Below are 230686 nucleotides of genomic sequence, written 5' to 3'. Positions count from 1 at the left end.
AGGAATAGATATGAAAGAAGCTCCTTCTACCTTTATTCTAAGTTCCACCCAACCATCCAGACCCGCACAACACCTACATAATTCAATAACCGATTTCCACACTCTAGCTCAATACCACATGAAACTAGCCCAAATCCTGCAAAAGCACAACCAGCTCCAATGCTGCATTATCCTGTGTGACTGGGCATTAACCTCCATGCTGAAAGCTCTATATATGAAAGAGAACAACAGCTTTTTCCCTCCGGAATTCCTGTCCATGACTGATCTGCTGCACTTATTACATACCGAAACCAATCCGGGATTGGATGTTGTCGTATTTATAGGCACCACTCAATTTCTTTCATCCCAGCTAGAAACCCCGCTCCTTCAAAAGATGAGAAACAAGGATGTGAGCAGGTTACTGCGAAGAACGGACGACATTCTCTCCCAGTTATCATCACGAGTCATTAGCGATCCATCCAAGCCGTATCAGTCTATTTTCTGAGAAGGCTATCCGGCCAAATAAACTTGCCAATGCGCCCTGTCGTAATCGGCTTTTCTTCATACGATAAGAGTATGCTTTAGCGCAAGGAGGGATTCAGACATGGGTGAAGTAGGTTACGGTGGAGCATGGACATCCACAGGAGCGATTTTGGTATTGTTCATTTTGCTGGTAATTATTACTAAGTCTTTTCTGATTTAACAGCAGGTTAGCATCGCTTAAATCCACAAATCGGCCTTCTTTCACGACATCGTGAGAGAGGTTTTTTTATGCAGAATGGGTGTTGGCCCAACATGTTGTCTGGCCCTGCAAGCATTGTTATACTTTACATACAGGGAGATTTTCCCTCAAGCATATGGCAATACGGATAGCGAAAGACGCGGGAAAACGGAAATTCGCTGACCAAAATCAGGAGGATCGCATGATGAATACGGCAAGCAGTCCATTTCAATTTACAACAGATACGGCGACTCTTTGTCTATTTGATACGCAAGCACTTAAGCATCGTTTGGACGATGATCCGGATTGGTGGTCTATCGAAGAGGACGAGCTGGGCGAGTTGAACAAAGGAAATGTAGCTTTTTTGAATCTGGGAGCGGACGGGACCTATGAGGTTTTGATGACAGATCATATTGACAAGCCTGCTGTGCGGCTGTTTTTGAAGGTTCCCACAGGCAACCTATTTATTGGAGCAGGGGAGGAAGCCACAAGTGGTGGACTGGAGCCTGAATGTGTATGGGGAGGGACATTCCTTTCTGTGCAACCCGGACTTTATGAATGCTTGGCGAGCAGAGAAAACAACCGTATTTACCTTTCTTTAATGAAAAGAAGCGAAGGCAGCAATAGCTTTACAAGTCTGATTCGATTGTAGGTTGCAGGATCAACCCGTAACGGCCTGGACAAGCTGCCTGAACAGGTGGAGGACGGAACAACCGGAACCAGAGAAAATGGAAAAAGGCTATCTTCACGGATTACACATCCATGAAGACAGCCCTTCATCCGACTATTGATACTTTACAATAATGGCATTGCTGATTTGGCGGCCGGGTGTGGTGAGGTAGGAGCCGTTGTAATACAGCCCGCTGGAAGCACCGCCGTCCAGATTCATGGCCTGATAAGCGCCAGCCTGCTTCATCATTTGGGCGAGCTGCGGAATAGTCGCTCCGCTTGTGGTCAGGAGGATCAGCTTATGATCCCGACTAATTCCGAGTGCGCTGCGGGCGCCGCCGCCTGTTAATATTTTAGGGTCCTTGAAGCCTTCGGCTTTGACATTCAGGGAGATCTGTCCGTTCGTGACCAGACGAGGTCCGGCTTGAAGGGCACCTTCGACGCTGCCTTGGCTTAACCGTTGTTCAAAGGCGGAACCCGAAACCAGCTCGGCTAAATGGTTAGCATCATAGGTGAAGACCGTTCGCTGGTCGCCGGAGCTTTTTTTCAACATCTTTTTGTGGCTGACCAGGTAGCCGTAAGGTGTTTTGTAGGAGCTTTTGGTATAGGCGTCAAAGAATGTACCATTTATGGCTACAACCGCTTGATTGCGTTTGGCGAGACTGCTTAAATCCTCCACTTTGCCGATAGTATCGCCTGCAAGCGCCACGTCCAGGTTCACCTTGGGATGGAGCATAGAGATGGTGACCACCTTAGCGGAAAAGGTACGAGATCCGACCTTGAAGCTTTTATGAGCCGTCGTAATGGGTGTAGTATTTCCGGGTAGCTTACCGGTAAGTACCGGAAGCGTGACGGACGTTGTACCCTGCTTAATGCGTACAGCTGAGGTTTCCTTTTGCCATGAGACCTGCAGGTTTAGATATTGACTGATGAACTGCAAGGGTACATAGGTAGAACCGTTATCGGTAAAAGGAGCATTTTGCAAACGGATCGTCTGATCATTCACTTTGGCAGTAGATTGTCCCATAAATAATGTGAGCCGGGTATTGCCTTGCGCAATTTCTATTTTTTTGTCCGCTGCCGTCATGTTGAGTGTGATCCCTTCATAGCTGTTCAGGAGGCGAAGCGGGATGAAGGAATGGTTACTCTGGTCCACATAGACCAGCATAGGTGCTTGGGCAGCAGCGTAGATCGGGGATACAAGTAATAGCATGGACAGGATAACAAGTGCGGTGATTCTTTTCATGAATAGATCAATCTCCTTATGTAGTCTTGACACTTTACGAGGTGCTTGTACTTATATCGGGTTTTATGAGTTGTAAATGTATGTTATGCGAATTTTGAGTGTTCAGTTGATATAAAGAAACGGGGTGGGCTGGAGATGAGCAGGTATGAGACGAGACTTGAGGATTATCGTCGCAGAGAGCGCCCGTCTTATCGTGTATTTGAAGGATTGCAGGAATTGGTGCGTAGCGTGGGGCAACTGCATAATAACTGGTTATATGTGAACGTGGATCAATGGGATCAGGCTCCTGTTCACACACCGATTTATTATTTGGATGAGCATTGGCTGGAGGAATGTGCAGAGGATGGTACAGCCGTAACCAACGAACAGGACGAGTATATTCCCGTGTGGATATCAGATCGTCAGGTTCAAACCTGGTTCGAGCTGGCGACCTTTGAGAGTATTGTAGAAGTCCTTAAGGCTGCCGGACAGCCTGTGACGCTTCAGATGGTGATTGTGGCGGTAAAATATTATGACAAGCGCGATGCTTATCTGGACTATGAAGAGGTGAAGGTAGTGACAGACTTGTGGTCTGTGCTGACGAAGGTGGGAAACCACCTACGGAATGAACGAAGCCTGTAGAACAAACGGAACATACATACGGTTGAATGGGGGAAGCAGAATGAGTTGGTTGAATCATGAAATGGCAGCTAAGTGGCGACAGGAAGGGAAAAGGTATGCTGCAGATGTAAATGAATTTGTCAGAGTCGGCATGGAAAGTGAATGGCAGCAGGAGCAGTCAGAACCGAAGCAGGACGAGCGCTCCAAGCTGGCCAGAGATATTTTTCGTATGATTCAGGAAGCTAATCAGGTTGGGGAAACGGAGCAGTTACGTCGGGAGATTCCGGCGGCATCTTGGCCGCTTACACCAGCGTTCGAGGAGGCTTTGCAAGCCGTTAGGCCGATGGCTGGATGTACTAGATGAAGTGATTCCGTTTGGGGATGGACAGCGACTTCTGTTGGTCTGCGGTTATGGCGTTTATTTGCTGGGTGGTGATCGGGTGGACTTGATCCATCCCAAGGCGTCTGAACGGAGAGAACAAGAACTGAAAGATACGATTGTGGATATGGCGCATGGAGCTGTGTCGAAGGATGGACGCTGGATTGCTTACGGCAGCCAGATGAGTGAGCATATGCTTATGGATCTGTCCAATAAGACGGTGCATATATTTGAGCCAAGTTCCAGTTATCCGCATTATGCTCTATTTTCCAAAGATGATCTGGACGTCTGGTATAATGCCTGTCATTTCTACAACGGTGCCACCATTCAAGTGTCGATTGCTGAGGTGAACAGGGTCTTGCTCAGAATAAGGAAGAATGGCCGATGATGAATGAAGAAATGCGAGTATACGCCGCAACAGCGCTGACACAAGGATCTATTTTGGGTATGCCTACGGTTATCTCCGTCTGATTGACAGGGAGGGTCGTGAACTTTGGCGCTATTTTGTCGGCAGTACGATATCCGGGCGGGCAGTTACACCCGATGAAGGCAAGTTGGCGGTTGGAACGTATGGCGGTATGCTTCATTTGATTGATTTGCAGAGCGGCACAAAGGATGAATATAGCATTGGTACCGCTCCAATTCACGAGACAGAGCGTTGGATGATCTGGCGTAACTATGAGCCATTGCGCTGGTAATACTAATATTCCGCAAATGGTGATAATAGCAAGTTCTGATAAGCTGAACTTAAAATGTAGTAGCACATGATTACAATGCTATTTTCATATAGAGGGGCATTTGGCATAAACCCCTGATTTAAAATACTAATAGAGAGGAACGAGGTGTGAGAACATGGACAAGAAAGCGGATATTCGCACATCCATGAAGGAATTATTTGCACAGATGGATGAAGCCTTTTTTATGGATGTGGAAGAAAATGTACCCTTCGAAATGCGTGATGGGGACGTCGACGAGGAGGGATGGATCAAGTGGAAACCTCTTCCTTCACAGATTACAGAACAGGAAGTTCGGGAGATGGAGGAAACCTACCATTTTGAGCTGCCGCCCCTGCTGAGAAGTTTTATCATGTCTTACCATTATGTGTCTTTACAATTCGATAATGAATCCATTCCGGGGGTATACTGGAGCGATTGTACGTTTGTTGAGTTTCCACGTCTACCTGTAGGTCAAGGCTTAAAGGCATTTTATGAGTTGATCGATCAATGGTCACCTCTGCTGTCAGCAGGCTACATTCCTTTTGCGATAGCAGAGGACGACCAGGGTCCCGTTTGTTTAAATGCAGGCAGCAGACATAAGGACGGCGATTATCCTATTGTTTGGTTTTTTCATGAGGATCTACAGCATTTGGACGAGGATGAGCTGCGGATCAGGAGTAATCTGCTTCCCCATGTGCAGGGGCTGTTTCCATCTTCTGTCGAATTGTTTAACGTTATGTTTAAGTAGATCGGACACTAGCGATTTCCTGAAATGGAATTTTACTGCTCAGCCAACCGAGATATTGACATAAAAAATGAGGAATGATATAAAAAAGGTAGGCTAGCACTCGAATGATGGGAGTGCTAACAAAGTTGAATCGTTTGCATAGCTCATATCCGCTGGCCTTACATAGGTTCATATCTGAAAGGAGATATCCGAATGGAGAAAAAACAGTTTCAGGCTGAGTCCAAGCGTCTGCTCGAAATGATGATTAACTCGATTTACACGCAAAAGGAAATTTTCCTAAGAGAGCTGATCTCCAATGCAAGTGATGCGATTGACAAAATTTATTACAAAGCACTAACAGATGATCAATTGGTCTTTGATAAAGAAAATTACTATATCAAAGTAACTGCCGATAAGGATAACAGAACGCTAACCCTGCGTGATACCGGAATTGGTATGACCAAGGAAGAACTAGAAAATAACCTGGGTGTTATTGCTAAAAGCGGCTCACTGGCATTCAAAAATGAAAATGAATCCAAGGATGGTCATGACATCATCGGTCAATTCGGCGTCGGTTTCTATTCAGCTTTTATGGTAGCCGATGTGGTTACAGTGACTACCAAGGCTTTGGGAAGCGATACTGCATATAAATGGGAATCCACAGGTGCAGACGGGTATACCATTGAGGCGGCTGAGAAGGACGAGGTCGGAACCGAGATCGTTCTGAAAATCAAGGCAAACACCGAAGATGAGTCCTACGACGAATATTTGGACGAGTATCGTTTAAAAGCACTGATTAAAAAATACTCCGACTTTATCCGCTATCCGATTAAAATGGATATTACAGGCAAGCGTCTGAAAGAGGGAAGCGACAACGAGTTCGAGGATTACGAAGAAGAACAGCGTATCAACAGCATGGTTCCTATCTGGAGAAAAAACAAAAGCGAGCTGACCGACGAGGATTATCAAAATTTCTATGCGGAAAAACGCTATGGCTACGACAAGCCGCTCCAGCATATCCACGTCAGCGCGGATGGCGCGGTAGTGTACCAAGCTATTCTGTTTATTCCTGAAAATATCCCGTTTGATTTCTACTCGAAGGAGTATGAAAAAGGGTTGGAGTTGTATGCCAACGGTGTGCTGATTATGGAAAAATCTCCTGACCTGCTGCCGGATTATTTTAGCTTTGTCAAAGGTATGGTCGACTCCGAAAGTCTGTCGCTCAACATTTCCAGAGAAATGCTGCAGCATGACCGCCAGCTGAAGCTGATTGCCAAAAATATCGAAAGCAAAATCAAAGGCCAATTGCTGACCTTGCTCAAAAATGACCGGGAGAAATATGATCAATTCTACAAATCATTTGGCAGACAATTAAAATTTGGTGTCTACAACGATTACGGCAGACATAAAGAAACTCTGCAGGATCTGCTCATGTTCTACTCTTCTACAGAGAAAAAGCAGGTTACTTTGGACGAATACGTATCGCGTATGCCAGAGGATCAGAAGTATATTTATTATGCTTCCGGGGAGTCCAATGAGCGTATTGAAAAACTGCCGCAAACCGAAATGGTGGCTGACAAAGGCTACGAAATTCTGTACTTCACCGATGATATTGATGAGTTCGCTATTAAAATGCTCTTAAGCTACAAAGAGAAAGAATTCAAATCTGTATCGAGCGGCGATCTGGGCATTGAGTCTGACGAAAATGAGAAAGAAACAGAAGCGGAACAAAACGACAACAAAGAGTTGTTCGAGTACATGAAGGGCTTGCTGGAAGGCAAGGTATCCAGTGTTAAAGCCTCCAAGCGCTTGAAGACACATCCGGTATGTCTGTCCGCAGACGGCGAAGTGACGATTGAGATGGAGAAAATCTTGAACGCTATGCCTAATAACGCCGATGTCAAAGCAAATAAAGTGCTGGAAATCAACGTAAACCATGCGGTGTTCAACTCTTTGAAAGAAGCTTTTGCCGAAGATAAGGAGAAGGTAAACCTCTATACGGCATTATTGTATAATCAGGCTTTACTGATCGAAGGCTTGCCGCTGCAAGATCCGGTTGAATTCACGAACGATATTTGCAAAATCATGGTTTAACAAGCTTTATTACTGTATAGAGCCGTTCCCGTACCGGGGGCGGCTTTATTTATCATAAACACTTCTTAAATCTCCATAATAGGTCATATAGCGAATACAGAAGAAGGGGACAGGCCCCACACTATGCTGGCTATACTCAATACAAAGGAGGGCGATTACATGAGTCTGGATCGAGACAACTGGGAACTCCAAAATTTAAACCGAAATGAGCTTATACAGTTGGTGGATAAAATCATCCGGGGTGAGGGAACGGAAGAGGAAATTGACAGCATGCTGACCATAGTGATGCAAAACACACCCCATCCGGGGATCAGTGATTTGATCTACTGGGATGACCGTGACTTGAGTGCGGCAGAGATCGTAGATGAGGCACTACGCTATCAGCCCATTATTTTACCACCCCATGAATCTTCTTCTTCATAGAATGCGGAGGGGTGGTCTTTTGTTTAGAAATAAGATAATATTAGCTCTTTGGGGCTATGAGCATTATATTCAAAAAAACTTCCGTTAAATATGTGCTGACTTCCCTGGAGTGTATGGGATAATGTTTGTTTCTGCTCACTTTACGGAGTTTTTCTTCCTAATTTTGGGAATTGTAAAGTTTTTGTGACATGTTCCTGTGAATTTTGACACAGCAAATTGTCGTTTTTCTTGATTATTTGGTGGGATGTCTTTATAATCATTTTGTTTGCAAGAATGATTAGCGATTAGCGTATGGAATAAGGAGGTTATTTATTTTGGGAAAAGCATTGATTATTGGCGCCGGTGGCGTGGCCAGCGTTGTGGTGCATAAATGTTGCCAAAACCCAGATGTATTTGAAGAAATTTGTATCGCAAGCAGAACTGTTGAGAAATGCGATGCGCTTAAAGAGAAGCTGGGTGGAGGTCGTACGAAGATACAAACGGCTCAGCTGGATGCTGACAACACCGACATGGTCATTGACTTGATTCGAAGCTTTCAACCGGATGTGGTTATCAATGTGGCTCTCCCTTATCAGGATTTGACGATAATGGATGCTTGCCTTGAGACAGGTGTTCATTACGTTGATACGGCGAACTATGAACCGCCGGATACGCCGAAGTTTGAATACAGCTGGCAATGGGCCTACAAAGAAAGATTCGAAAAAGCAGGAATTACAGCTCTGCTGGGCAGCGGTTTTGATCCAGGCGTGACTGGAGTATTTACGGCTTATGCTCAAAAGCACTATTTTGATGAAATTCATACGATTGATATTGTGGATGCGAATGCAGGGGACCACGGATATCCTTTTGCAACTAATTTTAATCCGGAAATCAATATTCGCGAAATTACGGCGAAGGGCCGTTACTTTGAAAACGGAGAGTGGATTGAAACTGAGCCGCTTTCTGAGAAAAAGGTATACGACCTTCCTGAAATTGGACCGAAAAATATATATCTTTTGTACCATGAAGAACTGGAATCTCTTGCTGTGAACATTAAAGGCGTGAAAAAAATCCGCTTCTGGATGACGTTCTCGGACAATTATCTGAATCATTTGAACGTACTTCAAAACGTAGGCATGACTTCGATCGAGCCTATTGATTACGAAGGACAACAAATCATTCCACTGCAATTCCTGAAAGCTATTTTGCCGGACCCTGCTTCTCTGGGACCAAGAACAAAAGGCAAAACGAACATTGGTTGCATCATCCAAGGTGTGAAAGATGGAAAGCCAAAAACATATTATGTTTACAATGTTTGTGATCATGAGGAATGTTATGCAGAGGTTGGCTCTCAAGCCATTTCCTATACAACAGGTGTTCCTGCCATGATCGGCGCTATGCTTATTATTAAAGGCATCTGGAAAAAACCGGGCGTTTACAACGTTGAGGAATTTGATCCAGATCCATTCATGGAAGCACTAAATAAACACGGATTGCCATGGCAAGAGAACTTTACGCCAACGTTGCTTGATTGAGGCCTGCGATGAATATTGATATTACCGGACTTCCATCACCTTGTTATCTTGTTGACGAAAGACTTCTTGTCAAAAACCTTGAGGTTTTAAATTCCGTCCAAGAGCGGACAGGCTGCAGTATTTTGCTCGCTCTTAAGGGGTTTTCGATGTTTTCGACCTTTCCTCTGGTTGGCAAATACTTAAAAGGGGTAACCTCCAGTTCGTTGTTCGAGGCAAGACTTGGTCGCGAAAAAATGGACAAAGAGGTTCACGTATACGCACCTGCTTATGTTGACAGTGAATTTGATGAGCTATTGGAGTATGTTGACCATATTGTTTTCAACTCCTTTGATCAATTGAAACGCTACAAAAGCAGAGTGCAAGGCGTAACTTCCAAAAAAATCGACATCGGCATTCGGGTTAATCCGGAATATTCGGAAATCGAAACGCCGTTGTATGATCCTTGCTACAACAACTCCAGAATGGGTGTGACTCTGGCTAACTTTAGACCTGAGGATCTAGATGGCGTGGACGGTATTCATTTTCATACGATGTGTGAACAGAATTCAGATACGCTAGAGCGCACCATTAAAGTGGTGGATGAGAAATTCGGGCCATACATTAAGAACATGAAATGGCTCAATTTCGGCGGCGGTCACCATATTACCAGAGAAGACTATGATCTGGACACGCTGGTACGCTGTATTCAATATTTTCAGGATAAATATGGTGTGCAGGTTTATCTGGAGCCAGGCGAAGCTATTGCTTTGAATACTGGATATCTGGTTGCGACCGTATTGGATACGATGAAAAACGGAATGGATATTGCCATTCTGGATACTTCGGCTGAATGTCATATGCCTGATGTACTGGCAATGCCATATCGCCCGAATATCATTGATGCAGGCCAGCCTGGTGAGTATGCTTACACCTACAGACTTGGTGGACTTACGTGCTTGGCTGGAGATGTGATTGGAGACTATTCCTTTAAAGAGCCATTGAAGCCGGGAGACAAGCTTGTGTTCTGCGACATGGCCCATTACACGATGGTCAAAAACCACATGTTTAACGGAGTTAACCTGCCAGCCATCGCCAGCTACAACGACGAAGAAGGCATCAAGGTAATCCGTCAGTTCTCCTACGAGGACTTTAGCTCGCGTTTGTCGTAAGACCTACACAGGAGCAACAGAACTGAGTGCCTCGAATAGAATGACTGAACTACAAAAGCCTCGCCCTTTTAAAAAAGGGTGAGGCTTTTTGGTGTAGTTAGGATTTTTTAGTCTTTATATGTGCCTGTTGCATGTATCCAATACGACAACGGGCATTAAATAATGATTCACTACTTGAAAAGTTATATAAATTTAGTTAGTCTACCTTACAGCTTCAGAAGAGAGTTTATAGTCAAACATTTTTCCTCCGTATTGAAGCCCGAACGCATTGACGGCTAGGTAGTAATCTTTACCTTGCTCAAGAGTTGCATTTAAAAAATATTGACCATTTTTTGAACTTTTAATGCTTTGACCATTACTATCGAAGAGGGTTAGCTCCAACCAAGAATCGGGATATCTGTGTCCCTCAATTGTGAAGTGAACTTCTCTTGAGTTATTTTCTGCCATTATTTTATATACATCGTAGTTTTCCCACATCCCATGCTTCTCTTCACCGAGGGTTCCAATGACCCCATCACCTATAAAATAATAGTTAGCTTGTTCAAAAGTATCATTTGGCTCCTGTTCATCATATTCAAGTAAAGGGGCAATAGTTGTTTCCTTTGCAACTGGTACGGAATTTGCTTCTTCGGCTAAAGCAACACTGGCAGAAGTACTTAGCAGAAGTGTAAGGCCTAATGAAGCTAACAACGTTTTTTTCATGAATAATCTACCTCTCTTTTTTGGGATTTATATTCATTTATATGAATATATTAGTAACTGTTTCTGAGTTAATTGTATATCAATCGCCAGGAAATTGGAATAATAAAAAGGAATATTTATCAATAAAATAAATATAATAGAACATTTTGTTACAGAATTGAATTTTTCATGTTCACAAGTTTGTCCTAGGAGTTCCGTTTAGAGGATACGTTTCTTGGAGGAAAATATATGGTATACTCTTTAAAACTTGGACATGACTTGGGAAATAAATTGTAACGATAGGCAGAGGTGAATTGCACATGTTCGACCCGACCGTTTTTGATAATTTAAAAGTGGCTATAGAAAATACGGTTTACGATCTGGATAATCTGGATTCACGTATTGATATTACGCAACGAATCGATAGATTGGAAATGTCCGTGATGTCGCGTGAATTTGCTGTCCAATTCAGATTGAGGGAACAGCCAGGTGTGACGGCAGAAATTCAACTAAAGGCGGATTTAAACAACTTGGCTGCGGAAATTTTGGAAATCAAAGATCAAATTCCGGGATGTGTCTTGTTGCTGAGTTTTTACATGGAGATTCGTGAGATTGAGTCACAATGCAGACAGATTGAAAATATACTGACCGAAATTTGGAAACCTGATCTTCGGCCTGTCCAAACGCTGAGTTTTAATTATGAAGAGAAGGTTTCTACATACCAAAACAAGATCGAACTTCGGTTTTCCAGGCAAATTAACGAAGATCAGATGGAGGATATTCCAGAGCTGTTGGAGCATATTTTGCTGACGCTTATAGAATTAAACAAGGTCTAAACGGTTAGGGTCCTAATGGAAATAACATTAGTAGACCAACAAGTTAAGGTTAGAGGGGTTGAAAATATAAATGAATGAACTTGAATTCTCTAGAGTATATGCGATTATGGAGGCTGCTTTTCCTGAAACGGAATGTAGAACATTCGAGTCGCAGAGGGCTCTGCTTCATCATCCGTGTTATCGCTTACTTACCAAAAAGGACGAACAAGGGCAAACAATTGCTTTTTTGGCAGGGTGGGAGTTTACAGATTTTCGGTTTGTAGAGCACATTGCCGTAGATTCGGCTATACGAGGCAGCGGGTTAGGCAAAGAGCTTATGAGCAAGTTTATTTCACAGTCCGGTAAACCAGTAGTACTGGAGGTGGAGCCGCCAGTGGATGAATGGACTCGGAGAAGAATCGGTTTTTATGAGCGTTTGGGGTTTCATATGAACCATTTTGAGTATGTACAGCCCCCATTAAGAGAAGGGCAGGATAATCTGAAGCTTCAAATTATGAGCTATCCAGGTGCGCTGGCTGAACAGGATTTTGCTCCGTTTAAAAAGATTTTATATACCGAGGTTTATGGGCTTAAATAAGAGACTATATAAAGTCAGTTGTATTATATAAAATAAAAGGCTCTGCTTATGCCGTATTTTTACGGGAGCAGAGCCTTTTATTTTTAGGGCTGAAGGTGCTTCATTATGTTAGTGTCTTGTCCATATCATGACAAACTCTTTCTCGCCAGTCTCGGAATCTATAGATTCCTCTTGAATGGTAAATCCATTTTTAGTATAAAAGTTAAATGCTTTCGTGTTCGACTGGTATACCTTCAATTGGATCTGATCATATTGCTTCTTGACCCAATCTAGTAGTAACTTGCCATAGCCTTTTCTTTGAAGGTCTATGCGTATAAACAGAGCTGCCAAATACCCATCCACCATGGAAACGAAGCCACCAATGGTATGGTCGGGCTGAATGATAGCATAGTTTTGAGCTAGAGGGAGGTAATTGCTCTCCATCTCGGTCACTTGTGATCTCCAATATTGCGGATCAATAAAATGATGGGCTTCTATGGAAGCATCCAGCCAAATGGCTGCCAAATTCTTAAATTCTTCAACATTTACTGGTCTAATAGACATCGTATCGCCTCTTTTCATAGTATGTAATCTATTCCGATAGTTAATGATGAGAAGTATGATGTTGAAATAAAAAAGACCGTCCGTAGACGGTCTTTCTACCCGTGGCGCCTAACTAAAGCTTTGATCCGTATCCCGCGCCTCCGTCAACTCTGTAAATTAGAGAATAACGGACCGGGTAAGGGATACGCTCAACATGTGATTATTGATGTTGACGCACCTCCTTTCCTGATGCTTCCATATTACCATATCTGGTGTGTGATATCCAGTTATTTTCGTATGTTTTCAGGAAAAATTTATAGAGAATATTATATAAAAATAACTTGATTTTATGGTTCATGGGAGATATAATCTTAATTACGATGATTGAAAAACATCGGTATGAATACATAATATGCGGTCGTGGCGGAATTGGCAGACGCGCACGGTTCAGGTCCGTGTGGGCTAACCCCCGTGGAGGTTCGAGTCCTCTCGACCGCATCTTACCCTAACAATTACAGGTTCTTGGATTGGCTGGATGCCACCAAGGGCCTGTTTTCATATGGTCAAAAAGCTCCGTGTGTTGCTCATCTCCTGGTGAACGGCATTTATGACCATGTTATCAGAAATAAATAATCATTCTATTTATACTGGAATATATATTTAATATAGTCTTTTGCACTCTGACCAATTTCTTCATCGCTCGCTTGAAATGAGGCTCCGAAGACAGCGAAATAGGGTAATGATATTGCACCAACATGTACTGCGCTGGCTTTAAAAGGTGTTATAACTTCATCTACAGTAAAAGAAACGGAACCAGTAGGTAAGTAATTTTCTTTTTTATCGCCAATGGACATGGCTATCCCTAGCTTCTTATCTTTTAACTTATCGCCTTGTGAACCATAAGCCCATCCATGAGTAAAAACATCATCCAACCATTTTTTTAATAAAGGCGGGTAACTATACCAATATAAAGGAAATTGAAATATTATATTGCTATGTGCTTCAAGTAACTTCTGTTCTTTCAAAACATCAATGCTCCAGTTAGGATACTCTTTATAAATCTCATGAATTGTAATTTCATGGGTATATTGAAGTAATTCTTGTTTCCATCTTTGATTTACTCTAGAATCTTCAATATTCGGATGAGCTAAAATCACAAGAGTTTTCATAATAAATCACCTTTCTTGCGTAACATATTTTGCTTTTTCTAGATACTCTTATTATTATTCTGTACGCTTCAAAAAAAGTAAATACACACAATAAAGTAAGATAGTTACTTGAAAGTGTGCATTGGACTTAGAGTGAAGATATGCGATTATAGATATAATTAGATAAACTTTGTTATTTTTAGCGTTGAAGAGGTGGTACTATGAAACAATATAATTTAGGCATAGAAGCAACACTTGAGATCATCGGAGGTAAATGGAAATCATTAATCATATGTTTATTAATGTCTGGTAGAAAAAGGACAAGTGAATTACAGCGTAGTATTCCAGGCATTTCTCAAAAGGTTCTGATACAGCAACTTCGCGAACTTGAAAAGGATGGTATCATAGGCAGGCATGTGTATAATCAAATGCCTCCAAAAGTGGAGTATTATATAACGGAATATGGAATTACAGCAAATGAAATTATTGACTTAATGTGTTCTTGGGGTAGAGCTAATATCAAAATAAGACAACAGCAAGGAGAAGATGTGATGTTGTTAGAAAATGATTCAAAATGAATAGTTGAGTAAAAGAGCGTTGTAGACTGTGATGTTTACGGCGGTTTTCTTTTTTTCGTAGAGTTGTCAGTTTGGAGATATCTGTTGTAGCAGCATACTCCTTAGTTACCTTCAAGTACTATGTTTTGTGTTGAGCCGCAAGCTAGTTTACTATATAGTTATGACTGGACCATTCCATCTATATTAAATCAATGTCTAAGTAGGGGGACCCTTGCAATGATTATTAAACCGAAAATCCGTGGTTTCATATGTACGACTGCGCATCCCGGAGGATGTGCGGCTCATGTCAATCGTCAGATCAACTACATCAAAGACAGCACGTCAATACAAGGAGCTAAAAAGGTACTTGTAATCGGAGCATCTACTGGATATGGGCTTGCTTCCCGTATTGCTGCGAGCTTCGGTATGGGGGCTGATACGATAGGCGTATCCTATGAACGTCCCGCATCAGAGGGGCGCACGGCTTCAGCAGGCTGGTATAACACGGTAGCCTTTGAAAGAGCGGCCAGAGCGGCTGGCTACATAGCAGAAAGCATTAATGGAGATGCTTTTTCTCATGAAATTAAGCAGGAGACGTTGAAGCTGGTAAAGGAAAAGCTGGGCAAGGTAGACCTTATTGTGTATAGTGTCGCTTCACCGCGACGGACTCATCCCGATACGGGTGAAACCTTTAATTCCGTTCTCAAGCCCATTGGACAGTCTTTTTCTAATAAAACGGTGAATACGAATACAGGTGTCGTATCAGAAATTACGCTGGAACCGGCTACACAGGAGGAAATTGAGAACACCATCACGGTAATGGGTGGCGAAGATTGGTCCTTATGGATAAAAGCGTTGGAAGAAGCTGACCTGCTGGCTGATGGGGTAACCACACTGGCTTACTCGTATATTGGTCCCGAGATTACGGAGGCTATCTATCGTAAAGGAACCATTGGCCAAGCCAAAAATGATTTGGAAGCTACAGCGCATACTTTAACAAAGCAGTTGGAACGTTATCATGGAAAAGCCTACGTTTCTGTGAATAAAGCTTTGGTTACACAATCCAGTTCGGCTATTCCAGTTGTACCTCTATATATTTCTTTGCTGTTTAAGGTCATGAAAGAAAAGGGACTGCACGAGGGATGTATTGAGCAGGCACAACGTCTGTTCGAGACGCTATACAGTGGGTCCACTGTGGAAACGGATGAAGAAGGGCGCATTCGACTGGATAACTGGGAAATGAGAGACGATGTGCAGCAGGCTGTCAAAGCAGCTTGGTCCGAGATCACTACAGAAAACGTGTCTGAACGGGGCGATCTTGAACAATACCGTCTGGATTTCCTTCAATTATTTGGATTCGGGTTTGATGAAATTGATTATGAATTGGACGTTAATCCAGAGGTTGATACAATTTCGTAAGTAAATATTTGTAAAACAAAAACGGGTACTCTCAAGCGATGCAATTGCTTAAGAGACCCGTTTTTTATGTATATTGGCAAAAAAACAAGTTGCACTCGTTTTCACTAACAGCATTTATCGAGAATTAGACGTGGAAAGCGACTTACGGTGCAGCAAGCGAAAAACGGCAATGGTAATGATAATCCCCACAACGCCAAAGACTGCAACAGAAGTCAGGGCTCGATAGGCTTGCCAGCCGAACAAAAATGCAATACCACTGCCAAACGTTGTACCTGCCAGTAACCCAAGTGCACAGGCAATATCCGTTCCAAATTTCATAAACATGTTCCTTTCGAATGTATAAATTAAAAAGCAACTTGTACTTTTTCGCTGGACTTGAACACACGCTTGTGCGTACAATTAAATAGTAATCGTTTTCAAACTGAATCTATTTATCATTATGGATCATTCTTGTGTAAATTATTCCTTTTTCAGGAGGCTGATGAAATGAATATGAATGAGCAGATCAAGCTGTGGAACGAAGAGGCGCAGGCTAGTAACGCTGATCATCCTCACCGAAAGGTTGAATTGTTTATCGAGGTACGGGATGGAGCACTGGAATCCGTTGTTCCTTATCTGAACCAACAGGATTATCGTCATGTAACTCTGGTAGAAGATGAGCATACTTCGGCGGCAGCAGGAAAAAAAGTGGCTGAGCTGATCCGTGAGGCAGGTTTGACAGTTGATGTAGTTAAGTTGCCTCCGAATGCTGTAGGGGATGTCATTGCTGATGAAACTTACATTATGAAGGTGCTGCTGGGTGTGGCGGATAAGAGTCAGGCTGTACTTGCTGTAGGCTCCGGCACAATTCATGATCTGGTTCGCTTCGTGTGCTATAAAATGAATCGTCCGTTCTTGTCAGTACCGACGGCTGCTTCCGTGGATGGTTTTACCTCCGCAGGCGCGCCGCTGATTGTGGACGGCAGCAAGCAGACGTTCCAAGCGGTTCCGCCAGAGGCGATCTTTGCTGATTTGTCCGTGCTGGCGAATGCGCCACAAGCGATGACTGCCGCAGGTTTTGGCGATATGCTCGGTAAGTTTACCTCATTAGCCGACTGGCATGTATCCAGAGATTTGGGAAACGAGCCGTATTCACCTGTGGCTAACCGCATTACCGAGGAGGCTTTACGTGCCTGTGTAGAGCATGTCGATGAGATTGCGGCAGGCAGCAAGGCAGGTGTTGAGGTGTTGATGAATGCGCTGATTGCATCCGGTATTTCGATGCTGATGATAGATCATTCCCGTCCAGCGTCAGGGGGAGAGCACCATATTTCCCACCGAATTGAAATGGATTTTATTGCAGAGGGACGCAAGCAAGTTTTGCATGGTGCCAAAGTAGGCGTAGCATCCGCTTTGCTGTCTGACATGTACAGGGATTTAGCTGCCAGCCAGGATGTAGAGGCCTTTAAGGTGTATCGGGCTTTGCCTACGTCGGAGCAGATGCGTGCATGGCTGGCTCAGGTCGGAGGCCCGTCTACCATTGCCGAGCTGGGTGTTACAGAGGAACAGCTTGCTCGTGCTTTGCGCACGGCTCATACCTTACGTGATCGCTATACAGGACTCAAGTATATGAATGAACATCAATTGCTTCGTTCGTAGTATGTACATCTACACAAGCAGTCTTTAAATATTCAGTCAATTATGTGTAGCAAGGAAGGGATTAGCGAATGGGTTTACGCCTCCGGCAGCTATACGTCGATATCTTGCTCCTGTAACATTTGTATGTACAAATGAACGATATGCTATAATCGTAGAATATGAACAGGTACACGATATTGCAGGTACGGAGGAAATTATGGCGCCCAAATATATACAAGTTAAACAGGAAATTTTGTCATGGATTCATTCATCCAAACTGGAGCCGCAAAGCCAGCTTCCATCTGAGCATGAAATGTCTGAACAATTTGCGGTTAGTCGGCAAACGGTGCGTCAGGCGCTGGGCGAGCTGGTGCAGGAAGGTTGGCTGTTTCGTATGCAGGGCAAGGGAACCTTTGTCGCGACACGGGACAGTAAGCAGCCCGAAGATCCAAGGACGATTGGAGTCGTTACAACCTATATATCGGATTATATTTTCCCATCTATTGTACAGGGAATTGAATCCAAATTAAGCCGCCAGGGCTACAAGTTGCTGCTGTCAAGCACAGGCAATGACCCCGAGCAAGAACGTCAGTGTCTGGAAATGCTGCTGAGTCAACCGCTGAGCGGAATTATTATTGAACCGACCAAAAGTGGGGAGCGCAATCCCAATCTGAACTATTATTTAACCGTGGAAAATCGTCAAATTCCTTACTTGATGATCAATGCGCGTTATGAGGAAATGGATGCACCTTGTCTGCGTGTGGATGATGAAAAGGGTGGCTTTTTGGCGGCAGAGCATTTGATCAAGCTGGGACACCGACGCTTGGCTGGATTTTTCAAAACTGATGATATGCAGGGAATTCTGCGTATGAAGGGATTTGTAGCCGCTCACCGCAAATATGGAGTGACATTACACCCGAACGCAGTAACTACCTACCGGACAGAAGAAAAAAATGAGATTCCATTACAACGTGCGTCGGAGCTGCTGGCGATGGAGGCGGGAGAGCGCCCGACCGGATGGGTGACCTATAATGATGAGCTGGCTGTGCGGTTACTGGATATTGTACGTTCGGCGGGACTGAGCATTCCCAATGATCTATCGCTGGTTGGGTTTGATGATTCATTTTTGGCGACAGCAACGGAAATCAAGCTAACGACAATTCGGCATCCAAAGGAAGAATTAGGGCTACGTGCGGCCGATACTATGCTGTCGATGATTGAAGAGAAGGGCTATCGTGAAGAGGATCGCCAGTGGATTATACCGCCTGAGCTCATTGTTCGTGAATCCACGGGACCAGCCCAGGAAAATGCCTAGAGAACGCTGAGATGAGATATCAGTCGATTTTATTTCTTAACATGTAAGGACAAGTTAGTAAGTATACAGCTTCAACGCTGAATATTTGATTGGCATGCTTCTCGCCACACCGAACAGCCTGTTTTCTGGATTGCAGAAAATAGGCTGTTTTTGCTATGTTTTTTCTGAAAATGGGTACATAAATCTATCGAAAAAAGAGATAAAAAAAGACTGGTTAAGTTGTACGTACAAGTATATAATGAAAGCGGAACCAAGGATGAAAGGTCATAACGACCTTCTTGTGGTTTTCCATTTGAAACTGGGTTCAGTCACTTCCATTGCAGATTTGAGAAATGATAGAAAAAGCAGTGTCTTATACAGATTAGAACAATTGAAAAGGGAAGTATAGGAGGCCAATTTGGCTCTTCCAAAGCATGGTCTGCGATGGGAGCTTATGCTGCTGGGTGAGGAAGAAAAAGAAGTAGAAGGTATGTGTGGCGTTGTCGAGAACGGAATTATTCCGGGTTACTACGGATATGAGGATGGACAATCGGCAGTTGGAGATATTTTCGCATGGTTCGTGGAGCATGCTGTTCCCGCTGAGGTGAAGGAGCAGGCAGCTGCGGAAGGCGTGAACGTCCATGTATGGCTGGAGCGTAAAGCGGCTGAATAGAACCGGGTGAAACCGGATTGCTGGCACTGGACTGGTGGAATGGCAACCGTTCTGTGCTGGTGGACACTAACTTGACGGGGCTGATTGTCGGGTATACATTGCTGACGAAACCAGAGGAAGTATATCGTACATTGCTGGAAGCAACGGCGTTCGGAACACGTAAGATTGTCGATGCGTTCCATCAAAACGGCGTGCCGGTAGACGTGTTGTACGCGTGCGGCGGATTGCCGCAGAAAAACCGTCTGTTGATGCAAATTTATGCAGATGTAACCGGACGTGAGATTAAGGTTGCAGCTTCTACTCAAACTCCTGCATTGGGTGCGGCAATGTTCGCGGCAGTGGCTGCGGGAGCTGAAGCTGGAGGGTACGACGATATCGTCGAAGCAGCGCGTCATATGGCACGTGTACGGGACGAGAGCTTCAAGCCGATCCCTGAGAACGCAGTCGTCTATGATAAGCTGTACGAGGAATACAGCCGTCTTCACGACTACTTTGGACGTGGAGGCAACCCGGTGATGAAAAAGCTAAAGACCATCAAGGAAGAAGCTGGACGTTCAACTGAAGCGGGCAAGCACTCATTCTTAAGAAGCTGACAAAATATAATCAAGAAGCTTTTAGGATTCTGGTATCTAAAAAAGCACAGTACGCCGAGGAATCGGCAGACTGTGCTTTTTTGCTTTTATATTCTGTAAATCGCATGTTGTGAAAGTCTCAAAATTGAAAGATGGAAATGCGTTCCTTTCATAGACTTTCAGGTGAAGTACAATCGTTTTAAATTGACGGGCATTCTTACTTTTTCAGCATGGCATCAGCAAACAAAATGGATTTTGGAATACGGAAAAACTGTTCCGCCTGATCCTGGAAGGTTTGCGAAGGAACGGTACCCTGATGCAACCATTTCCGAAATGTACCGGGGTGCACACCAATCCAATGACTGACATCGGTCACCGAAATATCATGTACCATGCACAGACCCGCCAAGATCCGATTTTTGACCGGAGAACGAGTCACAGTCCGTTTCATAAAACGGGACGGCGATGGTTGACAGATGAGCGGTGAACGCCGGACAACCTCTTCATTAAACAGAATATGGTGCGGATAACCAAGTGTATTACACGTCTTTTCCAGATTAGTGTTGCCGGGAATGCGACCTTCATATACCCATGCACTAACGCTACGGGAGGAAATGGAAAGCTCCTCGGCAAGTTGGGACAGTTTAATGTCATTAGCCATCAAAACGGCAAGCAAAACGCGATTGCGCACTTGACAGCGTGTTGGTTTGCGAAAACGTTTGACACGCACACCTTTTCCCAAATATTTGCGATTGATCAGAGACCACGCCTGAATGGAATGTTTATCTTGTTGTTTAGGCATATATCCTCCGATTTTTTTAAACACATACTACTATACCCGAAGGGGGCTTTGCAAGTGACTCCTCTCCTGATTTTCTTTTAATCCCACGGGCTTAACCGGTTTATGGAAAATAAGGTCCATTTGACCTATGAAAATGGGGATTTAAGGGACCGATATATTAAATTGTGACATTATTTATGGAAATGGAGGTAATATGTTCTTCTCTTACAATAGTAAGGATTACACAGAGAAAAGTGGGTCTTTGCAGCCCAACATGCAATTTTTCTAACGAGAAAAAGGAGGTTATACAGCTAGATGGTTTGTAAAAAGGTAATGGTATGGTTTCTGACGGCAATTTTAGCGATTAACACCTTGCTGTGTTTGCCTGCTGTAGCAGGAGCGGAAAAACAAGATGCAAGGAACGGAATACAACAAGCTCAAGCAGATACGGCACAGGAGGAACAGGCGCTCTCTAATGGAACAGTTTCTTTCAATCCGTCCACATCTGCAACAAACAGCGTTTATAACGCGCTGATGACGAGCTTGGCAGTAGTGGAGTATACGTCGATCATTATTGATCCCGGGGAAAGTTATGAATTTCAGAATACAGATACGATTAGTAAATCCATATACAGCAACGCTTCTCAATCGAAAGGCATTCTGTATGATAGTGTAAGTTACAAAGAGGACGGAGATATCAGCACTGTCCATATGGACTACGGCATAAGTCCTATTGGTGTTCCCGGGGGAGGTACAGCGTTTATTACGAATGTAGGAACAACAGCATTAACCGTGAAGGTAACGGATGCCTTTACCTACAGTACATCGGAGACCCCGGCATTAGAGCGAGTTACGGTCTCTAAGGATGAAAGTTATCGAATTGTAAATGAAGGATGGACTGCTCGTTCGATTCAGCATGATGGATCAAATGCAGACAATCGTCGTTTTGATTACGCCAAATACAGAGCAGACGGAACTTTATCCGCATCTGATCTTAATAGCATTGCTCATCCCTCTTTGGGTGATGGAGAGGAACTGATTGTTACAGGCTCCACTGCAAATCCGGTGACCTTCGGATTTCCTTACGGCAAATATAGTATAGAAAGCACCGGCGAGCCGGCTTATGCACGGATTACCTTAAATCAGGGGGAGAGCTACCAGTTTATCAATGTTGGAACCAGGCTGGACACGATTGAAAGTGACGGTACATCCAAGGACAAACTGGATTATGTGGTATATCTGGCAAACGGAACAGAGGCTTCACGCGGCAGTGGCACTACGGCGAAGCCGCAGATTGCTGTGGACAGATACGCGGTAATTACCCAGGTCACTGCAAATCCGGTTACATACGGGGCTCCATATCGCAATTTTATTGCTCGTCCTGTGGGTGGTGATGCAATCAGCCGTGTGGAGCTTGAGGTGGGCAAGAGCTATATTTTCCACAATAATGGTACGCTGATGAATCCAATCTACAATAACTCCAAAAAGGCAGGAAGCTTGTTCGATTATGTTATATACAAGCCAGATGGAACGGTGAACTCGTCTGGTTTTAATAGCCAGGCAGGTCCTATGATTCCAGCTTCGGGTTATGCTATCGTGACTGTGATGGGTCCAGGTCCTATTATCTTTGATTATACAGATGATTTTTCTTGGGAAACGAGTAGCCATCCTGCTTTCTTGCGGGTAACACTTTCGAAAGGTGAAAGTTATGCTTTTACCAATATTAGTGATCATTTGAGGAATCTGCACAGCACAGCCAAAACTGTTAAAGGAAAATTTGATGTGGTCCTGTATAAAGATGATACAGAGCTATCCAGGCGCAATACCGGGAACTCAACCTTTTTGGTTGGTGCAGGTAAAAAGGCCAGCGTGACGGTAACCAGTGACACGCCAATCACGTTTGGTGGTATCTATCGGAGCTTTAAGGCCAGCGTAGATGATGATGGTATCGGGCAAACGACGCTGGAGCCGGGGGATTCGTATGAGTTCCGAAATCATGATAGTCAATCGAATTCATTGCGGCATGACAAAAGCAGTGGCAATGCACACTTCGATGCTGCAAGTTATAAAGTACTTCGATTACTGACATCAGATCATTTCAACAATACAGTGGACCCAGAGATTGTCGCTGGCGGTAAAGCAATTGTCACCAATGTATCAGATCGCCCAATTACCTTTACCTATAGCAATAAGGTGGAGGCTTTGCTTAGCGGGCAGGCGGCCTTCCATCGAATTACATTGAAACGCGGTGAAAGCCGGAAATTTATAAATGTAAGCTCTTTGGATAAGGCCCTGGACGTCATTTCAGTCAGCGGTATGAAGTGGAATTACATGAATTACAAGGCAGACGGGACGTTGTACAGTCAGGCCAGTGATACGACTCAATTGCCATTGGTACAGGCTGGAGGTTATGCCATTGTAACGACGGTTTCGGATGTGCCGGTTACTTATGGAGCTGTATTAGGAATATTCGATGTTGAGGATGCTCAGGTGCCGACAGGCAATCAAGTCACTGTCATGCAGGGAGAAAGCTACGTATTTGTGAATACCGACTCACAGGCTTCCTCGTTGACCACGGATGTTTCAGACGCAAGCCGTCTCTATGACTATGCGATATATGGAGAAGGCAGCGGTATAAATTCCAAGGTTAATGGAGCAGGGATGAATGCTTCTTTACCTGAAATTTCACTTGGAGCTGGGGGGACACTTGTTGTGACCGTTACTTCACCGCAAGCCGTGACCTTTCATTACAATAATGAAATTAAGGCGGAGCCAAGCACAGAGCCGGCGTTGTTAAAAACGTCTTTGTCTGGCGGAAAGCAGGAGATATGGATCAATCGCGGAAGTCAGGAAGCACCTGTCTTGACGAATGCGAAGGCAATTGGTGGAACGTATCAATTTACCGTTGCGGATCAGGCTGGAAAAGTGATTCGTGAACATAAAGAGGCGACAGATAATCAACAGCAAGTGCCAGCTAATGCCAATATTCATCTTGTCGTAGCAGCAGCTACTCCTGCTGTTAACTTTGGAGCGCCTTATCGTGTATTTGCTGTAAAAAATAACGATGACAGCAAGCTTGACGAGCTAATTGAACTTATAGAAAAGGAAGCTGACTTTGCGGTAGGTCAGCAAGGGAAATATCGGTTTACGCCCAAAGAAGACGGAATTTACCGTTTTGCGGTGTGGGAAAAATCCAACTATGCTGCGCAGCAGCCGATTGTATCCTTGTTTACGGACCCTGATTTTAGTAATCAGCTTGTCTCTTCAACAGAGCAAGCACAAATATATGGTTGGGATTACACGGTCTTAGAGTATGAGATGAAGGCAGGCCAAACGGTTTATGTGAAGCTGTCAGAAAATAATAGTGGCGCATTACAAACCGTAATTAAGGCAGCACATATGGCGCTTGGTAAGGATACTTCATATGAATACGGCAAAGGAAACCGACTGAATAAAGTTATTTTTTCCACCGGAGATCAAATCGAACTGCATTATGATTTAAACGGAAACGTCAGTCTGCGACTGAAAAAGGTATTTCCATTTACAGAATAAAAGGAAATCCATCCTTCGCCAGCATAACAGATAGCCAGATTTACAGGTAATTATTCAATAGGGGTGAGCGAGTGTTTAAACGTTATATTTGTAGTCTATTATGTGTACTGATGTTGCTGGGTCCATGGAGCACATGGGCATATGGAGAAGAAGGGAAAGGAGAGGTGGCAGCTTCTCAGTCTTCTACTCCACAGATTATTACCAGAGCATGGCTTGCACAGCAAACAGGTAAGGATCAGGCTTGGGTCAATGCACAGTTATCCAAAGGCTATACTTTATATGATATTTATAAAGCATGGCAAAAAGATGGTGGAGAAAATTCCTTACCGGAACAAAGTCCAAGCTTGTGGGTACAGCAAAATGGGCTTGAATTGAGCACGAAAGCGAAGACGGAACCGTCCGATGAGTCGGCTGAGCTAAAGGAAGGTGAAAAGCCCACTCAGGCCGCCCAGGATGAAGAAGCAACTCATCATCCGCTAGATAAGGAAGAGGATAAAGCGCCGGCTCCAGACACGACTGAGATGGATATACCATCCATACCCCGTGTAAATGATTCCGTATATGCGCCGATTTCAGGAGAAAACAGTCTGATCGGGCAGGATTTACTTCAACAAAGTTTGTTGCAGGTATCTGCTACAACAGATGTGTATGCTCCTTTTGATCAGGCGGCGCTCGTACAAAGCAGGTTAAGTGATGATGCTTCACGTTATGGGCTGAATTACGGGGACAACAGTGTATCCACTGCTTATGGACAGCTTGTTGTGCAAAATACGGACTTGGTGCTTCCGGGTTCATTACCCTTTGCACTGACTCGTGTGTATAACAGTTCATTGGCAAATAACCAGATTGGTGTGCAGCAAAATGAAGGGTTGTACACAAATACAAGTGCCATCCGCGAGGAGGAAACAGCTTCAAGTTTGGGACGAGGCTGGAAATGGGATCTTCCTCATATACAGAAACAGGATGGTAAGCGGTATTTGTATATGCCGGGAACAGGCTCCTATGAAATGAAAAATGATTTGAAGCTTGAAGGATATGCATACAAAGATCTGAAGATCAGTACAGATCAAAGCGCAAGCGTGCAGGGAGTAAGCAGTGCATACAAAATAGCAGTGCTGAATGGAAACGACTATTTTCTGGATCAGGACGGTTATTTGATTTTAATCCAGGATGCGTATAAGAATCGGGTGGAATTTGATTATACAAGTTCTGGTGGAGCAAAGCTCATTCGTTCGATTCGAAATAATGATGGCAGAGAGCTTGACTTCACTTACAATGCCGGACAGCTTGTTGTTAAAGAGCAGGGCACAGACCATCAGTATACGTATCGTCAAAGCGGCGAGGGAAGCAGCAAGGTGCTAACGGAAGTGCTGGATTCCCTGTCCCGAAGCACAAGCTATGCGTATACATTCATGGATGCTCCTTTTAATGTGGTCGTAGATGGTGAAGGAAAGACTGGAGCCTTACAGCAAAATGCATCGGCGCTGCTTACACGAATTGTACGACCTACTTCATCCATCACAGACATTCGTTATGAAGCATTTAACAAGCAAATAGGCGTGTACGGTACACAAGGCGTGTTCAAGGTGGTTTCACGCGCTGATATGTACAGTACAACCGCAGGCAATCGTTTTTTAAATAAAATTGATTTCATCTATTCCGGAGAAGATCTAGCCAACTATGGGAAAAACGCTGAATGGACGGTGGTTGCCAAAGGGACACGTACAGCGGAAACCTTCCATTTCGGTAAAGTCTTTAGAGGAGATAACGCACCGGACAAGCTTGTTCTAAACAGCTATGATCAAGAGGGAGATTCTACCGGCTATCATATAGATTACACGTATAATGATGCCATGGACTGGAATTTGCCTGTGCAAATGCGAGAGTCCTATACGGAGGGAGGTTCTTCATCAGAACCTGTAACGACCTCCTATGACTACAATGAATATGGTCTTCCATTGAAAATATCCCAAAGTACGGGATCGGAGACTGTTCATACGTATAAAACCTCTAATGAGCCTTTTTTCTGGGTTCAACCCGCTCAGACGGTTAGTAAGATAAGTGAAGGAAAAACTGGAACGACAGTTCGAACTTATAAAGCAGAGGGCACATTGTATGAACTAAAAAACTATGAAGGTACAGAGCAAGGGAAGCTTTTATCACACACCTATACTTTTTACAATGCAAAAGGGAATATAAGCGGTCAGAAAGTTCTCATTGATGACAGAAACTATACGGATGTTTCTATTGATTATAAATCTTCCTATGGTTCTCAGCTCCCAACAAGGCAGCTTTTGCCTAAAGGTGTTGAGTATACGTATGATTACTATCCGACTGGAGAAATCAAGTCCCAAACAGATGCCAAGCGCAAAACGGAGTCCTACGTATATGACGCTTTGGGACGTGTGACGAAGGTTACATACCCAGATGGGACCCAGACAGTTGTGGAATACAAGGATGATACGAATGATGTCACTGTTACCGGACCCGATGGTGTAAGCGTTGAAAGATTGTATAATCCGTTCGGGCAGATGCTCCAGCAGCAGGTGGATGATGCAATCTATGGTTATGGTTATGATGATCATGGAGATATGGTAGAAAGCACGGATGCCGAACAAGCAACCACTCGCTACGCCTACGATGCTTTTGGACGACCTGTAAAGACGACCTATGCGGATGGAACAACAGATACCGTGGCGTATAATGCGGTGGATCGTACCGTTACTCAGACGGATGCCTCTGGCTACCGTGTACGTGAAGTATCGGATGCTTTAGGTCGTGTGACTTCCACACAAGAAGCTAAAAATGGATCATTTCAACCGCTGGAGTCGTTAGCTTATAATCATGCGGGTATGGTCACTAGCCGGACAGACGGTAACGGTCAACGCACGCTCTATGATTACGATGCTTTGGGACAAATGACTTCGGTCACAGATCCATCCGGACAGCAGGTTAGCTATATGTATGATCTGGCCGGAAATTTGAAGACCGTTCAGTATCCTGATGGGCAAAAGAATGTGTATTCGTACGATGAGCTGGGCAGACGTACGTTACTTGAGAAGTCAAGCGGAGGAACAACGCTAAATATTTACGATACCGATGGAAACATCACCCGTATGTTGACAGGAAAATCGCAAGCGATCACCTTTCAATATAATGCAGACGGGTTGGTTACCGAAGCAGCGGGACCAGATTTTAAAACCAATTACACCTACGACAACGCAGGACGAAGAAAAAGCATGACAGATGGGCAGGGAACGACCTCCTATGCCTACGATCCATCCGATGGATCGTTGACCGGGCTGAAGTACCCGGACGGCACCCAAATGAGCTATGAATACAACAAGCAGTCTCGTACAGGATATGTGCTGACAGATGCAGCAGGCACGTCTATGCACGTTCAATCCACGCTGGACAGTGTGGGCCGAGTTACTCAAATGGACATTAGCGCCGGGGCTGGTATAGCAAATGTGCAAAGCTTGGGAGAAGCGAGTGCTGCTGCGGGCGGATCATTGGATCGTATGACGTTTGAGTATGCTCCGAATGGGTTGCTGAAAAGTCAGTCTTCAAGCAGAGGGCTGAGTACGCGATTCAGCTATAACGGACTGGATTTGTCCGGGGTTACGGTGGAGCAAGGCGGTACGGCGCTACACCAATTTGGTTATGAACGGGATGGGAATAAAAACATCATCGGACGTACACAAAACGGAACAACGGACCAATTTGGATATGATCCGTCAAACCGAATTGCCGGCGAAGCTGCAGGTGAGAAGAACAAGACCTACGGCTACGATCCGAATGGAAACCGAAGCGCCGAAGGCAGTGGCAAAGTGTTCGGTATGGAAAACGCCAGTTATGGCTATGATTCCGTCAGTCGTCTGACCAATGTGAGCGGTGAAGGGAAAGAGGTTGGATACAGCTATAACGGAGACGGGCTGCTGTACGAGCGTACAGAGGGCGATAAAACGACCCGGTATTACTATGACGAAGAAGCGAAGCTAATTGCGGAAGCCGAGGTCCAAGGTGGAACAGCGAAAATCACCTACGCTTATGTGTATGACTTGTCCGGTCAACTGTGGGCGAGACAAGATAAAGCCAGTGGGCAGCTGCAATATTATCAGCTGAATGGTCACGGTGATGTGGTAGGCCTTAGTGATAGTTCGGGCAAGGAACTGAATAGCTACAGCTACGATATCTGGGGCGGCCCGGAGACGGTCAAAGAGACCGTTCCGAATGTGCTGCGTTATGCTGGCGAGTATTGGGACGACACGACTGGGCTCCAGTACCTGCGGGCTCGCTGGTATGATCCGGGCACAGCACGTTTTATGGGCGAGGATACGTATCAGGGGGAGATCAGCGATCCGCAAAGCTTGAACTGGTATGCGTATGTAGCCAATAATCCACTCGGATATGTAGACCCTAGTGGGCATCTGTATTCAGTGCCGGATGTGGCAGGACTGCTGGATTATTCCAAACAGTACGGTCCAAATGATGAGAGGTTTTGGTTGGCCCGTGCCAAACTGGGGTCGATATTTGAACCGATATATGGAGATGTGAATAATAATCGCTACAAGTATCTATTTGGGATGATGACCCGGACGGGGTCCTATGCAAATACATCAGGTAATGCAAGTTGGGCTCAAGGCCAACTCCTGCAAGATTATTCAAAGTGGAGAAAAAATGTAGGGATATTAAATGGGCTGGCGATGCTAACTCCGGGTTCCAAAGGGAAATTTAGTAGAAATCTTGGTGTTGCTAAAGGAACGGGTAATACTGCAAAGTTCTTTACTAACGAAAATGGATATTTTGGTGAAATTGGCCAGAGTGGAAGTAGTAAAGTGAGAAATATGACAGGAGGAAATAAAACTGCACAAGAATTATTTGGGGAAATAACTAAAGGGTTTAAGACTGAGAAAGATCTTGGTAATGGTAAAAAACTTAGGATTATGGAGGACGGTACAACTATGACGTATAGGCCTGTTTCACATTCAGATGGGACCCCAGCGATCGATATTAATGGTGGAAGCACTTATAAGCAGCAAAAAATCCATTTTATAGAATAGAAAGGTGATAAGCGTGGAGTATGTAATAAAAAACACTATTTGTCCTGAGAAAATTAGTATGTTAAAGGCTCTAAAAAATTATACTCCAATCAATTTTTTTGTTGATGATGCTGGCGAATTTGTTTTAAGTGTGTTTATTGAAAGCCCTGTTGGTAGGTTGCTTATAAAAAATAATGCTAGGGAGAAATCTGATGGGGATGAATACCCTAATTTGGAGATTGAAAAAGTAAACGTTTTAGAAGGCGATGTTAGGAAGATGTTTAGTGGAGAAACAATAAAAGATATACTCATTATCAGAGAAAAAGCAATTTGGAAAAGAAATTGTGATAGATGGATAGTTGAAAGTGATGTTGGAATTAGGATGATATTTAAGGATAAAGAGTTGTTGCTTGTCGCACATGATTCATTAGCGGGTTTGCTAAAGTTATTTCAAATGGAGTTAGAAAATTCTCGTATTTTAAATGAATCCCTAAAAGAGTATTGGTCAATGAAAACAGACAATCTTACTTCTTTAAAAAGAGAAGAAATATTTGTTTGGTAAAAAATTTCATTTTTAAATTATCGACCTTGTTTGGCTCAAAGCCATCAAGGTTTCTTTTTTTGCTACCTGAATAGACTACTGTCATTAGTATAGACAGAATCTTGGCTAAGTTGTTAGTACATCTGCATCGAAGGCAGCGGCAAATCGCTAGCTATGGCAATGATTCTGCCAGCCGTCTGACGAAGGTGAGCGGTGAAGGCAAAGAGGTCGGATACAGCTACAACGGAGACGGGCTGCTGTATGAGCGTACGGAGGATGGCAAAACGACTCGGTACTACTACGACGAAGAAGCGAAGCTGATTGCTGGAGCCGAAGTCGAAGGTGGAACGAAGATCACGTATGGTTACGTGTATGACTTGTCCGGTCAACTGTGGGCGAGACAAGACAAGGCAAGCGGGCAGCTGCAATATTATCAGTTCAATGGTCACGATGATGTTGTAGGCCTTAGTGATAGTGCGGGCAAGGGGCTGAACAGCTACAGCTACGATATCTGGGGCGGCCCAGAGACGGTCAAAGAGACCGTTCCGAACGTGCTGCGTTATGCTGGCGAGTATTTGGACGACACGACCGGGCTCCAGTACCTGCGGGCTCGCTGTATGATCCGGGTACAGCTCGTTTTATGGGTGAGGATACGTATCAGGGAGAGATTAGTGATCCGCAGAGCTTGAACTGGTATGCGTATGTGAATAGTAATCCTTTGAGGTTTATTGACCCTAGTAGACATATTCCTACTGCGATGGAATACGCACTGGTTAACAAAGGTACTAGCACATAGGGAGATGCGGGGAATGATATCCAACAACCAGTAGGTTACTCAGATGACATGAAAGATTCGATTTCAAAATCTTCGTGTTTTGTGGCTAATCATAAGGATAGTGAAATCACTATGATGGGTCATTCAAAGGGTGGTGCTGAAGCAATTGCAAATGCAGTTGCAAATAATAAAAATGCCATTACATTTAATCCTGCAGTACCTTCACTAGGTAAATATGGTTTAAGTAATAAGGACTATACCGCAAGCGTAACGAATTATGTAGTTAAGGACGAAATTTTGAATAAGACTTTGGGTTCAGTAGACACTGGAACAACGGTTTACTTACCTACGCAGTATAAAATTAATTGGTGGCACTCTGATGCATATAAGACTTGGCAAATGATCAGAAATCATAAAATGGGTTCAGTAAAAAATGCTTTGAAGGAGGCGGGATATAAATGAAAGTGAGAAAAACATTGTTATTACTAAGCATTCCGTTGTTGTTGACATTTGCAATCATAGTGTTCATTGCTTTACCTTGGCTTCTAATATTCATAGGGATTCAATTAGAACCCAATCCTTCACACCCTGAAATCACATATGGGAAATTTCCATTTCGTTTGGAATATGAAATTAACGGGCAACGAAAGGTTATTCAAGATACGTTAATATGTGAATATGATGGCATTGGTTCAAATGAAGGTCGCGGCAAATATCGTAAGTGGAAGGAAAGATTAGCCGGCGGAGATAGATTACTATCGTTGCTAGAAGTCAATGGCAGAATGGAAATATCCTATTATCCAGGGATTGCAGAGTACTATATGGGTGATTTGGATCGCACCGACGAGTATCAGCAAACCGTTTCTGACTCTATATTTATTGAACAAGAAGGCATTATCATTAAAAAAGATGGAAGGATTTTTGAAAATGATGGAAGGACTATTAACACTCAATTTTCCAATTCAAATGAATTACTTGATAAGTACCATATTAAACTGATAAGCTGGGACTCTACCCCACCAATCAAGGATAATTTTCCTGAAACCAAATAATAAGGAAGATGAAAAATTCCTTTTTTCGAGAAGGGGCTTTATTAAACCACAAACGAGACTAATTCTCGCTTGTTCTATAAATAACCAGTTGTCAACGAGTGTACTTTATGCACAATCAAAGCCACAAAGGACAACTGTCTGAGTAACTTAAAACAAATTTATAAAGCACTTGAAACCCTTTGGTGATTTCAGGTGCTTTTTTACGTCCCCGTATAATTCTATAAGTCTAGTAACATAACTATGACATTTGGGGGGATATAGCTTCTTCACAGGAGAATGCATACAATCCATTCCGTTACTCGGGTGAGCTATGGGACAGTACCACAGAACTTCAATATTTGCGAGCCAGATGGTTATGATTCCGCAAACGGCAGGTTTATTAATGAGGACACGCATAGAGGCGATCCCAATGATCCGCTGTGTTGATGTAAGTGGAACTATATGGGTTAAATAATACTCCTTTTTGACACTCCATTTTCTATTAGAAACCCAGAATCTTCAGTCAGATACCACTGTATCTATCTCCAAGTACCTTACCTTCATTTTCTTCAGGTAGTCTCTAGTTCTATCAAAATTTATTCACAACTTTGTAACTTTCTCTAGCAGGGGGGTTGCGAGATTGTTTTCAAATTGTTTTACTATATTTACCTACTATACTCTGGTAATCTATTAATATATATAGGGGGAAAGAAAAGACGTTCCGATTCAGACGGTTGAGATACGTTTATGTTCTACATGTTGAGTGGATGTCTATATTGCCATGTCTATATCGTCATGTCTGTATAACTTCATAGACAAGCTAGAGATAGCTCCCGCAGATAATAAAATACAGCACAGGATGGTGTAGTGGATGAAGCTTTTAAAAGTAAAATGGATGGCAGTGTGCTTGATGGCAATCTGTTGTTTGGGTCTGCTGGGCATACATACGAATACGGCGAGTGCGCAAGCGAAGGCTCCTTTGCTGGGGGTCAATGATGTGTTGCTAGATTCGAATACGGTTCAGCCGGTGATGAAAAATGACAAGTTGTATGTACCTGTCGTTACATTGGGGCAAAAGATGGGCATTACTACTTCAGCCAGCGGAAACACATTGGTGCTGACTGGACATAATCGCAGCTTTACGCTGGAGTTGAACAAGGGTGATGTGTTTGAGCGCGGAGGACGTACGATGGTGCCTATCCGCACTTTGGCGGATGCTTTTGGATTTATTATTACGTTCCCGTCGAGCAATGTATATCGAATTCAGAACGCAAATGCTAGCTTGTCTGATGCTCAGTTTTTGAATACATTCGCAACAGAAATTAAACAGTATGCAGCTGTCAAACCGGACAAAGCCAGCAATACAGGCAACAAGGGAACTGCCTCATCATCCAGCCGTACGATTTATTTGAGCTTCGATGATGGCCCAACGGCGCACACTTCGCAACTGTTGGATATTTTGGATAAATATAATGCGAAGGCTACTTTCTTCATGCTGGGACCTGAAATTCGTCAACATAGTGCAGTTATGAAAAGAATGGTAGAGGCGGGTCACGGTTTGGGTCTGCATGGGATGTCGCATCAGGTGAAGAAAATTTATGCATCCCCGGCAGCAGCACTGGCAGAAATGAATCAGGATAATGAGATTTTATTTCAGGCAACAGGGAAACGCACTTCTTTAATTCGTACACCTTATGGCAGCAAACCATATTTAAAGAAAGCATACCGTGATCAACTGACGGGTGCAGGCTATCATATTTGGGACTGGAACATAGATTCCAATGATTGGCGTTATACCAAAAATCCAGAGCATTTTGTACAGACTGTTCTACGTGATATTAGAAGATTGAAAAAGCAAGGCAGAACACCAGTCGTTCTTATGCATGATAAGCCATCTACGATCAAGGTGCTTCCACAAATCATGGCGGCTTTGCAGAAAGAAGGCTATTCGTTCGAGCCGTTGAATGATGACCTTACTCCGCTTAACTTTTGGAATGATCATCGTTAATTGAATAGCATGAAAGAAAAGCGGGCTACCCTACTTCATTTTGTTGAGAGAGGGCAGCCTGTTTTTTTTATATAAACGGTAAGCGGAAACTGGATAAAATGGATAAACAAGCGTTACGTTGCCCAACAAGGAAGTAAGGCACCTTTACAACCATTTTTATAATGGTTTTGAAGGTGTTTTTTGTTGTATTGCTCGGGATCGTGAAGTTTGCCGCTTGCTTTATATGAATCTATGAATTCATATCTATGCACAGGTCATATGACTTTACGGGTTACCACGTCGCTGCATATATTACAATAACCGCCCCGAGAGGAGGAGCAGGTATGAATATTAATCCGAGTATGTTTAGTATGATTTGCGCTACCGCAGGAGCCCTTATTACGTTTGCCTTTGGTGGCTGGAATCAGCTAATGGTGCTATTCACGGTTGCAATGGCTGTTGACTATGTGACTGGAGTCGCCGCAGCAATTAGGACTGGGCAAGGTTTAAGCAGTAAAGCCGGTTTTTGGGGGTTGGCGAGAAAGGCTTTAATGCTATTGGTGATTTCTTTGGCGCATCATGTGGATCTCCTGATGGGTACCGAAATCATGAAAGGGGCGGCGACGTATTTTTATTTATCCAACGAATTGATCTCTATTACGGAAAACTGTTCACGAATGGGTCTGCCGCTCCCACCGAAGCTCAAGAATTTTTTTGCCCTATTAAAGGACAAGGAGTCTGATGGTAAAAATGGCGGAAAAGATCGCTAGAATTACAAAGTTTCTTTCCGTATGTGGGGCGTTATGATAAAATTTTCAAGAGAACATTTTAAGATAAGGAGCCTATACGCATGATTAAACATATTGTTTTGTTCAAATTGAAAGACCGCTCCCCCGAAAGCATTGAGCATACAGCATCCATTTTGCGCAGCATGAATGGCAAAATCAAAGAATTGCTGTCACTCGAAGTAGGTACGGATGTGATTCGTTCGGAACGTTCTTATGATATTTCCCTTACCGCTGTTGTCGAAACATTGGAGGACTTGCAAACGTATCAAGTACATCCTGTGCATCAGGAAATTATTGTACACATGAATGAAGTGAAGGACGTATCTATCGCAGTTGATTATGAAATCTAAAGCGATTACTGGAGGTGCAGGACCTTGTATTATGTCAACCGGGAACAAATTGAGCTTCGACTAGGGGCCGTTCCCGACATTGTCGCCGGACTCCGCCAGACATCTGCCACCTGGAACGGCGATTTGTTGCAGGGGCTAGTGCAGGAGCGCTGCCTCCATCTGGCAATTGAGACGGTAACGGACGTAGGAAGCTATATCATCGACGGATTTATTATGCGCGACGCCAGTAGCTATGAGGATATTATCGGTATCATTCATGAAGAAGGTGTACTGGATGATACCGTATATCATTCGCTATTAGAGCTGGTAGCCTTGCGTAAACCCTTAGTACAGGAGTATTTCCATTGGGACCGGACAAGCCTTCACCCGCTTACACCTAAGCTGCCTGGGTTGCTGGAGCTTTTTGCATCTAACGTGCATGATTATTTAAATAAGGAATTGGGTCCCCAGCCCGAGGGAGTGTAAAGGCAAAAGTGACGGATAAGCATATCGTACCCGAAATGCCCACTAGGCGCATGATCATGACACTATTGAAAACCCAGGGACCTGTGGGCGTCGGAAGCTTGGCAGCTCAATTGGGCATTACCGAAATGGGGGTGCGCAGGCATCTCAAATTGATGGAGCAGGATGGTCTGATTGTGGCTACGATCGTGCGACAGGCGATGGGACGCCCGACGTTTTTGTATAGCCTGAGCGAGCAGGGAAGCGAGCAGTTTCCTCGCAATTATGATCATCTGTTACTGGAACTGTTAGAAGAACTGGATGAAGAGCAGGGAATGGAAGCTGTTCATTCTCTGTTTGATGGTAGAAAACGTAAAATGATGAAACGCTACGCCCCTCACATGGAGAGTGAGACTACACTGGCTTCACGTGTGGAAAAGCTTTCGGGCATCCAGAACGCTTCCGGTTATATGGCAGAGTGGCGTGAGGAAGAAGATGGTAGTTACTCTATTATGGAGTACAATTGTCCCATCTCTCAAATTGCAGGCCGTTACCGCAAGGCTTGTGAATGCGAGCAGCAAATGTTTGAGGAACTGCTTGATGCCGAGGTTGTCCGTGAGGATTGTTTGGCGGATGGAGGTCGTTGCTGCCTGTACCGTATCCGCTCCAAAAAAAAGTAAAAACTTTTCTGGCTTGTTCTCTGTATCATGACAAGCTCTCCGTGCTTATAATGCACTAACAGATGGGCATTCGCCCGGGCACAAGGGAGAGATGATGATGAAGGAGAACTACAAAAGCTTTATCCGTGGCGCGTTGGCAGGCAGCATTGCTGGTTCGGTTGCTGCGTTGTTATTTGCCCCTAAATCAGGTCGTGAGCTGCGTCAGGATATTACAGATCAGGCGCGCCACGTGAGTGATAAGGGACAGGAGCTTGCGGGGAAAATTTCAGACACCTCAATTGAGTATACTGACAAAATTAAGGAGACAGCCTCAGCCGTCATTCATGAAATCGGGCAATGGCGTAAAAAGGGTGAAATTATTCCTGAGGTTAGCATTTCATCAGCGCCTGTTCAAGAAGATACGGAAGAAGATGCTCTGTAACTGTCTGTAAAACGTAGGTGAAACAACGGAATACAGTTTGAATTCTTGGCTTCTCCCGTTGGGGCGAAGCCTTTTTTGTTGATCACTTCCTCGTTTTAGGGTAATCTTTTGGGGTACCTTTTACACCAATACGACATAAGGTATGTAGCAACGGATAGATTTCCGAGATGAAACAACTCATATTTGAACAAAAAGGAAGCGGTGTGTACGTGCAGCAAGCGATTGCAATATTGGATTCCGGAGTAGGAGGTTTGACAGTTGTTAAAGAAGTCATGCGTCAGCTTCCGCGGGAAAAAATCATTTATTTTGGAGACACTGCGCGCACCCCGTATGGCCCCCGACCATCGGAAGAGGTTAAAAAATTCACAGAGCAAATGGTTGATTTTCTGATTCAATTTGATCCGAAAGTCATTATTATTGCTTGCAACACGGCAACAGCCGCGGCATTGGACTATATAAGCCAAAAGGTATCCATTCCGGTGATCGGAGTTATCCATCCCGGGGCTCGTGCTGCGATCAGCGCGACCGCTACCGGGCATGTCGGGGTGATTGGGACTGTCGGTACGATTCGAAGCGGAGCATATACAGCTGCGCTCAAGCAGTTGTCTCCCTATGTAGAAGTTGTGAGCCATGCTTGCCCTGCGCTTGTGCCCTTGGTGGAACAAGGGTTGTTCCGCTCCGAGACGACATCGCAGGTTGTGGAGGAGTCATTGAGACCTATTCAAATGTATCCGATTGATTGTCTGATTCTTGGTTGTACGCATTATCCTTTTTTGAAGGAAACGATTCAGGAAGTCATGGGTCCTACGGTGAAGCTAATTAGCTCGGCAGATGAAACGGCTCGTGAGACGAGTACCATTTTGTATAACAAGGGCAAGTTAGAGGCTGGGGACGAAACGCCGGTGCATCAGCTTTTTTGTTCCGGCGATCCGGAATTGTTCCAGCGCATTGCCGCGCAGTGGCTCGGAGAGCAAATTCGACAAACACCTGTCGTCTGGCAAGTCACCAATCTGGATTAACGAGACAGCCGACTTTTTTTGTCATTGGACAAAAGAAGTCGGTTGTTTTGCTTTTCGCTACATCAAGACACGCCGCGTCTGCATAACATGCAGTAAGGCAGATGGAAGGGGCGTAGAAGATGAGGGAATATATCGTTCAAAAAGGAGATACATTACACCGGGTCGCCTCGGCTTTTAAACTATCGGCGGATACTTTGATCGCAGATAATCCGTGGGCCGCCACGCAACCCTACCTGATTTGTGGTCAAGTGCTATATATTCGTCCGTCTACGGATCGTAAATACGTTATTCAGCCTGGTGAGTATGCAAGACAAATTGCCAAGCAGTTTGGTGTGGAACTTGATGAGCTACGGCTGGTCAATCCTGGACTTGCAGAGCATGATTTTGTGGTAGGAAAAACAATTGTCATTCCTGAAGACCATCAGGATCAGATTGTACGGTTACGTGGAGAGTATGGATATGAAGATTTAAAGGAAGACCTAGCGGCCTTGGCCCACAGATATCCGTTTATTGAAGTTGGCAGCATTGGTACCAGTGTCATGGGGAAGGATATCCCTTATGTACGTATTGGGCAGGGAACGAGGAAAATTCATGCCAATGCTTCTGTACATGCTAACGAATGGCTGACGACGCCTAGTTTGCTGCGTTTTATAGAGCAATATGCACAGGGGATTGGTCGGACTAGAGAACAGGAAGATGGGCAGCTTCGCGGTGAGCGGAGGGAACAAGCTGGGACTTCTCAATGGGTGTATGGGGGGTCTCCACAGGATTTGCTGGAGCATACATCCTTATGGGTGGTACCGATGGTCAACCCGGATGGAGTAGAGCTGGTGCAACAGGGTGTACTTCCAACTCATCCGCTATATCATGACCTCAGAAAATGGAATGAAGGGCGTGCCGATTATCGTGGCTGGAAGGCCAACATTCGCGGTGTCGATCTCAACGATCAATTTCCGGCGTATTGGGAAGAGGAGGTGCGCAGACGCGGTAAAACAGGTCCGTCTCGACGAGACTATGCAGGACCTGCACCTTTGTCTGAACCAGAGTCCAAGGCGCTTGCTGATCTGACGGAGCGCGAACAGTTCGATATGGTGCTATCCATACACAGTCAGGGACAGGAGATCTATTGGAATTATCGGGATCTAGAGCCTAAGGAGAGCCGAGATTGGGCCTTACGGCTAGCTGCCGCAACAGGGTACCGGGCGGTAAAGCTGGGTGGTAGCGACGCAGGATATAAGGATTGGTTTATACAGCGGTTTGGTAAACCGGGTTTTACCGTTGAAGTCGGTCTAGGCGTAAATCCACTGCCCATGCGTGATTATGATGATATTGCAGCAGAAGTTGGCATGTTAATGGCAACAGTGCTGTCATGGTAAAAGATTGAGCCTGCTGAAACGTATTGAATCATTTGCGCGTATTAGGAGGAACACGTTTTTTACAAGTGTTCCTCTTTACATGTCCCTTCAATGGGGTATATATACTTAGGAGCATTGGAAATGGAGTGAACAACCTATGAAGTGGAAAAGATTACTATCTCTCCGTCAATGGTCACATGTATTTCGTCGAATGCCCCGATTTATTACTTCTTCGAGGATTCCTCTGGGTGAAAAATTACTTTTTGCGGTGCCTGTGTTGCTCTATTGGGTACTCCCTGATGTCATGCCATTTATGCCCATTGACGACATTGGTGTGACACTATTGCTTATGAATTGGTTTGTAACCCGGGCTGAACGAAAATATCCCGATGTGCTTGAAAAGCAGCACGTACGTGTTCGGTAGATTTAAGCTATGAATTTCGTGATTGCGATTTTTTGCGATTTTCTTTACAATAGGAATATTGCCTTTTGCTATGCTGAACATAATTGTGATCTATCGGATCATGATGATGATTCAGGCGCAGCTATGCTGTTGTACTACCTCTTTCCCTCCAGGATAGAGGCTAATTATTTGAGTTGTTGATTTTACCCGCTAGGTTGTGTGGTGTGGATATGTTATCCAATGAACCACATTTCATTTAATGAATATGAAGGAGATGAAGTTTGATGAACTGCAAAATTACTCGTAACGCAGCTAAAGTATTGAAACTTGAACTGGATAAGGAAGAGAACCAAGGGAAGAGCTTGCGCGTTGTTATTACGCATGCTCATGGAGATCATGCTCATTACGGGCTGGATTTGGACACGCCTAAAGAAACAGATACTGTCGTATCTACAGATAAAGGCATTGATGTAATTTTGGAAAACGGCCAGCCGCTGCTGGATGGTGTAAAAATCGATTACTTGTACTTTCCCGAAGAAGGATTTGTCATTACTAACCCTTCCCAAGGTAATCACGGCGACCACTAAGCCGGAGCGCGGAGGGATGACAGATGGCCAATGATATTCGCGTATGTGATGAATGCAATCATATTCGCTTGAAAACGATCTTGCCCAAGTTGCAAAAAATGGCACCAGATGCCGAGATCAAAATCGGCTGCAAATCGTATTGCGGTCCTTGCGGAAAACGGGCGTTTGTGTATGTGAACGGACGTTATGTGAGTGCACCCACAGAGGATGAAGTATTGGAGAAGGCTGCGCGTTTTATAAAATAGTTCCAGTACGCAGCATTCGCAACTTTTGAATAGTTCCCCTCCTTCTGATCCATGCTAATGGATGTAGAACACTGCCCAGAAGGAGGAGTGACTCATGGCCCAATATGATTCCAATCTCGACAATCACAGTGTTGAGGCTCAAACACAAAACTCGGTGGACAAGCTCCACCATGCCGTGTCTCAGGCATTGTCACATCCGGCTGAGCAACTGATTGAGCAAGCGGAGCAATCTCGCACTCATGCGGAGCATGCCATACAGCAGGCGAAGGGTAGCCTCGGTGACGATGCAGTAGAAGTTGCGGAGGACATGCTTGGTGAAGAGGTACAACGGCTTGAACAGGCTAAAAAAACGTTGCGTTCCTAAGCATTTGTGAATGGTAACGAGCGCAGTCGAGTGACAATCCATATAAAAAAGCACGATCCACAGCACTTACAAGCTGATGGATCGTGCTTTTTTGTTATATACAGGGCGGTTATGCGATCGGCATCCTTAAAAGAGTTCGGGGAGGATGCTATGTCAGCAACCTCCCACAGAAAGTCTATTGGTTACATGAGGACATCGTTACTTCTTGGTTTGGGGTTCCCATTCGCGAATAAGATCGTATGTGATGACCTGATCGGATATGTTCAACCGATTGAGAGCTTCGGTATAGCCCGGCCCGCAGGCATTCACATCTGTAGGCTGGCCTGTATTCAGGTTGTAACAGGTCCCTTTGGAGAATGTGCCGTCCTCAGATGGAATGTAGTATACTCGGCCATCTGTGAAAGCACCACTACGCAGCACGACCATACGAGGCTTCCCGCTAAACAGATCGTTTCCCATAAAATGATATGGTTTTGTAGAAATCCCAAGCAGGTGCATTACGGAAGGCGTCAAATCCAACTGGCCTGCCGGTTCCGTATACGTTCCCGCATGACTTCCGTCAGGAAGATGCACAAGTAATGGCACCTGATTCATGATTTTCTGCATGTCTAGATCTGTGAGTGGCTTGCCTAAAAACTTTTCATACAGTGCTTTGTCTTTAATTGAATTGTCATGATCCCCATAAAACATCAGGATCGTATTATCCCACAATCCGTCTTTCTTCATCTGATCTACCAATTCGCCCAGTGCTTCATCTACATAATGGACGGACTTTAGATAGTCTCCAAACATCGTGCCTTCAAACTCGCCAACGTCCAAATCTACTGCATCAGGGGACAGGTTGTACGGATGATGGCTGGAAATGCCAACCATATAGGCATAGAAAGGTTGCTTGACTTCGGTGGTGAGATCATTGAGCGTTTGGCGGAAGAAGGATTTGTCTCCCAGTGACCAGCCCAGGGGCTCATCTATTTTAAAATCTTTTTTACTATAGAACTTGTCATAGTTCATCGCCTTATACATTGTGTAACGGTTCCAGAAGCTGCTGTCGTACACGTGAAACGCATTGGGACTATACCCAGTATCCTTCAAAATAGAAGGCAACGTATCGAATTTATGGTCCGCATAACGGATAAATACCGAACCTGTAGGGAGCGGATGCAGCGAAGCATGTGTAGAGAAGTCCGCGTCCGAAGTACGGCCCTGCGCAGTCTGGTGAAAATAATTGTTAAAATACATGCTTTCCTTCGTCAGTTTGTCGAAGTTAGGCGTAATCGCTTGACCGTTGATCTGTTTGCCGATAAAAAAGTTCATGAACGCTTCAGCTTGAATGACCATCACATTTTTGCCCTTATACTTGCCGGAGAGGTCATTTTTTACCTGAAGTAACTTCTGGTGCTGATTAAACCATTCCTTATCCTTATCGGATTCCGCTTGAGCCAATGTAGGCTGGGGTCCAAGATGATCTTGACCATAGCGGTAGATGTCATATCCATGAAATCCGATTAATCCGGTTACGTTGTACAAGGCCATCGACCACCAGTTGCCGACAAATATGCCGGTTGCCCATGTGGAGGTATAATATTTGATCGGCCCAAATGTCAATACATAGCCAATCAGGAAGGCCAATGCCCCTTTGGAGAAGCGAAGCAGAAACCTCTTAGTGAACGAGCTTCGGGATGCTTCTAAGTAAGTATCATTCGTTGTAAACCGACGCCGTAAGGAAGCCACAAATATTACATACGGAATGAATAGAATCCAGTCTGCAAAAAAGAAAATGTCCCTCCAGTACATAAGGGATGCGATACTTCCGCCCAGAGAATCAACTTGTCCAGCTTGAAGTAAGACAGGAATCGTAATGAAATCCTGAAAATACCGATAATAAACCATGTCGGAATAAATGAGCGCGGTGAGCAAAATATCGAGCACCACAAGAGCAATCAAACGTCCGCGACGTGACAGCCACAAGGTCCAGAAGCTCACAAGTAAGAGCGAACCAATAGCGATGACGTAATCCAGCGGATTCATGTCAATATTTTGGGCATGCAGGTTATAGTGAATCAGTACGAGCTTGCCAATCATAAATACAAAAAACAGACCTAATCCGAAATATCGAGACAGCAGCATTCTGCTGAACATGTTACCAGTGCGACTTGCACTGGCCGTGCGAATAACCAACACTTTACCCCCTCCGGCAGAAATGTTCGGCTAGTATAAACTACATATTAACGTAATGTTAAACCGAAATGCCTTTAATTATTATAGCGCTCATCCCGCACATTTCAATGATTAAGTAAAGAAAGTACAGCACAAATCAGGCCAGAAGAACGAACAGAAGGTTCGTTTCCTGGCCTGAGCTCCATCTATTTAGGACTGCAACGGCGAAGTATCTTTGCGGCGCGGAGGCAGAGGGCCCAGATACTGATAGTATTGGCATTCGATCCGGCCGTTAAACAGCTTACGGCGCTTATCTGCTTTACGGCCCCAATAATGCTCAAATTGCTTGGTGGAACTGATGGCAAAGAAGGACCAAGTCTTCATCTCGGCTGCTGTGCGTGCAAGTGAACGGATCAGCTTTTCCACCTCGGATTGCTCGCTCAGTCTCTCGCCATAAGGTGGGTTTGTAATCATCACACCATATTGTCCTTCAAGTCTGACTTTAGTTACAGGCATCACCTTAAGTGAGATGTCTTTAGCAAAGCCTGCTGCTTTTACAGCTGCCTCAGCAACTTGTATGGCATTCGGGTCGATATCGCTACCTGCAATCTCAAAAGGAATGTCATCGCGGGTCAAATCCATCGCCTCGTCGCGAGCCTGATTCCATAATTCCCTGCCAATGACAGGCCAGTCTTCCGAGTTAAAGGTACGTCTCAGGCCTGGCGCAATGTTCCAGGCTTGCAGGGCAGCTTCGACCAATAAAGTACCGGAACCGCAGCACGGATCATAGAACGGTCGATCGGGGCTCCAGCGACTAAGCTGAATAAGAGCAGAAGCCATTGTCTCTTTGAGAGGCGCCTCTGTAACGAGCTTGCGGTAGCCGCGTTTGTGCAATCCTGGACCGGTCGTATCAAGCGTTAGCAATGCACGATCATTCAATAGAATGACCTCAATGACGTAACGAGGGCCATCCTCAGCAAACCAATCTGTGTGGTAGGTTTCCTTGAGCTTTTCTACAATCGCCTTCTTGACGATTCCCTGACTGGCTGGTACGCTACTAAGCTGTGATTTGTGCGAACGTCCTTCTACGGGAAATTCACCATCTACAGGAATCCAATCCTGCCAAGGCAATGCTTTGGTACCCTCGAACAGCTCGTCGAAGGTAGTTGCAGCAAATTCACCCATTTTAATAAGAACGCGGTCTGATGTACGAAGCCACAGGTTACACCGGCATATATCCATATAATCTCCGGAAAAAACGACGCGGCCATTTTCGACGGTCAGATCCTCGTACCCGAGTTCTCTAAGTTCCCGGGCCACGACGGCTTCGAGTCCCATCGGCGCAGTTGCAATTAGTTGCAGTTGAGTCATTAAACGTATTCACTCCGTCCCATAATCATGTAAGCTTGGTTCAATCCCTATAGTATAGGTCATTGTACTCAAAGAGACAAATCATTAAGGTAAATAATTTACGAAGGACACCGCGTCCAACCTGCGTTATGATAAAGCAAGAAGGAGAGATGAAACGTGGAAATCACACCAAATATGACGCCTGAACAATATGTAGACCAGCTGGTACAGGAGGATGAAGCGCTGCGCAGCATCAGGGAGGCTATCGTTAAAGAAGGTATGCCGGAGGTATCCGTTGCTCACCCTTATGGAAAACTGTTGACCTTTCTGATTGAAGTTTCTGGCGCACAGCAGGTACTGGAAATCGGCGCATTAGGCGGATATAGCGGATTATGTCTGGCACGTGGGCTGGGAGAAAAGGGCCGAATTGTGTCACTGGAGCTGAAAGAAGCGTACGCAGCGCTGGCACATCGACATATGGAAAACAACGGCTACGGTGACCGTGTCGAATATCGTATCGGACCCGCAGCGGACAGCCTGAAGGAGCTTCAGGATGAGGGAAGAACTTTCGATTTTTTCTTCATTGATGCAGATAAGGAAAATTACCCGGTGTATCTGGAGTATGCGATTTCTCTGGCGAATCCAGGCGCCATTATTGCGGGAGATAACTGTTTCCTTCGCGGACGGACGCTGAATACGGACAAGAACGGCCCTGCGGTACAGGCTGTGAGACGTTTTAACGAAACGATAGCAACGGACCCGCGGCTGGTCAGTACGCTTTTGCCAGCTTACGATGGATTGGCGTTGGCTCGAGTTAAATAGCGTACATTCCCTATGTATAGTTGTACAAAAAGAACCTCCTTGTCCACAGCAACGTGGAGCGGAGGTTCTTGTCTGTTAAGGCAGGCTTGTCTTACCCAAAGGTTATCTTACCTGAAATCAGGCGTAGCCTTACGATCATAAAGCTTCATGCGTACCCAGATTATGTTGACGATCAGCAGGGCACCTGACATGATGAACAGTCCTTCGATGCCAATAAACCCGGATAGCACCCCGCCAATGACAGCACCCAGCATATTCCCGAGCGCCAGCGAACTGGTATTGAAGCCGAAAGAGCGGCTTTCCATTCCTTCCGGTGTGTACGTGCGAATCAGCGCATTTACGCTTGGTAGCAGACCGCCCATAAACACACCCATGAAAAAACGGATAATGACAAGTTGCCACACTTCATTGACAAAAGCCTGCGGAATGAGCATAACCGCCGTTCCGAGCAGTGCGATGGTCAAGATCTTGTGCGCTCCTATCTTGTCACTCAATCTTCCAAGGAGCGGTGCAGCAACCATATTGGATACGCCTGTAATGGCCGTAACGAAACCGGCAATCAGCGCAATTCCTTCTGCCGACCCATACAGCTTTTGCACATATAACGGCAGCAAAGATACCGTACTGATCATGGCAAACTGGAGCAGGAACGTTACGGTGAACAAAGCTGGAAGCTGGGGCGTATGGCTTAGCTCCTTTAATCCGGCAAGAACCGAAATTTGCGGAGTGCGTGCGGCTTCGGCTTTGCTGAAATCTTCTTTAACCAGAAACATTGCGATGAGCGAGGCTATAAAAATTAAAGCGCCTGTAATATAAAAGATCGGTCTGAATCCGACCCAGTCAGCCAAAAATCCGCCTAGCAGAGGGCCGAGAATCGTGCCAGCCATCTGACCGGATTGCATAATCCCCATAGCAAATCCGGTTCGCTCTTTGGGGGTGGTACCCGACACTAGGGAAATAGAAGCCGGATTGAAACCAGAAATCGTACCGTTTAGCAGGCGAAGCGCCAGCAGTTGCCATGGGTGGGTGACCAAACCCATACATCCGATGACCAGGGCCATACCGAAGCCCGAGCGAAGCAGCATGACTTTACGTCCATATCGGTCAGCCAGCTTGCCCCACAAAGGCTGGAACATAAATGAGGTCAAAAAGTTAGCGGCAAAAATAACTCCGGCCCATAAACCAATATCGTGCTCTCCCTTTACATGAAGGTCTTGAGCCAGATACAGGGCGAGGAACGGAGTAATCATTGTAATACCCGCATTGACCAGAAACTGACCGAACCAAAGCACAATGAGATTGATTTTCCACGTCTCCCACGTTTTCAATGTGCTTTCACTTCCTTTCTGCCATTCTCATCCTGTTGTAATCATATTTATCAATGTATAACTTCCCCGGAGCTTTAAAAAAGCCATTTCTCTAGTATAGCACACTTCATTGAAACTTTATCCAAATGTCATGGGTTTGTCATGGTTTGTTCGAGAGCGGCGGTTGTTACGACTCTTGAAAAAGGGCATAATTAAAATATAGTATTTATGATTCGAACTGGAGGCTGAAGTCATGACCTACAATGATACTTTTATCCGAGCTTGCCGCAAGCAGGCTGTGGATCATATTCCCGTATGGTACATGCGGCAGGCCGGAAGGTATGACCCTGAGTATCGCAAAATTAAAGAAAAATACACGTTGCTTGAAATTTGTCGCCAGCCCGAGTTGGCCGCAGAAGTGACGTTGATGCCCGTGCGCAAGCTTGGGGTGGACGCTGCAATTTTATATTCTGATATTATGAATCCGGTAGCCTCGCTAGGGGTTGATTTTGATATTGTCAAAAATATTGGCCCGGTTATTGATAATCCGATCCGGTCAGCTGCAGACGTAGACAATCTGCGTCCGATTGATGTGGAACGCGATTTGGGTCATATTTTGGAAACGATCCGTATTTTGGACCGTGAGCTGAACGTGCCATTGATCACGTTCGCTGGAGCGCCTTTTACAATTGCAAGCTATTTAATAGAGGGAAGACCCTCCAAAGGATATATTCGCACCAAAGCGATGATGTATGGAGAGCCTGAACTGTGGCATCGTCTGATGGATAAGCTAGGGGATATGGTTATTACATACGTGCGGGCCCATATCGCTAACGGCGGTAAGGCTTTTCAATTGTTTGATAGCTGGGTAGGTGCGCTCTCGCCTTATGATTTTCAAACTTTTGTGCTGCCGACCATTACACGTATTTTCCATGAGTTATCTGATATGGATGTACCTAAAATTTATTTTCCGGGCGTAAGCTCTGGTGAATTGCTCCCGCACTTGAGTGGGATAAAAGCGGATGTGATTGGACTGGACTGGCGGGTAAGTATACCTGAAGGACGTCGTCGCTTGGGGAACGGTTTTGGTGTACAGGGAAATCTGGATCCTTATGTGCTTACTGCGCCGATTGATGTTATCAAGCAGTATGCGAAAACCATTGTAGATGAAGGCATCTTGGAACCGGGCTACATTTTTAATCTCGGTCACGGCTTATTTCCTGAAGCCTCGCTAGATAAGCTAAGAGAGCTTACCGAGTATGTACACGAGTATTCCCACTCCGTTTTGTCAAAGAATTAATACATTAGAAATGTAAGAGGTGATCTGCTAATGAAAACCAAAGTGGGTGTACTGGTCATGTCCTACGGGACGCCGGAGAGTCTGGATCAGGTGGAAGCCTATTACACACATATTCGTCGCGGTAATGCTCCCTCGCCGGAACAGTTAAAGGAATTAAAGGATCGCTATGAAGCCATTGTGGGCGGTGTGTTTCCGCTGCGTCAGAATACGGATCGGCAGGTTCAAAACCTGCAGGAAACCTTAAATCGGGAAAATCGCAACCCGGGCATTGAATTTGTTTGTTATCAGGGACTCAAACATGCCAAACCGTTTATTGAGGACGGTGTGGAAGCGATGGTGCAAGATGGCATTCGTACAGCGGTGGGTGTCGTGTTGGCTCCGCATTATTCCGTTATGAGTGTAGGTACTTATATCAAGCGCGCAGAGGCCAAGGCACAGGAACTGGATCTGGTCATATCATTTGTGGAGAGCTATTATCTTCACCCAAAGCTGATTAAGACGCTGACTGAGCGTGTGAACGCAAAACTGGCGCTTTTTGAAGAAGCAGGAGCCAAGCGGGACGAGGTTCGTGTTCTATTCAGTGCGCACAGCTTGCCTGAGCGGATTTTGGCTATGGGTGATCCCTATGTGGAGCAATTAATGGCTACTTCGCAGGCTGTTGCGGACAAGGCGGGAATTACAAACTGGCAGTTTACGTGGCAAAGTGCCGGTCGTACAGCAGAGCCATGGCTGGGGCCAGACATTTTGGATACCATGCACAGTCTTAAGGAAGAGCAAGTAGAGTATGTGCTGGCTGCGCCAGTTGGCTTTGTTTCTGATCACTTAGAGGTGTTATACGATCTGGATATTGAAGCGCAGGCTTTGGCGAAGGAATTGGATATGCGTTTTCAGCGCATTGATTCACTCAACAGTGATCCACTGTATATGGAGACGCTTAGTGATGTCATCATAGACCAATGGAAAAAGGGATGAGGACATAATGGAGCAAAAATTACGTAATATTGTGATTGTAGGCGGAGGCTTGACCGGGCTTAGCGCTGCTTTTTATACACGGAAAATGTACAAAGAAGCTGGTTATACACCTCAAATTACGCTGGTGGAGAAAGCTCCTGTGCTGGGCGGAAAAATTGAAACGTTGCATAAAGATGGTTTTGTAATTGAAAAGGGGCCAGATTCCTTTCTGGCCCGTAAAACGGCCATGATAGACCTGGCGAAAGAGCTGGAGCTGGATCATGAGCTGGTAAGTACGAACCCTGAGGCTAAAAAGACATACATTTTGCATGAAGGACAGCTTCATCCGATGCCTCCTGGGCTAGTGCTGGGCATTCCAACGGAACTGAAACCATTTTTGCGCAGCGGCTTGATCTCTTTGGGCGGGAAAATGCGGGCTATGATGGATTTTGTCATTCCGCCTCGTCGTGTACCGGGAGATGAGGCGTTAGGTGATTTTATTGAACGCCGACTGGGCAAAGAAGTGCTGGAAAATGTAACCGAGCCACTGCTGGCGGGGATCTATGCTGCCAACATGAAGACGCTAAGTTTGCAGGCAACTTTCCCACAATTTGCTGAGGTGGAGCAGCAATACGGCAGCCTCATTCACGGGATGATGACAGGAAGAAAACCAGCTGAAACGCATACAGGTACGAAAAAAAGCGCCTTTTTGACCTTCCGTCAAGGCTTGCAAAGTTTGGTGCATGCGCTGCTGAATGATTTGTATGACTGTGATTTACGCACCGGAATTGCTGTTACAGAATTCACAAAGACAACGGAAAGTGAAGGTAGCCCATATCGCGTTATGCTGGACAATGGAGAGACGCTGGAGGCGGACGATATTTTTGTAACGACTCCTAACTTTGCCGCTGCGCCTCTATTGCGAGATCATGTAAATGTGGCTGCATTGGAAGCCGTTAATTATGTATCCGTAGCGAACGTGGTCATAGCCTTCGATAAAACAGATATTGAGAACGTCTTTGACGGTTCCGGTTTTCTGGTTCCTCGCAAAGAAGGACGCAGCGTGACAGCTTGTACATGGACGTCTGCCAAGTGGCTACATACCAGCCCGGACGATAAGGTGCTGTTGCGCTGTTATGTAGGGCGAGCAGGAGCTGAAGAAACTGTAGAGTTACCGGATGATGAGCTGATTGCGCTGGTACGTAAAGATTTGAAAGAGATGATGGGAGTTACAGCGACTCCGCTGTTCACGGAAATTACACGTCTTCGCAATTCCATGCCGCAATATCCGGTAGAGCACCCGCAGGCTATAGCTGATCTGCGAGAAGAGTTACGCACTGCCATGCCGGGAGTATATGTTTTGGGCGCTGGCTATGATGCGATCGGTTTACCGGATTGCATCCGTCAGGCCAAGGAATGGGCCTCCCATGCCGTCCAAACGGCACAGCAGGAAGCGGTCAAGGTACAGGTGTAAATGTTCGATCATGAACCCTTCGCGATCCAGGCGAGGGGTTCTATTTATATTGAAATTTGATATATAATGGAGAAGGTGTAAAATTCGCCAGCTAATAAGGAAGTCATCCATATGCAATAGCATAGAAGGAGTGAAGAATGTACCCTCCCAGATCACAGAGAAATGAAAGTCGGAAGAAAGCAAGAAAACCAAAAATAGGCAAGGCATGGATCATTACGAATCTGGTCCTGCTGTTTATGATTGTAGGTCTTTTCGGTTATTATTACATATTTGAACGCGACAACAGTGGCTCTCTTGCGGAAAACGCCGGGTATTCGCAAACTAAGAAGAAAATCCAAACGGGATCTGCTAGTGAAGAGCACTCTACTACTCCCTCGGTGAGCGAAAATGTTACAGCCTTGTCAAATAAACAACAGGACGAAGGCCCCAATGTAGATAAGCAATTTGCTGACGATGAAACGAAGCAAGCTGCTGCTACAGACACAAGCAGTCGTCCCGCGACAACGTCTGACACAAATGCTTCCGAAGGTAGTTCCTCAGGAGCAAAATTATCCTCGGGGAAAGACGGGGAAGCAGGGAACGATACGCCGAATAAGGAGGTATCCGATGGTGATCCACCCGCTGATAAGGAAGGGACGAAAGATGTAAGAAGGTCCAAAACGGACGGAGCCGCTTCCCCGGCAGTCACGCTTCACTTTGTAGGGGATGTGCAGTTCTCCGGTAAAGTTGAGCAGCGATTGGAGCAGAACGGATTTGATTTTCCATATCAATATCTCGGAAACCTGTTTCATAAAGACGATCTGACGATTGCCAATTTGGAAACGCCGGTGACAACGAATGGTGTTGGTGCGTTAAATAAAACGTATGTGTATAAATCTTCGCCCAAGGCGTTAACTGCGTTGGCTGGGGCAGGGATAGACGCTGTAAATTTGGCCAACAATCATATTTTGGATCAAGGCACAGGCGGATTACTGGATACACTGAAATATCTAAATGAAAAGGCTATAGCGCACGTTGGAGCCGGACGTAACGCAAAAGAAGCGTATGCGCCGCACTATTTTGAACGTAAAGGGATCAAAATTGCGTTGTTGGGGGCTACACGGGTCATGCCTGAAGCCAACTGGAATGCGGGCGCCAAACAGCCCGGTGTAGCAGGGGCCTATGATTCGACCGCTATTGTGAAGTCCATCCGTGAGGCACGAATGCAGGCCGATCTGGTCATTGTCATTGCCCATTGGGGGAAGGAGCGTGCCACTGCGCTGGAGCCCCATCAAACCGAGTTATCGCACGCTTTTATTGATGCTGGGGCCGATCTGGTCATTGGCGGTCACCCTCATGTGCTTCAAGGGATGGAGCAATATAAAGGTAAATGGATTGCATATAGCACAGGCAATTTTATTTTTTCTAAATCAACGGTGCCAGCCACTTGGGATACAGCGATATTTCAGGCAACCTGTACCCGAAATGGGGCTTGCGACATGAAGCTGACCCCTTACCGGGCGGAGCTGGGTCAACCGATCCCATTGAAGGATGCGGAGGCCAGCAAAATTTTGCAGAGAGTAGCGGCACTGTCACCGGGAAATGTCTCGATAGGGACGGATGGTAAGGTAAGCGCTCAATAGAAGTTCGAAAGAAATTTTTAATATGGGAATTGACGGAACGATCGTATGAGGAAGTCCTTTGTGGATGGAGGTCATAACGGGGATGAATCATTTGTGCGTGGCTCACCGCGGTTTTTCGGGGATTGCTCCTGAGAACACGATGGCAGCCTTTAAGCTTGCGATGGAGCAGCCGTTTGTACACTGGATTGAGCTGGATGTACAGCTGTCGAAGGACGGTGTTCCGGTGATTATTCATGATTTTACACTGGAGCGAACAACGAATGGAAAGGGCCGGGTAAAGGATTCGGACTGGAAAGAACTGCAACAACTTGATGCGGGTAGCTGGAAAAATGCAGAATACCGTGGAGAAATGATTCCTTCCCTCGCACAGGTACTGGATTTATGTCGTGGCCGCGTATCGCTCAATATTGAGCTTAAAACAGCGGGCGATATGTATCCGGGACTGGAGAAAGCCGTACTCCGTGAAATTGTGATGAGGGGGATGGAGGGAGAGGTGGTATTGACCTCTTTTGAGCGTGCCGCTTTACGCCGGGCTAAGGAGCTGGCTCCTGAGATCCGTACCGGATTGATTATCGACGCGCGTCCAGATGATTTGGCGAAGCAACTGGAGGAGCTGCAATGCTCTTTTTTATCCATGGGCTATCCGCATTTGGATCGAAACCTGATGAAAGATCTCACCGGACGTGGTATTACTGTCATGGCGTGGACGGTGGATGACCGCCGTATTATGCGGAGATTGTCCTCATTGCATCCTGAATTGTTAATTTGTACTAATTGGCCGGATCGCTGGGAGCAGGTTTTTTTGCTTTCCAAGCACCGGATGTGGCACTATATATGTAAACTTATTCGTTAAACAATTGGGCTACATACGCGGGAAGGGTGACGGATCGTAATGAACGTAGAAATTCGTAATGTTTACTGTGTCGGACGCAATTATAAGCTGCATGCGGAGGAGCTGGGTAATGAGGTTCCCACAGAACCGATGATTTTTTTGAAGCCATCTCATGCGGTTGTGCCGCTGGATGGTGCCACGCTGGAGCTTCCCCAGGGGCAAGGGGAAGTTCATTTTGAGACTGAGCTGGTTGTGGCTGTAGGGCGTAATTACGAACCAGGCATGTCCGCAGATACGTGTCTGAACGCTTTTGCATTCGGCATTGATTTTACCCTGCGTGATGTACAAAGTGTTCTCAAGAAAAAAGGCCATCCATGGACTGCTGCCAAAGGGTTTAAATCGTCTGCTCCCGTGACACCATTCCTGCCTTTAGAGAAATTGGACATGCTGGAGCAGCAGGATTTTTTCTTGCTCAAAAATGGACAGGAAGTGCAGCGCGGACATATTAAGGATATGATTTTTTCCATCCAGCATATCGTTGAATATATAGCGACTCATTATGGGCTGGGTGAGGGCGATATCATTTTTACAGGCACTCCGGCAGGTGTAGGACCTACAACGAGCGGGGAGCGCTTTGAGCTTTTCTGGGGGAGTGATCGTCAGGGAAGCTTCACCATCGCATAAACGGATCAATGGACGGCATCAATGAAGATGATTAAAAAAAGGAATGTTTTTGGTGGTTGGGAAGTAAAGAGCGATTCCCGTAGATAAGCATTGTGAGGGCCGTGTCCTGTGCCAAAGCATGGGACACGGCTTTTATATAAGCGTTGAGCGTTGTACAATAATATACAGAACAAAAAAACAAAAAACGGAGATTCATTTCAAAAGCGGGGGGATATCATGGACTGGATCATCGGATTGCTTTGTGCTGCTGTGGTGGCGGGGGCTGCATTTTATAAAAAATCCTTAACTTTATCTGGCTTTGCCGCGGCTGTACTGATGGGAACCGTGTATTATGGGGCGGGTAATCTGTTCTGGTTTGGCACATTGCTCCTGTTCTTTATCACGTCGACCCTCCTGTCGAGGTTCAAAAAGGAGCGCAAGGCAGAGCTCGAAAAATCATATGCCAAAACCGGCAACCGGGATGCAGGCCAAGTATGGGCCAATGGGGGATTAGGTATGCTGCTATGCCTGGGTTATGCGATATGGCCCCATGTTGCCTGGCAACTGGCTTTTGTCGGTGTCATGGCTACGGTCACATCCGATACGTGGGCAACGGAATTTGGCAGTCTGAGTCGTAAGCCGCCCCGTTCGGTGCTTAACGGGAAGGTGTTGGCACCCGGAACCTCAGGAGGAGTATCTGTATTGGGAACGGCTGCGGCCTTGGCTGGGGGCGTACTGATCGGAATAGGTGCATGGGGCTTTGGACACGCCATAGGAACGCCGGGCTTACCGTTATGGCTGTGGGCACTGATTGGAGGTATATCCGGCAGCGCCGGGGCCTTTGCTGATTCCTATCTTGGTGCTACGGTGCAAATGATGCGTTCCTGCACGGTTTGCGGACGGGAAGTAGAAGTAGACTCGCATTGTGGACAAACGACGATCTATGTGCGGGGCTGGCGTTGGATGAGTAATGATCGGGTGAATAGTATTAGTTCTATTTTCGGAGGATTGGTCGCTCTTGTAGGTATTTTCTTTATACTCTGAACACGGGGCTGGAGATCGTTACAAGGAAATAACTGTTTTAGAATTGACCGTGCTTAATCATTGTATAGGGAGGTGCGAAGATGGGTGATATACGCGGAGATAAATATGAAGCCATTTTGGACGCCGCTTATACAGTCTTCGGCACCAAGGGCTTTTATGAAAGCAAAATTTCCGAGATTGCAGAACAAGCTGGAGTTGCCAAAGGCACAGTATACTTGTACTTTAAAAGCAAAGAGCAGCTATTTACAGCAGTCACACGTAGAGATTGCGAGCAATACCTAGCCGAAATGCAAGGTGCATTAGTTAATCGTACTTTGGGAGAGGGACTGCTGCGGATGGCAAATTTGCATCTGCACTACTATTACAAGCGCAAGCAGCATACTAAATTATTTTTTATGACTCCGAACAGTGATCCCGATCTAATGGAGTTTATGCGGGGATTTATTCAGGACTATACCGATTTGGTCAAAAATAAACTGGCGTCAGAGGGTGTACAGCAGCCCGAGTTTCATGCGAAGGCATTCATTGGTATGATGGAACGTCTGAAAATGGATATTTTTTTGAATAAAGATTTCCACGAATGTGACGTGGATCAGACGGCTGAATTAGCGGCTAACTTATTTATGCATGGCTGTGAAGCCGGGGTGCAAAAATCCTGACATCTTGTTGCTAAAAACCGTACTGACTTTGTTCAGGTAACGGTTTTTTTAATCATTAGTTGTGTCTGTGTTAAAATAAATAAGATGCATCACAAAATTGGGGAAGAGTAGGGAATCCGTATGAATATTATGACCGTTGAACATATAACGAAAAGCTATGGCGAGAAAATGTTGTTTGAGGATGCTTCCTTTGGTATGGATGAACGTGACAAAATAGGGGTCGTCGGTGTAAATGGCACCGGTAAATCAACGTTTTTACGAGTAATTTCCGGGTTGGAGCCGCCGGATGATGGCAATATTGCTGTGAATAACGATGTGCGAATTCAGTATTTAGCACAAAATCCGGAGTTTGATCCCGAGATGAAGGTGCTCCAGCATATTTTTCACGGTAACCAGCCTGAAATGAAAGCGGTACGCGAATATACGGAAACCATGGAGTTGCTGGAGATGAATCCGGGTAGCGAGGAGCTCCAAAACCGCCTGTTGCGAGCAAGTCAGCAAATGGATACGTTCCAGGCATGGCAGCTGGAGAGCGAGGCCAAAAATATACTTACCCGGCTGGGGATTACCCAGTTTGAGTCTCGTATGGGCGTTCTCTCTGGGGGGCAGCGTAAGCGGGTTGCTTTGGCGGCGGCTTTGATCCAACCCTGCGAGCTGCTCATTCTGGACGAGCCTACCAACCATATTGATAATGAGTCCGTTGAATGGTTGGAGCAGTATTTGCAAAAAAGACGTGGTGCGTTGTTAATGATCACGCATGATCGCTATTTTCTGGATAGAGTTGCAAATGTTATGCTGGAGCTGGATCATGGTCGACTTTTCCGTTATGAGGCTAACTATACCCGTTTTCTGGAGCTGAAGGCAGAACGCGAGGAGCGGGAAGCGTCTTCGGAACAAAAAAGGAAGAACCTGCTGCGTAATGAGCTGGCCTGGATTCGCCGTGGAGCAAAGGCGCGTTCGACCAAGCAGAAAGCGCGTATTGATAGATACGAGCAGCTTAGGGATCAGCAACCGGAAGCTCGTTCTGGTTCTGTAGATATGTCCGTCGCCTCCACACGTCTGGGCAAAAAGATATTGGAGATCGAGCATCTGTCCAAATCGGTAGATTCCCGTAAGCTGATACAGGATTTGAGCTACATTGCGGTTCCAGGTGACCGTGTTGGCATCCTGGGTCCTAACGGTAGTGGGAAATCCACACTGCTCCAAATGATTGCGCAGCGTATAGAACCGGATTCCGGCAGTATTGTGTTGGGACCGACCGTGAAGCTAGGCTATTTTACTCAGGAACATCAGGAAATGAACGAATCACTGCGTGTCATTGAGTATATTAAGGAAGAAGCCGAAGTGATTCGTACGGCAGACGGATCGACTATTACAGCTGCACAAATGCTGGAGCGTTTCCTGTTTGCGCCAAGTGCGCAATGGACAGTTATTTCCCGGCTGTCCGGGGGCGAAAAACGGCGCTTATATCTGCTTCGTGTCCTTATGTCCGCACCGAATGTGCTATTGCTGGATGAACCAACAAATGATCTCGATATTCAGACCCTTTCCGTTTTGGAAGACTATCTGGATGAATTTCCGGGCGTGGTTTTCATCGTTTCTCATGATCGGTATTTCCTGGATCGAACAGTGGACAAGATACTGGCGTTTGAAGGCGACGGACAGGTACGTGTACATGTGGGCGACTATAGCGAATATGCAGAATGGATCAGTAAAAATGCTCAATCTTCTGCGAATACGTCCGTTTCGCCGGGTACGAATACCTCGATTCGGTCTTCCGCGCCTAAGTCTGCGGGTCCTTCCGATTCAGTCAAGGAGACAAGTAAAGCCAAGCTTAAATTCACCTTTAAGGAACAGCGGGAATATGAGCAAATTGATGAGCTGATAGAACAAGCCGAAGAGAAATTGGCTAGCATCCAGCGACAGATGGAGGAGTCTTTCAGTGATTCAGCACGACTACAGGAGCTCATGGCTGAGCAAGCGAAGGCCGAACAGCATCTGGAGCACCAAATGGAGCGCTGGACCTACCTGAACGAGCTTGCCGAGCAAATTGAACAAAGTAAATCTTAAAAAATACAATGCAAGTCTCCATACAGGATGGGGGACTTGCTTTTTTATCAAGATATTAATACATTTTTCGTATTAAAAGCGAGTAAATTATATATTTCTAATATTAAATTACAGTGGGTATAATGGATTGCATATGGAGGGGAGGAATTGAAAATGGAATATCGTAAACTTGGAAAAAGTGGTTTGATGGTAAGTGAGATCGCATTGGGAAACTGGATCACCCACGGTGCTCAAGTGGATGATACCACAGCGCAAGCCTGTGTAAATGCTGCACTAGACTCAGGGATTACCACGTTTGATACCGCTGATGTGTATTCGGATACCATGGCGGAAACAGTTTTAGGTCATTCTTTAAAGGGAATACGCCGTGAAAGTATTGAATTATGTACTAAGGTTTTCCATCCCACGGGTACCGGACAGAATGATAAAGGGCTGTCTCGCAAACATATCATGGAGGCCTGCCATGCTTCTCTTCGACGCCTACAAACGGATTATATTGATGTATATTATGCACACCGTTTTGATCCAACCGTATCGCTTGAAGAAACATTTTTGGCCTTATCCGATTTGGTTCGGCAAGGGAAGGTTTTGTATGTAGGGGTAAGCGAGTGGACAGCAGAGCAGATAAAGCAAGGAGCCGCTCTGGCTAGGGAATTAAAGGTCCCTTTCGTGGCAAGTCAGCCCCAATATTCCATGCTGTGGCGTGTCATTGAAGCTGAAGTGATTCCCGCTTGTGAGCAGGAAGGGATTGGGCAGGTGGTTTGGTCACCTCTGGCACAAGGTATTCTTTCCGGTAAATATGCAGTAGACAAGCCGTTTCCCGAGGGTTCACGAGCTTCTACGACAGCAGGGTCACCATTTTTCGAACGTTTGGCTGGACAATGGTTACGTAAAGAAGTCCTTCTGGCAGTAAAGAAAATTCAACCGATTGCAGAAGAATGCGGTCTGACGCTACCACAGCTTGCAGTCGCATGGGTTTTACAAAACCCGCAAGTGTCCTCAGCTATTATCGGTGCTTCCAAGCCTGAGCAGGTTAAAGAGAACGTAAAAGCGGCGGGTGTCCGGCTAGATGGGCAGGTTATGAGACAATTGGATAGTATTTTAAATGGTATTGTTGAACGTGATCCGAGTAAAACGGGTTAAAATATGCAATCAAGGTCGTTTACATGTCTAATTCCTCGCTACAAGCTGTTTCTTCAACCAGTTCCAGAAAATGAGTCAGAGCAGCTTCATGCGCACCTGTTTTCCATGCAGTATAAAGTGGGATGGACGGAGACTCTTCTTGAAAAGAAATACGACATCACAACGCTGGAAGACAGAAACGGAAGAGGGGACAATGGAGATGCCTATACCAGCAGCTACCAAGTTAACGATCGTATACATTTGAACGGCTTCCTGTACGATTTGAGGCTGAAATCCGTGCTGTCCGCAAAAGTCTAGGATGAGGTTATGAAAAGAAGCCCCCATATGAGGCGGAGACAGGATAAAGGATTCTTCCGCTAAAGAACGTAAAGACAAGGTTGAATGCTGGGCTAGCGGATGTGTTTGGGGAAGAACGGCCATGAGTGATTCGTTGGTGTAAAGCCGAGAAGTGATATGTATAGATGGATCTGCACAGCGCAGGAAGCCTACATGAACTTTGCCATCGTGTATGGCTTTCAGTTGTTGGGCAGATGTCATTTCAAATAACGTAAGCTTCACATCTGGAAAACGCTCTCGGAATTTCTTTAAGGCGTTAACCATCAGACTGCCAGAAGCTGAATCCACAAATGCGATGGATAATTGTCCGAATTTCCCCTGACTTGCGAGCTGTGTTATCTTAATGGATCTTTCCAATTGAGCAACCATGTTTCTGGATTCTTCTAAAAATATCGCTCCTGCTGACGTAAGTCGAACTTGTCTCTTGGTTCGTTCCAAAAGCTTCACGCCGAGCTCTTCCTCAAGGCTTTGAATTTGTTGGCTCAAGGGAGGTTGGGTGATATTCAGTTTTTTCGCAGCACGATTAAAATGCAGTTCTTCCGCAACTGCGATAAAGTAACGTAGTTTTTTCAGATCCATAGCTGTGATTTCCTTTCGCTAAGCCTTCACCGACCTATTCTCCAGTGGAACAGGTCGGTTTTTATCATTCGAATTAAACTGTTACATAGGCCGCAAGCAGATGGGCAGTGTTCACCACGGCCTGCTTGTGCGTGCGCTCCATCGCGTGGGAGGCGTGTACGCCAGGGCCGATCAACGCAGCGCGGATGTTATTGCCTGCTTTTAGCGCAGCCGAAGCGTCCGAACCGTAGTGCGGATAAATATCTACCGCATACGGAATATTCAGCTCTTTGGCCAGCTCAATCAGACGGGTCGTCATATTATAGTCGTAAGGACCGGAGGAATCTTTGGCACAGATGGAAACATCCGTTTCCTTGCAGCTCAGGTCTTCACCCATACAGCCCATATCGACAGCAATCATCTCACTGATTCCTTCGGGTATGTAAGCAGCCCCGTGCCCCACTTCCTCATAGTTGGAAATGAGCAATTTAACGGTATGTCGAGGCTTCCAGCCTTCATGTACAGCAGATTCCAGTAACCCAAACAGCGCCGCTACACTAGCTTTATCATCCAGATGCCGCGACTTGATAAATCCACTGGGTGTTACGACCGGGCGCGCATCGAACGAAATAAAATCGCCCACCGCAATACCGAGCTGAAGCACGTCTTCTTTCGACTCGACAAGCTCGTCAATCCGTACCTCCATATGGCTCTCCTTGCGCTCAAAGCTTCGTGCATCATCATAGACATGCACGGATGGATGACTAGACAGAATAGTACCCGTATACGTTTGTCCGCTTCTGGTATGAATAAGGCAGTATTCGTTCTCAATGCTATTCATCATAAAGCCGCCGACGGATGTCAGACGTAGGGTACCTTGCGTTGTAATCGAACGTACCATCGCGCCCAATGTATCCACATGCGCGCTAAGCGCCACCGTACGGCCCGTTTCCTGACCTTCCAGGGTCAGGATGGCACCGCCTTTTGCATTCCATTCGATTTGTACCCCGAGGCTCTCAGCTTCCTTACGAATCAGCTCCATCACATGATGTGTATACCCACTGGGGCTGGGCGTGTTCAGTAGCTGATTTAAAAAGGTCATCATATAATTCTCATTTAATTGAATCGTCATTTGTTGCTCCTCCTCATTTGGACAACCGATCAGGGTTAGAGGACAGCTGCTCTAGATCTTGGTCGGATGTAGACACCGTGCTGGAAGAACCAGTCGTGTCATAGGTCACATCCGCGTATGCTTCCACTGCGGATGTGTGCTCTTCTTGTAGTGTATGAAGTTGATTAGTCAGACGTTTAATCTCTCTCTGAAGCCTGTATTGTCGGAAGATGCCGAAAGAACCGACAATAAGTCCACCTAAAAGAGTGCAACCGAGAATAAGCAGAATCAAAGGGATGCTAACCATACTAAACAGAAGGTTCACTTGAACCGAGTTCACATTAATAACCGCAAATACAGCTGTTAACAAAGCAATAACAAGAGCTGCGATCAAAGACCATTGTGTTTTCAAAATGCCACCTCCTCCCGTTACATTATAAAATCCCTTGCCCGCCATGGACAAGGGATTTATCCGTGCATCATTTCAATGCTGGATTTTAAGTGTGCACGGTTTTACTTTCCTTCAGTTAGCTTTTCCATTTCCGTAATGACTTCCTCGAATACGCTCATCGCTTCGCGGATCGGCTGCGGAGAGGACATGTCAACGCCAGCTTTCTTCAAAATATTGATTGAATAATCACTGCCACCGCTCTTCAAGAAGCCCAAGTAACGGTCAACGGCTGGTTGGCCTTCTTCCAGAATCTGTTTGGAGAAACTGGTTGCTGCCGAGAAGCCAGTAGCATATTTGTAGACATAAAAACTGTTATAAAAATGAGGGATTCGTGCCCATTCCATTTCAATGTCTTTGTCTACTTTCATGCCAGGCCCGTGATATTTCACATTCAGATCATAGTAAATCTCTGATAAAAGCTGCGGTGTAAGGGATTCTCCCTGTTCAGCGCGTTCATGTACAATTTTCTCAAATTCCGCAAACATGGTTTGGCGGAATACCGTCGTGCGGAATTGATCCGCATAATAGGTGAGGAGGTACATTTTCTCTTTGGGATCGGTAGATTTGTTCAGCAGATAGTCCATTAGCAACGCTTCATTGGTAGTGGATGCCACTTCAGCCAGGAATATGGTGTACTGTGCATCACGATACTTCAATGCGTTATCTGAGTAGTACGAATGCAACGCATGCCCCATTTCATGAGCAAGTGTGAACATGCTGTTTAGGTTATCTTTATGGTTCAGGAGCACATAAGGGTGTGTACCATAAGCTCCCCAACTGTACGCGCCTGTTCGTTTATTTTCATTTTCGTATACGTCAATCCAGCGCTCATCATAGCCTTTTTGCAACGAAGCCAGATAGTCCTCGCCCAGTGGCTTAAGACCTTCCTTTGTTTGCTTTTTGGCGTCTTCATACGTAATGTCCATCTTGTATTCGTCCACAAGCGGAGCGAACAAATCATACATATGAAGCTCATCCACACCCAATAACTTTTTACGCAGCTTGATATAACGGTGGAGCAGGGGCAAGCTTTCATGAATGGTATCAATGAGATTCGTATACACTTCCTTCGGAATATTGTCACCGTATAGTGACATTTCCAGTACGGAAGGGTATTTGCGAACACGAGAATAAAAAATATTTTTGTTCACATTGGCACTCAGTGTAGAAGCAATCGTATTTTTATTTTTGGCATACGTGTCATATACAGCTTTAAAAGCACGTTCACGTACTTCGCGGTGTGGACTTTCGAGAAATTGAATGTAGCTGCCATGAGTCAGCTCAACCTCTTTGCCATTCTCATCCTTGATTTTCGGAAACTTCAGATCGGCGTTGTTGAGCATGCCGAAAATCGTCTGCGGGGCTTGAGCCAGATTGCCAACCTGAGCGAGCAGCGCTTCTTCTGTTTTGCCCAAAATATGTGCTTTTTCCCGCTTCATTTCTTGAAGTGTAAACCGATAATCCGCAAGCTTCGGATCTTCAATGAAGGCATCGAGCTGAGAATCCGGCAGTGCCAAAATTTCAGGTGTCACGAAAGAAAGAGACTCGCTAACCTCAACGCCTAATTTTTTGGCTTTTTGCGAAAGACCCTGGTATGTAGGTTCAGCTGTATCCTCATCATGATGCAGATGGGCGTACACATATACACGCTCGGTTTTGAGCGACAGTTCATCTTCCAATTTAAAGCAGTTGCCAATCGCTTCTGCTGAATTGAGCTTGCCTTGGAATTGAGCAGCCTTTTTGGCCAATTGTTTGACTTCTTCGTATTCTTGATCCCATGCTTTGCGGTTGGGAAACAAGTCTTCCAGTTTCCATGTATTTTCCACTGGCGCATCAGCGCGTTTTACAATTTCACTCATGGAGAGCCTCCTCTGATCGAACGTAATGTGGGGTAGGGCTGCGGCAGTAAGGGACGGATGCCAAAACGAAGAAACCGCCACGCTTACCGTAAGCAGCAGGGCAAGAGGTTTTACAGGATGCATGTAACGGCATATCCTCCTTATACCATGGCTTGTTATGCCATAGTATGACCTCTTGCGCCCGAAAGTATAATTTTCCTTACTGTGGGTCGGAACCTATATTTAATGAGCTGTATACAATAAGATAAAAGGCAAGGCAAACCATGATTACGGCAGTGAGGGCCATCCACTTTTTGAGAGGAGTCGGTATCGTATCACGCTTCATGATCAGCACTCCGCCCAGCGTGAAGGCCAGAATAATGAAGATGAGATAGCTATTGGACACCATGAATAGGCTAGACCTGTTTGAAAGCGTTCATGATCCGCTGCCACTCTTCCTCATTATCTTGAAAGGACTGCTTGGGAAACCGATTTTGAGCCCAATGCATCAGCGCCGGACGGCTCAAAAACGTGTGGGCTTCCTCGCCCCAATCATCGGATATTTCCCGTAGAACGATGTAACGGCCCTGCACCTCGACAGTCATCATGTTCCAATTGTCTTTTTTGTATATTTCGTGTTTTTTCATCATATGCATGTCTCCGATTTTATAGATGTTTTGGTTCATGATACCGCAGTTTCCGCCGCAAAAGCAAATCATTACAGCCCCTAAAACCCGGAAAAACACCAATTGCATTGTGAAAAAGCATGAAGTATAATATGGATATTCGCCATAGATGGCGGTATTTTTAGGAGGTTGTTCACTTGAAAGGTACAGTTAAATGGTTTAACGCAGAAAAAGGTTATGGCTTCATTCAAATGGATGGTGGCGAGGACGTATTCGTACATTTCTCCGCAATCCAAGGCGACGGTTTTAAAACTTTGGAAGAAGGTCAAGCGGTTGAATTCGAAATAACTGAAGGTAACCGTGGACCCCAAGCAGCTAACGTAATCAAACTGTAAGTGTAACTGAATTGTAAGAATTGTTCCGTTTCTACGGATGTCTTATAGATTACGGTTAAACGATGAATTGAGAGCGCAGTTCCTTAAATTTAAGGGACTGCGCTTTTTTGCGTAAATACGTTTATGATATGAAAAAGTTGAGTTGGAATAGGGTATTATACGTAATAAAACCAGGCAGAAGACATTTTAAATTGAAGGAGTTGAGAAAATGAGTGCAGCAGAGGCTAGTCGTAAGCCTTCCCTGATTGAAGGTCCTATTGCCAAAACGCTGTTTATGTTCTCTTTGCCGATGCTGTTCGGAAACATTCTGCAATCCCTGAATGGAACAATCAATTCGATCTGGGTTGGGAAGTTTCTAGGAGAAGCCGCATTGACTGCCGCTTCCAACGGAAATATTATAATGTTCTTTCTTATTAGTTCGATTTTTGGCGTTACCATGGCTGCCACTATTATGATCGGACAAAATATCGGAGCGGGAGATATAGCTGAAACCAAGCGTGTAGTAGGCACAAGTGCAGTTTTTTTCCTGGTGCTCGCTTTTGCTATAGGTATTATCGGATTTTTGAGTGCACCTTGGATTCTTCATGTACTCAATACACCTGCCGAATCAGTGGATATGGCGATCACGTATACGCGTATTATTTTCGCGGGCATGCCCTTTTTGTACGGCTATAACTACATAATGACCGTAATGAGAGGGGCTGGAGATTCCAAAACACCATTTTATTTTCTGCTCGTTTCCGTCGTACTGGATGTACTACTCAACCCGCTGTTAATATTCGGATGGGGACCGATTCCTGCTATGGGCATTGGAGGTTCCGCTACTGCTACCCTGATCGCTCAAGGGATCAGCTTTGTGTTGATCCTCATTTACCTATATCGAGTAAAATATTTTTTGCGCATTACTTCTTCAGAGCTTCACTTACTCAGATTCGATTGGAAGATTATTTGGACCCTAATCCGTAAGGGAGTGCCGATGGGGCTGCAAATGATCGCTGTCTCCACCAGCGCAATTGCTTTAATGAATCTGATTAACGGCTACGGGACAGTGGCAGCGGCAGCTTATACAGCAGCCAACAATTTGTCCAGCTATGTGCAGATGCCGGCAATGGCGTTAGGTGCAGCTGTATCTTCCTTTGCCGCTCAAAATATCGGAGCCGGACGTTGGGATCGAGTGCGCAGGACAACCTGGATTGGGATTGTTTATAATTTTGTGTTGACTGGTGGAGCTGTAGTATTAATTTACGTTTTTAACCGTCAGGCCTTGCTGATGTTCCTTCCTTCTACGGGAGGTGCATTGGAATTGGGTATGCGGATTAATCTGATCACCTTGTGGTCTTTTGTTATATTCGGTATTACCAATATCATTACAGGCGTTATTCGATCTACGGGCTCCGTAATGATTCCGCTTTTAATTACCATTATTTCATTATGGGGTATTCGTATACCTTTGGCCTATGTATTTGTCGATGAGTATGGTCTAGATGCTGTATGGTGGAGCTTTCCTGTTGGTTTTGCTATCTCTGCCGTAGCAGTCATTTTTTATTATGTTTTCGGGAAATGGAAGCAGGCAAGCATGGGAGAGGGCACCCAAGGCGTAAAGCTGGCAGAGGACAAGGGATAGTAGGACATTTATACTATTTGCGATTAAAGTCTTATAAGGGTAGATTTTGTTTAACTCCTATTTTTGACTAATTAAATATCACAGGTATGCAGTCTTTTTGCGAGAATAGCTCATTTTCTTGAATATTAAAGAAAAAAGTGAGGTTGTTCATTTGTGCTAAAAGGACGATCATATTATAATGGATATGGTTTGGATAGGTATAATTACGTAGACAACAATGTGGAGGCACCGTCATTTGAGTTATGTTGAGCAAGGACGTTATCAAGTACCGAGAGGCCCCATAGGTCTAATGAGCCGAATGTACAAGCATATTCTCCCTGAAACGAAACAAGAACTAGCCAACTGGAAGAGCAAAGCCAAACAGATCCCTGACCCTGAGCTAAGAAGTCAGGCACTTGCAAGTATTGCGGATAAGACATTTCACTGTGTGGGGGGCGCGGTTTATGCCGCAGGTAATATGTCTGCCCGCCAGACGTTGATTCCGCTGATTGTAGCGTATCAGACGATTAGTGATTATCTGGACAACCTGTGTGATCGCAGTACGTCCATGGACCCGGATGATTTCAGGCTGCTGCATCAGTCTATGCTGGATGCGGTTAATCCAACGGCTAAGCCAGTGAACTATTATGAGTTGCGTCGTGAGCAGGAGGATGGCGGTTATTTGACCGGGCTGGTGACAACCTGTCAGTCTTGTGTAAGCAGGCTTCCGGGCTATGAGGTGGCAATGCCTTACGTTCAGGATTTGGCGCGATTATACACGGATTTGCAAGTATACAAGCATATTAAACCCGAGCTGCGGGAACAAGCGCTTTTGGACTGGTGGTCGCTTCATAAAGACCGTACACCGGAGTTGCGCTGGAACGAGTTTGCTGCGGCTACCGGTTCAACCCTGGGGGTCTTTATGCTGTTTCTTGCTGCCAGCGACCAGCATCTGTCAGATGCGGGGGCTGCCTCAATACATGCATCGTATTTTCCACATGTGTGCAGTCTTCATATTTTGCTGGATTATCTAATCGATCAAGACGAAGACCGGAAGGGCGGAGATCTTAACTTCTGCAATTATTATGAAGATACCGACATGATGCTGGACCGGATCGCCTACGTTGTGAATCGGGCGCGGGCTGATATTGCAGATGTCCCTGCCAGCTCCTTTCACCGGATGATTATCGAGGGATTGCTGGCTTTATATTTATCCGACCCCAAAGTTAGCGAGCAGCAGGATGTACGCGCGGTTTCGAGACGTTTAATGAAAAATAGTCCGCTCATGCGGTTGTTTTTCTTATTAAACAGTCGATGGATAAGAAGGCTTATATGATTAATTTGAGGAGGTCATAAAAATGACAGCAGTTAAGAAAATTGCAGTATTAACGAGTGGTGGAGATTCACAAGGGATGAACGCTGCAGTTCGCGCCGTCGTGCGCAGCGGCTTGTATTTTGGACTGGAGGTATTCGGGATTCAACGCGGCTATCAAGGCCTTTTGAACGATGATATTTTTCCGATGGATTTGAGAAGCGTTGGAGATATTATCCAACGTGGGGGTACTGTACTTCAATCTGCAAGATGCCTGGAATTTACGACTGAGGAAGGGCAGAAGCGAGGCGCTGAAATTTTGCGTAACCGCGGAATTGATGGCGTAGTCGTGATCGGTGGCGACGGTTCTTACCAAGGAGCTAACAAGCTGACCAAGCAAGGAATTAAAACCATGTGCCTCCCGGGTACGATTGACAATGATATTTCCTTCACCGACTACACGATTGGTTTTGATACGGCGGTTAGTATCGTAGTGGACGCTATTAATAAGCTCCGTGATACGATGTCATCCCATGAACGTTCTTCCATCGTAGAAGTTATGGGACGTCATTGCGGAGATATCGCTTTACATGCGGGTCTGGCTTCCGGCGCGGAAACGATTTTGGTCCCTGAGGTAGAGTTTGATCTGAAAGAAGTATCCGATCGGATGAAGCTAAACTTTAAGCATGGCAAACGCCACAGTATCATTATCGTTGCTGAAGGCGTAGGCAAAGGCGAAACAGTAGCGCAGGTAATCCAAGAAAACTGTCCGGATTATGAGCCGCGTGTTACAGTGCTTGGACACATTCAACGTGGCGGCACACCGACCGCATTTGACCGCAACCTGGCGAGCCGTTTGGGTGACTTTGCTGTTCGCCAATTGATCGAGGGCATATCTGACAAAGCTTGCGGAACGATCGACGGTAAGCTGGTAGCTACAGATATTGACAAGGTTGTAAATACCAAAAAAGATTTCAACATGGAGCTTTATGAGCTGGCCTTGCGTTTGTCCCAATAATAAGAGCCTTTACGTTTAGTAGATCGGTTCTGATTTTGGAAAAGATTAAAAGTATGCGGATGACCTGAGTCATCCGCTATTTTTTTAGCTTTGAATCCTGTCAGGAGGTAATCATGCATGTATTTATTCAAAATCGAAGTGGACAGCTCGGAAGGAGCTCTGACCGTCATTCTCGCTGCTGAAAATGAAGAACAGGCATTTGAGGAGATTGAACAACATGTGGAGAGACACTTTCTATATCCGCCCAGGCTGAACGAAGTGGCTATCGTAGAGAAAAAACGAATAACTTCAGGCGCAGCATATGTAATCGAGACACGCAAAGGCTAAATAGCCTCTGCGTGTTGTTTTTTTTCGGCAAAACGACGTTGCACTCTCACCAGACGCCAGAGAAGTAAAATAGCGCCTACTGCCAAACCTGTAATCAAGCCGATCCAGTAGCCGTAGGGCCCTAATGAAGTCCAGCGTGCGAGTATATATCCTACAGGAAGCCCGATGACCCAATAGGACAGGAATGTGAGCAAAAAGGCTGGATTGACATCTTTATACCCGCGTAGCGCTCCTTGTGTAGGTGTAGCGACAGCATCGGATATCTGAAAGAAAATCGCATAGATTAGAAAATGTTGCGCCAATTGAATGACCTGCGGATCGGTGGAGTAAAGTCGAGCGACCTGTTCACCCCAGATGAGCAGTACAATAGCTGTAATCAATGATAGACCTACTGCGCTACTAATGCCCATTACACTATAAGTTTTGGCATCTCGTGGACGAGTAGCTCCCGATTCATAACCGACCAGAATCGTAAGTGCCATGCAAATGCTGAGTGGAATCATATACAGCGTAGATGCAAAGTTCATGGCGGCCTGATGAGCGGCTATGGTAGCTGTATTATAGCTGCTCATGAAGAGAGTGACGGCTGAAAAGACGGCAGTTTCAAAAAATATAGCGAAGCCAATCGGTACTCCAATGTGGATAAGCTCTTTTAAAGCACCGGCAGCAACCCCGTATATTTTGCTGAAGATTCGGTATTCGGCAAATATTTTTCCCCGATGCACAGTGATACCAGCGACCAGCATAATGATCCAGTAGGTGGTGGCCGTTGCCACCCCAGACCCTACACCCCCCAAACGCGGAAAACCCCAGTTCCCATAAATAAGTAGATAATTCAGCAATACATTGATGGGCAACGACATGAGCGTGATCAACATCGTAAAGCGGGTTTGTCCCAATGCATCCATAAAGCTTCGGAGCACAGTGTAGGCAAATAGAGGAACAATACCGAAGGCCATCGCACAAAGGTAGTACAGGGCCACATTATGAACTCTCAATTCCAAATTCATACCGTTCAATATAGGCTTGACCAGAATGATGCCAGCAATCAAAACGACCATGGACAGTGCAAGAGAGAGCCAAAGTGCTTGAATGACATAGTAGGAGACTTTATCTTTGCGCTGTGCTCCCACCAATTGAGATACAATGGGCGTGATAGCCATAAGTATCCCATTAAGGCCTGTTTGTACAGGGACCCACAGACTTACCCCGATGGCTACTCCAGCCAGATCGGCAGGGGAAAAGTGCCCCGACATATTGGTATCGAAAAAAGTCATGGCAGATAGTGCAAGCTGGGTAATCAGGATAGGGAGCAAAATGTAGAAAAGCTGCTTCCATTTCTGACCCATTGTTAGAGTCAATTGCATTTTTGTTTTCCTCATTTATTAGGGATTGATTATTCGTATATATCATAACATGTAAGTATTTATTGTAAGGGATACTGCAACATTTGAACAGTAATAAAAAAGACTGCACCCGTTCACCAAACAACGGGACAGCCTTCGAAAAAATTATAAAATTGCTAAAATTCGTATAAAAAACGAGAAGTCCGGGGGATAAATTATTTGTATGTTACTCCGCTTGTATAGCGGTTTGTGGCATTCCAGAGTAAATATTCATCCACCTTCATGTCCTTAAGCGCGCGAATTTGGTCCTCGACTTGAGTTTTCCCATACTTGGCATAATGTCCGTTCCCTAACCAACTTGCGGTAAAATCCTGAATCCATGGACGAATAATTGGCTTTAGCTTGCCTGTTGGATCGAGCTTTTTGTGTGTATCAGCCATAGATCCTTTAATCGTCTGGTAGGGATTTTTATCTGGGTCTTTTACACCGAACCAGCCTGTTGTGTAGTGACTGGGATAAACCATCGGTGAAATGACATCCACATTTTCGGAGATTTTAGTGAAATCCTGTCCGATTCCCTCCGCAGCAGGAACGGATGCGGCATATCCGAAAATATCTACCGATACCCGTACACCTAATGGAGCAAGCTCTTTGCGGGCATATTGTACGAATTCAGCGACCGCATCCGAGCGTGATTGATCGGATTTGCTATATTTCAGTTTATCTGCTCTTTTCTCAAAGCCTTCGGGGAAACGCACATAGTCAAACTGAATTTCCTTAAAACCGAGTTGCGCTGCTTCCTTGGCAATGGCGATATTATAATCCCATACTTCTTTATTATAGGGATTGACAAACCCATCTCCCTTGCCGTTTTTCCAGACAGAGCCGTCAGGATTACGGAAGGACATTTCGGGATTTTTGTTAGCTAATACAGTATCTTTAAATACAACAATCCGAGCGATCGGATAAACATTATGCTTTTTCAAACGCTCCATTAGACCGGGAATATCACGAATGAATTTTTGCGGCTTGCCCAATTTGAGCAGCTCGGGATTGGTGGTTGGATAAGTGATGTAACCCGCATCATCCTTAATATCAATAACCATGGAATTGAGATCTGTCTTGTCGAGTAGTTCAAGCAGCTGGGTCATACGCGAACCGCCTGCGCTATAAGCCGTGACATAGATGCCCTTGATAGCAGGAGTCATCGGCTGTGGGTCAATTTTAACCGGAGGATTGGAGGCATCCACCTTCATATTACTGTGCTGAGCCTGAATCATCGCGCTGCTGATTGTCGTAGCCACCGTATCTTTTACATTTGGGGCGTTGGCTGACTGATCCCCGTTTCCGCCTATTCCCATTGCCAATAGCATAATTGCCCAAATCATATTCATTTCCTAACTCTCTCCCTTATGTATGTCGCTTACCTGATTATACGTAAAGTTATGTATCGAAAAACAACACGGTTGTAAACAATACTGGAATCATCAGGCACAGTCTTACATGATTAACCCAACCCATGTTCATTGAATCCGTAAAAATGCATAAATAATGCCGCTCTCTTCGCAGTTGTGGATGCAACCGGAAGAAGCGGCACTTGGTAAAGAGATTTATTGAAGATAGTTATTGTCCTGGTGCTCACAAATACTGTACTGAATAATTTCTAGCGCATCCGTTGGCTTGAGTATGGACATCCCGTCTCGAAGGACAATCATCGAGTTCAGCTCATTCTTTTTGAGAGAAGGGAGCATTTCCGGGTACCATCTTAAGACAATGTCGGACAGTTTTACCGTTTCCATTTCCACAAAAATCACCCTTTCCTGCTCGGAATCATTCCAAAAGAATCATTCAATACGATTCGGAAAAGCAAAGTGCCTGTGAAATAGCAGGTAAAGCTGGTCTTTATATACTATGGGAACAGCGCACATATAGTGTACCACAGAAACTGCATTTTGACACTTGGGTTTGTGCTTATCTTCGGCGAAATGAACCCATTACCCCAACCGTTTCCACAATATTAACAAAAGCAGAAGGGTCCACTTCCTTAATGATGCGTTTTAATTCAACCAGCTCGTAGCGTGTCGTGACAGTCATCAGCATGTCCTTCTCGGTATGCGAAAATGCACCTTCAATTTTTATTTTGCTAACACCACGTGGCGTGGTCAACATCCGGCTCAGTAGCTTGTCGGTGTGCTCTGTAATAATGTAGACAGTGATCTTTGTATGACTGACATAGATTTGATCCAACACTTTACCAGTCACAAAAATAGATAACATCGAAGCCAGTGCAATATTCCAATCATCGTTCAAATATCCTGCCGCGAGAATAACCAGTCCATTCATGCCAACAAGTACAGTTCCTACGGGGAAGTCACGATAACGGGTGATAATGGAGCCGATAATGTCAAAACCACCCGTAGACCCCCCTACCCGAAAGGAAATTCCTGCTCCTACGCCAATCATCACCCCACCAAAAACGGAGGCTAGCAGGGGATCCGACACGACAGATTGCACTGGGACCCAGGCCAAAATCCACGTTGTAACGACAACGGATAGAATGCTCAGGCTAATAAAACGCTTGCCTAAAATAAACCAGCCTGCAATAAGCATCGGGATATTGATAATAAAATACATTGCGCTGATATCAAATTTTGTGAAATAGCCAATTAACATGGAAAGCCCGGCTACTCCCCCGCTCAGCAAGTGGTGTGGCACGAGAAACAGATTAAAACCGCATGCTATGGCAGCGGCTCCAAGAATGACAGTTAAGCAGTTTAACACTATTTTTAACAACTTTTTTTCACCTCATTTAAATTATGCGGGAAGCAACTTGCTGGTATTCATGAATTGTTCTGTGCTATAATGCGATGTGGATATTCTTGAGTAGGGACCTATGTCCAGAGAAACACTTAAAATTTAAACTGTTTTAAAAAGGATAAATTCGTTTAAGATGTATCGGATAGGGTTTCCCGGATTGATTACAGAAAAATGCAGTTATAGGTCTAAATAAACTGTTACTGTATTGGGGAAAACTTATACAATAATATCGCTACTTAAGAATACAGACAACATTGTGGATTGTCCACCACATCCACCATTATGAAGGAGTTTGAATAAATTTGACAACATTTGCAGAATTTGATCTTGAACCGAAAGTAATTCAGGCGATTACGGAGCTGGGTTTTGAAGAAGCAACACCAATTCAATCCCAATCCATCCCGATTGCACTGCAAGGCAGAGACATGATTGGCCAAGCCCAAACAGGTACGGGTAAAACCGCTGCGTTTGGTATTCCGCTGATCAACAAAATTTCTAGAAGCGATGAAAAAATCAGAGCCCTGATTATGGCCCCAACACGTGAGCTTGCTATTCAGGTGGCTGAAGAAATCGAAAAACTCTCCCGTTTCAAAGGTCTTCGTACTTTGCCAATCTATGGCGGACAAGATATCGTGCGCCAGATTCGCGCTTTGAAAAAGAAACCTCAAATTATTATTGGTACACCAGGACGCTTGCTTGACCATATTAATCGCAAAACCATCAAGCTGGAAGACGTAAACACCGTTGTTTTGGATGAAGCAGATGAAATGTTGGATATGGGCTTTATGGAAGATATTCAATCCATTCTGAAGCAAGTTCCGGACGAGCGTCAAACCATGCTCTTCTCGGCTACGATGCCTCCTAATATCAAAAGATTGGCTGAGCAATTTCTTAAAAATCCTGAGCATGTTTCGGTTATTCCTAAACAAGTTAGCGCTCCACTGATTGACCAAGCCTATATTGAAGTTCCTGAGCGTCAAAAATTCGAAGCGTTAAGCCGTTTGATTGACATGGAATCCCCAGAACTTGCTATCGTATTTGGCCGCACTAAGCGTCGGGTAGACGAGCTGGCTGAAGCTCTGCAAAAACGCGGATATTCCGCAGACGGTTTGCATGGTGACTTGTCTCAAAACCAGCGTGATGCTGTAATGCGTAAATTCCGTGACGGAAGCATTGACGTGCTCGTAGCGACTGACGTTGCTGCCCGTGGTTTGGACGTTTCCGGCGTAACTCACGTTGTGAACTTTGACCTTCCGCAAGATCCGGAAAGCTATGTTCACCGTATTGGACGTACTGGACGTGCAGGTAAAGAGGGGGAAGCTTGGTCTTTCGTAACGCCTCGTGAAATTGACCATTTGCATTTCATCGAACGTGTAACCCGTCACCGCATTCCACGCAAGCCGCTTCCAACGTTGGCTGAAGCTCTGGAAGGCAAACAACGTATCATCGCAGAACGTCTCCTAGAAGCTGTAGAAAGCGGTGAGCTGAACGAGTACAAAGGTTTGGCTATTCAAATGCTGGAGCAATACGATTCTGTACAACTTCTCTCCGCAGCTCTGAAGCTGATGACTGGTGAGAAGAGAGAAGCATCGATTGAGCTGACTCCAGAAGATCCGATCCGTGCAAAACGTCGTAAACCAGACGTACGTTCTGGCGGTCGCAAGCCTTCCAACTATAGCGGTCGCAGCAACGGTGGTTACAATTCCAACCGTTCTGGCGGTAGTGGCAGTAAAGGTGGATATGGCGGTTACAACCGTGGCAAAGAAGGCGGTGGCTACAACCGTGATTCCGGAAGCCGCTACAGTGGAGATCGCAAACCACGCCCGAGCAGCAATGGAGAAACTCGTCGTCCTGCAAGACGTGAAGATTCCTCTTCCGAATAAGAAACGAAATAATGAAAAGCCGAAGCAGATGTAGCTTCGGCTTTTTTGTTATGACTGATCAGTACGTATGAACTTTTTAGCGATCTCCTTTAATGGACCACGTATTGATTTCACTGGCGCATTAGGGCTGAAATACGGTATGATATAGTCAAGAGCCGGAATTTACAGGCATAGCAACATGAGTCTTGGAACTGCCAAGGCTTGCGGAGGGAGAGACTACATTGGAGTTTAAAGGAGCTATGGGTGGTATTTACCGCCTGACCGAATGGATTACCCGACTGGCGGCTACCAATTTGTTATGGGTGTTATGTTCGTCGCCTTTTGTATTCTGCCTCATACTGAAATTACTCGTAATGAATCAGAATTTGGCTAATGAATCTTTACAAATGAACTGGGCGATGGCTATTTTGGCACCGCTTACTTTATTTCCAGCAACATCGGCTATGTTCACAGTGGTTCGCAAATGGGTAATGGGCGATACCGATACGGGCGTGTTTCGTACCTTTTTTAAAGGGTATAAAGAGAACTATAAGCAGAGTCTGATCGGGGGTATCTTTTACACGTTACTGTTTGTCATCATGTATGTGGATTATACTGTATATATGACACAACTCAGTAACTTGCAAATCGTGGGCGTTATCATGCTTATTCTCATCATTATTTTGCTTGTGTCTATGTTTAACTTCTTTTCGATGGTGGCTCATTATCATATGTCTACCGGACAAATTATTAAAAATGCGGTTTTACTGACGCTGATTCGACCATTCCGTGTATTTTCCACCATGCTCGGCAGCGCCGTTGTTATATTTATCGGAGTCAAATATCCCGTGCTTTTCTTATTCTTCATCGGCAGTGTGGTTGCCTGGTTCGCTTTCTTTAATTTTTACGGAACGTTCCTCAAAATGCAGGATCAAATGGAAAAGATGAAGCAGAAAGATGAGGATAAGGCAAGCATTGAAGACAAGAAAAGTGATAACCTCCAAAAATAAAACATATTTCTCCTAGCATTTACTTTCTGAGTGAGAAGCGCTATAATAAGGTCACATCCTGCGATGCACGTTACGGTCATTTGTTGTTTTGAACCAATGACAATGTCTAGGGAGATCTATACGGATGAATAGCTGAAAAGCCCTGTCAATTCCTGACAAGGGGACTTCAAAAGTTTATTCTGCGGTCACCCACCTGCTAAAGCAGGTTCAGAAGACGCTATGGTCGGACGGCATCGGCGGGTACTCCATAACGTAATGAATACACTCTGTTCATGCTTCGTGCAGAAACAGGGTGTTTTTTGTATGCAAGAATGTTAAACTAAGACATGAGGTAATAAGGTCGTATACCACAGGTATGATCGGACTAACTTTTTGTTGTTTATCGTTTTTATAAAGCGCTTGCAGCAAAATCAAACCGATGTGCTGTATTATGGCAACGATTATCGTGAAGGAGGAAATGTCTTGTCGTTGAAGAGGACTCTGGTAGGGATTGTGCGCAGCCAAGAAGGTACAAGCGACCGGGTCAAGGACCCCCAAATGAAGACACGCTATTATAACTTATCGAGAGACAAGGCTTGGGAAGAAGTATCATCTATTTTAAAAAAGATTCCTGGCTACAAGGTACTCCATGAGGTAGCATCCGTAGGTGAGATAACGTTAGAGAAGCGAACGGCGTTCGGCAGAACTGTCGACATTACCGTTTCAATATTGTCCGTCTCGCCAGTTCGGAGTGCGGTGGATATTTATTCTGCTTCACGCGGATCGCTAGGGGACTTGGGTGCAAATTACCGCATCATTTTGCAATTGTTCGCTGTGATTGACAAGAAACTGTCCGCTCATAAGGTCGTACAGTGATTGTGGGTGTGTGAGCAGTGATGTGGCAGACAAACGTCAAAAAAGCGAGGAAGGCAACCCTTCACTCGCTTTTTTAATAGTCTTGATTTAGACGAGTTTTTTTACCGCTGCAATCGCTTGGTCATAGTCAGGATGCTCGGACATTTCGCTCAAGTATTCTACGTAAGCGATTTTGTCATTTTGGTCAATCACAAAAATAGCTCTATGATCTAAATGGAACTCCTTGATGAACACACCATAAGCTTCGCCGAAGGAATGATCCTTATAGTCGGACAGTGTCAATACGCGGTCGATACCGGCAGCACCGCACCAACGAGCTTGAGCGAAAGGCAGATCCACGCTGACAGTCAGTACCACGACTTGATCCCCAAGAGAATCCGCTTCTTGGTTAAAACGTCGAGTCTGTGCGTCACACACGCCGGTATCCAGAGAAGGGACAACACTGATCAATTTGACTTTGCCTGCAAAGTCTTGAAGTGTAGCTGCTTCCAACAGGTTTTTCTGTAATTTGAAATCAGGCGCCTGATCTCCAATTTTCAGTTCAGGACCTAAGAGAGTCAAAGGATTGCCTTTAAAAGTAGCAGCTCCTGTACGTTCTTGTGCCATATGTAATAGCCTCCTTGGTTTTTAGCATTGGTTATCGTTGCCGAAATCTATTATAATCTTTTATAAAAGACATTGTCCAATTTGAATAAGGTGGAGACACCCCATGAAGGAAGGATTGCCTTGATTTTTTTACGTTATGAGAACTGGAAAAGTTATTTGCGGTTTTACCCGGTAACCTGTCTGATTTTGCTCATCAATATTGTGATGTTTATTGTACTCACCGTGCAGGGTGGATCGGAAAATAGTTTGACGCTGATCCGATATGGAGCTTTGATTAATGAGGCGCCATTCACTGACCAGCTGTGGCGATATGGGTCAGCCATTTTTTTACATGCAGGGTTTGATCATCTTCTGTTTAATTCCTTTGCAATACTCGTATTCGCTCCTCCGCTGGAGCGTTTGCTGGGGTCCTTCCGCTATGTGTTATTATATCTGGTCACAGGTATTGTAGGGAACGTACTGTCTATCGCGCATTACAACATGCTGGCGGAAACGACAGTCTCTGTAGGAGCCTCAGGAGCGATTTATGGCATCTATGGAGCATTTCTATACATTGCCTTGTTCCAACGGTCACTGATGGATGACGCTTCGCGCAAAACGCTGTACACGCTGCTTGGGTTTGGTATCCTGTTTTCTTTCGCTGTAGCGAACATTAACTGGACCGCTCACTTCGGGGGATTGCTCAGTGGGTTTTTCCTGTATGGATTAATAATCAGATTGACTGGCCAACGTAAACGTCACTAAAGACAGCTTTTATCGTAAGTTAGCAGGGTAAGAAAGAGGATGATGTTCGATTGACGTCTTCTTCCGGATGTTGAAAAACAGATTGGAGCGAATATCGGAGTGGAATTACGACAGTTGCAATACTTCATGAAGGTAGCGCAAAAAGAGCATGTCACTCAGGCAGCCGAGGAGCTACATGTGGCGCAATCTGCGGTAAGTCGGCAAATTCATCAGCTTGAAGAGGAGCTGGGAGTTAATCTTTTTATGCAAAAGGGTCGCAATTTGCAGCTTACGCCAGTGGGACAGCTATTTTGCAAACGGGTTGAAACGATTATAAAAGATCTAGAGCGGGCTGTTTTGGAAGTGCATGAGTTTTTGGACCCTGAGGGGGGCGAAATCCGCATCGGTTTTCCGCACAGTTTGGGGATTCATCTTATTCCTACGGTGGTGGCTGAATTTCGTAAGCGGTATCCCAATGTTAAATTCAGGTTTAAACAGGGGATGTACCCGAGTTTAATTCGTGATGTGTTAGCGGGTGAGGTGGATTTGGCTTTTGTATCTCCTTTTCCGGATCGTCATGATCATGTAGAGGGGGACGTGGTTCTGACCGAGGAGCTTTTTGCCGTTCTCCCGCCTAATCATCCTTTGGCTACGGCCAAACACATCACGCTGGATCAGCTTAAAGGAGAAAAGTTCATCTTGTTCAGAGACGGATATTCGTTACGTCCGATTGTCTGGCAGGCTTGTCTGGAGGCTGGATTTACGCCGGATATCGCTTTTGAAGGCGAAGAGACAGATACGATTCGCGGATTAGTTGCGGCCGGTATGGGAGTAAGTCTTTTGCCTGAAATGGCATTGTTTCAGACCAACCCGCTTCAACCTGCAAGAGTGTCGATTGTTGATCCAGAGGTGACGCGAACTATTGGCTTGATTCATCGCAGAGATGACAAACTTCCATTAGTTGCTAAATCGTTCCGAACTTTTTTATTGCAATATTTTGGTCTTCAAGGTAGTGTTGCTACTCCGAATGGAAGTGCTAAAGTGGATTGATGGCAGTGAGTGTAACGCATTGGTTTTAGATAAAGAAAAAAGGTTGTTCCTCTACCGTCATATTGGTGGAGGAACAACCTTTTTTGCAACACAAGCGATTAATCTCGGCTGTTAAAGATACCGATTAAGCGAATTAGTTCCAGTAAGGAAACGAGAGCTGCAGCTACATAAGTTAATGCAGCGGCATTCAATACTTTGGCTATACCTCGTTCTTCATCGCTACGGATAAACCCTTCGGAAACCATAATTTCCCGGGCGCGATTGGAAGCATTAAATTCGACCGGCAATGTAATTAATTGAAAAGCAACAGTAGCCGAGAAAAAGATAATACCCAAGCCGATCAGGTTCGTGTAGCTGAACAAGAAACCGGCAATCAGCAGAAACGGTGCAATCCCAGATGCGAAGTTTACGATCGGAAAGATCCGGTGACGGAGTGCCAGCATGGGATAATGCTCTTTATGCTGAATGGCATGACCGACTTCGTGACAAGCTACGGCAACCGCAGAAATGGATTTTTCATAATAAACGGGCTCGGACAGGCGTACAACTCGTTGCATCGGATCATAATGGTCAGATAACGCGCCATGTACTGGCTCAATAGGCACATCATGCAAACCGTTGCGATCCAGCATTTGCCGAGCTGCATCATAACCGGTCAACCCATTTTCATTTGGAACATCAGACCATTTGTTAAAAGTACCTTTTACACGAAATTGCGCCCATAAGGATAATCCGAACGCAAGAATAATCAATATATACATACCCATCATAAAGCAAAACCTCCATTATTGTTCATCATACTAGCCCGGACATCTACATCATAGAACTATGCTCCAGCAGATACTTCAGAGCTTCGATACAAGCAGCGCTTTGTGGTAGTAGACCAGTAAGCAACTTGCGCGCTTGAACGGGCTTGAGTTGCCCCAGAAGCGGCTGTAGTTCATTGACTTCACGCTCTAGACGCTGCATATGCATCTCTAGACTCGTTAGTTTGTCAGTGACGTGCTCTTCTTCTATGACCGAGTTCCATTTAATCAGTGTCTGTCTGATCTCCTCGAGGCTATACTTCTCTTGTTTCATTTGGTTAATACGTTCAAGCCTGTTTAAGGTTTCATCATTATAAAGCCGATAATTTTTCAATGACCGTTCTTCAGGTGTGATCAAACCGAGCTTTGTGTAATAATCAATAGTTCGTTCGCTGACACCAGCCGCCTTGGCTAGCTCACCAATTCGATACAGCTTCATATCCCCATCTGTCTTCACCTCGCGCTCTTTCGTACAACCTTCAATATTAGCATCTGCAAACCGAGTGTTTATAAAGAATATTTTACATGATTCTCAACCATACAGTCAAACGTTATGCTTTTTTCTGGACAGAAACAAGCTACTTTTATGGTTAGTAAATATGACATGGAAGGTTCGGGTTCTGATTTTTTTAACATAATAAAAAAAATCTTGTCAACTTTCATGTGTTCTGCTTATAATGACAATAAGAATTTCACGAAATGTAAAGAAACATAACATTTGAGGGAGTGGGCTTCATGAGAAAAAAGTGGTTAGTTGTATTATTGGCCATGCTGACAGTACTAGCTTTTCCGGTAGGTGCGTTTGCTGCTGACGGGCCGACAAATATTCAACTTCAAGCTGGCTTAAACACGGCATTTACGTTCTTGGCATTTATACTTGTGTTTTTCATGCAAGCGGGATTTGCATTGCTGGAGGCAGGCTCGACACGTATGAAGAATGCGGGTCATGTCGCGGGTAAAACCATTCTCACGACGGGTGTTGCGGCTTTGTCCTTCTGGGCACTTGGATTTGGATTAGGCTTTGGTAATGATGGCGGTAACGGATTTATGGGGCTGACGGGTTTCTTCATGAGTGGTACAGATGCTGCTGTATCGTTTGATGCTCTTTCAGGTCTGGATGTTCCGATTACAATTATGTTTTTGTTCCACTTTGCTTTTGCTGCGGTATCACTTTCTATCGCATGCGGGGGGATGGCAGAGCGTGCAAAATTAAGTGTATACATTATTTTTGGTATTTTGTTCTCTATCGTGATTTATCCGGTTGTAGCTCACTGGGTATGGGGTGGCGGTTGGCTTGGCAAGTTGGGGATGCAGGATTATGCCGGTTCGACGGTAGTCCATTTAACAGGCGCTACGGCGGCACTCGTCGCTACACTGCTGCTCAAACCGCGTCTGGGCAAGTTCAATAAAGATGGCAAGCCGAACATTATTCCTGGTCATAATCAGGTGTACTCTATCCTGGGTGTTATTATTCTCTGGTTTGGCTGGTTTGGATTTAACCCAGGTAGTGCTGTATCGGCTATGAACGACGGATTCTTTGGATATGTGGCCTTGACTACAAATATTGCTGCTGCGGCAGGTGGGGTTTTCGCTTTGCTCGTATCCTGGATGGTATACGGAAAAGCAGATATTCCGGCTATGCTAAACGGTGTGCTGGCAGCTTTGGTTGCCATTACTGGTTCTTGTGCCTTTGTAGCACCTTGGGCGGCACTGGTCATTGGTGCAGTTGCAGGGATCGTCACCTTCTTCACAGCGCAATGGTTTGAGCGTGCAAGAGTAGATGACCCGGTATATGCTTTCTCCGTACATGGTGTTGCAGGGATGTGGGGCGCGGTGTCCACAGGGTTTTTCGCTACTCCTGAGCTTGTAAAAATAACAGGTGTAGGCCAAGCGGGGCTGTTCTATGGTGGCGGATTTACGCAATTAGGAGTACAGCTACTTGGACTGATTGGCACCTTGGCTTTCGTGTTCGTCATTTCCTTCATTATTCTGGGTGCGATGAAAGCAATTATGGGTATTCGCGTTACGGAAGAGGAAGAAACGATGGGACTGGATATCAGTGAACACGGTACGTACGGCTATCCTGAGCAAATGAAGTTGGTTGCCGAGGCTGAAAAACGTTCTGGAATTGTAAACTAATATGTAAAATATAGAGAACCAGTATGGATGAGCGGAGGAGATGGAAGTATGGAACTGCAAAATATGGCCCCTTGGGTGAGTTCCGCCGAAGCGATTGATCATGCAGATACACTTGAATCGCTAAGGCAGGCCAGGGTCGATTCTCAAAAATGGCTGCTGGCTTCCCAAGCCTCCGCTCCGTTATCAGACTGGTTACGAACGGCGAATGAAATGCATGACCGCATCGCGGCCAGAGCTGTACAAATGTGCGAAAAAGGGATGGTTGAGGATGGCTTCGGCCCTCCTCCCGTCCCTTACGCATTTATAGCCTTTGGAAGCATGGGGCGCTCGGAATCGACGCTGTGGAGTGACCAGGATAACGGCATGATCATCAGTGACATTGTATCTGCTGATAAAGAATTGTATTTTAGAGAGTTTGGTCACAGAGTGTCTGCGATGTTAGAGCATTTGGGATATCCCAAATGTGAGGGGAAAGTGATGTGCTCGGAGCCGTTGTGGCGCCAAACATTGTCTGGATGGCAAGAACAGCTAACGAAATGGTCGGATGATTTTGCCTGGGAGCCAATCCGTTATCTGATTATCTCGTCTGATATGAGGCATATCGCTGGAGATGAGCAATTGTCTGTAAAATGGAAACGAAGTTTTTATGAGTTGTTCCGAAAACATCCCGATTTACCCTCGGCGGTACTTAGAAACACGGTGAGGCATAAAGCGACACTTAATATTTTAGGTCAGATCGTTACCGAGCGCTTCGGTGAGCATGCGGGCGATTTTGATGTGAAATACGGGTTGTACATTCCGCTGGTGAACGCAGTCCGTTTTTTGGCGTTGCAACATGGTGTAGAGGAAACTTCTACCCTAAAAAGGCTCAGGCGTCTCGCATCACTTGAAGCGGCACCGTTGCCTTTACTCGATGCTTGCGAGCGAGCCTTTCGGATCGCGCTTCAGCTTCGAATGGCTACTCCGGTGAAGGAGAAGGATGGATTGCTGGTCAGCAATGGTTACCTGGCTGTCAAGCCGCTGAAGCAGGGTAAAGGCTGGCATGAGCTGCGCGAGGCCCTTTCGACAGTACGACGGCTGCATCGTGCGTTGCAAAGGCAGCTGCGATTTATGGAAGGGAGAAGGTCATGAAGGAGCCAGCGCAGGGAGGTAGCTTCTGGAGTGCTCTCCGCAGAGGAGGAGTGCCGTCTGCGATCGCATCTGTAATGGGGGCTCCTACGGCTCAGCAGATGGCGTTTATTCGCTCCTTAACCCGGGAGCAACGGCGCTCTGAAGTACTGCGGACTCCGCTCGATCGTTTGGAGACGGTAGTTTTTGATCTGGAGACGACCGGATTTTCAGCACAGCATGGAGATGAGATTTTATCGTTCGGGGCGATTCGGGTTGTTGGGGACATGATTATGGAAAAAGAGCAGTTTTATACGCTTGTCAATCCACGGACAGTGATTCCTGAGCACATTACCGAGCTAACTGGGATTACCCGGGAAATGACGGATGAGGCTCCACCGCTTATGAATGGACTCCATGACTTTATGTCCTTTGTAGGTGGGCGGGTACTTGTAGCGCATGCTAGTGCTCATGACAAGGCCTTTTTGAATGCTGCGTTATGGAAAACATCTAAAGTTCAGTTGACTCACCGTGTTCTGGATACGATGATGCTTGCCAAATGGCTAGAGCCACAGCAACACCAAACCTATAGTTTGGATGAATTGTTGACCTATCAATCCATTCCGATTGAAGGGCGACATCATGCGTTAGAGGATGCAAAAATGACGGCTAAGCTGTGGGTTGCGTATGTTCAGGAAATGCTGAAGCGTAACGTGACCAATTTGGCAGATGTCTACGCGCATTTAAGTCATGCCTGATTCAGTACAAGGCATAGCATTCATACACCACATAAAAACAGCAAGTCCGCGATTTTTCGTGGGTTTGCTGTTTTTATGTGTACCTGTTCAGATTCAGAAGGGTTAGAGGTAGGAGCAGGATGGGCATCCTATGGAGAAGGTAAAGGTCATTTAGATGAAAGACAGGTGATAAGACTGTGAAAAGATTTCTTTTCATCAGAGCGATGGTTATGCTGGTTGTGGTAGGAGCTTCATGGGGAGTTATTGCAAACTTAGCTTATGCAACAAGCCTGCCAATCAAAAATATACCATTACAAGAGGAATATAAAGGTGGGGAAAAGCTTAAAGCTGAGATGGACGTAGAGGCTGAATCAGATGTGGTAGAGGTAATGAAAAAGATAAAGCCTGGTGAACGGCTTCCTTCTATGATTTTAAAGGGGTTAGACGGCAAGTCCTACGATGTAGGGGCCACGCGTAATAAAGCTCTGTTCATTAGCTTTTGGGCTTCATGGTGCGATCCGTGCCGATTAGAAGCGCCTATGCTGAATGAGTTGTATAGTAAATACAAACATGATGTGGATGTGTATGGCATCAATGTAACTCGCTATGATCGATTGGAGGATGCAAAGAAGTTTTCCCGTTCTTTGGACCTCCAATTTCCCATTTTACTTGATGAGCAAGGAGCATTGTTTGAACGATTTGGAGGGACGGCTTTTCCGACTCATGTAATGGTTGATCATCATGGACAGGTACGTGAAATCATAATCGGCATGCTCGGTGAGCGGGAGATGGAACGTAAAATAGAAACTCTTCAAAAAAAGAAGGTGTCTTTAGGGGCCAAGTAGGCCGCCAAAGACACCTTATAAGCTCATGCAAGCACCCGATTAGTGGTTTACTAATCCATGATGAGTAAGCTCTGTTTGATCGTTTGTTGGAGTTGGAGCTTCCAACAAAGCGTAACGGAAGCTGTCCAAGAGAGCTTCCCAGCTGGCTTCAATTACATTTTCGGATACGCCTACGTTACTCCAGACATCCTCGTAATTTTTGGATTCAATGAGCACACGTACCTTGGCGGCGGTGGCATCTTTTTCGTCAAGCACACGTACCTTGTAGTCAGCCAAATGCATGTCCCTCAAGGCTGGGAAATATTGAGAAAGGGCCTTGCGGAGTGCGTTATCGAGCGCGTTGACAGGACCGTTTCCTTCAGCTGCGGTATAGACACTCGTCCCTGCGACATTCAGCTTTAAGAATGCCTCGGATACGACCGGGCGGCCCGCTGTTTTTTCTACCAGCACCTTAAAGGACTCAAATGAAAACATTTCCTTCACTTCACCGCCGGCTTCACGAATGAGCAGTTCCAGCGAAGCATCCGCGCCTTCAAACTGGTACCCCTGATGCTCAAGTTCCTTGATGCGGCTAATTACGCCACGCGCCTCATTACTGGACGGGTCAAGTGTGATGCCCAGTTCTTGGGCTTTGGATACAACGTTGCTTTGTCCGGCCAGTTCAGAGACCAAGACCCGTTGTTTGTTCCCTACTAGTTCAGGAGCGATGTGCTCATAAGTTCGCGAGTCGCGCAGAATAGCTGACACGTGGATGCCCCCCTTATGGGCAAAAGCTGCATTGCCAACATAAGGCTGGTTCACAGGCATATTGACGTTGGCAACTTCGCTAACAAAGCGGGCTGTATTGTGGAGTTGTTTTAGCTTTTCAGTATCTAGACAGTCGTAGCCCAGCTTGAGCTGCAAATTCGGAATGACGGAGCATAGGTTGGCGTTACCACACCGTTCACCGTAGCCGTTGATGGTACCCTGAACCTGCCTTGCGCCTGCTTGAACAGCACTCAGTGAGTTGGCTACGGCCAATTCGCAGTCATTGTGCGTATGAATACCCAACTGTGACTTCGTTAGTTGGCTTTGCAGCGTAGTGACAATTTCCTGTATCTCATGCGGCAGGGTACCGCCGTTTGTATCGCACATCACGAGCCAATCCGCGCCTGCTTCCTCAGCTTTTTTCATAACGGCGAGTGCATACTCGGGGTTGTTTTTATATCCGTCAAAAAAATGTTCGGCATCAAAAATAACCTCCATGCCCCCTTGTTTTAAAAAGGCGATAGAGTCGTAAATCATAGACAGATTTTCCTCCAGTGTCGTCTGTAAGGCGGTGTGTACATGAAAATCCCATGATTTACCGACAAGAGTAGCAGCCTGAGCGCCGGATTCCAGAATCCGTTGCAAATTGACATCCTGTGCTGCGATGCTATCTTTGCGGCGCGTGCTGCCGAAGGCAACAATCTTTGCCTGAAGGCCCAGCTCTTGTACCCGTTTGAAAAATTCGATATCCTTGCTGTTGCTTCCGGGAATCCCGCCTTCAATATAATGAACACCGAGATCATCGAGTTTTTTGGCGATTTTCAATTTGTCATCAGCGGACAAGCTAATTCCTTCTCCTTGAGTGCCGTCTCGCAGCGTTGTGTCAAAGATAGAAATAGCGGTGGACATGAGGGACTCCTCCTTCGCGGATTGCTCAGATTGGTGATGCTCTGCTTTTTTAAGCACATTAATTTAGTTGTTTAACGCTTAAAAACAGGAAAGCGTTAGTTTGTCGTGTTCGTATGTTAGTCGATTATATCAACTTATGACTTCAAATGTAATATATAATTATCATTTTTGGCCGCAAAATCTTTATTTTCATGTAAAATAGAAATAGCATTCAAGGGTAGACCGAGCATATGTTCAAAGAACATATTTCCGTAATGATGGGTGAATTTACAGTTAAAAAGAAGGGTTGAGCATGAAAGATGTCAGTGCTTATTATCCGGTTGGTGGGCGAGTTATTCTGCATGTGGATATGAATGCATTTTATTGTTCCGTTCATGCAGCGGAGGAGCCGGAGAAATATAAGGGACTGCCTACCGCGGTGGCGGGCAGTAGTGAGATGCGCAAAGGTGTAATTGTAACCTGCTCTTATGAAGCCCGACGATTGGGCATTTCAACAGGGATGGTTGTTCAGCAGGCTCGCCGGATATGTCCGCAGCTCATCGTAATACAGCCTGATTTTCACTTGTACCGTCGTTATTCCAAAGCATTTATGAGCATTGCTTATTCGTATACGCCTATGCTGGAAGCAACTTCAATTGACGAGTGTTATTTGGATATTACAGGCTCCAAGCAGTTTGGAACACCTTTGGAAATTGCTGAGGAAATCCAGCGCAGAGTAGAAGACGAGCTGGGCTTGCCCTGCTCAATTGGAGTGGCGCCCAACAAGCTGCTGGCCAAAATGGCCTCTGATCTGAAAAAGCCCCGCGGGATATCTGTCCTACGTTTGCGTGATGTACCCAACATTTTGTGGAACCTTCCTTGTGGTCAATTGTTTGGTGTGGGACGCAAAACGGCAGACAAGCTTCTACAAATGAACATTCGCACCATTGGGCAACTGGCTAAGGCCGATGAACACATGCTAGTTGGTGTATTTGGTGTGACTGGTTCGTGGTTAAAATTGGCTGCTAACGGGATTAATCATTCTCCAGTCAGCACTGAACGGGAGCCCAACAAGTCCATCGGTCACACGACTACATTGCCTATGGATGTGGTAAAGCTGGAAGAAGCCCAACGTGTACTTCTTAACATTAGTGATCAGGTAGCCCGACGGCTTAGACGACACGGTATGCTGGCAGGAGGTATACAACTGACGATTCGGACGCCGGATATGAAGACCTTTACGCGTTCTCAAGTCAGGAGTACTCCTACGGAAAGTGCAGAAGACATATATAAGGAAGCTTGTGCGTTGTATCGTCGCCATTGGGGAGAGGACAAGCCAGTGCGCTTGCTGGGGATTACGCTACAGCAGCTCATTCCAAAGGAGGAAGCGGCCGTCCAATTGGATCTATTTGAATACCAGGACCAACCTAAGAAAGAAAGCTTATTAAAGACGATGGACGCGCTGCGTGACAAGTTTGGTGAAAATGCAATTTTGACCGCTGGGATGCTGGGAGATGATCCTTCGGTACTTCTTCGCAACTCCAAGTTGCGTGGAACTTCGCTGCAAAAAGACAATCTACCAACTCCGGAGTGAACTTCTGGGTGATTTATTGCAAACATCAGAAGCGTACGTTATAAGTGTTTTTTGCATGAAGGATAAAGGAAAATAATTTGTAATAATATTGGGTTTGTATTAATATGTGAATAGAATGCAAAAGCTGGTTTGTTTGACTGTATAGGAGGAAGAGAAAAGTTATGGCTAAATACACTTGGGTAGAAAAAGATACATGCATTGCTTGCGGAGCCTGTGGCGCCACAGCACCAGACATTTATGATTATGATGATGAAGGTTTGGCTGAAGTGATCTTTGAAGGGGATGCAAACCAAGGCATCAAGGCGATCTCAGAAGACCTGTTTGATGATATGCAGGATGCTTGTGACGGTTGCCCTACAGATTCCATCAAAGTTGCAGACGAGCCGTTCAATAAAGAAGGTTAAGTGTAGGCTTCTTGGATAGGCACAGCACCGACAGCTCCCTTCGCCGTATAACGGTGAAAGTATGCTGACGGTGCTGTTTTTTTTATGTGCTGTCCATCAGGTCTGTTTTGACCGATATACATAATAATAAGTATGCAAGATTACACGATCAGGAGGATCCGATGAACCATTCGCCTCATCTTAAATCGTATGTAAAAAAGCACCCTGATAATAAAATGGCCTGGTATTTACTCGGTAAAGAGTATGAGAGCAGCGGTCAGGAGGGCAAAGCAAATTATTGCTTCAATCGCGCGGGGGAAGTGTTCGAAGCCTTCGAGCATAAACAGATTCCGGCAGACGTATGGATGGAATATCAGGATAAACTGGTTCAGATGTCCAAGGAGAAGGAGCGGAGAACGGCTCGAGCCCGTCGCCTTTTAACTGCGTTAATGGTACTTCTGCTTATTTGGGTCCCTTCAGCCAATTCACCGAGGCCTTCAAATGAGAACACATCCGTTCCATCCGGAACTGAGCATGCAGCAATTGATAATATCGAAGTTGCGAAAGTGGCCACTGCTGATCCAAAGGAGATGGCCCAGATTGGTGAGGCTGGCGGTGTGTTTACGGCTCAAGCTCGAAAAGGGAGTGGAACTGGAACGGCGCTTACTGATATGTTGGCAAAGACTAGCCGATTGCCGTCCAAGACCACGGTGCTAGGCATGGAGCAAAGGGGTTCGTGGCTACTCTGGAGAGAGGGTATGAAGCCATTACTTAGTGTGCAGAACAAAGGAAACGGCGGATTAGCTGTTCAGTCTTACGACGCCACTGCGTGTGCTTGCAAGCCGTCGGACAGTGAAAATCTCCGCAAAGCAGGTCTGAAATGGGCTGCCGGACAGGAGGAGCTGGCTGTGCTGAATAGCTCTATACGTGCTTTTCGCTCGCAGCATCAACGTCTTCCCCAGAGTCTTGATGAACTGACCCGAGACTTTCCTGGTAACACGTTGTACGGTACGACTGACGGGATGAAGAAGGCTTTTACACCTATGCGTAATTTACTTGCTTCACCAGGACAGGGAACAGGGAAGTCAGTAGATCAAGACGCTGGCTCGGCGGCCGAAAGTAGTCCATTACTAGCATCGTCATTGCACGGACGGCCTTTTCTGGGGCAACCGCTGCGAATTGTGGTGGACAAATCCAAGCACAGGCTCGCACTGGTGAGTGGCAATGTACTTATCCGAAATTATCCCATCGGATTGGGCGGAGAAAGAACACCGGAAGGGAAATTTGTGATTACCGATAAAGTGGTAAATCCGAATGGAAAATCCAACGGTGAGTTTGGCAGCCGTGGAATGCAACTGTCTGCAACGAATTATGCCATCCATGGCACGAATGAGCCGGACAGCATTGGCAAAAATGAGTCGCTGGGTTGCGTCCGCATGGGTAAGGAGGATGTGGAGGAATTATTTGCTCTCGTACCTTCAGGTACGGAGGTGGTCATTGGTAACGGGGAACTGCCTGATCAAGTGCTTGTGCCTGGTTCCCGATTTACAAGTGAGCCGCAGCACGACCAGACAAATCCCCGCAAAACCTATCACTGGCTAAATTAACGTTTTGATGCTATTGCTACTTGATGTTTAACGAATTCCTGCTTGTGCTAAAACAATGACCAGAACAATCACAATGATGAGGAGAACAAAGCTGACGGCGGTCCATACAATCGCTTTCTTGTTCACCTCATCCTTTTTCTTTTGCAGACTGGGCGGCTTGCGCTTGGTCTTCATATCAGCAATCCCTCTTTTCTGACGGGCTAAGGTCTTGTCTTACTATGTCCATTGTAAATGGTTTGATTATACATTTTCAATGACATCTCCATGACAACTGAATTGTTCTGATGCTGCACCTCGCAAATTACTTTCTTTTTGGTATGGAAAAAGCTAAACTATTTTGTAGAGATGTTTTTTTAGGATTGTGCAAGGGCATAGAACGGAGTGGATGAATCGTGTTGTATCGAAGGATTGTGAAACCTGTTTTTTTCAAAATGAGTCCAGAGACGGCCCATCATGTAGTCATTGACGGCTTAAAACATGCGGGCTCACTTCCCGGTGGAGCAGCAATGCTGCGGGGGATGTACGGAGTCAAGGAAACGGAGGATCTTGCGGTTGATCTGTTTGGCATTCATTTTCCCAACCCGATTGGACTGGCAGCGGGACTGGATAAAAATGCAGAAGCGGTTGCCGGTTTTTCTTCCATCGGATTTGGATTTATGGAAGTAGGCACGGTGACACCTGTGGGACAGCCCGGAAATGATCGGCCCCGTTTGTTCCGACTGCCTCCCGATGAGGCGTTAGTCAATCGGATGGGCTTTAACAATCTGGGTGCAGAGAGCATGGTCAAACGTCTAGCCGCGCTCAAACATCGACCCGTTCCGGTCGCTGTTAATATTGGCAAAAATAAAATCACGCCCAATGAGGATGCTCATAAGGACTATGAGAAGTGTATTTCCGCACTGTATCCGTATGCGGACTTCTTTGTAGTGAATATTAGTTCGCCGAATACACCGGATTTACGAAAACTCCAGCATGGCAGTGAACTGAAGTCGCTATTGGAAGCGGTTCGGGCAGAGATGGGTGTCCAGGCGACAAAGTATGGTGAAGCCAAGTCTGTGCTGGTTAAAATTGCGCCGGATGTATCGGACGAGGAATTGGAATATATGACGGATGCGATTGCTGCGAGTGGAGTGGACGGCATTATTGCGACGAACACGACGATATCCAGGGCTGGTCTGACGCACCGGAATGCGAGTGAAACAGGAGGGCTGAGTGGTAAGCCGCTGCGTGACCGTTCTACAGAGGTCATCGGACGGGTGTACCGCCAGACGGAAGGGAAGCTGCCTATTATCGGATCAGGCGGCATTTTCACCAGCCGTGATGCCTATGACAAAATTAAAGCAGGCGCGAGCCTGATTGAAATTTATACAGCATTGATCTACGAAGGACCGGAAGTAAACCGGGCTATACATGCCGGCCTGCGTGAGCTGCTTCGAAAGGACGGCTTTAGACACATTACCGAGGCTGTTGGTGCAGATCACAGATAAAAAAGTGTTGTCGGAAGAGACAGGAGGTACGGGGATGGACGGAAGAGACTGGGGAACATTTTTGCTGCCATACGATCAGGCGGTGGAAGAGCTTAAGGTCAAGTTCAAAACAATGCGTGCGGAGCTGAAAAAGCGCGAGGAATACGCTCCTATCGAATTCGTAACCGGACGGGTTAAAAAAATATCAAGTATCCTCGATAAAGCGAAGAGACTACAGGTTCCTTCTGATCAGCTGGAGACGGGAATCGAGGATATTGCAGGCATTCGCATTATGTGTCAATTTGTAGAGGATATTCGGCGGGTGGCCGAATATATTCGAAGACGTAAGGATTTGACCGTACTGTATGAAAAGGACTATATCACCAATTACAAAGACAGCGGCTATCGCAGCTTTCATATGATTGTGGAGTATCCGGTTCAGACAGCAGTGGGATTAAAAATCGTGCTGGCAGAAATTCAAATCCGTACTTTGGCTATGAATTTTTGGGCAACCATAGAGCATTCTCTTAGCTATAAGTATCGTGAAAGCTTGCCGGACACTATGCGTACACGGTTGAAAAAGGCAGCTGAGGCAGCCTTTGTATTGGATAATGAGATGTCTTCTATGCGTCTTGAAATATTGGAAGCACAGAAAAAGTTCGAGGATGAAGCAAATATCGTATCCAAAGTGCTAACAGGTATGCACCGCCTGTATTTCTACCATAAGATCAGTGAAACGATTGATGCGCAGCGCAGGTTTAATGAACTGTGGGAGCGGCACGACATGGAAGGAATCAAGCTGCTTCACGATGAGGTCAAGGAGATGCTGGAAGCCTCAACCAAGGAAGAAGACAGGGATGAGTATTAAATGGTGAACCTTTCCTACGAACCGCTGTACGTGACTTATTTGGTATATTTCAATCGGGATCGGGATTACTTTGAATGTCATGAGGTACTGGAAGAGCTGTGGCTTAAGCTGGACCGTGACCCTGTATATAAAGGTTTGCTGCAAGTTGCAGTAGGGCTGTATCATTTTCGCAACGGTAACTATCGTGGTGGACATATGATGCTGGAGAGTGCGGTACTCAGGCTGGAGCATGCTCCTTCGCAGGCGCTGGGCATTAATATGGCGAAGCTGGTGAACGAGGCGCGAGCTTGCGCCCGTCAGCTTGCTGAAGCCGTTGTGGCCGGCACGGAAGAGCTTCAGCGCCAACCGCCGGTTTATCGGGATTTGACGATTGAAATCGTCGAGCCCGGGTTGCGCCGGGCCGTGGAGAAGGCATCGTCGTCTATTCCGGTCAATATCCCGCAGCAGAGAGGTCCTCAGCGTGGGGAAAAGCATGAGCAGCGTCAGCAGGCGCTGGAAGCTTCAATTAGGCGAAGACAGGCCGCTGGCGGCTCACGCTCTGCCTCGGCGGAAACGAAGGATGCGCCTTGATTTTAAGCGCATGATAAGCAAGCAGCCCGATCCGTTTCATGGGGATCGGGCTGCTTTATCGTTTCCAGACGAGTGGACGTTGTCTAGGAGGTCACGTTCTTTTTATATTTCTCAAAGAAGGCTTTGAAATCGTCGAGTGTGTAGCCGTTGTCCGAAGGACTTTCCTTCAACCCGCCTACCATACGCTCCTTTTCCACGCCTTTTTCGTAATAGATGAGCGTAGGGGTAAACTCAATGTTGTACTTGTCCCAGCCATCCTCATACTCACGCAGGTTAAATTCGTGCATCGTGATGTTCTCCTGCTTGCTCAAAGGCATGAGCTTGGGAGTGGTGGCGCGGCAATGTACACAGTCGGACGCGAAATGATAGACGAAAAAGTTTTCCTTTTTGTCAATTTTGCTCTGTAGATCTTCCGGCTTAATGATTTGCTGATAGTTCGGATCATTCAGCAGCTCTTGGGTAGCAGGATTTAACGAGGCTGTGGAAACGCCATACAGCTTGTTTTTAGTGCCTGAATTTAAAGCGAGCAGCACTCCAAGTAAAATGACCAGCACAACAAAAAAGCCAATGACAGGTATAAGCTTTTTTTTGTTGGATTTTTGTGCGTTCAATGCAATCTCTCCTATCAAAATTCAAAATATGTAGCTATGAATCTCATTATTATACAACATTACAGCTTGTAGTGAAAGTTTGTAAATCACACGGATATTGCGGGATAACAGGTTGATTATGGTACAATAAAATTTATTTTAACAGGACAGGATGATTACGATTATGGGTGTACAGCTCCCCACAGCATTTGTAAAGCGCATGGAGCAACTGCTCGGCGATGAATTTGAAGCTTTTATGGCTGCCTATGACCACATGCCCCATGCCGGGATTCGCGTCAATACGTTAAAAATTCCGGTGGAGGACTTTAAGGAACGTTCTCCGTTTGATCTGCGGCAGATTCCGTGGTGTTCCACAGGTTTTTACATTCCGCACGGTACGAAGCCGGGGCTACATCCTTACTACCATGCGGGGCTGTACTATGTACAGGAACCGAGTGCGATGTCTCCGGTTGAACTGCTTAATGTAGCTCAGGATGAGGCAGTATTGGACTTGTGCGCTGCACCGGGGGGGAAATCGACCCAAATAGCTGCCAAACTACAAGGAAGCGGCGTATTGGTGACAAATGATATTAGTGCGGACCGAACCAAAGCATTGGCTAAAAATGTGGAATTGTACGGTGTGCGTAATTCCGTGGTACTGAATGAAAGCCCGGATCGAATCGCCGATGCCTTTCCTCATTTTTTTGACAAGATATTAATTGACGCACCTTGCTCGGGAGAAGGCATGTTCCGCAAGGATGAGGATATGGTGAAACAATGGGAAACGCATTCGGTGGATAAATGCGTGGTCATGCAACGGGATATTTTGCGCGTAGCGGCCTCGATGCTGAGCGACGGGGGGAGGATTGTCTATTCTACCTGCACCTTTGCTCCGGAGGAAAATGAAGGAATGATCGCGGAATTTCTGGAGGCTCATCCCGATTTTGACGTAGTCCCTGTTCCTTCGGAAGCAGGTTTTGCACCAGGCCATCCGGAATGGATGAGTGAAGAGGTCGCGTCAGCACACCCGGAACTACGGGGCACAGCACGCCTATGGCCGCATCTCGTAGAGGGTGAAGGCCATTTTATCGCTGTATTGCAACACCAGGGTGGTCGTGTCGCTGCGACAGAAGATCACACTGAATCCGGGGATTTGGCTCAATTCGCGGACAAGAATGACAGGGCTTTGAACATGGATGCAGAGTATCCACGGATGAAGCATTTGTCCGTCAAGGAAGCGCTGACGCCAAGCGGCCAAGGAAGGCATGCGATTGGTGAGCCTAAACGAAGTGGAAAAGGAATAAACGGGAAGTCAGCTAAAGGAAAGACCACGCGTGGCTTGGGTGGCAACAAGTCCCGTTCTGGCAAAGAGAATGTAAAATCCGCTGCACGCTCCTCACATGATGTGCTGGAGTCCTATCACCAATTTGTGCAGGAGCAGCTGAAGGTATCATTTACAGGCTATACGGTGGTCTACGGAGATCGCATTTATCAGTCGCCACTGCCATCACATCGTTTGAACGGCCTTAAGGTGGTGCGTCCGGGCTGGTTTATGGGTACCGACAAGAATGGTCGCTTTGTGCCTTCACACCCGCTGGCGGTGGCTCTGCGCCCTTCTGAGGCGGTTAGAAGCATCAACCTTTCCAGTTCAGATACGGAGGCCATTCGGTATTTAAAAGGTGAGACCTTGTCCATCCCCGTTGAGAGAATGGCTCTTCAAAACGAAGTCCAGCCCAAAGGCTATACTCTCGTGTGCATTGATGGTTATTCGGCTGGGTGGGGCAAATGGCAGGATGGCATGCTCAAAAATGAATACCCTACAGGCTGGAGGTGGACATCGGTATGAGTGGAAAAGGGAGACAAACGCAACGTTTGGACAAAGTTTTAACCCATATGGGATATGGCTCCCGTAGTGATATCAAGAGACAGGTGAAGCAAGGAATGATTACGGTAAATGGACGGACTATCAAGGATAGCGGCTTACAGGTTCATCCATACCGTGATCAGATTGAAGTGAACGGGGAACATGTAGTTTTTCGGGAGTATATTTACATTATGCTGCATAAGCCGCCGGGCGTCATATCTGCAACCGAGGATACGAGGGAGCGGACAGTGCTGGATTTGCTGAGTGCGGAGGAACGACATTTCGAGCCTTTTCCAGTAGGACGCTTAGATAAAGATACAGAAGGACTATTGTTGCTGACCAACGACGGCAAGCTGGCGCACGAACTACTTTCTCCACGGCGGCATGTCCCCAAAACGTATGAGGCTACCGTGTCGGGTCATGTCACGGAGGAGGATATTCATCAATTTACAGCAGGAGTGGAACTGGATGATGGGTATGTTACTCTTCCCGCGCAGTTGACCATTCTTCGGCATGAACACCTGCACCAGGCAGATGGGGAAGTCATTTCCTATATTTCGCTTGTGATCCATGAGGGTAAGTTTCATCAAGTGAAGCGTATGTTCGAGGCGGTTGGTAAAAAGGTGACCTATTTGAAAAGAACAGCCATGGGGCCATTGAAGCTGGATGAACAGCTTCCACTGGGCAGCTATCGAGAGCTGACTAGCGAAGAACTGGCGTGGATCGGCCGGGATATAGCATCTGCAACGTCAGAAGTTTGATGGGGATAATAAATATAAATGACGCACAGGCTCTTATGAGAGTTTTGTGCGTCATTTTATGATACAGACAACCAGACTGAGAACCATTCACTGGCAACCTTCAACAACGAATTACAGACTACAAATTATTGTGCATGTGCTGCCCGACTTTTTTTCACTTCCGCTGCCTTATAAGCTGTAACTTTGTTTTTACCTGTCGTTTTGGATATGTACATCGCTTGATCGGCCTGCTTGACTAGTTCATCCGGGTTCATTTCCTTCTTTACTGTACTGTGTCCGACACTGATCGTGACGATGCTTTCCTCGGCGACCCGTTCGCGGATACGTTCTGCGACATGTTCGATCTTGGCCCGTCGATCCACAACCATTGCGACCAGTTCCTCGCCACCGTACCGTCCGGTTAGTCCGATTTCATCTAGTTCATCCTCCATAATCTGTGCGACCTGCTTGAGTACTTCATCCGCACGAGCGTGGCCCTGCGTATCATTCAGCTTTTTGAAATTGTCAATATCGCAAAAAATGACCGACACGCGTATTCCCTGGTCCATATATCGCCGTAGTCGTCCCGAAAAGTATTTACGGTTATACAGCCCCGTCAGACCATCTGTGATGGAAGAACGGTAAATCCTTTGGAGCAGCTCCACTATCCGTTCAAACAGGATGATGAACAACGTTGAGTAGTACAGCAGTGGTAAAAATGACATCCATAGGGCTGTGCTTGATCTGTCTGCTTCTTCAGGGATGTCATTTCGCAGCCAGAGATAGCCGAGCCAGAGCAAATACATGAATAAGCCCGCTATAAACTTCTTTGGCTGCCCGATTCGTGGGGTGATGAACACAAGGCTCGATATAAGCACCAATACTCGATAAAATAGAGTGAACCCAACCAGCTTCGCTGCGCTGATCCAAGTGGGCAACAAACCTGCAGTCCAGGCAATAACCGGCAATATCAATAACGCGCCCAACAACAGCAAGGCCCATGTCTCCACACGTTTTAACTTCCGGTAGAGTTGAAATACGGCGGCGTTGATGAGCACGAAGGCAGACGCCTCCAGCGCGTTTTTCCACACGATTCCTTGCAGTTGCATCTTGCCTCCGCCTGCCGAATAGAGATTCATGGCTTCATATGTCATAATAAAAATAGCGGCAACCGAAAAAAGGATATAGGCTTTTTTTCGTTGTCTGCTATATATGATCACGCACATCAACGCCATCATGAGTATAATATACAAACCGCAGGCTGCACTTACGGCTCCGGCCAGAGATGGGGAACCCAAGGTTCCCGATAAGGACAACAACGTCAACATTACCGACTCCATTTGTAATAATAGTCAATTTATTGAACGGACGATATCGTTCCGATACAATAGACAGGATTTATTCCATTTAAAATGTTATAATTTTCTTTTGTGGCTAACATTTATTCTCAATATATCATCTTTCAGAAAATCCGGAAACCTATACATACGACCTGTGTTCCGGGCAGTTTAATGCTTGAAAGGGGAAGCACGTCATGAAATTGCTACAGGCTCTCTTTTTCCCACCCGAGCAACCGGGAGGCGTTTCATCCATGATTCCATATCTGCAAGAACGATTTACGTCCCCTCGTTGGGAAATGGAGCTATTTTCAATCCCTAAACGGATTCGTAACAAGGGTAGGGACGAAGTAACTTTTGATACCTTCGACTGGACGAGATATGAGCAATATCCAATCGTTCAAAAATATATTCAGACGTACCGTGACTATTTGTGGTGGACCCGGCTTCGTATTCAGAAGCCCTTTGATCTCATTCATGCTCATCATCCCATTGCCGGAATCGCCATGAAAACCGTTTTTCCTGATATCCCGCTTGTACAGACGATTCACTCTTCCTATGAGAAGGAGTTAATTTTAAACGGAAAAATAGAGGAGAACGGACCTGAACACCAATTCTTGGTGTCACTGTATCGAGAAATGGAGCAGAAGGCGGATCGCCTGATAGCGGTATCTCATTCTTTTCAGCATTACTTAACACCTTATGTGCAGAATCCGCAAGACATTGCGGTCATTCCGAATGGATATGATGAGAAACGCTTCAAGCCCATTCCGCACGAGAATGAAGTGACACAGATCATAACCGTTTGCCGTCTTGTTCCGGCGAAAGGACTGGATATTTTATTGCGGGCCTGTGCTGAACTGAAAAAAAGAAATCAGGAATTTGTGCTTCATATTATTGGAGATGGTCCGATTCGCCCTGAGCTGGAAGAGATGGCGCGACAGCTCGATATATACCATGAGACGATTTTTTATGGATATACCCTCCATCCGGAAGAGTTTATGCCTTTCTTTGATGTGTTTGTTTTGCCTTCGCGAGCGGAGGCCTTTGGTTCAGTATTTGCGGAAGCGGCGTTGAGCTGTCTGGCATTGGTAGGTACAGAAGTGGGAGGAATACCGGAGCAGATTGAGGATGGGGTAAATGGCCTGCTTGTGCCACCCGACAATCCGAAGGCACTGGCAGACGCATTAGAAAAGGTCATTGCTGACCCTGCCTATCGTTATGAGCTGGCTAGATCTGCCTGCGACAAGGCTAAATCGAGCTATTCTTTAAGTCGGGCGGTTAACGAGCTGAAGAAAATGTATTTGAAGTTTCCACATTAACCATGACGAGTATCACCTGGTTTGGAATCAGAATGCCGAAAGCTGGAGCGAGGACGTGAGGAACGGAAAGGTCTCCCGCGTCCTGCTATGATCAGTTTACTAATCCACATCAGACTGAGCATTCCGAAAATAGGATAAAGAACAGATAACAGTGAGCTAAAGCCGAACTGACTGATTAAAAAACAGGTGAGCATAATGAATAATGTGATGAGCTTGGGCGAAATTTGGACATGCTGACGAATTTGCAAACTGACTCCATAAATGTCGGCCACAAAGGTACTGAAGATTTCCATGAAAATGAGTAGAATGTATATGATTTCGACAAGGGCACCCAGACGGTAAGCAATGCTTCCCATAGGGATTTCAAATTGCTGAATGCCCGGCATATGTGCTGACATGGCAAAGTGCGCAGCCATCAGCATAAATCCGACGCCAATTCCCCCCAAAACTCCGCCCCAGCGGATAGTTCTTCGGGAGAAGGTTTGGCTCCCAAGTGGTACAAGCACGGCTTGAGCCATAGTCAGGTTGAAGGACGTGTACAGCAATGGAGAGAGCCAGGTTCGTAATGTACTGTGATCTGTCGTATTCGTAATAAAACTCTGTGGATTGGGCATGGAGAGCGTGCTGTGAACGAGCAGAAGAGACATGATAATCATCAGAGGGACAACCACGGTGTTCATGTGCAGGATTGCTTTAATGCCTTTACTTAGCAGCAAATAAGTTCCGATCAGCGTAATGAGTAGTCCGGTTTGGTAGTGCAGGTGAAGGTGCTCTACAAAAACAGAGCCGGCTCCTGCCAGCATGACGCTGTTTACACCAATCAGCACGATGAGCGTGAACCAGCTGATCCATTTCCCGGCACTGGCGCCAAAAAGATGTTTGTTCAGGTCCTCGTAGGATTTGGCTGAAATATCATGAGCGATCAGCATCATTTTCGTACCCAACCATACAAATACGATTGTGGATAGCATAATAGTGAGTGTAGCCCAACGTCCGTACTGTGTGAAAAATTGCAGTATTTCTTGTCCGGTAGCAAATCCGGCACCGACGATTGTACCAATGTATGTAAAAGCAATCTGAAAAACATGAATATTACGTTTCATCCCCAGTCCCTCCTTGCCTGCTTGAATAACGCTGCAGCGAGCATATAATACAAACTATGTTCAACTGAAATAGGACATGACTGGATGAGGCTGAAAATAATTATAGTGAATTTAATGAATAGCTTGACGGGAGCGTAATTTATGGGTCAAATCCTTGCATGGATATTGGAATACGGATATTTGGCAATGTTCGGCTTGCTTGCCCTTGGAGTAGCTGGTATGCCGATACCCGACGAAGTGCTAATGATCGCCTTCGGCGGGCTCGTGTCTCAAGGACACTACAACTTTATTGCTGCACTGGCTGTCACATTTTTCGGTAGTATGACGGGCATGATGCTTAGCTACACACTTGGTCGTCTGCTGGGCAAACCCCTATTGCACCGATATGGTAAATGGGTGAGGCTTACGCCTTCTAGGATTGCCTCTTCCGAAAATTGGTTCGGACGCTATGGTACCTGGGGAATTCTGTTCGGATATTTTGTCCCCGGCTTGAGACATGTATCCTCATATCTGGCAGGTACAACCCGTCTAGGCGTTTTTCGCTATATCGGTTATGCCTCAGCAGGAGCGTTGCTGTGGTGCGGTACATTTTTGGGGATTGGACATGCGGTGGGCATGCACTGGGAACAGGTGGCGAAGCTGATGGAGAAGGTGACGCATCGTGTAGGTCTGGTCGTTATTCTTTTAATCGTTTTGGGGGGAATCACCGCATGGTTCTGGAGTAAGCGTAAAAAAAATGTCACATGACCGTATGGAAAGCAGGCTATAGCTTGAAAGCGGCGGGTGAAGTATGGTACTTTTACCGCATAGGAATGCCGTGGGAGGTCATGGAATGGAAGTATTAAAGAAACGAATTTTAAATGAAGGCGTGATTGCGTCAGATCAGGTGCTGAAGCTGGATGGGTTGCTTAATCACCAGGTTGATCCAGAGCTGACAATGGAAATGGGACGAGAGTTCGCAGCCCGTTTCCGGGAAGAGAAAATCACCAGAGTAGTGACCGTGGAATCCTCAGGCATTTCCATCGGGTTTGCGACAGCGTTGGAGTTGGGTGTACCGTTGGTATTTGCTCGTCGTAAAAAGACTTTATTAGCTGATCCGGACGCACTGTGTGAACGCGTACCTTCGTTCACGAAAGGTATTGTCACGGATATTATGCTGTCCCGTCAATTTATTCACGAACATGATCGTGTTCTGTTCATTGATGATATTATCGCTAATGGTGATGCGGCCCGAGGCATGGTTAAAATCATTCAACGCTCCGGAGCGGAGTTGGTTGGATTCGGTGTCGCGGTGGAAAAAAGCTTTCAGGCTGGGGCGAGAACCATCCGCGAGCAGGGCATTCGTGTAGAGTCATTGGTCAAAATTTCGTCGTTGGCTGACGGCAAGATTGAGTTTGCCGAATAGTAACAATTCAAAACTCCTGACCCTTATTTCTAATAATAACCTTTGCATGAGCTTCAATTTCGCTTATAATATAGATAAGGTTTTGGGAGAGGAGGCAGCAACATGGGGAAAGAACAATTGACCGAACAGTTTTTTCTGGAAAAACTGGCAGCGGCTAAAGTGCATTTTGAGCGTGCCTTGGATTGTAAGCATACGGAATTCGACGATTTGTATCCCTATATGATTGAACATCCTCAGTTTTTTTGGTATAAACGCTATGTGGCCTGGTCTGAGTTGTTGACGTTGGTTAACCTCTGCGAAGAATTGTCCTTCTCTTGGAAAGAAGAATTTACTGCTCACCAAGTGGAGTATGTAGATCAGCGAGTGTTGTCTGCACAAGTGCTGGACTTCTGGTACGAGAAGAATGATACAAAAGAACATGACCACAGTGTAAATCAGTCGGGATAATTTGTCGCTCTGTTGGCAATCCATATAAGTAGTAAGAGGGAAGAGACCTAAATGATTCGTTTAGGTCTCTTTTTAAACTTTTTTCATGTATATAAAATCATGGTCTTCGTGTTAAAAAACTGAATAAGGGGGGACAAGGATGATTATGGACGAAGAATTGGATGCTTATCGACTCTCCGGAGAAAAGGTGCGTGTCGTGCGCGATGGATTGGAGTCCAACGATGTTGTTGGCATTGTGCTGGCATGGGATGATGAGCAAGTGCTTATTCGCCGCCAGAATCGACGGGTGGTCAAACTGGATCGCAGCTATACATACCAGCCATTCAGTGAGCCGCGTCACAATCCGATAGAACTGGATTAGAGGAATGGGTTTCAGATGGGGTTGGATAAAAATAACTGGGTGCTTCATCAGGCATACAGAAACTCTAAACCGGACACAGTAATGAAGGAAAACTCAACAGAGAGGACGTGCTGTGTCAATGACGGTTGAAAAAGTACATGCATACAAGGATCAAATCAGCCATTTGGAAGATAAGTTGCCCGAGGTAGTTCATGCATATCATCGCTTCACCGGAGAGTGCTTTCAAGCCGGGAGCTTAGATGAGAAAACCAAGCAACTGATTGCGCTAGGTATTGGCTTATTTGCCAACAATGAGGTATGCACGTTTTATCACGTGAACGAGGCGCGGTCCAAAGGAGCCAGTGATCAGGAAATTATGGAGACCATTGCTGTAGCCGCAGCGGTAGGTGGAGGACATGCTCTAAGCCAAGGGGTTACTCGTGTACAGAAGGCGCTGCAATAAAGCGAATTATTAATAGATATCCTCATACTCCGTTATAGCGGATATAGATCGATTTGGATATATGAAGGTTATTAGAAAGAAGCTTCCGAGCACAGTTGGTGTCTGTGGAAGCTTCTTTCAATTGCGTGTTGGGCGGGGATTATGCTCTTCTGCTTGCGGCAAAAGCAGCAGGGCGAGGCGACTTACGCTTATAGGCCGAAGAGGATGTAACCAAACTTCGTTCAACGATGCGTAGGGGTTTGAAAGTTGAGCTGTTTTGTAATTCGGGGCGATGCTTCTCTGGTAAAGGAAGAGTGGCCGTATGGGGCATAGAGGTAGAGAGCCCCAGATAAGCGCGCATTCGTTCATACATTTCTTTACGGAATGCGGGCATAGCCATACTGAATTGCTCTTTATTTCCTTTACTTATATAGATGGCGTGAACGCCGGAGTGGTTTTGTTGTATGTCCAGAACACGAATGTGATATTTATTAAATTCATGTTTTATTTCAGATAGCAGGATTCCGGTACGATCTACACCTGCGTTAACCATTTCGACATAAAGATCAGGGGTTTTCAGCATACCGCTTTCTTCAAGAATTAGGCTGTCCCGCTCAAATACTTTTTGAATAAAGGTAAGGAGCAGATAACTTTTCACAAGAGACCATTCATGCTGAGTAGTATCTGAAGAGATCATTACCATTCACCGCCTTAGGAAAATGTGATGATTATCCATAACTGATTGAAGAAAAGGAACTTTTGTTCCCAAGAACTCATGTTCCTATTTTAACGTATTATTCCTTTTTTATCAAGGGGGAATTAAGAAACATAAAAGGTTTGACATCTTGATATGAGCATGGTATGATCTATCTTGTCGCTAAGAAAGATTGATCTTTCGAGGACATACGACAACATATATGCGGTCGTGGCGGAATTGGCAGACGCGCACGGTTCAGGTCCGTGTGGGCTAACCCCCCGTGGAGGTTCGAGTCCTCTCGACCGCATCATCTTATAATACACAGGTTCGTGAATTGCTTTTGTAGCAATTTACGAACCTTTTTTATATGTTTAAGAGATTTATGTTGTTGCTCAAGACCTGTGTCGAAAATCTCTGAGTTATAATTCGGAGGAACATAGATATTAACTGTTATGAAAGAAACTTTCAAACCAAAGAATGAATTTTTGTGGGTTTTTATTTGAAAAATATCCCTCCAGAAGCTGTGAGAGCAGGATAATTAATGCTTACCAATGACCGGAGAAATTTTCTTAATTGAATCTATTGAATAGAATAGCTTTTGGGACCTGCATTTTTTAATGCCTCTGCAGCCTGTGCAGACAAACCCTCTGCGACTAGGAGCGCTTCATCCAAGCTTTCTTTATGCAAGGATCGGCTTGAGTCGAGGGATTATTTTCCGGACTATTTTGCCAATAAGCTAAAGGCTCCGATTCTGGGAGAGAGAATAGTTGCCAAACCCAAAGGCCTCTACGCCGTCATAAATCACAGAGGATCATATGAAACAATGTCTGAAGCGTACTCTAATATAAAAGAGTACATAGGGAGTAAAGGGATGGCTGTATGCGGGAGTGCGTACTCAGTAGAGTTGCTCAACTATTTTGCAGAAAAAAATCCGGACGACTATGTAATACGGATATCGGTTGAGGTTTGTAAAGGGAGAAAATTTCTTTTATAAGGCTTCGTTTTAAGATATGATAGAAAATAACGCATTTTATGATGAAGCTATTGAAAGGTTGGATGAAAGATGGAGAAAGCAACTTTTGCAGGTGGATGCTTCTGGTGTATGGTGACTCCGTTCGAGGAGCAGCCGGGCATTCATGGCATTGTCTCAGGCTATACTGGAGGGGCGATTCCCGATCCGACCTACGAACAGGTTAAAACAGGAACTACAGGTCACTACGAGGTGGTGCAGATTACTTTTGAGCCTGAGCTGTTTCCTTATGAAAAGCTGCTCGAATTGTATTGGCCGCAAACAGACCCTACGGACGGGGAAGGTCAATTTCAGGACCGAGGCACACAGTATAAACCCGCTATTTTTTATCATACAGAGCAGCAACGGGAGCTTGCGCAACAGTCCAAGGAGCAGTTGGCACAAAGTGGACGCTTTGATAAGCCAATTGTAACGGAGATCCTTCCGGCTTCGATTTTTTATCCGGCAGAGGATTATCATCAGGATTACCACAAGAAGAACGTGAAGCACTATAAGGAAGATCGCGCCCAATCAGGCCGTGATGAATTTATCGACAAGAACTGGTAAGCGGCTTTAATATACGTTTCTACGCACTGCAAGGCAGATCAGGGATTATTCCATGGGTCTGCCTTATACATATTTAAACGAGGTTACTCACACAATGAAGGGACAGAGAAGGAGGCTGACCTGCAATGAGTACACGACGGAAGCTGCACATGAGAAACATAATAAAAAAGGCTTTAAAGGGATCTCGTGGCCGGAAAGAGCCGTCTTATGCACCTGTAAACTATTCAAGCTCCAAAATACGAAGAACTGTAGTGCTCTGTATTTCAGTCTGTATAATATTCATGGGCTGTAGAACTGGTTTTGCAGAAGCAATAGACAAACAGGACCATCGGCACAAGATGGTTGCCGTCATTATTGATGATCTGGGAAACAACATGAAAGGGACTGAGCAGATTTTAAATTTACCCGTTAAAATCACCGTTGCTGTTATGCCTTTCCTGCCTACAACCAAGCAGGACGCTATAGAAGCGCATAAGCGCGGTCATGATGTCATCGTCCATCTTCCAATGGAGCCAAAGCAGGGAAAGCGCGAATGGCTTGGGCCCGGAGCGATTAAGGCTAATATGACGGATGAGGAAGTGCGCGCCAAGGTGACAGCAGCCATTAAGGATGTTCCTTATGCGATAGGGATAAACAACCACATGGGTTCCAAGGTCACTTCAGATAAGCGCATTATGTCCATTGTTCTTGATGTTTGTAAGGAGCATGGACTATTTTTTGTCGATAGCCGTACTAATTATTGGTCAGTGGTGCCTGAACTTGCCGCTAAAAAAGGAATGCCACCGGTGCGCAATGATGTTTTTCTGGATGATGTCCATACACTAGCCCATGTGAATCGACAACTTACAAAAGTGGTTGAATGGCTGGATGAGCACGACACTTGCGTGACGATTGGGCACGTCGGCGTGTCTGGCATGTACACATCCTCGGCTCTTCATTCGTCGGTTCCCAAGCTAAAGGATCACGCCAAATTTGTGGGCATTAGCGATTTGGCGCGTGCTGTATGGGGATGGACGGGAGACCCAGCCACCAACACTACCATGCCGTCAGATGCGCAATAATGCCTTCGGCAATAGCTTCAGCAATGCTTTTTTGACCGCGATCCCCGGAAAGCAAGGCTCTGTCCTGTTCGTTACTGATAAATCCGGTTTCCACAATTACAGCAGGATACTGGATTTTATTCAGAAGATAAAAGGGTTTTCCGTACATTGTTTTTCTATTCATGCAAAATAAGCGGTTTAATGAATGCTGAATCCGCTCAGCCAACAGATAACTGCTGCCTTCATCCTGATACAGCACAATGGGTCCCCGTTTTTCGGCACGTTTGGTCCAATTGACATGCAGGCTTACAACCAAAGCGGTGGGGAGTTGTTCTGTCAGGCTTTTACGTTGGGCGAGGTCTTTAAGGTGCCGGGATTTGGACGGCAACCAACGGTTATCGTCACTCAGTGCGTAGTCCTTGTCCCGATTCAGGACAGCAGGGTAACCTTGGGAGCGTAAGATCAAATACAGCTTTTGGCCAATGGCGAGATTGATATCTTTTTCCAAAAGTTCTTTGTGACTTGTTCCACCATCCACACCGCCATGGCCTACATCAATCAGGACAACGGGCTTGGCAAAAGCGTGATAGGACGAATGTGCGTTGAATGGACCATCTGTATATTTGTTCGGTTCTGTGCTTTTCTCGTTGGGCTGAGCAGTTGCATAGGCAAATGGGGCAAATACAGCACTGCAAAGGATGTATAGACTCAACCCCAGCCCTGTCAGCCATATCTTGTTTAACTTTTTATTCCGCACGTTCTATTCCTCCAATGGACGAATTGATGCCGAGGCATAAACAATATAAAAAAACATCAGCAACATAAAATCAAACCTAAAGCAGCCTAGCTGCCTTCAAACATAACAATTAGCCTTGGGGTAACTGTTATGTGGAACATAGTATGTTCCATTTAAGGGAAACCATGCATAGTTATTCCCACAGGGGTTAGACCTTTTAGAAAATGAGCAAACTAGTTTTATCTGCACCTAACGTGTAAATCCGGTATTTCCAAGCAACGTGAATGGAAATGATAGGGGCAGAATGGAGGAGGTCATGGAGGATGGCGAAGAGTGACGAACTGGTGACGTATATTACGCAGCGGATTGTTCGCTATATGGAAACGCCGCGTGATGTTCGGCGCAGCCAAAAACAAGCCAGAGAGCCGTGGGTGAACAAATGGTTTGGCATGATGCCTCTCGCACTGAAAATGTGGATGAAATCCACACGCAGAGGGCGAAGGGAGCGACATTAAACTCGCCAAAGAGACCACAAGAGGCATAGGGTATGCCATTTGAGGTCTCTTTTTGTGTTGTAGGGATAATTTCGAATCATTTTCGTGTTTCTTGATAACTAAGAGTCCAAACGATAAAATTCACCAGCAGACAACAACTGTCTTAATGGCACGAATCGGGAGAGTCCATTGTGGTAGGTTAACGCATATAAAATGGGATGTGACGGATGATCTGGGGATATCCAGGATTGATACCCGCTAATGGATAAGGGTCCCCCAAAGGCAAAATTGATACTTGTGGCAGAAAATATAATACGCGGTGAAATCCTCAGTGTGTCAGTAAATTGATCTGTGTTATGGATGGAAAGTTTTTGCTTAGGTTGAAGCCAACCAAGATCGTCATAGGGATCAAAAGGATCAGACGAGACAGTAACCGCTTGTGCCTGTATTTTCAAAAAGGTATCAGGTGAAGAGATTGCGTTGTTGTGGAACTTATGTTTCCAGCTCCCATCTGCTACTTCCGTAGGTAACGGATCGCCAGTAACAGCATCAATACATATTTCGCTGCCTGTAGAGGAACGCACCAGCCAGTAGGCTAATAGCGGTTCCTCATACATAGGTGTGATTTGCAGCTTGTCGATAGAAGAAAGTTCGGTTTCTGTGAAAGATTCAAGGGATTGGCGAAGTACATCCATACTATAAGGCCCACCTGGACCGTTCCCGTATTCGTTGAGTTGATAAGCGCCGTTTGAGTCTGATCCGATAATCAGGTAGCCGATGTATTCTCCTGCGCGGTTCACTTGAACAAGCCAGCTATGGGTTCCAGGTCCGAGCGGATGGTAGCTAAGCTCGGCATCTTTCCACGAGGCAAAAGGGGGCTGCGACGATAGGGAATGCACCGTGTCGTCCGCTGTCCGTTTCACGTCCGCAGGCACGCCTTGCTCCTGAGTAGGAAAACTTGCTGAAACGTCACCCGGGGAAGGAGAAGGATTAGCAGGACTTGTTTCGGTTTGCTCTTGTTTTTGACTTGGACTCGTGGATTCCAATGGAGGAACCCACGAGCTTTCTTCGTGGAGGAGCACCGAGCTTAAATTGTTGCCTTGAGCGACTGAGGGAGCCGCATGAATGGAAGCAAACGGACAGACTGCGGACAGGCCGATCAGAACAGCTGCGATCATACCTACGCTATAGTGCCCGGAATGATTTTTCTTCAATGAAATCCACCTTTCTGTCGGCTTGCTTGCCCGACGGAGGCATTCTTTTTTATCTAGCATACAGCTTGTCCGGTGAAAAGACTGCTGCACCTTGTCGGCGCAAATGTCGTATCCAGGATCGCTTTTTGCTGTCGATAAATAGGAGACAGGTTTAACCAAGCTTGTGGTTACAGCAGCAGAAACTGATGTAGACTGAAGCAAGATGTTACAAGCTGACGATACCTCTGCAACTCCCCTGCGAAGGAGCGAGAGATATCAGTTACCGCAGATGAAATATCCCGCAGTTAATGGCGGATACGAGTACCTTTGGCTCATATTGCCATACCATTTCTTTACGGCGGGCTTGATATTGCTCCAATATGGCTTCTTTTTTATCCTCTTCCTCTTTCTGCTCCTTGATTAGATCATCGTAGTAGTGGTCAATGACCTCCAATTCCTCACGCAATCGTTCCTTCGCCTGCTCAGCCCAATCATAATCTTGCTGACGGAGCTGTTCGGTAAGATAGCTTTCAAGCGAAGTGGAAGCTTCAGGGACAGATAACTTGGCAGGCTGTACATGCATATTGCCCGCCAGCAGTGGGCTGAGCTGTCGGGTTTCGAGCATGGCGCCAAAATCGGATACAATAGTGCCACTTTTGAGTGAAATGCCTAGCCACTGAAGTTCCTCTCGCTTCAAATCGCAGGCAAATTCAATCTTATAGCAGATGCTGAGCCAGGCTTCATAGACTACGGGAGAACGGGCAGACAACTGACGGGCATCAGGCTGCTCGAACAAATTAACATATTTTCCTCCATCCCGAGCAGCTTCAAAAATTTGATGCAGCCGACGGCTTCCATATCGAAGCTCTTCCTGCAAAATACGTCCAGGCCCCAATTGTGGTGACGTCGGTACATGGCCGAAGTAACGCCCCATGACCTGATCTTGTGCTGCGTTGCCGGCTGCTGGAGTTGGTGGCGTATGATCCGCTAAACGTTCCTGTTCCGTGCGATAGGCTTCCCCATCAAAGATGAAAGTGAAGGACATCGTCTGCGCTGGAACGCCAGTACGCTCTACGTATCCCCAATAATAGGGGCGGTTTGTTAAGGCTTTATCCGCCTCCGGAGAAAGCTTGACGGTTACATGGTGGGGCGATCTCTCAATGACACTGCATCCGGTAGCTTCCAGATAGGTGTGGACAAAACGCTGGACTTGCTGTGTATTCATGGTCAAATTAGCGACCTCCTTTCACACTGCGTCGAGCTTTGGCCGGAGGAACCGTATTGCCTGCTAAGCCTAACAAATCCTCTGTGTTTGAAGTTATTCCCGTCAGTCGTCCCTTTGTCCCGGAGGACATATCGGTTGCCATATTTGGAGTGGCTGGCTGGTCTGTGCGCAGTTGTTCCATTTCCTGTTTGATGGAATCCAGTGAGTGGCCCAGCTTTTGCATTTTTCTGCGAATTTCATCATCGCTACTGGATTCAAGCATGATTTTATACAAACTTTTTTCAATGGATTCTTTTTTCTCAAACTTCTCCAGAATGACGTCCAATCCGCCAATGACCATCTCAAACATATTTATCTTTTCATGTAGCAGATGCAGGATGTGCTCCTCAATCGTTCCGGTTGTGGACAAGTTAAAAATATTAACATCATGCGTCTGTCCAAGTCGATGCACCCGTCCGATCCGCTGCTCCACGCGCATGGGGTTCCACGGCAAATCGAAGTTAATCATATGGTGGCAAAATTGCAGGTTAATGCCTTCACCACCCGCTTCGGTGGCAATCATGACCTGAATGCGTCCACGGAACAGATCCATCATCCAATCCTTGCGCCCCCGGTTCATACCGCCTCGGTAAGGAACAGCAGACAGCCCGCGGTCACGGAAATAGTTCAGCAAATACTCCTGTGTAGCCCGGTATTCTGTAAAAATGATCACTTTTTCATTCATCTGACGGATGAGTTCGAGCGCCTTTTCTGCTTTGGAATTGGCCTTGATCGCTTTAATGTGTGCGACCAAATCCCAGACACGATCGCGAAGGGGAGAGTCTGGGGCCATCTTTTTGGACAAATTGACCAGCGTGACGAACACAGCGTCCCGGCTGCTGCACACTTCCCGTTGAAGGGTAACGAGAGACAGCATGCTACTTAAATTTCCGCCATTCGCCTGATATTGCTCTTTAACGAAAGAGGTCACCCCATCGTACAGAGCTTGCTCTTCCGGCGAAAGTTCCAAGTGAATGTTGGAAACATTTCGTTTGGTGAATTGAACCGGGCCTTCTCCGCGACGATTGCGGATCATGACTTTAGACAGCTCATCCTTGAGCTGATCTTCATTTTTGGGCAGACGTTTGTCTACAACAAAGTTGGCTGAAAAATCGCCATGTCTTCCCAATTGACCGGGCTTGAGCAGTGTAATCAGGTTAAACAGCTCAGACAGATCATTTTGTACAGGTGTTGCTGTCAGGAGCAAACAATATTTTTTACGCAGCTTCATAATGAACTGGTAGTTGGATGTTTTTTTATTTTTCAGCTTATGAGCCTCGTCGATAATGAGCAGATCATAATCGGTGTCTAGCAGGATGTTACTATGTGGCTCCCGCTTGGCGGTATCCATAGAGGCCACGACGACCTCGGAAGACCAAGAATACGCTTTTTTCTGGGCGATAGCGGGAATACCAAATTTGCTGTTCAGCTCACGCACCCATTGCAGGACCAGGGAAGCGGGTACAAGAATAAGCACTTTGGAAGCCAGCCCGCGAACCAGATATTCCTTAAGGATCATTCCGGCTTCGATCGTTTTGCCTAAGCCGACTTCATCGGCAAGAATGGCACGTCCGGACATTTGAAACAGTACCTTCCGAGCGGTATCCAGCTGATGGGGTAGTGGAGTGAGGTCTTGCAAATGTTGTAGACATTGAAGCTCATCGAAGCTCGGTACCAGTTTGGCTTTTTCCGCCTCAATTGCCAGCTGATACAGATTCCAATCTCCCCAAGGGCCTCCCTTGTGTAGGCGTTGGTCCAGTTCATCCTGCCAACTGCGATCAAATTGCACCGGAACAGGTAGTGGCGCTTGATTTTGTATGTGCGGGGAACTTGTCGATTTGGCTTTCATGATGATTCCCTCCCTCCTGTTAGTAGCACAGTTGAAGCTCTTGGTTCTGTCACATATATGGCATCTATTTTGCACAGATCGTAGATGTAGTATGGACGGAAAAAGATATCTTCATAACAGGAGGGATGAAATCCTTTAGCTGCCTTCCATTAATTTTTGGAGTTTACTTTCCGTAGAAGTTTGCGCATTGGGGGTGTAAATGCTGCAACGGAGATCGACACTGCCTTGAACCTGAAGGGAGGTCAGGTCAAATAACATTTTGCCAGCCTTGGCATGACGAAATTCAATGAGCACTTCCGGTGCAGAACTTACTTCACTCTGATTCCAAAGCTCGTTAAACTCTCCATAGGCCTGGCTCATATTTTGTATGAATTGTGCATACCAGGGGTCTGTCACGTATTGCCCGTAATAAGCGCGGAAAATAGCAAGAAACCCCTTTACAAAATGCTCCCAATTCACGGCCAGACTTTTAAACTCCTTTTTGGTAAATAGCAGTTCAATCATATTGCGCTGCTCATGTGGTAGCTCGGCAAAATCCATAAAAACATGAGCAGCAGCGGCGTTCCAGCCGACAATATGGCAGCGCCGATCTGAAATAATAGCAGGGCAGTAGTGCAACTCTTGTACGATCTTTTGTAGAGATGGGGAAATGACCGCCTGCTCTGCAGGAGCAGGAAGGCTGTGAGACCCGGCTTCGAGCGCCAAATCATATAAATATTTGCGCTCATCCGTGTTCAACTGCAATGCGGCAGCAATAGCATCCAACACGGAGGCTGATACCTTAATATCCCGTCCCTGCTCCAGCCAGGTGTACCAGGTCGTACTGACACCTGCCAGCTGAGCGACTTCTTCTCTGCGCAAGCCCGGTGTTCTACGACGTGATCCTTGGGGAAGACCGACCATATGCGGGTGTAGGCGGGCTCTTTTTGTTTTCAGAAAAACAGATAGTGCTTCCAGACGTGCTTCCGTTTTCATAGGTATTTTCTCTCCATTCAATGGGTATATCCGAAGTGGGCAAATAAGGCGCTTACTATAGTAGTGTTCATTATACCAGGATAAACAAACACTTGTAATAGGATAAGACGAGGGTAAAATGAGGATTATAAGTAAGTCATCGAGTAGGAGGAATGAATAGCTTATGCAAAGAGTAGTGATAACAGGTATGGGTGTCGTTTCGCCACTGGGCAATGAAGTGGACACGTTGTGGAAGAATTTGCTGGAAGGCAATTCAGGTATACGTAAAATTGATACATTTGATGTATCCGATTTAAAAGCACAAATTGCTGGACTGGTACAGGATTTTGATGCAGAAAAGCAATGGGGACGTAAAGATGCCAGACGAATGGATCGGTTTACTCAGTATGCATTATATGCGGCAGAGCAAGCGCTCAAGGATTCCGGTCTAGAACTGGATCACACCGATCTGGAGCGTGTAGGTGTCTATGTGGGATCAGGAGTCGGCGGTTTGGATACATTGGTGGATAATGTAGATGTGCTGCTACATCGTGGACCAGGCAGAGTTAGCCCAACGCTGGTACCTATGATGATCTCGAATATGGCTGCTGCTCAAATTAGTATCGCGTTTGGAGCGATGGGTCCTACGGTTTCACCCGTGACGGCTTGCTCTATTGGGAATACAGCAATTGGAGAGGCGTTTCGGACGATTCGTACTGGAGATGCGGATGTCATTTTTGCCGGTGGAGCTGAAGCGGCGGTGAATAGATTGGCCTTAGCGAGCTTCGCTAATGCGACTGCCTTGTCCACACGTAACGAGGAGCCTTCCATAGCAAGCCGACCGTTTGATCAGGATCGGGACGGATTTGTCATGAGCGAAGGAGCAGGCATTCTGGTACTGGAGTCGCTGGAACACGCAATCCGGCGTGGTGCGGAAATCTATGGTGAGGTCATCGGTTATGGAGCCAGTTCGGATGCCTATCATATGGTTGCACCGCATCCCGAAGGAACCGGAGCTTACCTGGCGATGAAAGCGGCCCTTCATTCTGCCCGCATCTCCCCTGAAGAAGTGGACGTGATCAGCGCTCACGCAACGAGTACGTCTGTCGGGGATATCGCTGAGACCCTTGCGATCCACAAGCTATTTGGGGATTATGCCTATCAGATTCCGGTTACCGCGAATAAGTCCATGCTGGGGCATATGCTAGGAGCCGCGGGCGGTGTCGAAGCGATTGCGCTCGTGCAAAGCCTGCGGGAAGGCATCATTCCGCCAACGATTCATCTGGACAACCGGGACCCGGCTTGCGATCTGGATTATGTGCCTCACGAAGCGCGCAAGGCTCCACTAAATATCGGTCTATCCAATTCTTTCGGCTTCGGCGGTCATAATGCGGTCATTGTGCTGAAGCGCTACGAGTCATAATTTGTAATAAGTTAGTGAAACCTCAGGCATTCTATCTGGCTGGATAGAGCACCTGAGGTTATTTTAATCTAGGAATAACAGATTCATTTTAGATAGGAGATAGAGTAAGATGGAGGAAAACATTCGGAGGAACGGGAAAACATGATTTTAATCAGGAACGTAGAACCAGCAGACGCTGAAGTGTATTGGAATTTGAGACTGGAAGCCCTAAAAATGAACCCCGAAGCTTTTGGAGACTCCTATGAGGAAGCTGTACAAGTTCCATTATCTGATGAGGTGAAGCAGATACAAAATAAGAGAGATCATAAGGTTTTGAAAAAATGAAAATTGACCGATTGCTTTCTATCGTCATTTTGCTGCTGAAAAGAAATAGAATACAAGCGAAGGAACTGGCTGATTTGTATGAGGTTTCGATCCGGACGATCTATAGAGATATTGAAGCGATTAGTATGGCTGGTATTCCGGTGGTGACTTATCAGGGAGCTAATGGGGGAATCGGTCTGATGGAAGGATACCGTTTGGACCGCAGTATGCTGACGGATAATGATGTCAAGGACATTGTGATGGGCCTGCAGAGTTTGTCCTCGTCGTTGGGCGGCCCCAATGTGTCCCGGTTACTTCATAAATTTGAAAGCATTATACCGGAGTCTGGGAAAGAGCACTTCAGTGTCCGTACCACACAATTTATCGTCGATCATTCGGGATGGGGAAATCAGGCTGCGCAGGAAGGTAAATTGATAAAGGTGAAAGAAGCAATGAGCCAAGCGCGGATTGTCGCTTTTACCTATCGAAATGCGGAAGGAGCCATAACGGAACGGAATGTTGAACCGCACACGCTCGTTCTGAAAGGACAACAATGGTTTGTATATGCGTATTGTCCCGATAGGGATCAGTTTCGTTTATTCAAACTTTCCCGCATGAGTGACCCTGTGGTTACAGAGACGACTTTCGCTCGCAGGGATCTTTCTTATGAAGTGCTGCCGTGGAATGAGGGACGGATGGCGGCATCCAGGGCTGTACAACCGTTTACGCTACAATTTAACCGCAACTCAAGGCATCTGGCGGAGGACTGGTTTGGCGTAGAAGCATTGACCGAGCAGGAGGAAGGGATTTATACGGTTTCGGTCCCGTTTCCCGAGGATGCGTGGGCGTACGGATTTATTTTAAGTCTGGGACCGGATGTGGTTGTCAAAGAACCAGCCCATTTGCGAGACAAGATTCATGAGATGGCGCTACAGATTGCGTCTAATTATGAAGAAGGCCGGGAATCATAGAGGAAATTTTGGATTAAAGTAAAACGAACCTGACTGATAGTTGTCAGGTTTGTTTCGTTATACTGGTGGCATACCTGATATCAGTTAGCGAAAGGGGATTTACGAGGATGGATAAAGCTTGTCAAAGTTGCGGGATGCCGCTGGAGCATGAGGACCAATATGGAACGGATGCACAACATCATAAAACGGATGAGTATTGCAAGTATTGTTACAAGGAAGGCGCATTTGTACAGCCTGACTTGACTATGGAGGAAATGATTCAGCAGTGTGTGCCTATCCTGGTGGAGGAGGGGATGCAGGAAGAAGAAGCGACTTCGATGCTGCGTAATTACCTGCCGTATTTGAAGCGGTGGCGGTCCTCAGCGGATACGGGACTTCCATTGGATGGACCCATTCGGGAGGAATATCGAGGTGATATTCGTTTGGTCGGGCTGAAAGCACGTACAAATAATCAGAATGAACAAACGTCTCACGGGATCATTCCTAACATGTGGGAACGGTTTTGGAGTGAGGACGTGCCTGGTCGGATAAAGGGGCATGATGGACATGCTTCTGTCTATGGTTGTTATACTGACTATGAAAATGGAGCTTTGGGCGAGTATACATTTTTTATCGGAAAGGAAACGGCTGTGGATTTCCAGACTCCTGACGATCTTGAAGAACTTGTAATTCCGGCTGCACGCTACGCTGTTTTTCAGGCAACTCAGGAACCTTCTTCTGTCTTCCGTGTATGGCAGACGATTTGGGAGTGGGCAGGCACGGGACAAGCGGAGCGGACATACACAGGCGATTTTGAAGTGTATGGCAGTCCTGATGAACCTGTTTTGATTTATATTGCAATCAAGTGATGATTTTGTAGTGACAGAAGAGAACCGCCAGGCCATAGTTGTGGACCAGGCGGTTTTTTGTTGATTAAAATCAATAGCAGTCTACCAATCAAGTTGTACGTCGAGTCAACGCCCAAAAGATGAGAGCCAGAGCACTGACACCAGCTCCCAATAGACACACCCCGTTCCATCCAGCATATATGTACATATGAGTAGAGGCAATGGCCCCGGTGGCGCTACCGATGGAATAAAATATCATGTAGGCTGCGGTAAGTCGGCTCCGTGCCTCAGGGCGAACATTGAAAATCAAGCTTTGGTTGGTGACATGTACAGCTTGTACGGCCAAATCCAAAAGAATTACGCCAAGAATTAAAGCGAACAGAGAATACTCGGTGTAGCGGATAGGTAACCAGGACAGCAACAATAAAATTAGTGCTATACCCGTCGTCCGTTGTCCCAAGCCTTGATCGGCAAGACGCCCTGCTCGTGCTGCTGCTAATGCTCCGGCGACCCCAGCCAGACCAAAGGCCCCGATAGCAGTATGTGAAAGAGAAAATGGAGGTGCACTGAGAGGTAACACAAGCGAAGTCCACAATATGCTGAACGCCATAAAAATGAGTAGCGCAAGGACAGCACGAATACGCAAAATTCGTTCTTGCACGTACAGTACGATAACCGAGCGGAGCAGCTGCGGATAGGAAAGTGCCGCACCTTTGGGTTCGTTCTTTGGCAACACCCGCAACAGAGCTATAGCCATAAACAGCGTAAGTATAGCAGAAACAAGGTAAACTGAACGCCATCCTGCCAGATCAGTTAATACACCGGCAACGGTTCGTGCAAGTAGAATGCCGATAACGACTCCGCTGGTCACCAGCCCTACGACCTGCCCGCGTTCAGCCGAATTAGCCAAGGTCGAGGCGAATGCCACGAGTGTCTGAGTGACTACAGCCAGCAGTCCAACCATTGCCATCCCCATAAGCAGTATTGTACGGGTAGGAGCAAAGCTAACCGTGATTAATGCCAGCACGGATAGCAGCATTTGTCCTGTGATCAGTCGTCGTCGATTCAAAAGATCGCCAAGCGGGACGAGCAACAGTAGTCCCAATGCATAACAAATTTGCGTGACTGTAATGACCATACCTACCGATGAGTGCGTAATGCCAAATTCTTTTGCCAGCGCATCCAGCAATGGCTGTGCATAGTAAATGTTAGCGACAGCCAGCCCACAGGCTATGGCAAACAAGAGTGCAACAGATCGGGACATGGAACGAACGGGAGCAGATTGCGTTGATCTGACTTCAGAGATATTCATTTTTATACATCACATCACTTTCTGACTTTATTATGTACCGAAAAGTATAATATACCGATTGGTACGTAATGATTTTAGGTCAATATAACCTTTGTTTTATGAGATGTCAAGTATTCATCCTATACATATTTGACAGTTTATTTTAATGATCATACAATCTTAATATACTGAACGATCTGAAAAGAAGGGGTTACTTATGGTTCGACCACGGGAATTTGATATGGAGCAGGCGTTGGATGCAGCGATGCAAATTTTTTGGGAAAAAGGGTTCGAAGGCACGTCTTTAAGCGACTTGACCTCCCGAATGCGAATTCAGCGCCCCAGCATTTACGCTGCTTTTGGAGATAAGAAGCAATTATTTGAAGCTGCGCTCCGTAAATATACGCAATCTCATGCAGCTTGTATAAGGGCTAAACTGCAAAATAGTTCATCTGTAAAAGAAGCATTTTACAATTTATTTGGAGGAGTCGTGGCAGAAGAATACGAGGATGGACCTAATAGGGGATGCTTTTGCATCAATACGATGGTAGAATTGGCTCCACATGATGAGAAGTTTGAAATTTTGACCAGGGAACATCAGATGTATCTTTCTACCGTCTTTCAGGAAACCCTCGAACGTGGTATTCGATCTGGGGAGCTTGAGGTGGCTATGGATGCACGAGCTTTGGCCCATACGTTGGTCTCTTTGTTAATCGGGATTACCGTGATGATGAAGTCGCGCCCAGAGCGTTCTTTTGTGGATCATTCGGTTGCGACTGCACTTATGTTACTGAAGTAAGTTTCTTTCATATAGCTGATAGTACTTGAGAGAGGTATTTTGAGTAAAACTATATACCGAACGAGAGAGGGGTTTCTTCATTGCTTAATAAAATGAAAGTTATTATAACAGGAGCTGCTTCCGGCATCGGAAAGGAAATTACTCAGCAATGTTTAAGGGAAGGCGCAAGTGTTATTGCGTGTGATATGAATAAACGTTCTTTAAACGAACTTGAGGCTGAACTGAATTCACCAAGTTTGTACACCTATCTCATAGATATAAGTAACTATACGGAAGTAACCGATTTTTTTACATACATTAAGGGAGAACACACGGACATAACAGCTTTAGTCAATAATGCAGGTGTTTATAGAGGAAAGAATATACTCGACTATCGTATGGAAGAAATAGAGAAGGTGCTGGACATAAATATTAAGGGATGTGTATATTTCTCGCAATTTTTTGGAAAGTTCATGATTGAGAAGAAGCATCAGGGAATTATCGTAAATATGTCTTCTGTTTCTGGAATGGAAGGAAGCTCAGATGCGATCTATGGATTATCAAAAGCTGCAATATTGGGCTTTACTAAAAGTTGTGCCATGAATTTTTCACCTTATATAAGAGTTAATGCTGTGGCACCAACGATGGTAAGTACTCCAATGATGGATCATATTCCTGATTGGAGAAAGGAGGAATATACAAATCATCAGCTAATTCCTGAGCCTTTAAAAGCAGAAGATGTTGCTTATACTGTCCTGTTTCTGCTATCGGAAAGATCCAGGCATTATACGGGAGCGACCTTTGATATTAATAATGGGTGTTATCTAAGATGATTTTTAATCGTGAACATAAATTTCAAAGAAATAAGGATATAAAACGGAGTTGATTTTTTACGAGAGGAGGAGGATTAATGAATACCCAAATTGAACTATTAAACGTGACAATACGTGTGATGCAAGAGGATATTACCCGTTGTAAGGCCGATATTATTGTCAATGCAGCGAATACAAGCTTGCTGGGTGGCGGTGGAGTAGATGGCGCAATTCATAGGGCTGGCGGTCCAGCTATACTGGAAGATTGTGTCCGTATCAGAAACAAACAAGGTGGATGTCCCGTAGGAGGCGCGGTCTATACAACAGCTGGCAAGCTGGATGCCCAATACGTTGTTCATACCGTTGGTCCTGTGTGGAATGGTGGCGACCATCAGGAAGAGGAGCTATTGGCGAAATGCTACCAGAATACACTCCAATTGGCTTTGCAACTGAATGCACGAAGCATTGCCTTTCCGAATATCAGTACTGGTATCTACCGTTTCCCGAAAGAAAAGGCGGCGGATATTGCTATACAGGAAGTGACACGTTTTGTACGGGAACATGCCGGTTTGAAAGAGATTATTTTTGTTTGTTTTGATGCGGAAAACGCTCAGTTATACAGTCGTAAGCTGCAATGCATGAGTGGAGATTAGGGGGATAATGAATGCATGAGGAGCAAAATCAAGAACATTGGCCGGTGTGGGCTACGGAGCCTATAAAAATAGTGAATCCTGATCCTGCCTGGTCAGAGCAGGGCTTAAAGATCATTCACCAGTTGCAGGAGTTATTACTGCCGTTTAAGGTGACGGAAATCGAACATATAGGAAGCACGGCAATCCCCAATCTTTCCGCTAAGCCCATTATTGACATTATGGCAAAATTAGAATCTTGGGATCGACTGGAACAGATCGTGTCTGCTTTACAACCAGCAGGCTGGAACTACGTTCCCCCTGAACTGGACGGTCGGGAATGGAGAAGATTTTTGGTTAAAGTGGAACAGGATCAAAGAAAGGGACATCTGCATCTCATACTGAAATCTGATGAGCATTGGGATCAGCAGATCTTGTTTCGGAACCGACTTCGTGAACAGCCTGAGCTGATTCAGCAATATGATGTATTAAAAAGGCAGCTGGCGATGGAAAATCAGCATGATCGTGAAGCGTACACGGAGGCCAAAACTGATTTTGTGCAAAACGTTCTGAATACCCGACATCCTAAAGATTAGGACGACCGGACATCCCGGGTTTTCACATTGTTACTATAAAAGGTAGAGTCGCTGGATAGCTTATATACGGGGAATCTCTCGTCTGCATCCAGCCGCATGGACTTCTCAAAATAAATGGCCTGCTGGCCGCTAACGAGAAAAGGCAAGTTGCCTGCTTGTACTTCAAGGTCGCCGTTGTCCGGTGCACTGACGATCTTTAGCACCGGGATGCCAGCACACCAGAAAAAGCTTATTCAGAAGCTGCTAAAGTAGTGCTCATCCCGTGCTCATGTTCATTTCATGATATGGAAAATCGTATTTACAGGCGTTTCAAAAATACGCTGATGCGTTCCAAAGCCATTTCCAGCTGTTCTCGCGATGACGCGTATGAACAGCGGATAAAGCCCTGGCCGCCCGGGCCAAATGCGGAACCGGGCACGGTAATGACCCCCTCTTCTTCCAGCAAACGCTTGGCAAACTGCTCTGAGCTTAACCCTGTGTGCATAATGGAGGGAAAAGCATAGAAGGCACCGTTTGGTTCATGACATGGAAGTCCTGTCTGACATAGGCCTTCAACGAACCATTTTCTACGTTGATTGTAGGATTCCATCATGCGGTCTTTTTCCTCCAGTCCGTTGCGCAGGGATTCAATAGCGGCAATTTGCCCGATAATAGGAGCGCACATGGCGGTATATTGATGGATCTTCAGCATGGCTGAAATCAACTCTCTCGGGCCACATACATAGCCGACCCTCCAGCCTGTCATCGCAAATGCTTTGGAAAAGCCGCTGATGAGCAGGGTGCGCTCTTTCATTCCCGGCAGAGCAGCGAAGCTAACATGCTTCTGTCCATAGGTCAGTTCAGCATAAATTTCGTCTGATATGACGACAAGATTATGCTCCTCAACCAGGCGGGCAATCGGTAGCCAGTCCTCATAAGTCATCACTCCACCCGTCGGATTATTCGGATAACAGAGAATAAGCACTTTGGATCGTGGAGTCAGCTTGGATTTGAGCGCTTCTGCTGTCAGCTTGAACTGTTGGTCCGCAGAGGTTTCAACCGTTACGGTATGTCCTCCGTTCAGAAACGTGATGGGCGAATATGAAATATAGCAGGGAGCTGGAATAAGTATTTCATCGTGTGCTGTGATCAGGACGCGTAGCGCCAAATCCAGAGCTTCACTGCTGCCAATGGTAACCATGATTTCATCTGTCGGGTTGTAGGATGTGCTGAAGCTGCTCTCCAGATACCCGGCAATCTCCTCACGAAGCTCGGGAAGACCTGCATTCGGTGTGTATGAGGTTTTACCATTTTCCAGTGCTGTGATACAGGCCTTTCTGACATGTTGAGGGGTTACAAAGTCCGGTTCACCGACACCAAGCGATACGATATCTTTTCTGCCTGTACTATATTCAAAAAACTTACGGATGCCTGAAGGCGGCATTTCCCGTACAGCTGGAGTCAAAAAATCGCTTATAGATACTGCTGTCGATACATTTGTCATGTTGATTTCCTCCTTTTTGAAAAACAAAAAAACCCGCCCCTGTAAAAGGGACGAGTTTATACCCGTGTTACCACCCTAGTTTCATTCCATAGGAAATGACACTCTGTTCACGTATCCATCAATACGTGTTCCGGTTAACGCTGGAAAGGCGGCAGAGCTTACTTCAGGTTCAGCCCGCTTCTCAGAGATGGCGTTCGGCTACCCTCGGAATGTTGGCTTTCACCTGCCCCAACTCTCTGCAAATCCGCTGTATAGCTTACTCGTTCTCGTCATTGAAATTTGTTACCGTATCAAGTTAGGTGTAATTATAAGCACAACATTTTAGGATGGCAAGTCTTTTTTTAAAATGTAGCTACAGAAGGATCATCATTGACGGCTGGAAGATAACGTATATAGTGGTATCAAGGGGGATTATTGTTCCCCAGATTTCACCCTGCTATTTGACTATATTGGCTAGAGAGGGATGGTGTCCATATGAACGTATTTGAACGCTTTAACGACAAGGTTTTGCCTGCGGGATGGGGCTGGATCAACGAGCCGACTGTGTGGAGATTCGATGATTCCAAGTTTTTGCAAGTTTCTGCACCTTCACAGGCGGATTTCTTTAGAGATCCGTCCGGCGCAGCGGTAAAATCGTCCGCACCCTTTTTGCATACAACGCTTCAGGGAGATTTTACAATATGGACGAGGGTTCGTGTTGATATGAAGCAGCCTTATGATTCAGGATGTTTGATGATGATGGCGGATGATACCCATTGGGCTAAGCTGTGCTTTGAATACTTTGAAAGCACTCCATCTATTCTTAGTGTGGTCACTCGGGATACCTCCGATGATTGTATATCTGGGGCCATAGATGTTTCTAATCCGTATTTGCGAGTGGCACGAGCTGGTAATTGCTTTGCATTTCATTATTCATCAGACGGTCAGCATTGGAAACTAGCGAGATATTTTGGGATGAATGTTCCTAAACAGCTAAAAGTCGGCGTTGTCGCACAATCCCCGGTGGGGGAGGGCTGTAATGTTACCTTTGATACCTTGACGATAACAAACCATGTGTCCGAGGATATACGAAACGTGGAATAATCAGACAAAGGCCCTCTCTATAAATAAATATGGAAGCGCTATAAGAGGGGATTTGAAAAGACGTATATACGTATACGCATGCAGGAGGTAGAAGCTTGCTGTTAAAAAGGAAGGGTTACAAGCTGCCTGGTTTGTTGGGGGTGCTGCTTGTAGCTACGTTGGGCTGTTTTTGGCTCATTATGTATTTACAGTCCACAAGCGGAACGAGGATGTATCAATTTCTGTACTGGGATATATTCCTGGCATGGGTTCCGGTCTTTATCACTCTGGGAATGATGGCATTATCCAGACTGCGAAGTACAAAAGTGAAAAGTGTTCTTTTATTTTTCGCCGCAGTTGTATGGTTGTTTTTTCTGCCGAATGCTCTTTATTTGGTGACTGAGCTACTACATGCGTTTCGTTTCTACGATGTGAATCCTGATACGCGTTTTTGGTTGAACACTCAATTTTGGTTGATCTTATTTACGTCTTTTTCAGCAGCAGGGCTTGGTCTTTTTCTTACATCCCTTTGTGTATTGATGATCCACCGTATGCTGAGGAAGATTTGTTCAGGTTGGCTCGCATGGGCTGTAGTTTTTGTGGTGTTGTGGCTGGCTAGCGTAGGCGTATATATTGGCAGATTTGCTCGCTGGAATAGCTGGGATGTGTTGTTGCAGCCACAAGTGCTCCTTACGGATATTTGGAGATGGGTTGTACATGCTGGAGCGAGGCTTCATTTGCTGTCCTTTAGCTGGCTGGTGTTTGGGATAGCGGTCATTTTTTATCTATGGATCTATATCTCTTTAAGTGAGGAGCAGGATGTTTAGGCCGAGGACATGTATTCAATGAATACAGGCTTCGGCCTTTTTACATGTGGCGAGTCAGCAGTTGGAGTTATCCTCCCCGTGTACATCGTAAAGCACGCGCACAAGCAGATCCTGATTGAAATTCCCGAATCTTTTACCGAAAATAGTGAGACCCCCTTTGTTTGGCGATTGATCGGATACGGATATACGCAGTGTAATATCACTTTTGTAATCAAGGCCGATATCTTCTAGCGTGACTTCGGATATACGACATCCGTCAATGAAGCTTCCATGTCGATTGATACGAATTAATTTGAGCATACCATATTGATTCAAATGCGGCGGCCACCAATCGGGATTCAGAACCCCCGGCACTTCTCCAAAATCGCCAGCGCTAGTCCAGTGACCAATAGGAATGCCATTCACATGAAAACAAATGTCCGATGGATATTCTTCGCAATATCCCGGTGCTTCTGAGCCCAGCTCTGCGGAAAATTGAATTTCATTAAAGGATTGATTTGCTTTCAGATAGTTGGGAATGCGGTATTCCAGAAAGCCATCTGCCATCCAGATCATTTCCGAATCCAGCCGTCCGGGATCTGCAAAATAGCGTGGATCATCAAAATCGCCAATAATGCTGTCTCTGGTCACCAATCCACAAGTGGGTACTGCCTGATAGTTACTGTAATGACCCACACGAATCTCAACCTCATACACATTTTTTTGTTCTCTGCTGCGCAAATCTACCATTAGCTTTTCTTTGTTCAAATAACACATTTTTCGGGTACCATGCTTGCCGCTCACGGTATTGATCTCCACGAGGCCGCATTCTTCCAGCTTGCGAATATGCATTGTAATTGTACCGTTGCTCAAATTAAGTTTGTTGGCGATGTCATTCATACTTTGTCCCTGGTAAGCAAGTAGCTCGAGAATTTGAATGCGGATTTCCGAACCCAGTGCTTTGAAAATATCTAACCCTGACATTAAGTCCTTAATATAAATCATAGCTATAGACCTTCCTTATCTATAAAAATTTTAATGTAAGCGCTTATATTTTTACTTTGATTTATGTTAAAATAAAATCAAAAAGAAGTAAACCGCTTTTCTGTAAATTTTTTTTACTAAATAAAAAGGGGGAGCAAATTGGAGTCCAAAATAGGGTTTTCTTTATAAATAAATCGCATTTAAGTGTTTTTATTGATTTATATAACAAAAATGAACTTAAGTACGATTCAATTTTGCTTTTCATGTTACTCCAATCTATGTTTTATAATTATTTAAAAAGATTGAAAAATACATTGACGAACCGAGGAAGGGCATGCTATATTTTGTTTGTAAACGAATTCATTATTCATAAAGTAAAATGTTAATCATATGGTACATGAGAGGGATGATAATCACAGCGGCAATCAACAACGGGTTGTGTACCGCACAGTTAAAGATTAGGCCGAGTGGTATGAAATTATTTTAACACCAAATGTATGCGGTTTCATTTAAATTTAGGAGGGGTCGCGTTGATAAAGAAAAAAGGTTTTGCAATAACAATGGTTGTTTTGTTGTTAATGGTTGCTGCACTGGCTGGTTGTAGTGGGGGAAGTTCCAGTAGTGATGGAAGCAAGGAACTAACATTTATGTTCCGTGGTGGAACAGATGAACAAAAGGCTTATAAGGAAGTAATTAAGAAATTTGAAGAGGAGCATCCTGGAGTAAAGGTTAAAATGGTCGTGACAGCAGCGGATCAATATGCTACAAAACTTAGAGCTGCGATTACAGGAAACAATCTTCCAGATATCTTTTATTTTGCCCCTGGAGATGTGAAAGCTTATGTAAACAGTGGGGTGTTGAAGAATCTCACTCCTTACATTGAGAAGAACAAGGATATTAAACTGGATAACATCTGGAAATACGGTATAGATTTGTATCGCTATGACGGTAAAATGGCCGGTCAAGGAGATATTTACGGTATGCCGAAGGACTTGGGTCCATTCGCACTCGGCTACAACAAAACGATGTTCGAAAAAGCGGGCGTTCCCTTGCCTGACAAAGACAAACCGTATACATGGGATGAATTTATCAAGGTTAGCCAAGAGTTGACCAAAGATACCAATGGTGACGGCAAGCCAGATCAATACGGTACAGGTTTTAACGTTCAGTGGGCATTGCAAGCCTTTGTATGGAGTAATGGGGCTGATTGGCTGGATGAGAGCAAAACTAAAGTAACGATTGATGATCCGAAATTTGCGGAAGCGCTTCAGTACTTTGCTGACATGCAAAACAAATACAAAATCACACCTGGTATTGAACAATCACAAACATTGGACACATACCAACGTTGGATGAAGGGCGAAATGGCATTCTTCCCGGTAGGTCCTTGGGATATGAGTACATTTGAAAAACTGCCATTCGAATATGATTTGTTGCCATTCCCAGCCGGATCGACTGGCAAATCGGCAACATGGATTGGTTCCCTGGGTATTGGTGTTTCCTCTAAAACAAAATACCCGGATGAAGCTGTAGAATTGGTCAACTATCTGACGACTTCCAAAGAAGGAATGAAGCAACTCGTAGACGCTAAGGTACAAATTCCGAATCTGCTGGACATGGCTGATGAATGGTCCAAAGATACGAAAACCAAGCCTAACAATAAACAGGAATTTATTGATATCGTAAATGACTATGGACGCTCATTACCAGGCAACTATACGTATAACGCAGAATGGTATGATATTTTCTTCACAGATATTCAGCCTGTGCTGGACGGTAAAATTACGGCGGCAGATTATGTGAAGCAAGAACAACCGAAGATGCAGAAACTGCTGGATAAAGCGGTGGAGCAAGAGAAAAAATCACAGAAATAATGCGTAAATAGAGGAAAAAAGGATGATGTTAGTGGCTAAATATCATGCTGCTAACATCATCTTCATTCCAAATTAGAAACAGAGGTGAGCGCTGTGATAACCAAATCTAATCTCTACCGCAAAGAGAAGATATATGGATACTTATTTATTCTTCCACCTATTCTCGGTCTGCTAATCTTTACGTTATTCCCGTTTGTCTATTCGTTATATGGCTCTTTTACAGACTGGGACGGATTGGGACAAATGAACTTTATTGGTCTCGACAATTTTAAGGATTTATTTAGCGATGAGCTCTTTTATAAATCGATGTACAATACTCTTTTCTTAATGTTGGGTATTCCAATCGGTCTTGTACTAGCTTTACTGCTGGCACTAGGTTTGAATCGCAAGATTCCAGGTACGACGACATTTCGTGTGATCTACTATATTCCGGTTATTTCTTCGTTGGCTGCCGTTTCTATTATGTGGAACTGGGCTTACAACGGAGACTATGGTTTGGTGAACCAATTCCTCGAAATATTCGGTATTAAGGGTCCTAACTGGCTGATGGATAAGGATACGGTTAAGCCGGCCTTGATCCTTATGACGGTCTGGAAGGGTCTTGGCTACACGATGCTACTGTATTTGGCAGCCCTGCAAAGCGTATCTCGTTCTTATTATGAAGCAGCAGAGCTGGATGGAGCTAGCGGATTCCAAATGTTCCGCAATATTACATGGCCTATGGTGAAACCAGTAACCTTCTTCCTGGTCGTAACTAATATTATTGGTGGTTCACAAATCTTTACTGAAATGAACATTATGACACCTACAGGGGGTCCGGAATATTCATCCGCCTCAATCGTCTTTTATATTTGGGATAAGGCATTTAAAAACCTGCAGATGGGATATGCCTCCGCGATGGCTATGATTCTCGGCATCTTCATTTTTATCGTAACTTTGATTCAATTTAAAATGAATGAAAAATCATCCTTTGATGGGGATTGATTTTCGCGGAAAGGAGTGAGTCTGATTATGTCCCATAGTCAAAAAACGAAAGTTACCAATATCATTATCTTTATTGTACTAGCGATTGGAGCGATTGTGATGATCGCGCCGCTGCTTTGGATGCTATCCACTTCGGTGAAAGAAAAGCAGGATGTCTTTGCTCTTCCACCAGTATGGATACCAGAGGTGTTCCAGTTCGGCAAGTATAAGGAAATTTGGGAAGCAGGACCTTTGTTAAGCGGGATCAAGAACAGCGTGATTGTGGCGGTAAGTGTCACGGTTGTCGGTACCTTCACATCCAGTGTGGCTGCTTTTGCATTCGCAAAGCTGAGATTCCCTCATAAAAATAAACTGTTTCTGGCACTCATCGCATCTATGATGATTCCATACCCGACGGTTATGATCCCACAGTTTATGATGTTTTCCAAACTTGGCTGGGTAGATACACTTTTGCCTTTGATCGTTCCCGGTTTGTTCGGTAATGTGGTTATGATCTTTTTCCTGCGGCAGTATTTGCTCAGTGTGCCGGATGCCATTATCGAAGCTGCTAAAATTGACGGAAGCTCTTATTTCCGACTCTATTCGTCGATTACGTTCCCGCTCATTAAGCCGGCTGTTGCCGCACAGCTTATTTTATGGTTCATGGGGATTTGGAATGATTATTTGGCCCCGATTATTTACTTGAACTCACCAGAAACGCAGACATTACAGCTGGTCATCGCGAATTTTAATGCGACTTACGCCATTCAGACGGACTATCCGCTTATTATGGCAGCTTCCATTATAGCGTTGTTACCTGTATTGATTATATTCCTGATCTTCCAGAAACAAATTATTGAGTCGGTTGCTATTTCAGGTGTCAAAGGTTAATTGACACTTGGAGGGTACGGATGAATGATGTAAGACAATCACAATATGTAATGGGTAAAGGAAGGAGGAGAATAACAGTTATGGTTATGCTGCTAATGCTGGGCCTATCCGGCTGTGGGGATAACACTCCGGACCCTGTGTATCCGCAGGCTCCACCTCCCGATCACTTGTATGATCAAAGCACGATTAATGATGAACAGCGCTGGACGATTAACAATGCGCATGATCCGGCGATTATCAAAACAGATCAGGGCTATTATGTCTACTCGACGGATGTAAAGACAGGTGGAGAATTGAGACCGGGTGTCATGGTACGCAAATCGACCGACCTGATTCACTGGAACTGGGTTCAGTATGCACTACCCGGCATTCCAAAGGAAGCGGAGGCGTGGTCATCAGCAACAAATTTGTGGGCACCGGACATCATCAAGATGGGCGATACCTACCGGATGTATTACTCTGCCTCCACCTTTGGCAGCACGCGATCAGCTATCGGATTACAGACATCCAGCTCGCCGGAGGGCCCTTGGAAGGATGAGGGGCTGGTTGTTAAAACGGAAGAGCATGACAAGCTGAATGCGATTGATGCGAATCCGGTGCTGGATGCGGAAGGGAATCCATGGATGGTGTACGGCTCTTTTTTCGGCGGTATTTATATTACGCAGCTTGATCCCCAGACTGGAAAGTTTAAAGAGTCAGGCTATGGTAAAAATATCGCTGCCAGGGATCGGGCAACTGAGGATGGTGCTGTGGAAGGGCCTTACATTGTGTACAATCCAATGTTCCGTAAATACTACTTGTTCGTCTCGTATGATTCTTTGTTCGAGGACTACAATGTTCGCGTTGCCCGTTCGGATTCTATCACAGGGCCGTATGTAGATATTAATGGACATGACATGGCAGATACCAGCTATTTGCCTCAATACGAGATTGGAAACAAGGTATTGGGCGGTTATCGTTTTAGCGAAGGAGAAGGCTGGGTTGCGCCAGGTCATAATTCCGTCCTGAAGGACGGTGAAGATTATTATATTGTACATCATGCGCGGGGAGAGACGGATAAGAGATGGCCGTATCTGCATGTACGCAAAATATTATGGACTGCTGAGGGCTGGCCTGTCGTATCACCAGAGCGGTATGCGGGCGAGAAGGAGCAGGATATACCCAAAAGATTATTATCCGGCAACTGGGAGCGCATCGTGATAAGGCAGGAAGTAGACGGTCAGGTGGAAGCTGAACCGCTCCGTCTGGAAGATGGAGGGCGGGCAACCAGCGGGACTCTTGAAGGTCATTGGAGCTTTGATGGCAGGCGTACTTTAACACTGGATTGGAGCGATATATCCGAAGGAACAAAGGAAGAATTATTATTGCTTCCTTCATGGGACTGGGAGCTGGGTCGCCATACTCTAATTTTCACGGGTATGAATGAAAAGGGAATTTCCATCTGGGGAAAACGTATCAGCGATTAATCGTATGAACTACATACTACACATAGAGGAGAGAAAAACCATGAATCAACCTGTATCCTTTAATAATCCGGTTATTGAGCAACGGGCAGACCCTTGGATTTATAAGCATAGTGACGGATACTATTATTTTACCGGATCTGTGCCAGAGTATGACCGCATTGAGGTTCGGCGGGCACGTACTATTCAAGGCTTGAACACAGCAGAGCCTGTCGCAGTGTGGCACAAATATGAAACGGGCCCGTTAAGCGCGAACATTTGGGCACCGGAAATTCATTATATTAATGACAAATGGTACATTTATTTTGCAGCAGCTCGTACAACGGAAACAAAGGAAGGCCTGTTCGACCACCGGATGTTCGTGCTGGAAAATGATTCAGCTAACCCTCTGGAAGGGGAATGGGTGGAAAAGGGACAGATCAAAACCCGTTGGGAGACATTCGCTCTCGATGCGACAACCTTCCAGCATAATGGAGTTTTGTATTATGTGTGGGCTCAGAAGGACCCGGACATCGTCGGTAATTCCAATCTGTATATTTCTGAAATGAGCAATCCGTGGACGCTGTGCGGTGAGCAGGTCATGATCTCTACTCCTGAATATGATTGGGAAGTCATCGGTTTTAAGGTAAATGAAGGAGCAGCGGTTCTGAAACGGAACGGACGAATCTTTATCAGTTATTCAGCCAGTGCCACAGACCATAACTATTGCATGGGCCTGCTGACGGCAGACGAGAATGCGGATTTACTTGACCCGAAATCATGGGCGAAATCGCCTGAGCCGGTATTCTGCACAAATGAGGAAACAGGACAATTCGGGCCAGGTCATAACAGTTTTACGGTTGCTGCTGACGGTAGCGATGTTATCGTTTATCACGCCCGGAATTACAAGGAAATTACAGGTGACCCGCTATATGATCCGAATCGTCATACACGTGTTCAGCCGTTGAACTGGAATGAAGATGGAACACCTGATTTTGGTATTCCGGTGCCAGATGGCGTTTCTGTTAATAACTAAGTGGAGTATATTGTAGAGGGTTGACGTGTTGCACAGCGGCATTGTAACTTTCTAAATATCATAGGAAAGCATGATTTGGATGCGTATAACAAGAACAATAAGATATCTTCTGAGCCTTAAGGCTGGAGGGTATCTTTTTGCTTTTTGGATGGCAAGGCTGGCCATAATTGTCTTGAAATACACAAGCCAAAGTACATTTGGGGGTTATGTATGCGTTTGGCGAGCATGTCAAGCGTTCGATTGATAAAAATGTTTAATATTCTCCACGAGATGGAAGCTGCAAATGTATGGTAAAGTGTAGTTTATACAAGATATTATTTAAATGTCTTACCATAGTCTCCTGTGCATACCGAATCCGAATCACACGAGGTGATAAAAATGCTGCAATCGTTAAAAGCCATTGCTAACTACAGGAAAGAAAATGATCTTGCCTGGGATACACCGACTTGGCTAAAGCTGCTTGTTTCGGCTGAGGAGCGTATTGTTAATCTGGAACGCATTCGATCCATAGGTGAGTTAAAGGATGCCAATCCTGTACTGGATTATGTGGAGCGCACGTTGCTTATTTTGGACGGACTGCCATTGTCTTTCTGGGTTAAAGAGCTGCTGGAGGATGTGTTGGTATGGTCTGAGACAGCTAAAGGAGGCACAGTCCGCGAGCGGCTGCGCTGGCAGCAGGAGGGCATTAATTTATTTGTACATAATATCGGCTCCTCCCAACTGTATGTCAGACAGGCTCAAGCAGAGTCCCCTGCTTACCCGCGTAACAGCATGACCCGGATTCTGATTGAGACGCATGGATTAATCGGGCAATATATACGCGGAGAAATTCCTTTTGCGGAAAATCGACTGCTGCTCGAAATTATTCGTAAGGGCTGGCTGAGCTCTGAGGAACTGGAGCTTGTTTTACGGGCACTGAACGAATGTATTATTGCCGGGGTAGATCCTGCATTATGGGAACAGGTACGTAGTGAAGTGGAGCAGCTGATCGCCTGGGTTGCATGGGATAACGCACCTGTAGTCTGGAGTGTGAAGGAGCGACTGGAGAGATTGCGGTCGGTTTCTATTCATGAAGGGGAACCGTTCGAGCAGGCTTACGCAGAGCTGGAGCGTGAGTTGAATGTAGAGAAGGCGCTGGCTCCGTTGGAGAATCGGACACTTTGGTATGTAGAATCAGCTTTGCAGGATTTTTCACTTCAAGAACTGGTAAAGGTATTCTTACTCACGTTGAGGGATGGCACGGGGCAGGAACAACCTGCAACGGTACGCCATATCAGTTTCGAATCGCTCATGAATACGATGTATTATGACTATCGTGGTGTCAAGAAAATTAACGTATACAAAAAACGAATGATTGAAAAATATTTAAGCGCGCTGTCCTGGCAGGACATTTCAAAAGGAAGACGAAAGCATAATCCTCATTTGAGTGTGATCGTGGAACATAAAGAGGAGCTGCCGAGTACTGTATTTTTTAATTTTGTATTTTCATCTGCGGCTGAGAGACTGATCGACTTCTGTATTGAGGCAGAAAAAACACCTCTGTATGACAAAGCAGTCCTGCTGCTGTTTGATCTGTTTGGATTACGGCGCGATGCTTATGATCGCTTTCACAATGAGGAGACGTACCTTACAGATATGAACCAGACCGTAGATTATAAAAGGGTCATTCTGGATTACGTGACTGGAACCCGCATACTGGATATTGGACCTGGCGGGGGTGTGCTGCTGGATCTGATCGAACAGGAAAGACCGGACGCGAAGCCGTTAGGTCTTGATATTTCTGTGAATGTCATTGAGGCACTTAAACGTAAAAAGCAATTGGAGCGCCATCGTTGGGATGTTATCAAAGGAGATGCGCTCCGGTTGGAGGAATTTGTGGAGACGGGGAGCATGGACACGGTCATTTTCTCTTCGATTCTTCACGAGCTGTATTCCTACATCGAACGAGATGGAATTCGGTTCAATCCACAAACGGTGGAGGCTGCTTTGCAGAGTGCCTATCGTGTGCTTGCACCCGGCGGGCGTATCATCATTCGTGACGGTATTATGACCGAACCAGTAGAGCAACGCAGACGGATTCGATTCTTGGAGCCGGATGGAATGGAATGGCTGATGCGGTATGCCAAGGATTTTGCGGGTCGCCACATTGAAATAGAACGTGTGGGTGAGCATGAGGCTGTTTTGCCAGTGAACGATGCGATGGAATTTCTATACACCTATACATGGGGGGCGGAAGCTTATGTGCATGAAGTGCAGGAGCAGTTTGGTTATTTTACCCCTTCACAGTATGAAGAGTGTATTCGTAACACCCTTGGATCACAAGCGATTATTCGGGTGAGCCGCCACTATTTGCAGGAGGGCTATGCCGAAGCGCTATCCAGGCGTGTTGAGTTCACGGATGAACAGGGCCAGCCGATTCCTTTGCCAGACAGTACCTGTCTGATCGTGATTGAGAAGCCGGATAGTAGGGCTGGAGTTACTGAATGATTTTTTATTTGAATAAGAGAATGCCTTCTGATTTGTGCTAAGCACGATCAGAAGGCATTTTTAGAAAATTAGTGGAGGTGTATTCATGTATGTCCTCGCAGGTGGAGATATCCGGGTATGATCCGCAGTGGGTGGAAGAGTATACGCGAGAGCGAGCGAAAATTATAGAGGCTCTCGGGGATGTATGTGCCGGCATAGAGCATATGGGCAGTACGTCCGTTCCTGGTCTGGGAGCCAAGGCTATTATTGATATTATGGTTGGAGTGGAGGATTTGGCAAGTATTCAATCCGAACATCGAGAGCGCTTACTAGGTATTCAATATGAATATGTACATAAGCCTGATTTTCCAGAGAGTGCTTTCTTTCGACGTGGAGAATGGGGAGCAGGGACTCATCATTTGCATATTTACAAGTATAAAGGTGAGCAATGGAAGAACCATCTATTGTTCAGAGATTACTTAAAAGCGCATCCTGAGAGCCTGCAAGCGTATGATACTTTAAAAAAAGATTTGGCGTACCAATTCAAATATGACCGTGCCGCGTATACCGAAGCCAAAGGACCGTTTATTCGGCTGGTGGTTGAGCAGGCGAAGCTTGAAAGACATAAGCAGCGACAAATGAATTTTTAGTGCGCATGGACAAGGACGGTGCTCCAATCACTACACAGATGATCTCCGCGCTTCATCCACAGCGTGGCGTTACAGAAGCGATAAAAGAGCTGAAGCAGCTTGGCGTTCAGGTGGATGAAAGCTAAGAATACAGAGCTGTTTTTCTTGACAAGTTTTGTATATAATACAGGAGAAATGGCTGGGTAAACTCACCTGAACATGAAGGAGCTGTGTTGAAGATGTCAAAGCGTTTGATTCCTTACATCACGATGGATGGGAATGCAAAAGAAGCAATCGAATTTTATGAAAAGGCATTGGATGCTCAACTGCTTTTTATTCAAACCTTTGGGGAAATGCCGGAAAACCCCGATTTTCCCATTCCCGCTGAGGTCAAGGAACGTGTTGGACATGCCACTCTTAAAGTTGGTGAGACAGAGCTTATGTTTTCTGATACCTTTCCTGGATCGCCGTTTAGCAGCGGGAACCAGGTGAGCATCTGTATTACAACCGACAGTGTGGAGCAATCCAGAAAAATGTTTGATGCTCTACAGCAAGTAGGACAGGTGGGGATGCCTTTGCAAGAAACCCATTTTAGTCCGGCCTATGGGAATGTCACAGATAAGTTTGGTGTCACCTTTCAAATTTTCACAGAGGCTCGGTCATAAACAATGGAAAACGGTCAGATTTCGTTATTTAGGCGATCTGGCCATTTTTTTCATGAATGCCCTCGTTCTAGCGGTTTGGCATAACGTTAGTATTATTCAAAGAATAGCTGCATCCCTGGTGCGTCAGCAGATCTTTCTTGAAAACCAAATTTTTCATAGAAGCTCTGTTTATTTTTTGCACTCGATAACTGGACCCACCTGATTCCGCTGGATTTACACTTTTCGAGAAGCTGAGTTAAAATCGCTCGTCCCATCCCCTTGTTTTGATAATCAGGATGAACAATTAAATCACAAATGAAAGTTTGGTAGACCCCATCTGAAAGAATGCGACCAAACCCAACTAAATGATCGTTCTCATAGACAGTAATCACATACCAGCTATTACAAATCGCACGGTAGAGTATTTCCGGAGTATAGATTCCATTGCCGTTCCAACCTGTGGTTTCATAGAGTGAAAAGAAATCTTCTTTACGTGGAAGTGTGTTCGTATATTCAAATTCCTTCAATAGCTATCGCTCCTTCAGGCTGACCTTTTTAAAATTAAATATGCATATATATAGTATTCGCCATCTTGGCTATTTTTTCAAGCAAAGCCAGCTTTATAGAGCAACCATCTATCAGTGGCAGGTTTACAATGAACGACAAAAAGCCCTCCGACATGCGGAATGGGCTTTTGTATTCATTAAATAAAATACGGATATTTTATACACCAAAATTAAAATCATCATCGGTCAGCGGCTCTACATTCATTGCACGCACATAGCCATTTCCTTTTTTAGAAAAGAAATCATGCTGCTTGGTGTGGGTACTGATGCCGTTGAACACAATTGGATTGACTTCTTCTTCTTCAAACAGTGGATCAAAGCCCAAGTTCATCATGGCCTTGTTGGCGTTGTAGCGTAAAAAGACTTTAACATCATCCACCAGCCCAATAGGGGCGTAAATTTGCTCGGTGTATTGTTCCTCGTTATTGTGCAAGTAGCGCAACAAGCCTACCAGTGTCTGATAAAGATCACGTTGCTCTTCCTCATCCAATTCTGCATAAATCTCCTGTGCCAGTACACCTACGTACACACCGTGAATACTTTCGTCCCGTAGGATCAAATCGATAATTTCTCCACTGCATGTCAGCTTGCCCTGACCCGCCAGATAGAGAGGATAGAAGAAGCCGCTATAAAATAAATAGCTTTCTAACAGCACCGAGGCCGCCATCGCGAGATACAGGTCTTTGGGTGTGTGGATATTCATATAATACTGACGAATGGTTTCTGCTTTGGTTTGGAGATGCGGATTTTCTTCCACCCAGCGGAATACACCGTCAATTTCTTCCGTGGAGGCCAGTGTTGTAAAGATGCTACTGTACGACTTGGCATGAATTTGCTCCATCATCGCCATAAAGCTTAATACGGCTTTACGTTGCAGCCCGTCCACATGCTCCATAATTTGCGGCATACCCACGCCGCCTTGTATGGTATCCAGCAGCGTCAAGCCGCCCAGCACCTTCATGTAGGCTTCTTTTTCGATATCACTGAGGGTTACCCAGGACATTTTATCGTCAGACAGCGGAATTTCATCATCCGTCCAAAATTGCATAATGTTCTGGTTCCAGAACATCAGTGTGAAATCATCGTCCGAGCGGTTCCAGTTTACAGCTTGTATACCTGTCATTGTTAGCATTCTCCCTTCAGCTTGCGAGATTCCCTGGAAACACACAATGAAATGGTGTAGGCGAATCATCGTATGCTTGACATACGGAAGCTGTATCCGCGAGAGCCTTGTCCAATCCCGTAAAGGTCTGAACCACACGCTGGATACAGCTTCTAATGCAAAGCATCCATATCTATTCAAAATTTAATTTTTATACTACAGCTTGTTACCATTCATGCTTTAGATGGAGCAGGTGAGGCACTCTTCCACAGACAGCTTTTTGGTGCGTGTGTAGTATAACGATTTAAGTCCTTTGTGTGCGGCATACAGGTAGCAACGCGCTAACTGACGCGTAGTCACGTCACTGTTCACATGAAGCACTGTCGAAATTCCTTGGTCCACGTGAGGCTGGATTTCTGCAATCAGATCAAGCACTTTGAACTGGTCCATTTGATAAGCGGATTTGTAAAAGAATACATTATCCTTTTGCAAATAAGGCATTGGATAGTAAGTAGTCGAATTAGCATAGGTACGTGTTTCAATCTGCTCGACAATCGGCATGACGCTGGACGTCGCATTTTGAATATACGAAATGCTGGCAGTTGGTGCAATCGCCATACGGTAGGCGTGGTACAGGCCGTTCTTCATTACGTCTGCTTTTAACTTGTCCCAGTCCGCTGGAGTCGGAATATAGATACCCTTGAACAGCTCTTGCACACGTGCAGTTGTCGGACGGTAATCTGTGTTCAGATATCGGTCAAAATACACGCCAGTTGCATAATCCGATTCCTCGAACCCATAAAAGCTTTGTCCAGCCGCTTTCGCAATTTCCATACTTTTCTCAATGGAATGATAGTTCATCGTCATGAAGAAAGTGCGGACAAAATCCTTCGCTTCATTGCTTTCATACGCAATTTTGTTTTTGGCAAGGTAGCCGTGCAGATTCATGACACCCAGACCCACGGAATGCATTTCGCGGTTCGCTTTGGCAACACCCGGTGCATTAGCCACATGTGTCATATCGCTGACCGAGGTGAGAGCAATCATGCCCTCATGAACGGACTCTCGGATTTTGCCATGCTCCATCACATTGACAATATTCAGGGAAGCCAGATTGCAGCTAACATCCCGGCGGATGGTATCCTGTTGGCCGTAATCTGTAATTTCGGAAGTTTCCTGCAACTGGAAGATTTCCGTGCATAGGTTCGACATCTTGACTTGACCTACGTTTTTAAGAGCATGCGCCTGATTCGCGTTACTTTTGTTCATAATATATGGATAGCCAGACTCCAACTGAATCATGGCAATTTTCGTCAGCATGTCACGCGCGCTCATCGCTATTTTTTTCTTCACCCGATCGTCGGCGAGCAGCGTATCGTACATTTCGTCCAAATCCATGTCGTCCAGATGAGTTCCATAGGCCTTGAACACACTGTAAGGAGCAAATACATGCAGCGGTTCATTATCTTGAGCCAGCTTGTAAAAGCGGTTTGGCACCAGCAATCCGATAGAAAGGGTCTTTAGGCGTACTCTTTCGTCGGCATTGATTTTTTTACTATCCAGGAACTCAAGTACGTCCCATCCGAAAATGTTGTAATAGGCTGCGCCAGAGCCTTTACGTTGACCCATTTGATCCGCGTAGGAGAAGCCGTCTTCCATCAGTTTCAGCACAGGCATGATGCCTTTTGCTGCGCCTTCTACGCCTTTAATCGCTTCGCCGCGTGCCCGCAGCTTCGACAAGTTGACCGCAACACCGCCCCCGATTTTGGACAACTGCATGCAGGTGTTCAGCACATAGTTGATTGAGTTCAGGGAGTCGTCCATTTCGAGCAGGAAGCAGGATACCAATTCCCCACGGCGGCTTTTGCCTGCATTCAGGAAGGTTGGTGTCGCTGGCTGGAGACGTTGCTCCATCATCGAGCGGGACAACAGGCGTGCCGTATCGGCGTTACCGCGTCCCAAATGCAGGGCGACAGCAGCAACCCGGTCAGGATAATGTTCCAGATAGACTTTACGGTCGTTACTCTTCATTGCATAATCGGTATAAAACTTGGATGCTGCCATATAGGAAGGAAATTTAAAATGATAGCTATGAGTGATATGGAAAATATCATTAATTTCGTCAGCAGTATAGCTGTTATAGAAATTTTCGTAGTAATCATTCTCAATCATATACAGCACTTGAGCGGCTGTATCAGCAAACTTCAAACTCCGTTCCTGAACTTCCTTCATAAATTCTTCTACAGCCTCTTGGTCCTTTTCCAATTGGAAAAAGCCGTCTGTATCGCGTTTCATCAACATGTTGTTCAATTCAATATGCCGCAACTCGGCTCACCTCCTGTTTAAAACGCTCTACATCTCCGAACGTTCCAGATAATTCAAATTTACTAATCACGGGGACATTATAATGATCGGCAATCAAATCCGCGCTTTTGGCAAAGCTCTCCCCCCAATTACGGTTGCCGCTTGCAGCTACACCAACAAGGTTTTTGGCATTTTTTTGCAAAAAGGAAGATACCCTCTCAGGTATCTGGCCAAACCCCGTTGTATATGTAATGAGTACGTAAGGTTCTTCTATAGTCATTTGCTCCTGGATCTGAACCGCCGGTAGCTTGAGCTTTCCTATAAATCTTTTTACATTGCCGGTCTTGGAATCATAAGCAATCAGCATGGTATGCATCCTCCTTAACAATTAACGAAAAAAAGAAAACGGCATTGCCCGAGACCCATCATAGCTGTAATCCCTTGCTGGCTGTGCCATTTAAAATTTTTGACTCTATATTTACATGTATTTTCATACCTGTATCTTCAAGATATCGGGCATAAATACGTTTTTTACACTATATTTAGAGTACATTTTCTATTTTATATCTATATATAGTTTTGTCAATCGGTCCAGAGGGGATCAGAGGGCCCAGATCGGGTATAACTCCAAGCGGGGTGCGGAAAAGAGCGAAAGAACTTTTTTTTCGTAAGTATGTAAAAAAAGTATTGGAGTTTTTGAGGGTGAAGATGTACCATTTGTCAATGGGCAATAGAATGGAAAATTTACATTTTACTGTAGAAAGGATGAAGCCGATGGAAAGTGCTTTTATGGAATTTCAATCGTTTAATGTTATCCTTTTCCTCGTGTTTGGCATTATTGCTTTTGTAATCATTTTTCGACATATTATTATATCACCTTTGAGTTTGAAGGGGGTGAACGGAAGGAGCTGGAGGTGAAGAATACGGACTTCGGTATGATTGTGATCGGGGATCGTGGGGAGCTTCATTATAAAGGTACACGTTTTATGGAGTTTGTGAGAGTAATGGAAGCGTAAAGTGTGTTGACGGGAAGTTAGTGTTGCCAAAACAAATACATACTGGAGGGAAGATTACGATGCCGCATATCATTGGAGAACGAATTGTATTGAGGGAATACCGTCAAGAAGATGTACCCAATATCCGAAAATGGGTCAATGACCCGGAAATCACTCATGGTTTAAGCGATATTTTTATCTATCCTCATTCTCAGGTTAATAGCGAATCCTTTGTACAGATGATGATCGACGGTAACTCCGAGATCAAAGGTTTTGTCATTGCACATAAAGACACACTGGACTATATCGGACAACTGGATTTATTTAAAATCAACTGGGTGAATCGGCATGCCACACTTGGAATTGTGATCGGACGTGACGGTGACCTGGGCCAAGGCTATGGGCGGGAAGCGATCCGGCTGTTACAAAAATTTGCATTTCATACGCTGAACCTGCATCGGCTGGAGCTGGAGGTCTATGCTTACAATGAACGTGCACACCGTTGCTATCTGGCTTGCGGCTTCAAGGAAGAAGGTCGGCTACGGGAAAAGCTATTCAGAGAAGGCCAATACTATGACATTATTCAGATGGGGATTTTGCGAAGTGAGTACGATGCCGTGGAGCAAGCGACGGAATCCTGAGAGTGAAACCACATAAGCTATTTTACTCCGTCAGCTTTCTTCAATTTTTTATGAGTGAGATTACGGGGACTACGCTCATCCTATTTCTATTAGCTAAAGGACTTTCTCTGCAGAGTGCGAACTTCTTACTGGTTGTATTCTTTGTAAGTATTTTTCTGTTTGAAATACCAACGGGGGCTATTGCAGACAAGTATGGAAGAAAAATTTCTGTTATTTTGGGACTTTGTTGTTTTCTAGTCTATAGTGTACTGTTCGTTTGGACAGATCATATCGGGGTGCTTGTTTTCGCGCAAGTCTTTGGTGGCCTGGCTATATGTTTACAATCAGGTTCGTTGGAATCCTGGGTTGTGGAAAATAGTGATAAGCCCATGGAAGTTCTTTTTACAACCTCTAACAGTATACAGTACATTTCGGGATTTATTTGTGGTCTGTTGGGGGCTTTTCTGGCCACTTTCAATTACTCACTGCCATGGGTGGCCAGCATCTTATCTATTGTAGTGGCTATCCTGATCTGTTGCTTTTACATGAATGAGAAGAAACTAGTACAGAGAAAGGCATCGACTGCTCGAATTAAAACGATTATAGGAGAAAGCGTCCGTATCGGTTTGGCCAATAAGTCGATCTGGATTGTGTTTATGATTGGTTTATTTATCAGCTTTTCGAACTCGGCTGGGAATACTTTTCAACAGCCACGTCTGGTCGGCCTTTCCGAACAAGGGATTTGGATTATGGGATTTATCAAGGCAGGCTATTCACTATGTATGACTTTGGGAAGCTACCTGGTTCGAAAGCTAGGCGCACGATACAATGATGTACATATACTCATGTATGCTTGCGGGATGATTGGGATATGGCTCATTTTAGCCGGTGCGTTCAACACATTTTATCCTGTACTGCTTACCTTTTTGATCTATGAGATTGGGCGCGGGATGTACCCGGTTGCCAAACAAATTTTTCTGAACAAAAGAATCTCTAATGAGTATCGTTCTACACTATTATCTCTGGATTCTGCGATTTCACAATTAGGTATGTGTGTAGGTTTAATCGTGACAGGCATCATCAGCCGTAATTTTATGGATTTGTCTTCCGATCAAACGCCGATTCAAATATCTTGGGTGATATGTGGCGGGATTGCATTGATTCCGCTCTTTTTATTGTTTTACGTCAATCGGGTGTCAAGGAAAAATAATTCTTGTAGAGAAAAAGAAACCAAACAGAATGTTTAATGTAAAAGGGCTGGACAGCATCTGGCTGTCAGCCCCTATCCTATTTCATTAAAAAAGCAAACCCTATTTCTCCCCGTACCACAGCTTCAGCCGATTTTGAATCAGACCGGTGTAGATTTCTTCAGCCTTTGGCACACCCGCTTGATCCAGCTCTTGGAGCATGCGGTCATAAACGACGTCGAACTGATCTGGCTTGGCGAGTACGGCTTCAGGAATCCGTTTGCGTACAATGTCCTGCGACTTCTGATAAATGACATTGTAGTTCGTATTGGTAGGAACAGGCATATTGTAGGCAGCACCCCACTCTTTTACCGGAAAATCCTTTTCGTTCGGGAAGAGGTCTTTCCACGTCTGGGCTTTGTATGCCTGAAGGGACTCTTTTTCGGCTTGACTATAATTTTCAGTAATCATCTCCGGATAATTGGTTGTGTAATAGTTGCCAGAAGGGTCCTTAACGCTATCGCCGTAATGTGGCCCCCATATCCAGTACAAACCGATACCTGACTCTCTGCTAAAAGAAGCATTATCGGTGTTTTTACGTTGTTGCACAGCTGCCGGAATGACTCGTTTGCCGTTCTCTACGTTGTAATGCTGGCCTTCAATTCCCCAATTACGTAAAATTTGTCCTTCGTCGGAGGCCAGAAAATCTAGAAACTTGATAGCTCGCACCGGATTTTTGCATGAGGTTGTAATTCCGATCCCGGATGCGGTATCGAAGCCAATGGGCTGGAGGGAATGATCCTCGTATTTCTCATTTAAAGTGACCGGAAAATGGGCGTAAGTGAATTCATCCTTACCTGCTGCCTTGAGCGCGTTTTCGGCATCCTGATAGTTCCATTCCTGATCAATGAGTCCGATGACACGGCCTGCGGCGATTTTGGACTTGTACTGATCACTTTTTTGCACAAAAGTATCCTTATCCAACAGTCCTTCATTGTACATATGGTTCAACCAACGGAAATATTCACGTTCTTCTGGGCGCTTGTAGTGAAGAATGGCTTTGTGTGTTTTAGGATCAATATAATATTCGCCATCGTCAGGTCCACCTGTAGCAGTAACCGCCGGGTTTGTCACAGTAATTTGAATTTTCCAGTCTTCAGCATCAAGTGAAAGGGGGATGGTAGGCTGCCCATTGGTGGTAGGGTATTTGGCGACATAGTCCTTAAGTGCTTTTTCAAAATCTTGAACGGTACGGATTTTGGGATATCCGAGTTTCTTAAGTGCCTGGTGCTGGATTTCGAAGCCGGCTTGTGCATCAAATGCGATGTGATCCACGCCCAAATTGGTCGGGATGGTGTAGATGGCCGGATCTTCACTACTATATTTGATACGGTTAAAATAGTCTCCATACACTTTCTTAATGTTAGGGCCGTATTTGTCAATCAGGTCGGTTAAGTCAATAAGTGCCCCGGCATCGACCAGCTTTCCAATGTCTCCTTTGGGATACACGAGATCAGGGTACTCTCCGCTCGCAGCCATTAAAGCAAACTTTTCCTCGCCTCGACCATTGACAGCATGTTCGGCATTTAGCGTAACGCCCGTTTTTTTGGTAATTTCCTGCCCGACAGCATCCTTCATGTTGTTCCAGTTGGAGCTGGAATCACCGCCAAAGAAAGTAAATGTAATGGGACTGGTGTCATCGGGATCTTCCGTTTCTGCCGTACCGCCTGTTCCGTTCGTGCAGCCCGTTGTAATGAGCAGCAGCAAAGTCAGGAGCAGGATGGAGCTTTGTCGTATCGACCTGTTCATGAACATTTGCAAATCCCCCTTAATAAGTATGATTTACATAATGTAAGTGCTTTCAATAGTGAATTGTAGGAAATAAAGAACCTTACGTCAAGTCATTTATGATTATTTGTTATGTGGTTTGTTTTTTCATTAAGCAAACATATTTTGGTGAAAGGTGTGGATTTGTGCAAATCTATCGTTTGATGATCTAAAACAAAGTATGCTACGATGGTACCAGTTTATAGGTACACCCGTGTATTTAGAAGGGCTAAGGTAGAAAAAGATTCCGAATAGGGTTGGGTGAGAAAATGCGTGGAAAAGTAACGTTGCAGGAAATTGCGGATGCGGCGGGCGTTTCAAAGTTCGCTGTTTCGCGTGCACTGTCAGGCAAGCCAGGTGTAAGTGAAGAGACGAGAGCGTTACTGGTCAAGCTTGCTGCCCAGATGGGCTATTTTCGCAGTCATCCCAAAATGACGGGGGTAGAGCCTCGAGACACAGATACCAGGGAATGGTCGGGTACCGTGCTGGTATTATTTCCAAATATTCGGCACCAGAACAGGGAATCCAGGTACTGGGGACCTGTATTTGAAGGGATTTCCGAGCGTCTGAACCGAAAGGGAATGGATATGATCACGTTAACGGAGCCCTCGACTGAAGATATGTTTTCTTTACTAAACCCGGAGGCGATCAAAGGGATTATCACAGTAGGGACGATTTCAACTTCGTTGTTGCTGAACATTTATCGGATGGGTATTCCGGTCGTCATGGTAGATCATTGGGATTCTGCATTTTTAAGTGATACGGTGTTTACAGATAATCGCACATGCATGAGTGAATTAATGAAGGACTTGCTGTGCAGGGGCTATACCCGCTTTCAGTTTGTGGGTCATATTGACGACGCTCACAGTTTCTATGAACGTTGGGAAGCTTTTCGTTCTACACTGGAAATGAGCGGAATAGAATTACGGCAGAACAAAGCCCTTCTTCACGGGGGAGCGCAGGCGCTTGCTGAGGAAATGGACAAGTTGTCTGAGGACGAACTGCCGGAGGTTTTTGTATGCGCTAATGATGTGACTGCTACGGAAGTAGTGGATGTGCTGAAAGGAAAGGGGATTGACGTTCCGAGGCGCTGCGGGGTGACCGGGTTTGACGATACGAATGAACAAATGCCGATTTTTGCCACGGTGAGAGTGGATAAGGAGCTGCTGGGTATGCGTGCGGTGGACCAGTTGTTATGGCGCATAACGAACCCGGGCTCGCCTGTTGAGAAGAAGTTGCTACACGCTGAGCTGTTCGTACGGGAAGTTCATGCACCACGGATCAGTCGGAAAAATGATGACCGCGAGCGTCCCTTCAGCACCATCAGATATAATTGATGTTCAGATACGTAGTATGAATTCCATACACAGCGAAGACGAAGGAAGTCGCTTTTAGCCTGTTTAGGGGCAGAGGGCGACTTTTATTTGTATTTTTTCAATTGTTTCAAAAAAACGATTTGACTATTTTGTTAGCTAGGTGTTATTTTTGTTATGTTACTGAGAAATCCATTTGTTCCCAATCATCTTTATAGGGAGGCTTACTACGATGGTTAATGTGATAGGGTTGGATTGCTGGAGGTTTAGGGGAGCACAAAGTAGTGGTAAGTGGCTCAGTGCGAAAGTGCCGGGTTGTGTGCATACCGATCTTTTACGACATGGCAAAATTCCTGATCCGTTTATCGGTATGAACGAGGTGGAGGTACAGTGGATTGATAAGCAGGATTGGATATACGAAGCCTATTTTGAGATACATGTAGATCAGCTTCAATGTCAATGTGTAGAGCTGGTGTTGGAAGGTCTGGACACATACGCGGATGTGAAAGTGAATGGCCAATTTGTCTTGTCAGCCAATAATATGTTTCGGGTATGGAGACAGGATGTGAAGGCATTTGTTCAGCAAGGGAAAAATCGGTTGGAAATCAGTTTTCGTTCTCCGATTGCTGAAGATGTGCCTAAGCTGGAAAGGTTAGGTTATGGACTCCCCGCACCGAATGATCAGTCCGAGATAGGTGGCTTGTCCAACAAAAAGGTAAGCGTTTTCGCACGTAAAGCTCCCTATCACTATGGTTGGGATTGGGGACCGAGGCTGGTGACGAGCGGCATCTGGAGAGAGGTCCGGATCGAAGCGTGGTCCGGTCTGATCGTGAGGGACTTGTTTATTCGACAGGACGAGGTGAGTTCGGTAGGGGCTAAACTCACGGCAGTGGTAGAGGTCCAAAATGCAGATGAGATTAGAGATGCCGAGTTGCGTATTTCCGCTGATGGGAGGGTGTGGACCAAGCCAGTTCGGCTGCTGAAGGGAAAGCAAACGGTGGAACTGGAGCTAGATATGAAGAAGCCGAAGTTGTGGTGGTGCCGTGGACTGGGAGAGCCGCATCTATATACGTTTGTAGCCGAATTGGTAGAGCAAGAACAAGGGGCTGTAATCGCGGAAAAATCAGTAAAAACGGGACTGCGTTCGATCCGTCTTGTACGTGAACGGGATGCGGCAGGAGAGAGTTTTTATTTTGAGCTGAACGGAGTCCCGGTGTTTGCAAAAGGAGCCAACCATATTCCGAATGACAGCTTTGTCACTGAAGTTACGATGGAACGATATCGATATGAAATTGCCAGTGCGGCCGCCTCGCATATGAATATGTTGAGGGTTTGGGGTGGCGGTATTTATGAACAAGACGTATTTTATGAGCTTTGTGATGAATATGGCTTGCTCGTGTGGCAAGATTTTATGTTCGCATGCAGCATGTACCCGGGGGATGAGGCTTTTTTGGACAATGTGGCACAAGAAGCCGAAGACAATATCAAGCGATTGCGTCATCATCCCTGCATTGCGTTATGGTGCGGCAATAATGAGATCGATTCGGCATGGGCACATTATGAAGAGAACGGAGGCTGGGGCTGGAAAAAGGACTACACATCTGAGCAACGGGAACGCCTGTGGGATGATTATGAAACGCTCTTTCACCGGATTTTACCGGAGGCGGTACACACCTGGTCTGCGCAGACGGCTTATTGGCCCTCCTCCCCGCTGATTGACCTGACCCAAGATCGGAACCAGCATGCTCATCCGTCTTCAACAGCAGGAGACGTTCATTATTGGGGTGTATGGCACGCGTCTGAGCCGTTTGAGAATTACCATGTACATGTGGGCCGTTTTATGAGTGAATATGGTTTTCAGTCCTTTCCTGAATACAAGTCCGTTCGTACTTACGCGGAAGAGAAGGATTTGGACCTGGAATCGGCGGTGATGCTGGCGCATCAGAAGAACGGGGCGGGCAATCGTCTGATTAAAGAATATATGGAACGGTACATGCGGGAGCCAAAGGATTTTACATGTTTTCTTCCCATGAGCCAAATTTTACAGGCGGAAGCGATGAAAATGGCCATAGAGGCGCATCGTCGTCACAAGCCCTATTGCATGGGGACATTATACTGGCAAATGAATGATTGCTGGCCCGTTGCCTCCTGGTCTAGTATGGACTATTTCGGTCGTTGGAAGGCGCTTCAATATACGGCTAAGCGCAGCTTTGCCGATGTGCTGTTGAGTGCAACAGATACGGAACAGGGGAATAAGGCGCTGCATCTGGTTAACGATACGCTAGAGCCGATAGCAGGTACGCTGCGGTTGACGCTTTTGCATATCCGTGGCAGCAAGGCTATTCGTGAAGAGAATGTTCAGGTAGAGCAGCAAGCAGGCGGTGCAGGGATCGTACATATACTGCCTACCGACAAATGGCTGAATGGTCTGAACCGCGCGGAGCATATGCTGGTCGCACGTCTGACACAGAACGGTGAACAGGTGGCCTCCAGTGAATTTTATTTTGCAGACACGAAAGAGATGGATTTACCGCAGGCGAAAATTGAAGTGACAGAGATACAGGGAAGCGGGGGCAGCAGATTTATGCTTTGTTCGGATGCACTTGCCAGACATGTGTGGCTATCGGCAGAGCACGAAGGTATTTTCAGCGACAACCATCTGGATCTGGCTCCCGGTGTTCCAAAAACAGTGGAATTTTTGGCCTTGCGCAACGGTGCCTCAGCATTTGAGGCAGTTTCGCCTGGTACATTGACGGTACTTTCGTTGGTCAATTGGATTCAAGGTTAGAGAACAGTAAAAGCTTATCTGTCTTTAAGTAGATGATAGATAGGCTTTTTTACTATCTTTTCCAGCCCTTTTAATCTTGGCGATTTTGCTCTATGAAATGAAAGTTGTTTGGTTTAAAAAGCTGTCACAAACGATTTTGTACGTTCCCCATTTTATTTCGTGGGTGATTATCGGCGGGATTGTGTATCAGGTGTTTGGTACGCAGTCCGGCATGATCAACAATGTGCTTACTTCGTTCGGGTTTCAGGCGATTCCATTTTTGACAGATAAAAATGACGGGTACTTACCTATCTGCTGACAGGAGTGTGGCAAAGTGCAGGCTGGGGAACGATTTTGTACCTCGCTGCCTTGACCGGGATTAACCGGGAATTGTTCGAAGCTGCCGAGGTAGATGACGCAGGACGCATGAAAAGAATTTGGTACATTACGATTCCTGGTATGAAAACGACGATTGCTACGCTGCTTATCATTAATCTGGGCAATATGATCACCATTGGCTTTGATCGTCCTTATGTGATTGGCAATGTGGCAGTTCGAGATTATTCCGATGTACTTAGCACGTTTGTGTATCGCATCGGGATGGAATCCGGGCAATATACGCTGGCAACGGTGGTGGGCCTGTTCCAGGCCGTGGTGGGTCTGATCTTCGTATTAGGCGCTAACTATGCCTCCAAGAAGCTGATAGATGAAAGTATTATGTAAGGGGAAAGGAGCTGACAACTGATGAGTGAAAGCACTGCAAATCACACCCTTGATATCGTAACCACCGTACTGGTGGCTGTGGCTGTACTGCTGTGCTTGGCCCCGTTTATTCACATTTTGTCCATCTCCTTCAGCTCAAACCGGGCCATTACGTCCGGGGAAGTGACTTTGTTCCCGTTACAGCTCAAGCTGTATCAAATGATTCAAAATAACATGGTATCCGAGCTAACCAGGCTGGAAGGAGCCAGCGGCGCAAGAATTAGCCCGAAGGGTTTAAGGCAGAGAGTGTCATTTTCGCAACGGTTCCGATTCTGCTGGTTTATCCGTGGCTGCAAAGATATTTTGTCAGCGGTGTGATGGTTGGAGCGGTGAAAGGATGATGACAATGAAGGCGAAGGGGGAATATTCCTTTTCCACTTGTTGGAATATTAAAAAGCATACGGTCGGCCGAGAGCTTGTAGAGGAATCCGTGAGTTGGGCTTTAGCAGGGTAGAGCTGAATTACAACATTACCCGGGAAATGCTGACGACGATTGAGCCTATGACTGGGCGGGGAGAAATCGGCATATCGAGTGTGCATAATACATTTCCTCATACACCAGACCCGGATTACGGTACAGATTCCGTTCTGCTCGGGTTTGACGATGAGACCAAGCGACAACGTGCGATAGAGCTGCTGGTGCAATCTGCGGAATATGCGCATCGTTATGGAGCAAAGGCGGTAGTTGTGCATCCCGGAGAGGTTCCATCTCCCTATGATATCAGTGAGGAACTAGCAGCGTTCGTAGTGGTGGGCTACGCTCAGGTCTATCAGCTGCTGGTTGGCGACGACTGGCTGGAGCTGTGTCGGGCGACTGATGCGATCCGTTTGTTTCTGGAGCGGACGATTCCGGTCATGCTGACCGGAGGTTGCCATACGCCAAACCACCGTTGGGTATTGTGTGCTGCGCTGGGATTTCTGCATGAGCTGTTTGATCTGCCTGAGGCGCTCGCGCGGGCCGGGGCATGGCTAGCCGAAGGACTGGACGGGACCCCGGATGGAGAATGGACGGAGCGCAGCAACGGAATTTATAATGCCGTCAGCGATATTATGCTGATTTATGCTGCCCGTTTATTAAAACTACCGGAGCTACTAGAGTCGGTGCGCGCAATTTGCGTATGATGGTGTACCTTGTCCATCCTGATGGCGAAGTGGTCACAGAGTATTCAGGAAGACAGGATTTTGGTGTGATCATGAACTTATCTTCTTATCTTCTGCCATATGCCACGCTGGCTACAGAGGATGAAGACGCTATATTTGAAGCGATGGCTGTCGCCACCATTCAAGTCATGGATCATCCGGGCGGTGCTCCTATTAATGCGGCTGTGCGCTTTTTACTAGATCCGCGTTTGCAAACTCGCGAAGTATCGCCAGCTACATTACCTGTAACCTATAACCAACTGCTGAATGGAGACTTTCCAAGGGCTGACTATCTGAGCCGGATGGATGAGGCAGGGCATCACCAGCATATTTATCATAGCCGACTGCATACTGACTTTGGCGCTCCAGTCGTTCGATATCGACAGGAGGGTACCAGTGCCACGCTGATGACCGAAGCTTCATCATTCCTATCGTTACGGCATGGAGATGCACGACTATTGGCAGTTCAGACTGCATCGTATTTCTCGCCTGGCTTTGTACCGATGCAGGAGCTGACAGCTCACGAACACGGTTGGACGCTATCGGGCACACAGGCCAAAGGTTATTATGGACCTGTAGCAGCCTTAGATCTGCCGCCTACCTCGCAGGAGGAAGTCAGTCCATGGTATTTGCTTCCGCATCACCAACGGCCATTAACCCATGAACAAAAACATGAAATTCGGGTCGATGTGGATCGTCAGGGGGATGTGTGGACACTTCGTTTTCGATCAGAGGGTCCAGTGGATTGCATGACACAGATTCGTTTTATTTTTGGACGCGAAGGTCGATTCACTTGCGGAGAATACAGGCTGGTTAACGAAACGGTTCAATGTTGGACTGGCGGTATGGCGCGCTATGAATCTGGGAATGCGTGGTTTGAACTGATGGGAACAACCGTGGAGCATAGGGCTACTTCGGTAAGGGGAGCCACTCTCCCCATGGATTGCCATACATTGCTGGTCAACTGGATGGCTCCGTTTGATCAGACGATCAGCATTCGTATGTCGTCTTTACCTGTGAGTGAAGTCTGAAATACAGTAAGCATCTATTTTCCGTGGATGAGGTCAATTCCCGGAGAACAGATGTTTTTTTTATGTTCATTTATGCAGAGGTGGAGCGCTTCCATTGAGCTTGAAGCCATTGTGGTGTACACTGTCCAGAACAGGTGTAAATTGGAACGTCAGGAAGGCTGGACGGTTACAAGGAGGAAAAGACGCACATGTATGCCCGGTTAAGATCGTTAAACTACCCAGTAAAACTTTATATTTTTATAGCACTGGCCTTATGTTCCGTAATCAGTACATTATGGATCATTAACGTGCGATTGCCCTCAGGGGGCCGCCCTTATCTTTTTATTTGGTGGAATATGATGCTGGCCTGGATTCCTATGCTGTTAACGCTACTGCTTGATGTAATTCATTGCTCGTGGAGGCGGGGAACGAGGACATTTTTGCTCTGGGTCACGGGGGCGGCATGGCTTTTCTTTTATCCCAATACGCCCTATTTGATCACAGATTTGCTGCATGTATTCGCCAGATATCCATTTCTTGGGGAGCAACGTTTTTGGGAAAATCCGTACTTTTGGAATCATGGACTGGGGATGCTGCTGGTAGCCGTACTTGGCTTGACAATGGGGTTTGTATCGCTCGAATCCGTACGACAGTTGGTACAGCGTGCACGTGGCGGGCTTGTCAGCTGGCTGTTTATGATGGCGGTACTCTTGTTAAGCAGCCTAGGTATTTATATTGGCCGTTTCTTTCGAGGGAACACATGGGATATTATTTCTGCGCCCTCCCAGCTGTATGCACAAGTATCTTCCATATGGGCGGACTCCTTGCAGCGCACTCATTTTGTGGAGTTTAGCGGGATGGTATTCGTCATTTTGTTCGTTAGCTATGTATCCACAATGTGCGTAGTCTGGATGCGGAACAGCCGCGAGGACGAATGGCATCACTGGTGATTTCGATGCTGAGTGCTGAATATCATCAAAAATATATAACAAAGGAGGAATAGCCACAATGAACGGACAGAATCGATCCGATATCCGCGCTGGTCTTCAGGTGGATATTGTGCTTAAAAAGGATCAGCCTACCGGTAAGCTGACACGAGGAACGGTAAAGGACATTTTGACCAATTCTCCGCGTCATCCACATGGAATCAAAGTGCGTTTGACAGACGGACAGGTCGGGCGTGTCAAACATATTGTAACGAATGAAGGATAGGGCTTTGGGCTGAGGAGGAATGATGTATGAATCAGGCAACGGCATGTTCCAAAAATGATCGCTACCCGCTTGTTTTACTTGTATTGCTAGCGCTTGCTCTCATTTGGTCCTTGATTCGTCCGGCGGATCATTTTACATGGATACTGGAAGTTTTCCCGGCGATTTTGGGAGCTGTACTGCTGGCGGCTCTTTACCGTCGATTCCGGTTTACAAATCTGGTATACACGATGATCTGGCTGCATGCACTGATCCTGATTGTCGGCGGACATTATACCTATGCCGAAATGCCGCTGTTCAACTGGATTCGGGACACGTTCGGGCTGGAGCGCAATTATTATGATCGACTTGGGCATTTTGCACAAGGTTTTGTGCCTGCGCTCATTGTCAGGGAAGTGCTGCTGCGTAAAACGGCCCTGGGAAGCGGGAGCTGGCTCACTTTTCTCACGGTTAGTGTGTGTCTTGCGATCAGTGCTGTGTACGAGCTGATTGAGTTTGCGGTAGCCAAGGCAACCGGAACGGCAGCAGAAGCCTTTCTGGGAACACAGGGAGATGTATGGGATACCCAATGGGATATGCTTCTTGCGTTAATCGGCGCCCTGACAGCGGTGATTTTGTTGAGTGGGGTACATAACAAGCTGCTGAAACAGCTGAGGTATTAGCAAAGTTTCTTTTTAACCAGTTCTTATTGTATTATCTGAAATTACGCTGTTTTTGAGGGCTACATTCGCGTCATGGGGCGGCTGTCGAGATGCAGGGTCGCTGCATCCATGTAGCTGTCCAGCAGCCGCTCAAAAATACGGTCCCACGTCTGCTCCAGGCTGTAGGCTCTACCGGATCTGGACATAGAAACGCGAAGTGGGGCATCCTCGTACAACAGTTGTACAGCTTTGGCAAAGGCGGCGGCGTCCTCAGCGGGACACAGTAGCCCCGTTATTCCATGGATTAGATTATCTTTTACGCCGCCTTCATCGGCACCGACCACGGGTGTACCGCTCGCCATAGCCTCCAATACGACGTTACCGAAGGTTTCCGAGGTGGAGGGAAATAGAAATACATCAGCTGCAGCGTAGAGTTCAGCTAATTCCGGCCCTTTCACAAAACCAAGCCAGTGGACTGCATGCTCTGGCACCCCTATGTCCACTGCAGTTTTGACCTTATACAATGGACCATCTCCTGCAATGACCAGCACTGAGGCTGCGCGGATGTCGTCGGGTAACTGGAGGTAGGAATCCAGTAACGTGTCTATCCCCTTTTCCGGTGCAAGCCTGCCGACATACAAAATAACAAATGCATCTGCACGAACGTCCCATTTCTTCCATACCGCGTTACGATCCACCTTTGGTTGGAAGCGGTCGGTATCAATTCCTCTACCCCAGATTTCGAGCTGCCTCATTCCTTTATTGCGCAACAATTCCATAGTTGACTGAGAGGGGACATATACCCTTTCGCAATGTCTGTGAAACCAAAGCATGTATTTCCATAACGCAGGTTCAAGCCAGCGAAGCTTGTAATATTCGAGGTATTTATCAAAGTGGGTGTGATATGAGGCGACAAGTGGAATATGATGTTTGGCTGCGTAGCTTGTTCCATACAGGCCGAGGTTAAACGGAGTAGCCACATGAATCAGATGCGGGGAAAAGGCTGACAGACGCTCGTTGATCTGTTTGGCGTTGGGGATCGCAAGTCTGCATTCCCGGTACAACAAAAAGGGAATACTCCGAAATCGCTCCACGCCCGGCCCAGAGGGCAGATGATGGTCTGCCTCCGGTGCGAAGACGAGCGTAGATACTCCATGTGTCTCCAGATAGCCAATCCATCGTTCCAGTGTCAGGGCAGCGCCATTCACATCAGGCGTATACGTGTCCGTAAATAATGCGACTCGAAGCATGCCTTCATTCCTCCTCCGCCATTCTCATTTATCCTATGACGTTCCAGGGGAGTCCGCTTGGAGGCTCCGGCTTTTATTGTGTCATGATTTTATTTACGGGCTTGCCGGGTTTTGTAAAAGCTGGCCCGCGGACGGGCGTTTTTCTCGGAACATCCGATAATAGATGAGGGAGGACAAAATATAGAATACACCTGTCATACTAAATGTGACGGCATAGCCCCAGTAGTTGCCATAAGTTGTAACCAAATAGGCTTGTACAGGTCCCATACCTGCGGTGCCGAGCATCCAGGTCGTCTGGAGAATCGAGTTGGCAATGCCCCGGTTCTTATCCGATACACGTTCGACCAGAATGGCCGTTTGCAGCGGATTGGCTTCATTCATTAGCGCTTGCCTGAATAGAAAGCTAATCGAGGCAATCCACAGAACGTTCGTAAAGCCTGTAATGAGGAGGAACGGTAGCGAAAGCAGTTGGAAGCCTACCACAGCTCTGACCAGTCCAATACGGTTACCGAGGGTGGGTCCGATTAACATGGAGAGGATGGTCATGAGCTGGCCAAGTGCAATCAACAAGCTCATGGCGCTGAGCGATACGGAAAAGCGGTTAGTAAAATACAAATTGAGATACGGGATAACCAGACCTGAACCCAAACCGATAAAAAACTGGGCAAGGACGAATTGTCCAATAACCCGGCGATCAGAAGAAACAGCAGGCGCAGCTGAGGTTGGCACATCGGACGTAGTTAGCGGCGTATGTGCTTGGTCTGGCTTAAGTGTAGTTTGTGCAGGTGCTGCAGCTTCTCCAGCAGAGGAGGCTTTTGTCATGAACAACAAAGGAATAAAAGCAGTCAATGTTGCCGTTCCTCCAAGGAACAGAGCAACCCGCAGACTGGATAGCGGTGTGATTCCCCACGTCTGCAGCCCATCTGCGAGTACGCCACCCCCAAAGCTGCCCAGGACCTGGGCTGCCAGTACAAGAGCCGAGTAATAGCTGAATATTTTTAAGCGTTGGGCTTTGCTTATGCTTTCCGCTAAAAAGGGCACAGCCAGCACCTGAATAAAGGCGGCGAATACACCTGAGATTGCGGCAAATACCAACATGCTTGCGCTGGTATCTGTAAAGGTACGGGCGAGAAAGGCCAGACCGCTGAATAACGCGCCGATGATCAGCATATGCTTGCGGCTCATCCGATCCCCCAAAAATCCGACCGGAATGAACAGCAACGCCGTAGCCAGCGCCTGTATGCTAACCACCCGGCCGTTCATGTCATCGTCGAAGCCAAGCTCTTGGATATACAGGTTATACAGCACAGAAAACATTCCTGTACCCATCTGGTAGAGTAGATTGGCAATAAAAAACAATCGGATATTACGAGGCCACTTTCGGGGCTCTTCTAACATTTTGCTAATCCATGGCACGATGTAATCCTCCTGTGACGTTGATGCAGATAATTTAATTCTGTTGATATGTATTTTAGCAGGAACTGTACATTTCATAAATATTCCTTATCTCCGATTGTTTTGGGTAATAATAAGGAATGGACTTTACATTGAAATTTCATTATAGTAATTCGGTATGAATAAATTTGAAGGGTAAGCAGGAGGGATGGCTTTGGCTTTTGGAGCACGGGTGTTAAAAACGGGAATCGCGGTGACGCTCGCCCTTTTTCTGAGCACGCTTTTGAACACCCATTCGCCTGTGGGGGCAGCGATAGCCGCTATTTTTGCCATGCAACCGTCGATATATAGGTCGTGGCGTTATTTTCTGGATCAACTCCAAACTAGCACACTAGGTGCAGTCATGGCGTTGCTGGGCGGAATGGTATTTTCGAATGAGCCGATAGCGGTCGGATTGGTATGTGTATTGGTACTTATGATATGTCTGAAAATAAATATGGCTGATACGGTTGGATTGACACTCGTGACCGTTGTTTCTGTAATGGAAGCCTCAGGGGACTGGAAATTTGCGGTGACTCGATTTGCGCTCACTCTGATCGGGATTGTGTCTGCTTTTGTCATCAATATTACCGTTTTTCCCCCGAAACCGAAAAGGCAGTTTATCAATCAGATTCAAAATGTATTTAACAGCATGTCCTTGCTGCTGCGTACTGCCATTTCCGATGAGATTAAGGAGTCTGTCTTTAAAGAGGAAAAAGGAAATCTGGAGGGAGCCATTAAATCGCTGTCGGACAAATATCATTTGTTCGAGGAAGAGCAGAAGAAGCTCAAGCGCTCCAAGTTTAGTCAGACGAGACAAATGGTCGTATACAAACAGATGCTCGAAAGTTTGCACAAAGGATACGAGGTATTGGATGCGGTAGAAAGGCACTACTTCCAGTCTTTACGGCCAAAGGGAACAGATGCGTTTTTTGACGGTCATCTGGAGCTGCTGATTCGTTTCCACGAGCACGCTCTACTGAAATTCGAAAATAAACTAAAACCGAACGAGGACGAAAGTGAATTGTTCCAGCAGGCCAACGGCGAATTTATGAAGCATGCGATTACACGTTTTGACCATTGTCAGGAGGGAATGCTGCGGCTTTCCATTGTGGCTGCGGCGATGTACGACTATGGTCATCAGCTGGAGCGGTTGAGCAGACTGGCCGATCATATTCATCCTGTGGAAGAGAGTAGATAGGCGAATTTTGAATAAGAAAAAGCGACCGCATTCATCAATCAGATGGCCGGTCGCTTTTTTATGTAGTGAATTCAAGTACGTAAGAACAGGCTAAAAGAAGGTTACCAGAACGCACAAAAAAAGCCCGCTGGTTGCGAACAGGGACTGAACTTGCTACAATAGAGGATACTATGTTTATGGTAAAAACATATGTATAAGTTGTGAATTACACTTCTTGTCACATTATAGCATGCTTCAAAGGATTAGTCAATTTTCCCGGATCAGAGGGATGCCACGAGTATGCCCGGGTCCATAATAGAGCATAGTTTGTACGCAAGGGAGCCCTGCGTGGAGCAGGAGGAAACGGAACAGGAGCGATGCCAGTGACTACTGAGCAGCAATGGAATGAGGAACAACGAAGAGTAGAAGATGTGACCGCAGTGATTAGCGGGCGTATTCGGAAGCTGGAGACAGAGGTTGGTTCTGTGCGCGGAGATGTCGTCGATATGCGTAAAGACTTCTGGGATGAGGTAACGATCAATTTCAGTGAGGCGGATGATGTGGGCGAGACGTCCACCAGTTTGCGTCAGCAGTCTGAGATTTTGTCGGAGCGGGAGCGCAGACACAAGCATTCAACTGAGGCGTTAGGTCGTTTGAAAAAGCTGCTTGACTCACCGTATTTTGCACGTATTGATTTTGCTGAGAAAGGGCAGACCGCGGAGCGTATTTATCTGGGGATCGCCTCCCTGCTGGATAATCAGGATGAGGAATTTCTGATTTATGACTGGCGCGCGCCTATTTCCAATCTTTATTACGATAACATGCCGGGTCCTGCTTCTTATAAGACGCCAGCAGGAGAGATGGAAGGAGAACTGACGCTCAAGCGCCAATTCTCGATCCGTGATGGACAGATCCGTTTTATGTTCGATACAGGGGTGACGATTGGAGACGAACTCCTTCAAGCGGTATTGAGCCGGAGTTCGGATGCTCAAATGAAAAGTATTGTCGCTACCATCCAAAGGGAGCAGAATCGCATTATCCGTGATGATCGAAGCCGGATGCTCATTGTTCAGGGGGCGGCAGGAAGCGGCAAAACCTCTGCTGCGCTTCAGAGAGTAGCGTATTTGCTGTATAAGTACCGGGACCGCTTACGAGCGGATCAGGTCGTGTTATTTTCGCCTAACCCGATGTTCAACAGTTATGTTTCGACAGTATTACCTGAATTGGGTGAAGAAAATATGCTTCAGGCCACTTTTCAGGAATATTTGGAGCGGCGTTTGGGCCGGGAGTTCCAGTTAGAAGATCCCTTTGAGCAACTGGAATATGTGCTTTCAGCGTCGTCACAGCCTGGGTATGAAGCTAGGATCGAAGGTATCCGCTTTAAGTCGTCCAAGACGTTCTTACATGTGATTACAGGCTACAAGGCGTATTTGGAACAGGATGGGATGCGTTTTAAACCCGTCCGCTTTCAGGGGCGCGAGGTGGTTTCAGTAGAGCAAATGGCACGCAAGTTTTATGAATTTGACTCTGCTGTGCGGCTGGCGAACCGATTGGAACTGCTGCGGGAATGGATGCTCAAAGAGCTGGCCCGCTTCGGTAAGGAAGAATGCTCCGCCCCATGGGTGGATCAGCAGATGGATCTGATGGAGCCGGAGGATTATCAGCGTGCATATAACCGCATGCGCCGCAAATCCAAGAATAAGGGCGATACCTTCGACGATTTTACGCGTGAAAGAGAAATATTGGCGCGTATGGTGGTCAGTGACCGCTTAAAGCCCCTGCGCAAATGGATTAAAGCGCTTCGCTTCGTGGATACGACCCGGCTCTACAGCGAGCTGTTTATGAACGAGACGCTGTTGAGCCAACTGGCAAATCATGCAGAGCTGCCCGTCAGTTGGAGTGAAATTAGTCGGCAAACCCTGGAACGAATTCAGGCTGGGGAATTAGCGTATGAGGATGTGACGCCGTTTTTATATTTGCGTGAGCTGATGCTGGGCTTCCGTTCCAATAGCAACATCCGTCATGTGTTTATTGATGAGGCACAGGACTATTCACCATTCCAGCTGGCTTTCTTCAAACGTTTATTTCCACAGGCTAAAATGACGGCACTGGGCGATTTTAATCAGGCCATCTATGCCCATGCTTCGGTGCTTCAGGATGCAGAACCATTGTATGATCTGTATGGAGCAGAACAGACCGAGATGATTTCCCTGACACGCAGCTATCGCTCAACACAGGAGATTGTGGAGTTTACCCGGGGAATGGTAGCAGGGGGAGAGCATATTGTTCCCTTTAACCGTAAGGGGGAAAAGCCTCTTGTAACCGAGGTGCACTCGCGTGAAAAGCTGCATCAACGGATTGCCGGGAATGTCACAGAATTGCTGGCAGAAGGCTATGAATCCATCGCGGTAATCTGTAAAAATGCTGGCGAAAGCGCGGCAGCCTACGAAGCACTGGAAGGACAACTGCCAGTGAAACCAAAATTAATTAAGAAAACAACCCCTGCTTTTGAAAAGGGGATTCATATCATTCCGGCCTACCTGGCGAAAGGCGTGGAGTTCGATGCGGTCCTGATTTATGACGGATCAGCGAAACAATACCAGCGTGAGAGTGAGCGTAAGTTGTTCTACACCGCTTGTACGCGAGCGATGCATTTGCTGCATATTTATAGCATAGGGGAGATTACGCCATTCGTGAGTTCACAGGAATCGGATACGTATACCCGTAAAGTGGAAGAAAGTGATCGTGTTCTATAGGGAGAACGTTGGCAATCAGCTAGGGATAAATGCCATAGGAACCCGTGTGATGCTTGAATAGATGTAGGTTGACTGGCATTATTGAGCGTATTCCAGTAACATAAGCAATTAAGCAAAACAGGTAAGAAGCATAAACGGAGGTTACAAACGTAATGGACATGAATAGTGTATTTCAGCGCCCGCCGCTGGCGGACTGTGTACCCGAGCTGGTAGCTACAGCTAGAGGGGAGCGCAAGGCATCGCTGGTGATCCGCGGAGGAACGCTGGTCAATGTGGTATCGGGCGAATTGTTACCGGGAATGTCTATTGCTGTGCAAGGTTCTCGTATCGCATACGTCGGTAGGGACGTCAGCCATACGATTGGAGAAGACACCATAATCATTGAAGCGGAAGGCCGCTATATGGCACCGGGATTACTGGACGGACATTGTCACATCGAAAGTACGCAGCTGACCGTAACTGAGTTCGCTAAGGCTGTACTGCCGCTGGGAGTGACGGGCGGTTTTTTTGACCCGCATGAAATTTCTAATGTACTTGGTCTAAAAGGGCTTCGTTTAATGTTGGACGAAGCCCGCACGACACCGCTGGCTGCTTACATGCAAGTGGCTTCTTGCGTGCCGTCCACAGGTCCGGAGCTGGAAACGACGGGTGCCTCCTTCGGCCCGGCGGAAGTGGCAGAGGCGTTAAGCTGGGGCCCGGATATGATCGGGCTGGGCGAAGTCATGAATTTCCCTGGTGTCGTCTATGGAGACGATGTGATGATTGGGGAAATTCAGGCCACGCTGCGCGCCGGCAAGGTGGCGGACGGCCATTTTACATGGGCCTCCGATGATTGGCGGCTGCCGATCTATGCAGCCGCGGGAATTACGGGCGACCACGAATGTGTCACGCCCGAGGATGTAGCCGAGCGTATCCGGCTCGGCATGTATGCCAAGATGCGGCAAGGCTCCGCATGGCATGATGTGGCCGAGACGATCCGGGCCAGCACGGAAATGGGTCTCGACACTCGCCGCATGATGCTGGTAACGGATGACCGCAGCGCGGAATCCTTGCTCCATGAAGGGCAAATGGACTTCGTCGTGCGTCATGCTATTGCACAGGGCGTCAAGCCCGTAACCGCGTTTCAGATGGCTACGCTGAACACGGCAGAGCGCTTCGGCGTGGCACGGGACATCGGCTCGATCATTCCGGGTGCGATTGCCGACATAATTTTGCTCGATGGCCGATTGGCCGAAGTGAATGTGACGGCTACCATCGCAGCGGGCCAGCTGGTGGCCGAGCACGGTCAAATGGTCGCCGATTGGGACGGCTTCGTTTATCCTGCAGAAGTGATGGACACGGTCCATCTGGGACGAGAGCTGACTGCTGCAGATTTCCGCATTGCGGCTCCAGTACAGGAGGGGAATGTACCTGTGCGGGTGATTCGTGTCACAGAAAATCACGTGGACACGAAGGAAGTGCGGATGACCGTTCCGGTCCGTGATGGAGAAGTCACGGCAGATCCTGCGCAGGATTTGTGCAAAATAGCCGTTTTTGAGCGCCATCATGCCAGTGGCACCCACGCGGTGGCACTTGTGACAGGCGTCGGCTTCACGGAGCCGGCCGCGATTGCCATGACCGTAGCGCATGATAGCCACAACCTGCTCGTCATTGGTAATGATGAAGAACTCATGACCCAGGCGGCGAAGCAGGCCGTTGCGCTGCGTGGTGGCGTGGTGGTCGTATCCGCCTCGGGTGAGACGCGCTTCCCGCTGCCTATCGCCGGGCTGATGTCCCCGGCTCCGTTTGCAGAGGTGGCTGCGCAGTCCGAGAGTATCAGCCGGGCACTTCAGCAATCCGGCTGCATGCTGAACAACGCGCTGATGACACTGTCGCTGCTCGCACTGGTAGTTATCCCTGAAATCCGCTTGTCGGATCAGGGACTTGTCGTGATCGGAGCGGATGGCATCCGCAAGGTATCTCTCTTCGTGGAAGAGGATGCTGCGGAAGCCTGATAGAACACGTCGCTGGGGGTTGTCCTGCAGGTCTGCCAAGACCTGAGGGATAGCCCCTGTTTTCTTATATCAAAAAGGTATCTTCGATTCCTTTATAAATATTCGAGGAGCGGTGAGCAGATGCATTCATACTATCGTTCATTAGAAAAAATGGCTCATCAAGCCTCGATTATAGGGCAGGATTGGAACAGGTTTGTAGAACGAACCCGTGTGAGGCATGTGCAGCAGGGAACGGTTCTCATTGAAACGGGTGAGCCTGTGAAACATGCCTATTTTTGTTCAGAGGGATTGTTCCGTTTATTTTATACATTAGCAGATGGCAGAGAATATAATGTTGGTTTTTCGCCAGAAGATGATTACGTAACCTCTTATGGGGCTATGATCCAAGGAGAACCATCCACTTTTTCGATTGAGGCAATGGAAGATTCGGTTGTCATTGAAATTCCATATCACGTATTGAAGGAGCTTATGGATACAAGCCATATGTGGGAAAGATTTGTCCGTAAAAGTGTAGAAAGACTTTATATTCGAAAAGAGGAGCGGGAGCGCGAATTATTGTATCTTTCCGCTAAGGAGCGTTATCATGCTTTTCTTCTCAAATACCCCGGATTGGACAAACGAGTTGCCCAATATCATATAGCTTCGTACATAGGTGTCTCCCCTGTATCACTTAGTCGTTTGCTGCGTAGCGATCCGCATTAACCTATGTTAATGCGAATTTGTAGACAAGCAGCGTACAATAACGATAAATCCATTCAAGCTTCAAAAAAAGGGAGATAGCCATATGCGTTATATGATGATTGTATTATTGGAATTCTACCCTTCCTGGTTGGCTTTGCCTCGGGAAGAACGTCGAAAACATGCGGGGGCCTTGCAGGCGAGCATTCAAAAATATAGCGAACATGTTCAGGTTCGTTTTTTTGATGCAGAAGCGCTGCCTGGAAAGGACTACACCGATTTCGTCGTATGCAAAACGGAAGATATGAAGCAATATCACTATATGTGGGAAGAAATTCGTGACTCTGAGCCGTATACCAAGGGGTATATGAAGATTAAAGATGTATTGATGGGTATGGAAAATGCATTCCAGTCCTATGAGTCAGAAATACTACAAATGAAAAAATAACCGTCACTCCGCTTTCTATATAAAATGAAGAGTTCAGCTTATATACGATTAAAAAAGGCGAATTCCCATGCTGTTTATGTTCAGCTGGGAATTCGCCTTTTATCTTTTGGAGACGAAAAAGTGTAATAAGAAAAAATCACTTTATACAACTGTGTTACTTATAATCTTCAGAAAACCGTTCTTCCCAGCGGTATCCATTAACTGATTAATGGATTTTCTTGCGGTATCGTTAAACAAATACCACTCATCTTTCGATACGTCATGAATCAAAATCTCTGGATATTCTGTTGAAAGTTCAGATGGAACAGGACTAATTAAAGAATAAATATCAAAACGAACTAAGCTTTTCCCTTTTTGGTCTAAAAAATCATATTGTACATTTTTATAATAAGATCCAAGTATGTCAATAGTGAAGCTCCAAGAGTAGTTTGCAGGTGCTTCGACCTTTTCACCTATGTTTTTTGCAAAAATATTATAAATGGTTTCATTATATGCATTTCCATTAATTTTCTGAACTACGCCGCCCATAAACATATGGTATTCCTGTTGAAGTGCTTTTACTTGTACACCGTCTATGAACAATGGTTTAGTATCAACAGTCACTGCAAAGTTGCTGTAATTGACATTGCAGCCAAACGTCTCTGCAATAAAACGAAGTGGAACATATATGCGATTATTTTTCGTGTATGGTTTTACATCAAGCAGCATCTTTTTACCGTTCTTCTCCGCTGTACTACTGTTCTGTGTTAATTTTACTTTCATATTGTTTTTAGCGAGAATAACTTCGGAATTCGACCATTCGACGCTGGCCCCCAAGTTTTCACTCATAACACGTAGAGGTACCATTGTACGTTTGTTCTTCATTTCTGGCTTCGCATCGGTTGCAATAGCAACACCGTCAACTTTGATTTGATTTTGTGCTGCATAAGTAGTGGATGATGAAATAAATAAAAAAATTGCAAGAAAAGCCCCAAAGAATGCTTTTTTCATAAATGATTGCTCCTTTTTTGGTTAAATTTGCTTCGCAGTAACTTTCCCCCATATTAAGACGCAACTGGATAAAAGTCGTTGCGCTGTCCGTTAACTTAACGTAACAACCAGTTTGTACTATTTAATTAATTTCTGGCATTTACCAACCAAAAACTTCTAATCTTCCTGGGGAATTATGTCGATAACATTCATAAAATTTATCAAAGTAAATCCTTAGGGGGAAAGTTAATGAGAATACAGCTAAAAGTTGCGATATCTCTAGTATGTTTAATGATGTTTATAGGTTGTTCAGCTTCACCAGTATCACAGCAGACGACCAAGATTACACTTTTGAATTCCAAAACTGAAATAAAAACTCAACTAGAGGAAGTAGCGAAACAATACAATCAAGAGCACTCTGGAGTATCTGTAGAGATTATAACCGCTCCTGAGGGGACGTCTGCATTTCAAAAGCTGATGTCGATGTACGGCTCAGGAAGTCCTGCTACCATGTCGATGCTTGACCCTGGGGATGCTCAGCAATTTCTGGATAAAGCCGTTGATTTAAGCAAAGAAAAGTGGGTAGCCGATACGATAGAAAATGGACTTGACGCCGTCAAGAAAAGTGATGCTGTGCTGGGGTTTCCATTTGCAGTGGAAGGCTACGGATTAATTTACAATAAGAAAGTGCTGGACAAAGCAACAGGGGGGTCTTTTGATGCTTCCTCGGTAAAAAGTAGAAGCAGCCTGAACTCATTAATGGCTAAGATTCAGAAGACGGGAGTAGCACCGGTCATGCTTTCACCAATGGACTGGTCTCTCGGCTCTCATCTTCTAGCTTTATCTTATTCTGTTCAGCCTGGGGGTTTTCCGGAGTTTGTTAAGGGTATGCAGAACAACTCCATCGATATGTCCCAAAATAGTGTAATGTCTGGATGGGTACAAACTTTAGACCTGCTCAAGGATAACAGCATCAATAAGAATTCGCCTTTGGACAGCACGTATGACGATGGAGCCAAAGCATTAGGAGAGGGAAAAGTGGGGCTTTGGTTTATGGGCAACTGGGCTTGGGCTGGGATTAAGAGCAATGATACAGCAAATGAGGAATACGGTTTTTTGCCCCTTCCGTTAAGCGATAATACGGATGACCCTAACAATGCTAAGATTACAGTCGGTGTAACAAAGTATATTTTCATTGACTCCACAGCTACCACACCTCAGGAGCAAGAGGAAGCAAAGAAGTTTCTGAACTGGCTGGTATACGACAAGTCCGGACAAGATTTTCTGGTAAACAAGGCTAATACGGTACCCGCGTTCAAAAATATTGATTTAGAGCCTGCCGATCCTTTGGGACGATCAATCAAGTCGTATATCTCGACCGGAAAGACACTGCCGTTTATGGCAACCCTTCCACCTGATCATGGGGGCATCACAGGAGCATCTATCCAAAGCTACATCAGTGGAAAGATAGATGAGGCTGAGCTGTTGCGCCAAATACGCATATACTGGAAAGCTCAGCAGTGATGACACGAGACCAGTCACGGGAGGAAGATAAAGATGTTTAAATTAACGTTAAAGAAAAAAATAATTAGTGCAGCGCTCATACTAGTTATCGTACTTTCCCTTTCAAGTGTTATAGGCGTCATTAAGATGTCGGAAATGGGTGAGGCTTCTGATAAGGTAAATAACAGGTCTTTACCCGCGGTTATTCTTCTTCAAGGTATGGATAAGCAGATTACAGAAATCGATAGACTCACCGTTCGATTGATACTTGAAGAGGATGCGGCTGTTCGCAGCACTTATCAAGAAGAACTAACCAAAGCTACAGCTTCAATGGATAAGAGTGTAAATGAATATCAAAGTTTAGCCTCTACGGCAGAGGAAAAAGAACTGTTCACTAACTTTTATGGTCAGTGGGCAATGTATCTTCGCCATCTAAAGGTGGTTTCCGCTGCCATGGAAGAAAACGACAAAGTGATGGCCTACATGATCATTCATGGAAATTCTTCTATTTATAAGGCAGCATTAGAAGATGTAAATAAACTGAAGCTACTTAATGAACAGTACGCCACTGATGCCGCTAATCAATCGAGTCAATCTTACCATTCAGGTAGACTTTTTATGATTTCTCTGACTATGATATGTACGATCCTTGGAATTATCGGTTCTTTTTTACTGGCTCAATCGTTCACTAAGCCCATATTAAAGATAGCGGAACAGATAAAGCTGGTAACGAGGGGGAACCTGCAAGTGGAACCCCTTAGGGTCCGATCAAAAGATGAGGTCGGGGAACTGGCATCCGATTTTAATGAAATGTGCGATGCACTGCGTAACCTTTTAAAGGAAGTTGTGGATAATTCCTTACTGGTTGCCTCTACGGCTGAACAGTTAACGGCCAGTGCGGAACAGACAAGCATCGCTACCGAGCAGATAGCTATAAGTGCCACTCAAGTCGCAGAGGGATCTCAGACACAGCTTGCAGATATAGCTGAAACGCTGAATTACACGGTAGACGTTTCTAAAAGTGTAGAGAACATAACCAATCGCTTTGTGAATGTGGCGAATCTCACAACCCAAGCACAAGAAAAAGCAAACAACGGGAAAACCCAAATGTCTTCCACTGTCTCCCAAATAAGAGATGTGCATACCAAGGTAACTCAATCTGCTGAAGTGGTAAATATTCTAGGCGAAAAGTCGGCGGAGATTAAACAGATCACAGCTATGATCAGTGATATAGCAGCCCGAACCAATTTGCTTTCACTAAATGCGAGTATAGAAGCTGCAAGAGCGGGAGAGCAGGGAAAAGGATTTGCGGTTGTTGCTTATGAAGTACGCAATCTGTCAGCACAAGCAAGTGAAGCAACGGGCAAGATTTCTTCTCTGGTCAACGAAATCACATTAAGAACAGACGAAGTTGTGATTTCAATGAATGAAGGTGTTCAATCTCTAAATGAAGGCATGATGCTTGTCGAAGGTGTCGGTAACGTTTTTTCTGAAATTGTCGGTGCCGTTGAAGAAGTGAGCGGTGAGGTGGACACTGCGGCTGTAGAAGCAAGGTCCGTAAATGAAGGAACCGTTTCTATGGTGGAATCGATGAAGAAAATTGCTGAAATCTCAGAACGTGCAGCAGATTCCACTCAAACAGTCGCAAGCGTAGTCGAGGAAACTACCGCATCCATGCAGGAAGTGTCTGCAGGTGCTAACATGCTTGCCAAGAGGGCGGAAGAGATGAATCAAACTGTGTCGGTATTCAAGATTTAAAATAAGCTTCAAATCAACTGGAGTTAAGAGCGGTAGCCTTGGATGAGAAAAACAAGTCCTAGACTGCCGCTGTTTTGTTCAACTCTCGTGTCGAAAATAATTACGTATACACTTACGTAAGCACTCAGGCGTTGCCTGACAAACCTTATGATTTGGACATCGGTGTCACCATTAGATTACGAATGAACTGATTCAGCTTTTTTGGCTGCTCTTTTCAGATCCTGCTTGCAGCGTTCCTCCAAATAGCGCTCCCCATTCTTCTTGTCTGCTGTCAGCGTAAAGCAGGAAATGATGGTGAACAAACCTTGCAATAGAACCCAGAATCAAATAAGTAATCGGGAAATTCAGAACTTCATACATATGTCCGACAATTGGCGAGAAAACGGAAACCACTAGGGAGCCCCAGATAAGCGAAGTTAAAAATACTAAGAGACCAATAGTTGCGTTTTTCCAAATTCATCATGTTCAAGCACCCCTTCAACAGATCCTGACATGGAATTATATATGGTAAAATATACAAAACAGATTATGTATTACTCTTTCGAACAGAGATGAAAAATGTGATGATTTTAAAAGAAGTCTAGAAATAGCGACACGCTATATTAATAAGGAGAGACTTATGAAATTTGTGAAGATATTGACTGTAGGAGCGATCATAGTATTGGCGATTTCGGGGTGCAGTGGTAAAGCTGAAACTCCAAGTTCAAATCAGCAACTGCCTCATAATGAAGCAACCATAGAAGCACCTAAAGCAACTGACACCAAGATGGATACTATAGATTATTCACAGTATTTTAATAACCAAGACAAATCTCGAGTTATAGTTTCGGGACAGCAGATCGTATGGAAAAATGAAGATGTAACTTTTACCGCAAAATTAGCCAAGGCTAAGGGGAGCGAAGCCGCTGAGAGCAATAAAGTTGTGGATTCCATGAAAATAAAAAGTAAGCGTGGAGAGCAAATCATTAAGCTCAACCCACGACCATTGAGAGTTAACTCACTTTCCTTATCCAAAAGCAACCAGGCAGCTCTTGATGTAAGCGATCATGAGGGTAGTAGACTTGTTCTAATTAATTTATCCGATGGGACTCAAACTATTTTAAATATGTTGAAGACGAATAGTTACGGAGCGGATAGTGAAAAAATTGATGCATATAACTGGTCACCTGATGGGAAAAAGATCGCATTTGGAATTGGTGACCTAGGTTCAAGCTATATTGCGGTATATGACTTAGAACGTAAGGTTTATACGAAACTGTCGGATAAGGATTTTATACTAATCCCCTCTATAGTTTGGCATGAAGATGGGAAAAGCTTTGATTTTGTGAGTAAAGGTAACGATTCTCCACAACCAGTATTATATACTTACTCGGCAACACAAAATTCTATTTTAAAGAAGGGTTTTTTATCTGAAATTGATGAAAAGAAACTATCTAAATTAACACCGAAATTTTGATTGTGCATAAAGAACGGCCGGCATTATTAAAACTAACATTGGTGTTTGGAATAATTAAAAATTTTTACGAGACCTATCGGGGGTGTGTAACTACATCTACCTCTTGTAAGAAATAAGTCCTAAGTGTAAAATTCCTTTATAGTTCATTAAGCTCACTAAGTAGGAGGAGAAACATAGGGTAGCATCATAATTACATAAGCAAGGGTATGAAGTGATTCATTCTGCAAGTACAAAGTTACTTGAAACAGTGATCGTATATAGAGTATTGTGTAACGATGAGTTAAGACGAAACCCACTCATCCTAAAGGCACAGGTTATCACTAGGCTCAATAGACATTGCTAACATCCAGATAGAAGCAGGATCCGAATCGAGGATACGGCAGTCTTTATAGTTGCCATGTTTACGTTGATTAAAAACTTTCCTACACCGGTCAGAAGGGGGGGCGGATGGCTGTCCCTGATTGATGCTGGTCATTTAGATCGAAGTGAGCATTTTTTGTGAATAGCACGAGTTTACATACTCTAGGCAATCAGATACCGTTCTTTGGATGCAACAATTGGATATGTCCCTATTAACATATATTATACAAAATTAAAAGAAAACGAATAAAACAAAACGTTGTGAGTTCGTGGTTGGAGGATTTATTATGTCAAAAAGTGTTTCTTCGTCCTTTATTATCATTATAGGATCGATGCTATTTGCCTTATTTTTTGGTGCAGGGAATCTAATCTTTCCACCTATGCTTGGGCAAATGGCCGGAAAGAATGTATGGATAGCCAATGCGGGTTTCTTGGTTACCGGTGTTGGCTTACCATTACTAGCCGTCACAGCCTTTGTTTTTTCGGGCAAAAGCAATTTGCAAACTTTAGCGAGTCGTGTACATCCCGTATTCGGCATTGTCTTTACAACAATCCTTTATCTAGCCATCGGGCCTTTATATGCAATTCCTAGAACCGGTAGTGTGTCATTTGAAATTGGAGTAAAACCTTTTTTTTCAAACAATGCAGATCATCCTGTCGCACTTTTTGTATTTACTATCCTTTTTTTTGCAGTTGCATGTTTGTTATCACTTAATCCTACAAAAATTATTGATGTAATCGGAAAGTTTCTAACACCCATTAAATTGACATTCATTGGATTACTTGTGATTGTAGCTATTATTCACCCAATAGGAAAATTCCAAGAACCTGCGGAGGGTTATACATCGAATGTCTTTTTCAAAGGCTTTCAAGAGGGTTATTTAACATTGGACGCTCTTGTAGCCTTTATTTTTGGAATTATCATTGTGAATGCAATTAAGGATAGAGGAGCTACTACAAAAAAAGAGTTGATGATCATTTGTGCCAAAGCGATAGCGATTGCGGTTATACTCTTAGCTTTTATCTATACGTCTCTCTCATACATGGGAGCTTCTAGCGTTGAAAAATTGGGCGTTTTAGGAAATGGCGCTGAAGTGTTAGCTAAGGTTTCCTCCTATTATTTTGGATCTTACGGTTCTATTCTATTAGGCTTAATGATTACAGTAGCGTGTTTAACGACAAGTGTGGGGCTTATCACTGCCTGCTCTTCCTTTTTCCATGGATTATTTCCAAAAATCTCTTATAAAAGAGTTGTTCTCATGTTATCTATATTTAGTATCCTTGTAGCCAACATAGGTTTAACACAGCTCATTAAGGTTTCAACACCAGTACTAATCGCAATATATCCCATTGCTATTTCTCTAATATTTTTAACGTTTTTACATCCTGTATTTAAAGGAAAGTCAGAAGTATATCAAGGCAGTTTGATATTAACCTTTATCATTAGTTTATTTGATGGCTTGAATGCTGCTGGAATACAAATTAAAGTAATTAATGATTTTTTCAGTCATCTTCTTCCATTATATGATGTAGGGTTGGGGTGGCTAATTCCCTCTGTTTTAGGAGGCGTAGGTGGCTACATATTTACTATATTAAGAGAAAGAAAAATAATATTAGTACTTATGAAGCCCAAAAAAAATAAATGATTTGTCCTATGCATATTAGTCTGTTATATAAGGGACAGCAAGCGCCTGATCTGCTTCGTGCTGCTTACGGTACTGCGAAGGAGTCAGGCCGTTCCATTTTTTAAAGGTCGCAATAAAATAGCTTAGATTGTCAAAGCCAACGTCCAGTGCAATATCAACCACTTTGCGATCACTTTGCTCCAGCAGCCTGCAAGCCTTCTGAACCCGATGATAGTTGATATATTCTACCGGGCTTTTCTGAACCATCTGCTTGAAAAAACGGCAAAAATGCCCCTCACTCATACCAATCTCATCTGCGATCTCCCGTAAACGTATAGGCTCATGTGCATGACTGTTGATATACGCAAGTGCTTTTTTGATCCGTTCAACCTTGCTGCGTTGACCCGCCATAATCACATCTTCTCCGTTAGCGGGGGTCATATGTGGGTACAGGCAGGCGATCATGCTATAGAGCTGCGCCTTGGTCGCCAGTTCACGGGCAGGCGTATTCTGCTCATGGCTGGTGATAATGTGTCGCAATGCAGTCAGCACCTCTTGCTCCCAAGGCTGCACGCCGCGAATGTGAGGGGGAGGGACAAGCTTTTTACTGATAAATGGGTCAATAAACTGCGTCTGCACCGTATCCTGCGTGCGGCTGTGCAGTATGTCGGGGTGAAACACCACCGCAGAGAACACGCAGCGAGGGCTTTTTTGTAAATAACCGGCGTGAAGCTCGCCGCTGTTTACAAAAAGGGCCTCACCTTCGCTAACCTCCGTATAGACCATATCCGTCTGAAATACGGCGCTCCCCTGTTCCACTACGATAAACTCCATCTCTTCATGCCAATGGGACTCCAATATACTATTTCCATTCAACTGCTCTACGCTCGGATATACGCTGACCGGATACATGGGATTGCCATGAATGCGGTTTTCCCGCAACATTTCCCTTTGCATTTCAATGACCTCTTTTCTGCTATCTAATTTATATGTAAAAGATCAAAATATTGATACAATACGTCAAAATAAAAGAAGTAAACCCTTACATAAATCAATATTATTATAGTAAGGATTTCGAAAAAGTCCAACAAGCGATTTGGAATCAAGAATATAAAGATCGAGACGGAGGAAGGAACAGATGAAATTTACAGATGGCTATTGGTTGGTTCGCAAGGGCTATGAAATACAAAATCCTGCTGAAATCCGTGATATCGTGACGGACGATGCTTCCATGACGGTATATGCAGCGACCCATCGGATTGAGCACAAAGGAGATACGCTGAACGGAGCGTTGCTGAAAGCGACCTACAGCTCGCCTATGCCGAATGTCATTCGGGTATGTTTGAACCACCACAAGGGGCGGGTGCATCATGGGCCGGACTTTGAAATTCACACCTTGCCGACAGAGGTGGACATTACGGTGGGCGAGGACGCAGCGGTTCTTAAAAGCGGTGATCTGAGTGTGCGAGTCGGTCGTGGGAAGAGCTGGGATGTAGGCTTTTATGTCGAGGATCGTAAAGTCACAGGCAGTGGACATCGGGGACCAGGCTACATTACAGACCCGCAGGATCAGCCTTTTTTCCGGGAGCAGCTGGAGTTGGGCATCGGGGAGTACGTATACGGACTCGGGGAGCGTTTCACCCCGTTCGTGAAAAATGGCCAGGTGGTCGATATCTGGAATGAAGATGGCGGAACCAGCAGTGAACAGGCATACAAAAACATTCCATTTTATCTATCCAATAAAGGGTATGGTGTATTCGTCAATCATCCGGAAAAGGTATCGTATGAGATTGCATCGGAAAATGTCTCAAAGGTACAGTTTAGCGTTTCCGGCGAATCGTTAGAGTATTTTATTATTGGTGGAGCTAACCCTAAAGAGGTGCTGGACAATTATACCAAGCTGACGGGTAAGCCTGCGTTACCGCCAGCCTGGACCTTTGGTTTGTGGCTGACCACTTCGTTCACGACAGATTATGATGAAGCGACAGTGAACCATTTTGTGGACGGGATGGCTGGGCGGGATCTGCCACTCTCGGTATTCCATTTTGACTGCTTCTGGATGAAGGAATACCAATGGTGCGATTTCCAGTGGGATCAAGATATGTTCCCAGACCCGGAAGGCATGCTGCAGAGATTGAAAGCAAAGGGTCTCAAAATTTGTGCATGGATCAATCCGTATATTGCGGAAAAATCCATTTTGTTCGATGAAGGTATGGAGAATGGCTATCTGGTCAAAACTGCCGATGGCGGCGTGTGGCAATGGGACATGTGGCAGGCGGGGATGGGGCTGGTTGACTTCACGAATCCGGCTGCAGTGGCCTGGTATCAGGATAAGCTGAAGGTGTTGGTAGATCAGGGCGTGGATTGCTTCAAAACCGATTTTGGCGAGCGTATCCCTACCCATGTGGTATATCATGACGGCTCTGATCCGATGAAGATGCATAACTATTATACGCATTTGTACAACAAGGCTGTATTTGATGTGCTGGAGGAAAAGCTGGGTAAAAATGAAGCTGCGTTATTTGCGCGTTCCGCTACAGCCGGGGGACAACAGTTCCCGGTTCACTGGGGCGGAGACTGCTCATCGACGTATGAGTCGATGGCGGAATCCTTGCGTGGCGGTTTGTCGCTTGGTTTGAGTGGCTTTGGCTTCTGGAGCCATGATATTAGCGGTTTCGAGTTAACTGCTGCGCCGGACGTATATAAACGGTGGGTGCAATTTGGACTTTTGTCCTCCCATAGCCGTCTGCACGGAAACGAGTCATATCGCGTGCCTTGGCTGTTCGACGAAGAATCGGTGGACGTGGTGCGCAGCTTTACGAAACTCAAATGCTCGCTGATGCCATACCTGTATCCTTCTGCTGTAGAATCCTCGGTGAAGGGACTACCGATGATGCGGGCTATGGTATTGGAATTCCCGCAGGACCCAACCTGTGCAACGCTGGATCTGCAATACATGCTGGGGGATTCCATTTTGGTAGCCCCGATCTTTAATAAAGAAGGCAATGTACAGTATTATGTACCAGAGGGACAGTGGACGAATTTGTTAACGAATGAAAGCGTGTCGGGTGGTCGCTGGGTCAACGAGCATCATGATTTTACAACCCTGCCTGTGCTCGTGAAGCCGAACACACTGTTGGCAATCGGTCATGAGGACAGTCGTCCGGATTATGATTATGCTGATCAAGTGGCACTCCATTTGTTTGAGCTCGGTGAAGGGCAACAGGCTCGAACCGTTATCGTGAATACGTCAGGTGAAGAAGAATTGACTGTCACCGCCAGCCGCAAGGATTCCGTCATTACGGTGAAGGCAGAAGGTGCCGTTAAACCATGGTCGTTAGTACTGCGGGGCATCCACGAGGCTGTTCAAGTGGAGGACGGCAGCAGCCGATCGGGAGAACAAGGTGTAATCATTACACCAGCCTCGAGCGGACAGCAAGAGGTTACTATTCACTTGGGCTAGGTAAGCTCGCCTGCGGATGAAATATGTAATAATCTCAATTATATTGCAAAAAAGGGTTTGCCTGATCAAACAGGCAGGCCCTTTTTGATGCAGATTTTGGATAGACCAATTTGATAGAAACCAGTTGCAACTTTTAGCTTCAGTATCTATTCCTATTCATTCTGCTGGAGTAGCAGCGGTACAATATACTGTCGGAAAATATCCACAGGAGTCCGTTTCTTTTTGAATTTATCAGCGGTAACGACAACTACCATGTCATACGACGGGACGACAACAATATATTGCCCACCAAAGCCGAGTGCGTAAAAATTGTCCGTTTCAGTTCCTGTCTCTGTTTCATCTGAAAAAGAAGAAGCCCACCAGTGCCAGCCGTAAAATGCTTTTTGTGGTTTGGCGGCCGGAAGGAATGGACGGGTCGAATATCGGACTGTCTCTGTTTGGATGAACTGACGTCCTTCCCAGCTTCCTTCGTTCAGATAAAGACGCCCGAATTTGAGCATGTCCATCGGCTTAAGATGCAGCCCGAAGCCTCCAGTATGAGTGCCCTGCGGATCGGTTTCCCAAAGGTAGCTTTCGATACCGAGTGGTTGGAATAATTGCTGCTCGGCAAATTTAGCAACTGCTTGTCCAGAAGCATAACGCAGCATGGTGGACAAAAGTTGAGAACAGCCAGAACTGTACTCCATTCGCGTGCCCGGCACATCCGATAGTGGCTGTGAAAGCACAAATTGCACCCAGTCTGACGTTTTGCTCATGGTAGGAAAAGAATTTTGTCCGCCAAATTCCGTCCAGTTAAAGCCTGCGGACATCGTCAGCAGATGTTCAATCGTAATATCACGCTTTCGAGGGTCACTGTCATTGGCCAACTGGGGAAAGAATTCGAGGATCGGCGTCTCCGGTTTCGGTACCAGTTGTTGATCCATAGCGATACTAACTAATGCGGAAATGACGCTTTTTGTACATGAATTTATTTTATAGAGTTCGTTAGCAATTTGAGGTTCACGATAGTAATTCATGATCATGTTACCCTGCTGCTCAATAAGGCAGCTGCGGGTTTCCAACTCGTTAAGCACGTGAATAAGCGGTTTGAGTTCCAGACTTTTCATGCAGATCCTCCTTGAGGCTTATGGCATACCAATACATAGTATATCATTTTTAACAATCCGAATTCGACAAGTACAAACTGAAAACAGATCATTTCATTTACCTAATATTGAATTTTTTTGTTTTTTGATATTGAAAAAAATATATATGTTCACTAAATAGACACAAACATATTTAAAACTCTATACACTTTTTCTGTTTCATTCAAAAAAACAATCGAATAAAACGATATATAGTAAGTTGGACATTTTATTCAGAAATAACTGGGGGACCGATTCATGAATTTAACAATTAAGGCCAAAATGATTCTTAGCGCGATACTGATCCCAAGTGTAATTGCGGCCATGCTGCTGACCAATTACATTTTAAGCGTACATAGTGAGAACGAGTACAAGGATATTATGAATCGTGAAGAGGCTATTGCGTATAACTCGAAGTCTCTTCAATTTTTGTTAAACGGGATATCTAATGATGAGCGGGCATATTTGCTAACTCGTGACGAACAGTACGGGCAAGAGATCGGAAACAAGCAGAGTGAAGTTGTAAAGTTGTTACAGGAGACAGAAGCTCTGCTCGATACAGGTAATGAGGATACGAAGAAAAAGATGACTGATCTCAAGACGGGGATTAACACCTATATGAATCAAGTTCATCGTTTACTGACTATAGCGGGATATCAGAGTACAAGGGATGCTTTCCCGCCATTTTCTGATTTGCTCGATGATTTTGAAAACGAACGGGTTTTGCGCAAGCAGCTTGATGCAAAGGTGATCGCATTTGTCAAAGCTCAAGAGGATATAGTGACGGTGAAAGTACAGCAGGCACACCAAACGATGACGAATACAACCTTGATTACGAGCATTGTAGGATTTCTAGTTATTATTTATAGTATTGCTCAATCCATCGTTTTGATTCGTTCCATTCGTCCATTACACCATATGAATGAGCAACTGTTGGAAATGTCCCAAGGTGGGGGAGATTTGCGTAGTCGACTGGATATTACGTCCAAAGACGAAATCGGTATGATTGCGGGCTCTTACAACAAGCTTATTGAGGGGTTCCGCAGCATTATAGTGGATGCTCAGGATACGGCGCGTACATTATCCGTAACCGCAGAGAGGGTTAGCGTAGGTACCGAGGAAATGAATCAGGCCAATCGTCATACTTCCGGTGTAATGGAAGAGCTTGCGGCTGGTATGGAGCATCAGGTCGATGATATTACACAAACTACAGATACAGTAAAAGAGTTTGCCCACGAATTGGAGCATATCGCAGCCACGAGCCAGCAAGTGTACGAGTTGTCTGATTCAGCCGCTAAAGATGCAGAAGCAGGGGAACAATCTATAGGTCAGGCCATGCGTCAGATGGAGAAGGTAAGCGAAAGTGTAGGCAGCTCTGCACGTGCTGTACGTTCGCTTAGTGAACAGGCCGAACAGATTGGAATGATCGGTTCTGTCATTACCGGAATTGCCAAACAGACAGGAATGCTGGCGCTTAACGCGTCGATTGAAGCGGCAAGAGCCGGAGAGCAGGGCAGAGGATTTGCTGTTGTAGCCTCTGAGGTCAGAAGATTGGCCGAGCAGGTATCGGTCTCCGCAGCTGAAATCACACAATTTGTTCAAAATATTCAGGAGCATGTCGGAAATGTCGCATCCAGTATGCAAACCGGGACGGTTGAAGTGCAGTCCGGCGTAAAGGTCATGCAATCCGCTGAAACCGCATTTCGTCAGATTGGAAGTTCCATTCAACAGGTCAGCGAACAGATTCACAGTGTAAATCGGTCTGTAGAACAGATGTCCGGTGGATCAGAGCGAATGGTGGAAGCGGTGGAACGCATTCGTGAAGTAGCGGAGCAATCGGCAGGGGGAACCCAGAGCGTCAGTGCGGCGGCTGAAGAACAACTGGCTTCGATGGAGGAAATTGCATCATCCATTCATACACTGGCGGATATGTCGCAACTGCTGAATGCAAGGGTCGGAGGATTTAAAGTGTAGCCGCATAAATCCCCACCAATGTAAACACAATAACATCTGTTGAACGAATCTGAACAGCTGTGTTATTACTTTTGCAAAGGTGGTAACGGGATGCAACAAAATAAAGGGAATCTGCTTGCATTAGGTTCCATCCCGCTGATGATGACGCTGGGTAATTCCATGCTGATTCCTGTTTTGCCGGAAATCGGACGTAAGCTACATGTAAGCTCTTTTCGGATTAGCATGTTGATTACAGTATATGCGGTAGTGGCCATTTTACTGATACCGATTGCGGGCTATCTCTCCGACCGATTTGGCCGTAAGGCGGTGATTGTTCCCTGTCTGATTCTGACTGTGATTGGAGGGGGAATTTCTGCGGTGGGAGCATGGTTGCTTCACGATTTGGCAGCATACTGGACCATTATTGCAGGTCGTCTACTTCAAGGAGCGGGAGCAGCAGGGGCTTTTCCTATAGTCATTCCGCTTGTGGGTGATCTGTACGAGAACGAGGATGAGGCCAGCAAGAACCTGGGGGTAGTCGAGACCTACAACACATTCGGTAAAGTGTTAAGTCCGATACTCGGTGCCGCGTTGGGAGCAGTTCTATGGTTCTTGCCATTGGCGGTGATTCCGGGCCTCTGTTTGATTTCGCTCATTTTGGTGCTTTGGCTGATCCATGTACCCAAGCGTAAGAACCAGCCGATTATGTTTCGAGAGTTTGCGGGAAATGTGAAGCAGGTGCTTGCCGAAAAAGGACGCTGGCTCTATGCTATTTTCGCTATGGGCGGTATTTGTATGTTTGTCATTTTTGGCGTCTTGTTCTACTTATCCGACATACTGGAAAGTCGTTACAACCTCCATGGAGTCTGGAAAGGCTTTGTGCTGGCCATTCCGCTTATTTCCCTCTGTCTGTGCTCTTATTTAGGAGGCAAGATTATCGGCAAGCACAAAAAGCGCATGAAATGGATCGGTTTTGGCGGTTTGGCCATATTGACGATCAGCTTTGCTATTCTCGGATTTTTTCAACATATTTATGCGGTGATTGGACTGTTTACGTTAGGGGGCGGCGGAATTGGGCTCGCACTGCCTTGTTTGGATGCCCTGATTACAAAGGGAATTGAAAAAGAGGAGCGCGGAACCATTACTGCCTTGTATAGCAGCATGCGCTTTGTCGGGGTATCGCTAGGTCCTCCGGTTGTATCCTTGCTGCTGGGCAGCAGTGGACATGGTCTGCTCTTTGGCGTGATGGCCGCAGTGGGAGGCATTGCCGCTCTGCTGATGCTTTTTGCGGTCAAACCAAAGCAGGATGAACCAGCAGATGACAAATCCAATGATCGTATGAATGTAAATGAGGGACTGACAGACGTGTCCCGAGAAAAGCCTCTTTCTTCCAAGCTAAGACGCAAAACTCCTGCGAAATAAAAGAAAATGTGCTTGAAAATGAAATACTTAAAAATGAAAAAGCACCCGTTGTCCATGAAACCATGGTAACGGGTGCTTTTGATAACTTGAGCAAGTATAAACTTATATTCATTTGTAAATAATAGCCTTACCCCTTCAGCGGGACATGCGTTTTAAGCTTACGGTTTGTGATTATTTGAATGACATAGATCAGCAAGAACAGCACAATAAACAGCGAGGAAAGACGGTACATCCACGCATAATCACTTGCTTTGGCGATAATGCCAAGTATAAGCGCTCCGGCTGCTACCCCGAAATCGAGGGAATTGAGAAACATACCGTTTGCCATGCCCCTCTGTTTAGGAGACACGACTTGAATCATCCAGGTTTGCAGGGTCGGCTGCATGACACCAAACCCGATACCGTAGCAAAGAGCAGACACATACATGAAGACGTCACTGTGCGCGTAGGAAAGCAGGATCAGACCGCCAATCAGAAACAGGGAACCGGGGATAAGCAGTGCTTTTGCCCCTTTTTTGTCATATATACGGCCCGAGAAGGGACGCACGATCAGTACGGATACCGCATTAAACAGGAAAAAGTAGGCTGGGTGCGCAAGATTTGCTTCATCCCCGTAAAGCGCCATAAAGCCGAGCAATCCGCCATACGTGATAGACATAAGCATGTTCAGCAAGGCGGGAATCCATAATTTACGGTTAAATGCCGGTTTTCGCCCCTCTTCCAAAGGAACCATAGGTGGTTCGATGTGCCCCTTAGGCAGTGTGCGAATTAGCCAGCAAGCCAGCGGGAAAATAACCACAATGACAGCTGCTGTCGTATAGGCAAGCAGGTTAAAACTGCTGTATTGCAGCATCGAAATGCCGATGGTTGGTCCAATCGACATCGCTAAACTAGTGGACAGACTAAAAAATCCCATTCCTTCACCGAGACGTTTAGGTGGGATGACGTCAGAGGCCATCGTTGGAAAGGCCGTACTACTCATACCGAAGCCGATCCCAAACAACATCCGCATGAGCAGAAGCACTGTAATCGTCGGTGAAACACTGTATCCCAGCGTTCCTGCTAATGCAAACAGCAGCCCGACGAAGATCAGGGTGCTGCGATGTCCTTTTTCCAGCATACGGGCTGAAAAAAGTCGTGCTGCAATCGCACTTAAAGCGAATAATGTGGTAACGAGACTGACCTGAACGGAACTGGCGTTGAATGTATTTTTCACATAAGAAGGAATGGAAGATAAGATCATCTGTAATTCTAGAAACAAAAATAAATTGGAAACCGTAAGAACGATAAATTCTTTGGTCCAAAGAGGTTGCTTGCCTTGTTGCATATTAATCGTTCTCTCCTTGTTTTTCTGATTCAGTCATGTTGGCGTGAATTTGTAAAAGGGTTTGGCGGAATTGCTTCAGATCGGCAGAGGAAATTCCTTTTACAAAATCGTGGTTGGCATCGCGTTCGACAGGAAGCGTCTCCTCCACAAGCTGTCGGCCTGCTTCAGTCAAATGAAGCAAATAGGCCCGACGATCCTGTGGGCTATTTACACGCCGTACCCAGCCCTTCTTGTCCAACAAATCAATAATTCGAGTCGTGGTAGGCTGATCCTTAACGGCCTTAGCTGCAATTTCTTTCTGATTTAAACCCTCGGCCTGATAGATTTGGTATAGAACCGACCATTGCTCTGGGGAAATATCATAAGGTTTAAGGCGATGCGAGAGCTGCTGACTCATTTTGCGATGAGTAATCCCGAGCAACATCCCAATGGAACAATCGGGTGGCAAGTTATTCATAAGGTAATCCTTTCTGTATTCCGCACATAGATTAATTCGAAATTAATTAGTTGTTAAAACAATTATATGAACAACAAGTTATTTTGTCAAAAAAAGTTGTTCAGCGTATTTGGTCACCAAAGTCAAAACAAAAAAACAGCCCGAAAAGTACGGGCTGTTTGGGTGTAATGTAATATCGTTTTTCCATGACTGGCGAATTAAGCTTTAGGTACGGTTTCCCAGTCCTTCAGGAAGCGTTCGATACCACTGTCTGTCAGCGGGTGTTTCCACAGGGAAGGAAGTAAGGAACCTGGAATGGTAGCGATATGTGCACCAGACAGAGCAGCATCTTCTACATGCTTAATGTTACGGATGGAAGCCGCGATGATTTCGGATTTCAGACCATGAATGTCCAAAATTTGTCTCAGTTCACGAATCAGCTTCATACCGTCAACAGCGATATCATCCAGACGTCCTACGAACGGGCTGATAAAAGTAGCGCCAGCTTTGGCTGCCATCAAACCTTGAGCCGCGGAGAAAATCAGTGTTACATTCGTTTTGATTCCGTTCTTGGTCAGCTCGTTACAAGCGTACAAGCCGTCTTCGGTCATAGGAAGCTTGATAACCACGTTGGGTGCCCACTTCGCGATGTCATAAGCTTCTTTGAGCATATCTTCAGCCTTCAGGCCAATAACCTCAGCACTTACGGGACCTTCAACGATACTGCAAATCTCCTGAATGACTTCCTTGAACACTCGACCTTCCTTAGCGATCAGTGAAGGGTTCGTTGTTACACCATCAACCAGACCCAAACGTTCAATACGTTTGATTTCCTCAATGTTACCAGTATCCAAGAAAAATTTCATTTGATTTCCTCCTCAGGGTTATTAGTACATAATACATATCACATATGATGTACATTAGCTCATTTAAATGTAGCATATTGCACACGTTAAACTTATAATTAGTATGTATTACATTCTTAATTGTGACACATTTTAAATTTGAAAACAAGCTGTCTATGATTAAAATTTGATGAATTGTCGGAAAATGCTGAAATCTACCGATCTATGCTCATTTATAATGTATACTACCCCATTCCATAAGGAGGTAATCATTATTCAACTGTCTGAAAGACAGCGGGAAATTGTTGATATTGTCCAGCGTCTGGCGCCTGTTACGGGGGACAAGATTGCTGAAGAACTGGGACTGACGCGACCGACTCTACGTTCTGACCTTGCTCTGCTTGTTATGCTCGGGCTGGTGGATGCCAAGCCGAAGGTGGGCTACTTGCCAGGACGTTACCCAAAATATGATAGTCATATCGGCAGTATGCTCAAAAAGCTGACTGTGGCGGATATACTTAGTGATCCGATTTTGATTTCCGGTGGCGCTACCGCCTATGATGCGGTACTGATGCTGTTTCAGCAAAATACAGGCACGCTAATGGTCACAGGGGAGGAGCAGGAACTCATTGGAATTGTTACCCGCAAGGATTTGCTGAAAGTCATGCTGGGGCATACCGATCTTCACACCGTCCCGGTGACCATGGCAATGACGCGGCGGGCACAAATGACGACGCTTGCTCCAGGAGATTCTTTACTGGAAGCGATATCGAGACTGGTTCGGCATCAGGTTAATTGTCTTCCAGTTTTGGACGAGCGATGTATCTCCTCAACTCCAATTCAGGGGTTGGTAGGGCGGGTTACAAAAACGGACATCATGAACGCCATTCTGAGCTTGACGGAAGAAAAAACGTAAAACATGAATAAGGGGGCCTATATGTACTGGTTGGCCATGCTGACGATGCTGATTGACCATATCGGACTTGTGTTTTTTCCGACGGATCCGGCTTGGAGAATTGCCGGCAGGCTTGCTTTTCCAATCTACGCGTACGCGCTGTATATGGGGTATACCCGTACCCGAGATATGCGGAGCTATATGCTCCGTCTACTCGGGCTGGCCCTGATTTCTCAGGTGCCCTATATGCTGGCGTTTGATGTGCTCAGACCGAACGTGATCTGGACGCTATTGGCGTCGTTGCTCGCGCTGGCTGCTGCATCCCGCATGAAGCATTGGGTGGCTGCAACGGGTCTATACGTCCTCACAGCTCTGGTCATGGAGCTCAGCCAGATGGATTACGGGGCCTATGGTCTGCTGCTTGTTCTCATTTATCGATACACCCGTTCATATATGATGATTGCAGCCCATTTTGCTTTGAACGTTGTGTATGATATGGTGCACCACACGAATCTCCAGCACTTTAGTCTGCTGACCAGCATTCTGATCGTATGTTTCGCAACTGGAGAGAGTGGATTTTATAGTCGGGTACCTCGTTGGTTGTGGCGCAGCTTTTACCCGGTACATCTGGCTGTTATTGCGGCAATTCGCATCTGGCCCTAATCTCATCATATACAACAAAAGAACCTTTAAAACCATGACATAAATGGTTTTAAAGGTTCTTTTGTATCCTTAAATAAGCTAGCTAACGTTTAGGATACCTTGTTGGGACCTTGGGCAAAAGGAAGTGGTCGAAGGGGAGCGCCTTCCTTCATGTATTGCACCAATACTTCCGGAATATTGTGTATTCCACCTGCATTGACGCGATAGCCGTTCGTTTGCCCTGGCGAGTTAATCCCGCGTTTCACCGTGAACGTAACGTCAATGCCCAAGGAGCGGCAAATTTCCATCGTCTCCTTGGTATACCCACCATAAGGGAAGGCAAGTACATTCTGATCATTGTGTAGATGCTTGAACAGCTTCTTGTCAGCCATGTCCAAATCGGTAGAAACCCGCTGTTTGAACTCATTCTCGGTTTCCATTCGCCCCAGCTTTTTCGAATACACCGGACCCATCAGAAGCGGTTTTTGTTGGGTGCGTGCTGTGTTGGAGTATCCGTACGCATGCTGGTCATTGGTATGATTGTAAAAATCAATGCCCTCGGCATGCATCTGATGAATTTGATCCCATGTCAACTTTGGAATACCAATATGTTTGGGATTGCTGATCGTGGACGTGATGAGAAAATTGGTTGCCGGTACCTGATACTTTTTCAACACGGGAAAAGTATCCGTATAAAAGGACTCATAGCCGTCATCGAATGTCATGAGTACCGCATTATCGGGAACCTTAGCTTTATGTAAAATAAAATCCGTATACTCTTTCATCGTGATCCAGTGGAAGCCGTTAGCTTTCATCTCGTCCAACTGACTCGTTAAATTACTAAGCTTGAGAGCACCGGGATCAGGTGGAGTCTTGGTCACTTCATGATACATCAGGACAATTACTTTGTTTTGGTAATATACTTTATCTGGTGTAGGCGTCAGTGAGAATAAATGGCGCACCAGTCGATCTGCATTAGCTGTGCGTGTACGATGAGTCCCTTTAATTGTAGGCGTGTGATATATGTTGCGTGCTTCATACACCAAAATCCCTAAAATAGCCACCAAGCTTATCATTAGCAACGTTCTTTTAAAAAAAGTGTGTTTCATTGAATGACATCCCCCGCATGCAAAAAAATTCTGAAAGTATAGAGGTTTATACTAAATATGAAACTAGCAAAATCTAGTCTATCATACCGAAAACACGCGGGGGAAATATCACAACTTTGTTACCTCTGTGTTGCTTTTACAGATACCGATGATGGGGCCGGGAAGTAACCGATCTCGACGGCATGCCGGATCATATCCCGAATAAACTTCAGGTCGGTTACCGGGCATTGGACGCCAGCTTGTTCCAGCAGGGCTGCGGTTACAGAGCATCCGTACCGATAGGCCGAATCCTTGGCTCCATCGCCTTCCAGTTGTCCCATAGCAAGGTGAAGTGCATCTTCCTGAATACCGGAAGACGGATTCAGCAGCCAAGCACTGTAATCGTCAAAAGGCAGGGTTTCTACTACATAACCGAGCTGGTTTACCATAGCGATCAGTTCATCATATGGCAGTGGGTTCGGATTACAGATATGGAAAATGCGGTTCGCGCTTTTTTGATGAACGGACAGTTCTACGATAGCACGGCTGGCGTAATCAATCGGTGTGAAGTCCGTATGCCAATCGGCTTGTGGCGCTTTACCCAGCAGCAGCATCGCCTTCATCATACGATAATAAGCATTGCTGTCGATATTTCGCTGGAAGCGTCCGTTGGCCGAATGGGCAGTCAAATTACCCGCGCGATAGATCGAGACAGGCGTACCCGCTTGAGCTGCTTGGAACAACAGCTTCTCTGCCGCGAGTTTACTGTTCGTGTACAGGTTGTCCACGTTCAGTTCGTCTGGGAAGGCAGAAAGCTCCAATGCCGATTCCCATTTCCCTTCGTTTGCAAGATCCTCCGGTATGCCCATAGTGGAGACATGATGGAAGGATACTCCCGGTTTGGCTTGAGCGATTTTCAGCAGTTCCAGTGTTCCTGTCACATTCGTGCGATCAAAGGCTGCCGAATCACCAAAATGGCGAACGTCAGCGGCGCTGTGAATGATGCCGTCGATTTGGTGCTCCAGCATATGGCGGTCAACGGAAGACAGGCCAAGATCAACTTGCTCCAGATCCCCATAGACAGCCTTCACCCGTCCTTCGATCAAGCTGCAGACATCTTGTCCGAAATACCCTGTCAATACAGATTGAATACGCTCGATGCCGGATGGACCGTCCTGAGAAGGGCGCACCATCGCGTACACTTTGGCTTCTGTCCTTTGAAGCAGGTCATACAGAATGTGCGAACCCAAATAGCCTGTAGCTCCGGTCAACAGAATCACGCGCAAGTCGCGGACTTCAGCTAAATCCGAAGTACCAGACAACTCGATAGGATGCTCATTCAAGTCTGTTTTTTCTTGAGGAATCGCGAGCGGCTTGCGTTGCGGCGCTTGTTCTGTACCTAATTGATCCACGTATTCAGCAAGCTCACGAACGGTTTTGTAGCGGAAAAAGTCTCCGATTCGCAGCGCGCCATAACGCGGCTTCAGAATAGCCAGCACATGAATGACACGAAGCGAATCGCCCCCGATCAGGAAGAAATCATCGGTTGCGCCAATGTTATTTTTACCAAGCACTTGTGTCCATGCTTCGGCAATGAGTGTTTCAGTTCCTTCTTGGAGAGGTTCCCCGCCAAACGAAAGATCAGACGCTTCGGGAAGTGGCCGTAGGGCCAGCTTTTTACGATCGATTTTGCCAGTTGGTGAAATTGGCATGGCTTCCAGATGAACGACATGGCTCGGTACAAAATAAGAAGGCAGCTTGCCCCCAATATAAGACTGAATAACGTCCTGTGGAATGGATTGTCCGTCCGAAGTGGTAAAATAGCCAACCAACATGTTTTGATCTGTGTGATCCTTGACGGCTACGACAGCTACGTCCTGAACGCCCGGATATTTGGAAAAATGGTCTTCGATTTCCCCAATTTCAATCCGGTTTCCCCGAATTTTGAGCTGCGAATCCTTCCGGCTCACGTATTCAATCGTACCGTCTGGCAGCAGCTTGGCGATATCACCCGAGCGGTACATTTTTTCTCCTGGGACAAAGGGATTGTCCACGAACGATTGGGCTGTACGTTCCGGCTGATGGAGGTAGCCATGGGCCAACGCAGGAGTAGCAATGCATACTTCACCCGGAATATTGACAGGGCATAGCTTGTTATCATCGTTGACAATATACACTTTGTAATTGTAAATCGGCTTGCCGATCGGGATATTGACGACATGCTCAGGCACGGCACCACGGACCCGATGGGTCGTCGTCGCTACGGTGCATTCGGTCGGTCCATATACGTTTACAATGTCTGTATCTGTACCGAATTTGCTTTGGAATGCTCGAACTTGTGAGCCGTACAGCGCTTCGCCTGCCACAGTAACAATCCGTACCTTAGCAAGTTTGCGATAACCTTCGTCTGACAAGTACGTAGATAGCTGATTAAAGAACACGGTTGGCAAAATGGTAATAATCGTCGTGCCTGTACGTGCGATGGCTTCGGCGAATTCTTCAACAGATACGCGTTCTTCGGAAGACAGCAAGTACAATTTTGCACCGTAAAACAAGGCTCCGATCGTATCCCAAACGGATGCATCGAAGCTATAGGTGGCAAATTGGGTCAATACATCCTGAGGTGTAATGTCGCAATCGCGTTGCACGACAGCTCCTAGGTTAACGACACCACGGTGAGCGATCAGGGCGCCTTTCGGTTTGCCTGTAGAGCCGGATGTATAGATGACATAAGCTAGATCATCTGGACTTATATTAATGTTCGGATTGCTTGCGGCATAGCCTGCCAGTGGCCCGTTAATAGCTAAAATTTCTTTTACCGTCTCAATGGAACCGCACAGTTCAGTCGCTTGCTCGATGAGTGCGGAAGTCGTTAGGACAAAGGGAGAACGCGTGTCCTCGACAATGTAGCTACTCCGGTCAGCGGGGTGGGCGGGATCAACAGGTACGTACACGCCCCCGGCTTTCAGGATGCCAAGCAGGGAAATAACGGTCTCCAAGCTCCGTTCCATGAAGATCGTCACGAATTCACCTTTGGTCAGACCTTTGGACAACAACACACGTGCGACTTGGTTAGCACGTTCGTTCAACTCACGGTACGTATACTCTCCAGTGTGGGAAGCAATAGCCGGACGATCAGGGTATTGTGAAGCCGCCTCCTCAAACATTCCGTGAATGGTCTGATGCTCGGGATATTTTACGACTGTATTATTTAAAGCTTCGTGAGCAGCTCGATCTGCTTCCGATAATATATCAATTGAATTCACAAGTGCATGGCTGTTGGTTAGCGCGCCACGCAGAAGGGTTTCAAAGTATTCTGCGTATCGGACAACGGTTGTTTCCAGCAGGAGTGAATGATCATACCGTATCTGTATTTGATAAGAGCCATTGTTCTCACTGACAGCCCAGTCCATAATACGGGATTCTACACCGCTGTCCGTAGGCAGATTTGCCGAAAATGAAGTATCGGCTTGTGGTTCTGCCAGGTATGCATTAGGCTCACGGAGCATCTCCTGAAATAAGCAGGCTAGTTCATGAAAAGTCGTTTCCTTTTCGACTGTCAGCGAAGCTGTAAGCAGACCGGATTGAGGCATAAAAGTAGAAAAAGAAACTTCTTCTTCTGCTGATAGACGATATACCCATGCAGTATACGCGGATAAGAGCAACGCTTGTTTGTCTTCCGCAGTTTTTTGCTGATTCAGTTGCTCAGAGATGGATGCTTCTAATTCTACTTGATAAGTAGAGGATGTATGCTTGCGTTGTATGCGTGCAAAATCCAAGGGAACTAGGAATGGGGATGGAGTTGTCTGTGTGCTGTTTTGTAGAAATGAAGCCATTACGCTAACCTCCTGAATGTATGATGTCTTAATATAAAGGGTAAAGTCAGTAAATGCCTCCGATCCCTTCAAATGCATGAATAGGAGGGAGGCACTACCGAACGACTTACTTATGAAATAAGCTTTGGAGTCGATAAATGGTTATTATGATTTGGTACGGTTGGTGTCTGCAATTTTGAAATAAGATGTAATTTCTTGAAGCTCTTCAGACATGGACGTCAATTTATGGGACGAATCAATGATAGAATCCAAAGAAGCCTTTTGTTCCTCCACCGTTTGCACAATGTGAACACTATTATTGGCTGTTTTGGTTACGGTGGAAGAAAGATCGTCCGCTGTCGCTGTCATTTCCTGTGTACCCGCAGATATTTGCTCAGTAGCGCTGGATACTTCTTGGATTTGCCATGCTACATTTTTAGTTGCTTGAAGAATATCATTGAACAGGACGCCTGCTTGTCCGGCAACGACGATTCCGTTTTGAACTTCAACGTTACCTTGCTCCATCGACTTCACAGCTTGTCCGATTTCACTTTGAATTTCTTCAATCAGGGACGTAATTTGTTTGGTTGCATCCGCAGATTGTTCTGCGAGCTTACGTACTTCACTGGCAACAACGGCAAAGCCTTTACCTTCTTCACCGACGCGCGCAGCTTCAATAGAAGCATTCAGAGCGAGCAGGTTGGTTTGACTGGAGATGCCTGAAATGGTACTGATGATATTGCCAATTTCCTGCGAACGACTGTCCAGCAACTTGATGATACGGGAAGTATTGGTTACTGTATCGGTAATCAGGTGCATTTGGGATGATACTTTTCTTACAATCTCGTTGCCTTCATTGGAACGTTTCTCTACCGAATTGGCTTCCTCCGCAACATTGGAAGAACTGGTGGCAATATTTTGAATTACCGAAGCCATTTCAGCCATGGCACGTGCACTATCACCTGTTGCTTTTTCCTGTGAACGGATATTATCCGTTATTTCATTGATATTTTGATTGATGATGTTGGAATTGATTCCGTTTTGTTCACAGATTGCAAGTAATTCCTTCGCCGATTCATTGACTTCATCCGTTGTCTGCTTCACTTTGGTCATGATGTTGTTAATATGGCTTACCATATCGTTGAAGTTCTGATTCACAAGCCCCAAATCATCCTGACCTGCGTGAATTTGAACATCCAGATTTCCTCTGCTTACTTCACTGATACCGTACATCAGTTGCTTAATCGGGGACAGCGTGCGTTTCACAACCCAATATTGAAGCGCCAGGCAGATCAGTAGGAAAATCACTAAAATGGTAGCGCCGCTAACGAGCAGCTTGGTCAATCCGGCAGGTACGGCACCGGCATCTGCATCGACTGCAAAATATGCAAAGATTTTGCCACTTGGATCTTTAATCGGAGTCATCAAAGTCGTCCATGTACCAAACGAATCATCGTAGAAGCTGGTGAATGTTGGTTTGCCGGTGTCCAGCATGCCGGTTACACCTACTGCCACGACATTGGGTTGTTCGTACATAGAGCCAACAAGCAGCTTATCTTTTTCAAATGCTTCTTTGAGATCTGTTGGCATCGCTATAATGGATGTCAGATCGCCATTTTCCAGCTCTGTCCCGAAAATATAGGCATGAGAGATATTCGGGTTCGTCGCCATGATGTTATCTAGGTAGGAACGGAGTTTGGTTTGAATGGGTCCATCATAATTTTTTTCTTGAACGGCTTGGGATACTTCATCGGAATTAATGCCCTGAGCCCACTTCAATGTGATTTTTTCCACTTGCCCATGCAATTGGTCTATCAAAATCGTACGTTGGATCAAATAGCTGGACACAATAAGGACTAGCCCGATCAATACGATGTTGAAGAAGGATAATAATAAGTTCTTGGTGAAGAATGATAAGCTACTCCACTTTTTCAAAATGTTCCACTCCCTGGTTGTATTTTTGTATATGGTGTTGAACCGCTTATCGAATGAGATAATCAAGTTCCCCTTACAAACACAATAATCGAGATATTAGACCCTTGAATTTTAAGTAATAGGTCTTAAGTCCTTTTACAGACAAGTATTATATCCCTATATATATGTCGTACGAAAAGCCCTTGAAATGAATACCTTACACAATAAAAAAATAATTTTTAATAGGTAAACGCTGTGTGTATTTCAGTATATTCCAATTTATACTTCAACTTGAAATTCGAATTCGTTTCAGTCCATAAGCAACTATTCAACAGAAACCATCATACTTTATAATAGAGTCAAATGCACTTATCAATTTGGGACATTTTTCATATTTGATGTTGCAAATACTTGATTTATCGCGGTTTCTGTCAATTGTTTGCGAAATGAGTCCATATATCCATGCGTAGAGAAGAGGGATGAGAAGAATGTCCAAGCTTACGATTTTAAAGGTTGAGAGCAATCACGAGGATCTGCATGAGTTGATTCATAGGCTGGATGAGGACTTACTGGAAAGGTATCCTTCCGACAGAATTTACTTGGTCGATTTTTCCAATCCAAAAGTTAAAGAGATGATTTTCGCTGTTGTGTATGTGGATGAAAAACCGGTTGCTTGCGGAGGGCTTAGGCCTATAGATGGGGAAGAAATGGAGCTTAAAAGATTTTATGTCGATTCCTCTTATCGCAGACAAGGAATTGCTGTTAGTCTATTATCATTTTTGGAAGAGGAAGCCCGAAAGCGGGGAGTTGTAAGGATTAAACTGGAGACCGGAGCGGCTCAACCTGAAGCGATTGCTCTCTATACCCAGCAGGGATACGAACCTATTGAACGATTTGGGGAGTATGAACACGATGAAAACAGTCTCTGTTATGGTAAAAAGCTGTCTCTGTCTTTATAAAGCGTTCTCATATAAAATGAATGATGATCAATACTAGCCTATAGAGCGGGAGAGATGATAATGAATTTGAAGCAAAAAGCGGCCGAAAAAGCAGTTGAGGCGATTCAGGACGGCATGAAAGTAGGACTTGGTACAGGCTCGACAGCCTTTTGGGCTATTCAAAAAATCGGAGAGCGTGTAGCGCAAGGATTACATATACAGGCTGTAGCTACATCCCAAGCCTCGGAGGATCAGGCCAGGGAGCTGGGAATTCCCATCATTCCCTTTCATCAGATTGGAAGGCTTGACGTTACCATTGATGGGGCTGACGAGGTGAATGAGCAGCTTGTACTGGTGAAAGGCGGAGGCGGAGCTCTGCTGAGAGAAAAAATCGTGGAGAGCAATAGCGATCGATTAATCATTATTGTCGATGAGTCCAAGGATGTGAAGGTGCTGGGCGCATTTCCTTTACCCGTTGAGGTCGTACCATTTGCCAGTGAATGGACGTTGGAGGCTTTACGGCAGACAGGCTGTAAAGCGGAATGGCGTATGAAGGACGGCGAGCGCTTCCTTACGGATAACGGTAATTATATTGCTGATTGTCGCTATGGTACGATCGAGAACCCGCAAGAGTTGGAAATCCGATTAAATCAAATTCCGGGTGTAGTCGATAACGGACTGTTCATTAATATGGCGGACCAAGTCATTATCGCACGTGCCAATGGACAGATCGACGTCCGTAACAAATAATGTCTGGTACCCGTCTGCTTCATAATGTGGCATTTGTGTTATTGATTTTATATACAGGGCTTCTACTATATTGGATGTTTCTCGGTTTTGGTCGTACATTACGACCAGGACCGCCGTATTCGTATAATATGGTTCCGTTTGATACGATTGGGCAATACTGGCGGGCAATGCAGTCGTTTCCTTTTCGGGTATGGGGTTTTAATTTGCTCGGTAATATTGGCGTATTCATTCCCTTCGGTATTCTTGTGCCCTTCATTTGGGTGTCCATGCGCAGTATAGGCAGTCTGCTGTTAACGGTGGTGACCGCACTGGTCATTGTTGAAGTGTCCCAAATGCTGTTGGGCGCGGGGACGATGGACGTGGATGACATTATACTGAATGTTCTAGGAGTATTATGCGGACGTGTTGCCTACGTATTTTTAAGTAAGAAGTTAGGGATTGCATCGTAATCAACCTGCTCTCTGGATCAGTGCTTTATGACTGGCTGAGAGCGGGCTTTTTTACATAATGAACTGTAACTTTCACATAATAGACGGTAATTCCTCCATTATAGACCGTAAGAGCAGGGGGGAAGGAGCGCTTAAACTTGACAAAAGTAAACAATTAAGATATCTTGGAATAAAGATATGAGTAACGGAGGCTGTTAATATGTCAGTAAAACCAGGTGATCAGGACTTAGCGCTTAATTTGTTCGTTGTTCTGGCTCGTGCTTATAATTCGGTCACGTCCCGTACGAATCGGGACATTCATAGTCATGGATTAAATACAACAGAATTTGGTGTGCTTGACCTGTTGTATTATCGCGGACCACAGCCTTTGCAGAAAATTGGAGAAAAGGTACTGATCTCCAGTGGGAATATTACGTACGTGGTAGATAAACTCCAGAAAAAAAACTTGCTTACCCGCCGTGCATCACAAGATGATCGGCGTGTGATTTATGCAGAATTGACTGACGATGGACGCCATTTCTTTGAGCAAATATTCCCGCAGCATCATCGTGTTATTATGGAGACCGTGGATGGCTTATCCGTGGAAGAGAAAGAGCAGGCTATTCATCTGCTAAAAAAGCTTGGACTAACGGCTGAGGGACAGAAGAGTAACGGATAATAAGTTGTGCATGTACAGGTTAAATCTGCTTTTAGATAAAATACCGACTTTTCGGTATTTTATTTTTTTGTCGTATTTTGGGGAAGCAGGGTTAATGTAGAGTCGCAAATCAGGTATAATTGTCTAATAGTCACGCTCGGAGCTAATCTACGTACATGTTTCGAATACAAATACCTTGTCGGGGAAGGAGCTGTACATGAGTATACAGCAATATACCGCAGGTGAGTCGCTACTGATGCAAGCAGGAGCTTTGGCTGAATTAGTTACCCAAAAGCAATACGAATTACAGCCCGATCTTTTGCAGCGTTTTGGGGACAACGGTAAAATAAAGACAAAACAGGATTCCATATATAGTTTGAATTATTTAGCTGAAAGTGTAATCGTGAACAGTCCTATTTTATTTACGCAGTATGTTTCCTGGTTAAAAAAGCTTCTGGAAGGTTTACAGATGATAATCCCTTTGCGGCTGATGTGGTGGCTATCTCAGCTACCATGGCTTACCATGTCCATCTGGTGAAAGAGTTGATTGCTATCATTCGGCAAGACACAACTACTAGCCATGTGAAAATTATGGTCGGGGGCTTACCCTTTAATCTCGATCCACGCCTGTGGCAGACAGTAGGTGCGGACGGATGTGCACCAGGTGCCGAGGAAGCGCTGGAAGTTGCAGGGGACTTACTTTCGCTAAGGAAATAATGTTAGTTTTGTGAACCCGTAAGTCATTTTGTAAAGGGGGCCTTTTAATATGAAGGAACCGACAATAGAAATGGCTGTCCTGCGGAAAACGATCGAACAATTAACGGATGAGATTGTGAAAACAAGGCTGAGGAAGAAAAAATGTTGAATGAATTTTCAGCGATGAACAACGAGCTGGTCAATCTGCAGCGTCAGCTTACCAAAAGCAATGCAGAATTAAAACGAACAAAGGAAGAAGCGGTACGGGCTAATGACCTGAAGAGCACTTTTCTGGCTGTGGTTAGTCATGAATTCAGAACGCCAATGAACGGAATACTTGGAATGATCGAAATGTTAGGTTCATCCAAACTTTCTCCAGATCAACGGCAGGCCATCGGTGTGCATAGTCATTTTCAAGCTATTTTGGTGGCTGAGGATAATCGGGTGAATCGGCAGGTGGTGCAATTACAGCTTAACCACTTGGGATTCCAGCATATTGATTTTGCTGAGGATGGACAAGCCGCAGTAAGAGCGGCCTCCGAACGCTCCTACGCTTGTATTCTAATGGATCATCATATGCCTCTGCTGAATGGTCATGATGCGGCGAAAGCGATCCGACAGCGGGAAGCAGAAAACCAGCAACCACCTGTACCGATCATTTCTTTGACCGGAAATGTGTCCGAGGAGGATCAGGCACGGGGCCGGGAGGTTGGAGTGAACGATTACTTGATGAAGCCAGTAACGATTGAAAAGCTCTCTGAAAAGCTTGTCAAATGGCTTCCAAAGCCGGAAGCCGAGCCGATTTTGGATGAGGAAGTTATACGTGAAATTATGCTGCTGGACGAGGATGGCAGCACGGGGCTACTGGAGTCATTGATCGAAATGTATACAAGTGATACACCTGCCAAAATCAAAAAGTTAAATGAACTGGCTGCGGCGGGCGAAGCCACAAAAGTTGTAGAGGCTGCTCATGAGTTGAAATCAGGCAGCGTGAGTCTGGGTGTCGGACGTTTGTCCTCGTTGCTGTCCGATATTGAACAGCTTGCACGGGAGAACCGACTCGAGAATGCGAAAGCGAAGTTGTCTGCGCTCCAATCTGTCTATCAAGCAACGTGTTTAGAACTGGAACACTATATTCACCGGTGCTAGACAGGTTCTCCCTTGTTAGACTTGCATACGGAAGGAGGACGTAAGAGACATATATGAAAGAACAGTTGCGTTCCATTCACCCGCTGGCCTGGACGATTATTGTCGGTACTATTTTTGGGCGGATGGCGACATCCATGAGTATCCCGTTTTTGTCTATTTACCTTACCACCCGTTTAGGGGTGTCCCCCTTTCATACGGGGGTGATCGTATCGGTCAGCTCGTTGGTCGGCATTTTTGCCAGCTTTTATGGTGGATATATTTCAGATCGAATCGGACGGCGTAAGGTGATGCTGGTGTCCATTGCGAGCTGGGCGCTTGTATTCGTTGCTTTTGCGTTGGCGGAAGCGGCCTGGGCCTTTTTTGTCATTAATGCTCTGAATGGACTGTGCAGATCCTTGTTCGAGCCAACCTCGCGGGCGCTGTTATCAGATGTAACCCCCAAGGAGAAAAGACTGCTCATCTACAATATGAGATATGCGGCGATTAATGTTGGTGTGGTGGCAGGACCGCTGCTCGGTTTGCTATTGGGCTCTGCGTCCACGGGGACGCCATTTATGGTAGCTGCTGGCGTGTACGCGTTGTATGGGGTGTTGCTGTTGATCCAATTTGCACGGTATGCCTCCGATCTGCATGTAGGGACCACGACGGGAGAAGCTCCGCTGCGGATGGGAGAGGCATTCCGTACAGCCAGCCGTGATCCGGTGTTTATGCCGATTTTGCTGGGAACCGTATTTTGCGTGATGGGTTATGCTCATTCCAATTCCACAATGCCTCAATTCTTGTCCTTATCCTTCGAGGAAGGAACCCGGTGGTTTACATACATGCTGACGGTCAACGCGGTTTGCGTATTGGCTTTTCAGTATCCGCTGGTGCGGCTGGCAAGTCGTTTTTCCCCAGTAAATTCCTTGATTGCAGGAAATCTATGCATTGCGGTCAGCTTGTTGCTGTGTGGTATGCTAAATTCAGGCTGGATGTTTATACTGGATATGGTGCTGTTTACGGTGGGCGAAGTGTTATTGTTCACGATGCTGGACGTATTGATTGACCAAATTGCAGATGCTCAATATAAAGGGACCTACTTCGGTACAATCGGCTTTAATAATTTGGGAAGCGTGCTGGCTCCTTTATTTGGTGGCTGGCTGCTGGATATCTATGGTCAAACGGCGCCGCTTGCCGTTTTTGTTCCGGTTGCCCTGTCGGTTGTGATTGGTATTCCATTCCTTCTGGTCGCACGCCGCCGTCTGATGCAGCGTACAGCACGGATCGCGGCTCAAGGAGGAGAATCGGTGCAGCAACTGTCATCATAAAAAGGGAGTTGAGTGCAGGATGAAGTCGGAAGAAAATGTGCTACGAATCATACAATATATGAATGATCCGCAGGTACTGCAAGACTTGCACTATGTGCGAGATCTTAGGCTGCCGCAAGGTTGCATTGCCGCAGGCTATGTACGTAACCGGGTTTGGGACAAGCTCCATGGCTATACAACTGCTACACCTTTAAACGATATTGATGTTATTTATTTTGACCCGAAAAATACGCTAGAGGAACGAGATGAGTATCTAGAATTGTCCTTGAACCGTAAGCAGGCCGGACGTAACTGGTCTGTCAAAAATCAGGCTCGGATGCATATTCGCAACGGGGAGGCTCCGTATTCCTCGGTAGAAGATGCGATGAGCCGCTGGCCAGAGACGGCAACGGCTATAGCGGTTAGATTGAATGACAAGGATCAAATAGAGGTTATTTGTCCGCATGGATTGGAAGATTTACTGGATATGCGGGTACGGCAAAGCCCTTTGTTTCGTCACACAACGGCTTTTCGGCAGCGTGTATTTGAGAAGCAATGGCTTGATAACTGGCCGTTGCTTATTATAGAGAATTAGAGTGTAATCCTAATTTCAGGTTATTAAGGAGAGACGACAAACAATGTTTAAAAATATTAAAACAGATTCAGATCGTGAGGAGGTTCTGGAGCTGATAACCTACGCCGTGTTGGATCACCCTGAACGCGGAGAGGCAGCTTTACGTACCTACCAAGCCTCGGATGACTGGAAACTGTTCGGTGTAGAAGATGAAGGACTGATTGTAGGTATTGTGGGTTTTGAGGAGCAGGAGGATGGGACAACTGTAATCCGGCATCTGGCCGTGTTGCCCGAAAATCGTCATAGAGGATATGCCAGGGGTATGCTACTTACGCTCATTCAGGAGCGTAGTCCGAAACGGCTCACTGTGGACACGGATGCGGAGGGGGCAGATTTCTTCCGCAACGTAGGCTTTGCCGTATATGGATCAGAGGATTTGCCAGATGGTGGACAATTCCATTGTATATATGAAATAGACGAAGAATAAGCGAATCTCCGGGTCCCGCGTCCCTTTTTCTACATAAGATATGTTATGTCGGAGGGAGGTGGGTTTCATTGGCGTACCACTACACAGCGATTGGAGATTCTTTAACGACAGGTGCAGGGACGCTGCTGAGCGGCGGATTTGCACCCATCTATCGACGAATGACAGAAAGACGCCTTCACACGCCAGTCAGTTACGAGAATCTGGGAATCAATGGACTGACATCGCAGGAGCTGCTGTCAATGGTCCGCAACAATCCGCTTTTTCGGTCGGCGCTCAGCCGAGCTGATCTCATAACGGTGTCGATCGGCGGGAATGATCTGCGCCCATACATCAGCGCCCTTACTGGAGGTTCCGGCTTGTCGGGTTCTTCCATTCCGCAAGCGTTGAATCACACAAAAGAACATGTGCGCCAAATTGTACATGCCCTGTATCAGATAAAGTCCGGTCAGCGTGAGCCATTTATCATCCGAATGGTGGGATTATATAATCCTTTTCCAGGGGTGAGGGAGGCGGGAGTATACGTGCGCCAGTATAACTCGTTTCTCTATACATTGGGCGGACCAAATTACCGGGTGGCGAACATTTATCCCGCATTTGAGGGCTATGAACGGGCACTGCTTTCGTTAGATCGGGTGCATCCGAACAGTCGTGGTTATCGCGTGATTGCGGAAGAGCTGAATCGGCTTGGTTATGCGCCGTTACGGTGAGCGTGAGAGGATGCTTTGGATCGGACAAAGTATATTAAAGAAAGAGGTTCATGATGGCAGTAGCAACTGACCATCATGAACCTCTTTTTCTGCATTTCGGCGTGCTAAACTTCCAATACAGCCTTCAGCTTGGTACAGTCTTCCAGCAACTCGGGCAGCTGCCCCAAAAATAGAAGGAGGGCTTTCACGTGAGCTATTTCCACGTTTTCTTCCGAGAGCTCACGCTGTAATCTGCTTAGGATTTGCACATATTCATTCCGGGTAGCTTCATTTAATTTAGTTTGTTTCAGAACCGTATCTATACGTTGCAGTGCATAGGAGATTTGTTTTCCTTTGGTCCAGATTTGGTCAGAATCTTCATAGAATACGGAATCGCGGCCCCACATGATTTGATGTTGAACATCAGGGCTCAACATTCCTTGTGCCAGTATATCCGTAATGCTGACGATAAATTCAGCCAGTGTTTTATGCTCCGTCGAGGACAGTTCTGAATCGCTCATTCGGAAGGAATTAATAATGATACTTTTGATGACAAAATTGATATCGTGCGCATAGTCACGTATAGATTGTCCATAAGCATCAATTAAGAAATCAACCATCACGTTAGACAAATAATGTTCAACACGATCAATGGCTTGTGCGATTTTTTCTTCCTTAGAACCGATTAAAGGGACGGAGTATACCAGCAAATGAACTTTATTCTTATAAATCCGGCCCAGCGCAATCAAATACAGTTGTCTCAACTTTTCACGGGAAGGTAGCTGGTGCTTCAAATAAAGTTCTTTAATATCTGCATCAAGAAGTTTTTCAATCAGGACGATTGTCCCCAGCAGCAACTCTTCTTTACTTTGAAAGTATTTATAAAAGGAAGCCTTGACCATCCCGCTTTTGCGGGCAATTTCATCCACCGAGGTGGCATCGTACCCTTTTTCAGAAAACAGGGAAAGGGCGGCATAGATAATATCTTCACTCGTTATTTTTTTCATTGTACCCCCAATTTTTTGCTCTGTCTCTTTAATTTCCAGCGGGCAATAACCATATACAGGGACGGAACCACAAACATCGTAAGAATGGTCGAGTACATCAATCCAAACATAATGGTATACGCCAGCGGTCTAAACATAAGCTCTCCAATAAGCGCAATCGGAATCAGACCGACAATGGCTGTCAGTGAAGTAAGCAATATGGGACGGAAACGCGCTTTGGTCGCTGCAATAACCGCCTCCTTCAGTTCGATCCCTTCACGTCTTGCATCCTCAATAAACTCAATCAGCACAATGCCGTTACGTACGACAATACCTGCCAAGGTCATTAAGCCCAACACGCCCATAAAAGTAATCGGTGTATTTAGAATGAACAAGCCAAGAAATCCGCCTGCTGCTGCCATATACACGGTAGTCAATATGATGAGTGGAGTCGAGAAAGAATAAAATTGCAAAAAGATCAGCATGAAGATTAATAGGATGACGACAACATATAACCATCCTATTTCTGATAAAATGTCATCTTGTCCTGAAATCTCGCCGCCAATTTCCCAAGTGTAGCCTGGAGGAAATTTAATGTCCTGCAATTTAAGCTTGACATCCTTCATGACTTCGGAAGCTGTACGGCCGTGAACTTCAGCTTCAACAGTAATCGAACGCTTTAAATTATAATGGTTAATTTTTTGTGTTGCAAAGGATGGTTTCAACTCAGCCAATTGAGATAAAGGGATTTGAACACCATTGGCATTAGTCACATTCAATTGCTGAAACAAATTTTCAGGATTTTGATCGGTTTGGCTTAGCTTCAGCTTAATATTGATCAAATCTTTCCCCGTATCAAATCGGCTAAAGCTCACGCCATTACCCATTAACAAGAGTGTACGTGTCAGATCATTATTGCTAATCCGATATTGATCCATCGCTTGTTTATTGATTTGGAAATCCAACGTATAGCCTTCATTTTCCATATTGTCTTGTATGTCCTGTGTTCCTCTGGTAGCCATAATGCCTTCTTTTAACTGCTGTGACAACGAACGCAGCTGACCTACATCATTGCCTAAAATCCGAATGGAGATCGGCTTACCGAGAGGCACCCCCACTTTGGCTATTTTCAAGGAAATGGATTGACCCGGATAACGATCCTTTAGGATAGAGGACCATTTGACTGCCATTTCATCGGGATCAAATACACCTTCTTCCCCAACAATAGCAATCTGACCCACGGTTGTGCCTGTTTTGGCGTCAGCGGTCATATCTTGAAACAACTGGGGAGCTTCGCCGCCAGCCGCATAACTGATCGTTTCCACATGAGGCTGCTGCTTCACCCATTTGGCAATATCCTCGGTGACCCGCTTGGTTTCTTCTATAGAAGTACCTATTGGCATACGCACATTAATGCTTAATTGCGGATCGTCTGTTCTGGGGAAGAGGTCGATCGGAATCAGAGCAAGTACACCGTACAGTGAGGTGCTGATCAATAATCCTAATGCAGCATATAATCCAGGTCGTTTAATCACTTTAGGAATAAGCTTGCCGGCATATGCGTTACGAAGAGCATCAATTTGTTTTCCCAGCAGTCCCGGCGGCTTCATGGTGGAGTTGGGCGTTTTTTGACTTCGTTGTCCATACCATTCTCTAAAGATTGGGATGACGGTAAAGGACATGAGCATGGAAGCCAATAACGTAAAAATAACAGCAAACGGTAATGGTTTGATAAGGGAGCCTGCATCGCCTGATAAAAAGAACAGCGGGGCAAAGGAGGCTACAGTTGCCAGGGTTGCGGTCAAAATGGAAATGGAAACTTCTTTCGTTCCATTTAATGCTGCTATCTTGGGGCTCTCACCCAAGGTCATCATTCTACGTTCAATATTATCATTAATCACCACAGCATCATCGACTAGAATCCCCATTACAATAATGAGGCCGATGACGGTAACTTGATTCAGCGTTACGCCGAGCATAGGAAGAATAATGAAGCCTATGGCAATCGAAATGGGAATAGCCAGTGCGACAAAGGAAGATGTGACCACATTCAATCCCAATGTACATACAATAACAACAGCTGCAATAGCAAACAGCAATTCACGGGTCAAGCCATGAAAAATATGATCAATCCGCTCGGTCTGTGAAAATAATGTATTCAGTTGAAACGTATTAGGCAGATCCGGTTTTAACAACTGCATTTCTTGATTTACTTTACTATAAATCGTGTCTACGTCAGAGCCGGTATTACCGTTAATCGTCAGTGTAATAGCTGGTTTACCGTTAAAAAAGGCCATGTAATTGCTGGTATTTTGCGTAAGTAAAACGCTGCCCACATCACTGAGATACACAGGAGCGCCACTTTCAGTTTTGGAAATAATGACCTTACTCAAATCTTGAGCATTCTTGGACTGCGTCACATTCATTCGGTATGTGCGTTCGTTGTAATCCAGATTGCCTATCGGATATTGCTCATTTTCCTTCTGCACTGCACCCATGAGTTGTTCCCAACTGATATGGTACTGCTGGAGCTTTTGAGCATCAATCTGAATCTGAACCTCTTGATCCGGTAATCCCTTGATTGTTACTTCCGATACACCGGGAATGGTTTTTAATTGATCCTTCCACGATTTCACCATATCATTTAGTTGATACAATTGCTCCACAGAGTCCCCCGTGATGGCGTAGGAATGGATAAATACCTTATTCAAATCATCGTTAACGACAGGCTTTTGAGCATCTGTGGGCAGAGAAGATTGGGCATCGTTCATTTTTTTGCGTAATGCATCCCAGGCTTCCGTAGCATTGGCGTTGCCTTCTGTCTCAATGATAATCGTCGAAAGTCCATTTTCGGATGTAGAAGAAATCTTTTTAATATGATTGATTTCTTTCATTTTTTGTTCCAGAGGCTTCGTGACCGTTTGTTCTACCTTTTGGGGTGTAGCTCCAGGGTACAAGGTCGTGACCACAGCGGTTTTCTTGATAATATCCGGCGTTTCCTGGCGGGGAAGCTGGGAGACACTATACAGCCCGGCAACAATCGCCATGATAAAAATAAAGAGGGTCAGTTTTTTCTTTTTGATAAAATATGCAATCATTTGCTCGTTCCCCCCGTGATCTGAACGGGCAGCTCATCGTAAATCAGGTTTACTCCGGTGGTAACGATACGATCCCCGACATTCAGCCCCTTGGTAATTTCGAGCTTATTGTTGGACATCTGGCCGACATTCACGACCGTCTTGACCGCCTTGTTGTTCACCACTTTATAGACAAAAGTATCTGTACCGTTATTAATGACCGCCTTGGCCGGGAGCAAAATTTGCTCACTCTGGGTCAGTTGGCGGCCTGCCTTTACGACTTGTCCCGGGGCCCAATCATGCTGGGGGTTAGGAACAATCACTTCTACGTTGATACTGCCCGTATTGGTGTTGGTGGCCGGATAAATTTTGCTGACCGTTCCTTCTCTGTTCTCATCGTACAGTTGAATCTGGACTGTCTGACCTTGCTTCCAGTTGGTGATTTCATGATCGGGAACAGGGAGTAGCACCTTGAGCTTGTCGATTTGTCCGATACGATATATCGGCTGTCCAGTGCTCGCCAATTGTCCCACCGTTGCCTTTTTCTCCAGAATAACGCCGGAAATGGGGGCTTTTAAAGCTGTCTTGGAGAGGGAAAGTTCGGCTTGCTTTTTGGCAATGACCGCCTGTTGATATGCCGCAGTTGAGTTATCTCGGGAGGCTTCTGCCTGTTCTTTCGCAGCGATAGCAGCTTCTTTCCCGGCTTGGGCTTGCCGCAAGCTGGATTCTGCCGATTGCCGATCTTCTAATGTGGCTCCCTCCTGTATTAAGGAGAGGGTTTCTTGCGCATCCTCCAGATCCTTGGAGGCGTTGGTTAAAGCGAGCTGTGCATTTTCATAATCGTTTTTGGTTGCAGCTCCCTGATCATATAAAAGCTTGGTGCGTTCAGCGGTGGCTTGTGCTTTAGTCAAAGCGGACTGTGCTCGTTGCACTTTGGTACGGACCTGTGCCCTTTCTTGCTCACGGGCACCCTTGTTCACTTTGTTGACTCCAGCTTGAGCTGCTGCTTTTTGCGCGTCGGCGGATTGAATGGAGGCATCTGCGCTGGAAATGGCGGCTGTAGCATTTTTGATACCTGCCTGTGCTTCAAGAATGGCCGTATTAGCCTGCTCCAGTTGGAGCTGATAGCTGGATGGATCAAGTTTGGTCAAGATCTGTCCTTGGGATACAGAGTCTCCTACGTTCACAAGTGTGTCACGTATCAGACCGGATAACTCGAACGATACGGTGGTGTCTTCATAGGGCTGTAGTGTGCCTGAAAGGTCAAAAGAAGCAGACAGCGGTTCTTTTTTTACAGTCATTGCTTCCACCTTTTGCTTTTGTTGTTCTGCTGCATCATTTTGACTCAATCCTGTAGATGAGCAAGCTGAGGTAAACAGAAGAATGAATATGGCAGATATGTAGAGACTGGGTTTCAACAAGATGATCATCCTTTCTGTCTTTTTTGTACTTTAAAGTTTATGTATAAACTCATCAGTTCATAAACGGATTATATGACCTGATTTGTGGCATGTCAACAACTGATTACAAAAAAATGCCCCAAATTCAGGATGCGAAAGGGAGCCGATTCAGGTCCGTGGAAGTACATGGTAGACAAACGTAAAAACGACCTTTCTCAAAAGAAGAGAAAGGTCGTTAAGAAAATAAATATAGCTGTTTAGCCGATTAATTTACGGAATAAGCTGCGTGCAGCCCACTTGCGCTCACTTCGTTTGCGGTATTTGGGCAGAGAACGATAGACGGCAATCGACTGGTTAAAGGCTGTCGTGGCCTCATCCTTGCGTCCCAGCACACGGTACATCAAGCCTGTGAGATAATAGCCTTCGCTGGAAGAGGACTGAATTTCCTGAAATTGCTGCAGAAAGTGCAGAAACTTATTTACGTCGTGTTCCTTGAAAGCTGCGGCTAAATGCAAATAAGGCTCACCGTATTGTACCCGCGGGTTAATGTCCAGTGCTTTCAGTAAATGCAGTTCACCATCTTCCAGATGGCTCGTGTGTACTTCGGCTGTTCCTCGTGCATTCCAATAGTTTGCTGAATCTTATCCTGCTCCCATTCGCGTGACATATAATTATCCATATTTTTAAAAATTCAAAACATATCCCATCTCTGAATTCGTACCTTTGACATGAATACCAATACCGTCGACCAAGCTCCTGTTGCTTTTCAGACATACGGTCACTTTCAAATTTTTTGTGGCTTTTCTTGCTGTAAAGATAGATTCAAAAGATTCTATCCAGTTTTTCATGTCATAGTATCCATTCTAATCTCCCCTCAGATTTTCAAAGCTATACAAACTGAACTGTAAATACTTAATTATAAATCTTCTAAATACGCTTTGTTAGTGCAACATAAGGGGGCTATAAAAACTGTAAACCATAAATTTACATATATAAATGGAGATTGTTTTACGAAGTATAGATTAGTCTTAAAAAAATGAACTAGGAGGTCAGGATCATGAGTTTGTCCACTGCCAATGTCAGCAGACCCAGCACAGAGCAGGTTCAACGGCTTCAGAAAGGAGGGTATATACTTTATTTTCGGCATGCAGAACCGTTTCCTCGCTCTGGCGACTCAGAATTAAGTGAAATCGGTCAAGAGCAGGCAACTGCACTTGGGAATTTTTTTAGAGAACAAAATATTCCAGTACAGCTGCCGGTGGTGACAAGTTCTGCGCGAAGAGCTCAGCAAACGGGGAAAGCGGCTTTTCAGAATATCCATGTGGAAGAGGCTTTATATGATATGGACACGTTGTTCAGGGAGAATCCAACCGAAGAAGAACAGGCAAGGAAAAATCGATTGCTGACTCTTTTGGAGTCCAACCCTGCGGAAGGATTTAATAAGGTATTGATCGCTCACCAATTTACCTTTAACGGCGAAGTAGATCCAATTCCTTATTTAGGGATGATCATGCTGATGCCTAAGGGAGATGCGGAAGGCTATGAGGTTGTTGATGTTTTCCATTTTTGATGCAAGGAGACAGAGTTATGAATACTGTTGAAATTGCAGCAACTCGGCTGCATGAACTGGATGCAAATCTGGAGAGAATTCGTAGCAATAGCCGTGAGTATTATGACTCTGCTAGGGATAAAGCGGATGTAGAGCAGTATTATTCATCGCTTCATCGGGATGAAGAAGATGGCAAAGCTTTGTTTCATGCTTTGACCCAATTGCTTACGGATACTCACAAGAACAAAATTCCTTACAAAAATAGCGACGAGTATTTAAAAACTGAGGTAGATTTGCATGACGACGGGTATTTGCGAAGTATTTATTCCGGTAAAGAAGCCGAACCGCACCAGGTCATTGAAGAAGATATGAATGAGATTTCTGCGGCAGATGAAACGAGTCACCTCGGTCATAATGTAAACATTGAGCATGTTGTGCCTCAATCCTGGTTTGATAAACATGAACCCATGCGCGGGGACATGCATCATCTGTTTTACTGTGAGAAAACATGCAATGCAAGAAGAGGGAATAAAGTGTACGTCGATTTCTCTGACTACAATCCTGATGATTTTAGAACAGACTGGGTCCACGATGAATGCGGTAAAGGAGAAGGTGGAGACGGCTCGTCGGATGGTCAGTTCGAACCGGAATATGCTAAAGGAATGGTCGCGAGGGCAATGCTGTACTTCATTCTCCGCTATCCCAAGGCAATTGAACAAGCTTATGTCAAGAAGCAAGACGTTGATGTGCTTCTTAAATGGCATAAGGATTTCCCTCCCAACCTTAAATATGAAAAGCATAGAAATCAAGCCATTTATAAGATTCAAGGGAATCGAAATCCTTTCATTGATCTTCCCGAATTGGCTGATCGGATCGATTTCAGTGTGTACAAACCTTTACATTAATGATAAGTGGAAAGAAGAACAAAGGAGGTACAAGTAAATGACTACCAATACACTTACCGGTGATGCAGTTACACTCCTTCCCTTTCAGGCCGAGGATGTAACCCACCACATTAAAGAAATTCCGAAGGGCGTACAGATGATTCAGGCTCCAGCCTTTTGGGAGAAAGGGAAATATGGTAAAGGAGTGAAAATTGCTGTTTTAGATACCGGCTGCGATAAAAGACACCCTGATCTCGAAGACCGGATTATCGGAGGGCGAAATTTTACGGATGATGATGGTGGAAATGAGCAAATCTTCACTGATTACAACGGTCATGGTACCCATGTAGCAGGTACGATAGCAGCAACTAAAAACGACCGCGGGGTGGTCGGAGTTGCGCCAGAAGCAAGTTTACTTATTCTGAAAGTCCTTAATCATGAAGGGAGCGGTCGTCCCGAATGGATTGCAAAGGCGATTGATTATGCAATTGACCAACATGTTCAAATTATCAACATGTCTCTTTCCGCTGGAAGGGGGCATGAGGAAATGCATGAGGAAATGCATGAGGAAATGCATGAGGCCATTAAACGTGCTGTTAACCAAGGAATTATTGTAGTGTGTGCAGCAGGGAATACATGGAAGGAAGAGATGCGCTATCCAGCCGCGTACAATGAGTGTACCTCCGTGGGAGCAGTTGATTTCAACGGGGAAACAGCTCATTTTTTAACGAAAAACAATGAGGTCGATCTAACTGCCCCAGGTGTCAATGTGCTATCCTGCTATCCCCTTGATTTAGTTCCCAATCAAGCCGAGCCTTATAAAGTGATCTCCGGTACCTCAATGTCTTCTCCCCATGTGGTCGGTGCACTTGCATTAGTGCTTAACTATTGTCAAAGCGACTCCCAATTCAATCGCACCTTAACCGAGGATGAACTTTATGCACAGATTCTGAAATGTACAATTCCATTAAGCGGCATCAAAACTGAGGAAGGTAACGGCCTGCTCTATTTAACTGCTCCTGAATTGCTAGCCGATTACTGGAGACAAAACAAACCGGACCTGAGTCAGTACTCTTAACCAACGCCTAAAAGGGAGCGGTATGAATGAACGATAAAATGTCTTATGAATTCAAGCTTTTTGTGGAACCAAAGAAAGTGTTAACCGAGGATAAGGAATTGATTCCCCAGGTCGCGGGTTTATCCTTCTCTCTCAAAGACAGGATGCAAATTTATTTGATGGACACTCCCGATATGAAGCTTTATGAAACAGGCTGGATTATCCGCAATCGCTGGAAGGACGAGAGATGGGAGCTTACCTATAAGAGACGAATCAGGGAATATGATAACTTGGAAAATGCGGTAAAACAAGCGGTTAATGAAGGATTTGTACTCGTGGATTATGAACTGGAAGTGGAGTGGGGATACGAGAAAAAGGCGTTGTCTCTTTCACAAGACCCGGAAATCAAGCTGGAAGGAACATCCCCGGACCTGTGGAAGCAGCCCGTGCTGGATCGGGCTCCACAGCCGTTTAGGAACAGCGGTGTATTTAAAATCGTAGAACAAGATGGCCGTGTGATGGGACCTGTTCAATCTGTAAAATACAAGAGTGAGTGGAACGAAGAGAAAGTACATCTGGAGATTTGGTTCATAGGTGAAGACTGTATTGCTGAGGCTACAATGAAAATAAAAGAAGCAACCGAGGCCGTAGCTGAGGCCAAACACCTGCAATTTGTTGATTTTTTCAAGGAGCATAATATTTTGCTTGGGCAGGATATGTCAAAAACAAAATGGGCACTTGAGAAATTAAAAAATGCACATATACAACAACTTATACATTAAAGGAGCCGATAACCATGCCACTAAATTCATACGGAGTATTAAAGGGAAAAGTGATCCAAGGAATTCCTGCGCCGCGTACAAATGACAGCACTCCGCATTATCATGCGGTGGTTGAAGCTGCTGGCAAAGAATACGAATTGGCCATCAACGTTAAATCGAAAAAGAAGCCTTCTGAACTGATTTATCTGGTCAGTGAGGATTTCAATTCTGAACAAATTACTCATTTGCCAAATTTAAAAGAAGGTTTTACTAAAATAAATGAGTCCAACCGGGAAATTGCGCTGGATTATATCCGTGGTGGGCTGTTCGAACCTTCTAAAATGATTGAGCTTGCTTATGACATAGAGGGCCCGAACAATGATCTAAACGAGAAAGTTGACGAGTATTTACACAGGGCAATTGATAAAGAGAATGCCAAGATTTATGTGTACGGCGAGCCTTTTCCGAGCGGTATGCATAACATTCACATGAACCAAGGTAACCATAAGGACTTCAAAAAAGACGACGGGATTTGGCAGGATGGCGGGATTGTGATTCATCTTGAGGATGAAAATAAGTGGCTTGGCATGTTCCTCGCCTTCCAATCGCAGTCATGGTGTACAGATGACGCTGGTCATGTGGAGCGTCCAGTCAGTCAATGTAGTCATAAGACCGTGAAAGTTACGGAAGTATCGAGATAGCTGTTAGTTAAGCATCACGGGAGCGAGTGATTAGTGAAAAAAGGATTGCAGTTCGATGAGGCCAACCAGCATTACTGGTTGGCCTTTTCTTACACATATGGTATGACTTCAATATGGTTGGGAAAGTCTAAAATTTTGATTTTACATTGAATGGATAGCTTCCTGTTGTCAACACAAAAGCACCTTCAAGGTTGTCTCCCACATCTCATGATAGGGAAACATTTCCTTAAGGGTGCTAACAGGATGGTTAAACAATAAATTTACGGAATAAGCTGCGCGCAGCCCACTTGCGCTCACTTCGTTTGCGGTATTTGGGCAGGGAACGATAGACAGCAATGGACTGGTTAAAGGCTACAGTGGCTTCATCCTTGCGTCCCAGCATACGGTACATCAAGCCTGTCAGATAATAGCCCTCGCTGGAAGAAGACTGAATCTCCTGAAATTGCTGCAGATAATGAAGTGACTTATTTACGTCACGTTCTTTGAAAGCAGTGGCTAAATGCAAATAAGGCTCACCGTATTGCACCCGCGGGTTAATGTCCAGTGCTTTCAGTAAATCCTGTTCTCCATCCTCCAGATGGTTTGTGCGTACTTCAGCCGTTCCCCGTGCGTTCCAATAGTCTGCGGATTCTTCATAACGGGATTGAATTTCCAATAACAGCTCCAAAGCCTGAGGATATTTCTTGCTTTCGATCCAGATACGAGCCAAATCGAACTTGGCAGCCACATCGTTGGCGTTTAGCGTAATCTGTTGGCGCAATCGAGCGGCATTGCGTCTTCTTTTCCATGGTTTGCTGATGCTGGGCAATACACCGACAAAGCTGCGATCTAATATATAGATCACGATTAGGAGTACGAGCATTGCCAAAAACGGGTTGCCAAGCAAACTCCATAGTAGAGAGAAAATTAAAAATTTCCCAATCATTCTGCTCCAATCCTCCTGTGCATGTAACAATCCATACTTTCCACATTATAGCATAGGGTCACTTTAAGGGTCATTAGCATGATGAGATTTGGAAGGATGGTAGAGGGGGCGAGAAGAAAAATACTTATTTGTGATGCTCGATGTATAGTTTTACGAGAAAAGGAACCTTTTTTTATTCCCGCCAAAAGGTTGAACAGTCTGCCTTATCCAAAATATTAAACTCGATCATTTTCTCAAGTAATGAGAAATCAACTGGACTATCCCACTGGATACGTACCAACTGCTTGGTGTGATCATAGCCAGCCTGCACAATTAACTCAGAAAAATGATTAATCCCTGCCTTTTCAGGGGCAACGGCCAAATGATGTTTGGCTACGCTAAAGCCAATAATAAATGTGCCGTGATCCGTAAACATAGGCTGATTCCACGCAATTTTTGCCATTAAATTTGGAAACTTCTTGGTTACCCAAGCCAAAACTTCTTGCGTTCGGGCCCGATGTTGGGGGTTATCAATATGCGCTAAATATTCTGCAAAAGCTTCCATGTTGTTCCCTCCTTAATAAAAATTTTATCGTTCAGAAAAGTTCCTCAAACCTATTTGTCATTAAATGATTTAACTATCATTTTATCGCAGCAACATGTTTCTCAAGGAGTAATTGTCTGTTGAAAAATACAAAAATATATTTAGATATAAAAAATACCTTTTATGCCCTGTTATATTCCTCAGCAAGAATAGAGTACAAATATGAATCATGAAACTCGCCTTTGTAGTACCAGTGTTCACGCATCAAACCTTCACGTTGCATTCCGATCTGTTGCATAACCTTCTCAGAGGCCTTGTTTTCTGGACGACATGTTGCATAAATACGGTGGACAGCAAGTGTGCTAAATCCAAAGTCTAGTAACGCTCGTGCTGCCTCTGCTGCATAACCCTTCCCTTGATAATCTGGATTCAAAACATAACCCATTTCTGCATTAGTATCTTTGACATGAATACCAACACCGCCGATCAGGGTTCCATTGTTTTTCAGACAAACGGCTAGTTCATAGTCTTGTCGTGGCTGTTCCTGCTGTGAGGCTAGAACTTGTTCTATATATGCCTTTGTATCTTCTTCTGTATTCGGTCCCCAGGCTGTATAGCTAGTAACTTCAGGCAATGACGTGTACGTATGTATACTTTCCCAATCGGATCTGCCAATATCACGAATGATGAGCCGGTTTGTCTCAAATTGCATAATTATTTATTCCTCCTGTCTATAGTCAAAAGACTCTACCTAGTATTTCAAAACGATTAATACTTCAATCCAATTTTTTAAGCGATCGTAGCCTTTAAACGTTATGACCTCCATTTTACAATGAATCCCGACCTTTTGCCGCCTGAACGCAATCCGCAAGGGAGCGTCCGGCAAAAGGCAATTAGAAGATAATGAATGTGGACTGGAATAGCTTACTGTTATTGGCTATCTGGTTCGTCCTAAAACAGCCTGCGCGCTGTTACGAAACGTTTCTGCCATTTATCGTCAAGCGTGTCAAAATGAACGCCGCGTTCTTTGGAGAATGTATGCAGCAATTTGTTGTTCCCTGCATAGATAGCCACATGGCCGATCTCCAGGCCGCGTGCGCTGAAGAATAGCAGATCGCCTTTGCGCAGCTCGTTCAGCCCGACCTTCCGGCCTTCTTTAGCCTGATCGTAAGAGACACGGGGGAGGTCGATAGAGAGCGTATGACGGAACACTTCCTCCACAAAAGAAGAACAATCAAAGGTCGATGTCTGGCCGCTTGCTGCTCCGAATTCATAAGGAGTACCAAGGAATTTCTCTCCGTAGGCGATCAGTTCATCTCCCTGTCGTTCCACCAGGGATGGGCTGGTATAATCGCTGTATTTTGGTTTAGCCGATATGTATCCGGTCAGGTTGTCTTTAGTGCGCACTTCCAGCCAGAGAGCATTGACCTCGCGAATGACATGAACCTTTTCGTCGGCTGGAATAAGCCGTAGGGAAGAGGAAGCTACCGATGAATCTGGTTTGCTGCGCAGGTTGACTCCAGAAAGAACCGTTGTGAAAAAATCGTCCTTGGAGGCAATTCGGATGGTCCGGGTCAAGGCCTCCCACTTTACTGTGCTCCCAAGTGCTTCGCTTACAAAACGCAGTGGAATCATCGTGTTGCCCTCAACAATCTGTCCGGGAACATTCAGGGACAGCGTATTGCCGTTTAAGGTGGCAGCGAGTTCCCCGATGCGGTAGGTCAGCACCGTGTAGTTTTTGGTTGCTGTTACGGTTTTGCTGGATCCGTCCCAGGAAAGCCTGGCTCCTTGCGCCTCAAACAACTGGCGCATAGGGACGAGCATTGTCCCGTCTAGCAGCAGCGGCTGGGCGGCAAGCTGAAGCGGATGGTCATCCACATAAACGGTCGTCACCGGAGTCAGCGGTACCGACTTCGCATAAGATGGGCTTGCTTGGAGTAGCGATACCGCTAGCAGAGCCAGCAATACTCCCTTGTTGATTGTCATGCTGTCATCACCTCGTTGTTAATGTGTTCATCTAAGTTGTACGAGGCTTCCTCCGATTAGTTGTGTACCAAATATTGGACTGATTCGAAAAACATAAACAAACAAAAACAAAACCAATTAATATCTTTGTTTTATTATTGACATCAAAATAAAATAAAGATAAAATTATAAATGTGAAACATTTCACTTTTAAGAGATAGCCCTATATTTAGCGAGGCAACAAGAAGTGAATCCTTTAGGAGGCCGATTTTATATGAGCGCACATGTATTTTTTGTACCATCTATCAATCTTATGGGAACAGGCTGTTTGCATGAAGTTGGGCCGTATATAAAAGAACTGAATTTAAACAAAGCTCTCGTCGTAACGGATAAATTTTTGATGAAGAGTGGTATTGCAGGCAAGGTTACGTCTTTGCTGGATGATATTGGAGTGGACTATGCGGTATACGATGAAGTAAAACCAAATCCGACCTGTAAAAATGTACATGATGGTGTTCAGTTTCTGCAAGAAAACGGATGTGACTTTTTAATTTCGATTGGCGGAGGGTCACCACAGGATACGGCTAAGGGAATCGGCATTATTGCTACCAACGGGGGACATATAACCGAGTATGAGGGCGTTCATAAATCCAAGCATAAATCGCTTCCTATTGTGGCTATTAATACCACAGCAGGAACATCGGCTGAAATCACGATCAATTATGTCATTACGGACGAAGAGCGCAAGGTCAAGATGGTTATGGTTGATAAGAATAGTGTAGCTACGATTTCGGTCAATGACCCTGAGCTGATGGTAGACAAACCCGCCGCGTTAACGGCAGCTACAGGGCTAGATGCTTTGACCCATGCTATTGAAGCTTTGGTTACGCCAGGTTCCTATCCTGTAACGGATGCGACTGCGTTGGCAGCAGTAGAGATTATTTTTAATCATTTGGCCCGCACGGTGAGCAACGGTCATGATATAGAAGCACGTGAGCAAATGGTATACGCTATTTTCTTGGGAGGACTTGCATTTAATAATGCCGGATTGGGTTACGTTCATGCGATGGCGCATCAGCTTGGCGGCGTATACGATTTGCCTCATGGTGTTTGCAATGCCATGCTGCTGCCGATTGTGGAGGAGGAGAACGCCAAGCATGTACCGGAGAAATTTCGTGCCATCGCTAAGGTCATCGGTTTTGAAGATAAGGGGAAAACGGATAAGGAATGCGCAGACTATGTAATCCAAAGAATCAAAGACCTGTCGAAGGAAGTTGGGATTCCTTCCAAACTTTCTGAACTGGGTGTAAATGAAGTGGATTTGGATCTGCTTGCCGAGAACTCAATGAAGGATGCTTGCGCTCCAGGCAATCCGTTCATACCTAGCAAAGAACAAGTTATCGAGATGTTTAAGAAAATTCTTTAAATAAAAGAGGCAATTATTTTACAATATACTATAAGGGCTGTCCCAGGAACTGATCGAAAAATACTGGGAACGGCCCTTTTTATTCGCATTTTCTGCTAAGAGATTTGTGAGACTAGAGATAAGACAACCCCATTGAAGATTAAAGGCACAGCTCTCTCGGCTAAATCTGTAGGAGACTCTTTTTTTCCTTCCACATTCCAGCGAAAGGTTACACCATAAATGGACCAGCTTAAAATGGTCGCGGCAAGTTCTAACGTTCTTGGGTCTGTATTACGGGTTCCTCTTGTTATGAGTTGAAGTATGAAATGCTCTAATTGATTCTTAATATGTTCTTCCAGGATCGGTGCGACTGAATTATATTTATGGATGCATTGATTACTAGTGTCATGATAGTCGCATAACGAAAGAATAAGTTTCTGAATGGTCCTTTCCGACAAACCCGCCTCAGCATCAATCCTCTTAATAACATGCTCCAAAAATGCTTCTGACAAAAGAGTTTCAAGCAGTGCATATTTATCTTGAAAATGTGCATAGAACGTAGCACGGTTAATGGTGGCTTTTTGGGTAATGTCATTGATCGTAATCGTGTAGAAGTCTTTCTTATTTAATTGGTCAATGAATGCGTCGAGAATTAATCTACGTGTTCGAATGACGCGCGGATCGTTTGGGTTGGGTGAGGTTACACCAGGCATCCTCAAGACACTCCTTTCAGGTAAATTAAATGATTCCCCCATTATAAACATGTGCTGTTTTGTCAACAAGTGAGTTTAGTTATACAACAATTTTATAAGCCTTTTGGTTAAGCAACAGAATGAACATTTTGTCGGTTGAATGATAAATTAAACATTGCTAACATTTCACTTACACCCCGTTTGATGATGCATGAGCCTTATATATAATCCTTTAAAACGATAAAAGAAAATGAGGAGGTACAATCCTTGAGTAATCAACCGCAAAATGTCCATTCAACAGAAGCTTTATTTCAACCTTATACCATTCATAATCTGACCTTACAGACTCGTATTGTAATGCCGGCAATGGGCCGTGCTTTTTCACCAAATGGTGTGCCAGGACCGGATGTAGCCGCTTATTATCGCCGTCGCGCAGAGAATGATGTAGGTCTTATTATTACTGAAGGTGCAGTGATTGACCATCCGGCTGGAACAAGTGAGCCGAGGATACCTAATTTTTATGGGGAAGCGGCTTTAAACGGTTGGGCTGAAGTGGTCAGACAGGTTCATAAAGCAGGCAGTAAAATTTTTCCACAGCTTTGGCATATGGGGATGGCTCGTCCTTTGGGATCTCAGCCGAATCCCGAAGTGCTATCGATTGGTCCATCGGGGCTGGATCTGGAAGGCAATAAAGTGACCGAGCCGATGACAGAAGAAGAAATCGCCAAGGTCATTGGCGCCTATGTCGATGCAGCTGCGAATGCAAAACGACTAGGTTTTGACGGTGTTGAAATTCACGGAGCACACGGCTATCTGGTTGATCAATTCTTTTGGGAGAGAACGAACCAACGTACAGATCGCTATGGTGGAGATATCATAAAACGTGCTCAATTCGCCATTGAGCTTGTGGAAGCTATTCGTGCTGAGGTTGGCCCTGACTACCCTATTGCCATGCGCCTATCCCAATGGAAAATGAATGATTACAACGCAAAACCGTTCGATACACCGGATAAACTGGGGCAATTCCTGAATGTGTTGGTACAAGCGGGCGTGGACATCTTCCATTGCTCGACACGTCGCTTTTGGGTACCTGAATTTGAAGGCTCCGATTTGAGCTTTGCCGGATGGGTGAAGAAGCTGACTGGAAAAACTACGATTACGGTTGGCTCTGTAGGTCTGGATGAGGATTTTGTAAGTTATACGGAAGGGAAAGGGGCAGGACACCAAGATATTAATGAACTTCTGGAACGGCTGGACAACAATGAATTTGATCTGGTAGCTGTTGGGCGTGCGCTTCTGAGCGATCCTGCATGGGCTACGAAAATACGTGAAGGCCGAATTCATGATCTTCAAACCTTTACACCTGAGGTACTTCAAACGCTCAACTAAAACATCTCATACTTCGAATACTTCTTCATTTTCATATATAAATAATGTAAGCCGAAATACTCAAAGTATGTAAGGAACTTCGGGTATTTTGGCTTTTTAATGCGTCTGCGATAGTAGTCCACCATGAACCATTTTAGATTAAGTCATATTTTCTCTAAAGTTGTCTTTTATTGGGTACTCAAGTATTGAATTTTCTTTAAAAGCTGCTCCATTTAACAAGCTCCTATCTATTTTAGATTTCATTATATCAAACTTAATCCTAGTTCTTTGAATCATTCATATACTAAAACCAGATCAGACTGACACCAACACTTGATATATATAGATATCTATGTAATAATGCTTGTATGTTAAAAAATAATGCAGCTGCACTGATAGGAACCATTAGAGACTCGATCAATAAATTGATTGTGTCTGAGCTTGAAGCGAATGGAATTGAAGGAATTGTTCCTACTCATGGTGGAATTCTAATGTTCCTTTATCAAAAGGACGGGCTTTCCATTAAGGAATTGACGCAAAAAATTTCTCGTCAGCAACCCACTGTTACTGTTTTGATCGACAAGCTAGTGAAGTTGGGGTATGTCGAAAGAAAAAAAGAAAGGGAGGATAGTCGAGTTACCCTGATATTTTTGACCGATAAGGGAAGAGAGATAGAGCCTATATTTGAGATGATCTCCAATAGATTACAAGAAACCATCTATGGTGGTCTCAAAGATGAAGAAAAAGAACAGCTGGAATATCTGCTGGAGCATGTAAAAAACAGATTATAAATTTTTTTAAGTAAATGTATAGATATCTATATTAATATCAAAATAAAAATAAAACATCTGGAGGTTATTAAATGAAACATCTTATTATCTATGCTCACTCTAACGCAGAAAGCTTTAATCACGCGATACTCGAAACGGTTGTAAATACCCTGAAAGAAAAAGGTGACGAAGTCGTTGTACGCGATCTATATGCCCTTGATTTTCAACCTGTATTAAAACCTGAGGATACTGCCGCTATGAGAGCAGGGCAAACCCCGGCTGATATCAAAGTCGAGCAGGAATACATCTCACAATCGGATACGATTACTTTTATTTCTCCCATTTGGTGGACAGGTCTTCCTGCTATCCTGAAAGGTTACGTTGATCGTGTATTTGCATACGGCTTTGCATATACGGCTGGTGCGGAAGGGATTAATAAGCTGCTTACAGGTAAAAAAGGTTTTATCGTGAATACACATGGTACTCCCAACGCGATCTACGATGAAATCGGTATGACCGCAGGATTGAAGATCACATCAGATACGGGAATTTTTGATTTCGTTGGAATTGAATCCGTCGGTCACTTGCTGCTTGGAAGTATTGGTTATCTTGATGAAGATGGCTATAAAGGACTGCTAAAGCAAGTCCAAGACACGGTTAAAACGGTGCTGTAAAGTCAGTTCATATTCATTTAGAAGCGTAAGACATTCTTTAAATGATGAGGTCAACCCGTATTTAGTGGTTGGCCTTTTCTTGTAAATGCTTATATTTTTCCAACATCCCGGTTCATAGATCTTTTGAAGTCGTAATAGCATCTTGGGGCAGATGTAACTGGACATTCAAGGGAGTGTTGAAGCATGATTCTATGATCTTTCGACGGTTGTGGAATGTCCCTCTACGATTAAGTACATGTAAACGTCAATAGGGTCCTCACGTTCAACTTTAAAACCAAATCGTTCATAAAGACGTCTGGCTGAGCTTCCTTGCAGAACATTTAAGGTTACACGTTTTCCTTTTACATGATTTTGTTCCAGCAGATTTTTTAATATTTGACTGCCGACCCCTTTACCTTGGTAACTGGGATGAATATAAAAATGCTCCAATAAATAACCGTCTAATCTCGGTTTAAAAGCGATGCAGCCCACAAAAGAAGAGTCTTCCTCTATGATCCAGGTATGGACAGAATCGAATGCATCACGAAAGCGTTGACGAACTTTATCTTCATCAAACCTTCCTAATCTGATTAAATCGTTCCGCAGTACAATCGCCCGTAAATTAGCAATAGTTTCGACATCGGAATTTTGGGATTGGCGAAGAGTAAACTGTTTCATCTTATGTAACAACTCCTTTATCGTAAACAGGCAAGAGGTGATCAAGCGTATTTTTTCTTATTCGACGCGGAGCTCATTAACCCTTGTATTAAAATTCACAAATATTTCATTGTTATTATCGTGGGCAATTCATTATAGTACATAGTATTAATAGTTAACTGTATGTATTATGTGTTTTGCGGAGGTTCACTATGAAAGATTATGAACTAAGGGATGAATTGAGAGAATCCGTTAACCGGATTTATGACATGGAATTATTCAGTAGCCTGACGGAACTTGTCCAGGGGGAAAACCATGTGCTTCAATATTTAGTTCAGCATCGAGATAATGAAATTAATCCTTCCTTACTCAGCGATCATCTGCATGTATCCAGATCAAGAATTACGGCAGCGCTTACGGGATTAAGGAAAAAAGGCTATGTGACTATGGAAATGTCTGAGCATGACAGACGACGGATGTGTGTTAGGCTCACAGCAGATGGTGAATCCTTGATCAAACAAAAACAAGAGAGAATTGAAGGCTATTTTGAAGCGCTTGTGGCGGGTTTGGGTGAGGAGAATGTGAAGGAGTTTATACGGTTAATTGAGCTTTCCTTGAGTATTATGAATGCGGGTTCTATTGAAAAATAACATAATGTGAGGGTGTGTACAGGGTGAGATATAAAATAATAGCAGACAGTTGCTGCGATTTAACGACAGATCTCAGAGAAGAGATGCAAGTTACTACGATTCCGTTAAACATGACGCTGGGAGATAAATGCTTCGTAGATGATGACACATTGGACTTGCCTCAGTTTATGGAAGAAATGAAAGCCTGTACAACCAAAATTGGTTCCGCATCACCGTCACCTATGCTGTATAAGGAAGCCTTTCAAGGTGCGCATACTTCTTTTGCCATTACATTATCCAGCAACCTGTCCAGTTCGTATTCTAGTGCATTGGTAGGAAAAGATATGGCGGAAGAAGAGGGGGCGGATGTCCATGTATTCGATTCGAAAAGCGCATCGGCTGGACAACTCTTGTTAGCTCTAAAACTACGCAAGTTGATCGACGAGGGATATCATAAAAGCGAGATTATCTCTTCCTTGGAGGGCTTTATCAGCAAGATGAAAACCTACTTTGTTTTAGAGAATCTGGACAATTTGGTCAAGAACGGACGAATGAATAAAATCACTGGAAAGATACTCTCTTTCTTGCATATCAGGCCCATTTTAGGTTCGGACGGTGACGGGAATATCGCATTATTTACTCAAGCGCGCGGTCAGAATCAAATTATCGAAAAGTTGGCAGATACCATTGAAAAAAGTGGTCGGGCTACCGAAGGAGAAAGCATCGTCATTGCTCATTGCAATAATCCCGGACTGGCGGAAAAGTTAATGAATGCGTTGAAGAACCGCTATCAATTTAAAGATATTCATATTGTGCCCACCAGAGGGATCAGTTCGATGTATGCCAATGACAAAGGTATTATAATGGCGTTTTAAGCTATAGAAGTGGACTGTAATGATGACTGCCCGTTGGAACAAGAATCGAGATTGGTAGTAATGTATGGAATGGAGAAGGTAACCCCTCTCCTCCCGCTCAAGCGACACAGGGGTTAAGGAAATTCCATGGTTGCAATCCATGAAGTGAATAGATTTTCTGTCATTGGCCCAAGCGGGAACAAGCTGATGTTTGATCTGAACAGATGAGCCGTTAGCAGTAAGATAAACGGGATGTTTCCAGGTCTAACTTAATCTTTTGATAACCACAGAAGCGTTTACGTTGGCTTGGGTACCTCCAGCTAAAGTTTGGAGGGTAACCGCAGCGGCAGAACTATGATTTCTCAGGGTAAGAACATCACCGGATGCCAGAGCGATGATGGCTTGCCCTGTATTTTGCTGTGTGCCAGCTCCTGAGCCGTATATGGTTCCCGCAGCAAGGGTTCCATTAACAAATATTGCGAATTGACTTGGCTCTACACCCGATACTGAAAAATTAACTTCATAGATCCCCGCGTCAGTTACTGCAATCTGTGTAGTGCCGGGAGCATGTGTAATACCAGGTGTAAGTATACCGTTCGTATCGAAAATTACATCCGCTTCTATCGGAACGACTTGAGCTCCTAAGTTGTAGATATAACCAAACTGGGCTATTCCACCTGCGGCTCCTGTAGCTCCCGTAGCCCCAGTGGCACCTACCGCACCCGCAGGGCCTGCTGGACCCACTGCGCCTACCGCGCCTGCTGGCCCCGCTGGACCCACTGCGCCCGCTGGTCCTATGGGACCCACTGGCCCTACTGGCCCTGCTGGACCCACTGCGCCCGCTGCCCCGACGCTCCCGGCAGCCCCGACAGCCCCAGCTGTACCTACTGTACCCGCCGCACCGACACTTCCGGCAGTACCTACTGCGCCAGCAGGTCCAACCGCACCCGCTGCGCCAACATTTCCAGCAGCCCCGACAGCCCCAGCTGTACCTACGGCACCCGCTGCACCTACGTTACCTGCTGCACCTACGTTACCTGCTGCACCTACGTTACCTGCTGCACCTATAGCTCCAGGAGCACCCGTTGCACCAAATACATCTTGAGGGATATTTACACGGACAATTTGCTTTTTGACGACAATTTCCTTACAAAAGCACTTTCTTTTCGAGTGGCACTTTCTTTTCGAGCGGCCTTTTCTCTTCGGGGGCTTCTCATCAAACTTTTTTTCTAACTTATCAAACCAAGAACGGACAAAAACATCTTTTTTACGGCTTTTTTTTCGTTTCAATTCGGGACGACCCAATACAAACACCTCCATATGGTTTGTTGTATACTACTCCATTCATCTATGGGAGGCATGGATATCTGTCCTGTATTCCATAGCAAACAATCTATTTTGACTAAAAACAGGCTACTGTACAAGGTACATTCGTCTAGTATGTAAAAAAGCACCTTCGAATGCCCCTTGGATCACAATCAAGGAACAAACCGAAGGCGCCAGTAGAGACGTATATCATGATGAAGCGGTTTGAAGCCGCTTTTTGCGCATGTATAAGGCGTACAAGATACCGCCAAGCAGGCACAGAATACAGGCGAAGCCTGCCAGCAACCACGCCGAAGAGACTGCTCCGCCACGATCCATGCTGTTTCCGAGCCATAAGGGCAGCAGAGCTCCCCCGACTCCACCTGCGCCAATAAGCAGGCTGGTGGTGGATTCTTCGGTACCTGGCATCATCTTGCTGGCAAAAACAAGTGCGATGGAAAAGATACCGGACATGCCGAGCCCCAGCAGTGCGATAAGGACAAAGGCAACGGCAGTTCCCTTGATCAGCGGGAAGACGCATAGCAGTACGGTCGCCGCCAGCGAGCTTAAGGCTACAAAGACACCATAGCCGTACCGATCGGCAATGTTTCCTGCGAACAACCGTCCGGTAGCCATTGCTAGCCAGAAGCAGGTGACACTGAGTGCTGCTTCGGCTTGCGTGAGGCCCAGTCGCTCGATGAACATGGAGGGCAGGAAATTAGCCAGGCTCATTTCTGTTCCTACGTAGATAAAGAAAAAGACGATAAATAGTGCAAGTAGCTTCCAATTGTTCATAGGGCTACCTTTAGAAGCCTCCACCGTGGGGGACTTCGGCGCATTAGTGGAACGCGTATGGTTGTCACCTCGGTGTTCCTGTTCGTCCAATACAGCGTCCAGCGTGCCGAAGGACCCCCGCAGCCAAGCTATGACGGCCACAGCTGCAAACATGGAGATGATGGGAAAGGCCAATCGCCACCAACCAAGAGCAATGAACTGGCTGGCGATAGCGGGCATAGCCAAAGCACCGATCCCGAAAAAGACTTCCAGACGGCTCATGGCTGCGCCCGTTCCTTGGGTAATACCGCTGATAACAATAGTACCAATGAGTGCTTCTACCATGCCGAAGCCAAACCCGGCTGCTGCCCCGATGGCATATAGCCACCCCCAAGGAGGCAGTAGTGAGTACAGCACTTCAGCCGCACACAGCAGAAGCAGGGCGAATACCAGACTTTGGCGTTTGCCGAAATTTCGGGCAAGCCACGGCGACAGCAGGACTCCAGCCAGAAAGCCGGAAAATTGAGCGAAGATCAGGCTTCCGCCATCCGTATAGTTTCTACCGTAATGCTCTAACAACACAGGCAGTAGGGAGCCTACAACCACATGTGCCAGGCCGATTAAAAAATAAGACAAGCTGCCAATCCATAGCAGTCGTTTCATGATGAACTCCTTTGATACCTAGATTACCCTCATGCAGTGAACTGTATAAGTCAGATCTGAGTAGTTATGATAGCTCCAGGACTTGAAAGCCAAAGCCTTCGATGGAAATATCCCCTTCCAGGAATTTGCCGCTGATCAGCTCTTTCCCTTTTTGGTCATCCAGATGATATTGCTGCGTCTGGGCGTTATGATTCAGAATGAATAGATATGACTTTCCATCTTTGGACCGTACAGTGGCTTCTACGCCCGCAGGAGCGCGCAGCAGGGATGAAATCCCTTTTTGCTCACAAATGTAGCCCAGCAGGCCGTCAAGGAAAGGTTCCTCAGGGTCTGAAGCGATGTACCACGCCTCACCTTGACCAAAACGATTGCGTGTCAGCACTGGCATGCCCTGATAGAAATCATCGCCGTATTCCGCCAGTACCTCGGCGCCTTCGCTATGCAGCAAGTCGCAGAGCATACCGCATTCAAATTCCCCTTGTAATGAGCCGACCTTTTCTTTCAATATGATGCGATTGTGTGATTCTGGCAGAAGCGCGTCAATTTCTTCTACCCAAATCCCGAGCAAGTTACGCAGCTTACCAGGATATCCTCCGGTTGTGACCAGATCGTTTTCATTTACAATGCCGCTGAAAAAGGTGGTAACGAAGGTACCGCCACGCTCTGTGAATTGTTCCAGCTTCTCAGCGCTACCCGGCTTGACCATGTAAAGTACAGGCGCGATAATGAGATCATATTTCTGGAAATCCGTTTCAACGGAAATCAGGTCTATCTGTACGTTACGCCGGAAGAGGGCGGCATAATACTTATGCACCTGATCCACGTAATTCAATGAGACAGAAGGACCGCTTGATTTTTCTAATGCCCACCAATTATCCCAATCGAACAAAATGGCTACTTTGGCATTGACGGTCGCGTCAAGTAACGTATTGCCTAATGTAACAAGCTCACTGCCAAGCTGGGCCACCTCGCGGAATACACGTGTGTTCTCATGTCCGGCATGCTCAATTACAGCTCCATGGAATTTCTCACAAGCACCGATCGAGCGGCGAAGCTGGAAGAACATAACCGTGTCCGCGCCATGCGCTACCGCCTGATAACTCCATAACCGCATGACGCCGGGCCGCTTGAGCGAATTATACGCCTGCCAGTTTTGTTGGCTCGGTGTTTGCTCCATAAGCATAAAGGGTTGCCCATCCTTCAAGCCGCGCATCAAATCGTGTGCCATCGCGGTAAAGCTCGGCGGGGTATTGGCCGTAGGATAGCTGTCCCAAGATACAATATCCATGTGCTTAGCCCATTTAAAATAGTCCAGTTGCTTAAAAAATCCCATCAGATTGGTCGTTACCACGGCATTGGGAATATGTTTTTTAATCGCGTTATATTCCAGTAGATAGCAATCAAGCATACTGTCTGAATTAAAGCGCGCATAATCGAGGGATATGCCCTGAAAGGTCGAGTGATTTTCTCCCCAATGTTCGCTCAGATTATTTGGGGGCACTATTTCATCCCAATCATAGAAGGTGTGACCCCAGAAGGAAGTATTCCACACCCGGTTAAGCTCTTCCAGTGTTCGGTATTTTTGCTTGAGCCACACCCGGAACGCAGCGGCACAGTTGTCACAATAGCAATCCCCGCCGTACTCATTGGATACGTGCCACACGAGGATCGCGGGATGATTTTTGTATCGCTCTGCGAGTCGGTCGGCCATATGCTCCGCGTATTTTCGATAAGTAGGGCTGTTCGGACAAGAGTTGTGGCGTCCGCCGAATTTCCGCTTACGTCCGTCAGCATCGACCCGAAGAATGTCGGGATAGCGGGTGGCCATCCAGGCTGGATGTGCTGCAGTGCTAGTAGCTAGACAAACGAAGACACCGCTTTCATAAAGACTGTCAATCAATTGATCCAGCCATTCAAAATGATATGTGATTTCGTCAGACTGAATTTTGGCCCATGAGAATACGTTGACCGTGGCGATATCAATCCCTGCTTGCCTGAACATCCGTAAATCCTCCTGATGCGTGGCCTCATCCCATTGCTCGGGATTGTAATCTCCACCGTAAAACACTTTAGGAAGTTTGCCGCTTATCATGCCAATCACCTCTATATATAAGAATAATTCTATCTTATAATACAAGTAACCGCTTTTAAATATAATAAAATGAACATGGATATAACAATATGGATCTACGTGAGAAATACATACCCGCATACGCCGGAGGTGCTTTTTATGATTTTAACTCCCCATCATTTGCGATTTTTTCTGACTACACGTGAGCACTCTTTACCCCTTTTTATTGAAAGCATCGGATTTAACAGCAGGCAGGAGGATGTATCCCGTCCAGAGGGTTATCCGTGTTTTCACTGGATTCAGACGGTGTCCGGTGAAGGGATATTTACATTTAAAGGGGGGACTTTCCGTCTGGGTGAGCAGTCCGGGGTCCTGCTGCTGCCGGGCGAATCCCATGCGTACAGACGGGCGACCAAGGTATGGCGAACGTTATACATCACATTTGACGGACCTATTGCCGCTGCTGTATTAACTGCTCTCGGATTGAAGCATACACGCGGGTATCATTGGGACCCGGATAGCGAACTGCACAGTTTTGGGGAAAACATGCTTCATTCCATGGTTAGTGAACGAGATTTGTCAGGATTAGATGCTTCGGCCAACATGTACCGTTTTCTGACTCTACTGCGTAAACATGGACAACACAGCTCAATGCCTTCCCTATCTCATAATGTGGAGCGTTTGACTCCCGTACTGGCTTTTATGGAGCAAAATTACGCCAGCCCGGATGTGGGACTAAGTGATATGGCGGTTATGATGAATGTCAGCGCCCGTCATTTAAATACATTGTTCAAGCAAGCGTTTGGTGTGACTTCTTATGCTTATCTGATTGTGATTCGGCTGCGCAAGGCCAAGGAAATGATGACGGAATATCCGCAATTAACCGTGAAGGAGATTTCGGAGCGTGTAGGATTCCGGGATGTCAGTCATTTTGTGGCAACTTTTCGCCGGGCTGAAGGAATTACGCCGGAAAGGTTCAAATTACTGTATACATAAGGGTATTTTATCGAAATACTCTTTCTTACTCGGAAATGCTCTTTTTATGGGGCATTCCTTATTGTTTTTTTCAGGATGAGGGAGTATAAAATAATAGTTCATTTGTTTCATCAATCTGATGTTCAGGTGACATAATAAACATACGATTTAAAGTTTTTTTGCAAAACCCTCATCCAAAGAAGGAGTTAATGAAATGCTGAGTAAAGTCAAAAGATTATTAATCGGTCGCCCGCGAAAGTCGACGGCCCTTGAAGAGGAGAAACTAAACAAGCTCAAGGCATTGGCCATTCTGTCCTCAGATGCATTGTCCTCTGTAGCTTACGGAACGGAGCAAATTCTGCTGGTTTTAATTACAGCGGGGTTCGCTGCCCTATGGTATTCCATTCCTATATCCATTGCGGTATTGGGTTTGCTGATCATTCTGATCCTGTCCTATAGACAGACCATTTTTTCCTATCCTGGTGGCGGGGGAGCATACATTGTTGCACAGGACAATTTGGGAAAGAGTTCAAGTCTGATTGCAGGTGGCTCTTTGCTGGTCGATTATATTCTGACGGTAGCAGTCAGCTCGTCGGCGGGTACAGATGCTATTACATCGGCGTTTCCATCGTTACATGATCATCGGATCGCGATTGCTCTGGTTATGATTATCTTTTTAACTATTATGAACTTGCGCGGGGTGACGGAATCCGCATCAGTGCTGGCTTTACCCATTTACTTATTTGTCGTTTCGATTTTTGTCCTAATTATTAGTGGTATCATTCATTATGTCGCAGGAGGAGCACATGCGGCGGCACCGCAATTTGGAGCTACGGTATCCAACGTCAGTCTGTTTCTGTTGCTGAAGGCGTTCAGCTCGGGCTGTTCGGCGCTAACCGGGGTAGAAGCTGTCTCTAATGCCATTCCTAATTTCCGCAAGCCTGCTGCCAAAAATGCGGCAACTACACTGATGATGATGGGTTTGATTCTCGGGTGTATGTTTATCGGAATTAGTTTGCTGGCTTATTGGTACGGTGTTCGTCCTAATCCGGATGAAACGGTCATTTCGCAAATTGCGAATGCCACTTTCGGTCGTGGTGTGATGTATTACATCATTCAGGGCGTAACTGCGCTCATCTTGTTTTTGGCGGCGAATACAGCCTATTCGGCCTTTCCGCTACTCGCTTTTATGCTCGCTAAGGACAAATACATGCCGCATATGTTCATGGTTCGTGGAGATCGGCTTGGTTATTCCAACGGTATCCTGTTTCTGAGTATCTTCTCGGCATTGCTGGTCATCGTATTTGGCGGAAACACAGAAAATCTGATTCCGCTTTATGCCGTAGGGGTATTTATCCCGTTCACGCTTTCGCAACTTGGTATGATGATTCGCTGGATCCGGCTTAAACCGTCAGGCTGGGTTGTCAAACTTGCCATTAATACGGTTGGGATGCTGACCACGCTGTCGATTACGCTCATCTTTATCTTCACCAAGTTTAGTCAGGTGTGGGTAGTCTTTATCTTCCTGCCTTTGGTACTGTATTTCTTTATGAAGATCAACAGGCATTACAAAAATACGGCTGAACAACTGCGCATTGATATTACCAAGGATAAACCTATGGTCAAAGGCAATACGATTATTATTCCGGTGGCAGGCATTACACGAGTCGTCATGAATACCATCAGCTATGCCAAAACCTTGTCGGACAATGTGGTTGCCGTATATGTGGGTGTGGATGATGAAGCGATTCGCAAAATGGAACAGAAATGGGAAGAGTGGGATGTCGGTATACGTTTGGTGGTACTGAAATCCCGTTATCGCAGCATCATTAATCCGCTCCGCAAGTTCATCGATACAGTAGAGTGGAAAAAAGCAGACGAGGACCATATCACGGTTCTCATTCCACAATTCATCACCAAGCACTGGTGGGAAAATATTTTACACAATCAGACCAGCTTGCTGATGAGAGCTTATTTAATTAATTACAAAGACGTCATCGTAACGACCGTACCTTTTCATTTGAACAAATAAAGTCACTGCCGATTGGCCCATACTCATTTGCGTGAGCTGCATATCGTATTATGTACCTTACATTAAAGGAGGAAATGACATATGGGTCAAGTTGGAGGCTACGGCGGTGGAGTATGGACTTCCACAGGCGCAATTCTCGTATTGTTCATACTACTGGTCATCATCTCCCGTTCACTCCTGGTATAATCGTCCTTGCAAGGGAATAGGGAACAGCTGACTATGGCATGACAAAATGAACACCTTTTGGCCGCATTTCTTTGCGGTTGAAGGGTGTTTTTTACATAACGGAGATATTTACTTTGGTGATACATTTTGTGTATTATAGATACGAAATGTATCATTCCGTTATGGGGGGATACGATGCCTAAAGCCAAGGGGAAATTTGAACATGACAAGCTGCAATTTGTAGATACGCTGAGGGCGTTAGCGATTATTGGAGTTTTACTAGTGCATGTCAGCCAGCATGTGGACGGATTAAACGGATGGTTGCAAAAAGGCTTGAGTATAGGAGCCAAAGGGGTCGCTTTATTTTACATGGCCAGCGCTTTTACGCTATTCCTGTCCCTAAGCAGACGTTCGGGTGACATGAGAGAAAGAATTTCGGCTTACCTGTTGCGTCGTTTTTTTCGGATTGCTCCTTTGTATTACGTGATGTTAGGAATCTATTTAGTTGTGAATGGGACAGGTCCACGATTTTGGCTTGGAGATCAGGAGGGAGTCACTGCCGCCAATATTGCAGCTCATGTCCTTTTTTTGAATGGTCTTAATCCGTATTGGATCAACAGTATTATTGGTGTGGAATGGTCCATTGCGGTGGAATGTATGTTTTATCTGTTTATCCCCCTTTTATTTAAGCTGATTCGATCAGTCCGCCATGCGACCTGGTTTGTCGTGATGGTGCTTGTGGTAAGCTTTGGGCTAAATACGGGGTTTGCTCAGTATCCATGGATTAGTGATCACTCTTTATGGGGGCACTATCTATATTTATGGTTTCCGAATCAATTGCCTGTCTTTGGGCTGGGTATATTGTTGTTTTTCATTTGGAAAGACGAGCGACATTGGAAAAGTATAGACCGGGTCAGTGGGGGCTTGCTGCTTGTTTCTGTGCTATTTGCGTTTTTAGGAGGTATGACGGATTATCTCATAGGTGTCGGGTTGCTGCTGGGATCGTATGCTTTGTATCACTGGCAGCCAATGTGGCTGCTTAATCGGGTATGGTCATGGATCGGCCGTCTCAGCTACAGTATGTATTTGACGCATATACTGGTTCTGGGGCTAATCGTACAGGTTAAATTATCTTTTTCTCCCATGGTCAGCCTCGCACTTATGTTCATAATGACGTTGCTATTCACAACCGGACTGTCCTGGCTTACCTACTTGTGGATTGAACAGCCCGGTATCCGTTGGGGGAAAAAGCTTATATCACGTATGAAGCCTGTGCGCAAGCAGGGAGATTCGGTCAAAGAAAGTGTTGCCTAAGCTGTAACTTGAAGCAGCATCCGATAACATTTGGTTGAAGTGCTTGAATAAATCTAGGAAATAATTGAAAAGACCTCTTGAAAAGTAGCTCCTAGCCCTTTATATTCAATGTACATCCAAGTTTTTGAATACACCGATGAGGTTTGTTGGAATTGAAAAGGAGATGCACGTATGCTTGTGAAGCCAATCGGCTTTTTGTTTTTCTCCACGCTTGAGGGAGTAGCTGTTTTTGCACTGATTCTGAGTATTTTCAAAGTCAAAATGAGCCCTTATCTGTGGCAAGCCATATTTGTTAACCTGATTATGAACATGCAAAGTTATTGGTTGAGAGAGGAATTTCCTCTCTCGTATGTAGTACCTGTTGTAAATATGCTGCTTTTTATTTTTTTACTCGCTACGGTGGTAAAGATTCCGATTGTGTGGTCAGGCATTATGACGGTTACAGGTTATTTTGCTTATGCCGTTGTTCAGTCGGTATTCCTAAAAGTCATGTTCAGTAATCTGCCGGTTTCCGAGCTGCAGGATGGGTCCTTGAAGGGCTATCTGTTACAAGCGGTAAGCGCAGCAGCAGGACTGCTTATTTCATTTATGTTGTATCGAAAAGGGATCGGCTTTTCCCCTAATTTCAAAAAGCTTAAGTTCAAAGAGGAATATGGCATTGTCATCACGCTGATTATCCTGTCTCTCATTTCAACTTCTATTGTGCTCTACTATAACGAGGTATGGTTAAATATGATATTTTTTGCCCTGGTTTCGGGATTTTTCATCTATTATGCAGTTGGAAAGGAATATCAGGATGATTGAAACGATGGCTTTCAAACTTGCTAACCAGATCAAACGTGCCGTGCCAGATCATCCAGCCTCCGTCCCGGTACTTAAATACGCACTTGCTCTCATTCTGAATGCGTCCATGATTATCGTGTTGACACTATTGGCCTCATTCTTCACTGGTCGGATAGTAGAAGCTGTAACAATTCTCATCGCTTTTGCCCTGCTGCGCCAAATATCAGGAGGCATTCATTTGAAGTCGGGGATGGGATGTGTGTTGGTGACCTCTGCAGCTTTTACATACATATCTTGTATTACCTTGAATAATTGGTGGACAAACCTGTTTACCGGAATAGCTCTCATTCTTGTTTTATGTTTTGCCCCGTCCAGAATTGAAAAGCAGTCGCGCATTCCGGCCCGGTTTTACCCCCTCTTGCGGCTGTTATCCTCCTTGCTTGTATGTACTAATTTTGTAATCGGTTCCTCTGTAGTAGCTGTTGCTTTTTTGGTCCAAAGCCTGACATTGATTCGGGGAAGGAGGTGAGTGAAATGATGAGAAAAATGGTATATGGGTTAGCCACATCGTTGTCTATGTTTGCAACGTTTGCTGTATCGGTGGCGAGTTACGTGTATGTTTATCAAGGGGATACGCCCGAGGAGCTGCTGAAATAAGCAAAATGCTGAAATAGAAAAAATGATACATAAAGCTGCTATTGAGCAGCTTCTTTTTATGCAAAAAAATCAGGCGCTCCATTAAAGAGCGCCCGAATGGGAGAGGAGAAACCGGACGAAGAGCTTATGGGGAAACGTAAGTCTTCTCCGCGGTTGTCTACGACATTGGTTGAATGCCGATATCTTAAGGATGCCCAGGTAATGGTTTTTTATACCTGCCTCATTCTAAGTTTTTCAAACGGCGGTGCATGTGGTACGATAACGTCATAATCTTTATATATTTGAGGAATTCATAAAAATCCAAGAGCGACTTTCAATCTACAATATAGAGATCGGAGTGGTTTTGTTCGTCTATATATTGCACTTTGGAGCGGGTGGAATCGAATTTTGTGAATTCCTCAGTTATGAACACATATAGAAAATAGGTGAGTTTCAGCGTGAGAGTGGTATCGGGTAGTGCCAAAGGAAGGCCGTTAAAGGCAGTTCCCGGCACAGGGACGCGGCCGACCACGGATAAGGTCAAGGAAGCGCTATTTAGCATGATAGGTCCTTATTTTGATGGGGGAGTTGCGCTTGATCTGTTTGCTGGCAGTGGTGGCCTGGGTATAGAGGCGCTTAGCCGGGGAATGGACAAGGCGGTTTTTATTGATATGGAATCCAAAAGCATTGATGTCATTAAAGAAAATTTGCGAAAAACCGGATTGGAAGGACAGGCTGAAGTGTTCCGCAATGATGCCGGACGAGCGCTCAAGGCGCTGGCAAAACGTGGAGCTCTTTTTGATGCTGTTTTTCTGGACCCGCCCTATCGTCTCAAACATGGAGATGAATTGATGAGCCGTATGGCTGAGTTGGGCTTGCTTCGTTCAGATGCAATCATCGTGCTGGAGTATGAATCGGGACATGAATATTCGGAAAGCTTCGGTCCTTTCGAACAGGTTAGAAAAGCAGTCTATGGGGAAACGGCGTTATCCATTTATCACTTTGCAGCCGATGCTTTGTCGGACGCCGAAGAACATACAGAAGCCGGAGTGGTCAAGTTCGGCATCACCGAATCAGACGGGGAGGACCATCATGATTGAGCACAAACCACGTATTGCCGTATATCCGGGAACCTTTGATCCCGTGACGATGGGGCATCAGGATATTATTCAAAGAGCGGCCAGACAATTTGATCTATTAATTGTCGCGGTTCTTAACAATATTAGTAAAAATCCGCTATTTTCACTTGAGGAGCGAATGGAGCTCCTGCGGACGGTAACTCGCGATATCCCGAACGTTGAAGTAGACAGCTTCCGTGATCTGACAGCTAATTATGTACGTCAAAAAGGGGCTCAGGTTATTGTCAGAGGAATCCGATCGGTGACCGATTTTGAATATGAGCTGCAATTAGCCTCTACAAATCATAAGCTGAACCCGGATGCGGAAACGATCTTTATGATGACCAATCCGACCTATTCATATCTGAGTTCCAGTATGGTGAAGGAAATTGCGCATTTTGACGGCAAAGTTGTAGATCTGGTAGCACCGGAGGTGGAAGACGCGCTACGTGCCAAGGTCAACGCGAATCGCGGCGGCTCCACCATGAAGTCATAAAGGAAATGGCGAGCAGGGTAAGTATAATCGTACCCAGCAGGGCAACGGACAGTACGGTCAGTTGCCAGGGGTACATGGATGTTCCTTCTATTTGTGTTAATAAACCGCTGGCTCCTGCCATGACAGAATGCGTGGCGGGATCATATTCGCTTTGCGCAAAAGAAGACGCAGAACTGCGACTGACGTAAGCGGGAATTGTACTACTGGCGATGCGACTAAGCGGGGTCCATGCCGCAAAGGTAAGTCCAAAAGCAATAATCCCATGGAGCACTCGTGACAAGGTGAAGGTTATGCCCTTGTCGGAAGGTCTGGTGACGGCGGTAATTTGAAGCCAGCCGCATAGGCCGCCCCAGCCCAACACAGCACTGATCAGCGCCGTCTGTGTACGGAGATCGTAGGGGAGACGGCTGATTTCATAGGAACCCAGATGGATTTCCATCCAGGCAGGCCATATAAAAGAAAGCGTTCCCTGGCCTGTGTATATGGACAGGAGTCGAATCAGTACGGAAAAGAAAATAATGAATCCACCTGTTACCATCAGCGTCTGTACAGCATGGGATACGGTTTCGCCCAACAGTTTTCCAAAACTGCGGCCGTCCCGTTCTCTGGCAGAGCGGGTAGCTTCCCATGCGGATCGGATCAGGGGGGGAGTAGTACGGGAAACAGTGGTGTGCCGTAGGGCAGCTGGCGTTTCCCGTTTTTGCAATTCTTTTGACGATACAGGTAGTCTGGCTGTGAACCAGCCTGCCAGCAGCCCGGAAATCCAGTGAACGGCAAGTAACATCCCGCCTACAGTAGCATTGTGCAGCAGTCCTGTTCCGATGACGAGCAGGATGGTAATCGGATTGCAGAAATGAGCGATAGCAGTCAGACGTCGAAGCTGGGGCGCGGTCATATCCTCCTGTTGTGCCCATTGACGTACCGCTTCCGCAGCAGCCGGGAATCCTGCGGTCAGGCCGAGGGCCAGCACCCAGCCGCTTCGTCCGGGCAGCCGGAACCAGGATCGCATGAACGGCTCCAGCAGGACACCTAGTCCATGTACCAAGCCGAAGGCGATGAGCATTTCGGACAACATCAAAAAAGGCAGCATGGCCGGGAAAATAATACTCCACCATAGCTTAAGTCCTTGGGTAGAGGCTTGAAATACTTCTTCTGGTGAGACGACAACAGCCAATACAAGCAAAATGGCTCCAAGGCCAAGCAGCAAGGTTGTCCAATAGGGAGCGGAATGGGCTTCCTTTTGCATCAAAGAGTTCACCTCTCATAAATATACTAAGGAGAGTCGGATGCTGTCTCCAGCGTTGATTCACGTTCGTTGTTTTGGGATAGGTTGTTCGTATACGCTGTCGTAAACAATGTATGCTTTTTCGGAAGGCTTGAGAACAGGTGGCGCAGAGGCGCTTTGGGTAAGTGAGGAGAAGTTAGGCTGCAAGGGGGAGGAGCAATGAAGCGAATAAACCGGAAAAGATCTTTTTTTACAACCGGTTATGTCTTAGTGCTGGCTGCAATAGTCTATGTGCTGGTCTATATGCCAACCCCTTATCTGATCTATGGACCAGGTGGGGCAAACGAGATCAAACCGATGGTTATGGTCCGGGGAGGTGATAGTAGCGAACGAGGGACCTTTATGATGACGACGGTATCGGCACGTTATGCCAATGTCATCATGTTGGGTATGTCCAAGCTGGATAGCAATTCGGAGATTCAGCGTAAAGAGGATCGTCTGCATGGAAGAAGTGAAGACGAATATGAGGCAGAGCAGGTATGGTATATGGGGGATTCCCAGTCTTCCGCAATGGAGGCTGCCTATACCCGTGCCCATGTCCCCTATCGCATCGTGCCGGATTACGTGTATGTATTTAAAGTTCCGGGATCAAACAGTGTGTTTGATCCCGGAGATGAAATATTGGAGCTGAACGGCGCGAGGGTGACCGATAATCGTTCCATTCGGAAGGCCTTGGAGGACGAAAAGCCGGGAACCATGGCTAAAGTGAAGCTAAAGCGCGATGGAAAGTTGCTATCGGTGCAAGCTCCATTAACGACTATCACGGACAGCGAGACGGGCAAACAACGTTCCGGATTTGGCGTCAGCATTGCCACGGTACAGAAGGTAGAGCCGAAGGATGAACGTAAAACGATTCATTTTACATCCACGGATGTTGGCGGTCCTTCGGCAGGTTTGATGTTTACAATGGAAATCTATAATCAGCTGACACCAGGTGATCTGAGCAAGGGATATCGTGTAGCCGGTACGGGTACTATTGATAAGGACGGTCAGGTGGGAGCGATTGGTGGTGCAAAGTATAAAATTGTCGCTGCTGACCGTCAGGGCGCGGAATTGTTTTTCGTCCCGGTGGATAATTATAAAGAGGCCAAAGCCAAAGCTGAGCAAATCGGAACCCGGATGAAGCTTGTTCCGGTTCGCAAGCTTGGCGATGCGCTGAATTATATGGAAAAGCTCCCCATCAAACCATAAGGGGCGGCCGCAAGTAATCAGCATACATGTCGCGGATGGCGGGACGTGGCATCCCGGCTGCGTGTATGGCGGTTGCGGCTGTATCCCAGTCCAGATGGGGATGTGATCCGACAGACGGCTTGACCCATACCGGAAGGGTGGCTGTTTGCTTCATTCGAGCCAGCAGCTCGCGTCCAGCCCTGTTAAAGCCGAGCACGCGGATATAGCCGGGGCCTTTCGCCAGCTCAGCGGGAGTCATATCGGCTTTGGCATGATTCAGCAAAATATGTGTACACATACGCTGAAGTTTCGTACGAGTATAGCGCCTTGTCTTGATCGCGGCGAGCAGGGCCTCCACAGAGGGCTGGGGCAGCGTATACAGCGATTGCCGCAGGCGATGCTCCAGCCCTTCGGTGACCTCGTGCAGCTCCGCCAGCTGCTGCGGGCTACGTGTGATCAGGGCGTTCAGCAGCGGCTGGCTGAACGCTTCCCATTGCAGCGGCGCGCGTTTGGCTTGCCATTCGCGCCGCAAAATCTCCAGTGTCGCCGTGGGTACGTACGGCGACGCGGCCTCCGGCCCGCCGTCCAGCAGCAGACGGCGGATGGCCGTGGCGCTGGCGATGACTCCGTCCGCAGGGGCCACGGCTTCGTGGTAGCCCGATCCCGTGCGGGCTACTGTGAAGGGCTTGATTGTGCTGCCTAGCCGTCCCAGCGCAATCAAGTAATGCAGCCCCAACGTATTGTTGGGCTGCTGCATGAGGGCGGCAAGCGCAGCGCCGTCCGCTCCTTCGGCCGCGAGCGCGGCTGCGGCTCCCGCGTAGGCAGCGGGATAGCTCGCGCC

General features: G+C 45.6%; 217 protein-coding genes, 2 tRNA genes, 1 other RNA gene, 6 pseudogenes and 1 other annotated feature. Of the genes and pseudogenes, 158 read left to right on the top strand and 68 right to left on the bottom strand.

The annotated features are described in order from the left end of the window. Window positions 1–10: 10 nt before the first annotated feature. From AC6EJC_RS10095 to AC6EJC_RS10085, 3 genes are all read left to right on the top strand, one after another. Window positions 11–484, top strand: a complete 474-nt coding sequence (locus tag AC6EJC_RS10095; RefSeq protein WP_444953847.1) for a hypothetical protein — start codon at window positions 11–13, stop codon at window positions 482–484. Window positions 485–583: 99 nt separating this feature from the next. Continuing rightward, entirely contained in the window at window positions 584–682 is a 99-nt protein-coding gene (locus AC6EJC_RS10090) for a hypothetical protein (RefSeq protein WP_014599622.1), read from the top strand. A 220-nt stretch (window positions 683–902) separates the two neighbouring features. Further along, window positions 903–1352, top strand: a complete 450-nt coding sequence (locus AC6EJC_RS10085; RefSeq protein ID WP_444953846.1) for a DUF6386 family protein — start codon at window positions 903–905, stop codon at window positions 1350–1352. 132 nt (window positions 1353–1484) lie between these two features. Here the strand turns inward: AC6EJC_RS10085 and AC6EJC_RS10080 are convergent, their stop codons facing one another. Continuing rightward, a complete protein-coding gene (locus AC6EJC_RS10080; RefSeq protein WP_444953845.1) occupies window positions 1485–2615 on the bottom strand; it encodes a phosphodiester glycosidase family protein in 1131 nt (376 codons plus the stop codon). A 135-nt stretch (window positions 2616–2750) separates the two neighbouring features. On the opposite strand from AC6EJC_RS10080, the gene AC6EJC_RS10075 reads away from it, so the two are divergent. From AC6EJC_RS10075 to nspC, 7 genes and pseudogenes are all read left to right on the top strand, one after another. Next, window positions 2751–3236: a hypothetical protein gene (locus AC6EJC_RS10075; protein WP_103048061.1), complete on the top strand. Its 486-nt coding sequence runs from the start codon at window positions 2751–2753 to the stop codon at window positions 3234–3236. Between the two features lie 40 nt (window positions 3237–3276). After that, window positions 3277–4292: pseudogene (locus tag AC6EJC_RS10070) on the top strand (hypothetical protein). Between the two features lie 154 nt (window positions 4293–4446). Beyond that, entirely contained in the window at window positions 4447–5058 is a 612-nt protein-coding gene (locus AC6EJC_RS10065) for an SMI1/KNR4 family protein (RefSeq protein WP_103048060.1), read from the top strand. 192 nt (window positions 5059–5250) lie between these two features. After that, window positions 5251–7131 (top strand): molecular chaperone HtpG, encoded by a 1881-nt coding sequence (gene htpG / locus AC6EJC_RS10060; protein ID WP_103048059.1) that lies wholly within the window; start codon window positions 5251–5253, stop codon window positions 7129–7131. Window positions 7132–7290: 159 nt separating this feature from the next. Next, on the top strand, window positions 7291–7554 hold the full coding sequence (locus AC6EJC_RS10055) for a bacteriocin immunity protein (protein ID WP_103048058.1): 264 nt from the start codon (window positions 7291–7293) through the stop codon (window positions 7552–7554). Between the two features lie 314 nt (window positions 7555–7868). Beyond that, the gene (locus tag AC6EJC_RS10050; protein WP_013309649.1) at window positions 7869–9068 is read left to right on the top strand and encodes a saccharopine dehydrogenase family protein; all 1200 of its coding nucleotides are present in this window, start codon (window positions 7869–7871) and stop codon (window positions 9066–9068) included. A gap of 8 nt (window positions 9069–9076) precedes the next feature. Next, window positions 9077–10216 (top strand): carboxynorspermidine decarboxylase, encoded by a 1140-nt coding sequence (nspC, locus tag AC6EJC_RS10045; RefSeq protein WP_023987969.1) that lies wholly within the window; start codon window positions 9077–9079, stop codon window positions 10214–10216. Window positions 10217–10417: 201 nt separating this feature from the next. Here nspC and AC6EJC_RS10040 read toward each other — a convergent pair whose 3' ends face one another. Continuing rightward, on the bottom strand, window positions 10418–10918 hold the full coding sequence (locus AC6EJC_RS10040; protein WP_103048057.1) for a hypothetical protein: 501 nt from the start codon (window positions 10916–10918) through the stop codon (window positions 10418–10420). A gap of 299 nt (window positions 10919–11217) precedes the next feature. On the opposite strand from AC6EJC_RS10040, the gene AC6EJC_RS10035 reads away from it, so the two are divergent. Together AC6EJC_RS10035 and AC6EJC_RS10030 are read left to right on the top strand one after the other, a co-directional pair. Further along, entirely contained in the window at window positions 11218–11733 is a 516-nt protein-coding gene (locus AC6EJC_RS10035; protein ID WP_103048056.1) for a hypothetical protein, read from the top strand. A gap of 70 nt (window positions 11734–11803) precedes the next feature. After that, the gene (locus AC6EJC_RS10030) at window positions 11804–12310 is read left to right on the top strand and encodes a GNAT family N-acetyltransferase (protein WP_444953844.1); all 507 of its coding nucleotides are present in this window, start codon (window positions 11804–11806) and stop codon (window positions 12308–12310) included. Window positions 12311–12418: 108 nt separating this feature from the next. Here the strand turns inward: AC6EJC_RS10030 and AC6EJC_RS10025 are convergent, their stop codons facing one another. Further along, entirely contained in the window at window positions 12419–12853 is a 435-nt protein-coding gene (locus tag AC6EJC_RS10025; protein WP_444953843.1) for an N-acetyltransferase, read from the bottom strand. 393 nt (window positions 12854–13246) lie between these two features. Here AC6EJC_RS10025 and AC6EJC_RS10020 point away from each other — a divergent pair. Next, window positions 13247–13330 (top strand) — tRNA-Leu (locus tag AC6EJC_RS10020). 140 nt (window positions 13331–13470) lie between these two features. On the opposite strand, the gene AC6EJC_RS10015 is transcribed toward AC6EJC_RS10020, so the two are convergent. Further along, window positions 13471–14001, bottom strand: coding sequence for an NAD(P)H-dependent oxidoreductase (locus tag AC6EJC_RS10015; protein ID WP_444953842.1), 531 nt, complete (start codon window positions 13999–14001; stop codon window positions 13471–13473). Window positions 14002–14201: 200 nt separating this feature from the next. On the opposite strand from AC6EJC_RS10015, the gene AC6EJC_RS10010 reads away from it, so the two are divergent. Both AC6EJC_RS10010 and fabV read left to right on the top strand, forming a co-directional pair. Beyond that, complete coding sequence (locus AC6EJC_RS10010; protein ID WP_103048052.1) at window positions 14202–14558, top strand: winged helix-turn-helix transcriptional regulator; 357 nt, start codon at window positions 14202–14204, stop codon at window positions 14556–14558. 216 nt (window positions 14559–14774) lie between these two features. Then, window positions 14775–15956 (top strand): enoyl-ACP reductase FabV, encoded by a 1182-nt coding sequence (fabV, locus tag AC6EJC_RS10005; protein ID WP_444953841.1) that lies wholly within the window; start codon window positions 14775–14777, stop codon window positions 15954–15956. A 114-nt stretch (window positions 15957–16070) separates the two neighbouring features. Here fabV and AC6EJC_RS10000 read toward each other — a convergent pair whose 3' ends face one another. Further along, window positions 16071–16274 carry a hypothetical protein gene (locus tag AC6EJC_RS10000; protein WP_103048050.1) on the bottom strand — a complete coding sequence of 68 codons (204 nt, stop codon included), beginning with the start codon at window positions 16272–16274 and terminating at the stop codon, window positions 16071–16073. A gap of 168 nt (window positions 16275–16442) precedes the next feature. Here AC6EJC_RS10000 and AC6EJC_RS09995 point away from each other — a divergent pair, with 168 nt between their 5' ends. The 3 genes and pseudogenes from AC6EJC_RS09995 to AC6EJC_RS09985 form a co-directional block, all read left to right on the top strand. Beyond that, the gene (locus tag AC6EJC_RS09995; RefSeq protein WP_103048049.1) at window positions 16443–17594 is read left to right on the top strand and encodes a sn-glycerol-1-phosphate dehydrogenase; all 1152 of its coding nucleotides are present in this window, start codon (window positions 16443–16445) and stop codon (window positions 17592–17594) included. A 196-nt stretch (window positions 17595–17790) separates the two neighbouring features. Continuing rightward, entirely contained in the window at window positions 17791–18888 is a 1098-nt protein-coding gene (locus AC6EJC_RS09990; protein ID WP_444953840.1) for a GntR family transcriptional regulator, read from the top strand. Window positions 18889–19321: 433 nt separating this feature from the next. Beyond that, window positions 19322–20133: pseudogene (locus AC6EJC_RS09985) on the top strand (FGGY-family carbohydrate kinase); the annotation flags it as partial. 196 nt (window positions 20134–20329) lie between these two features. Here AC6EJC_RS09985 and AC6EJC_RS09980 read toward each other — a convergent pair. Then, on the bottom strand, window positions 20330–20914 hold the full coding sequence (locus AC6EJC_RS09980) for a helix-turn-helix domain-containing protein (RefSeq protein ID WP_013370447.1): 585 nt from the start codon (window positions 20912–20914) through the stop codon (window positions 20330–20332). 294 nt (window positions 20915–21208) lie between these two features. On the opposite strand from AC6EJC_RS09980, the gene AC6EJC_RS09975 reads away from it, so the two are divergent. The 19 genes from AC6EJC_RS09975 to AC6EJC_RS09885 all read left to right on the top strand — a co-directional run bounded on the left by AC6EJC_RS09975 (window position 21209) and on the right by AC6EJC_RS09885 (window position 40474). Next, on the top strand, window positions 21209–24445 hold the full coding sequence (locus AC6EJC_RS09975) for a hypothetical protein (RefSeq protein WP_444953839.1): 3237 nt from the start codon (window positions 21209–21211) through the stop codon (window positions 24443–24445). 71 nt (window positions 24446–24516) lie between these two features. Beyond that, window positions 24517–29508, top strand: coding sequence for an RHS repeat-associated core domain-containing protein (locus tag AC6EJC_RS09970; RefSeq protein WP_444953838.1), 4992 nt, complete (start codon window positions 24517–24519; stop codon window positions 29506–29508). 13 nt (window positions 29509–29521) lie between these two features. Continuing rightward, window positions 29522–30049: a hypothetical protein gene (locus AC6EJC_RS09965; RefSeq protein ID WP_444953837.1), complete on the top strand. Its 528-nt coding sequence runs from the start codon at window positions 29522–29524 to the stop codon at window positions 30047–30049. A 101-nt stretch (window positions 30050–30150) separates the two neighbouring features. Continuing rightward, window positions 30151–30717, top strand: a complete 567-nt coding sequence (locus AC6EJC_RS09960; protein ID WP_444953836.1) for an RHS repeat domain-containing protein — start codon at window positions 30151–30153, stop codon at window positions 30715–30717. Next, the gene (locus AC6EJC_RS09955) at window positions 30669–30824 is read left to right on the top strand and encodes an RHS repeat-associated core domain-containing protein (RefSeq protein ID WP_444953835.1); all 156 of its coding nucleotides are present in this window, start codon (window positions 30669–30671) and stop codon (window positions 30822–30824) included. Before AC6EJC_RS09960 ends, AC6EJC_RS09955 begins: the two co-directional genes overlap by 49 nt. A 48-nt stretch (window positions 30825–30872) precedes the next feature. Next, complete coding sequence (locus tag AC6EJC_RS09950; RefSeq protein ID WP_444953834.1) at window positions 30873–31265, top strand: Tle-like phospholipase domain-containing protein; 393 nt, start codon at window positions 30873–30875, stop codon at window positions 31263–31265. Continuing rightward, entirely contained in the window at window positions 31262–31855 is a 594-nt protein-coding gene (locus AC6EJC_RS09945) for a hypothetical protein (RefSeq protein WP_444953833.1), read from the top strand. The genes AC6EJC_RS09950 and AC6EJC_RS09945 overlap by 4 nt, the downstream gene beginning before the upstream one ends. A gap of 850 nt (window positions 31856–32705) precedes the next feature. After that, window positions 32706–33842 carry a polysaccharide deacetylase family protein gene (locus tag AC6EJC_RS09940; RefSeq protein ID WP_444953832.1) on the top strand — a complete coding sequence of 379 codons (1137 nt, stop codon included), beginning with the start codon at window positions 32706–32708 and terminating at the stop codon, window positions 33840–33842. 323 nt (window positions 33843–34165) lie between these two features. After that, window positions 34166–34591, top strand: coding sequence for a phage holin family protein (locus tag AC6EJC_RS09935; RefSeq protein WP_444953831.1), 426 nt, complete (start codon window positions 34166–34168; stop codon window positions 34589–34591). 80 nt (window positions 34592–34671) lie between these two features. Then, window positions 34672–34959: a Dabb family protein gene (locus AC6EJC_RS09930; protein ID WP_013309679.1), complete on the top strand. Its 288-nt coding sequence runs from the start codon at window positions 34672–34674 to the stop codon at window positions 34957–34959. Window positions 34960–34983: 24 nt separating this feature from the next. After that, window positions 34984–35424 (top strand): DUF86 domain-containing protein, encoded by a 441-nt coding sequence (locus tag AC6EJC_RS09925; RefSeq protein ID WP_444953830.1) that lies wholly within the window; start codon window positions 34984–34986, stop codon window positions 35422–35424. A gap of 8 nt (window positions 35425–35432) precedes the next feature. Further along, a complete protein-coding gene (locus AC6EJC_RS09920) occupies window positions 35433–36080 on the top strand; it encodes a helix-turn-helix transcriptional regulator (protein WP_444953829.1) in 648 nt (215 codons plus the stop codon). Window positions 36081–36177: 97 nt separating this feature from the next. Next, the gene (locus AC6EJC_RS09915; protein WP_444953828.1) at window positions 36178–36501 is read left to right on the top strand and encodes a YtxH domain-containing protein; all 324 of its coding nucleotides are present in this window, start codon (window positions 36178–36180) and stop codon (window positions 36499–36501) included. A 209-nt stretch (window positions 36502–36710) separates the two neighbouring features. Beyond that, on the top strand, window positions 36711–37520 hold the full coding sequence (racE, locus tag AC6EJC_RS09910) for a glutamate racemase (RefSeq protein WP_444953899.1): 810 nt from the start codon (window positions 36711–36713) through the stop codon (window positions 37518–37520). Between the two features lie 119 nt (window positions 37521–37639). After that, window positions 37640–38896 carry a M14 family zinc carboxypeptidase gene (locus tag AC6EJC_RS09905; RefSeq protein WP_444953827.1) on the top strand — a complete coding sequence of 419 codons (1257 nt, stop codon included), beginning with the start codon at window positions 37640–37642 and terminating at the stop codon, window positions 38894–38896. Between the two features lie 136 nt (window positions 38897–39032). Beyond that, window positions 39033–39299 carry a hypothetical protein gene (locus AC6EJC_RS09900; RefSeq protein WP_023987991.1) on the top strand — a complete coding sequence of 89 codons (267 nt, stop codon included), beginning with the start codon at window positions 39033–39035 and terminating at the stop codon, window positions 39297–39299. Between the two features lie 263 nt (window positions 39300–39562). After that, window positions 39563–39865, top strand: coding sequence for an iron-sulfur cluster assembly accessory protein (locus AC6EJC_RS09895; protein WP_013309686.1), 303 nt, complete (start codon window positions 39563–39565; stop codon window positions 39863–39865). Between the two features lie 23 nt (window positions 39866–39888). Beyond that, on the top strand, window positions 39889–40110 hold the full coding sequence (locus AC6EJC_RS09890) for a YuzB family protein (RefSeq protein WP_229526072.1): 222 nt from the start codon (window positions 39889–39891) through the stop codon (window positions 40108–40110). 94 nt (window positions 40111–40204) lie between these two features. Further along, a complete protein-coding gene (locus tag AC6EJC_RS09885) occupies window positions 40205–40474 on the top strand; it encodes a hypothetical protein (protein WP_444953826.1) in 270 nt (89 codons plus the stop codon). A gap of 198 nt (window positions 40475–40672) precedes the next feature. Here the strand turns inward: AC6EJC_RS09885 and AC6EJC_RS09880 are convergent, their stop codons facing one another. Together AC6EJC_RS09880 and AC6EJC_RS09875 are read right to left on the bottom strand one after the other, a co-directional pair. Next, a complete protein-coding gene (locus AC6EJC_RS09880) occupies window positions 40673–42655 on the bottom strand; it encodes an LTA synthase family protein (RefSeq protein ID WP_444953825.1) in 1983 nt (660 codons plus the stop codon). A 186-nt stretch (window positions 42656–42841) separates the two neighbouring features. After that, window positions 42842–44002 (bottom strand): THUMP domain-containing class I SAM-dependent RNA methyltransferase, encoded by a 1161-nt coding sequence (locus AC6EJC_RS09875; protein WP_444953824.1) that lies wholly within the window; start codon window positions 44000–44002, stop codon window positions 42842–42844. A gap of 156 nt (window positions 44003–44158) precedes the next feature. On the opposite strand from AC6EJC_RS09875, the gene AC6EJC_RS09870 reads away from it, so the two are divergent. Then, complete coding sequence (locus tag AC6EJC_RS09870; RefSeq protein ID WP_444953823.1) at window positions 44159–44803, top strand: O-methyltransferase; 645 nt, start codon at window positions 44159–44161, stop codon at window positions 44801–44803. A 107-nt stretch (window positions 44804–44910) separates the two neighbouring features. On the opposite strand, the gene AC6EJC_RS09865 is transcribed toward AC6EJC_RS09870, so the two are convergent. Then, window positions 44911–46131 (bottom strand): MFS transporter, encoded by a 1221-nt coding sequence (locus tag AC6EJC_RS09865; protein WP_444953822.1) that lies wholly within the window; start codon window positions 46129–46131, stop codon window positions 44911–44913. A gap of 232 nt (window positions 46132–46363) precedes the next feature. On the opposite strand from AC6EJC_RS09865, the gene hemE reads away from it, so the two are divergent. From hemE to AC6EJC_RS09815, 10 genes are all read left to right on the top strand, one after another. Continuing rightward, complete coding sequence (hemE, locus tag AC6EJC_RS09860) at window positions 46364–47410, top strand: uroporphyrinogen decarboxylase (RefSeq protein WP_444953821.1); 1047 nt, start codon at window positions 46364–46366, stop codon at window positions 47408–47410. Between the two features lie 30 nt (window positions 47411–47440). Beyond that, complete coding sequence (hemH, locus tag AC6EJC_RS09855) at window positions 47441–48382, top strand: ferrochelatase (protein WP_444953820.1); 942 nt, start codon at window positions 47441–47443, stop codon at window positions 48380–48382. A gap of 7 nt (window positions 48383–48389) precedes the next feature. Continuing rightward, a complete protein-coding gene (gene hemG / locus AC6EJC_RS09850) occupies window positions 48390–49835 on the top strand; it encodes a protoporphyrinogen oxidase (RefSeq protein WP_444953819.1) in 1446 nt (481 codons plus the stop codon). Window positions 49836–49972: 137 nt separating this feature from the next. Further along, window positions 49973–51457 carry a CapA family protein gene (locus AC6EJC_RS09845; protein WP_444953818.1) on the top strand — a complete coding sequence of 495 codons (1485 nt, stop codon included), beginning with the start codon at window positions 49973–49975 and terminating at the stop codon, window positions 51455–51457. A gap of 82 nt (window positions 51458–51539) precedes the next feature. Beyond that, a complete protein-coding gene (locus AC6EJC_RS09840; protein WP_444953817.1) occupies window positions 51540–52310 on the top strand; it encodes a glycerophosphodiester phosphodiesterase in 771 nt (256 codons plus the stop codon). 39 nt (window positions 52311–52349) lie between these two features. Further along, on the top strand, window positions 52350–52973 hold the full coding sequence (locus AC6EJC_RS09835) for a fumarylacetoacetate hydrolase family protein (protein WP_444953816.1): 624 nt from the start codon (window positions 52350–52352) through the stop codon (window positions 52971–52973). A gap of 216 nt (window positions 52974–53189) precedes the next feature. Next, on the top strand, window positions 53190–53996 hold the full coding sequence (locus AC6EJC_RS09830) for a DUF92 domain-containing protein (RefSeq protein ID WP_444953815.1): 807 nt from the start codon (window positions 53190–53192) through the stop codon (window positions 53994–53996). Window positions 53997–54076: 80 nt separating this feature from the next. Then, window positions 54077–54655, top strand: coding sequence for a TetR/AcrR family transcriptional regulator (locus AC6EJC_RS09825; RefSeq protein WP_444953814.1), 579 nt, complete (start codon window positions 54077–54079; stop codon window positions 54653–54655). Between the two features lie 120 nt (window positions 54656–54775). Further along, window positions 54776–56725 (top strand): ABC-F family ATP-binding cassette domain-containing protein, encoded by a 1950-nt coding sequence (locus AC6EJC_RS09820; RefSeq protein ID WP_444953813.1) that lies wholly within the window; start codon window positions 54776–54778, stop codon window positions 56723–56725. Window positions 56726–56878: 153 nt separating this feature from the next. Continuing rightward, window positions 56879–57868 (top strand): aldo/keto reductase family protein, encoded by a 990-nt coding sequence (locus AC6EJC_RS09815; RefSeq protein WP_444953812.1) that lies wholly within the window; start codon window positions 56879–56881, stop codon window positions 57866–57868. A gap of 75 nt (window positions 57869–57943) precedes the next feature. Here the strand turns inward: AC6EJC_RS09815 and AC6EJC_RS09810 are convergent, their stop codons facing one another. The 6 genes from AC6EJC_RS09810 to AC6EJC_RS09785 all read right to left on the bottom strand — a co-directional run bounded on the left by AC6EJC_RS09810 (window position 57944) and on the right by AC6EJC_RS09785 (window position 62812). After that, window positions 57944–58783: a LysR substrate-binding domain-containing protein gene (locus AC6EJC_RS09810; protein WP_444953811.1), complete on the bottom strand. Its 840-nt coding sequence runs from the start codon at window positions 58781–58783 to the stop codon at window positions 57944–57946. 73 nt (window positions 58784–58856) lie between these two features. After that, the gene (locus AC6EJC_RS09805; RefSeq protein ID WP_444953810.1) at window positions 58857–59894 is read right to left on the bottom strand and encodes a M42 family metallopeptidase; all 1038 of its coding nucleotides are present in this window, start codon (window positions 59892–59894) and stop codon (window positions 58857–58859) included. A gap of 13 nt (window positions 59895–59907) precedes the next feature. Continuing rightward, the gene (locus AC6EJC_RS09800) at window positions 59908–60330 is read right to left on the bottom strand and encodes a LapA family protein (RefSeq protein WP_444953809.1); all 423 of its coding nucleotides are present in this window, start codon (window positions 60328–60330) and stop codon (window positions 59908–59910) included. A gap of 56 nt (window positions 60331–60386) precedes the next feature. Beyond that, the gene (gene pepF, locus AC6EJC_RS09795) at window positions 60387–62183 is read right to left on the bottom strand and encodes an oligoendopeptidase F (RefSeq protein WP_444953808.1); all 1797 of its coding nucleotides are present in this window, start codon (window positions 62181–62183) and stop codon (window positions 60387–60389) included. Window positions 62184–62382: 199 nt separating this feature from the next. After that, window positions 62383–62571, bottom strand: coding sequence for a hypothetical protein (locus tag AC6EJC_RS09790; protein WP_444953807.1), 189 nt, complete (start codon window positions 62569–62571; stop codon window positions 62383–62385). Between the two features lie 7 nt (window positions 62572–62578). Continuing rightward, a complete protein-coding gene (locus AC6EJC_RS09785; protein ID WP_013309704.1) occupies window positions 62579–62812 on the bottom strand; it encodes a hypothetical protein in 234 nt (77 codons plus the stop codon). A 173-nt stretch (window positions 62813–62985) separates the two neighbouring features. Between AC6EJC_RS09785 and AC6EJC_RS09780 the strand changes: the two genes are divergently transcribed. From AC6EJC_RS09780 to AC6EJC_RS09760, 5 genes are all read left to right on the top strand, one after another. Next, window positions 62986–63183 (top strand): cold shock domain-containing protein, encoded by a 198-nt coding sequence (locus AC6EJC_RS09780; RefSeq protein WP_013309706.1) that lies wholly within the window; start codon window positions 62986–62988, stop codon window positions 63181–63183. Window positions 63184–63391: 208 nt separating this feature from the next. Next, a complete protein-coding gene (locus tag AC6EJC_RS09775; RefSeq protein WP_444953806.1) occupies window positions 63392–64807 on the top strand; it encodes an MATE family efflux transporter in 1416 nt (471 codons plus the stop codon). 235 nt (window positions 64808–65042) lie between these two features. Next, a complete protein-coding gene (locus AC6EJC_RS09770) occupies window positions 65043–66122 on the top strand; it encodes a tetraprenyl-beta-curcumene synthase family protein (protein ID WP_444953805.1) in 1080 nt (359 codons plus the stop codon). Window positions 66123–66144: 22 nt separating this feature from the next. Then, window positions 66145–67116 (top strand): 6-phosphofructokinase, encoded by a 972-nt coding sequence (gene pfkA, locus AC6EJC_RS09765; RefSeq protein WP_165175844.1) that lies wholly within the window; start codon window positions 66145–66147, stop codon window positions 67114–67116. 117 nt (window positions 67117–67233) lie between these two features. Further along, window positions 67234–67443 carry a DUF3906 family protein gene (locus AC6EJC_RS09760; RefSeq protein WP_444953804.1) on the top strand — a complete coding sequence of 70 codons (210 nt, stop codon included), beginning with the start codon at window positions 67234–67236 and terminating at the stop codon, window positions 67441–67443. Here AC6EJC_RS09760 and AC6EJC_RS09755 read toward each other — a convergent pair. From AC6EJC_RS09755 to AC6EJC_RS09740, 4 genes are all read right to left on the bottom strand, one after another. Further along, a complete protein-coding gene (locus AC6EJC_RS09755; protein ID WP_444953803.1) occupies window positions 67440–68810 on the bottom strand; it encodes an MATE family efflux transporter in 1371 nt (456 codons plus the stop codon). The two genes, AC6EJC_RS09760 and AC6EJC_RS09755, sit on opposite strands and share 4 nt — an antisense overlap. Window positions 68811–69004: 194 nt before the next feature. Beyond that, window positions 69005–70183 carry a putative glycoside hydrolase gene (locus tag AC6EJC_RS09750; protein WP_444953802.1) on the bottom strand — a complete coding sequence of 393 codons (1179 nt, stop codon included), beginning with the start codon at window positions 70181–70183 and terminating at the stop codon, window positions 69005–69007. Window positions 70184–70399: 216 nt separating this feature from the next. Then, on the bottom strand, window positions 70400–70588 hold the full coding sequence (locus AC6EJC_RS09745; protein ID WP_442434261.1) for a hypothetical protein: 189 nt from the start codon (window positions 70586–70588) through the stop codon (window positions 70400–70402). Window positions 70589–70760: 172 nt separating this feature from the next. Beyond that, the gene (locus AC6EJC_RS09740) at window positions 70761–71582 is read right to left on the bottom strand and encodes a YitT family protein (RefSeq protein ID WP_444953801.1); all 822 of its coding nucleotides are present in this window, start codon (window positions 71580–71582) and stop codon (window positions 70761–70763) included. A gap of 326 nt (window positions 71583–71908) precedes the next feature. Between AC6EJC_RS09740 and cshA the strand changes: the two genes are divergently transcribed. From cshA to AC6EJC_RS09720, 4 genes are all read left to right on the top strand, one after another. Then, on the top strand, window positions 71909–73489 hold the full coding sequence (cshA, locus tag AC6EJC_RS09735; protein ID WP_444953800.1) for a degradosome RNA helicase CshA: 1581 nt from the start codon (window positions 71909–71911) through the stop codon (window positions 73487–73489). A 221-nt stretch (window positions 73490–73710) separates the two neighbouring features. Then, window positions 73711–74478, top strand: coding sequence for a YesL family protein (locus AC6EJC_RS09730; protein ID WP_444953799.1), 768 nt, complete (start codon window positions 73711–73713; stop codon window positions 74476–74478). A gap of 52 nt (window positions 74479–74530) precedes the next feature. Then, a non-coding RNA gene (gene ssrS / locus AC6EJC_RS09725) (6S RNA) lies at window positions 74531–74725 on the top strand. A gap of 215 nt (window positions 74726–74940) precedes the next feature. After that, window positions 74941–75333: a DUF1499 domain-containing protein gene (locus AC6EJC_RS09720; RefSeq protein WP_013309718.1), complete on the top strand. Its 393-nt coding sequence runs from the start codon at window positions 74941–74943 to the stop codon at window positions 75331–75333. Between the two features lie 87 nt (window positions 75334–75420). Here AC6EJC_RS09720 and tpx read toward each other — a convergent pair whose 3' ends face one another. After that, window positions 75421–75939, bottom strand: coding sequence for a thiol peroxidase (gene tpx / locus AC6EJC_RS09715; protein ID WP_007429822.1), 519 nt, complete (start codon window positions 75937–75939; stop codon window positions 75421–75423). Between the two features lie 120 nt (window positions 75940–76059). Here tpx and AC6EJC_RS09710 point away from each other — a divergent pair, with 120 nt between their 5' ends. Together AC6EJC_RS09710 and gltC are read left to right on the top strand one after the other, a co-directional pair. Then, on the top strand, window positions 76060–76683 hold the full coding sequence (locus AC6EJC_RS09710; RefSeq protein ID WP_444953798.1) for a rhomboid family intramembrane serine protease: 624 nt from the start codon (window positions 76060–76062) through the stop codon (window positions 76681–76683). Between the two features lie 99 nt (window positions 76684–76782). Beyond that, the gene (gene gltC, locus AC6EJC_RS09705; RefSeq protein WP_444953797.1) at window positions 76783–77712 is read left to right on the top strand and encodes a glutamate biosynthesis transcriptional regulator GltC; all 930 of its coding nucleotides are present in this window, start codon (window positions 76783–76785) and stop codon (window positions 77710–77712) included. A 98-nt stretch (window positions 77713–77810) separates the two neighbouring features. Here gltC and AC6EJC_RS09700 read toward each other — a convergent pair whose 3' ends face one another. Both AC6EJC_RS09700 and AC6EJC_RS09695 read right to left on the bottom strand, forming a co-directional pair. Further along, entirely contained in the window at window positions 77811–78482 is a 672-nt protein-coding gene (locus AC6EJC_RS09700; RefSeq protein ID WP_444953796.1) for a zinc metallopeptidase, read from the bottom strand. A gap of 43 nt (window positions 78483–78525) precedes the next feature. Continuing rightward, window positions 78526–78957, bottom strand: a complete 432-nt coding sequence (locus AC6EJC_RS09695; RefSeq protein WP_444953898.1) for a MerR family transcriptional regulator — start codon at window positions 78955–78957, stop codon at window positions 78526–78528. A 296-nt stretch (window positions 78958–79253) separates the two neighbouring features. Between AC6EJC_RS09695 and AC6EJC_RS09690 the strand changes: the two genes are divergently transcribed. The 4 genes from AC6EJC_RS09690 (at window position 79254) to AC6EJC_RS09675 (ending at window position 83346) form a co-directional block, all read left to right on the top strand. Beyond that, on the top strand, window positions 79254–80657 hold the full coding sequence (locus tag AC6EJC_RS09690) for an ammonium transporter (protein WP_444953795.1): 1404 nt from the start codon (window positions 79254–79256) through the stop codon (window positions 80655–80657). A gap of 48 nt (window positions 80658–80705) precedes the next feature. After that, entirely contained in the window at window positions 80706–81788 is a 1083-nt protein-coding gene (locus tag AC6EJC_RS09685) for a DUF294 nucleotidyltransferase-like domain-containing protein (RefSeq protein WP_444953794.1), read from the top strand. Beyond that, complete coding sequence (locus AC6EJC_RS09680) at window positions 81785–82522, top strand: exonuclease domain-containing protein (RefSeq protein ID WP_444953793.1); 738 nt, start codon at window positions 81785–81787, stop codon at window positions 82520–82522. The genes AC6EJC_RS09685 and AC6EJC_RS09680 overlap by 4 nt, the downstream gene beginning before the upstream one ends. Before the next feature lie 176 nt (window positions 82523–82698). Next, window positions 82699–83346 carry a TlpA family protein disulfide reductase gene (locus AC6EJC_RS09675; RefSeq protein ID WP_444953792.1) on the top strand — a complete coding sequence of 216 codons (648 nt, stop codon included), beginning with the start codon at window positions 82699–82701 and terminating at the stop codon, window positions 83344–83346. Window positions 83347–83385: 39 nt separating this feature from the next. Here the strand turns inward: AC6EJC_RS09675 and cimA are convergent, their stop codons facing one another. After that, window positions 83386–85002: a citramalate synthase gene (gene cimA / locus AC6EJC_RS09670; RefSeq protein ID WP_444953791.1), complete on the bottom strand. Its 1617-nt coding sequence runs from the start codon at window positions 85000–85002 to the stop codon at window positions 83386–83388. Window positions 85003–85294: 292 nt separating this feature from the next. Here cimA and AC6EJC_RS09665 point away from each other — a divergent pair, with 292 nt between their 5' ends. The 3 genes from AC6EJC_RS09665 to AC6EJC_RS09655 all read left to right on the top strand — a co-directional run bounded on the left by AC6EJC_RS09665 (window position 85295) and on the right by AC6EJC_RS09655 (window position 88565). Continuing rightward, window positions 85295–86575: a DNA polymerase IV gene (locus tag AC6EJC_RS09665; protein WP_444953790.1), complete on the top strand. Its 1281-nt coding sequence runs from the start codon at window positions 85295–85297 to the stop codon at window positions 86573–86575. A 161-nt stretch (window positions 86576–86736) separates the two neighbouring features. After that, entirely contained in the window at window positions 86737–86979 is a 243-nt protein-coding gene (locus tag AC6EJC_RS09660) for a ferredoxin (RefSeq protein ID WP_013309730.1), read from the top strand. Between the two features lie 161 nt (window positions 86980–87140). Continuing rightward, entirely contained in the window at window positions 87141–88565 is a 1425-nt protein-coding gene (locus AC6EJC_RS09655; protein WP_444953789.1) for a L,D-transpeptidase, read from the top strand. A gap of 27 nt (window positions 88566–88592) precedes the next feature. Here AC6EJC_RS09655 and AC6EJC_RS09650 read toward each other — a convergent pair whose 3' ends face one another. Continuing rightward, complete coding sequence (locus AC6EJC_RS09650; RefSeq protein WP_444953788.1) at window positions 88593–88739, bottom strand: hypothetical protein; 147 nt, start codon at window positions 88737–88739, stop codon at window positions 88593–88595. A gap of 218 nt (window positions 88740–88957) precedes the next feature. Between AC6EJC_RS09650 and AC6EJC_RS09645 the strand changes: the two genes are divergently transcribed. From AC6EJC_RS09645 to AC6EJC_RS09635, 3 genes are read left to right on the top strand one after another with little or no spacing between them, the layout of a single operon-like run. Further along, window positions 88958–90052, top strand: a complete 1095-nt coding sequence (locus AC6EJC_RS09645; protein WP_444953787.1) for a quinone-dependent dihydroorotate dehydrogenase — start codon at window positions 88958–88960, stop codon at window positions 90050–90052. Between the two features lie 34 nt (window positions 90053–90086). Then, window positions 90087–90899 carry a GTP diphosphokinase gene (gene yjbM, locus AC6EJC_RS09640; RefSeq protein ID WP_444953786.1) on the top strand — a complete coding sequence of 271 codons (813 nt, stop codon included), beginning with the start codon at window positions 90087–90089 and terminating at the stop codon, window positions 90897–90899. Beyond that, window positions 90900–91469 carry a DUF309 domain-containing protein gene (locus tag AC6EJC_RS09635; RefSeq protein WP_444953785.1) on the top strand — a complete coding sequence of 190 codons (570 nt, stop codon included), beginning with the start codon at window positions 90900–90902 and terminating at the stop codon, window positions 91467–91469. 83 nt (window positions 91470–91552) lie between these two features. Here the strand turns inward: AC6EJC_RS09635 and AC6EJC_RS09630 are convergent, their stop codons facing one another. Next, window positions 91553–92080: a thioredoxin family protein gene (locus AC6EJC_RS09630; RefSeq protein ID WP_444953784.1), complete on the bottom strand. Its 528-nt coding sequence runs from the start codon at window positions 92078–92080 to the stop codon at window positions 91553–91555. A 163-nt stretch (window positions 92081–92243) separates the two neighbouring features. Here AC6EJC_RS09630 and AC6EJC_RS09625 point away from each other — a divergent pair, with 163 nt between their 5' ends. Both AC6EJC_RS09625 and AC6EJC_RS09620 read left to right on the top strand, forming a co-directional pair. Further along, window positions 92244–93905, top strand: coding sequence for an RsmB/NOP family class I SAM-dependent RNA methyltransferase (locus AC6EJC_RS09625; RefSeq protein ID WP_444953783.1), 1662 nt, complete (start codon window positions 92244–92246; stop codon window positions 93903–93905). Further along, on the top strand, window positions 93902–94684 hold the full coding sequence (locus tag AC6EJC_RS09620) for a pseudouridine synthase (protein ID WP_444953782.1): 783 nt from the start codon (window positions 93902–93904) through the stop codon (window positions 94682–94684). The genes AC6EJC_RS09625 and AC6EJC_RS09620 overlap by 4 nt, the downstream gene beginning before the upstream one ends. A 125-nt stretch (window positions 94685–94809) precedes the next feature. On the opposite strand, the gene AC6EJC_RS09615 is transcribed toward AC6EJC_RS09620, so the two are convergent. Beyond that, window positions 94810–95991, bottom strand: coding sequence for a GGDEF domain-containing protein (locus AC6EJC_RS09615; protein ID WP_444953781.1), 1182 nt, complete (start codon window positions 95989–95991; stop codon window positions 94810–94812). A 206-nt stretch (window positions 95992–96197) separates the two neighbouring features. On the opposite strand from AC6EJC_RS09615, the gene AC6EJC_RS09610 reads away from it, so the two are divergent. Further along, window positions 96198–97322, top strand: a complete 1125-nt coding sequence (locus AC6EJC_RS09610) for a glycosyltransferase family 4 protein (RefSeq protein WP_444953780.1) — start codon at window positions 96198–96200, stop codon at window positions 97320–97322. On the opposite strand, the gene AC6EJC_RS09605 is transcribed toward AC6EJC_RS09610, so the two are convergent. Continuing rightward, on the bottom strand, window positions 97319–98425 hold the full coding sequence (locus tag AC6EJC_RS09605) for a YkvI family membrane protein (RefSeq protein WP_444953779.1): 1107 nt from the start codon (window positions 98423–98425) through the stop codon (window positions 97319–97321). The genes AC6EJC_RS09610 and AC6EJC_RS09605 overlap by 4 nt on opposite strands. A gap of 141 nt (window positions 98426–98566) precedes the next feature. Between AC6EJC_RS09605 and AC6EJC_RS09600 the strand changes: the two genes are divergently transcribed. The 5 genes from AC6EJC_RS09600 to AC6EJC_RS09580 all read left to right on the top strand — a co-directional run bounded on the left by AC6EJC_RS09600 (window position 98567) and on the right by AC6EJC_RS09580 (window position 101080). Continuing rightward, on the top strand, window positions 98567–99172 hold the full coding sequence (locus AC6EJC_RS09600) for a DedA family protein (RefSeq protein WP_444953778.1): 606 nt from the start codon (window positions 98567–98569) through the stop codon (window positions 99170–99172). Between the two features lie 85 nt (window positions 99173–99257). Beyond that, complete coding sequence (locus AC6EJC_RS09595) at window positions 99258–99830, top strand: xanthine phosphoribosyltransferase (protein ID WP_444953777.1); 573 nt, start codon at window positions 99258–99260, stop codon at window positions 99828–99830. A gap of 102 nt (window positions 99831–99932) precedes the next feature. Beyond that, window positions 99933–100277 (top strand): hypothetical protein, encoded by a 345-nt coding sequence (locus AC6EJC_RS09590; protein WP_007429850.1) that lies wholly within the window; start codon window positions 99933–99935, stop codon window positions 100275–100277. Window positions 100278–100416: 139 nt separating this feature from the next. Continuing rightward, window positions 100417–100638: a hypothetical protein gene (locus AC6EJC_RS09585; RefSeq protein ID WP_014599639.1), complete on the top strand. Its 222-nt coding sequence runs from the start codon at window positions 100417–100419 to the stop codon at window positions 100636–100638. 118 nt (window positions 100639–100756) lie between these two features. After that, window positions 100757–101080, top strand: a complete 324-nt coding sequence (locus AC6EJC_RS09580) for a carboxymuconolactone decarboxylase family protein (protein ID WP_444953776.1) — start codon at window positions 100757–100759, stop codon at window positions 101078–101080. A gap of 139 nt (window positions 101081–101219) precedes the next feature. Here AC6EJC_RS09580 and AC6EJC_RS09575 read toward each other — a convergent pair whose 3' ends face one another. After that, on the bottom strand, window positions 101220–101756 hold the full coding sequence (locus tag AC6EJC_RS09575) for a YhjD family protein (protein WP_444953775.1): 537 nt from the start codon (window positions 101754–101756) through the stop codon (window positions 101220–101222). A 222-nt stretch (window positions 101757–101978) separates the two neighbouring features. Between AC6EJC_RS09575 and AC6EJC_RS09570 the strand changes: the two genes are divergently transcribed. The 3 genes from AC6EJC_RS09570 to AC6EJC_RS09560 all read left to right on the top strand — a co-directional run bounded on the left by AC6EJC_RS09570 (window position 101979) and on the right by AC6EJC_RS09560 (window position 104393). Further along, window positions 101979–102063, top strand: a tRNA-Leu gene (locus AC6EJC_RS09570). Between the two features lie 756 nt (window positions 102064–102819). Then, the gene (gene msrA / locus AC6EJC_RS09565) at window positions 102820–103332 is read left to right on the top strand and encodes a peptide-methionine (S)-S-oxide reductase MsrA (RefSeq protein ID WP_444953773.1); all 513 of its coding nucleotides are present in this window, start codon (window positions 102820–102822) and stop codon (window positions 103330–103332) included. Window positions 103333–103457: 125 nt separating this feature from the next. After that, entirely contained in the window at window positions 103458–104393 is a 936-nt protein-coding gene (locus AC6EJC_RS09560; RefSeq protein WP_444953772.1) for a divergent polysaccharide deacetylase family protein, read from the top strand. Here the strand turns inward: AC6EJC_RS09560 and AC6EJC_RS09555 are convergent. Then, a complete protein-coding gene (locus AC6EJC_RS09555; protein ID WP_444953771.1) occupies window positions 104368–105129 on the bottom strand; it encodes an N-acetylmuramoyl-L-alanine amidase in 762 nt (253 codons plus the stop codon). The genes AC6EJC_RS09560 and AC6EJC_RS09555 overlap by 26 nt on opposite strands. 302 nt (window positions 105130–105431) lie before the next feature. On the opposite strand from AC6EJC_RS09555, the gene AC6EJC_RS09550 reads away from it, so the two are divergent. Further along, window positions 105432–105623 (top strand): YqzE family protein, encoded by a 192-nt coding sequence (locus AC6EJC_RS09550; protein WP_444953770.1) that lies wholly within the window; start codon window positions 105432–105434, stop codon window positions 105621–105623. Window positions 105624–105721: 98 nt separating this feature from the next. On the opposite strand, the gene AC6EJC_RS09545 is transcribed toward AC6EJC_RS09550, so the two are convergent. The 4 genes from AC6EJC_RS09545 to AC6EJC_RS09530 form a co-directional block, all read right to left on the bottom strand. Then, window positions 105722–106816, bottom strand: a complete 1095-nt coding sequence (locus AC6EJC_RS09545; RefSeq protein ID WP_444953769.1) for a hypothetical protein — start codon at window positions 106814–106816, stop codon at window positions 105722–105724. A gap of 259 nt (window positions 106817–107075) precedes the next feature. Beyond that, window positions 107076–108026: a YqhG family protein gene (locus AC6EJC_RS09540; RefSeq protein WP_444953768.1), complete on the bottom strand. Its 951-nt coding sequence runs from the start codon at window positions 108024–108026 to the stop codon at window positions 107076–107078. 1 nt (window position 108027) lies between these two features. Further along, window positions 108028–109908: a DEAD/DEAH box helicase gene (locus AC6EJC_RS09535; protein WP_444953767.1), complete on the bottom strand. Its 1881-nt coding sequence runs from the start codon at window positions 109906–109908 to the stop codon at window positions 108028–108030. 135 nt (window positions 109909–110043) lie between these two features. Next, complete coding sequence (locus tag AC6EJC_RS09530) at window positions 110044–110883, bottom strand: helix-turn-helix transcriptional regulator (RefSeq protein ID WP_444953766.1); 840 nt, start codon at window positions 110881–110883, stop codon at window positions 110044–110046. A 163-nt stretch (window positions 110884–111046) separates the two neighbouring features. Here AC6EJC_RS09530 and fabF point away from each other — a divergent pair, with 163 nt between their 5' ends. The 4 genes from fabF (at window position 111047) to AC6EJC_RS09510 (ending at window position 114407) form a co-directional block, all read left to right on the top strand. Further along, entirely contained in the window at window positions 111047–112285 is a 1239-nt protein-coding gene (gene fabF / locus AC6EJC_RS09525; protein WP_444953765.1) for a beta-ketoacyl-ACP synthase II, read from the top strand. Window positions 112286–112426: 141 nt separating this feature from the next. Continuing rightward, entirely contained in the window at window positions 112427–112609 is a 183-nt protein-coding gene (locus tag AC6EJC_RS09520) for a hypothetical protein (RefSeq protein WP_444953764.1), read from the top strand. After that, window positions 112606–113559, top strand: coding sequence for a helix-turn-helix transcriptional regulator (locus tag AC6EJC_RS09515; protein WP_444953763.1), 954 nt, complete (start codon window positions 112606–112608; stop codon window positions 113557–113559). Before AC6EJC_RS09520 ends, AC6EJC_RS09515 begins: the two co-directional genes overlap by 4 nt. A 107-nt stretch (window positions 113560–113666) precedes the next feature. Continuing rightward, entirely contained in the window at window positions 113667–114407 is a 741-nt protein-coding gene (locus AC6EJC_RS09510) for a zinc ribbon domain-containing protein (protein WP_444953762.1), read from the top strand. 88 nt (window positions 114408–114495) lie between these two features. Here AC6EJC_RS09510 and AC6EJC_RS09505 read toward each other — a convergent pair whose 3' ends face one another. Continuing rightward, on the bottom strand, window positions 114496–115698 hold the full coding sequence (locus AC6EJC_RS09505; protein WP_444953761.1) for an MFS transporter: 1203 nt from the start codon (window positions 115696–115698) through the stop codon (window positions 114496–114498). Between the two features lie 196 nt (window positions 115699–115894). Between AC6EJC_RS09505 and AC6EJC_RS09500 the strand changes: the two genes are divergently transcribed. The 4 genes from AC6EJC_RS09500 to AC6EJC_RS09485 all read left to right on the top strand — a co-directional run bounded on the left by AC6EJC_RS09500 (window position 115895) and on the right by AC6EJC_RS09485 (window position 118492). Continuing rightward, window positions 115895–116476 (top strand): TetR/AcrR family transcriptional regulator, encoded by a 582-nt coding sequence (locus AC6EJC_RS09500; protein WP_444953760.1) that lies wholly within the window; start codon window positions 115895–115897, stop codon window positions 116474–116476. Window positions 116477–116556: 80 nt separating this feature from the next. After that, window positions 116557–117288, top strand: coding sequence for an SDR family NAD(P)-dependent oxidoreductase (locus AC6EJC_RS09495; RefSeq protein ID WP_444953759.1), 732 nt, complete (start codon window positions 116557–116559; stop codon window positions 117286–117288). A gap of 77 nt (window positions 117289–117365) precedes the next feature. Further along, a complete protein-coding gene (locus AC6EJC_RS09490; RefSeq protein WP_444953758.1) occupies window positions 117366–117920 on the top strand; it encodes an O-acetyl-ADP-ribose deacetylase in 555 nt (184 codons plus the stop codon). Window positions 117921–117931: 11 nt separating this feature from the next. After that, complete coding sequence (locus AC6EJC_RS09485) at window positions 117932–118492, top strand: GrpB family protein (RefSeq protein WP_444953757.1); 561 nt, start codon at window positions 117932–117934, stop codon at window positions 118490–118492. On the opposite strand, the gene AC6EJC_RS09480 is transcribed toward AC6EJC_RS09485, so the two are convergent. Then, window positions 118489–118695: an iron-sulfur cluster biosynthesis family protein gene (locus AC6EJC_RS09480; RefSeq protein ID WP_444953756.1), complete on the bottom strand. Its 207-nt coding sequence runs from the start codon at window positions 118693–118695 to the stop codon at window positions 118489–118491. The genes AC6EJC_RS09485 and AC6EJC_RS09480 overlap by 4 nt on opposite strands. Before the next feature lie 95 nt (window positions 118696–118790). Next, the gene (locus AC6EJC_RS09475; protein WP_444953755.1) at window positions 118791–119975 is read right to left on the bottom strand and encodes an aminotransferase class I/II-fold pyridoxal phosphate-dependent enzyme; all 1185 of its coding nucleotides are present in this window, start codon (window positions 119973–119975) and stop codon (window positions 118791–118793) included. 43 nt (window positions 119976–120018) lie between these two features. After that, window positions 120019–120257 (bottom strand) — a binding site (T-box leader). A 192-nt stretch (window positions 120258–120449) separates the two neighbouring features. Between AC6EJC_RS09475 and AC6EJC_RS09470 the strand changes: the two genes are divergently transcribed. Both AC6EJC_RS09470 and AC6EJC_RS09465 read left to right on the top strand, forming a co-directional pair. Further along, complete coding sequence (locus AC6EJC_RS09470) at window positions 120450–121058, top strand: DUF1349 domain-containing protein (protein ID WP_444953754.1); 609 nt, start codon at window positions 120450–120452, stop codon at window positions 121056–121058. 95 nt (window positions 121059–121153) lie between these two features. Continuing rightward, a complete protein-coding gene (locus AC6EJC_RS09465; protein ID WP_444953753.1) occupies window positions 121154–121864 on the top strand; it encodes a DUF1361 domain-containing protein in 711 nt (236 codons plus the stop codon). A 54-nt stretch (window positions 121865–121918) separates the two neighbouring features. Here AC6EJC_RS09465 and AC6EJC_RS09460 read toward each other — a convergent pair whose 3' ends face one another. Then, window positions 121919–122848: an ArsR/SmtB family transcription factor gene (locus tag AC6EJC_RS09460; RefSeq protein WP_444953752.1), complete on the bottom strand. Its 930-nt coding sequence runs from the start codon at window positions 122846–122848 to the stop codon at window positions 121919–121921. Window positions 122849–123357: 509 nt separating this feature from the next. On the opposite strand from AC6EJC_RS09460, the gene AC6EJC_RS09455 reads away from it, so the two are divergent. The 9 genes from AC6EJC_RS09455 (at window position 123358) to AC6EJC_RS09415 (ending at window position 132793) form a co-directional block, all read left to right on the top strand. Continuing rightward, window positions 123358–124701, top strand: coding sequence for an ABC transporter substrate-binding protein (locus AC6EJC_RS09455; protein WP_029516750.1), 1344 nt, complete (start codon window positions 123358–123360; stop codon window positions 124699–124701). Between the two features lie 93 nt (window positions 124702–124794). After that, window positions 124795–125685 carry a carbohydrate ABC transporter permease gene (locus tag AC6EJC_RS09450; protein ID WP_444953751.1) on the top strand — a complete coding sequence of 297 codons (891 nt, stop codon included), beginning with the start codon at window positions 124795–124797 and terminating at the stop codon, window positions 125683–125685. A gap of 27 nt (window positions 125686–125712) precedes the next feature. After that, a complete protein-coding gene (locus tag AC6EJC_RS09445; RefSeq protein WP_025723511.1) occupies window positions 125713–126555 on the top strand; it encodes a carbohydrate ABC transporter permease in 843 nt (280 codons plus the stop codon). 80 nt (window positions 126556–126635) lie between these two features. After that, window positions 126636–128021, top strand: a complete 1386-nt coding sequence (locus tag AC6EJC_RS09440; RefSeq protein ID WP_444953750.1) for an arabinan endo-1,5-alpha-L-arabinosidase — start codon at window positions 126636–126638, stop codon at window positions 128019–128021. A 40-nt stretch (window positions 128022–128061) separates the two neighbouring features. Further along, window positions 128062–129033 carry a glycoside hydrolase family 43 protein gene (locus AC6EJC_RS09435; protein ID WP_444953749.1) on the top strand — a complete coding sequence of 324 codons (972 nt, stop codon included), beginning with the start codon at window positions 128062–128064 and terminating at the stop codon, window positions 129031–129033. Window positions 129034–129411: 378 nt separating this feature from the next. Next, entirely contained in the window at window positions 129412–131520 is a 2109-nt protein-coding gene (locus tag AC6EJC_RS09430) for a class I SAM-dependent methyltransferase (protein ID WP_444953748.1), read from the top strand. Window positions 131521–131609: 89 nt separating this feature from the next. Next, window positions 131610–132149 carry a GrpB family protein gene (locus AC6EJC_RS09425; RefSeq protein WP_444953747.1) on the top strand — a complete coding sequence of 180 codons (540 nt, stop codon included), beginning with the start codon at window positions 131610–131612 and terminating at the stop codon, window positions 132147–132149. After that, complete coding sequence (locus AC6EJC_RS09420; protein ID WP_444953746.1) at window positions 132149–132274, top strand: hypothetical protein; 126 nt, start codon at window positions 132149–132151, stop codon at window positions 132272–132274. The genes AC6EJC_RS09425 and AC6EJC_RS09420 overlap by 1 nt, the downstream gene beginning before the upstream one ends. Before the next feature lie 93 nt (window positions 132275–132367). Next, window positions 132368–132793, top strand: a complete 426-nt coding sequence (locus tag AC6EJC_RS09415) for a VOC family protein (RefSeq protein ID WP_444953745.1) — start codon at window positions 132368–132370, stop codon at window positions 132791–132793. Between the two features lie 92 nt (window positions 132794–132885). Here the strand turns inward: AC6EJC_RS09415 and AC6EJC_RS09410 are convergent, their stop codons facing one another. From AC6EJC_RS09410 to nrdI, 4 genes are all read right to left on the bottom strand, one after another. Then, window positions 132886–133299: a GNAT family N-acetyltransferase gene (locus AC6EJC_RS09410; RefSeq protein WP_444953744.1), complete on the bottom strand. Its 414-nt coding sequence runs from the start codon at window positions 133297–133299 to the stop codon at window positions 132886–132888. Between the two features lie 196 nt (window positions 133300–133495). After that, window positions 133496–134461: a class 1b ribonucleoside-diphosphate reductase subunit beta gene (gene nrdF / locus AC6EJC_RS09405; RefSeq protein ID WP_013370558.1), complete on the bottom strand. Its 966-nt coding sequence runs from the start codon at window positions 134459–134461 to the stop codon at window positions 133496–133498. A gap of 219 nt (window positions 134462–134680) precedes the next feature. Next, window positions 134681–136765: a class 1b ribonucleoside-diphosphate reductase subunit alpha gene (gene nrdE / locus AC6EJC_RS09400; RefSeq protein ID WP_444953743.1), complete on the bottom strand. Its 2085-nt coding sequence runs from the start codon at window positions 136763–136765 to the stop codon at window positions 134681–134683. Then, window positions 136752–137111: a class Ib ribonucleoside-diphosphate reductase assembly flavoprotein NrdI gene (gene nrdI, locus AC6EJC_RS09395; RefSeq protein WP_444953742.1), complete on the bottom strand. Its 360-nt coding sequence runs from the start codon at window positions 137109–137111 to the stop codon at window positions 136752–136754. The genes nrdE and nrdI overlap by 14 nt, the downstream gene beginning before the upstream one ends. Before the next feature lie 547 nt (window positions 137112–137658). On the opposite strand from nrdI, the gene AC6EJC_RS09390 reads away from it, so the two are divergent. From AC6EJC_RS09390 to AC6EJC_RS09380, 3 genes are read left to right on the top strand one after another with little or no spacing between them, the layout of a single operon-like run. Further along, window positions 137659–137760, top strand: coding sequence for a DUF2500 domain-containing protein (locus tag AC6EJC_RS09390; protein ID WP_444953741.1), 102 nt, complete (start codon window positions 137659–137661; stop codon window positions 137758–137760). Between the two features lie 59 nt (window positions 137761–137819). Continuing rightward, window positions 137820–138380: a GNAT family N-acetyltransferase gene (locus tag AC6EJC_RS09385; RefSeq protein ID WP_444953740.1), complete on the top strand. Its 561-nt coding sequence runs from the start codon at window positions 137820–137822 to the stop codon at window positions 138378–138380. A gap of 2 nt (window positions 138381–138382) precedes the next feature. Beyond that, on the top strand, window positions 138383–139606 hold the full coding sequence (locus AC6EJC_RS09380) for an MFS transporter (protein ID WP_444953739.1): 1224 nt from the start codon (window positions 138383–138385) through the stop codon (window positions 139604–139606). A 63-nt stretch (window positions 139607–139669) separates the two neighbouring features. On the opposite strand, the gene AC6EJC_RS09375 is transcribed toward AC6EJC_RS09380, so the two are convergent. Beyond that, window positions 139670–141361, bottom strand: coding sequence for an ABC transporter substrate-binding protein (locus AC6EJC_RS09375; protein ID WP_444953738.1), 1692 nt, complete (start codon window positions 141359–141361; stop codon window positions 139670–139672). Window positions 141362–141642: 281 nt separating this feature from the next. Here AC6EJC_RS09375 and AC6EJC_RS09370 point away from each other — a divergent pair, with 281 nt between their 5' ends. The 9 genes and pseudogenes from AC6EJC_RS09370 to AC6EJC_RS09330 all read left to right on the top strand — a co-directional run bounded on the left by AC6EJC_RS09370 (window position 141643) and on the right by AC6EJC_RS09330 (window position 150236). Then, complete coding sequence (locus tag AC6EJC_RS09370) at window positions 141643–142710, top strand: LacI family DNA-binding transcriptional regulator (RefSeq protein WP_444953737.1); 1068 nt, start codon at window positions 141643–141645, stop codon at window positions 142708–142710. Window positions 142711–142918: 208 nt separating this feature from the next. After that, on the top strand, window positions 142919–145474 hold the full coding sequence (locus tag AC6EJC_RS09365) for a beta-mannosidase (protein WP_444953736.1): 2556 nt from the start codon (window positions 142919–142921) through the stop codon (window positions 145472–145474). Window positions 145475–145523: 49 nt separating this feature from the next. Continuing rightward, window positions 145524–146176: pseudogene (locus AC6EJC_RS09360) on the top strand (ABC transporter permease subunit); the annotation flags it as partial. A 168-nt stretch (window positions 146177–146344) separates the two neighbouring features. Then, window positions 146345–146556: pseudogene (locus tag AC6EJC_RS09355) on the top strand (ABC transporter permease); the annotation flags it as partial. Next, window positions 146553–146950, top strand: a pseudogene (locus AC6EJC_RS09350) (TIM barrel protein); the annotation flags it as partial. The pseudogenes AC6EJC_RS09355 and AC6EJC_RS09350, both read left to right, overlap by 4 nt. A 377-nt stretch (window positions 146951–147327) precedes the next feature. After that, the gene (locus tag AC6EJC_RS09345; protein WP_444953735.1) at window positions 147328–148386 is read left to right on the top strand and encodes a hypothetical protein; all 1059 of its coding nucleotides are present in this window, start codon (window positions 147328–147330) and stop codon (window positions 148384–148386) included. A gap of 188 nt (window positions 148387–148574) precedes the next feature. Continuing rightward, window positions 148575–149315, top strand: coding sequence for a DUF1361 domain-containing protein (locus AC6EJC_RS09340; protein ID WP_444953734.1), 741 nt, complete (start codon window positions 148575–148577; stop codon window positions 149313–149315). Between the two features lie 58 nt (window positions 149316–149373). Next, the gene (locus AC6EJC_RS09335; RefSeq protein ID WP_025721733.1) at window positions 149374–149577 is read left to right on the top strand and encodes a YwbE family protein; all 204 of its coding nucleotides are present in this window, start codon (window positions 149374–149376) and stop codon (window positions 149575–149577) included. Window positions 149578–149603: 26 nt separating this feature from the next. Further along, complete coding sequence (locus tag AC6EJC_RS09330; protein WP_444953733.1) at window positions 149604–150236, top strand: DUF2238 domain-containing protein; 633 nt, start codon at window positions 149604–149606, stop codon at window positions 150234–150236. 59 nt (window positions 150237–150295) lie between these two features. Here AC6EJC_RS09330 and AC6EJC_RS09325 read toward each other — a convergent pair whose 3' ends face one another. After that, the gene (locus AC6EJC_RS09325) at window positions 150296–151465 is read right to left on the bottom strand and encodes a glycosyltransferase family 4 protein (RefSeq protein ID WP_444953732.1); all 1170 of its coding nucleotides are present in this window, start codon (window positions 151463–151465) and stop codon (window positions 150296–150298) included. Between the two features lie 93 nt (window positions 151466–151558). Continuing rightward, window positions 151559–152881 carry an MFS transporter gene (locus AC6EJC_RS09320; RefSeq protein WP_444953731.1) on the bottom strand — a complete coding sequence of 441 codons (1323 nt, stop codon included), beginning with the start codon at window positions 152879–152881 and terminating at the stop codon, window positions 151559–151561. A gap of 187 nt (window positions 152882–153068) precedes the next feature. Between AC6EJC_RS09320 and AC6EJC_RS09315 the strand changes: the two genes are divergently transcribed. The 5 genes from AC6EJC_RS09315 (at window position 153069) to AC6EJC_RS09295 (ending at window position 159955) form a co-directional block, all read left to right on the top strand. Continuing rightward, window positions 153069–154100: an FUSC family protein gene (locus AC6EJC_RS09315; RefSeq protein WP_444953730.1), complete on the top strand. Its 1032-nt coding sequence runs from the start codon at window positions 153069–153071 to the stop codon at window positions 154098–154100. A 356-nt stretch (window positions 154101–154456) separates the two neighbouring features. Next, the gene (helD, locus tag AC6EJC_RS09310) at window positions 154457–156835 is read left to right on the top strand and encodes an RNA polymerase recycling motor HelD (protein WP_444953729.1); all 2379 of its coding nucleotides are present in this window, start codon (window positions 154457–154459) and stop codon (window positions 156833–156835) included. A 152-nt stretch (window positions 156836–156987) separates the two neighbouring features. Then, a complete protein-coding gene (locus AC6EJC_RS09305) occupies window positions 156988–158829 on the top strand; it encodes an adenine deaminase (protein ID WP_444953728.1) in 1842 nt (613 codons plus the stop codon). A 120-nt stretch (window positions 158830–158949) separates the two neighbouring features. Further along, on the top strand, window positions 158950–159531 hold the full coding sequence (locus AC6EJC_RS09300) for a Crp/Fnr family transcriptional regulator (RefSeq protein WP_444953727.1): 582 nt from the start codon (window positions 158950–158952) through the stop codon (window positions 159529–159531). Window positions 159532–159613: 82 nt separating this feature from the next. After that, window positions 159614–159955, top strand: a complete 342-nt coding sequence (locus tag AC6EJC_RS09295; protein WP_444953726.1) for a darcynin family protein — start codon at window positions 159614–159616, stop codon at window positions 159953–159955. Window positions 159956–160096: 141 nt separating this feature from the next. Here the strand turns inward: AC6EJC_RS09295 and AC6EJC_RS09290 are convergent, their stop codons facing one another. After that, the gene (locus AC6EJC_RS09290) at window positions 160097–160945 is read right to left on the bottom strand and encodes a copper amine oxidase N-terminal domain-containing protein (RefSeq protein WP_444953725.1); all 849 of its coding nucleotides are present in this window, start codon (window positions 160943–160945) and stop codon (window positions 160097–160099) included. A gap of 228 nt (window positions 160946–161173) precedes the next feature. Here AC6EJC_RS09290 and AC6EJC_RS09285 point away from each other — a divergent pair, with 228 nt between their 5' ends. The 4 genes from AC6EJC_RS09285 (at window position 161174) to brnQ (ending at window position 167647) form a co-directional block, all read left to right on the top strand. Beyond that, window positions 161174–162448 carry an ABC transporter substrate-binding protein gene (locus AC6EJC_RS09285; protein WP_444953724.1) on the top strand — a complete coding sequence of 425 codons (1275 nt, stop codon included), beginning with the start codon at window positions 161174–161176 and terminating at the stop codon, window positions 162446–162448. 33 nt (window positions 162449–162481) lie between these two features. Beyond that, a complete protein-coding gene (locus AC6EJC_RS09280) occupies window positions 162482–164185 on the top strand; it encodes a methyl-accepting chemotaxis protein (protein WP_444953723.1) in 1704 nt (567 codons plus the stop codon). Window positions 164186–164804: 619 nt separating this feature from the next. After that, window positions 164805–165641, top strand: a complete 837-nt coding sequence (locus AC6EJC_RS09275; protein ID WP_444953722.1) for a TolB family protein — start codon at window positions 164805–164807, stop codon at window positions 165639–165641. Between the two features lie 647 nt (window positions 165642–166288). Beyond that, window positions 166289–167647, top strand: coding sequence for a branched-chain amino acid transport system II carrier protein (brnQ, locus tag AC6EJC_RS09270; RefSeq protein WP_444953721.1), 1359 nt, complete (start codon window positions 166289–166291; stop codon window positions 167645–167647). Window positions 167648–167662: 15 nt separating this feature from the next. Here brnQ and AC6EJC_RS09265 read toward each other — a convergent pair whose 3' ends face one another. After that, entirely contained in the window at window positions 167663–168583 is a 921-nt protein-coding gene (locus tag AC6EJC_RS09265) for an AraC family transcriptional regulator (protein WP_444953720.1), read from the bottom strand. Between the two features lie 181 nt (window positions 168584–168764). On the opposite strand from AC6EJC_RS09265, the gene yicI reads away from it, so the two are divergent. Then, a complete protein-coding gene (gene yicI, locus AC6EJC_RS09260) occupies window positions 168765–171089 on the top strand; it encodes an alpha-xylosidase (RefSeq protein WP_444953719.1) in 2325 nt (774 codons plus the stop codon). Window positions 171090–171241: 152 nt separating this feature from the next. Here yicI and AC6EJC_RS09255 read toward each other — a convergent pair whose 3' ends face one another. Continuing rightward, window positions 171242–172195: a serine hydrolase domain-containing protein gene (locus AC6EJC_RS09255; RefSeq protein ID WP_444953718.1), complete on the bottom strand. Its 954-nt coding sequence runs from the start codon at window positions 172193–172195 to the stop codon at window positions 171242–171244. A gap of 276 nt (window positions 172196–172471) precedes the next feature. On the opposite strand from AC6EJC_RS09255, the gene AC6EJC_RS09250 reads away from it, so the two are divergent. Together AC6EJC_RS09250 and AC6EJC_RS09245 are read left to right on the top strand one after the other, a co-directional pair. Next, the gene (locus AC6EJC_RS09250) at window positions 172472–174187 is read left to right on the top strand and encodes a methyl-accepting chemotaxis protein (RefSeq protein ID WP_444953717.1); all 1716 of its coding nucleotides are present in this window, start codon (window positions 172472–172474) and stop codon (window positions 174185–174187) included. A gap of 90 nt (window positions 174188–174277) precedes the next feature. Further along, the gene (locus tag AC6EJC_RS09245) at window positions 174278–175588 is read left to right on the top strand and encodes an MFS transporter (RefSeq protein WP_444953716.1); all 1311 of its coding nucleotides are present in this window, start codon (window positions 174278–174280) and stop codon (window positions 175586–175588) included. A gap of 127 nt (window positions 175589–175715) precedes the next feature. Here the strand turns inward: AC6EJC_RS09245 and AC6EJC_RS09240 are convergent, their stop codons facing one another. The 3 genes from AC6EJC_RS09240 to fsa all read right to left on the bottom strand — a co-directional run bounded on the left by AC6EJC_RS09240 (window position 175716) and on the right by fsa (window position 178217). Continuing rightward, complete coding sequence (locus AC6EJC_RS09240) at window positions 175716–176915, bottom strand: MFS transporter (protein WP_444953715.1); 1200 nt, start codon at window positions 176913–176915, stop codon at window positions 175716–175718. A 1-nt stretch (window position 176916) separates the two neighbouring features. Further along, window positions 176917–177372: a MarR family winged helix-turn-helix transcriptional regulator gene (locus AC6EJC_RS09235; RefSeq protein ID WP_444953714.1), complete on the bottom strand. Its 456-nt coding sequence runs from the start codon at window positions 177370–177372 to the stop codon at window positions 176917–176919. 197 nt (window positions 177373–177569) lie between these two features. Continuing rightward, window positions 177570–178217: a fructose-6-phosphate aldolase gene (gene fsa, locus AC6EJC_RS09230; protein ID WP_013309811.1), complete on the bottom strand. Its 648-nt coding sequence runs from the start codon at window positions 178215–178217 to the stop codon at window positions 177570–177572. Window positions 178218–178401: 184 nt separating this feature from the next. Here fsa and AC6EJC_RS09225 point away from each other — a divergent pair, with 184 nt between their 5' ends. Beyond that, entirely contained in the window at window positions 178402–179112 is a 711-nt protein-coding gene (locus AC6EJC_RS09225) for a CBS domain-containing protein (RefSeq protein ID WP_444953713.1), read from the top strand. Between the two features lie 21 nt (window positions 179113–179133). Beyond that, window positions 179134–179754: a TraX family protein gene (locus AC6EJC_RS09220; protein ID WP_444953712.1), complete on the top strand. Its 621-nt coding sequence runs from the start codon at window positions 179134–179136 to the stop codon at window positions 179752–179754. 89 nt (window positions 179755–179843) lie between these two features. Here the strand turns inward: AC6EJC_RS09220 and AC6EJC_RS09215 are convergent, their stop codons facing one another. The 3 genes from AC6EJC_RS09215 to AC6EJC_RS09205 all read right to left on the bottom strand — a co-directional run bounded on the left by AC6EJC_RS09215 (window position 179844) and on the right by AC6EJC_RS09205 (window position 186571). Further along, window positions 179844–180842, bottom strand: a complete 999-nt coding sequence (locus AC6EJC_RS09215) for a polysaccharide deacetylase family protein (RefSeq protein ID WP_444953711.1) — start codon at window positions 180840–180842, stop codon at window positions 179844–179846. Between the two features lie 119 nt (window positions 180843–180961). After that, entirely contained in the window at window positions 180962–184657 is a 3696-nt protein-coding gene (locus AC6EJC_RS09210; RefSeq protein ID WP_444953710.1) for a non-ribosomal peptide synthetase family protein, read from the bottom strand. 144 nt (window positions 184658–184801) lie between these two features. After that, window positions 184802–186571, bottom strand: a complete 1770-nt coding sequence (locus AC6EJC_RS09205) for a methyl-accepting chemotaxis protein (RefSeq protein ID WP_444953709.1) — start codon at window positions 186569–186571, stop codon at window positions 184802–184804. A 467-nt stretch (window positions 186572–187038) separates the two neighbouring features. Between AC6EJC_RS09205 and AC6EJC_RS09200 the strand changes: the two genes are divergently transcribed. The 11 genes from AC6EJC_RS09200 to AC6EJC_RS09150 all read left to right on the top strand — a co-directional run bounded on the left by AC6EJC_RS09200 (window position 187039) and on the right by AC6EJC_RS09150 (window position 194223). Further along, entirely contained in the window at window positions 187039–187509 is a 471-nt protein-coding gene (locus AC6EJC_RS09200) for a GNAT family N-acetyltransferase (protein WP_444953708.1), read from the top strand. Window positions 187510–187569: 60 nt separating this feature from the next. Next, window positions 187570–188238, top strand: a complete 669-nt coding sequence (gene rpiA, locus AC6EJC_RS09195) for a ribose-5-phosphate isomerase RpiA (RefSeq protein ID WP_444953707.1) — start codon at window positions 187570–187572, stop codon at window positions 188236–188238. Then, window positions 188238–188687: a VanZ family protein gene (locus tag AC6EJC_RS09190; RefSeq protein WP_444953706.1), complete on the top strand. Its 450-nt coding sequence runs from the start codon at window positions 188238–188240 to the stop codon at window positions 188685–188687. Before rpiA ends, AC6EJC_RS09190 begins: the two co-directional genes overlap by 1 nt. Before the next feature lie 199 nt (window positions 188688–188886). After that, window positions 188887–189345: a MarR family winged helix-turn-helix transcriptional regulator gene (locus tag AC6EJC_RS09185; protein ID WP_444953705.1), complete on the top strand. Its 459-nt coding sequence runs from the start codon at window positions 188887–188889 to the stop codon at window positions 189343–189345. Between the two features lie 196 nt (window positions 189346–189541). Continuing rightward, on the top strand, window positions 189542–189862 hold the full coding sequence (locus AC6EJC_RS09180) for a hypothetical protein (RefSeq protein WP_444953704.1): 321 nt from the start codon (window positions 189542–189544) through the stop codon (window positions 189860–189862). Next, window positions 189838–190041 carry a hypothetical protein gene (locus tag AC6EJC_RS09175; protein ID WP_444953703.1) on the top strand — a complete coding sequence of 68 codons (204 nt, stop codon included), beginning with the start codon at window positions 189838–189840 and terminating at the stop codon, window positions 190039–190041. Before AC6EJC_RS09180 ends, AC6EJC_RS09175 begins: the two co-directional genes overlap by 25 nt. A 141-nt stretch (window positions 190042–190182) precedes the next feature. Next, entirely contained in the window at window positions 190183–191169 is a 987-nt protein-coding gene (locus tag AC6EJC_RS09170) for a response regulator (protein WP_444953702.1), read from the top strand. 53 nt (window positions 191170–191222) lie between these two features. After that, entirely contained in the window at window positions 191223–192476 is a 1254-nt protein-coding gene (locus tag AC6EJC_RS09165) for an MDR family MFS transporter (protein ID WP_444953701.1), read from the top strand. 19 nt (window positions 192477–192495) lie between these two features. Beyond that, a complete protein-coding gene (locus tag AC6EJC_RS09160) occupies window positions 192496–193050 on the top strand; it encodes a nucleotidyltransferase family protein (RefSeq protein ID WP_328802388.1) in 555 nt (184 codons plus the stop codon). A gap of 43 nt (window positions 193051–193093) precedes the next feature. After that, on the top strand, window positions 193094–193516 hold the full coding sequence (locus AC6EJC_RS09155) for a GNAT family N-acetyltransferase (RefSeq protein WP_444953700.1): 423 nt from the start codon (window positions 193094–193096) through the stop codon (window positions 193514–193516). Between the two features lie 68 nt (window positions 193517–193584). Then, window positions 193585–194223 carry a GDSL-type esterase/lipase family protein gene (locus AC6EJC_RS09150; RefSeq protein ID WP_444953699.1) on the top strand — a complete coding sequence of 213 codons (639 nt, stop codon included), beginning with the start codon at window positions 193585–193587 and terminating at the stop codon, window positions 194221–194223. Window positions 194224–194327: 104 nt separating this feature from the next. Here the strand turns inward: AC6EJC_RS09150 and AC6EJC_RS09145 are convergent, their stop codons facing one another. From AC6EJC_RS09145 to AC6EJC_RS09130, 4 genes and pseudogenes are all read right to left on the bottom strand, one after another. Further along, window positions 194328–195209, bottom strand: a complete 882-nt coding sequence (locus tag AC6EJC_RS09145) for a TetR/AcrR family transcriptional regulator (RefSeq protein WP_444953698.1) — start codon at window positions 195207–195209, stop codon at window positions 194328–194330. Beyond that, window positions 195206–198286 carry an efflux RND transporter permease subunit gene (locus tag AC6EJC_RS09140; RefSeq protein ID WP_444953697.1) on the bottom strand — a complete coding sequence of 1027 codons (3081 nt, stop codon included), beginning with the start codon at window positions 198284–198286 and terminating at the stop codon, window positions 195206–195208. Before AC6EJC_RS09140 ends, AC6EJC_RS09145 begins: the two co-directional genes overlap by 4 nt. After that, the gene (locus AC6EJC_RS09135; protein WP_444953696.1) at window positions 198283–199686 is read right to left on the bottom strand and encodes an efflux RND transporter periplasmic adaptor subunit; all 1404 of its coding nucleotides are present in this window, start codon (window positions 199684–199686) and stop codon (window positions 198283–198285) included. Before AC6EJC_RS09135 ends, AC6EJC_RS09140 begins: the two co-directional genes overlap by 4 nt. A gap of 236 nt (window positions 199687–199922) precedes the next feature. After that, window positions 199923–200306, bottom strand: a pseudogene (locus tag AC6EJC_RS09130) (tetratricopeptide repeat protein); the annotation flags it as partial. 416 nt (window positions 200307–200722) lie between these two features. Between AC6EJC_RS09130 and AC6EJC_RS09125 the strand changes: the two are divergent. From AC6EJC_RS09125 to AC6EJC_RS09105, 5 genes are read left to right on the top strand one after another with little or no spacing between them, the layout of a single operon-like run. Next, the gene (locus AC6EJC_RS09125; protein ID WP_103047929.1) at window positions 200723–201235 is read left to right on the top strand and encodes a histidine phosphatase family protein; all 513 of its coding nucleotides are present in this window, start codon (window positions 200723–200725) and stop codon (window positions 201233–201235) included. A gap of 17 nt (window positions 201236–201252) precedes the next feature. Beyond that, window positions 201253–202119 (top strand): endonuclease I family protein, encoded by an 867-nt coding sequence (locus AC6EJC_RS09120; RefSeq protein ID WP_258012395.1) that lies wholly within the window; start codon window positions 201253–201255, stop codon window positions 202117–202119. A 37-nt stretch (window positions 202120–202156) separates the two neighbouring features. Then, window positions 202157–203176 (top strand): S8 family peptidase, encoded by a 1020-nt coding sequence (locus AC6EJC_RS09115; protein WP_444953695.1) that lies wholly within the window; start codon window positions 202157–202159, stop codon window positions 203174–203176. A 26-nt stretch (window positions 203177–203202) separates the two neighbouring features. Next, window positions 203203–203937 (top strand): hypothetical protein, encoded by a 735-nt coding sequence (locus AC6EJC_RS09110; protein WP_103047926.1) that lies wholly within the window; start codon window positions 203203–203205, stop codon window positions 203935–203937. A gap of 14 nt (window positions 203938–203951) precedes the next feature. Next, window positions 203952–204617 (top strand): YukJ family protein, encoded by a 666-nt coding sequence (locus tag AC6EJC_RS09105; protein WP_103047925.1) that lies wholly within the window; start codon window positions 203952–203954, stop codon window positions 204615–204617. A 247-nt stretch (window positions 204618–204864) separates the two neighbouring features. Here the strand turns inward: AC6EJC_RS09105 and AC6EJC_RS09100 are convergent, their stop codons facing one another. The 4 genes from AC6EJC_RS09100 to AC6EJC_RS09085 all read right to left on the bottom strand — a co-directional run bounded on the left by AC6EJC_RS09100 (window position 204865) and on the right by AC6EJC_RS09085 (window position 208051). Next, window positions 204865–205542 carry a tetratricopeptide repeat protein gene (locus AC6EJC_RS09100; RefSeq protein ID WP_444953694.1) on the bottom strand — a complete coding sequence of 226 codons (678 nt, stop codon included), beginning with the start codon at window positions 205540–205542 and terminating at the stop codon, window positions 204865–204867. 172 nt (window positions 205543–205714) lie between these two features. Next, a complete protein-coding gene (locus AC6EJC_RS09095) occupies window positions 205715–206086 on the bottom strand; it encodes an iron chaperone (protein ID WP_103047923.1) in 372 nt (123 codons plus the stop codon). A gap of 160 nt (window positions 206087–206246) precedes the next feature. Continuing rightward, on the bottom strand, window positions 206247–206777 hold the full coding sequence (locus AC6EJC_RS09090; protein ID WP_103047922.1) for a GNAT family N-acetyltransferase: 531 nt from the start codon (window positions 206775–206777) through the stop codon (window positions 206247–206249). A gap of 239 nt (window positions 206778–207016) precedes the next feature. After that, the gene (locus AC6EJC_RS09085; protein WP_444953693.1) at window positions 207017–208051 is read right to left on the bottom strand and encodes a C40 family peptidase; all 1035 of its coding nucleotides are present in this window, start codon (window positions 208049–208051) and stop codon (window positions 207017–207019) included. 253 nt (window positions 208052–208304) lie between these two features. Between AC6EJC_RS09085 and AC6EJC_RS09080 the strand changes: the two genes are divergently transcribed. Further along, window positions 208305–209456: an iron-containing alcohol dehydrogenase gene (locus AC6EJC_RS09080; protein ID WP_250244645.1), complete on the top strand. Its 1152-nt coding sequence runs from the start codon at window positions 208305–208307 to the stop codon at window positions 209454–209456. 95 nt (window positions 209457–209551) lie between these two features. Here the strand turns inward: AC6EJC_RS09080 and AC6EJC_RS09075 are convergent, their stop codons facing one another. Further along, a complete protein-coding gene (locus tag AC6EJC_RS09075) occupies window positions 209552–210148 on the bottom strand; it encodes a TetR/AcrR family transcriptional regulator (RefSeq protein WP_444953692.1) in 597 nt (198 codons plus the stop codon). A gap of 246 nt (window positions 210149–210394) precedes the next feature. Here AC6EJC_RS09075 and AC6EJC_RS09070 point away from each other — a divergent pair, with 246 nt between their 5' ends. The 3 genes from AC6EJC_RS09070 to AC6EJC_RS09060 all read left to right on the top strand — a co-directional run bounded on the left by AC6EJC_RS09070 (window position 210395) and on the right by AC6EJC_RS09060 (window position 212939). Beyond that, complete coding sequence (locus AC6EJC_RS09070; RefSeq protein ID WP_103047918.1) at window positions 210395–211516, top strand: NADH:flavin oxidoreductase; 1122 nt, start codon at window positions 210395–210397, stop codon at window positions 211514–211516. Between the two features lie 347 nt (window positions 211517–211863). Beyond that, window positions 211864–212286, top strand: a complete 423-nt coding sequence (locus tag AC6EJC_RS09065) for a MarR family winged helix-turn-helix transcriptional regulator (RefSeq protein WP_061831337.1) — start codon at window positions 211864–211866, stop codon at window positions 212284–212286. A 71-nt stretch (window positions 212287–212357) separates the two neighbouring features. Then, window positions 212358–212939, top strand: a complete 582-nt coding sequence (locus AC6EJC_RS09060; protein WP_028542747.1) for an NAD(P)H-dependent oxidoreductase — start codon at window positions 212358–212360, stop codon at window positions 212937–212939. A gap of 189 nt (window positions 212940–213128) precedes the next feature. Here AC6EJC_RS09060 and AC6EJC_RS09055 read toward each other — a convergent pair whose 3' ends face one another. Next, window positions 213129–213596, bottom strand: a complete 468-nt coding sequence (locus tag AC6EJC_RS09055; protein ID WP_444953691.1) for a GNAT family N-acetyltransferase — start codon at window positions 213594–213596, stop codon at window positions 213129–213131. A 191-nt stretch (window positions 213597–213787) separates the two neighbouring features. On the opposite strand from AC6EJC_RS09055, the gene AC6EJC_RS09050 reads away from it, so the two are divergent. Beyond that, window positions 213788–214225 (top strand): MarR family winged helix-turn-helix transcriptional regulator, encoded by a 438-nt coding sequence (locus AC6EJC_RS09050; protein ID WP_444953690.1) that lies wholly within the window; start codon window positions 213788–213790, stop codon window positions 214223–214225. A gap of 23 nt (window positions 214226–214248) precedes the next feature. Beyond that, on the top strand, window positions 214249–215079 hold the full coding sequence (locus AC6EJC_RS09045; protein ID WP_444953689.1) for a DegV family protein: 831 nt from the start codon (window positions 214249–214251) through the stop codon (window positions 215077–215079). A gap of 243 nt (window positions 215080–215322) precedes the next feature. Here AC6EJC_RS09045 and AC6EJC_RS09040 read toward each other — a convergent pair whose 3' ends face one another. The 3 genes from AC6EJC_RS09040 to AC6EJC_RS09030 form a co-directional block, all read right to left on the bottom strand. Further along, window positions 215323–216126 (bottom strand): BclA C-terminal domain-containing protein, encoded by an 804-nt coding sequence (locus AC6EJC_RS09040; protein WP_444953897.1) that lies wholly within the window; start codon window positions 216124–216126, stop codon window positions 215323–215325. Window positions 216127–216573: 447 nt separating this feature from the next. Then, window positions 216574–217800 (bottom strand): MFS transporter, encoded by a 1227-nt coding sequence (locus AC6EJC_RS09035; RefSeq protein WP_444953688.1) that lies wholly within the window; start codon window positions 217798–217800, stop codon window positions 216574–216576. A 64-nt stretch (window positions 217801–217864) separates the two neighbouring features. Continuing rightward, window positions 217865–219892 carry a beta-galactosidase gene (locus AC6EJC_RS09030; RefSeq protein ID WP_444953687.1) on the bottom strand — a complete coding sequence of 676 codons (2028 nt, stop codon included), beginning with the start codon at window positions 219890–219892 and terminating at the stop codon, window positions 217865–217867. A 138-nt stretch (window positions 219893–220030) separates the two neighbouring features. Here AC6EJC_RS09030 and AC6EJC_RS09025 point away from each other — a divergent pair, with 138 nt between their 5' ends. From AC6EJC_RS09025 to coaD, 9 genes are all read left to right on the top strand, one after another. Next, window positions 220031–220867, top strand: a complete 837-nt coding sequence (locus AC6EJC_RS09025) for a helix-turn-helix domain-containing protein (RefSeq protein WP_444953686.1) — start codon at window positions 220031–220033, stop codon at window positions 220865–220867. 193 nt (window positions 220868–221060) lie between these two features. Continuing rightward, entirely contained in the window at window positions 221061–222878 is a 1818-nt protein-coding gene (kimA, locus tag AC6EJC_RS09020; RefSeq protein WP_444953685.1) for a potassium transporter KimA, read from the top strand. Window positions 222879–222959: 81 nt separating this feature from the next. Next, window positions 222960–223064 (top strand): sporulation protein YjcZ, encoded by a 105-nt coding sequence (locus AC6EJC_RS09015; protein WP_444953684.1) that lies wholly within the window; start codon window positions 222960–222962, stop codon window positions 223062–223064. Window positions 223065–223238: 174 nt separating this feature from the next. Beyond that, complete coding sequence (locus AC6EJC_RS09010; protein WP_444953683.1) at window positions 223239–224357, top strand: acyltransferase family protein; 1119 nt, start codon at window positions 223239–223241, stop codon at window positions 224355–224357. A gap of 171 nt (window positions 224358–224528) precedes the next feature. Beyond that, on the top strand, window positions 224529–225161 hold the full coding sequence (locus tag AC6EJC_RS09005; RefSeq protein WP_444953682.1) for a hypothetical protein: 633 nt from the start codon (window positions 224529–224531) through the stop codon (window positions 225159–225161). Next, window positions 225154–225669, top strand: a complete 516-nt coding sequence (locus tag AC6EJC_RS09000; protein ID WP_444953681.1) for an accessory gene regulator ArgB-like protein — start codon at window positions 225154–225156, stop codon at window positions 225667–225669. The genes AC6EJC_RS09005 and AC6EJC_RS09000 overlap by 8 nt, the downstream gene beginning before the upstream one ends. Before the next feature lie 5 nt (window positions 225670–225674). After that, the gene (locus tag AC6EJC_RS08995) at window positions 225675–225797 is read left to right on the top strand and encodes a cyclic lactone autoinducer peptide (RefSeq protein ID WP_023988155.1); all 123 of its coding nucleotides are present in this window, start codon (window positions 225675–225677) and stop codon (window positions 225795–225797) included. Window positions 225798–226234: 437 nt separating this feature from the next. Then, window positions 226235–226876, top strand: a complete 642-nt coding sequence (gene rsmD / locus AC6EJC_RS08990; protein WP_444953680.1) for a 16S rRNA (guanine(966)-N(2))-methyltransferase RsmD — start codon at window positions 226235–226237, stop codon at window positions 226874–226876. Continuing rightward, window positions 226869–227390 carry a pantetheine-phosphate adenylyltransferase gene (gene coaD, locus AC6EJC_RS08985; RefSeq protein ID WP_250261723.1) on the top strand — a complete coding sequence of 174 codons (522 nt, stop codon included), beginning with the start codon at window positions 226869–226871 and terminating at the stop codon, window positions 227388–227390. Before rsmD ends, coaD begins: the two co-directional genes overlap by 8 nt. Here the strand turns inward: coaD and AC6EJC_RS08980 are convergent. Then, window positions 227353–228636: a nucleoside recognition protein gene (locus AC6EJC_RS08980; RefSeq protein ID WP_444953679.1), complete on the bottom strand. Its 1284-nt coding sequence runs from the start codon at window positions 228634–228636 to the stop codon at window positions 227353–227355. The genes coaD and AC6EJC_RS08980 overlap by 38 nt on opposite strands. Window positions 228637–228834: 198 nt before the next feature. On the opposite strand from AC6EJC_RS08980, the gene AC6EJC_RS08975 reads away from it, so the two are divergent. Continuing rightward, window positions 228835–229866 (top strand): YlbL family protein, encoded by a 1032-nt coding sequence (locus tag AC6EJC_RS08975; protein WP_444953678.1) that lies wholly within the window; start codon window positions 228835–228837, stop codon window positions 229864–229866. On the opposite strand, the gene AC6EJC_RS08970 is transcribed toward AC6EJC_RS08975, so the two are convergent. Then, a partial coding sequence (locus AC6EJC_RS08970; protein ID WP_444953677.1) for a nucleotidyltransferase family protein occupies window positions 229856–230686 on the bottom strand: 831 nt, incomplete at its 5' end. The genes AC6EJC_RS08975 and AC6EJC_RS08970 overlap by 11 nt on opposite strands.

It is taken from the genome of Paenibacillus sp. TY11 (assembly GCF_059772165.1).
The sequence above is the reverse complement of the archived record's forward strand: the minus strand, read 5'-3'. Positions and strand labels throughout refer to the sequence as shown.

Coding starts and splice junctions, on each gene's coding strand:
- AC6EJC_RS10095 (WP_444953847.1), top strand. CDS start 11: ATGAAAGAAGCTCCTTCTACCTTTATTCTAAGTTCCACCCAACCATCC.
- AC6EJC_RS10090 (WP_014599622.1), top strand. CDS start 584: ATGGGTGAAGTAGGTTACGGTGGAGCATGGACATCCACAGGAGCGATT.
- AC6EJC_RS10085 (WP_444953846.1), top strand. CDS start 903: ATGATGAATACGGCAAGCAGTCCATTTCAATTTACAACAGATACGGCG.
- AC6EJC_RS10080 (WP_444953845.1), bottom strand. CDS start 2,615: ATGAAAAGAATCACCGCACTTGTTATCCTGTCCATGCTATTACTTGTA.
- AC6EJC_RS10075 (WP_103048061.1), top strand. CDS start 2,751: ATGAGCAGGTATGAGACGAGACTTGAGGATTATCGTCGCAGAGAGCGC.
- AC6EJC_RS10065 (WP_103048060.1), top strand. CDS start 4,447: ATGGACAAGAAAGCGGATATTCGCACATCCATGAAGGAATTATTTGCA.
- htpG (WP_103048059.1), top strand. CDS start 5,251: ATGGAGAAAAAACAGTTTCAGGCTGAGTCCAAGCGTCTGCTCGAAATG.
- AC6EJC_RS10055 (WP_103048058.1), top strand. CDS start 7,291: ATGAGTCTGGATCGAGACAACTGGGAACTCCAAAATTTAAACCGAAAT.
- nspC (WP_023987969.1), top strand. CDS start 9,077: ATGAATATTGATATTACCGGACTTCCATCACCTTGTTATCTTGTTGAC.
- AC6EJC_RS10040 (WP_103048057.1), bottom strand. CDS start 10,918: ATGAAAAAAACGTTGTTAGCTTCATTAGGCCTTACACTTCTGCTAAGT.
- AC6EJC_RS10035 (WP_103048056.1), top strand. CDS start 11,218: ATGTTCGACCCGACCGTTTTTGATAATTTAAAAGTGGCTATAGAAAAT.
- AC6EJC_RS10030 (WP_444953844.1), top strand. CDS start 11,804: ATGAATGAACTTGAATTCTCTAGAGTATATGCGATTATGGAGGCTGCT.
- AC6EJC_RS10025 (WP_444953843.1), bottom strand. CDS start 12,853: ATGTCTATTAGACCAGTAAATGTTGAAGAATTTAAGAATTTGGCAGCC.
- AC6EJC_RS10015 (WP_444953842.1), bottom strand. CDS start 14,001: ATGAAAACTCTTGTGATTTTAGCTCATCCGAATATTGAAGATTCTAGA.
- AC6EJC_RS10010 (WP_103048052.1), top strand. CDS start 14,202: ATGAAACAATATAATTTAGGCATAGAAGCAACACTTGAGATCATCGGA.
- fabV (WP_444953841.1), top strand. CDS start 14,775: ATGATTATTAAACCGAAAATCCGTGGTTTCATATGTACGACTGCGCAT.
- AC6EJC_RS10000 (WP_103048050.1), bottom strand. CDS start 16,274: ATGAAATTTGGAACGGATATTGCCTGTGCACTTGGGTTACTGGCAGGT.
- AC6EJC_RS09995 (WP_103048049.1), top strand. CDS start 16,443: ATGAATATGAATGAGCAGATCAAGCTGTGGAACGAAGAGGCGCAGGCT.
- AC6EJC_RS09990 (WP_444953840.1), top strand. CDS start 17,791: ATGGCGCCCAAATATATACAAGTTAAACAGGAAATTTTGTCATGGATT.
- AC6EJC_RS09980 (WP_013370447.1), bottom strand. CDS start 20,914: ATGCCTAAACAACAAGATAAACATTCCATTCAGGCGTGGTCTCTGATC.
- AC6EJC_RS09975 (WP_444953839.1), top strand. CDS start 21,209: ATGGTTTGTAAAAAGGTAATGGTATGGTTTCTGACGGCAATTTTAGCG.
- AC6EJC_RS09955 (WP_444953835.1), top strand. CDS start 30,669: ATGGGTGAGGATACGTATCAGGGAGAGATTAGTGATCCGCAGAGCTTG.
- AC6EJC_RS09950 (WP_444953834.1), top strand. CDS start 30,873: ATGAAAGATTCGATTTCAAAATCTTCGTGTTTTGTGGCTAATCATAAG.
- AC6EJC_RS09945 (WP_444953833.1), top strand. CDS start 31,262: ATGAAAGTGAGAAAAACATTGTTATTACTAAGCATTCCGTTGTTGTTG.
- AC6EJC_RS09940 (WP_444953832.1), top strand. CDS start 32,706: ATGAAGCTTTTAAAAGTAAAATGGATGGCAGTGTGCTTGATGGCAATC.
- AC6EJC_RS09935 (WP_444953831.1), top strand. CDS start 34,166: ATGAATATTAATCCGAGTATGTTTAGTATGATTTGCGCTACCGCAGGA.
- AC6EJC_RS09930 (WP_013309679.1), top strand. CDS start 34,672: ATGATTAAACATATTGTTTTGTTCAAATTGAAAGACCGCTCCCCCGAA.
- AC6EJC_RS09915 (WP_444953828.1), top strand. CDS start 36,178: ATGAAGGAGAACTACAAAAGCTTTATCCGTGGCGCGTTGGCAGGCAGC.
- AC6EJC_RS09905 (WP_444953827.1), top strand. CDS start 37,640: ATGAGGGAATATATCGTTCAAAAAGGAGATACATTACACCGGGTCGCC.
- AC6EJC_RS09900 (WP_023987991.1), top strand. CDS start 39,033: ATGAAGTGGAAAAGATTACTATCTCTCCGTCAATGGTCACATGTATTT.
- AC6EJC_RS09895 (WP_013309686.1), top strand. CDS start 39,563: ATGAACTGCAAAATTACTCGTAACGCAGCTAAAGTATTGAAACTTGAA.
- AC6EJC_RS09890 (WP_229526072.1), top strand. CDS start 39,889: ATGGCCAATGATATTCGCGTATGTGATGAATGCAATCATATTCGCTTG.
- AC6EJC_RS09885 (WP_444953826.1), top strand. CDS start 40,205: ATGGCCCAATATGATTCCAATCTCGACAATCACAGTGTTGAGGCTCAA.
- AC6EJC_RS09875 (WP_444953824.1), bottom strand. CDS start 44,002: ATGACTCAACTGCAACTAATTGCAACTGCGCCGATGGGACTCGAAGCC.
- hemE (WP_444953821.1), top strand. CDS start 46,364: ATGACCTACAATGATACTTTTATCCGAGCTTGCCGCAAGCAGGCTGTG.
- hemH (WP_444953820.1), top strand. CDS start 47,441: ATGAAAACCAAAGTGGGTGTACTGGTCATGTCCTACGGGACGCCGGAG.
- hemG (WP_444953819.1), top strand. CDS start 48,390: ATGGAGCAAAAATTACGTAATATTGTGATTGTAGGCGGAGGCTTGACC.
- AC6EJC_RS09845 (WP_444953818.1), top strand. CDS start 49,973: ATGTACCCTCCCAGATCACAGAGAAATGAAAGTCGGAAGAAAGCAAGA.
- AC6EJC_RS09840 (WP_444953817.1), top strand. CDS start 51,540: ATGAATCATTTGTGCGTGGCTCACCGCGGTTTTTCGGGGATTGCTCCT.
- AC6EJC_RS09835 (WP_444953816.1), top strand. CDS start 52,350: ATGAACGTAGAAATTCGTAATGTTTACTGTGTCGGACGCAATTATAAG.
- AC6EJC_RS09830 (WP_444953815.1), top strand. CDS start 53,190: ATGGACTGGATCATCGGATTGCTTTGTGCTGCTGTGGTGGCGGGGGCT.
- AC6EJC_RS09825 (WP_444953814.1), top strand. CDS start 54,077: ATGGGTGATATACGCGGAGATAAATATGAAGCCATTTTGGACGCCGCT.
- AC6EJC_RS09820 (WP_444953813.1), top strand. CDS start 54,776: ATGAATATTATGACCGTTGAACATATAACGAAAAGCTATGGCGAGAAA.
- AC6EJC_RS09815 (WP_444953812.1), top strand. CDS start 56,879: ATGGAATATCGTAAACTTGGAAAAAGTGGTTTGATGGTAAGTGAGATC.
- AC6EJC_RS09810 (WP_444953811.1), bottom strand. CDS start 58,783: ATGGATCTGAAAAAACTACGTTACTTTATCGCAGTTGCGGAAGAACTG.
- AC6EJC_RS09805 (WP_444953810.1), bottom strand. CDS start 59,894: ATGACGATTCAATTAAATGAGAATTATATGATGACCTTTTTAAATCAG.
- AC6EJC_RS09800 (WP_444953809.1), bottom strand. CDS start 60,330: ATGGCGGGCAAGGGATTTTATAATGTAACGGGAGGAGGTGGCATTTTG.
- pepF (WP_444953808.1), bottom strand. CDS start 62,183: ATGAGTGAAATTGTAAAACGCGCTGATGCGCCAGTGGAAAATACATGG.
- AC6EJC_RS09790 (WP_444953807.1), bottom strand. CDS start 62,571: ATGGTGTCCAATAGCTATCTCATCTTCATTATTCTGGCCTTCACGCTG.
- AC6EJC_RS09785 (WP_013309704.1), bottom strand. CDS start 62,812: ATGATGAAAAAACACGAAATATACAAAAAAGACAATTGGAACATGATG.
- AC6EJC_RS09775 (WP_444953806.1), top strand. CDS start 63,392: ATGAGTGCAGCAGAGGCTAGTCGTAAGCCTTCCCTGATTGAAGGTCCT.
- pfkA (WP_165175844.1), top strand. CDS start 66,145: ATGACAGCAGTTAAGAAAATTGCAGTATTAACGAGTGGTGGAGATTCA.
- AC6EJC_RS09760 (WP_444953804.1), top strand. CDS start 67,234: ATGTATTTATTCAAAATCGAAGTGGACAGCTCGGAAGGAGCTCTGACC.
- AC6EJC_RS09755 (WP_444953803.1), bottom strand. CDS start 68,810: ATGCAATTGACTCTAACAATGGGTCAGAAATGGAAGCAGCTTTTCTAC.
- AC6EJC_RS09750 (WP_444953802.1), bottom strand. CDS start 70,183: ATGAATATGATTTGGGCAATTATGCTATTGGCAATGGGAATAGGCGGA.
- AC6EJC_RS09745 (WP_442434261.1), bottom strand. CDS start 70,588: ATGGAAACGGTAAAACTGTCCGACATTGTCTTAAGATGGTACCCGGAA.
- tpx (WP_007429822.1), bottom strand. CDS start 75,939: ATGGCACAAGAACGTACAGGAGCTGCTACTTTTAAAGGCAATCCTTTG.
- AC6EJC_RS09700 (WP_444953796.1), bottom strand. CDS start 78,482: ATGATGGGTATGTATATATTGATTATTCTTGCGTTCGGATTATCCTTA.
- AC6EJC_RS09695 (WP_444953898.1), bottom strand. CDS start 78,957: ATGAAGCTGTATCGAATTGGTGAGCTAGCCAAGGCGGCTGGTGTCAGC.
- AC6EJC_RS09690 (WP_444953795.1), top strand. CDS start 79,254: ATGAGAAAAAAGTGGTTAGTTGTATTATTGGCCATGCTGACAGTACTA.
- AC6EJC_RS09685 (WP_444953794.1), top strand. CDS start 80,706: ATGGAACTGCAAAATATGGCCCCTTGGGTGAGTTCCGCCGAAGCGATT.
- AC6EJC_RS09680 (WP_444953793.1), top strand. CDS start 81,785: ATGAAGGAGCCAGCGCAGGGAGGTAGCTTCTGGAGTGCTCTCCGCAGA.
- cimA (WP_444953791.1), bottom strand. CDS start 85,002: ATGTCCACCGCTATTTCTATCTTTGACACAACGCTGCGAGACGGCACT.
- AC6EJC_RS09665 (WP_444953790.1), top strand. CDS start 85,295: ATGAAAGATGTCAGTGCTTATTATCCGGTTGGTGGGCGAGTTATTCTG.
- AC6EJC_RS09660 (WP_013309730.1), top strand. CDS start 86,737: ATGGCTAAATACACTTGGGTAGAAAAAGATACATGCATTGCTTGCGGA.
- AC6EJC_RS09655 (WP_444953789.1), top strand. CDS start 87,141: ATGAACCATTCGCCTCATCTTAAATCGTATGTAAAAAAGCACCCTGAT.
- AC6EJC_RS09650 (WP_444953788.1), bottom strand. CDS start 88,739: ATGAAGACCAAGCGCAAGCCGCCCAGTCTGCAAAAGAAAAAGGATGAG.
- yjbM (WP_444953786.1), top strand. CDS start 90,087: ATGGACGGAAGAGACTGGGGAACATTTTTGCTGCCATACGATCAGGCG.
- AC6EJC_RS09635 (WP_444953785.1), top strand. CDS start 90,900: ATGGTGAACCTTTCCTACGAACCGCTGTACGTGACTTATTTGGTATAT.
- AC6EJC_RS09625 (WP_444953783.1), top strand. CDS start 92,244: ATGGGTGTACAGCTCCCCACAGCATTTGTAAAGCGCATGGAGCAACTG.
- AC6EJC_RS09620 (WP_444953782.1), top strand. CDS start 93,902: ATGAGTGGAAAAGGGAGACAAACGCAACGTTTGGACAAAGTTTTAACC.
- AC6EJC_RS09615 (WP_444953781.1), bottom strand. CDS start 95,991: ATGTTGACGTTGTTGTCCTTATCGGGAACCTTGGGTTCCCCATCTCTG.
- AC6EJC_RS09610 (WP_444953780.1), top strand. CDS start 96,198: ATGAAATTGCTACAGGCTCTCTTTTTCCCACCCGAGCAACCGGGAGGC.
- AC6EJC_RS09605 (WP_444953779.1), bottom strand. CDS start 98,425: ATGAAACGTAATATTCATGTTTTTCAGATTGCTTTTACATACATTGGT.
- AC6EJC_RS09600 (WP_444953778.1), top strand. CDS start 98,567: ATGGGTCAAATCCTTGCATGGATATTGGAATACGGATATTTGGCAATG.
- AC6EJC_RS09595 (WP_444953777.1), top strand. CDS start 99,258: ATGGAAGTATTAAAGAAACGAATTTTAAATGAAGGCGTGATTGCGTCA.
- AC6EJC_RS09590 (WP_007429850.1), top strand. CDS start 99,933: ATGGGGAAAGAACAATTGACCGAACAGTTTTTTCTGGAAAAACTGGCA.
- AC6EJC_RS09585 (WP_014599639.1), top strand. CDS start 100,417: ATGATTATGGACGAAGAATTGGATGCTTATCGACTCTCCGGAGAAAAG.
- AC6EJC_RS09580 (WP_444953776.1), top strand. CDS start 100,757: ATGACGGTTGAAAAAGTACATGCATACAAGGATCAAATCAGCCATTTG.
- AC6EJC_RS09575 (WP_444953775.1), bottom strand. CDS start 101,756: ATGATCTCTTCAGATACTACTCAGCATGAATGGTCTCTTGTGAAAAGT.
- msrA (WP_444953773.1), top strand. CDS start 102,820: ATGGAGAAAGCAACTTTTGCAGGTGGATGCTTCTGGTGTATGGTGACT.
- AC6EJC_RS09560 (WP_444953772.1), top strand. CDS start 103,458: ATGAGTACACGACGGAAGCTGCACATGAGAAACATAATAAAAAAGGCT.
- AC6EJC_RS09550 (WP_444953770.1), top strand. CDS start 105,432: ATGGCGAAGAGTGACGAACTGGTGACGTATATTACGCAGCGGATTGTT.
- AC6EJC_RS09535 (WP_444953767.1), bottom strand. CDS start 109,908: ATGAAAGCCAAATCGACAAGTTCCCCGCACATACAAAATCAAGCGCCA.
- AC6EJC_RS09530 (WP_444953766.1), bottom strand. CDS start 110,883: ATGAAAACGGAAGCACGTCTGGAAGCACTATCTGTTTTTCTGAAAACA.
- fabF (WP_444953765.1), top strand. CDS start 111,047: ATGCAAAGAGTAGTGATAACAGGTATGGGTGTCGTTTCGCCACTGGGC.
- AC6EJC_RS09520 (WP_444953764.1), top strand. CDS start 112,427: ATGATTTTAATCAGGAACGTAGAACCAGCAGACGCTGAAGTGTATTGG.
- AC6EJC_RS09515 (WP_444953763.1), top strand. CDS start 112,606: ATGAAAATTGACCGATTGCTTTCTATCGTCATTTTGCTGCTGAAAAGA.
- AC6EJC_RS09510 (WP_444953762.1), top strand. CDS start 113,667: ATGGATAAAGCTTGTCAAAGTTGCGGGATGCCGCTGGAGCATGAGGAC.
- AC6EJC_RS09505 (WP_444953761.1), bottom strand. CDS start 115,698: ATGAATATCTCTGAAGTCAGATCAACGCAATCTGCTCCCGTTCGTTCC.
- AC6EJC_RS09500 (WP_444953760.1), top strand. CDS start 115,895: ATGGTTCGACCACGGGAATTTGATATGGAGCAGGCGTTGGATGCAGCG.
- AC6EJC_RS09490 (WP_444953758.1), top strand. CDS start 117,366: ATGAATACCCAAATTGAACTATTAAACGTGACAATACGTGTGATGCAA.
- AC6EJC_RS09485 (WP_444953757.1), top strand. CDS start 117,932: ATGCATGAGGAGCAAAATCAAGAACATTGGCCGGTGTGGGCTACGGAG.
- AC6EJC_RS09475 (WP_444953755.1), bottom strand. CDS start 119,975: ATGACAAATGTATCGACAGCAGTATCTATAAGCGATTTTTTGACTCCA.
- AC6EJC_RS09470 (WP_444953754.1), top strand. CDS start 120,450: ATGAACGTATTTGAACGCTTTAACGACAAGGTTTTGCCTGCGGGATGG.
- AC6EJC_RS09460 (WP_444953752.1), bottom strand. CDS start 122,848: ATGATTTATATTAAGGACTTAATGTCAGGGTTAGATATTTTCAAAGCA.
- AC6EJC_RS09445 (WP_025723511.1), top strand. CDS start 125,713: ATGTCCCATAGTCAAAAAACGAAAGTTACCAATATCATTATCTTTATT.
- AC6EJC_RS09440 (WP_444953750.1), top strand. CDS start 126,636: ATGGTTATGCTGCTAATGCTGGGCCTATCCGGCTGTGGGGATAACACT.
- AC6EJC_RS09435 (WP_444953749.1), top strand. CDS start 128,062: ATGAATCAACCTGTATCCTTTAATAATCCGGTTATTGAGCAACGGGCA.
- AC6EJC_RS09430 (WP_444953748.1), top strand. CDS start 129,412: ATGCTGCAATCGTTAAAAGCCATTGCTAACTACAGGAAAGAAAATGAT.
- AC6EJC_RS09425 (WP_444953747.1), top strand. CDS start 131,610: ATGTCCTCGCAGGTGGAGATATCCGGGTATGATCCGCAGTGGGTGGAA.
- AC6EJC_RS09415 (WP_444953745.1), top strand. CDS start 132,368: ATGTCAAAGCGTTTGATTCCTTACATCACGATGGATGGGAATGCAAAA.
- nrdF (WP_013370558.1), bottom strand. CDS start 134,461: ATGACAGGTATACAAGCTGTAAACTGGAACCGCTCGGACGATGATTTC.
- nrdI (WP_444953742.1), bottom strand. CDS start 137,111: ATGCTGATTGCTTATGATTCCAAGACCGGCAATGTAAAAAGATTTATA.
- AC6EJC_RS09385 (WP_444953740.1), top strand. CDS start 137,820: ATGCCGCATATCATTGGAGAACGAATTGTATTGAGGGAATACCGTCAA.
- AC6EJC_RS09375 (WP_444953738.1), bottom strand. CDS start 141,361: ATGTTCATGAACAGGTCGATACGACAAAGCTCCATCCTGCTCCTGACT.
- AC6EJC_RS09370 (WP_444953737.1), top strand. CDS start 141,643: ATGCGTGGAAAAGTAACGTTGCAGGAAATTGCGGATGCGGCGGGCGTT.
- AC6EJC_RS09365 (WP_444953736.1), top strand. CDS start 142,919: ATGGTTAATGTGATAGGGTTGGATTGCTGGAGGTTTAGGGGAGCACAA.
- AC6EJC_RS09340 (WP_444953734.1), top strand. CDS start 148,575: ATGTATGCCCGGTTAAGATCGTTAAACTACCCAGTAAAACTTTATATT.
- AC6EJC_RS09335 (WP_025721733.1), top strand. CDS start 149,374: ATGAACGGACAGAATCGATCCGATATCCGCGCTGGTCTTCAGGTGGAT.
- AC6EJC_RS09330 (WP_444953733.1), top strand. CDS start 149,604: ATGAATCAGGCAACGGCATGTTCCAAAAATGATCGCTACCCGCTTGTT.
- AC6EJC_RS09325 (WP_444953732.1), bottom strand. CDS start 151,465: ATGCTTCGAGTCGCATTATTTACGGACACGTATACGCCTGATGTGAAT.
- AC6EJC_RS09315 (WP_444953730.1), top strand. CDS start 153,069: ATGGCTTTGGCTTTTGGAGCACGGGTGTTAAAAACGGGAATCGCGGTG.
- helD (WP_444953729.1), top strand. CDS start 154,457: ATGCCAGTGACTACTGAGCAGCAATGGAATGAGGAACAACGAAGAGTA.
- AC6EJC_RS09305 (WP_444953728.1), top strand. CDS start 156,988: ATGGACATGAATAGTGTATTTCAGCGCCCGCCGCTGGCGGACTGTGTA.
- AC6EJC_RS09300 (WP_444953727.1), top strand. CDS start 158,950: ATGCATTCATACTATCGTTCATTAGAAAAAATGGCTCATCAAGCCTCG.
- AC6EJC_RS09295 (WP_444953726.1), top strand. CDS start 159,614: ATGCGTTATATGATGATTGTATTATTGGAATTCTACCCTTCCTGGTTG.
- AC6EJC_RS09290 (WP_444953725.1), bottom strand. CDS start 160,945: ATGAAAAAAGCATTCTTTGGGGCTTTTCTTGCAATTTTTTTATTTATT.
- AC6EJC_RS09285 (WP_444953724.1), top strand. CDS start 161,174: ATGAGAATACAGCTAAAAGTTGCGATATCTCTAGTATGTTTAATGATG.
- AC6EJC_RS09280 (WP_444953723.1), top strand. CDS start 162,482: ATGTTTAAATTAACGTTAAAGAAAAAAATAATTAGTGCAGCGCTCATA.
- AC6EJC_RS09275 (WP_444953722.1), top strand. CDS start 164,805: ATGAAATTTGTGAAGATATTGACTGTAGGAGCGATCATAGTATTGGCG.
- brnQ (WP_444953721.1), top strand. CDS start 166,289: ATGTCAAAAAGTGTTTCTTCGTCCTTTATTATCATTATAGGATCGATG.
- AC6EJC_RS09265 (WP_444953720.1), bottom strand. CDS start 168,583: ATGCAAAGGGAAATGTTGCGGGAAAACCGCATTCATGGCAATCCCATG.
- yicI (WP_444953719.1), top strand. CDS start 168,765: ATGAAATTTACAGATGGCTATTGGTTGGTTCGCAAGGGCTATGAAATA.
- AC6EJC_RS09255 (WP_444953718.1), bottom strand. CDS start 172,195: ATGAAAAGTCTGGAACTCAAACCGCTTATTCACGTGCTTAACGAGTTG.
- AC6EJC_RS09250 (WP_444953717.1), top strand. CDS start 172,472: ATGAATTTAACAATTAAGGCCAAAATGATTCTTAGCGCGATACTGATC.
- AC6EJC_RS09245 (WP_444953716.1), top strand. CDS start 174,278: ATGCAACAAAATAAAGGGAATCTGCTTGCATTAGGTTCCATCCCGCTG.
- AC6EJC_RS09240 (WP_444953715.1), bottom strand. CDS start 176,915: ATGCAACAAGGCAAGCAACCTCTTTGGACCAAAGAATTTATCGTTCTT.
- AC6EJC_RS09235 (WP_444953714.1), bottom strand. CDS start 177,372: ATGAATAACTTGCCACCCGATTGTTCCATTGGGATGTTGCTCGGGATT.
- fsa (WP_013309811.1), bottom strand. CDS start 178,217: ATGAAATTTTTCTTGGATACTGGTAACATTGAGGAAATCAAACGTATT.
- AC6EJC_RS09225 (WP_444953713.1), top strand. CDS start 178,402: ATGCTGAAATCTACCGATCTATGCTCATTTATAATGTATACTACCCCA.
- AC6EJC_RS09220 (WP_444953712.1), top strand. CDS start 179,134: ATGTACTGGTTGGCCATGCTGACGATGCTGATTGACCATATCGGACTT.
- AC6EJC_RS09215 (WP_444953711.1), bottom strand. CDS start 180,842: ATGAAACACACTTTTTTTAAAAGAACGTTGCTAATGATAAGCTTGGTG.
- AC6EJC_RS09210 (WP_444953710.1), bottom strand. CDS start 184,657: ATGGCTTCATTTCTACAAAACAGCACACAGACAACTCCATCCCCATTC.
- AC6EJC_RS09200 (WP_444953708.1), top strand. CDS start 187,039: ATGTCCAAGCTTACGATTTTAAAGGTTGAGAGCAATCACGAGGATCTG.
- rpiA (WP_444953707.1), top strand. CDS start 187,570: ATGAATTTGAAGCAAAAAGCGGCCGAAAAAGCAGTTGAGGCGATTCAG.
- AC6EJC_RS09190 (WP_444953706.1), top strand. CDS start 188,238: ATGTCTGGTACCCGTCTGCTTCATAATGTGGCATTTGTGTTATTGATT.
- AC6EJC_RS09185 (WP_444953705.1), top strand. CDS start 188,887: ATGTCAGTAAAACCAGGTGATCAGGACTTAGCGCTTAATTTGTTCGTT.
- AC6EJC_RS09180 (WP_444953704.1), top strand. CDS start 189,542: ATGAGTATACAGCAATATACCGCAGGTGAGTCGCTACTGATGCAAGCA.
- AC6EJC_RS09175 (WP_444953703.1), top strand. CDS start 189,838: ATGGCTTACCATGTCCATCTGGTGAAAGAGTTGATTGCTATCATTCGG.
- AC6EJC_RS09170 (WP_444953702.1), top strand. CDS start 190,183: ATGTTGAATGAATTTTCAGCGATGAACAACGAGCTGGTCAATCTGCAG.
- AC6EJC_RS09165 (WP_444953701.1), top strand. CDS start 191,223: ATGAAAGAACAGTTGCGTTCCATTCACCCGCTGGCCTGGACGATTATT.
- AC6EJC_RS09160 (WP_328802388.1), top strand. CDS start 192,496: ATGAAGTCGGAAGAAAATGTGCTACGAATCATACAATATATGAATGAT.
- AC6EJC_RS09155 (WP_444953700.1), top strand. CDS start 193,094: ATGTTTAAAAATATTAAAACAGATTCAGATCGTGAGGAGGTTCTGGAG.
- AC6EJC_RS09145 (WP_444953698.1), bottom strand. CDS start 195,209: ATGAAAAAAATAACGAGTGAAGATATTATCTATGCCGCCCTTTCCCTG.
- AC6EJC_RS09140 (WP_444953697.1), bottom strand. CDS start 198,286: ATGATTGCATATTTTATCAAAAAGAAAAAACTGACCCTCTTTATTTTT.
- AC6EJC_RS09125 (WP_103047929.1), top strand. CDS start 200,723: ATGAGTTTGTCCACTGCCAATGTCAGCAGACCCAGCACAGAGCAGGTT.
- AC6EJC_RS09120 (WP_258012395.1), top strand. CDS start 201,253: ATGAATACTGTTGAAATTGCAGCAACTCGGCTGCATGAACTGGATGCA.
- AC6EJC_RS09115 (WP_444953695.1), top strand. CDS start 202,157: ATGACTACCAATACACTTACCGGTGATGCAGTTACACTCCTTCCCTTT.
- AC6EJC_RS09110 (WP_103047926.1), top strand. CDS start 203,203: ATGAACGATAAAATGTCTTATGAATTCAAGCTTTTTGTGGAACCAAAG.
- AC6EJC_RS09105 (WP_103047925.1), top strand. CDS start 203,952: ATGCCACTAAATTCATACGGAGTATTAAAGGGAAAAGTGATCCAAGGA.
- AC6EJC_RS09100 (WP_444953694.1), bottom strand. CDS start 205,542: ATGATTGGGAAATTTTTAATTTTCTCTCTACTATGGAGTTTGCTTGGC.
- AC6EJC_RS09095 (WP_103047923.1), bottom strand. CDS start 206,086: ATGGAAGCTTTTGCAGAATATTTAGCGCATATTGATAACCCCCAACAT.
- AC6EJC_RS09090 (WP_103047922.1), bottom strand. CDS start 206,777: ATGCAATTTGAGACAAACCGGCTCATCATTCGTGATATTGGCAGATCC.
- AC6EJC_RS09085 (WP_444953693.1), bottom strand. CDS start 208,051: ATGACAATCAACAAGGGAGTATTGCTGGCTCTGCTAGCGGTATCGCTA.
- AC6EJC_RS09080 (WP_250244645.1), top strand. CDS start 208,305: ATGAGCGCACATGTATTTTTTGTACCATCTATCAATCTTATGGGAACA.
- AC6EJC_RS09075 (WP_444953692.1), bottom strand. CDS start 210,148: ATGCCTGGTGTAACCTCACCCAACCCAAACGATCCGCGCGTCATTCGA.
- AC6EJC_RS09065 (WP_061831337.1), top strand. CDS start 211,864: ATGTTAAAAAATAATGCAGCTGCACTGATAGGAACCATTAGAGACTCG.
- AC6EJC_RS09060 (WP_028542747.1), top strand. CDS start 212,358: ATGAAACATCTTATTATCTATGCTCACTCTAACGCAGAAAGCTTTAAT.
- AC6EJC_RS09055 (WP_444953691.1), bottom strand. CDS start 213,596: ATGAAACAGTTTACTCTTCGCCAATCCCAAAATTCCGATGTCGAAACT.
- AC6EJC_RS09050 (WP_444953690.1), top strand. CDS start 213,788: ATGAAAGATTATGAACTAAGGGATGAATTGAGAGAATCCGTTAACCGG.
- AC6EJC_RS09035 (WP_444953688.1), bottom strand. CDS start 217,800: ATGAAACGACTGCTATGGATTGGCAGCTTGTCTTATTTTTTAATCGGC.
- AC6EJC_RS09030 (WP_444953687.1), bottom strand. CDS start 219,892: ATGATAAGCGGCAAACTTCCTAAAGTGTTTTACGGTGGAGATTACAAT.
- AC6EJC_RS09025 (WP_444953686.1), top strand. CDS start 220,031: ATGATTTTAACTCCCCATCATTTGCGATTTTTTCTGACTACACGTGAG.
- kimA (WP_444953685.1), top strand. CDS start 221,061: ATGCTGAGTAAAGTCAAAAGATTATTAATCGGTCGCCCGCGAAAGTCG.
- AC6EJC_RS09015 (WP_444953684.1), top strand. CDS start 222,960: ATGGGTCAAGTTGGAGGCTACGGCGGTGGAGTATGGACTTCCACAGGC.
- AC6EJC_RS09010 (WP_444953683.1), top strand. CDS start 223,239: ATGCCTAAAGCCAAGGGGAAATTTGAACATGACAAGCTGCAATTTGTA.
- AC6EJC_RS09005 (WP_444953682.1), top strand. CDS start 224,529: ATGCTTGTGAAGCCAATCGGCTTTTTGTTTTTCTCCACGCTTGAGGGA.
- AC6EJC_RS09000 (WP_444953681.1), top strand. CDS start 225,154: ATGATTGAAACGATGGCTTTCAAACTTGCTAACCAGATCAAACGTGCC.
- AC6EJC_RS08995 (WP_023988155.1), top strand. CDS start 225,675: ATGATGAGAAAAATGGTATATGGGTTAGCCACATCGTTGTCTATGTTT.
- coaD (WP_250261723.1), top strand. CDS start 226,869: ATGATTGAGCACAAACCACGTATTGCCGTATATCCGGGAACCTTTGAT.
- AC6EJC_RS08980 (WP_444953679.1), bottom strand. CDS start 228,636: ATGCAAAAGGAAGCCCATTCCGCTCCCTATTGGACAACCTTGCTGCTT.
- AC6EJC_RS08975 (WP_444953678.1), top strand. CDS start 228,835: ATGAAGCGAATAAACCGGAAAAGATCTTTTTTTACAACCGGTTATGTC.